The sequence below is a fragment of the Acinetobacter pittii genome (assembly GCF_022449185.1).
Taxonomy (GTDB): Bacteria; Pseudomonadota; Gammaproteobacteria; order Pseudomonadales; family Moraxellaceae; genus Acinetobacter; species Acinetobacter pittii_I.
The window spans coordinates 1-230,686 of the sequence record NZ_JAKUKO010000006.1; the positions used below are offsets into that span (position 1 = coordinate 1).

The following is a 230,686-nucleotide window of genomic DNA, read 5'->3' on the forward strand; positions in this document are numbered from 1 at the left end:
CGAACTCAGAAGTGAAACCTCTTAGCGCTGATGGTAGTGTGGGGTTACCCATGTGAGAGTAAGTCATCGCCAGCTCATTATTCCAAACACCCCCATTCTAATGAGTGGGGGTGTTTCTTTATGTGTGATAAAAAAATCTAAATCCCCCATTAACTTTAGAATGAATTATGATATAAATCACATTATTTAAAATGATAACAAAAGTATTAATCATGAAATTTTCAGAATTTAAAATATTTTCCTTCATATTGTCTACAGTACTCAGTTGTAGTTCTATATATGCTAATGAAACTGTGAAAAGTTTGTATAGTACAAAAGCCTTTTTAAATATTTGTGTAAGTTCTAGAGGAAATCCTGAATTAATAAATAAACAAGCAAAAAATATGGGGTTTATCCAAATGCCTAATGAATATGCTGCACATTTTTTAAAAGATTATAATGGTCATGCATGATAAGTTCTTCTGAAGGAAAATTTGTTATTACTCAACTCGATAATGGCGTATGTTCATTATTTATAAATAAAGGAAATTCAACTGAAATTCAGCAGAATTTAGAAAACTGGCTACCTCCAGAATCTACGGGCCTAACTTATAAAAAAGAAATATTTAAAGATAGGAATTTGACCACAACAAATTATATTATTTCTAAAAATGGGAAGCCTTTAGAGACATGGATATATACTAGTTCATCTGAAAAGAATGCTTCATTAGTAGCGGTTATTTCTCATCAAATGAATTAATGAAAGCAAGTGGAAGTAGAGAAGAGCCAATTTAATTAATAAAGGGCTCTTCTAAAATTGATTATTTCAGTTGTCTACGCGCATGCTTTAGAGCAGTTCTAAGACCTTCTTCTAAGGTCGGATGATAAAAGGGTTTCTCTAGAATATCATTTAGCGTTAATTCTTCACCGATTATCCAACTTAATAAATGGGCCATATGTTCAGTTGCTTCTGTAAATAGCTCAGCACCGAGAAGTTTTTGGCTTTCCCGTTCAATATAAACTTCAATAGCACCTTTATTTTTTCCAAGAACTATAGCTCTTCCTTGTCGTTCATAAGAGGCTTCGCCTGTAATAAAATCTACACCTTTATCTTTTAATTGCTTATAACTTTGACCTACGATCGCCATTTCAGGATGACTAAAGACAATTCCTAATGGAGTAAGTGTCTTAACTGCGTTTACCTGTGGATAATTTAAACAGTTATAAACAACTTTTTTACCTTCATTAGCTGCTTCATGCTGTAGTGGTGTTGAGGTATAAGCATCCCCAACAATAAAAATTGGATATGTATCTAACTGCTTAGTTTTAGCATTTATGGGTAATAATTTAGTATCTTTGAATGAATTATCAATATTTTCTAGTTTTAAAGTATCAATTAAACTTGTACGGCCTGTTGCTGCTAAAACATATTCAACTTTGAGAGTTTGCTCTGTTTCATCAAGTTGGTAAGTTAATACAGCGTTTTCTTCAATGCATTTAACTTCACTCGGTAAAGTCTCGAATAGAATTGTTAATTCTTTTCCTAGCTCTTTTTGAGCAAGCTGTTGAAGTCTAGAACTAGTTAGGATTCCAATTCGTTTACTGCGAGCAAAGATTGTTGTTTCTACACCTAGGCGATGCATAGCTTGTGCAATCTCAAGAGCGATCACACCACTACCAATTACAGCAATAGATTTAGGAAGTGTTTTTAACTCAAATATTTGGTCTGTTGTTATAAGCCGGTTTCCTAATTCTTGCTTCCAAATTTGATCATAATTAGGAGTTGAACCGACCGCCAGAATAAAACTTTTTGATTTGTACTGTTTTCCGTTAACTTTTACAGTTTGTGCATCAATAAAATGTGCCTTGCCAGAAATTTTATGCTCAGTCGGCCATTGATCTACATCTTTTAAAGTTGCTTGTGTAAATCTGTCACGTAAAGTTTGTACATGCTGCATCACTTGATCAGTATTAATATTTGCAGATACGTCTAAAGCAACCTCTTGAGCATTTTGAATGTCAAACATACGGTTTGCTGTAGAGATGAGAACTTTACTTGGCATACAGCCTACACGGGCACAAGTGGTATCCCATGGTCCATCATTTATAATTAAAATATTGTTGGTATGTTTAATGGCTTCTTTGTATGCGCTAATACCAGCAGTACCTGCGCCAATGATAATAATATCGAACATTGTCATTAAGCTATTTTAATAGATATTTAGAATATATAGAAAAACCCTCTTGAACAGAGGGTTTCATCCTAATTATTTAGCTTTAAAATGTAAATTTTTGCATAAAAGGTGTTTTTAGGGTTGTTGAAACAGTCCCATTTTGATTAATAGACTGACCTTCAATGCTTACCCCATTAATAACATGCTTAAAGTCTAATGTAGTTCCATTCGAGCTTTGTTTGAAAGTAAAAATATTTTGTCCTTCTAAATAAATACTGCCATTAAATTTCTGTGCATTCGTTGTTGGTGATTCATTTTCAACTCGGCTTCCTTCAAGGCTAGTAATACTTGGTAGGCTCAATATTTGGTGATTATTAGCCATTACTTTATATGTTGCATTGTTTGTATTGCCAGGAGTAGAGTTCACAACAAATGAAATGGGCTCTGCAAAAGGGACATTAGGATTGTCATTAATGAGTACGTTGAAACCAGAACCACCTTGAACTACATACAGATCACCATCAATTGATGTATTATCTTTATAGACACTCATTGCACCTGTGGTTACTTCTTTTTCAGTTGGTTGACCTGTTTCTGGATCTGGAACAATAGTAGTTGTAGTTATTTTATAATCACTTGTAGCAGAGTTAATTAATACGAATCTTTTCTGCTTGGTTTGTTCTAGACCCCATGACTGTTGAAATGGGTAGGCGAAGGCTCCAGTAATTGTTACATCTTGGAAGTTTTTATCATTATTTTCATTTTGAAAAATATAAATTCTAGTATTTGATTGATAGTCTTCTAAATTTGGAGATGTATTGTCGTTTGCTAGTTTAATATTTTTTAAATCATCTGTTGTAATATCAAAGTCCCAATCATTATAACCAGTGAGTAAAGTTTTAATTTCTTCCCCTTTAAAGACATAGCAGGCGCGGTAGTCTGTAGTACTCTTGATAAAACATTTATCTCGATAGTGGTCGGAGTACTTAGTAAGATCTACTTTTCGAATGTCTAAGGTTAACTTAAGTGGTCCTTGAGCGAAGGTATCTAGTGCGTGATCAATATAACCTTTTGATTGCTTTTCATCATTAAGATCATAAACGCCAAACAAATATTTACCTTCTTGTTTTACACTATTTAAAACTGAGATCGCTAAATCCTGATCTGTTGATGGAGTGGTTGGTGTTGTTGTAGAACCAGAATTTGAATTTTGGTTGTAGTAACCATCACTACCTCCACCACCACAAGCTGTCAAAAAAGCAGCCAAAGTAATCCCACATACCCCATGAGTAAGTTTCATCATTATTCCCCATTAAATGATAAGTTATTTAAAATAATTTTTTAGATTTATAAAATAACATATATTTCATGAGGTTGCTCATTATATTTATAGTTAAACTAACTGATTAAATGCCTGTACCTATCGTTACTCCGACAGTAGGTTTTACTTGCATTGAGGAGCATGCGCTAATGATTAAACAGCTTAAAAGAGCGAAAATAAATTTATTCATAGAAAATTAATAAATGAATCAAAAGATATAAATACTCTAAATTAATATTATTTTTAGTTCTGTTGAGTTCGTGCAGAGATATGCAAAATAATTTATCAAAAAACCCTACTTTAAAGAAGAAATAGGGTTTTATGGAATATTAATTTCTTAAAATTAGTCGTCTAACAAATCCATTTGTTTGGCTAATTGATATAGATTATTTGAACGGTTTCCTGTACGGCAGAACATGAGTACAGGTTTTGGCAAATCATTATAATGATTTGCAAAAGTACGTACATCTAGCTCAGTAATTTGTCCAGCTACAACAGGTTGATAAACATAGTCTAAGCCTACTTGACGTGCTGCTTCTTCAATCTGAGCGCTTGTAGGTTGTTCTGGGCCGCCTTCCATATCTGGTCGGTTATTAATAATAGATTTAAATCCTTTTTCTACAACTTGGCCAACGTGTTCTGGACCAATTTGACCTGCGAAACCAACATTATCTGACATTTCGTCACTCCAAAATTTAACAAAACCTCTTATGCTGTATCATAGCATTAAGCTTAACCTGAGATACAAGACACTAAAACGTTGTTCCTACATAGATAAAACTTATGTCATAGAACAGCTCTAGATTTTTAAAAGGCGATCAGGATGTTTTTTGTAAATTCATTACTTCGACCATAATGCCACGGAGCACATATGCACGCTTATACGGTTGAGCCTTTATATGTTCCATGTGATCAGGAAATGATCGCAGCTGACTTTTATATTCCAAAAACAAATAATAAATCTGCGGTAATTATCATGGCGCATGGTTTTGCCGGATTGCGTCAATTTAAACTTATTCAGTATGCCCAGCGATTTGCTCAAGCAGGTTACGCTGTTATTTTGTTTGATTACAGATATTGGGGCGGAAGTACTGGCAAGCCTAGAGAAATGGTCTCCATCAATTCACAATTAGAAGATTGGAAGACGGTGATTCAGTATGCTTCGACTTCTAAACTCGTAGATAACCGAAGGATTGTGCTTTGGGGAACTTCTTTAAGTGGGGGATATGCACTAAGCCTAGCTTCTGAGTTAAAGAATATTCAAGCAGTTTTAGTACAAATTCCTTATGTAGATGGCGCTGAAACTGCCAAACTCTATCCTTTGCAGCGCTATCCGCAAGCATTGAAGCTATCAAGTCAGGATTATATGGGATCAAAGATGGGGCTTAATCCAAAGCGATTACCTGTTGTTGATCAACATAACCTATGCTTTATGCCTACAGCAGATAGTTATTATGGCTATTTATCGATTGTAAATCCTGATTATTATTGGAGTGGGGAAGTTCCTGCTCGTGTCTTTTTTAATTTGATGCGATACCGTCCAATCCAAGTTGTGCGCCAGATTAATATTCCGGTTTTATTTATTGCTGCTCAAAAAGATTCGCTTATTCCTATTGAGTCAAGCCGTGAAGCTGCGACAAATATTGCGCCTTTTGTGAGTTATCATGAATGGGATATGAAACATTTTGATATCTATCATGGTTCATGGTTTGAAAAAGCAGTGACAACCCAATTAGAATTTTTACATCAGCATATAGGAGTGATGTAAATGATTATTGTATGTGCATCTTGTGGTGCTAAAAACCGAGTTCCTGAAGAAAAACTTCCGGAGCAACCAAGCTGTGGGCAATGTCATCAGCCATTACTACCGCTTGTACCTATTGAGCTAAATGAGCAAAATTTTAGTAACTACATCACGAATAGTGATCTACCTATTCTTATAGACTTATGGGCAGAATGGTGTGGACCTTGTAAAATGATGGCTCCACATTTTGCGCAGGTCGCAAAACAGAATCCAGGCGTTATCTTTGCCAAGATTGATACCGAAGAATCTCCTCGCTTGAGCCAAGCTTTTCATGTGAGAAGTATTCCGACACTTGTCTTAATGAATAAAACGACAGAGGTCGCGCGTATTAGCGGTGCGTTACGTGCGCCTGAATTGCAGCAGTGGCTCGATCAACAACTTCAAACGAATTTCGGGAGCTAAGGTGTCAGAAGCTTATACCAAACCAGAAGGAATTTTATCCTTACAAACGATTGCCATGCCAGCAGATACAAACTGGAGTGGTGATGTATTTGGTGGATGGATTGTGTCACAAATGGACTTGGCTGGAGCAATTCACGCAGAACGTTTCAGTCGTGGTCGCTGTGCTACGATTTCTATTAATCAAATGACCTTTTTGGTTCCGGTAAAAGTTGGCTTTGTCATTAGCTGCTATACCAAGATCTTAAAAGTTGGAAATACTTCTATTCAGATGCAAATTGAAGTTTGGGATAGTCATGATGACTCTCGTGAACCAATACGCATTACTGAAGGAGTCTTTACCTTTGTAGCAGTAGATGTAAAAGGTAATAAGCGTCAAATACCTGAAGAAGCGAAACAGAAGTTTTTGGAAACTCAATAAGAATCAGAAAGCCTGAATATTAGTATTCAGGCTTTAATTTTTATTCAAAAGAAAAACTAGTTTTTAGAAATTAAAACATCGTATTTGTATTTTTGCTTTGCTCAGGAATATTTTGTATCACATCCCAATGCTCTACGATTTTCCCATTTTCAACACGGAATATATCAACAATCGCTCTTCCTCGATCTTTTTCATTTTCAGTCGAATGAACATGTAAAACGACAAGATTACCTTCAGCAATTGCACGTTTAATCTCATTTTTAGCTTGCGGATTCTTTTGGAATTTTTCAGTGAAGAAATTAACAAAAGGCGCTTTCCCATCTGGAACATTAGGATTGTGCTGAATGTATTGTTGACCAATATAGCGGTCTGCATATTCTTTGACTTTATGTTTTAAAAAGACACCTTCATAAAAGTCGGTCACTATTCTTTTGTTTTGAGCACTTACTTTATCAATAGCTTCTGATTTAGCCGAAGTTACTTTACTGGTTTTAATGCTGGGTTCAGTCGCGTGAGAACTTATAGTTGTAAATATTAAACTGGTAAATAAAGAGGAAAGAATCAGTATTTTTTTCATTTTGACCTCAAGATACAAAAATAATTTTTATATCTTGAGGTAAATAACCGTCTAAAAATACTTTAGATTAGTTATTATTTCTTACGTTTAGGTAACCATGCCCAGAGCATTTGGCATTGAATTGGTTCATTGCCTGCATCATCAATCACAGTAACAGGAATCACAAGTTCACCTTTCTCATTATCTGCAATAAACTTTTGTTGTTCAGCAGACAATGTTGCTGTAGCAGTCAAACCGCCTTCAACCACTTTTAAATAATCTACATGCAATGATTTGATTAATAAAATGCGGTTATCAGGAATATGTAAACCCGTTAGAAAACCTGTTGCAGTTTCTGCTAAAAGAGCCATCGCCGCAGCATGGACTCCTTTAATATGATTTTGCATGTTTTTCTGGTTTTCTAAACGGACAGTAACGTGGTTTGAGTCTACTTCCTGATAGCGGATATTTGCTGTACCCACCATTGGCACGATACGACCAAACGCCTTGCTCCAAAGCGTGCTCCGAATACCTTTAGGGAATTTTGAAGTCGCTTTTACCAGTTTTGATAGACGATTGGATTGAGACATGGAATTACCTTAGCTTTAAATGGCCGACAAGATATTAATCTTTAAAGTTATTAAACTGTAATGGCACACCGAATTGTTGTTCACGTAAAAAAGTCATGACTTGTTGTAAGGTGTCACGCTTTTTATCAGTCACACGAATTTTGTCGCCTTGAATAGAAGATTGCACTTTAACGCCACTTTCTTTAATGGCTTTATTAATTTTTTTTGCAGTATCAGAGTCAAGACCATCTTTAAGTTTAATGACTTGTACAAAGTTTTTGCCTGAAGCCGAAGCTTTTTGTGGATCAAGTGCTTGAACATCAATTTTACGTTTATAAAAATGATTTTCTAACATGTTATAAACTTGTTCACACTGGAAATCACTTTCGGTACTGATTTTGATTTCTTTATTTTTTTCATTTAATTCGATAGAAACATCATGACCACGGAAGTCAAAGCGTGTTGCAATCTCTTTTTGTGTGTTTTGTACAGCATGATTAACTTCAAATAACTCTAATTCAGAGACAATATCGAAAGAAGGCATAGTTTAGACCTTTACAAAGTGAAAGAATATTTGAGATGCTAAGAGGGTTTTCTTCATTTGCCAAGTGTTGTTTACATCAAAGGAGTGCACAATGATCCGTAAACAAGAAATTACAACATTTGAATTCCCAGAAAATGCTGTTATCTGGGATGTCCGTGATACTAATGCTTATGCAGAAGGGCATGTTAAAGGTGCGGTGAATCGCCCAATTAATGATTTGAATGCTGATATTTTGAAACAGGTCTCTGCGGGTCAGCCGATTTATATTTTATGTGGTGGTGGTAGCAAAGCTCCTCGTGCAGCTGAGAAACTAGAAGGATTGGATGCCTCGCGTGAATATGTCGTGCTGATGGGCGGGACACGTGCAGCTCGTGATGCTGGCTTGCCTCTAGAGCAGGGCGCATAAAAAAAGCACCTTCGGGTGCTTTTTTATTGAAATGAATTATTGCGGTTTAAAATAAAGCTTTTTAGGTTTCACTTTCTTTTGGAACCGTTGAGGACTCAATTTTTGTAATAGGCGGTCTGGCACTGGACAAGCTTCTCCTAATATTTGAGCAACTAAGATTTCACTGCATAGCGGTGCAAAAAGAAAGCCTTTAGAGCCAAGCCCGGCAAAAGTAGCAATTCGGCTATTCTCCTGCATTTTTCCAACCAGAGGAAAATAATCTAAGCTCTGTGCCCGTATGGATGCACGCCCTTGCCATGTCGAAGGTGACGGTAACTTTTCAGCATATTCAGGGAATACACTGTGGATTAATTCAAAGTTATGCACATGGTCTTCGGGAAGTACATCTTGATCTTCACGATTTGGGTAGAAAGACGCGCCTAAAATCATCTGTGCAGCGTCAAGTTGCATGCAATAGCCACCATAGCTATAAGCTTCATTTAAAGGCAGGGGGGCAAACGTATTATCAACCCAGCTCACTTGTCCACGTATTGGTTTTAACTGCGGATAGTTGTCAAATAAAGCAGCACTTTCTCGAGCGCAGCACACAACGACATGGTCTGCTTCTGCAATAATTTCATTGTCGGTTTGCAATTGAACTTTATTTTCAGAAGAAACAAGTGCTGTGACATGAGCAATTTTGAGATTGATACATGGATGCTGCAAAATTTCATCACGTAATTGATGTGGTGAAACGGAACCAGCCTCAGTTAGTAATATGCTTGAGTAATCAGTTTCAAGTGAGTTCGCTGAGTTGGTAACAACTTGAGCTGGATACTGATTTACCAAATCGAGAAGTTCATCTGCATTTTTCAATGCAATTTGTTGAATTTGAAGTGGACGGAATGCATTAAAATTTTTATAAAAATTTAAAGCATGTTGCCAACTTAAAGTCATGAGATGTTCATGACTTTGTTCAATTGGGCATAGTTTCGGATTAAGTAATGCCAAAGGGTTTCCAGAGGCACCCGATAATGCATTGTTTTGCTCGTATAAGGTCACTTGGTGGCCACGTGCTGCAAATGCCCACGCTGTGCTTAAACCTGCTACACCAGCCCCTATAATCGCAATATGCTGTTGCTCTGTAGCCAATGCATGAGTTTGATCTAATTCTGTGAAACCTTCATTAGATTCAGGCAGATTCCAGACTGCTTTGAGCATTTCTCGTTTATGGCCAAAACCACGTGGACGAGAAATATCGATACCATGTGCTTTTAGTCCACGTTTTAGAATGCCAGCAACACTAAAAGAGGCGAATGTAGTTCCATAACCTGAAAGACGGACAATATTGTTTAAAACATTTTGTTCCCACATGTCTGGGTTGCAAGACGGTGCAAAACCATCTAAAAACCAGGCATTCACAGCTTTAGTTTTAGCCATGCTTGGGAAAATTTCTTGCGCATCTCCAAGCCATAGATCGATGCTAAAACGTTCTTTAGGAAAAGTTAAACGATGACATCCAGCAATAGGCAGGGGATATTGTTCAATTAACTGCTCTGCAAGCGGTTTAAGTTCATCCCAGACATTTAAAGTGCGAATAAGGTCAGCTTTACTTAACGGAAATTTTTCCACGCTAATTGCGTGTAAATGGCTTTGATTATTAGGACGAATTTGCTGCCAAAGTTGCCAGAGTGCAAGAATATTTAAACCTGTACCAAAACCAGTTTCTCCTACACTGAAATATTCAAAATCTTTTAGATTGGCTAATCGTTCTGATAAGTCGTTACCATTTAGAAAAACATGTCGTGTTTCAAGTAGGCCATTATCTTTAGAGAAGTAGACATCACCAAATTGTTTAGAAATGGGAATCTCGATACCATCGACAAATTCCCAGTCCAGCTCTGCTGTTTGGATACGGTTTGATACGTTCATTGAATTTAATAGATCGCTTGGGATTACCACTGGCGTCGACGTTTTGTATGAATATAACTAGCAATAAAGAAACCTAGCAATACACCACCCGCTAAGGTAACAGCGCCATATAAAAACATTTGCGCACTTCGTTCGCTTTGTAAGACTTGAACCTGAACAGAGAGATTATCATTTTTTAGCTGTAACTCTTGGTTCTGGGCTAGCGCTTCAAGGTTGGCATGTTCTAGCTGTTTTAAGCGAGATGCTTGATCTTGAACTAAGGCTTTGATTTTTGCGTCTTGCTGTTGCTTGTTCTTTGCGAGCTGTTCTGCTGTAAGTGGTTGTGCTGCAGTTGGTGCTGTTTTGACTCCAGTTGCCGATGTTGGAGCTGGTTTAGCGGCTTGAGTTGAAGGCGCACTTGGAGAAGGAGTTGCTGGTGTCGCAGCAGGTTCAACTGCTCCAGCAGTTGAACATATCAAACACAAGCCAATAAAGCTTTTGATTGCAAGCTGCATGCGATTACCCTTTTGGAAATGCTTTATTAAACGGTTTTACATCAATGTGAGCATAAATGCCTTCTTTAAGGAATGGCTCTTCTTTTAACCATTCATCTAATGCTCCGCGACTGTCGAATTCAACAATCATGGTGCTACCAAAGAAGCCTGCTTGCGGATCATTAGGATCTTTTGGCATAGCACCCGCTGTAACAAGGCGGCCTTCATCATCGAGTTTTTGTAAGCGTTCGATATGCTGAGGGCGTACTGCCAAGCGTTTTTCTAAAGTTCCTTCGTTATCGGTACAGCTTAGAACAAAAAAAGGCATGTAATCGTATCTCTATAATCAATCTGGAAGCACTTTAAGCGTCTGGTGACTTAAAATGTTTACGTAAAATAATGAACTGAATAATGATAAATGAAAACATGACGATCATGTCACCAAATGCGGTAAATTCACCCCAATATTTTCCACCGTGAAACAAAAATGCGAAGAATACATGCAGACAAGACATCACAACAAACATCGCAGCCCAAGCAAAATTGAGGTTTTTCCAACCTTTTTCACTCAAATCTAAAATCGGGTCAAATAAGCGTTGAATGAGCGGTTTACGGTCTTTACCAAACCAAGGTGAAACCAAGAATGCGCCTGCGAAAACTAAATTTAAAATCGCAGCTTTGAGACGAATATAGAAATCGTCACTTAACATGAGGGTGATACCACCAAAAATGACAGTCATAAACAATACAAACCACTGTTGTTTATCAAGACGGAATTTTTGGAAAACGAATAGGGCACCATATACCACAAGCATTGAAATAATTAAGCCAGTCGTCGCTACAAGAATATTATTATTATCGGCACCACCAGCAGACCCGATCAGTTTCAGTAAAGGATGCTGTGTGTCAGTTGGATCAACTGTTTTATATAAATAGAAGAAAATAATTAATGGAACAAAGTCCAGAAGTGCTTTCATGTTAGAGTATCTGATCAGGTTTGGCGAATGGCATAGTATAAAAGATGCAAGGCATAGATTTACATACACATAGCAATATTTCTGATGGAACTTTGTCTCCAGAATTGCTGGTGCAAGCTGCTATAGATGTGAACTTGCATACGTTGGCTTTGACTGACCACGATACAATGGATGGGTTGCAGCGTGCAAAAAATGCTGCACAAGGCCATGATTTAAATATTATTTCTGGCACAGAGATTTCTAGTCAGTGGTCGCGCCCAACCACTAAGAAGAGTTATGGTGTACATATTGTTGCTTTAAATATGCAAGATGAAGCACCAATTTTAGAAGCATTAGAACAACAAAAAAGAATTAGAGCGCAAAGAGCTAAAGTGATTTGTGAGCTATTAGAAAAATGTATTGGTTTTCAGATTTATGATGATGTTCTTGCCAAAGTAGAAAATCAGGCGGATAGGGTAACAAGAACTCACATTGCTAAAACATTGGTCGAGAAAAATGTCGTGACTCGTCCTCAACAAGCATTTGATCGTTTCTTAAAAGAAGGAAAACGGGCTTTTGTAAAGTTTGAAGGACTAGGCTTAAAAGAAGCCATTGATGTGATTCATCAAAGTAAAGGCTTCGCAGTATTAGCACACCCGACCCGCTATGATTTATCTGCAACTAACGTTCGTTATTTAATCGAGTTGTTCGCAACTTCAGGTGGGGACGCAATTGAGTTACCTCCACCAATGGAACCTCTATCTACCCGCCAAATGATTGATCGAATGATTGAACAATATCAGTTGGCAGTTTCAATTGGCAGTGATTTTCATGGTGAAAATATGCCATGGATTAAACTCGGAAATACACCTAAACTCACTGATAAGCAACAAGGGATTTGGGAGCGTTTTCTTTAATCGAGGTTTAGAGTAAGTTGTTATCTTGAGCCTGAATTGGCGGTGGGGTAGGCTTACCGAGCGTCCCTAACAGTTCAATCTCGATATTACGCACCATAGCATCTAGCGGTAAATCATTACTTTGAGTACCGAAAGGCTCTTCAATTTCAGAGCTTAGCGCATCTAGACCTAAAAATGTGTATGCCAAAATTCCGACGAGTAAAGGTGTTGCTAATCCAAGCATTGACCCTAGACTAAACGGCAACATAAAACAGAAAAAATAAACTGTGCGGTTGAGCAAAACTGAATAGGCAAATGGAATTGGTGTATTGGCAATTCGGTCACAGCCCGTTTGTACGACGCTTAAGTCGGCAACATTCCTATTCATTTGTGCATAAATGATGTCAGAAATTTCACCTTCTTTAAGTGCCTGTAACAACTCCCATTGAATGAGACTGAGCGTGTACTGAGGTGCATTATTTTGTTGGTAGAGCTGAGTAAGTGCTTGCTGGCTCATACCACTGGTTTGTATTAACTCAGTTGGGTTCGCTGTCTGACGGCGCAATCGGTCACGTAATACATTAGCAAACACAATGACATGCTGAATAACACGTTCACGGCGAGCTTGGGTTAAAATACGGCAGTCACGGTCAAAATGGCGTGAAGTTGCAATCAAAACGCCCCATAATTTTCGCGCTTCCCACCAACGGTCATAACATGCGCTATTTTTAAAACCTAAAAAAATAGAAATTACAACGCCAATAAGAGTAAAGCCAACCAAAGGAATTTCTGGAAAACGATAAAGGTTGATATATTCCACGCCACCAATGATTGACGAGATCAACATGAGTACCCCTAAAGAGGGTAAGATTTTAGGTAATATCGTCCCTCGCCAAGAGAATAAAACTTTAAAAATACCAGGCTGTTCACGAACAATCATTTTATTTTAAACATCACTATTTTTATTTTGATATTCTAGGCTTAGTTGTACTTTGTCAATATCATTGAACTGATATTGTTGCTGGGTTGAGCAGTTGTTGTTCAGCAAAGGAAAAGCTCCCTTCTGGTGAAATAATAAAGTGGTCAAGCAGACGAATTTCAACAAGCTGACAAGCCTGTTCAAGTTGCTGAGTTAATGCAATATCTTCGGAAGACGGTTTTGGAGAACCAAAGGGATGATTGTGTGCAATAACGAGTTGACAAGCATGTTGCTGTAAGGCGTAGCGTAAGGTTTGATTGACCGAAACTGCGCAATGCTGAACTGAACCAAAGAATAGTTTTTTAAAATGAAGTTTTCTTAATTCGGGATCTAGACACAAAACAGCAAAGACTTCTTGTTTTTCGCCTTTTAATTCATAGCGTAGATAATCCAAAACTAAATCTGAGGAATGAAGGCTGAGATTATGTGCCTGGAAGTGATGATCGAGATAACGCCGTCCAAGTTCTTTGACTGCCAATAATTGTGAATATTTCGTTGCCCCAATGCCATTAAATTGAGTTAACTCACTTAATGGCGCATCAAACACAGCATTTAAGCTACCAAAGTGTTGAATGAGTAAACGCGACAGCTCGACAGCTGAATGTTGCCTTGAACCTGAGCGAAGAAAAATCGCGAGTAGCTCAGCATCTGAGAGACTTTGTGGACCTTGTTGTAATAACCGTTCTCTTGGCCGTTCTTGTTCAGGCCAATTTTTAATAGAAGTATTCATATTCCCCAGCATAATTCGCTTAAAATTTTATTTTGTTTGCCCAATCAATCTTGGGTCTGCGCGTATTTAATGCTATTGTGAGCGCCACTGCAACAGAAAGGTATCCTGTTCGTGAGCTTTGATCTAAGCGTTATTCCTCATAAAAACATTGTTTTAGCTGTTACTGGCGGAATTGCTGCCTATAAAAGTGCCATCTTAGTCCGCCGCCTCAAAGATTATGGCTTTGACGTGCGAGTGGTGATGACACATGGTGCTCAGGCATTTATTACACCACTAACTTTTCAGGCTCTTTCTGGTAATCCTGTTCATACTGAACTTCTAGACCCTGCGGCTGAAGCGGGTATGGGACATATTGAATTAGCGCGTTGGGCTGATTTATTACTGGTCGCACCTGCAAGCTGTGACACATTGGCTAAATTTGCGAATGGTTTGGCAGATGATTTACTCAGTACAGTTTTTTTGGCAACAAAATCTCCTGTGTGGGTAGCTCCGGCGATGAACCAGCAAATGTGGGCGGCTAAAGCAACTCAACGTAATTTGCAAACCTTAGTCGAAGATGGTGTACATGTAATCATGCCGGATGCGGGTGAGCAGGCTTGTGGTGATGTCGGCTTAGGCCGTATGCCTGAGCCAGAAGAAATTGCTCGTCAAGTCGCTGGCTATTTTCATCAAGCTCAACGTGCCATCGCTGAGAAATTTGGACTGTTGGCAGGTAAGCGAGTGGTTATTACTGCTGGGCCAACACGTGAAGCGATTGACCCTGTTCGTTATATCTCAAACCATAGTACTGGAAAAATGGGCTTTGCTTTAGCCGCTGCTTGTTATGCTGCTGGCGCGCAAGTGACTCTGATTGCTGGACCTGTAAGTTTAGATACGCCAAATGGTGTTCAACGTGTAAATGTTGCCTCAGCACGACAAATGCTTGACGTCAGTATGAGCTCTCTGGAAACAGGCTGCGATATTTTTATTGCGACTGCGGCAGTTGCAGACTATCGCGTAGCAGAAGTTGCTGAGCATAAGATTAAGAAAGCAGGGGATGAGTTGAATGTTTCCCTTGTAAAAAATCCAGATATTGTGGCAACAATCGCAGGTCAGGAAAAACGTCCATTTATGGTGGGCTTTGCAGCCGAAACGCAAAATGTTGAAGAATATGCGGCAGGGAAACTTGTTGCTAAAAAACTAGACATGATTGCCTGCAATGATGTATCACGTGCAGATATTGGGTTTGCTTCTGATGAGAATGCGATGACAGTTTTCTTTGCTGAAAGCTATCACATGAAAAAGCGTGAGTTAGAAAAAGCATCTAAACAGGAAATTTCTCAACAGCTGGTTGAAGCTATTTCGGATGCATTACGCCGTAAATAATTTTTGAATCAAATAAAAAACCGCGAATGAATCGCGGTTTTTTTTACAGTCGTATTTAGACAATCAAGGAATTTCATCTTCAAATTCAGGTTTAACCTGAACGATGAAGTCTTGGCGGTTAAGACCACGCCACAATGCAAATGCAGTACCGATATAAATCGAAGAATAAGTACCAACAAATACACCAACAAACATTGCCACAGAGAACCAGTGTAGACCATCACCACCTAAGAACATCATTGCTAGAACAACCAGCAATAACGTCATTGATGTATGAATGGTACGACGTAAAGTCTCTGTTAACGCAATATCGACGATTTCACGAGGAGTCGCACCGCGAATTTTACGGAAATTTTCACGGATACGGTCTGACACTACGATGTTATCGTTAAGCGAGAAACCAATAACAGCAAGTACCGCAGCTAACACTGTAAGGTCAAATGGCCATTGGAATAATGCAAAAGCACCAATAATAATGATGATGTCGTGGAATAAAGACATTACGGCACCCATCGCGAGTTTAAACTCAAAGCGGATGGTCACGTAGATCAACATTAAGATAAGTGCTAGTGCAACGGCACCAGCAGAACGAACATAGAGCTCGTTACCAACCTGACCACCGACAGAGTCCACTTTATGAACTTCGGCAGCATTATTTGGTAACTGCACTGCTTTAGTAATCGCATTACTAAGGTCTTCAACCTTAACTTCTTGTACTGGCATACGCACAAGTAAGTCTTTATTACTACCTAAGGTTTGTACTACAGCATCTTTAAAACCAGCTTTATCGAGTGCCTGAATAACTTCAGACTGATTGGCTGGTTGAGCATAGTTAAGCTCAGCTGAAACACCACCTGTAAAGTCCAAACCGAGGTTAAGACCTTTAGTCGCAATAAAGAAAATACTTGCCAAAGTAATAAGGATCGAGAAGATTGCCGCAGGTTTAGCAATCTTCATGAACGGGATGATTTTTGCATCATCCGGACGACCATATTGTTTTGAATCTTGTTGAGTCACTTTAGTCATCATCGATCTCCTTAAATGCTCAACTTTTTCAAATTACGACGTTTGCCATAAATGATTTGTACGATTGCACGAGTTACTGTAATTGCAGTAAACATCGAACAAATAATACCGATCATTAATGTCACGGCGAAACCTTTGATTGGGCCTGTACCAATTGCAAACAGAATAAATGCAACGAGGAACGTGGTTAAGTTCGAGTCAAAAATGGTGTTATAGGCTCGATCATAACCGGCCACAATGGCCTGTTTGGGGGAGGCTCCCCAGACCATTTCTTCTCGGATACGTTCACATATCAATACGTTCGCATCGACCGCCATACCAATGGTAATAACGATACCGGCAATACCCGGTAAGGTGAGGGAAGCTCCAATCCATGACATCACGGTTAAAATCATTGCCAAGTTAAACACAAGCGCAAAGTTCGCGATTAAACCGAATACACGGAAGAAAACGACCATCCAGATTGCAACGAGCAAGAAGCCTATTTGAGTAGACAATACACCTTTATCAATGTTTTCTTGACCAAGGCTTGGACCCACAACACGTTCTTCAACAAAGTACATTGGCGCAGCTAAAGCACCAGCACGAAGCATTAATGCAAGTTCAGATGCTTCTTGAGGAGAACTTAAACCAGTAATACGGAAAGTCGAACCTAAAACAGCTTGAACTGTTGCAGCATTAATGACTACAGACTCAGTGTATGGCGTACGAACTTCTGTTTGTGCACCAGTTTTTGGATCGGTGACATAGTTAATTTTTTGCTTGTTCTCGATGAACAATACCGCCATGCGTTTACCAACCGCATTACGGGTTGCATCGGACATCAGCTTACCGCCAGCACTGTCGAGCGTAATATTTACTTCGGCACCGCCAGAGTCCTGACTAAAGCCAGAGCTTGCATTTTGAACACGCTCACCAGTCAAGATTCGGTTACGTTGCAACAAGAGTTGACGACCGCTGTCTAAAGACTCATAAGCAAAAACTTCTGTGCCTGGAGGTAAAGGTTGACCATTATATTTACCCGTATATGGATCGATATATTGATCATTTAAGTCAGAAACTAAACGGAATTCGAGATTCGCAGTACGGCCTAAAACACGTTTAGCTTCAGCTGTATCTTGTACACCCGGTAATTCAACAACAATACGGTTGCTACCCTGACTTTGTACCAATGCTTCTGCAACACCAAGTTCGTTAATACGATTACGTAATGTTGTTAAGTTCTGATTTACCGCATATGACTGAATTTCTTGGCGACGCACATCAGTATAAGTAAGCTTTAAAGTAGAACCTGTAGAGCTTGCTAATGCCTGTTGGGTATATTCATTCCCATTACGACGTAAAAAATCCATTGCTGCATCACGGTCAGCATTGTCAGCAAATTGAACAGTGATCACATTATTTGTTAATGCAAGACTGTTAAATTTGATCTTGTTTTCACGGAACTGACGACGCAAATCGGTGGCAGAGGTTTCCATACGTTGGGCAACGGCTTTGTCCATATCTACTTCAAGTAAGAAGTGGACACCACCACGTAAATCCAAACCAAGTTTCATTGGTTTTGCCCCAATCTTTTGCAGCCATTCCGGTGTGGTTGGTGCAAGGTTTAGGGCAACAACATATTGATCACCTAAGTCACGACGTAATACTTCTTTTGCCTTTAACTGCGCTTCAGATGAACTGACACGCAATAGGGCAGCATTATTTGTAAAAGTATTGTCATGGCTCGCAATATTTGCTGTTTTTAAAATTTGCTCTGCTTTTTTCACCACACTTTGATCAATTTGGGTACCTGCTTTGGCACCGGAAATTTGAACAGCGGGCTCATCCGGATATAGACTTGGCAGTGCGTATAATGTACTGATTACCAGAACAACCAGAATCAGTAAATATTTCCATGCAGGGTAACGCATTCGCTTTCTTCTTAAATGAAAAAGCCGTGCTAAAGCACGACTGTTTTATGATTAAAGGTTATTTAGAGTGCCTTCAGGTAATACTGAAATTACGCTGGCACGCTGAATTTTTACTTCTACACCACGGCTAAGTTCAACAACTGCATAGTCACCTTCAATTTTGGTTACTTTGCCCATTAAACCGCCAGCAAAAACAACTTCACTACCAACACCTAAGCTCTCGATCAAAGAACGGTGTTCTTTAGCACGCTTTGCTTGAGGGCGCCAAATTAAGAAATAAAAGATTGCAACGAATACGACAATCATCAAGATGTTTGGCAAAATACCATTAGTTGGGCCAGCTGCCGGTGCTGCATGAGCAGCAGAAATTAAAAAGCTCATTTTGATTTCCTAAAGTTAAAAATATGAGTCAGATAACTGACATAATCCTAGTTCGTTTTGCAATTTACCTTGTCTTGAGGTTGAGCGCAAATCTGGCTTATTCATCAACAGGACATAGTGGAACTTCTAAACCACGACGGGCATAAAAGTCCTGAACAAATTCATCAAATGTGCCATTGTCTAATGCATCACGCATACCTTCAGTCAAACGTTGGTAATAACGTAAGTTATGAATAGTACCGAGCATAGATGCCAACATTTCTCCACATTTTTCAAGATGGAATAGATAGGCACGGGTAAAGTTCTTACAAGTGTAGCAATCGCAATGTGGATCGAGCGGGCTCTGGTCATGGCGATATTTGCTATTACGAATACGTACCAGACCATCAGTGACAAAATAATGACCGTTTCGCGCATTACGAGTCGGCATTACACAGTCAAACATATCGACACCGCGGCGTACCGCTTCAACGATATCTTCTGGTTTACCAACGCCCATCAAATAACGCGGTTTGTCATGTGGCATTTTATTTGGCAGATAATCTAAAACTTTGATCATCTCTTCTTTAGGTTCACCTACAGATAAACCGCCAATTGCATAACCGTCAAAGCCGATTTCTAAAAGGCCATTTAAAGACTCATCGCGTAAGTCTTCATACATGCCACCTTGAATAATGCCAAATAACGCATTGTGATTTTTGAGCTCATCATGATGATGAGTTTTACAACGTTTTGCCCAGCGTAAAGAAAGCTGCAATGATTTTTGAGCTTCTTCATGTGTTGCAGGGTAAGGCGTACACTCATCAAAAATCATAACGATGTCAGAGTTCAAGACCTGTTGAATTTCCATAGAAATTTCAGGTGATAAAAATACTTTTGAACCATCAATCGGTGAGCGGAAAGTAACACCTTCCTCTTTGATTTTGCGCATTGCGCCAAGACTAAAAACTTGGAAACCGCCAGAGTCAGTCAAAATTGGCTTATTCCATTTAATAAAGTCATGCAAACCACCGTGTTCTTTAATCACTTCAAGACCCGGGCGCAAATATAGATGGAACGTATTTCCTAAAATAATTTGTGCCTGAATGTCTTCGATGTCACGAGGTAACATGCCTTTGACTGTGCCGTAAGTCCCCACTGGCATAAAAACAGGTGTTTCAACAACACCATGTTCTAAAGTTAAACGACCACGACGGGCGCGCCCCGACTGACCTAATTTTTCAAACTTCATCTAAAAATCCTGAACACGAGCAGAGGCGAAGAAACAGTTCGCTGCTAAAAAGAGGGCTATTTTCCTTGATTCTGCGACGTAGTTCTACTACTAAATGTAGCTGGTTATAAAATAGATAAATTTCCGATAGTTTAGAGAGTATTTTCTTCCTATTAAAAATTAGGTTTATAGTCAAAATTTTCATTAACAAGATTATCTCTAAAAGGGCGAATCGCTTTCTTGGATAAAGTTAACGTGTTAATGAGATTATTAGGGAATACTTCAATCTGGTTGTTGAACAGCTCGACATTGCGGTTAAAAATGCTAATTGCTGCACCAACATTTTCATTCTGTTCCTGAATGTCATCCATCATTTTGCTATAGAGTGAATCAGCTTTAAGCTCTGGATAATTTTCAACAACAACGTTTAAGCTTCGAATAAGTTCTTGGCTCATTTTCTCGATCTGTTGTAGCTGAGAAATATCAGTGTTATTCACATTTAAATTAAGAATTTGCTGACGTAATTCAGTGACTTTTTCCAATGTCGATTTTTCAAACTGAGTATATTGATTGAGCGTTGATTCGAGAGATTCCAAGGTCTTTACTTTTTGACGCTCGAAATTGGCAACTTCAGCCCAAGCTCTTTTAGTCGCATTAAAGTAACGTACGATGGTGTTACGGATGTGAACGCCCCAGACAATCAGTACGACGAATATCCCCAAGAAAATAAATAAACCTGTCATTTTCACTCCTCTTATTTTTATTCTCTCATTGAGCCTTTTAACTTCTTATTTTTTGATAAGTTGCCAGTTCAGCGCTACGAGAGATTTATTTAATTAAATTAATCATTAATTGCTGAAATTTTTCATATTGCGGCATAGTCATGGTACGCAAGTGTCCACGTAATGTTGAAACATCATGAATTTCACTTTGCTTGCTGGTGGTCTGAAAAAGATCTTGTTCACCGAGATAACACAAAATTTGCTCTTCATGATGATAAATTAAATCACCTTTAAAGTGTTGAAAAAAATCATGAAGTTTTAAAGTTATGCTTGGGCTAACTTCTTTAGCTAATTGGTGTTGGGCAGTACCAAAAATATTGAGCTTTTGGTTAATCAGGACGTCAGTGCTTTCCCATTCAGTTAAGTAAGGTGCAAAAAAGCGAGAACGTTGGTTACTTACAGCAATACCCAATGCAGGCATTTCAAATATAAAAGCGCCCCATAGATCTCTATGGATCTCTTTAACTATTTTTTTGTCACTATCCTGATTTTGAAGAATGGGGAAATTATTTACATAGTGATATTTGAACAGCAGAACTTGATGTTCCGTAATACCATCATCCCACGTAGTCGAAGCAAACTGAGTAATTTCGTTAGATTCATTACCCCGATTAAACAGTGGAAAGTGTTGCTTTAATTTGCTTAAGACTAAAATTGGTTGAGATTGAATAGGAAGATAGGCCGGTAACTGTTGAAACCTTAATCCATAACGTAAAGCGGTCATACGTTGTTCTAAATAGTGAATGACTTCGCTTATAGGTTTTTGCGGTTCATAGAGCAAATAGGCCAGAAAACCAGTTAAAAATGCCCATAAGAGACTCAAAATATATTGAATATGAGGATGAAAAAAGTATCCAAATAATAAAGTCGTAATACTGCAAATACTTAACAAATACGGCAATACATTAACAAAGCGAAGGTTCTGATCTTCACGCCATGGATGTAACGCATTTAAGAGCTCTTGATCTGTTTGTGACTTTTGTCCAGCATCCCAAAGTCGAGCAATATTGCGAAAAACCTGTGTGTTTTTCTTACGTCTTATATGCAGAGCTTCTTGTAAGGTATCAATTGGCATCGAAGTAATGAGTTCATTATCATAAAGTGCTATTTTTAGATTATCTTTTAAATTGAAAGAGATAAATAGAAATAAGTTATAAATAATTACTTTTATGATTTCGGCATTTGAGTTTCATTAATGAAATGCTGCAATGTGTTTGCAAATTGCTCAAACTCTGGCATTGAAAGTGTTGTAAGAAATTCGGCAAGCTCGCGTACACTAGCGCCATATAAACTTTGCTGGCGTAAAAGATTTACATTACAGAGCCAACATAATGCAGATGTTTCAGGGTGTACATAGAAATCCCCAGGAAAATCTTCCAACATTTTTTCTAATAATAACAAACGGTCAGGGCTTAGAAACTTTACTAAATCCAACTCATTAATTCCGCTCTGTTGATATTTTTGATTAAAACGGATATCACTTGATTCCCAAGCTACACCTAAGCGACAAGCCTTTTTCTGTTGACTTGAAATACTGACTCCGCGAACTGGAAAATTCTCTAAAATGACGCCGTATAAATTATAGCTAACATCTTTTAGTTCCCATTTACCTTTTGAATTATAGGCCATCTCTCGATTGATATAATGGTATCTAAAGATTTTATAGGGATGAATTGTTTCTCTTACTTGCCACTTGCCGTGTATTGCAGTTAAAACTGAATTTTGTTGATTGCCTAACTTAAACAAAGGAAAGTCTGAAGCGGATGTTCCTTCTTTTGTTAGGTTATCTTCAGTTGCAAATTTGAAATTATATTTATGTTCATAATAATAAATTTGGATATCTTGAAGTAGGCAAATCAGTTTGGCCGTCGATGCTCTATGGTAAAAACCATAAAAAATCGCAAGAATGGCAAAAGGGAAGAAGTAAATCGAAATCAAAAAGCCTAAGGCCATACAAACTAAGGCGAAAATTGTAGCATTCCAAAAAATATAATTTCGAATATCAAGTTGTTGGGTGCCTGTCCAATTTTTTAATGAATGAATAAGTATTTCGGGAGGTAATTGCTGATTAAGTAAATTTCTTAATGCCTCAATATTTTTTAAAGTAGTTTTGTTATGTGTATTTTGATTGTCAAAAGCACTTTGAATTTTTTGAAAAAGCAGTTTCATAAATTTTATTATTAGTCGAAATTGTAGTTGGGTCAGCTGGATTAAAATTTAAATGAGCTTATAAAATTTAACCCAGCTTTAATTTTTAAACTTCTAACTTATCAATTAGCATTGCATCGCCATAGCTAAAGAAACGATAGCGGCTTTTAACTGCATGTTCATAGGCAGCCAAAATGTTGTCTCGATTTGAAAGTGCTGATACCAGCATGAGCAGGGTAGACTCTGGTAAATGGAAGTTAGTAATTAAACGGTCCACGATGCAGAACTCATAACCTGGATAGATAAAGATTTGCGTGTCGCCAGTCCAAGCTGCAATTTTACCGCCATGAGCTTGAGCTGCACTTTCTAAAGCACGTGTCGCGGTTGTACCAATGGCAATCACTTTATTGCCGCGTGCTTTAGTCGCCAAAATTAAATCAATAGTTTCTTGAGGAACATCACACCATTCACTGTGCATGACATGATTGGTAATGTCATCAGTACGAACAGGCATAAATGTGCCAGCACCGACGTGTAAAGTCACAAAAGATTTTTGAATATTTTTTTGCTCTAACTTTGCTAGTAACTCTTCGTCAAAGTGCAAGCTCGCAGTAGGAGCGGCAACACTGGCAATTTTTTCAGGATTATGAAAAACCGTTTGATAGCGTTCAGTGTCAATTTCTTCTGCTTCACGGTTAAAGTAAGGCGGAATAGGCAACTGACCATATTGCTCAAGAACAGGCAAGATCAGCTGTGAAAACTCAACCACAAATAAATTTTCGTGACGGCCACGTACAATTACAGGAATATTATCTGCACCAACAAAAAGTTCAGCACCTGCTTTAGGTGAGTTACTAGATTTGATATGGCAATATGCTGTTGTATGGTTCAGCATACGCTCAACCAAAATCTCAATAGCACCGCCTGTAGAGCGTTTTCCTTTAAGTCGAGCTTTCATGACCTTGGTGTCATTAAGCACCAACAAATCACCTTCTTCGAACAGATCGATAATGTCTGTGAACATGTGATCATGATATTGACCCTTTGAGTCTAGGTGCAACAACCGCGAAGCACTACGTGATTCGAGAGGGTAACGGGCAATGAGTTCATCAGGTAATTCAAAGGAAAAGTCAGACAGTTGCATATTTGAGAAAAAACACCACAAAAATTGGGCCTAGTATAAACTTTTTCGCTTTTTTATGGCTGTGCTTCTGACCTAAATCATGAAAAATGTTTAAATGATCTAAAAGTGAACGATAATATTCACTTAGGGTTTGACAAGTTTTACAAACGCGCTAATATACGCAACACAAACATACTTCCTCTCCCGAGGTGGTGAAATTGGTAGACGCGGCGGACTCAAAATCCGCTGTCAGAGATGACGTGTCGGTTCGAGTCCGACCCTCGGGACCAGATTCAGAATCGCAAGATTCTACGAAAACCCCTAAGCTAACGGCTTAGGGGTTTTTTGTTGGGTAATTTTTATTGTAGAAAGTTTGGAAAAGCTTAGATACTATTGCGCGTCAAGACTTTATAATAATTTTAGGGGTGGGAAATGAGGGATATAGAAACCATAGATTTAGAGGAAGATAAAAACAAAATCACAGCTATTACTTCATCTGAAGATGGAGCTAATAGAACTTTAAGTGGTATTAAGCGACTAAAATCAAGAATAATAAACAATTTCAAGAATAATAAATAAAAAAGATGAGTTTTCAATTCCTACAGATAGTATTGATGATTTTAATAAATTATTTAAAGATATGCGGTTAGGTTTTTCTACACTTGAAGCTTCAATAAAAAGCTTAAAAAGTGAAAGTAAATTGGTAAGAAGCGAATGTGTCAGACTAGTATTTCAGAATATAAAATTAGTTAATAATATTGATAGTTGGCGGGATTATCTAAATTTTCTTAGAGATATTGTTTATCAATTAAATGTAGTTCAGGTTGTTGTAAGTGGTGATATACAGCGAGAAGAATTTTTAGCTTATAAGGAAGATATGAGCCGTACGGTTGCCGCTCTAAAAAATAGGGAGGTTGAACTGATAAATAGAATTGAAGAAGTTAAAGTCATTGTTGAGCAAACTAAGAATATTAAAATTCATGATTATTATGCATTAGCTGCTGAAGAAAATGAAAATAAATCAGAACTCAATAAAGCACTTTTTATTGTTATCATTTTCTTATCACTAGCATCAATTTGGTTTTGTCTTGTTACAAAAGCTTATTTTGGATTAAGTGGTTATGACTATTATTTTTTTAAGGGTAGTTTAGTCTTAACTTCAATTACCTTAATCACTTACTTTTTAAAACAGTCTGTTAAATATCAAAAAATAGCTGACCAATGTAAGCAGACTAAACTAGAGTTAGAAGCATTTCCAAGTTATGTAGCGAATTTATCGAATGAAGATCCTTTAGTAGCAGATCTCAGAAAGGAACTAGCTACGAAATATTTTGGGCGTGAGATTGATAATAAAAGTAATGATGAAACAAGTAATATTTTGCAAGATCAAATGAAAAACACTACTGAAATGGTGAAAGCCGCTATGGAAGTACTTAAAAAGACGGGAAGTAATTAGACTAAAGTTGTCGCTATAAGGTCTTAAGAATTAAGAAAAAAATAGATTATTAATAGTATCTTGGATACTATGTAAGCAATTTGAATTTGATAAGAAATTTTTAAATAAGGGTAGGTGAAAATGCTTTATATTCCATATGTTTTAATGGGTATTTTGTGCGTTTTATGCTGGACAATACTCTGGTATATCATCAGACCTACTAGCTATTTTCTAGTGAAAGAAAAAACACCTTTTCCAAGATTTCAAATATTTCTGCATCATATTTTAGCAATTTTTATTTTATTTGTATTACTAGCTATTTTTATTCCTGGCGATGGAACTACTCAACCATCTAATATAGATATTATTCTATTTCTACTTAGTATCGTTGGTACTATTATCTTTTTGATTTATTTTGGAAAAAATAAAATAGATTTGGTTAGAAAAAAAGAAGAGGTGATAAACAATCAACCTGTTCAACCTGTTCAACCTGTTCAACCTGTTCAACCTGTTCAACCTGTTCAACCTGTTCAACCTGTTCAACTACAAAAGCCTATTATCAATAATGTAGAGCCATTTCGGATACAGCATTCAAATATAAAACTTAATAATATTATTCTAGGCTTTTTTGAAGGTATTTTTATTGATGACCAAATTAATGAAATTGAGATTAATGCCTTAATCGAGTGGATAGAGTGTTATCCAGAAGTCTGCAATTTAACTAATTTTGATGTTTTGTATCAATTATTGATCAAGGCAAATGCTGATCCAAAATTCTTAATAGAAAATCGAGATGAATTGAATCAAGTATTAACAGGATTCAAGAGATCTACTTATTTTACTGCTGGGACTGCTGATACTCAAAGATTACATGGTGTTCTTGCTGGATTGTTATGTGATGGGACAATCAATGACCGCGAGGTTGTTGCATTACGAATTTGGCTAGATGGCCATAAACATCTGGAACAAGACCATTTATTTAAGGAAGTTTATCAATTACTTGTTTCTGTAAGACAATTAAATCAAGTTAACCCTGCCGTAATACAGACATTAATTCAAACAATTAGTAAATACGTAGACCGTGAGAATTATTGTTTGCCTAAGCAAGCGGTAACCTCAACTTCAGAAAATATCAATCCTGATTTTTACCACGGTGATTTTGTTATTAGTGGTTTTACTTTTTGCTTAACCGGCGCATCTGAACGATATACCAAGGCTGAATGGAAGGAAGTTATTGAGGCTAAGGGCGGTACTTTTACAGATAGTCTCACTAAGAAGGTTGATTATTTAGTGATTTGTAATAAAGGTAATCCTCATTGGGCACACATGAGCTATGGGCGTAAGTTTGAACAGGCTCTGAAGTGGCAGAATGAAGGTGGAAAAGTGAAAATATTGACTGAAGATGATTTTGTGAAGGTATTGGAGAGCAACCATGACTGAGTTAATCATTAAGATATTAAGTTTAGGAGGGGTTGCTGCGGTATTTGCATTTGGATGCAAATATGTATTTTTTTTCAATTTTCGCTATGGTTATAAAAAGAAAAAATTTGGTTTAATTAAAACTGGACTAGAAAATTTAAAAAAATTGTTCGATGAGCAATATGAAAATCCTAATTTACCACCTTATTTATTGCAAGCAGCTGTTAATGAACATCTGATAAGTACCAGATATAAATATAAAATTATTTTCTTTTTCATGAAGTATGAAGCTTTAAATATTGAGGAGAGTGCCAAGGCGGTTGATAGTGCATGGCCATTTTTAAAAGTTGTAGAAGTAGAAAATAATAAAGTTGAACTTAGAACAAAGTATACACTTGAACAGATAAAAAAAAGGAATAAATGGTGTTTAATGGTTTATGTAATTCTTGGTTTACTCCTTATTCTTGCTCAATGGCTTGAAAGTTATGTAATAAGTTGGATAACGATTGATAGGTTATTAATTATTGTACCGATTATGCTACTTATTATGTTTGTTGCTGCTTGGTTTGGAATAAAGTTTACTTCAATTACTGCACTTAAAAAGATGGTTAAATTTGGTGACCAAGATTTAAATCCATAGCTTATTAATAAAGCCCCATTGAAGGGGCTTGGCGTTATGCGACAAGATATAAGAACATAGAGCTACTTAAAATAATGCCCATGATCATGCCGATTAAGATCGGGTATAGCTGCATTTATTACTCCCGTATGGATTTGCTGATTTAACTTGAGTTGACTTTTGTTTTGGAGATATTCTTCCTTATAAAAAGCCTTCATTTCACGGATGTATCGAGTGAATTGATAATTCAGGATCATCCAAAAAATAATGAGGGCTAAAACAAGAATAACGATGAAAAAGATTAGGAAATTTGTCATTTAAAAGTACCTTTTTGAAAGTTTTCTTGTGTATTTTTACATTCCACACAAAGGGTTACAGAGCCATAGCGCTGACGCTCAACGGGAATATCATTTCCACATTCTTCACATTCGGTAAGGGAAAGGCAGCTAAAGTGTTTAATGTGTAATTATTAGAAAATTTAAAGATGGGTTTTCTCTTTTTTGTTATGATTTTGAACTCGCATTTCTAACATCTTACAACTCTTTACCTTCAAACATTTGTTGTATTTTCCTCAAGCATACCCACTTTATGTATCTGAAAACCTTTAATTGAAACTTCACATTTCTATTTTGAAAAGAACGTTGCTCTTTTAATGTACTGTGTTAAAGTTTGTAGTAGATCATAATGATTATAAGTACATTTCTTGAGAGCGGTTCCGACCAAAAACGACATAATCTGTGAGGCGGGCAATGACATTCCAACGTTTAGAACTAAATCAGGTTGAGCAGTTAAGTGCTTGTAGGATATCTCTGTTGCTTGGATTAAATGCCGAGCAGAACTACATCGAGCAATTTTTCCGGTTTAGTCTTCGTCTTTTGAATTGTAAAAAAGCCTTATTGACTTTTAATCAGGAACCTTACTTTTGGCATCGTTGCCCTGAGGGTATGACGGCAATCTCGTTTAAGCCTTCGAAACATTTAAAACAGTGCTTTGCTAAACAACAGATCATTAATCACTCACATCCCTCTTATCAAAACTTAACCAACTATTTAAAAGAACTAAACATCGAGTGCAGCAGGGCATTAGCCGTGCATCTTTTACACCCTGATAAAACCTCGATGGGCTTTGCTGTCTTTTTTGATGACGATGCGGCAACATTTGAAGATGACGATATTCAATTACTGCTCGATTATTGTTCTACTTTTATGCAGCAAGTCGAGTTGAAGTTTAACTATGAAGAGTTAAACGAACTCTATGAACAACAAGTTGCGATTAATTCGAGTAAGACGAAATTCTTCTCGATTATTTCGCATGATTTACGAGCGCCGTTTCATGGCTTGCTCGGGTTTTCTGAAGTACTCGCCAAAGAGCGTGAAACTTTAGATGAGTCTAGTATTCAAAACATTGCAGATTATTTATACGACACCTCGCAATCGACCTATAACTTACTTGAAAGCTTACTGACATGGGCGATGGCAGAGGGTGGGCGTTTTGTTTATCACCCGATTAACTTTAAACTTAGACAAGTCAGCAATATCGTTTGCGATGTACTACACACTTTAGCTTTAAAGAAAAATATTGAACTAGTTAATGGTGTTCCAGATGATTTAAACATCTACGCCGATATCAATATGATGACTTCCGTGATTCAAAACTTGGTGTCAAATGCGCTGAAATTTACCGACGTTGATGGATCAGGCAAAGTCTTTATTGAAGCTCAACAAGCGGATGCAAATGTAGAAATTACTGTTCGAGATACAGGTTTGGGTATGACCGAGCAACAAATGGCAAATTTATTCCATCCACGTATTACTGCTAGCTTTAAAGGCACTGCAGGGGAAAAAGGTGCTGGTTTAGGTTTGAGTCTTTGCAAGCGTTTTGTCGAGATTAATCAGGGGCAAATTACTGTTGATTCTAAAGAAGGGGTAGGAACGACATTTAAAGTTCTATTACCTTCAGCTCAAGAAAGTCATGAAGTACATACCGAACATCATTCTTCATCAGAAGCAAAATTAGTCTAATCCCTTTTCCTTCCACTACTCGAACTGCTATAACTAAAACAGAGTACGAGGAAAAGAGCTTTTTATATGAATGCGGAGCAGTTACAAAAAACATTGCGTGCCAGTCAATACGCAGAACAAGTTTTAGGTTTGCATCAAGCTGTTTTAGAACAAGATTATCAAATAGATCAATTTACTGCACCGCTCTCGACCGAACAGATTTACCAGTTTGTACAGACCACCCTAGATGGGATTGGTGATGAAACGCTTTGGATGCGCGGAATGCGCATTTTACGTAGCCGTTTAATGTTCCGCTGGATTTGGCAGGATGCCAATCAACTGACCGATGTTGTCACACTCACTCGTGAACTTTCTGATTTTGCCGATGCCAGCATTTGTGCAGCAAAAGATTTTGCGCGTGTAGCACTTGTAGCGAAACATGGTGAACCTGTGAGTTACTCTGGCAAAGTTCAAGATTTGATTGTTGTTGCCATGGGTAAGCTTGGTGCTCAAGAGCTTAACTTATCAAGTGATATCGACTTAATTTTTGCCTTTGATGAGCAAGGTGAAACCAACGGTCGCAAATGTATTGATGTACAGCAGTTCTGTATTTTGTGGGGACAAAAACTCATTTATTTGCTTGAACACATTACTGCCGATGGTTTTGTATTTCGAGTTGATATGCGCTTACGTCCTTGGGGGGATGGCTCGGCATTAGCGATTAGTCATGCAGCTTTAGAAAAATATTTAAGTCAACATGGCCGTGAGTGGGAACGTTATGCATGGATTAAAGCGCGCGTTGTCACTGGGGGAAAAGAAGGACAAGACTTATTGGAAATGACACGTCCTTTTGTATTCCGACGCTATGTCGATTATACCGCTTTTGCTGCCATGCGTGACATGAAAGCGATGATTGAGCGTGAAGTGTTACGTCGTCATATTGAGGATGATATTAAACTCGGGGCGGGTGGTATTCGCGAAATTGAATTTATTGTTCAGGTCTTCCAGCTGATTTACGGCGGTTCTAAACGTGAGTTACAAGACCGTCAATGTTTAGTTAGTCTTGAGCACATTGGTGAAGCTGGCTTATTAGAAAAACAAGCTGTATTAGAACTTGAAGATGCTTACCTATTTTTACGCCGTGTTGAACACGCGATTCAAGCCCTCAATGACCAACAAACCCAATTATTACCAGAAGAATTGGATTTAAGACAACGCATTATAGATACCTTAGGTTTTACGAGCTGGAATGAGTTTCTTGATGTTCTTAATGAGAAACGTCAAAAGGTAAAAGTTCAATTTAAGCAGCTTATTGAAGATACCAGTTCTAATGCAGCAACTGAAAATTTTGGGCAGCTAGAGCAGCAGTTAGATGAAGTACTGGACGACAATGCGAAAAATCTGATTCATGAGTTTTGGCATGGTCATGCACTTAAAAAACTTCCTTCAAATGCTGTGCAGCGTTTAAAAACGTTTTGGCCTCATTTAATTGAAGCGATCTTGCAGTCTGAACAACCACAAACTGCACTGTTGCGCTTAATGCCACTGATTGAATCAGTCATGCGTCGAACCGTGTATTTAGTGATGTTGATTGAAAGTAAGGGGGCATTGCAACGCTTAGTGAAAATGGCGACGGTGAGCCCGTGGATTTGTGAAGAACTGACTCAGTATCCAGTATTACTAGATGAGTTCTTATCGATGGATTTTGAGTTACCAAAACGTAAGGACTTAGAAGACTCATTACGTCAGCAGTTGCTTCGTATTGAGATTGATCAGGTCGAAGACCAAATGCGAGCACTTCGCCTGTTTAAAAAGAGCAATGTACTCACTGTTGCGGCCAGTGATGTGTTAGCTGAAAGTCCTCTTATGAAGGTGTCGGATGCATTAACCGATATTGCTGAAGTGAGTGTTAATGCAACACTTCATTTAGCTTATCAGACTGTAGCAAAGCGTCATGGTTACCCAAAAGATGTTGATGGGAAACGCTGCTCACTCGACTACAAAGCTTTTGCTGTCATTGGTTATGGCAAAGTGGGTGGTATTGAGCTGGGCTATGGTTCTGACTTAGACCTTGTCTTTATTCACTACCTAGATGAACAAGCTGATACGGATGGAACTAAATCAATTAGTGGTTTTGAATTTGCTATGCGTGTTGCTCAAAAGTTTATGTCACTCATGACTACGCAAACGCTAGATGGTCGTGTCTATGAAATTGATACACGCTTAAGACCTTCAGGCGAAGCAGGTTTATTGGTAACAAGTCTGAAAGCCTATGAACACTATCAGTTGAAAAGTGCATGGCTTTGGGAACATCAGGCATTAGTACGTGCCCGCTCTATTGCTGGTGATGAGGTGCTTTGCCAGAAATTTGAAATATTTCGACGCGAGATATTGACTCAATCTAGAGATGAGGCTTATGTTCGTGAAGAAGTGTTGAAAATGCGTCAGAAAATGAAAGACCACCTAGGTTCGTCTTCTGAACAAAAAAAACATGGTATTTTTCATTTAAAACAGGACGCAGGTGGTATCGTCGATATCGAATTTATGGCACAGTATGCTGTACTTGCATGGAGCGGGACGAAACCCGATCTCGCCCATTATTCTGATAATGTAAGAATATTAGAAGATGCTGCTAAAGCAGACTGCTTATCCAGTGAAGATGCCACAGCATTAATTCGAGCCTATCTTAGTGAACGTGCCGAAAGCCACCGCTTAGCCCTTGCAAATCAATCCATGCAAGTCAGCGCAGCGGACTGGCGTAGTACCCGTGCGGTCGTTTGCAATTTATGGCAAAGATTAATAGACCCAACCGCCTCGGTTGAGTTGGATAGTGAATGATTTTATAACAATTTGGAGTGTTCCATGAATTTGGCTGATCGTGATGGTTTTATTTGGCAAGATGGAAAATTAATTGATTGGCGTGATGCAAAGATTCACGTTTTAACCCATACTTTACACTACAGTATGGGCGTATTTGAGGGTGTTCGTGCTTATGAAACTCCTAAAGGTACAGCGATTTTCCGTCTTCAAGACCACACAAAACGTTTGTTAAATTCAGCAAAAATTTATCAAATGAAAGTGCCGTATGATCAAGCAACGCTTGAACAAGCACAAATCGATGTTGTTCGTGAAAATAAATTAGCTTCTTGCTATTTACGTCCATTAATCTGGATCGGTTCAGAGAAACTAGGTATTGCAGCAACAAATAACACAATTCATGCCGCTGTTGCTGCGTGGGCGTGGGGTGCATATCTTGGTGATGAAGCGATGGCGAATGGTATTCGCGTTAAAACTTCATCATTTACTCACCATCATCCAAACGTGACGATGTGTAAAGCAAAAGCATCTGGTAACTACACGTTGTCAATTCTTGCTCATCAAGAAGTTGCACATTCTGGTTACGATGAAGCAATGCTCATGGATCCACAAGGTTATGTATGCCAAGGTTCAGGTGAAAACGTATTCTTGATTAAAGATGGCGTTTTACACACTCCAGATATCGCTGGTGGTGCACTTGATGGTATTACACGCCAAACTGTGATGACAATCGCAAGAGATCTTGGTTACCAAGTTGTTGAGCGCCGTATTACACGTGACGAGTTCTATATTGCAGACGAAGCATTCTTCACAGGTACTGCTGCTGAAGTAACACCAATTCGTGAATACGATGACCGTCCAATCGGTTCGGGTACTCGTGGCCCAATTACCACTGAAATCCAAAAAACTTACTTTGATGCGGTTCAAGGTAGAAATCCGAAATATGAACACTGGTTAACTTACGTAAAATAAGTTAATCCGTTAACATAAAAAGGCGAACTTCGGTTTCGCCTTTTTTATTTTTTGGCTTAGGGAGCTTCTATGCATATTGTCTATGTGTCTGATGGTAAGGCAGGACACCGCTCACAAGCATTAGGCTTGTTTCAGGCAATGCAAAGACAACAGCCAGAAACAACTTTTGAAGAGGTCCTAATTTCTGATTTACCTATTATTTCTTTAATTCAGGCACTTTTCTCTTCAAAAAAATCCTTATTTAAACAAGTGCCTGACTTTGTATTTGGAGTGGGAAGCCACACACATTTTCGTGTTTGGTTGCTCGGTAGAGTTTTCAAAAAGGCCAAAACTATTATTTTAATGAAGCCGAGTTTACCTATTGGTTGCTTTGATTATACTGTTATTCCAGAACATGATGGTATTCATGCCGATAACCATGTGATTGTCACGCGTGGTGCATTAAATCCTATCCGTAATGAAAATCGCCATCAAATCGCGAGAGTTTTAGTCGCTTTAGGTGGTTCATCTAAACGACATCAATGGAACCAAAATAAAGTATTAAGCAGTGTTCAAAAAATTGTTGAGAATAATCCAGACGCTGAAATTATTCTGACGACTTCACGTCGAACGCCTGCAGAGTTTGTCGATATCTTAAGGCAACAAAGTTTTGCCCAGCATTTACACATATTTCCAGTTGAGCAAACACCTCAAGGCTGGATTTTTGAAGAGATGCAAAAAGCAGAAGCTGTATGGGTAACAGAAGATAGCGTTTCTATGGTTTTTGAAGCGCTTACCGCGGGTTGTCGAGTCGGGGTGATGGCAATGGACCGTTTGAAAGACGACCGGATTACGCACTCAGTTGATCAAATGTTAGAATCACAATTGATTTCACAGCAGACTTGTATTGTACAGTTACCACAACCTTATGCTTTTAAAGAAGCAGACCGTGTGGCAACATATCTTTTATCAAAAAACTAAATTTTTTATTTTGAGTAAATGAATGAAAATATTGCATATTGCAAATTTTGGCTTTAATAAACAAGGCGCCCATTTTTACTGCACAGACCGTAAAATTTCTGCCGGATTAATTGAAAATGGCCATTTCGTTTATGATTTTAGTTTTCGTGATATGGCTCGAATGGGCACCATTTTTAAAACAAAAAAGCTGGGTGCCAATTGGGCTAATAAAGAAGTCCTAAAAGTCGTTAATAATATTGAGCCGGACTTAGTACTGATTGGACATAGTGACTTAATGAGTCCAGATGTTCTAAGACAAATTAAAGAATCTTATCCAAATACTAAAATTGCATTTTGGTATGTTGACCCGCTTTATCTTGAAAATAAACTCGACTTTGTCAAAGCATTCTCGCCATATTTAGATGCTATTTTCTGTACAACAGGCGGGGAATATCTACAAAAGTTAAAACAACCCCATTTAAGTGTGGCTTATTTGCCAAATGTCGGCCACCGCAATGTAGAAACACTACAGCAATTTTCAAACGCTAACACAGACAAGACTTTTATTTTCTGTGGCGTGGTTTATAAAGAACCTGAGCGTGAGAATTTCTTAAAGGACTTGGCAGATGCTTTACAACAAGGCCATGTGAACTATCAATATTATGGTTGTTTTGAACAACCTGGTGTTTATGGTAAGGCTTATTATAAAGTTCTGTCTGAAACAAAAATGGGACTTAATTACTCACGTCGTAATGATGTAACCTTGTATAGTTCTGACCGTATTGTACAGCTGACTGGTAATGGTTTACTCACTTTTAGCCCAAGAATTCCGGGTTTTGAGAAGCTCTATACTGAGCAAGAAGTTGTTTACTTTGATGATCAGTTTGACTTGGCCAAGAAGATCCAATTCTTTGATCAAAACCCAGATCAGGCTGAAAAAATAGCGAAAGAGGGTTGGGAGAAAACACGTAGGTCTTTCAATGCTAAACGCATCACCCAGTTTATGGTTGAGGTGACATTTAAGCAGCCCCTTTCAGAAGATTATGAATGGTCACATGAGGTTTATGCATGATGTGGTTTTTGTACGTTGCGGTGGGCCTATTAGTACTTGCTGCACTGTTATATGTGCTGGGTAATTATACATTCTGGCTTCCGTTTCGTTCGAGCAAACTACCTCGCATTGTGATGCTACATCAGGTCACTCCTAAAGATACGGCCTCTGGCATGAATATGCCTCCTGAAAAGTTTGAACAACTCTTAACGTTGTTGACGCGTAAGGGGACTACTTTTTGCTTTGTTTCAGAGCTTGAGCAATATCGTAATCAAAAGAATGTGGTTGCTTTAAGTTTTGATGATGGATTTATGGATAATTATCTTTATGCCTATGCATTACTTAAAAAATATAATGCAAAGGCAACCATTTATTTGGCAACGCAAATTGAAGGAATTGAAAAGCTAACTCATGAGCAAATCCATGAAATGGCGAATTCTGGTTTGATTGAATTTGGTGCGCACACGCAACATCATGTGAACTTACTTAAGCTTGATGATCAAACTGCTTACAATGAGATGCTTCAGTCTAAACGCGACGTTGAAGCATTAGTTGGCAAATGTCCGAGTTTTGCTTATCCATTTGGTCGATTTAATGAAAAGCACCAGAAAATGGCTCAAGAGATTGGCTTTAAAAACGCAGTATCGACTCGTAAAAAAATCGAAGCGTATGAAGCAGATAACCGATTTAATATTCCACGTGTTAGCACGCATGGCGCCATGAATGCTTTACAGATGCGTATCGCCCTTGCTAAAGGACGTTATAAGTTATGAATAAAATTCCATGTAGTGTCTATATTGTCACTTTAAATTGTGGTGCTTGGTTAGAGCGAACTTTGCAAAGTGTTAGTGAATTTGATGAAATTATTATCTTAGACTCTGGCAGTACTGATAATACTTATGAAATTGCTCAGCGTTTTGAAAATACGCAAATTTCTCATCAAGACTGGCAAGGTTACGCTGGGCAAAAAAGTTTAGCTTTAGCAAAATGCCGAAATGATTGGGTGCTCAACCTAGATGGTGATGAAGTCTTATCTAACGAGTTAAAACAAGAAATTGTTGAGACCATTCAGCAAAACAAGCTTGATGCTTTAATTACACCGATTAATGATGTGTTTTTAGGTGTTCCCAACAGCAAACATACTAAAAAGCATGCGAAGGTACGTTTTTTTCGCAAGTCTAAAGGGCATTATGATCTTGCTAATAAAGTTCATGAAAATGTGATTGTAGACGGTGAATCTCAGCGTGCCCAACACGACATTTATCATTATGGTGAGTCGAGTATTTTCGTTAAAGTCGAAAAAAATAACCAATATTCCAATTTAAAAGCATTAGAGAAATACCAAAAAGGAAAGTCTCCAAGTATTGCTAAATTGGTTTTGGTGATGCCGATGACTTTTATAAAGTCTTATTTTATTCGCCGTAGTTTCTTAAATGGTTGGCGTGGTTTCGTAAATAGTATGATTAACGCGTTTTATGCTTTTTTAAAAGAAGCCAAACTATTTGAACAGACAATGAATAAAGATAAAAAATAAGTAGGCAAGCTATGAAAATTGTTCAGGTATTGGCAACGAGTGGTGGAATTGGTGGTTTAGAGCAGCACACTTTTAACCTTGTTAATGAGCTTGCTTTAAATCATGAAGTACATGTGATTGCACATCCTTGCTATCTAGACAAATTTAGCCAACAAGTAAATTTTCATGCGGTTGATTTTGCACGTAGCCGTTGGAATATTTTTTTACTCTGGCAACTTAAAAATCTCATTCAGCAAATCCAACCCGCTATTGTTCATGCACAAGCAGGAAAAGCGGCTGAATTGATTGCCCGTATTAAGCCATTTTTATCTGGCCCGAAATTTGTAACGACGGTACATGGTACTAAAAAGAATAAATCCGCTTATTTGGCAGGTGATGCGGTTATTGCTGTGAGCCAAGCACTCACGCAAGGTATTCCTGAGTCTAAAGCACACGTGGTTTATAACGGTGTATATCCTCAACCCGCACTTACTGCGGAAAATAAAGAAAAGTTACTTCAATCGATTCAAAAAGATTTTGCTGAGCTAGACCCTAACAAAAAAGTTGTTATGTGTATTGGGCGTTTAGAACCAGTAAAAAATATCAGTTTATTGATTGAGTCGATGCAACAGATTGATGCCAATTTATGGATTATTGGTGATGGTTCACTTCGAGCAAGTTTGGAAAAACAAGTCAGTGAATTAAACATGCAAGATCGGGTCGCTTTTCTTGGGTTTAGAAGAGATGCTCGAGATCTGATACAACTGGCTGATATCGTGGTTTTATCATCAGATCGTGAAGGTTTCCCACTTGTTATGGTCGAAGCTTTACAGGCTGATAAAGCAATGGCTTCAACCAAAGTGAACGGTGTGATTGAGTGGTTGCCGGAACAATATCTGGCACAAATTGGAGATGCACAAGGTCTAGCAAAAGCAATTCAACATGCACTGCAACCCGAGGCTCAAAACGACTTTGGCCCTTTATATGCAAAAGCCAAGGCTGAACTGACTGTACCAGCCATGGCTGAGCAGACGCTTAATATTTATAAAGGTTTGCTGAAGACTTAATTATTTTTTGGCGTAAGGCGGATGGCATCAAGTACTACGAAGTTATCTTCAACATTAATGGTATGGCAACCGTCATCTGCTTGATTCCAGTCTGGTAAAACTACTTCTAGTAATTTTTCTTCATAAGCTGTCGGGCTAAGCTGAGTAATTGCCTTTAATTCGATATTGCCGCCATAACGTTTTAAAGAATCTTGGCTTGGCCGAACCAGTTGCCCTTTATAAATAAAAGGTTTACCCGCCATACGGAACTGCTGATTGCCTCGGCACACTGGATTCATTGGGTGCTCTTGCCAGTTAGAATTTAAAATATCTTCGGTAAAGAACAGGTCTAAACGATCACCAAACTTCTTACAATCACGACGCGTTGAAGTGAAAAGATACCATAAGCCCTCATGATAAAAAGGGGTGCTGTCGACTGCTTCAATATTTTCAATAAGGTTAGAATGCTTTTCCCATTTCAGCGGAAACTCAGTACATTTCCAAAGTTCGATGGTCTTGTGGGCAGAAGTTTCTGGGACCATATACCAAGTATTATCTATTTTAAATACGCAAGGATATGAGAGGTGGTAATCGAGTTTTAAAATGGTTTCAGGTGGTGTGTAAGTGCCGTCTTTAAAGACCTCTAAAACCGAAAGAAAGCCTACTGGATGCTGGTCATCGACTTCTTCAAAAAAAATGAAATGACGCCCATTTTCATGAGCATAAAAGCTATCTGCAAATGTAAACTTTCTAGGAGAATGGATCTCAAAGAGTGAATCTAATTGCTCAAGTGTAGTAAAAGGTTGCTCTAACCAGCCAAAACGCATATACCAATGGGAATCAAAAGTTTTTGCTTTTTTTGCTTGTTGGTACTTGTACCATTTTTTTTGGATTGAACGAATCATGATAATACAGGAAAATGAAAAAGATATATTAACTCTATTTTATATTAGATATGATACTAGCTGTTTAAAAGGGGAAGAGCTTAATGAAGATTTATGTTGTAACTATCGAAGATGAAAAATCAACTCGTTTAAGTAATTTCCTCGGCCAAAAATTTTTTAAGACTAGTAAAGTTGACTATACAAAAGTAGGCATTAAAGGCGTAGATTTATCCGTAAAACAATATTTTGAAATGGCCGTTAAAGGCCGCTCCCAACCTTTAACGCCGAGTGAGTTAGGATGTAGTTTATCTCATTTAAAGGTTTTAGAGCTTTTTCTTGAATCAGAAGATAAATATGCATTGATTTTTGAAGATGATGCAATATTGCCTGATGATTTAACTGTCGATAAGTTAAATCAAGAATTAGAAAAAGTAACTTTGCCATCGAATTTACTATTTAGTTTGGGTGGCATTCAAATGAAGGAATGCTTAAAAACAAGAGGTAAATTTAAACACTATAATTTTTTGAATAAAAAAGTATTAGAAGTGGTTCCAGATTTCTTTCATCGTGCTTGTTATGCTTATGCGTACATTGTTGACAGAAAAATGGCAGAAACTTTACTTAAATATCATCATAAAATAAGAAAAGCAGATGATTGGAGCTATTTATTTGATTTTGATTCAACAGTTCATATTTTAATGTCATTCATTGTTGATCATCCCGTGATTGAAGTTGGAGAAAAAGATCCAATATTAAGCCGATTAGAAAGTGAAAGAGCTAGAACTGTAGACCTAGCAAAAAGTAAATATGGTCATGGTTTGAGAAAGAATATGGCTAAAGTATTAAATAATACATACTTCAAGGAATAATATGTTTTTTAGAAAGCCATTGGTTCAAGACTATCAATATTATGATTTTGACTCAGAAAAAAATTTAATCAGGAAAGATCCTATATTTACGTATTGGTGGGATGATATTCCAAATTTCGGTGATTGGATTGGCCCATTTTTATTAGGGCAAATATCAAATAGGCCCATAATCAATGTCAAAGGCAACTTGCATCCTAATACGTTATTTTCTGTAGGTTCAGTGATAGAACATATTGGGAGCGATTTTCCGGAAGCAAAAATCTGGGGAAGTGGTTTAATACAGCCATTACATAGAAAAAGAGCAAGAAAATTAAATAAGTATTTGAAGGAAATCTATGCTGTTCGAGGAGAAAAAACGGAATATGAACTCTCGACGAAAACTGATTTAAAAGTTCCTAAAATATATGGCGATCCCGCATTATTGATGCCTAGATTCTATTCTCCTCAAATGGCTAGTCTAGTGACGAGGAAGGTAGCTGTCTGTCCTCACTTTTCCCATTTTGATGATTTTAAGCATTTAGAGGATTCTGAATGTTTAAACATTATTGATGTAAGAAAACCATTGCTGAGAGTGATTGATGATATTGTTAATGCAAGTATTTGTATCTCTACTTCCTTGCATGGCTTAATTATTGCCGAGGCTTATGGGGTGCCTTGGGTATGGCTTAAAATTTCTAACAAATGTTTGGATGGAGATAATTTCAAATTTGAAGATTTCTTTACCACTTTAGAAGGTGGTGACAAAATTGAGAGCACAATCATTAAAGAAGAAGATATTTCTGAGCAAATTCTCTTGGATATTGCTCGAAGTGGACGATTATATCTTAGGAAATATAGCGACGAAATGTTACTGAATGCTCTAGTGCTATAGTTATAAGTATAATTATTTATGGGAAAAGCGGATTATTTATCCGCATTGCCTTTAAGTACCATATAAATCAATGCAACAAAAATGAGCAATGCACCAACCAAGCTACTTACACAGAAAAATAAAATACGTTGATTTGTAGTCATGTTAAATAATTCATTTGCAAGAATATAGCGCATGAAAAACCATTGTGCGAGGGAGAATACAATCACGACTAAAGCATGTCGACGTACATCAGGGCGCATAGCCATATAGCTGACCTCTTAATTGAAAGCAGCTTATTATGCCACTGACCTGCTTTTTCGCAAAGCATAGCTTATGAAAACTGAATGTTTGTTTGATATTGTTTAATAAAAAACCCTGCATAAGCAGGGTTTTTAATTTGAAAAATCTAAAAAATTATTTAGATTCTTCAGCTTTTGGCTTTTCACGTAAGCGGATGCCCAAGTCACGAAGCTGGTTTGCTTCAACAGGAGCAGGTGCTTGAGTAAGTGGACATTCAGCAGTCTTAGTTTTCGGGAACGCAATAACGTCACGAATTGAAGTCGCGCCAGTCATAAGCATAACTAAACGGTCAAGACCAAATGCCAAACCACCGTGAGGAGGAGCACCATAACGAAGCGCGTTAAGTAAGAAGCTGAATTTCTCTTCTGCTTCTTCATCAGAAATACCAAGCGCTTCAAAAATCGCTTTTTGCATTTCTAATGTGTAAATACGAAGTGAACCACCGCCAACTTCAGTACCATTCAATACCATGTCGTAAGCAACAGAAAGTGCTTCACCTGGATTGCTCTTCACGTCTTCTACGCTAGATTTAGGTAGCGTGAATGGGTGGTGAACAGAAGTCCATTTACCATCGTCAGTTTCTTCAAACATTGGGAAGTCAACAACCCAAAGTGGAGCCCACTCACAAGTTGAAAGGTTCAAGTCGTGACCAATCTTGACACGAAGCGCACCCATTGCGTCATTTACAACTTTAGCTTTATCAGCACCGAAGAATACGATATCGCCATCTTGCGCGCCAACACGTTCCAGCAGCTCAAGTACAATCGGTTCAATGAATTTCACGATTGGAGATTGAAGACCTTCAATTCCTTTAGCGAGTTCATTAACTTTAATGTACGCTAAACCTTTAGCACCATAGATGCCAACGAATTTGGTGTATTCATCGATTGCACTACGTGGCAATGATGCTGCACCTGGAACACGTAAAGCAACAATACGACCTTTAGGATCTTTTGCAGGGCCAGCGAATACTTTGAACTCTACTTCTTGCATTAAGTCTGCAACATCAACGAGTTTCAACGGAATACGCAAATCTGGTTTGTCAGATGCATAGTCACGCATTGCTTCGCTATATGGCATACGGCGGAATTTTTCAAATTTTACGCCAAGCAAGTCGTTAAATAATTTAACAGTCATGCCTTCCATCAAATCCATGATTTCATCGTCGTTTAAGAACGATGTTTCAATGTCGATTTGAGTGAATTCTGGCTGACGGTCAGCACGTAAGTCTTCATCACGGAAACATTTCGCGATTTGGTAGTAACGATCAATACCACCCACCATCAATAATTGTTTAAACAATTGCGGTGATTGGGGAAGTGCGTAGAAGCTACCATTTTGTACACGACTTGGTACTAAATAGTCACGCGCGCCTTCAGGAGTTGCACGAGTTAAAATCGGAGTTTCAACGTCTAGAAAACCGTGATCGTCTAAATAATTACGGATCAAGTTAGTTACTTTAGAACGGAAACGTAAGCGATCTAACATTTCTGGACGACGGATGTCCAAGAAACGATATTTTAAACGGTGTTCTTCTGACACGTTAATTGTGTCATCATTTAACGGGAATGGCGGAGTTTCAGAAGCAGCAAGAACTTCGATTTCTTTGCCTAAAACTTCGATTTGACCACTCACCATATTTTGGTTTTCAGTACCTTCATAACGGCGACGAACACGACCTGTAATTTTTAATACATATTCAGAACGTGCTTTATCTGCTGTTGCAAATGCTTCTGGAGTATCTGGGTCAATAACCACTTGAACGAGACCATCACGGTCACGCATATCAAGGAAAATAACACCGCCATGGTCACGGCGACGATGTACCCAACCGCATAGTGTAACGGTCTGGTCGATTTGGGCTTCAGTTAAAGAGCCACAGTAATGAGTTCGCATCATGATGAAGATTATCCAAACTATATTGGCTGAAAGGACGGATGCGTAAACCGCGCACCGTCAAAAAAGTAAGTTTTCGATTATGCCTTGTTGGATGGTTTGCCACAAGAACTAGATCAAAAAACCGCAGAAATTAAGCTGAAAATGAGCAATTTGGCAGCAACTTTAAGTATTCACCCCATTCTTTTTTGCCGATCTAAAACCAAGAATAGTAAGCATCCTAAGCTAAAGCTACTTAGCCAGCCTTGCATAAATTCATTAATAGAACGACCAGTGAAATAATAGGTATCGACATGCCAAACTTCATGAGGAATGTAGCGGGCATAATCCCAAAAAGAGAATAAACCTAACATTGTAGATAGAATTAACAGACACCATGCGAAAATTTTAATTTTATAGTTTACTTTCCAGTGTTGTTTATAGCGCTGATAATAATGAACACACATCCAAGCAATAAAAGGTAGCGCAAGAGCAGAGGAGCCTAGCTGTAAAAGACGATGTAAGGGATAAGGGTGTCCCAAAAGATGAACTGTGGTCGCTAATACATCTTTAAATATAAAAGTCCGAAAGTCTGAGTGTGTTAGACCATCCCAGATTAAATGTGTTGCAATTCCTAAAATAAGTGCGAGTAATGTTCCAACCAAAAATAAAAAAATACGTTTTAAAGAGTTGAGGCCAAGATCATGCTGAATACCGAAAAAACGGTAAATTACAGGTCGATATAGAAAGTACCAAATAGCACAAAAAATGAGGCCTAAAGTAAGGTTGGGATAAATCAGGCCTTTCCATTGATGTGTCAATATGCTGGCGTGAACTGTAAATAAGCGGTAAAGATCGGGTGTCATACTTCCAATTGCTAGAGCTGCAACTGGTAAAGTGTTTCGGCTAAGCTTTGAAAGAGGAGGCGCTATAACGGCATGAGAGATTGTAAAAGGCATTAGAAATCAAAAATTACTCACATCATCCAAGCAAACAGTCTAGCTAATCATCCGATTAAAAATGTTTTTTATTGCAATACAATTGAAATGTTATAATATAACAAAATAAAACATATCGTGATCCGGGACACATCCAATGCAGTTTTATAAAAATATTTTGACCTTATCCATTTTGGCTGCAATATCGGTACCTGTATTTGCAGCAGAAAGTGAAAATGTTGAAAAGTTAGAAATCATTCGAATTAAGGCTCATCCACTTGAGCAAACTTCACAAGATTTTGCTGTGGCAGATACTGTTGTTGATCAAAAGCATCTGTCGCAAGGCGCTGCTACCATTGGGGATGCACTCAGTAGTGAAGTCGGAATTTACGCGAATCAGTTTGGGGCTGGTTCGAGTCGTCCGGTCATCCGTGGACAAGATGGGCCACGCGTTAAAGTACTTCAAAATTCATCAGAAAATATTGATGTCTCGACGTTGTCTCCTGACCACGCTGTCACTGTAGATCCTGTGCTTGCGAAACAAGTCGAAGTAATTCGCGGCCCTTCAACTTTACTGTTTGGTGCGGGGACCGTCGGTGGTTTAGTCAACGTCATTGATAACAAGATCCCTACGCAAATGCCTGAAAATGGTTATGAAGGACAAGTTGGCTTACGTTACAACACTGGAAGTGATGAAAAACTGGCGAGCGCTGGCGTAACTGTTGGCTTGGGCAGCCAAGTTGCTTTACGTGTTGAGGGGTTAACTCGTGATGCGAATAATTATATTGCGCCCAATTATATTCATGAAGGTGAAAAAGAGCGCCGTGTAGACAACACTTTTGCTCAGGGTGACTCGGTTAATGTTGGTTTGTCTTGGATTTATGACCGTGGTTATACGGGGATTTCTTATAGCAACCGCAGAGACCAGTATGGCTTACCGGGGCATAGCCATGAATATGAAACTTGCCATATTCATGGTTTAAGTTTGCATTGTGGAGACCATGAAGAGGGTGAAGAAGGTCACGATCATGAGCATGAAGAACATGAACATGGTGGCCCATGGATTGATTTAAAATCTGAGCGTTACGATTTTAAAACCGAGTTAAATGATCCATTTGCAGGCTTCCAAAAGTTACGTGCGCAAGCGAGCTATACTGACTATCAGCATGATGAAATTGAAGAGGGCGCAATTGCAACCCGATTCCAAAACAAAGGTTATGATGGACGTATTGAGTTAGTACATAACCCGATTGCAAGTTGGGAAGGCGTAATTGGCGCACAGTTAGGTCAACAGAAATTAGATTTAACTGGCGAAGAAGCATTTATGGCCCCGACCACTACCAAAAAGTGGAGTTTATTTGCTTTAGAACATAAACAATGGAAAGACGTACATTTTGAGCTTTCTGCCCGTGCAGATCAGCAAGAAATTGATGTAGACGACAACTCTAAACAGGATTTTGATGGTTCGGCATTCTCTTACGCAGGTGCTGCGAATTGGGAGTTTGCACCGAACTATAAACTTTCTTTTGTCGCTTCACATCAAGAGCGTTTGCCTTTAGCTCAAGAGTTATATGCAAATGGTGGACATTTTGCGACGAATACTTATGAGTTAGGCAATGATCAACTCAGTAAGGAAAAATCGAATAATGTTGAATTAGGTTTTCATTTTGATAATGACAAACTCGATTATCATCTTCATGTTTACCATAACTGGTTTGATGATTACATCTATGCACAAACCCTTGACCGTTATAAAGACTTCCGTTTAGTCCAATATACTCAAGATAAAGCTCGTTTCTATGGTGCCGAGGGTGAAATTGGTTATCAAATTACTCCAATGTACAAGATCAGTGCTTTTGGTGACTATGTACGCGGTAAAATTGATGCCGAGGGTAACGCTCCACGTATTCCAGCGGGACGTTTAGGTACTAAAGTTGATGCAGACTTTGGCGATGGCTTTAGTGGTTCTGCCGAGTACTATCATGTCTTTAACCAAGATAAGATTGCAGCATACGAGACCGAAACTGAAGGCTACAACATGCTTAATCTTGGCGTAGCATACTCTGGACAATATGGTGCAAAAACTGATTACCGTGTTTATATGAAAGCAAATAACTTGTTAGATGACACGGTTTATCAACATGCTTCATTCTTATCAAATATTCCACAAGTTGGACGTAATTTTACTGTAGGTGTTGATTTTAGTTTCTAAGGCTTTAACACGAAACTAAACTTGAAAAATCAATCCAAAAGACCTAATTTGAAACCATCAAGTTAGGTCTTTTTTATGCGTATTTTTCAACGAATTCATCAAAAAATAAATTGGTCAGGGCGTCGTTATATGGCGGTATTACTTTGCGTTGTTGCTATTGCATATGTTGCATCGGCGATTTACCACACAGTAAAACCATTACCACAAGGGATTAACTTTAGTGGCAAGCTCAGACATGCCGATGTTAAATTTTTAGCAGACAAAACTTATCTTGATGCAAAAGGGCAACAGCAGGTTGATCAGCACATCTTTGATGAAATCTTGAAAATGATTGATGAGGCAAAAACCACGATTGTGGTGGATATGTTCTTGTTTAATTCTGAAGTAGGTGACTCAAAACTCAAGCAAAGACCATTAATGCAAGAGCTAACCGATGCATTAGTAAGTAAGAAAAGACAGAACCGCCAAATTCAGATCGTTATGATTACCGACCCGATTAACTCGGTATACGGTGGTATCAGCCCTGAACACTACCGTCAGTTACGTCAGGCAGGTGTTGATGTGATTGAAACGAATTTAGCCCCTTTACGAGCTTCTAACCCGTTTTGGTCTGGGTTCTGGTACATCTGCTGTCAAAATATTGGCAATAACCCTGAAAAGGGCTGGTTACCGAATCCATTCGGTGATGAAAAAATTACACTGCGCAGCTATCTAAACTTATTTAATTTTAAGGCCAATCACCGTAAAACCGTTGTCGTTGATACCGATGCGGGTTGGAAATCATTGGTAACCTCAGCAAATCCACACGATGGCAGTTCTAGACACTCTAATGTCGCGTTGGTTGTAACAGGGGCAACAGCTGCTGATGTGCTCCAAACTGAAGCTGCTGTTGCGCAAATGTCAGGTAGTAGCTCTCCATCGCTCATTTTAGGTGACTTTGAAAAAGATGTAAGGAAACCGCAAGTACAGGTTTTAACTGAAGGGGCGATCTATGAAGCTGTATTAAAATTAATTAATACGGCTAAACCTAAAGAACATCTTGATTTAAGTATGTTCTATTTGTCTGAACGTAAGATTATTAAAGCGCTAAAAAGTGCCCAAGAACGTGGTGTTATTGTTCGTGTTTTACTCGATCCAAATAAAGATGCGTTTGGTCGACAAAAGAATGGTATTCCAAACCGTCAGGTGGCTTCAGAGCTACACGCTGCGGGCATTCCAATCCGTTGGTGTGATACCCATGGCGAGCAGAACCATAGCAAAATGATCTTGAAATATAACGCCCAACACGCTGAGTTGATCGTAGGATCTGCCAACTTTACGGCCCGTAATTTAAAAAATTACAACCTTGAAACGGATATGTTGGTCATTGGCAAAGTTCAAGATCAAGTTTTTAAAGATGCGCAAGATTACTTCAATACCTCGTGGTCAAACCTACAAGGTAGACAGATGAGCGTAGACTATGCGAAGTATGCAGATGAGTCTAAAGTGAAGTATTGGATTTATCGTTTTATGGAATGGTCAGGATTATCGACTTTCTAATTCTATTTTTTTATATAAACGTTGAGGCTATATGTTCACGACGGAGTCTTACTTAGTCTCACCCTAAAACTAGAGCTCATTCGTTACTTTGGTTTTGCCCAAAGTAACCAAAGGCATTTGTCATCCACAAAACCTGTTCAATATCTTCATTTAACCGATTTTATTGCAAAAGCAATATATTCATAAATTTCGGGCAGGTTGTGGATGACATTTAGCACAAGCGAATATTGGAAAATATTAATTGCTATATCACTTAGCCTACCCATCATTGAAATAATTTAAGGCGCTGGCGGAATCAATTGATCCAACGCTTTATCATCTAACTTTTCGATTTCACTCAAATCCGTTTTAATTTTCCACTGTGACTCGTCGTCAACAGGATTTGGCAAACGCGCTTCAAGCCAATCACAAACCCCATCAGGAGAAAATTCAGGATGGTTACATTGAATAATCCATGATAAAAAATCTTTGGCTTCGCCATTCATGTAAGGTGGTGGTGAAACAGGGAAGAATAATGTGGGTAGGCGTTCATTCGTCGATAGATAATTTAAAACATGACCTAGTTCTTGAACTGTTTGCCATGCTAGCGGATGTTCTACATCAATACTGAACTTAAACCACCAAGCATGTTCGCCATCTGCTCCATGAGCCATAATACGGGCTTCTTGTACACTTGGAACTTTGCAAAAAAATTGATGAAGACGCTCAAAACTGATTTCAGACACAGCAATTGACCTAGTTTGAAAAATGCTAATGGTAGCACAGATACAGATTCTTCATATTTTCTTTATAGTCATTACAAAGTTTAGCAGTCAAAGCGGTTTTATTCATGGTTTCTCCTTGAGTCTCTTCTAATCTAGCTTCATATCAAGATTAAAAGGAAATAGGCCATGAAAAAGCCAATCGTTCTTGTACTTTCGACATTAATGTTAGGTATATCAGCTACCGCGATGGCTGATTCAGGTCATCGTTGGGACAATAAACATGGTAAAAACTATGATCGATATGAGCATCGTGATGACCGTCGTCATGATTATCGTAATGATCACCGAGCGCCAGTTTGGTCAAATGCTGATCGTGGTAAGCATTATGGTAACTATGTTGCTTTTAAACGTGGTGAACGTATTCCTACTCAATATCGCCATAGCCGCTATTATGTTTCAGACTGGAGAGCGCATCGTTTATATGCGCCACCACGTGGATACCATTGGGTTAAAACCCCTAACCAATACTTATTAGTAGACTCAAGACACAACATTTACCGAGTTCGGTAAATGTAAAAATAAAAAGGCCTCAATATTGAGGCCTTTTTTTATGCTAACTCGTCATCTTGCGGTTGAGGGGTTTTCAAATTATTTGAGGTTTTTGCGTGTTTCTCTTTCATCACTGATGGGTAGTGCCATGAAGCAAATCGAACGACTAAAATAGATAAAGCTAAAATCAAAATTGAGCCCGTAATAATGACTTGATCGATATCCGCTTTATGATCATGTTGAATATCTGAAATGAGTAGACGGGTTAAGGCCGTAATCGCGACATAAATAAGAAAACGTACAGGCATATGGTTGGTTTTAAAGTAAATTCCAACCATTGCTCCAAGCTCTAAGTAAATAAATAATAATAAAATATCATCAATTGAAGCGTACTTTTTGACAGTCAGAATTTCAAAAACGGTATTGGCTGCCGACCATGCCACCATACACCCGATAATAAACAAGGCTAAATAATGGAAGGCTTCTACGGCGTAATGTCCGAAACGGTCAAGTATCCGTTCATATTTTTTAGGATCAGGCATAGTAAGATCTTTTGTTCACTTCGTAATGTTTAGAAATTAAACAAATTTTGTGCCAATGGAAATAGTAAATACAAAATAAAAAACGCCTGATTATTCAGGCGTTTTTAGAAAAATTTAATTAAGCTTGATTAGTAAAGTAATCTTCACTAAAGCCCATAATTAAGTCAGAACCAGCTTTGATTTTAGCAATACGCGCATCAATATCCGGCAAGATACGTTCAACAAAGTACTGAGCTAAAGCAAGTTTGTTCTGATAGAAATCACCAGACTTATCTTTAGCAGCGGCAGCAATTTTCGCAAACATGTATGAGAAGCTGAGTAAACCAACCGCATGTAAATAATCAACCGCAGCTGAGTTCGGGAACTCTACATTTTCAGCAGCTTGCTCAATAATAAACTGAGTGATTGCTTCGATTTCAGTTGCAGCATCTAAAGTTGCATCTTTAATGAAGTTCAAGTCAGTGTCTAGGTCATTTGCAAAGTCACGGATTTCGGTGATGTATTCAGCAATGAATGCACCGCCACATTTAATGGTTTTACGACCAATTAAATCTTGAGACTGAACGCCGTTGGTTCCTTCGTAGATTTGAGCAATACGAAGGTCACGAATGCATTGTTCCATACCCCATTCACGGATATAGCCGTGACCACCAAATACCATTTGAGCATCTAAAGTTGCTTGGAATGCTGTATCTGTGAGGTAAGCTTTTGCAATTGGAGTTAAAAGCGCAACGCGGTCATTGGCTTTTTTCACTGCTGCTGCATCAGTTGAGAATTTAGTGATATCGAGTTGTTGACCTACATATACAGCAAATGCACGAGAAGCTTCATTATTGGCACGTACATTTAACAACATGCGACGTACATCACCATGCACTAAAATGCTGTCAGCAGGTTTATTTGGTGATTGAACACCAGCTGCACTACGACCTTGTAAACGGTCAGTCGCGTATTGAGCAGCATTTTGATATGCAAATTCAGATGCGCCTAAACCTTGAATACCCATGGATAAACGTTCGTAGTTCATCATAACGAACATTGCTGCAAGACCTTCGTTTTCTTTACCAACGAGGTAACCTTTAGCTCCATCAAAGTTCATTACACAAGTTGCAGATGCTTTGATACCCATTTTATGTTCAATTGAACCTGGGCCAACATGGTTACGGTCGCCTAAAGAACCATCTTCATTTACAAGGTATTTCGGTACGATAAATAACGAGATACCACGTGAACCAGCAGGGGCATCTGGAGTTTTAGCAAGTACTAAGTGAATAATGTTTTCTGCTAAATCGTTGTCACCACCAGTGATGAAGATTTTAGTACCTGTAATGTTATAAGTATCGTCTTCATTACGTTCAGCTTTGGTTTTGATAATACCTAAGTCAGTACCTGCATGTGGCTCAGTTAAGCACATGGTACCTGACCATTCACCTGAATAAATCTTAGGTAAATAAGTTTCTTTTTGTTCTTGAGATGCGTAGCTGCTTAAAGCCATACCAGCACCTACTGAAAGAAGCGGATAAAGCATGAAAGATGGGTTAGTCGCAAATAACATTTCATCAGAAAGAACGGTGAGCATTTTTGGCATGCCTTGACCGCCCCATTCTTCATCGGCACCTAAGCCAATCCAACCACCTTCTGCATATTGACGAAATGCATCTTTAAAACCAGCTGGTGTGAATACTTCGCCGTTTTCATAGCGAGCGCCTTCTTCGTCACCGGTACGGTTTAATGGATGAGTCACGTTCTGAGCAAATTTAGCCATTTCTTCTAAAATTGCTTCAGCTGTTGCAGCATCTACATGAGCGAGTTTCTCATTAGACTGCCAAAATTGTTCTGCTTTAAATACATCATTTAAGATGAATTTCATATCAGCTAAAGGAGCATTGTAAATTGGCATAATCGTTCACCTTTTTTGTGCACATTGGCCTGTGCTAGATATCCTGTAAAACGAAATGGATATTGAATTTAAAGTCTAAATTTATCACTGATTTTATAAAAAAAGGACCGTCAAAACTGAGCAGTCCTTTTTTGTTTTTTAACATTGCATATCGCAACTAACTATGGTTAGAAAGCGAAATGTTCAGCGTCTAATGACATTAATGGATCTAGACCACCAGCGATCACATCTACGTGAGAACGTACACGTGGCAAGATTTTCTTGAAGTAGAAACGAGCAGTGGTTACTTTCGCATTGTAGAAGTCAACATCGGTTGTACCTTCTGCCAACTTCTCTTGTGCTACAAGCGCCATACGAGCCCATAGGTAAGCTAAAGTGATATAACCTGCGAAGTATAGGTAATCTACAGCAGCAGCACCGACTTCATCTGGGTTTTGCATCGCACGCATACCGATTTGCATAGTAAGATCGCCCCATTCTTTGTTAAGCGCCGCAAGCGGTTCAACAAATTCTTTCATAGCAGCGTTGTCTTTGTTTGCTTCTACGAATTTATGGATGATCTTAGTGAAGTCACGTAGCATTGCACCTTGAGTTTGCAATACTTTACGACCTAACAAATCAAGTGCTTGAATTTCAGTTGTACCTTCGTATAAGCAAGCAATACGTGTATCACGTACGATTTGCTCCATGCCATGCTCAGAAATAAAGCCATGACCACCGAATACTTGTACACCGTGCTTAGCAGATTCAGAACCTGTTTCAGTTAAGAATGCTTTTGCAATTGGAGTCAATAAAGACAAGATGTTGTCAGCAAACTTACGTTCTTCTTCAGTTTCGCCTTTTTCAACGATATCTGCGTATTGAGCAAGTAAGTAAACAAGAGCACGACCACCTTCAGCAAACGCTTTTTGAGTTAAAAGCATGTTACGAACAGCAGGGTGAACGATAATAGGATCTGCTTCTTTTTCTGGAGCTTTAGGACCAGAAAGTGAACGCATTGCTAAACGTTCTTTCGCGTAAGTTAACGCACCTTGGAAAGATGATTCAGACGCTGCTAAACCTTGAACAGCAGTACCAATACGTGCTGTGTTCATGAAGGTGAACATACAGTTCAAACCACGGTTTTCAGGTCCAATCAAGTAACCTTTAGCTTGGTCAAAGTTAATGACACAAGTCGCGTTACCATGAATACCCATTTTGTGTTCAATAGAACCACAACGTACCGCATTACGTTCACCAATAGTTCCATCTGCATTTACATTGAATTTAGGAACGATGAATAATGAGATACCTTTAGTACCTTTTGGTGCGCCAGGTAGGCGAGCAAGAACGATATGGATGATGTTCTCAGCCATGTCATGTTCACCAGCAGAGATAAAGATTTTCTCGCCAGAGATTGCATAGCTACCATCAGCATTTGGTTCTGCTTTAGTACGGATAATACCTAAATCTGAACCTGCGTGAGACTCAGTTAAGCACATCGTACCCGTCCAAACACCTGAAACAAGGTTTGGTAAGTAAGTATTTTTTTGTTCATCAGAACCGTGATGCTCTAATGTACGTACAGCTCCGTGAGACAAGCCTGGGTACATGCCCCATGCCCAGTTAGAGCTACCTACCATTTCAGAAATTGCGATACCTAAAGAGTTAGGTAAGGCCTGACCACCGTATTGTTCTTCTGCTGATAAAGACGGAAAGCCAAGTTCAATATATTTTTGATAAGCTTCTTTAAAACCTGTTGGAGTAGTGACTACGCCATCATTCCAAGTACAGCCTTCACGGTCGCCAACTTGGTTTAAAGGAGAAAGTTCATTTTCACAGAAGTCAGCAGCAGCTTCTAAATATTGATCAACCAATTCACGGCTTACGTTACCTTGGAAATCAGGTAATTTTGCATAGTGTTCTTCAGCATTTAATAATTCATGCAAAACAAATTGCATATCACGTAAGGGCGCTTTGTATTGTGGCATATCGGGTTCCTCAATACTGGTGAAACCAGAGTTATAATCTTAATCTATGAGAATGTGCCATAAGGCACCTTGGACTATTACATCGTGCAACAACTTGCATAACTGCACAAGCACCTCAGGACCTTTACTTTGTGACTGCAAAGTCAAGAAAAAAATGCTTAAACTAGCTAAGTGCTTTGAGTGTAAATACTTTTAGTGAAGTTTAGATGATACAAATAGTCAAAATCGTAAACAGTTATGTATAAACAAAAAGGCGCCTATAGGCGCCTTTTTGTTTCATAATTTTAGAATTATTTTGCTTGAACTGGTGCAGGAGCAGGAGCGTTAACTGCTGGTTGAGGGCGCTTTGGTTCAAAACGAAGGTTACAAGTACCTTCAAGTGTCTTATCTCCAACTTGAACATTTACTGTTTGTCCATTGGCTTTACCATCACATGCTTTTTGGATTTGTTCAAAACGTGCTTTGCGTTCTGCGCGGTGCTGTTCCCATGCAGCTTTTTGTTCCGGAGTGAACTCACGGTGCTTCATATGGTGGTGACCCTCACGAGGGCCATCTTGCATCATTCCACGCTCTGGTTTAGGTGGTTGAGTTGTCGATTGACACGCAGCCAAACTTCCCATTGTTACAATTGCCGCACTGAATAATGCAATTTTTGCCGTCATTTTCATATCTAAAGCCCTTTAATGTTGTGTTTACTGATGGGTTAAAGATTAGATAATAAAGATGTAGAAACAATGGAGAGTTTTTCTTTTCGTTGTTGGTTACAATGCAAAATATAGGGTAAAAATGAGAGAGTGCTTTTGAACGTTCTACGTGTTCCCATTGCATTACGGTTATTTTTGACAGTCTTGCTCACTACATTACTTATTGCGACTGCAAGCTTGAGCGTTTTGCACTGGACAATGCAAAAGAACTTTGCCAAATATGTAGCCGACGTTGAAATGCAGAAGCTCGACCGCCTTATAACCAATCTAGGTGATGTTTATACGGTATACCATGATTGGGGAAATGCGATTCAGGCACAGATTTTACAAATCGAAGGAACCGCGGCTCCCGATGACTACGATCGTCTCTCGCAGTGGTGGCTTCGTCGCCAATATGACATTGCCATACAGCAGCATTCTTTTGATGAACACGCGCTCATCAATATTTCACCGCAAGTTGCACCGACAAATAAAAATACTATTTTTAGTGATGAGGAATTAAGAGCACTCGAGCAAAATTTACCTTCACAGTATCAACCGTTTGAAGGGCTAAGATTTCCTTTGAGTGCAAACCAATTTCGCCCAAGTGATGATAAAAATAAATCAAAAAAGGGAAGCTTAAAAGATATTGAAACCCAAAATGGGAAGAAACGTTTTATCGCTTTACCAGACCGTTTAGGATTGAGTTCCCGTTTATCTCTATATGATGCACAGCACCAGTTTGTGGTAGGTGAACCGCCTTCTTCAGATCAAATGTCATTTCGCCCGATTATTTTAAATAATAAAGTTGTGGGATATTTAGGCTTAAAACCTGTTTTAGATAAAGAAGATGCTTTGAGTATTAATTTCTTTAGTAATCAAAAGCGTTATTTACTCTTAATCTATGCTTTGACCTTACTATCAAGTTTAGTTGCAGCGCTGTTAATGGCAACTTATTTTAAAAAACCAATTCAGCGTTTATTAAATGCAACCAATGAATTAACCAAAGGAAATTATCAACACCAAGTGGTCATTAAGCGAAATGATGAGCTAGGTGATTTATCAACCCAGTTGAACCATTTGGCAGAGATTTTACATCAGCATGAAGAGTCACGACGTCAATGGGTGGCTGATACTTCTCATGAATTAAAAACGCCGCTGGCTGTATTACAAGCACAAATTGAAGCGATGCAAGACGGGATTCGAAAAGCCACACCTGAACATTTAGATGCAATGATGCGTCAGGTTTCAAGCTTGAAAAAATTGACCCAAGACCTTGCAGACTTAGCGCAGGCAGATGCTCAGCAGCTTAAGTGTTATTTGAGTTCTGTAAATCCATGGGAAGTGGTATTACAAGAAGTTGAAAACTTTAAACCCAAACTTGAGCAGGCTGGTCTCGAAATTCAAGTTGAAGGAACAAGTTCTCCGCTATTATTAGACCGTGATCGGTTTAAACAGATTATTGTTAATTTAATTAGTAATAGTATTCGTTACACAGAAACAGGTGGCAAAATTCATATTCATACAAGTCAGACTCCTCAAGAGTGGACGTTATATGTCGATGATAGTCCTTATGGTTTAAGTGATGAGCAGTTATCCCGTTTGGGTGAACGTTTCTATCGCGTAGATGATTCGCGTACGCGTAGTACAGGTGGAACAGGGCTGGGCTTAGCTTTGTCTTGTAAGATTGCGCAGGCGCTTGGTGGTACACTCAGTTTTGAACATTCACCATTAGGTGGTTTACGTTGTGTACTTACTTTTAAAAAGCAGAGTTAAATATAAAAGGAAAAATATCTCATGAAACATGTGATGTTGGTTGAAGATGAAGTCGAATTGGCGCATTTGGTGCGTGATTATCTTGAAGCTGCCGGTTTTGAAGTAAGTATGTTTCATGATGGTCAAGATGCCTATGCGAGTTTCCAGCAACGTAAACCTAATTTAATGATTCTGGACTTAATGGTTCCACGAATGGATGGTTTAACGATTTGCCGTAAAGTTCGTGAACAGTCAGATTTACCGATTATTATGGTCACTGCCCGTACCGAAGAAATTGACCGAGTATTAGGTCTTAACATGGGCGCTGATGATTACGTATGTAAACCATTTAGCCCAAAAGAGTTGGTGGCTCGTGTACAAGCTGTTTTACGTCGTTTAGAGCGTAAGGCAGAGCCTGAGCAAAATGATTCTTTCCGAATTGATAAAGCACAACAAAGAATTTGGTATCAACAAAAATCGTTGAGCTTAACGCCAACCGAATTTCGCTTACTTGAGCTATTTTTAGAGCATGTGGGGCAAGTTTACTCACGTGCACAATTATTGGATCATATTAATCCAGACAGCTTTGATGTTGCCGATCGTGTGATTGACAGCCATATTAAAAACTTGCGCCGAAAAATTAGTGAAGCGGCTGAAACTGGTAACCGCCATGAGTGGATTCAAGCCGTTTATGGTGTAGGTTATCGCTTCGAATATCCTGAAGAGTAAGTCTTTATAAAAGTTATTCTGTGGATAACCACAATGTTATCCACAGAAAATGTGGATAGTTTTAAAGATTTTATGGATAAATTATAATCTTGGTATGATTGGGGACTAATTGCCAAATTTCATCTATATCTACATTTCTAACCGCGATACACCCTAACGTCCAATCCTTATGGGGCATATAAGTCGAGCTAAAAGGCATCGAGAGTAATGATTTCGGAACAGATCCATGAATCATGATATCTCCTCCCGTTGGTTGATTATGTTGCTTGGCATAAGCAATATCTTTCGCATCGGGATACGAAATATGCAAAGATTTATAGTAAGCACTTTGTGAGTTTCGCCAATCTATAGAATAAATCCCTTCAGGTGTTTTACCGTCATTTTCAAAATGTTTATGTCCTTTAGGATTAAAGCCGAGGCGAATCGGATATTGCCGAATCACGTCCTGATTACTCTTGAGCAGAAGTAGGCGTTGGTTTTTAAACACTTCAATTGAGGTAACAGGCTTGGTCTTGATTATTTCTTGGATCTCTTCATTTGAGAGGGCTTGATGGCTTGACGTAAAAGTCGGTAAATATTTTTCATAATTATAAAAAGCGATTCCCAGTGGAATGATAAGAAGTGTGCAAATAATTAAGGGGCTAATTTTCATATATTATTTTTTATACTCAATGAACTCTCTTAAGTGTCTCAAATTAACTTAAGAGAGTTTTAGTTTTTTAATATTAAGATGAACAGCTCACTGCTACATCTGGAACATCATTTGGTAATGGCCCTAAGTCTTGTGGTTGCTCAAGCTCTGGTTGTCTTGTATATGGCTGATCAAGCAGCTTAAATAAACGATCTACTTCGCTAAAATCATCTCTTTCCGCTGCTTCAATAGCACGCTGAGCCATGTGATTCCGTAAAATATAAATCGGATTTGCTTTTTGCATATTCGCATCCAGCTCATCAATATCTTGACGTTCACGAATGCTTTCATATTGGCTAAGAAACTCATCAAACTGTCGAATATCAAGACAATCATCTCGTAAAGCTTTGTATTCTTTATTTTGAAGACGAATAAAACTTTGAGTGTAATCGAGTTGTTCAGTTTGTAAGATTCTTAAAAATGCAAAACTACAATCAAGGCTGTCTTTGTGGAAATGGGGAAGTCCCATTTTTTGACATAAACCTTGTCCATAGTGTTCTAAAAAGATTGGTTCAAATTGTTCTAAGCAACGTGCTAACTCTTCTTTAAACTCATCTTTTTGTTCAGGTTCAGCGAGAGGAATTAAGTTGTTTAGCCACGTCCATAAGTTCCAATGGCCTATACTTGGTTGATTTTGGTAAGTATAACGACCTTGATAATCGGAATGGTTGTTGATCCAGTTCGGGCGAAAACGCTCCATAAAGCCATATGGACCAAAATCGAGTGTTGAACCTGTAATATTTAAGTTATCGGTATTCATCACGCCGTGAGCAAACCCAACCAATTGCCATTTCGCAATCATAATTGCAGTACGTTCAACTACCTTTTTTGCAAAGGATAAAATTGGATTTTCAGTTTCTAAGCATTCTGGATAATGCCATTCAATACATTTTTGAGTGAATTCTGATAGCAATTCAGGCGCATATTGATTAATCCATTCGAAGTGTCCTAAACGAATATGACATTCAGATGTTCTAAGTAGCATTGCGCCTAACTCTAGTTTTTCACGCTGTACACCTTGGGTCGAGGTTGTAAAACCGACTGCATGACTAGATGCGACGCCTAAAGCATTTAGAGCATGTCCTGCTAAATATTCACGGACCACAGAACGTAATACTGCTCGCCCATCTCCCATTCTTGAATAAGGCGTAGGACCTGCACCTTTGAGATGAAGGTCGATGGTTTGGCCCTTTGTACTGAGTATTTGCGCAATCAGTAAGCCACGTCCATCGCCGAGTTGTCCTGCCCATTGTCCGAATTGGTGGCCCGCATAGACCATCGCAAGAGACGGAAATTCAGGGAATGTACGCTGTCCACTACAGATATCAACCCATGCATTTTTATCGTCTTCTGACCATTGCAGTTCATCAGCCAAAGCACTGTTAAAATGTCCTGCTTTTGCACCACGTAAAGGTGATGGCTGCTGAACATGAAATAATTTAGACGGAAGTGAAGGGTAGAGCGGATTAAACTGCATAGGCTTAGCAAAATAGAGAGAGCGGATTTCACTATAACACAGTTAAAAAGCAGGCATAAAAATAGCTCCCGAAAGAGCTATTTTAGATCAGAATTTATTTTAGTCTGACACCACATTGGTATTCTTTTTAACACTACGCATAAGTGTTTCTAAGCATTCGCGGTGATGACTTAAACGGTGTTCAAGCAATTGAAAATCAACTTTAAGCTTATGATCCATTCTATGAATCTTTTCAGCCATTGCTGCTTTTTTAGCTTGTAACTCTTGTTCTTTAAGTTTTGCCCAATCATTTAAGGTGTGTGTAAATGCTTCGTACTCTTGTGCAATACGTTGCTTCATTTGAGTAATGTCTGCATTTACATCATGACCATAAATAGCGAGGTCTTGTTCAGCGTATTTAAATTTCATCGCCAGTTCTGCTTTTTTAATATTAAAGCTTGGAATACGACGTAAATTTTTAGCTAAACCAATTTTAGAACATGACCAGATCAACCATTTTGTTGGATCATATTGCCACCATTTCACACCATTACGATAGTCGTATTGGAAGATATGGTGATAGTTGTGGTAACCCTCGCCCCAAGTGGCAATGGCTAACCAGAAATTATCACGTGCTGAGTTTTCGTCTGTATAAGGACGTTTACCAAACATATGGCAAAGCGAGTTAATAAAGAATGTAACTTGATGGCTAATGATTAAACGTAAGAGACCACCTAGGAGGACTACACCCCATAGATCACCTGTTGCCCAACCAATTAAACCTAAAATACCAACATGAACTGCGACTACAAGTAGTGCGTAATATTTATGCTGGAACATGACCAATTTATCATTGAGTAGGTCTGGTGCATTTTTAAAGTCTGGCTCAGATGGTGAATGATCGCGGATCATCCAACCCATATGGGCATACCAAAAACCACGCTCAATCGAATACGGATCTTCATCAACATCATCAACATGTCGATGGTGAGTACGGTGACCAGATGCCCAGAACAAAATACTATTTTGCACGGCAAATGTTCCACCGATCATTAAAAGAATTTTAAGCGGTAACGACGCTTCATAAGCTCGGTGAGCCCAAAGGCGATGGTAACCAGCAGTAATCCCCATACTACTTAGAGCTAAAAGAAAAAATAAGCTTACCCATGCGCTTACACTAAAATCATAATAATACGCATAAATCGGGATTATGATTGCGGCAAGAATTGGTAAACCAATTAAGGTAATGCTAGCGGTCCAGTTAATTGGGGCTTTGAGTGGGGCGGAAGTCATATCCGGCAGCGCTCCTAGAATCCTTGTGAAACAAGGTACAAAGACAAAACGACATAGCAAAACCAATCATCAAGATATATTGCTATTCTATCCTTCATATTAGCACGTGCTTAGTGAGAATCACTAGCATTATTGTACAGATGTATTGAAAGAACCGTAACAGAATTAAACTATGTCAAAGAGTTTTTCAAGCAGGAGAAGTTGTTTAATGAACGTACAACGATTGAAAAAAAAGAACAGCATTGATATTTCAAGAAAATTATCATTGAAGTGTGTCTTGGTCACAATCAGTCTTGTATTAGCCGCATGTCAAAGTGCACCCGAACAAACTACGAAAAAAGTTCAAACAAAAAGAACAGTTCATCAGACTCAAGCACCTGTTGTAAAAAAGAGAGTGAGTCCGGATGGCATTCAAGATATTGATTGGCAGATCACTCAGATCAGTGGTCATAAGGCAAAATTCTTTAACCAATGGCCAACTCTTTCACTGAACTCAGCAGTCAAAACAGTATCGGGCCATACTGGCTGTAATGCTGTTTTTGGCCGTTATACATTTAATTTCAGCCAGCAAAAACTTGATATGCAAGTAAATGCAGGTCATTCAAGCTGTGATGGTGCTTTGGCTCAAGAAGCAGAGCTGGTAGATGCTTTGCAACGTATCCAACGCTTCCAACTCGTAGGTAATACGCTATATCTACTTGACCAAAGTGGTCAGCGCCTCATTCAGGCACAAAAGAAATAAAAGGTGGTTTTTACCACCTTTTTTATATTTACAGGGCTTGTAACATCGTAGTTGGAATATCTGTAATTAAGCCCTGAATTTCTAAATCACGTAGTCTTTTTGCTCTTTCTACATCATTGACTGTCCAGACACTAATGTTCAAACCAGCTTGATGTGATAGTTGGATCATTTCATCTGTTGCCAACTGATCATGCCAACCAATATGACCGCAACCATATTGATGCGCGAGTTCAATCGCTGTTGCGCCAACCGGAAGTTCAACTAACAATCCGCGTTTAAATTGAGAGTTTATATCGCGTAAAGCAGTTAGAATTTGAAGATCAAAACTTGTGATGGTTACGACTTTCTCAAAGCCCTGTAATTCCGTCTCAAGCTTTTGAATGAGTTGTTCGGCTAACGCCATATCTCTTACGGCTTTAACTTCAACTTCAATATGATCGAAATTATCAAGTAAGTTTAAAACAGTTGTAAGGGTCGGTGTTGGTTCAGAAGTTGGCCAATTGGGCCAGCTTTGACGATGATCAAATGACAACGCTTGAGCCAAAGTCGACTGCTCTACAACTTGATCGACTCCAGCTGTACGTAAAAAATTGTCATCATGAATAACAACTAACTCTTGGTCTTGAAGCTGACGAATATCAAATTCGACACCACGAATACCTAAGTCTTTTATGTGCTGAAACCCACCTAACGTGTTTTCAGGAGCTTCTCGGCGTGCACCACGGTGACCAATAATGCGCATAATTTTCTTCTATGAAATCTTTTGATTATGGTCTCTTTAAAAAGAGCAGAGACCATGTTTAATCTAATCTATTTTTAAATAATCTCATTAATATTTTTTTGCCAAAGTACTTCTTGTCCGCCTTCGGCACGCTGTAAAGCACGCGATGCGACAAATAGCCAATCAGATAGACGGTTTAAAAGTTGGAGCGCTGTAGCTTGAATATTTTGATCACGAGTTTGCACCGACATGAGTGATCGCTCTGCACGACGACAAACGGCACGAGCTTGATGAGCATAGCTACAAGATAAAGAACCAGACGGTAGAATAAACTCCTTAAGCATCGGTAAGTCTTCATTCATACGGTCAATTTCTTTTTCAAGAAATTCAATACAAACGGGCTGGAGTAGGTTGTAGTTTGGAATACAAACCTCTCCACCTAAATCAAAAAGCCAATGTTGAATCAGACTTAAGCTTTTATCCCAATCAGCCTTATCATTTACTTGGCTATCTGTGATTTGAGCACGAAGTACCCCAATAATGGCGTTGAGTTCATCAACATCACCAAGTGCTGTAATTCGTAAATCATCCTTGGCAACACGAGAACCATCGCCTAAACCTGTTGTACCTGAGTCGCCTGTGCGTGTATAGATTTTGCTTAAACGGTGTCCCATGATGGATATCCTGAACATAAAAAAGGGATAATGTCGGTCAGAACATTACCCCGAAACTGGAGTTAAGAAAATATTTTTATAATAAAGTTTTACTTAGTAGCTTAAGGTCACACCAGCTGACGCAAGGCGGCCACTGGCAATATAGTATGAACCAACTTCTTTATTCCATGCAGTCTTATAGTCTGTATCATATAAATTTTGGATATTAGTAAAGATTTTGACATTTGGGTTCATTTGCCAATAAGCATTAAAGTCAAGAGTAGTATAGCCTGGAACATCTTGTATATCTTTTGCTTTGCCTTTTGCAACAAAAGCAGTGTTGAAGCCATATACACCATTATCCCAGCCAATATTCATATTGAAGTTTTGACGTGGGCGATTTGGCGCATCTTGATCAGTTTCATCATTCTTAGGTTGAATGTAAGCATATTCAGCATTGATAAACCAGTTATCTAGTGACCATTTTAAACCTAACTCAGCCCCAGTTAAGGTTGCTTTATCAATATTATAAAATACGAAATTTGTTGCAGCAGAAGATACCATCAAGTTATCAACCTTAGTTTGATAAACCGAACCATATACACTTAAGCCGTGATTTAGTTTTTGATCAAATCCAAGTTCGTATGACACACTTTCTTCTGGTTTTAAATCTGGATTTCCTCCCCACCAAGCTGGTTCCGTAATAATTTGTCCTACAACTGGTGCACGGAAAGCTGTACCAATATTTGCATATACACTTGTGGTTGGTGTTACAAGGAGACGCCCCGCAAGTTGTCCAACTGTATGTGTACCAAATTGGTCATTATCTTCTACACGAATACCTGCTTGGGTATTAATGCCATCATGTTGATATTGATGTTGTAAATAGTAGCCAGTCGTCTTATTAGAATTATCAAATCCTGTATCGCCACTATAAGCAACTACTTTCTCTGCAGTTGTTTTATTATGTTCTACACCAAATAATATATTTTGGCTTGGTGTAAATTGCCATTTAATATTTGAATCTACCTCTTGTTGCTTTGTATTTACAATTGACGGATACGCTGCTTTTATTAAATTATATTGGTCTTCAAATTGAGAAAGACGAGTATTCCAAATAATATTGTTAGTTAAATTAAGGCGGGCGTTAATATTATATAAGCGGTTAGTAAAATCATAGGCTTGCGCTGCACCATAAGAAAAAAAGTCTCCAGTACCTTTATTTTCTTTGATTTCAGCTGATAAAGCATATTGCTCTTTTTCAACGCCGACTTTAGCTGAATACCCTTTTTGATCAAAACCAGCTTTGCGATTGTCATTGCTAATGATTTGATCACCATCTGTTTCAAAACGTTGACCACGAATTTGAGCATAATAACCATCTTGGGCTAAATCTATACCTAAAATAGATTTATAGGTATTCTTCTCACCAGCTTCGATCGTCGTAAAGATTTTATTTTGTGTAGGAGTTTTTGAAATTAATTGAATTACACCGCCAATAGCATCAGTACCATATTGAACTGAAGCAGGCCCTCGTAATATTTCAATTTGCTTAATATCGGTTGTATCAAATAAGTGAATATTTTGACCAGCTACAGTCGCAGTATTTGAGCGCATACCGTCTTGTAAAAATAGAGTGTGTCCAGCACTAGCTCCTCGAATAAACACAGAGGCTGTTTGGCCATAACCACCTGTTTGATGAATAGTTAAGCCAGCTTCTTTTCTTAATAGCGAGGGCAAATCTGCAATTGGATTCTGTTCTATTGTTCTTTCATCAATCACTGAAATACGTGCCGGAACTTCACTTGCTTTTTCAGCACTTTTTGAGGCAGTCACTACAATTGGATCAAGCTGAGTTGCATTCGTTGTATCTTCAGCAAAAATAACAGGTGAAAACCCCATCGCAATAGCGATAGCCCCTACCAGACGAGTAGGTTGAAAAGACTTAGACATAACATGCTCCATACATTCACCCCACGTGAATGATCGGGTAGATAGATGAAACAAGTAGGTCTCCGGACTTCAGCGCCATATTTAATTTATGGACATATTCACCTTCCCACATTACTGCAGTGGCGTAAGTCGAGAACGACTTAAAAAATATGCTTTACATTGTTACCGTTGCGGGGGCAGTGCCGGACTTTCACCAGCTTCCCTAAAGCATGAATTGCTTACACTTGCTTCCAATTTTACGCAGTATAAAGTGGCGATTTACTTCATACAATGTCATTTGGAGCAATTCCCAGAGAACTTTTACGCAAGGGACAAAAATTGCATTACAATGGCGCTTATTTTAAGAAATGGTTGTAGTTTAGGCAGATCATGAGCCAATCAAACCAAAAACGTACACGAGCAAAAATCTGTGGAATTACTCGCACTCAAGATGTTCAGGCAGTTGTTGCTGCTGGAGCAGATGCGATTGGTTTTGTTTTTTTTCCGCCAAGCCCAAGACATGTAACAGTTGAACAGGCCCAAGAATTAGCAAAAGTAATTCCACCTTATGTACAAATGGTAGGTTTGTTTGTAAATGCGAGTGCTACTGAAATTCAGGATGTACTTGATTGTGTTCCCCTAGATGTATTACAACTACATGGCGATGAAACTCCAGAACAATGTCAGGAAATTGCTCGTCATTGTAAACGTCGCTGGTATAAAGCGATTCAGGTGAAACCTGATCTGGATGTAGTTACTGAAATTCAAAAATATCAGGCAGCTGGTGCCAGTGCTGTATTGCTCGATGCGTGGCATCCTGAGCTCAAAGGGGGCACAGGACATCAGTTTAACTGGTCTAAATTCCCAAAACTTGATATTCCTTTAATCTTGGCAGGTGGTTTAACCCCTGACAATGTCATAGACGCTATTCATACTACCGGTGCTTTTGCAGTAGATGTGAGCGGAGGCGTAGAGTCCGCAAAAGGTATAAAAGACCAACAACTCATTGAACGATTTATGCAAGGAGTCCAACGTGGATCAGCAAAACAATGTGATTGACTATACACAGTACCCAGATGCTGCAGGGCATTTCGGTATCCATGGCGGACGTTTTGTGTCAGAAACTCTAATGGCGGCATTAGAAGATTTAGAAAATCTCTATTCCCGCATGAAAAATGATGAACAGTTTTTGGCAGAATTCGACCGTGACCTCGCCTACTATGTAGGTCGTCCTAGTCCACTTTATTATGCTGAGCGATGGTCAAAAGAGTTAGGTGGTGCGCAAATTTACCTTAAACGTGAAGACTTGAACCATACAGGCTCACACAAGGTAAACAATACGATTGGTCAGGCGTTATTGGCAAAGCTTTCTGGTAAAAAACGTATTATTGCCGAAACTGGTGCTGGGCAGCATGGTGTAGCAACAGCAACAATTGCAGCACGTTTAGGTCTTGAATGTGTTGTTTATATGGGTGCTGAAGACGTTAAGCGTCAAGCGATGAACGTTTACCGTATGCGTTTGTTGGGCGCTACAGTTGTTCCTGTACAAAGTGGTTCTAAAACGCTGAAAGATGCCATGAATGAAGCGATGCGTGACTGGGTAACTAATGTTGATACGACCTACTATGTGATTGGTACAGTTGCAGGCCCGCATCCATATCCTCAATTGGTTCGTGACTTCCAGTCAATTATTGGTCGTGAAGCGCGTAAACAGATTTTGGAACAAGCAGGTCGCTTACCAGATGCATTAGTTGCCTGTGTAGGTGGTGGTTCAAATGCAATGGGCTTGTTCTATCCGTTTTTAAACGATGCCAACGTAAAAATGTATGGTGTTGAAGCAGCTGGTTTTGGGATTGAAACTGGTAAACACTCTGCGCCGTTAAATGCAGGTCATGTGGGTGTATTACATGGTAATCGTACTTACTTGATGAGTGATGAACAAGGCCAGATTATTGAGACACATAGTATCTCGGCGGGCCTTGATTATCCGGGTGTTGGCCCTGAACATAGCTTCTTGAAAGATATGAAGCGTGTAGAGTACGTGCCGATTAATGATACAGAAGCTCTACAAGGTTTCCGCGACTTAACTAAAATCGAAGGGATTATTCCTGCACTTGAAAGCTCGCATGCGATGGCCTATGTCTCTAAGCTTGCACCAACGATGTCTAAAGATCAGATTATTATTGCGACTGTTTCAGGTCGTGGTGATAAAGATTTAATGACAGTTGCACGTATTGATGGCGTAGAAATGGTCGAGATGTAAGAGGATACAATGCCAAGTTTGTTTATGGTGATGTTAGGCGGGCGTCATGCACGCGCTAATACAGAAGTTCATGATGTAGTCATGGCTGTAGGAGATACTTTGGAAGAAGTTTATCCTCAACTTAAACAGGCTTGGTTTGGTGAGGCTCAAGGATTGCATATTGATGCTTGGGCCAAGCTCTCAGGAGTTAGCTCTCAAGGGCAAAATTATCAAATTCATTTTACAGATGCTGCTCCACAACCAGATGATTTAAAATTATATTTAATTAATCTGGGCGGATATAATGCAAGTGAATTCGGTGAACTTCACCGTTATGAGTTTGTGGTTGCACCGAATGCGGTAGCTGCCAAACAATTAGGTAAACAATTTATAGATCGGCAGTGGCAAAAAGCACATACAGATCGAGTCATTGATATTGATGACTGCTTAGCAATAGATTGTGTAGCAGGGCGCTATATTCATTTAATAAAAGGCGATTTTGCTGAAACAATTTGGGAAAATACGTATTTGACCGTGGTATAGGTCATTTGAAATCTAATATTCATATGGAAGTGGGTAAATGGATTTAATTCAAGAAAATGGACAGCCTCGCTACGGGCGTTTTGAATCTGTACCGTCAACCATTCACGTACAACATTATATTTATAAAACCCCTTACGGTAAGGTCCTTAAAGGCTGGCGTAAACAATTAAAATATAAAAAATTTAAATTCTGCGGCATTCAACATAAACACTATAGTATTGGTCTGGCAATTGCAGATATCGGCTGGGTCGGGCATGGCTTTTTCTATATTTATGACCATGAAACAGAGCAAGTCATCGAGTGGAATGCGATTCAGCCTTTAGGGCATAAAACCTATCTCGATGAACAGCCATTGTTTAATCAAAGCTATTTTTCTAAATCGCCTTATCAGTTTGATATCCAGCATGCTAATGGTGTGCGATACATTCGAGTGACCAAATATGGTGAGATTCAACTTAGCGCTCGTATTTTTTGTGCTGGGACCGATATATTAAGTTTGTGTACACCAACTGGCATCAATGGTTGGACTTATACCCAAAAGCAGACCACGCTGGGTGTAGAAGGGATGTTTATTAATAAGCAAAACCAAGTCGTACAATTTGATGAAAAGACATTTGCCTCTTTAGATGATACCTGCGGTTTTTTGCGACCTGAAACAGCTTGGTTCTGGCTTTCATGTAATTTCTGGGATGAGCAAGGGCGTCGTATAGGACTAAATCTGGCTTCTGGTGTTAATGAAAGTTTTGGTAATGAAAACTGCTTATGGATTAACGGCGTTTTATTTCCACTAACTGATGTTTTATTTGAAAAAGTAAATGATGAGCTTTGGCAAATTAGCTCTTTAGATCACAAGCTTAATCTACAAGTACATATTGGTTGGTGCCGATATGAAAATATAAACTTAAGAATGATTGGTAGCCAGTTCAACCAGTGGCAAGCTAAAATTAGCGGCACGATTGAGCATGAGGCAACCGATATCATCAATTGCAATGAGCAATACGGTTTACTAGAACAGCATTATGCAAAATGGTAACAAGCAGGTTATAAGCCTGCTTGCCAGAATGCCTCACCAGCTGCAATAGGATCATTTGTCTTTTCGAGTGTTTCAATCCAAACAGGATATTGACGAATGACTGGATGCTGACTTGGATGAAAATCTTTTTTAAACCAATCTAAATATTGGTTTTTCATAGCGGTTAATGTGCCATTTTTGCCAAAGAACCAAGGTAAACCTTTAAGGTTCATCAAGAGCCTTTCTCTTGGACTAAAGCCATCGCATTTCAACATAATGTTGGTTCTATAGAGTGTAAAACCAAACATGAGTACTGTCGTCAGAACCAATACAAAACGACGAGTCGACTCTGGAACTTCGCCCACCTGTCTCATAACATCAAATGCCACATCTCGATGTTCCATTTCTTCAATGGCATGCCATGCAAATAATGCACGAACATAAGGATGTGCATTTTCCAAAGTTTTTTTATTGCTATAAAACGTTTCTGCCATTAGTGCTGTTAAATGTTCAGCTGCCGCCGTCATCGCAATATTGTATTGAGGTGAGCGTTTAGTGAGTTCAAAACGAAAAATTCTTTTAAGTGTGGCTGTGAACTGGTCAACAGGCATGCCTTGCTCTTTCATGAGCTGATTCATTTTGTCATGAGCAATACCGTGTTGAGCTTCTTGTTTAATAAAGTCCGCAACCCGTTTTTGTAGCTCGGGATCATCAATTTTGTCTCGGAACATACGGACACATTCAATAAAATAACGCTCTCCATCCGGAAAGGTTAAGCTGAGTGCATCAAACATGCGAGTCAGAAAAGGATCGTTATTAAACCAAAAGCGAGGCGCTTCGTTTAAATGAAAATCTAGATCTTTACGAACTACTGGCTCGACCTGATAAGAAACATGTGCGTTCATATTTTTATTTCTCGCATCTAACATGTTTATCAGTATGTCGCTAATAGTCGGCTTTGTTTTGACAGTTATTGCCAATTTTTATACAGTTTACGACAAGATGGCATTAAAAAAAGGATGAGCCATGCAGGATTTTACGATTTCAAATGGCTACTTTTATCTGTGGAATACTTATTTAAAAGAAAAAGGAATCGATTGGCAGGCATTAAACCTTACAGATGTTCAGGCCCGTCAAGTTCAAAATATTTTAGCTTCATCTATTGATGCTCAATCTTCTTTAAACTTTTTTCTTGAACTTTTAGAACTGACAGAGTCTCGTCTACAAGTTTCTAATTTAGCCCTAGAAATGGCAACTTGTATTACACCTGCCAATTTTGGTGTACTGGGATATATGGCTTCTCGAAGTGGAAGCTTCGCAGAGGTTCTTGAATATGTCATGAAATTTCATCGTCTCGTGATTGACGGTGAGCAAGTCGTACCTATGCAAGTTGAACAAGATGCTTCTAATATTCGTTTGTATTGGCCGCTAGTTGATGCCAGTAATATCATACTTTGTGAACTGACTTTAGCTGCTATGGTGCAGCTTGCTAAACAAATTGCCCCTTTCCATGATTTTCTCTTGCAGCATGTGGAGTTTGTGCACCGCTCACGTGGTCCCTTAGTTCACTATCAGCGTTTCTTTCAATGCAAATTGTCATTTGAACAACCTTACTATGCATTAACTTTTGCAAGTGAGGGATTGAATGTTCGCCCTCGGCACGCAGACCCCAGCTTAATGCAACTTTTAGTGAAACAAGCAGAAGAGGCATTGGCTCAACGGAAAATACATACAGATTTAGCCCAGCAAATACATTGGATTGTTCATGAATATTTCAAACACAAGCAACAAGCCCCTAAAATAGAGGATATTGCTATTGAGTTGAATATTTCAGTACGAAGCTTGCAGCGTCAATTACAGTCATTAAATACTTCATTTAAATTAATTTTAGATACTGAACGCATGAAACGCTGTGAAATATTACTTCACCAAAATGAAAGCCTCACCACAATTGCTGAACAGTTGGGATATTCGGATCAGTCGGCACTTGCACGGGCTCATAAAAATTTGACAGGACAAACTTTACTCACGCGGAAAAAGGAATTACAACTCGCCAATAAAAATATTGAGAAATAAGTTTTGCGTGATTGTTTTTTGATCGGGAAGCAATCTAATAATGGCTCGAAAATAGGAAGCTTTGATCATTGAGAAAAGTTTCAAAATATTGATAAATGTACACCATGGGTTGTATGAATCATACAATCGAATATCGCCATAACGTTAGACCTGTTCAATGGACAAAAAATAGCGTTAAAATGCGATGTTCTTGTATTTCTACAAACAACTCCTCAATTTTAAATAATTCAAGGAAAGCACAACCCTATGTCACGTCTTGCCACCCGTTTTGAAAAGCTTAAGTCCCAACAACGTAAAGCGCTTGTATCTTATGTTATGGCGGGTGATCCACAGCCACAAGTAACGGTTCCGTTACTGCATAAAATGGTTGAGGCAGGAGTAGATGTCATTGAGCTTGGTTTACCATTTTCAGATCCAATGGCTGATGGTCCGGTAATTGCGCTTGCAGCTGAACGTGCGCTTGCAGCAGGGACTAACACGTTGGATGCACTCAACATGGTAAAAGAGTTCCGTGAGCAGGATCAGGAAACACCTGTTGTTTTAATGGGTTATCTGAATCCGGTTGAAGTGATTGGTTACGAGAAGTTTGTTTCTCATGCGAAACAATGTGGTGTAGATGGCTTATTACTTGTGGATTTACCACCAGAAGAGTCAAAAGAATTTGGTGCTGTGTTGAAACAACATGATATGGACCAAATTTTCTTACTTGCACCAACTTCTACAGATCAACGCATTCAACATGTGACAAATCAGGCAAGTGGTTTTATTTACTACGTTTCACTTAAGGGTGTAACTGGAGCAGCAACACTTGATACGGCAGAAGCTGCTGCGCGTATTCAAAAAATCAAAAATGCCACTAATATTCCAGTGGGTGTTGGTTTTGGTATTAGTGATGCCGCTTCAGCAAAAGCAATGGGTAATGTTGCTGATGCCGTGATTGTAGGTAGTGCTTTCGTTAAAAATTTTGCAACGTTGGCAGCGGATGACGCTGTTGAACAGACGGTGAGTAAAGTCAAGGAGCTTCGAGCAGCGCTCGATGAGTTAGTATGAATCAAGAAGTGAAACCAGGGAAAGTTCTTAGCCCTTCGACACCATGGACAAAACGTCCGGTTCCAGGTATTGAAGTCGCAGATGAGCAACAAATTCTCAAAGCAACATTTACTGAGCCAACGATTGAATGTCCTGAATGTCATGCACTAGTGACACGTACAGCAATTTCTTTCAATGCATATGTTTGTCCGCAATGTGACGAACACTTACGAATGAAAGCTCGTGACCGCTTGAACTGGTTCTTCGATAATGTTGTAACTGAATTGGGTCAAGAATTTACTGCAAAAGATCCATTAAAGTTTGTTGACTCTAAACCGTATCCAGATCGTATGCGTGAAGCGCAAAGCAAAACTGGTGAAACGGAAGCGTTAATTGCCATGCAAGGTAACTTAAATGGCGTAGATATGATTGCATGTGCTTTTGAGTTCGACTTTATGGGCGGCTCAATGGGTACAGTTGTAGGTGATCGTTTTGTAAAGGCTGCCGAGCTTGCAATTGAAAAACGTCAGCCATTAATCTGTTTCGCAGCTTCTGGCGGCGCGCGTATGCAAGAAGGTATGTTGTCGCTTATGCAAATGGCGCGTACTTCTGCTGCGATTCAAAAATTAAAAGATGCTGGCTTACCATATATCGTCGTGTTAACACATCCTGTGTATGGTGGTGTAACAGCTTCTTTAGCAATGTTGGGTGATATTCATATTGCTGAACCTAAAGCAATGATTGGCTTTGCTGGTAAGCGTGTAATTGAGCAGACTGTACGTGAAACTCTTGAAGAACCGTTCCAACGTGCTGAATATTTGCTTGATCATGGTGTAATCGATCAGATTGTTCATCGTCATGCTTTACGTGATACTGTATCTCGACTTGTATCGAAATTGATGAACTTACCTTGAACCAACAAGCTCCACTTTCAATAGACTCTTTAGATACATGGCTCAATTATTGGAGCCATGTTCACGTTACAGGGATAGATCTTGGTCTGGAACGTGTAATTCCTGTTGCAGAAAAGCTGGGTGTAACTCAGCCTAATGCTAAAGTTTTTACAGTAGCCGGAACGAATGGTAAAGGCTCAACCACAACCACACTGGCTGCGATATTAAACGCACAGGGTTATAAAGTTGGGTTATATCAGTCACCGCATATCTATCGCTTTAATGAGCGAGTTAAACTAGGTGGAGTTGAAGTCGATGATCAAAGTCTGATTGATGCTTTTGTTCAAGTCGATCAGGCTCGTCGCGATTGTGATTTAAGCTTATCTTTTTTTGAAGCAACCACTTTGGCTGCTTTTGTTATTTTTAAACAACAACAATGTGATGTATGGGTGCTCGAAGTCGGTTTGGGCGGGCGTTTAGATGTCGTCAATGTGATTGATCCCGATGTTGCAGTGATTACTAATATTGGCCTAGATCACACAGACTGGTTAGGCGATACTATCGAAAAAATTGCTTTTGAAAAAGCAGGCATTATTCGTCCACATATTCCGGTTATCTTTGCGGGTGAGCAACAATTACCGCAAGCAATTCAAGATAAAGCACAAAGTTCACAAACAGAGTTATATACTGTTAATCGTGATTATTTCTATAAGCTCGCAGAAGATGGACAAAACTGGTACTTTGCTTCGGAAGGAACCACTTTAAAACTTCCTTTAGGTACATTAGCGATTGAGAATATTGCAGGGGCGGTTGCTGCCATTTTAAATAGCGGACTTGAAATTTCTCAGTCAGCATTAGAAAAAGGTATTCGATCTGCTCGCTTAGCTGGACGTTTTGAACAACGTCAAGTGGATGGGAAGACAGTTATTTTTGATGCTGGGCACAATCCACATGGTGTTGAATTTTTGTTAAAGCAATTGCGAAATTTCTTAGAATACAATAAACAGTACACAGAAGTTGTCGCAGTATTTTCAATGCTGGCAGATAAAGATATAAAATCAGTAGTCGATTTATTGAAACCTACTGTTTTACATTGGAAAATTGCTGAATTGAATGTGCCGCGTGCTGCACCGATTCAGCAACTCAATGATGCCTTGCAAGGCCAGACAGTACAACAATATGGCAATATCAAAGAGGCTTTTAAATCAGCGCTTGAGCAAACAAATAACAATCAGCTGATTTTGGCCTGTGGTTCGTTTCATACTTTAGAAGCGATTTGGGAGTATTTGGAAGAATGTCAATGAATAACAAACAACGCTGGATGGGTGGCGTTGTTTTACTAGGAGGTGGTGTTTTATTGGCAGCATTACTTCTAAAAGGAAATGAGGAAATAAAACAGGTTGAAGCTCAACCATCCGCATCCACATCGCCAAAAACTCAAACTAAACCAAAACAGACAACTGAAGGGCAAATGGTACAACTACAACCTCTTGCGGTTGATGTTGAAACTGAAAAACGTTTGCTAGAAGAACAGCGTCGTGCGCGTGAAAAGGCAGTTGCTGAACAAGAAGCACGTGCAGCTGAGTTCTTAGCAATGCAGCAGCAAGCTGAAGCTGACGCTGCTCGTAAAGCTGCAGCAGAGTACGCTGCGATTAATGCGCGCCGTACAGCAGCTCAAGAAAGTTCAGATAATATTCCACCGGAGTTAGTGGGTGAGGCGAAAGCTAAAAACCAGCAAACCAATACGGTGAATAAAACAACTGATACTTCAAAAATAGATGCAGACAAAAAAGCTTCTGAAGCAAAACGCCAAGCGGAAGCAGACAAGAAAGCGGCTGATGCTAAGCGTCAAGCAGAAGCAGACAAAAAAGCAACTGAAGCAAAACGCCAAGCAGAAGCAGACAGAAAAGCAGCAGAAGCTAAACGACAGGCAGAAGCAGATAAAAAGGCTGCAGAAGTGAAACGCCAAGCAGAAGCAGACAAGAAAGCTGCTGAAGCCAAACGACAAGCAGAAGCTGATAAAAAAGCCTCTGATGCTAAACGAAAAGCAGAAGCTGAGAAAAAAGCTGAAGCAGAAAAAGCACGTGAACTGCTTGAAAATGGCGATAAAAAGTGGATGGTTCAAGTCGCTTTGGCTGCTAACCAAGCCAATGCAGATGCAGTTGTTTCCAAATTACGAGCTAAAGGCTATAAGGTCACTACAAGTCCAACCAGTAAGGGTATTCGTATTATGGTTGGACCTGCAAAAGACCGAGATACAGCAGATGCTGCTCGTAAGAAAATTTCTTCTGATTCAAGTTTAAATATGAAATCGGCGTGGGTGATTGACTGGGTACCGTTAGACCAACGTTAACCAGATTAAAAATTCCACTCAAAATGTACTAAGATGGATTCGACAGTTGCTGTTGAATCCATTTTACATTTTCAGGTGTAAATAAACGGTCAATGTTCTTCCAAATAATATGATAACCGTAACCACCTTGTTTCATTTCCTTAACCGCATCATCAATTGCCCAATTTTCAAAAATAATACGATACATGGCAACGCTGGCACCAGTACGGTCTGAACCATGGTAGCAGTGCAATAAAACGCGTTGATCATTCTGCTTGGCAATTTTGATTTGTTGCATGACTTCTAGGAGGTCTTGTCGGTCAATTGCCCAAGTGTTGATAGGAATATGCACAAGATTAAAATTTTCATTTTTAAAAACTAAAGTATCTGCGTCTTTGGCTCTTAAATTAATGATCGTTCCAATTTGATGATTCTTTAATTCAGAAATCATTGCAGCATCAGGCTGTTCACTGCGATAAACATCATTACTAATTTGATAAAAGTTATGAGTCTGAGAAACTAAGCTTCCCCAATCTTGTGGTCGATGCTCATGGGCGATACTTTCGTGCTGCATACACCCTTGTAAACTTATACAGATGACAAGTGTAAGGAGCGATAATTTTTTCATGTTTGATACCGTTTCAGCTCATGAGGGTCGTGAGCACAAATTATTTCAATCGTTGGTTCATGTTGAGCTAAATGCTGTAAACGCTTGAGATTAAAAAGACGCTTTTCATTATCTTCTGCAAATGTTTTTTCCAACAGCCCGAGTGATCTTAATTTATTTTTAGGGTTTAACTCTAGGTGTGAGTAGTAGGCATCTCCACAAAATAATAACCATTGATTTTGCTGCTTTATTGCAATACCGCAATGTCCAGCTGAATGCCCCAACAGTGGTACCATTAAAATTTCATCTTGAAACAGTGGAAATCCTTTTACTTTTTCGAGGTTAAACCATGCTTCACCTTTTTGATATTCAACAAAGTTCCAGTAGCGATGATCTTTATATTGATTGGTTCTATAACGAAGTTTGCCCTTAAAATTTGGAAGTTGGGCTGCGTTATATTCTGCAGCTAAAACATGCACAGTGGCATGTGGAAAATCTGAAATTCCACCAGCATGATCAAAATCAAGATGAGTGATAAAGATGTGCTGTACATCTTTCGCATTAAATCCTAGCTTTTGAATTTGTTGGATCGCACTAAACTCAAGGTTAGGCTCAATTTTGCCTAAACGTTTAACTAATGAGCCTAGGCGTTGCTTCATATGTAAGTAATCTTGCAAGCCAAAGCCTGTATCGATAAGCACTAAGCCTCGATCAGTTTCAACCAGAAGGCAATGACAGATGACTTCAGCTCGGAAGCCTTTTTGTCCAAATAATGGGGCGCAAACTGGGCACATGCTGCCACACTTTAAATGATGAATTTTATAGATCATGATTTTTATTTTTTACCGAATCGTTTCGAGTTATAACTGATCTAAACAATAAAAACCATGAGTATTCAATACATAAATAAAAAAGCCATCACTCTAGATGACTTTTTCGGGTGTGATATTTAATCTAAGTGTGCCTACGCGCTTTGCTTGTCTTGTAGCCAACTTTTCGAATGCTTGCCTACGCACTTCGCTTGTCTTGTATCTAACTTTTCAAATGTTTGCCTACGCACTGCGTTTGTCTTGCAAGCAATAAAACCTTTAGTCGGTTTTATTGCTTTCAGGCTGTGGTGTGAGTCGTAAATAAGGTTTAACAGCCGTATAACCTTTAGGGAAACGCTGTTTAATTTCTTCTTCATCTTTAAGTGATGGCACAATAACGACATCTTCACCTTGCTGCCAGTTCGCAGGTGTAGCGACTTTATGCTTATCTGTTAATTGTAATGAATCCACAACACGTAAGACTTCATTGAAATTTCGGCCCGTCGAAGCAGGGTAAGTAATGATTAACCGAACTTTTTTGTTAGGATCAATAATCACTAATGAGCGCACTGTCAGAGTTTCGCTGGCATTAGGGTGAATGAAACCATAGAGCTCAGATACTTTACGGTCTTTATCTGCAATGATTGGAAAATTTACCGTTGTATTTTGTGTTTCATTAATGTCATTAATCCAGCCTTTATGAGACTCTACATCGTCTACTGACAAAGCAATCGCTTTAACATTACGCTTCGTAAATTCATCTTTTAATTTTGCTGTATAACCTAACTCAGTTGTACATACGGGAGTATAGTCGGCTGGATGTGAAAATAAGATTCCCCAACTATCACCTAAAAAATCATAAAAATTAATCGTGCCTTCACTCGATTCTTGTTGAAAATTGGGAGCAGTATCTCCTAATCGTAGTGTCATGATCTTTCCTCAATTGCTCATAATTTGTTATTCGATTGAATGAATATGCAGCATTTACTTTATGATTAAAATTATTGTTTTTGTATTTTATTATGAACTTTTTATATAAGTGTAAATATATATGACTAAAACTCATTATTTTAAGTGCTTAATCAATGTAACTTTAAGGTAAATTTGCTAAATTAGATTTCTCGGAAGTTATGCTTAATCGATGAGCGTTAATGGTGTGTTTTTGGTGCTCGGCACATTAAGGGGAGATTAGATGAATGAAAAACCATTCGTCTAACTATCAGATTTTTTTTAGGGGTTTTGTGCAAACCCCTTGTACTTCAAATTTCTGACACCATAATAAACGACTGAGAAAAAGTTTATTCATTTGACCAAGCAAGATTTAGAGAGTTTATCCATGTTGGCAAGTCTGATCGGAGGTATCTTCGGTACAAAAAATGAGCGTGAACTCAAACGCATGCGCAAAATTGTTGAGCAAATCAATGCGCTCGAGCCGACGATATCAGCTTTAAGCGATGCAGACTTATCTGCAAAAACTCCAGAATTCAAACAACGTTATAATAATGGCGAAAGTTTAGATAAATTACTTCCAGAAGCGTTTGCAGTTTGTCGTGAAGCTGCTAAACGTGTAATGGGTATGCGTCATTATGACGTTCAGTTAATTGGTGGTATTACCTTACATGAAGGTAAGATTGCCGAGATGCGTACTGGTGAAGGTAAAACCCTTATGGGTACTCTGGCGTGTTATTTAAACGCTTTGAGTGGTCAGGGTGTACATGTCATTACTGTGAACGATTATTTGGCACAACGTGATGCCGAGTTGAATCGCCCATTATTTGAATTTTTGGGCCTATCAATTGGTACGATTTATTCAATGCAAGGTCCATCAGAAAAAGCGGAAGCTTATCTTGCAGATATTACTTACGGTACCAATAACGAATTCGGTTTTGACTACTTACGTGACAACATGGTGTTTTCTTTAGCAGAAAAGAAACAACGTGGTTTGCACTATGCCATTATCGATGAAGTTGACTCCATCTTAATTGATGAGGCACGTACACCATTAATTATTTCTGGTCAAAGTGAAGACTCTTCACACCTCTACAGTGCAATCAATACAATTCCACCTAAATTACATCCGCAAAAAGAAGAAAAAGTAGCAGATGGTGGTCATTTCTGGATTGATGAAAAGCAGCGTTCAGTTGAAATGACCGAAGTTGGTTATGAAACTGTTGAACAAGAACTTATTCAAATGGGCTTGTTGGCTGAAGGCGAAAGCTTGTATTCAGCAACAAACCTAAACCTTGTTCACCATGTATCTGCTGCTATTCGTGCGCATTTCCTATTCCAACGTGATGTTCACTATATTATTCATGATGGTGAAGTGGTTATTGTTGATGAACATACAGGTCGTACGATGCCGGGTCGTCGTTGGTCAGAAGGTTTGCATCAAGCTGTTGAAGCAAAAGAAGGCTTGGAAATTCAGCCTGAAAACCAAACTTTAGCGACAACAACATTCCAGAACTATTTCCGTCTCTATAAAAAGCTTTCAGGTATGACAGGTACTGCTGATACTGAAGCTGCGGAAATGAAAGAAATTTACGGTCTTGATGTCGTGATTATTCCAACTCACCGTCCAATGATTCGTAACGACCAAAACGATTTAATTTATTTAAACCGTAATGGCAAATATAACGCGATTATTCAAGAAATTATGAATATTCGTCAGCAGGGTGTTGCTCCAATTTTGATTGGTACAGCAACCATTGAAGCCAGCGAAATTTTATCTTCTAAGTTAATGCAAGCTGGTATTCATCATGAAGTTTTGAACGCAAAACAACATGAGCGTGAAGCTGACATTATTGCTCAAGCGGGTAGCCCGAATGCAGTAACGATTGCAACTAACATGGCTGGTCGTGGTACGGATATTATCTTGGGTGGTAACTGGAAAGCTAAGCTTGCCAAACTTGAAAACCCAACTGCAGAAGATGAAGCGCGTCTAAAAGCACAATGGGAACAAGACCACGAAGATGTATTGCAAGCCGGTGGTTTGCACATTATTGGTTCTGAACGTCATGAATCACGTCGTATTGACAACCAGTTGCGTGGTCGTGCCGGTCGTCAGGGTGACCCTGGTGTTTCTCGTTTCTATTTATCTCTTGAAGATGACCTGATGCGTATTTTCGCAGGCGACCGTGTCGTTGGTATGATGCGCGCGATGGGTTTAAAAGAAGACGAAGCGATTGAACATAAAATGGTGAGCCGTTCGATTGAGAATGCTCAGCGTAAAGTTGAAGCGCGTAACTTCGATATTCGTAAGAACTTATTAAAATACGATGACGTGAATAATGAACAGCGTAAGATCATTTACTCACAACGTGATGAAGTATTAGCTGAAAACACCTTAAAAGAATACGTTGAAGAAATGCATCGTGAAGTGATGCAAGGCATGATTGCCAACTTTATTCCACCAGAGTCAATTCATGACCAGTGGGATGTGGAAGGTTTAGAAAATGCTTTACGTATTGATTTAGGTATTGAGCTGCCAATTCAACAATGGTTAGACCAAGATCGTCGTTTAGATGAAGAAGGTTTGGTTGAGCGTATTAGTGATGAAGTGATTGAGCGTTATCGTCAGCGCCGTGCTCAAATGGGTGATGAATCAGCAGCAATGCTTGAACGTCATTTCATTTTAAACTCTCTTGATCGCCATTGGAAAGATCACTTGGCTGCAATGGATTATTTGCGCCAAGGTATTCACTTACGTGGCTATGCGCAAAAGAACCCTGAGCAGGAATATAAGAAAGAAGCTTTCAACCTGTTCGTAAACATGTTGGGTATTATTAAAACTGATGTTGTGACTGATTTGTCTCGTGTACATATCCCAACACCAGAAGAACTTGCAGAAATGGAAGCTCAACAGCAGCAGCAAGCTGAATCAATGAAGCTTTCTTTTGAACATGATGATGTAGATGGTTTAACTGGTGAAGTTACACTTTCTCAAGAAACCATGAACGAGTCTGTCGATCAGCAAGCTTTCCCTGTTCCAGAAAGCCGTAATGCACCATGCCCATGTGGTTCGGGACTAAAATATAAGCAATGTCACGGTAAGATCTAATCTGCCTCCACAAAAAAAGCAGAACAATTGTTCTGCTTTTTTTATGTTTGTAGTAAGCCTGTGAATAATGTTTGCAGTTTTAAGCATTAAATGCTATTTACTTCTCATCCAGAGTGTATGTTGGAAAGACAATGAAAAAAGTATTACAACCTTTATTTTTAACTGTTCTTGCTGTACCAAGTTTTGTTTTTGCAGCAGAAGCAGCTTCAGCCCCTCAAACGACAACGGTTGACAAAGTGCTTGCAGCGAAAGGCCCAACTTCGGCTCAAGCTGTAGTGAAGCAAGAAAATACTACAGTGATTAGTCCACGTACAGGTATTCGCTATACGTTGGGTAACACAGGTAATCGCCCAATTATTTTACAAACTACAGCGATTGCTCCAGCAAACTCAGCAAACATTAATCGAATTGTGGCAAGTAACCCAGCTCTCTCTGCAAAAAGCCAAGAAAAAGCAAAAGTTGCTTTAATCGGTGAAGCAGCAGTAGCAGGACCAGCAGCAGTTGCAGCAAGCAATGTAACAGCGCCAGTTGCAACAAATAGTGTTGCTCCAGCAAATCCTGCATCAATGAATTAATTCATTTACGTATAAAAAAGCCAGTTCAATTTGAACTGGCTTTTTTATAGGGGGGTGTTTAAAACTTTAAATCTGATTATTTACATCATCATTTTTTGTTTCACGAATGAGTAAGAATGCGATAAGTGATAAAAGTGATGCAGCAGTCAGATAATAACCAACCGCATATAAACCATAAGTTTCAGCAAGTTTAGTCGCAATCAGTGGGGCAAACGATGCACCAAAAATACCAGCCAAGTTAAAAGTTAATGCTGAACCTGTATATCGAACTGAAGTTGGGAAAAGTTCAGAAAGAACTGTACCAATTGGACCATATGTTAAGCCCATAATTGCCAAGCCAGTACATAAGAAAAGGAAAACGATTAAAGTATTTCCAGACTCTAACATACTAGAGAAGAACAAGCCGAAAATCGCAGCAGCGATACAGACACCAATAGAAGTTGTTTTTCGACCAAATTTTTCTGCAAAAATAGCCGATAAAGGAATGAATGCGGCGAAGCAAAGTGTGGCAAAGAGTTGAAGTTCTAAAAACTCTCCACGCGCATAACCCAGTTTAGTGGTTCCCCAGTTTAAGGCAAATACGGTAGTAAGATAGAACACAACAAAGGTACAGATTGCTGCAACTGTACCAAGAATAAGCTTACCTGTATGTTTGGTTAAAACTTCTTTAAATGGAATATTAACTTCTTTTTGCTTATCTAACACTTTCTGGAAAGCTGGAGTTTCATGAAGTTTTAAACGGATATATAAGCCAACAATAACCAATACAGCACTGGCAATGAATGGAATACGCCAACCCCATTGCATGAATGCTTGCTCAGGAATAACTGCACTTAATAATAAGAAAGAACCTGTTGCTAAAATAAAGCCAATTGGAGCACCTAGCTGCGGAAACATGCCGTACCATGCTCTTTTACCTTCTGGGGCATTTTCAGTCGCTAATAATACTGCGCCGCTCCATTCACCGCCTAAACCTAAGCCTTGTCCTAAACGACAAACAGCTAATAGTAATGGTGCGACAATCCCGATTTGAGCATAAGTTGGAAGTAAACCAATACATACGGTTGAAATACCCATGGTCAGTAAAGCTGCAACTAAAGTTGCTTTACGGCCAATACGGTCTCCTAGATGGCCAAATAATGCGGCACCGATAGGACGGGCAATAAAGGCAATTGCAAAGGTTGCCAGAGATTGTAAGACTGCGGCACTGCCACTACTAGCAGGGAAAAATAGGTGAGGAAAGATAATCACGGCAGCTGTTGCATAGATATAAAAGTCGAAGAACTCAATGGTTGTACCGACTAAGCTTGCAAACAAAACTCGTGTTTTTGAATTAGTGGCTACTACAGGAGCAGCAGTCGCAGAGGTTGAATCCATATAAGTCCTTATATCCGTTAAAATTTATTTTTAATTACTATTCTTTTTAAAGACGTATTTTTCTCAAAGAATAGTGTGAAAGAACATCATCCATGACTCTTTCAGGATCACTGAATATGAGTGAAAAATGGACTAAACTACGTACCAATAGATTGCAAGAAAATGTGCCCCTGCACCTAAAAGCACAAAAATATGCCAGATCGCATGGGTATATCTTACCTTTTTTAACGCGTAAAACAATGCTCCAACCGTATAAGCTAATCCGCCAATAATTAACAAAATCAACGCGTCTTTACTCAGATAGGTGCGCATATCATCCATAACAAAAACAGCAAGCCAACCCATAAGAACATAAGCAAGTAGCGAAATTTTCTGAAAACGATGAATAAAAACTAACTTGAAAAGTGTACCAATTGCAGCAATGCTCCAGAGAGCAATAAGTAAAATATGAGCTTTTTGTGTAGGTATAGCAATGCTTAAGAATGGGGTATATGTTCCCGCAATTAAATAATAAATGGCAGTGTGATCGAGTTTTTTATACCAGTAGCGTAGGTTTTGTGTTTGAGCAAAATGATAGAGCGTAGAACTGGTAAAAACTAAAATCAGGCTAAATGAATATACCCATAAGCCCACCCACTGAGCGGTTGAAAGATAAGATCCCTTTATAATTAAAAAGATAGAAGCTACAACAGCCATAACAACGCCAGCACCATGACTATAGGCATTAAATAGTTCTTCTTTTGGATCGTAAGTTTCCAACACAGATTTACTCATAACTTTAATTTTTTTGATTAAAAATACAAATGTATAGAAATACAAAACAGTCGTAAAGTTATTTTATTTTTAATCCTAGACCCTTTAAACTTCTATTTTATATGAGTCTTCATTTTTCAGGTATATCCGTGTCGGTTTTCTCCTTTGAGCAAGAACAGCAATTCTTTCATGAAATCAAGCAAATGCTTGACCAACAAGCTTTTGAGCGTTTGATCTTGAGCCAATATAAGGGAGAGTTGGCGCAGCTGGAAAAAATCACTTTCCGCGTTGTAGAGCTACATGGTCAAAAACAGCTTTCAGCTCTATATCATCACACGACCCAAGATGTGACTAAAAACTATTCATTTCAAGAAGGTTTGCAACAGATTGAGCAATTAATCACTCAGTGTAAGCAAGCAAACTTATTTTCGACTACTCAAGAAATTCAACTTAAAAAAAATAAGAAAAAAGCCATATTAAATATGGGCAAAAAGCAGGCGGTAAATACGACACAAACGGTTCAGGCGCATGACCGTGAAAAGCAGCGCTATGTACAGCAAGGCAATGCTTTTTTAAAAGAGCTGGGTATTACTGATGAGAAAGCCCAAGTTATTCCAAGCATGGCTCGTAAATGGAAACAGATTAATAAATTTATCGAAATTTTTGCGAGTGCCTATGAACAGATTGATGCATCTCAACAAGAGTTACGCATTGTCGATTTTGGCTCGGGGAAAGGTTATTTAACTTTTGCATTGTATGATTATCTGCAACAACAACAGAAAACACCATTAATTACTGGTGTAGAGCTGCGCCGTAATTTGGTGGAGTTTTGCCAGAACGTTGCAGACAAAGTTCATTTCAATCATTTAGACTTTTTTGAAGGTGATGTTCGTAGTTATCAACCGGAAAAGCTGGATGTAATGATTGCCTTACACGCGTGTGATATTGCGACTGACTTTGCTATTCATACAGGAATTCGTTTAAACGCTTCGATGATTATGTGCGCACCATGTTGCCACAAAGAGTTACGTCCACAATTACATAGTCCGGAAGTTTTACAACCAATGCTACAGTTTGGTATTCATGCTGGACAACAAGCCGAGATGCTGACCGATACTTTACGTGCGTTACTTTTAAAAGCTTATGGTTATGAAACCAAAGTATTTGAGTTTGTATCGCTTGAACATACCAGCAAAAATAAAATGATTTTGGCGACAAAACGCAAAAACGTTTCACAACCTGACGCCAAGATTATGGCTCAAATCCAAGCATTGAAAGAAATGTACGGAATTAAAAAACAAACGTTGGAATTGTTATTGCAAGATCAGTTGCCGATCGAAAATATCGGCTGTAAGTGCTAGGAAGGTGAATGGATGTATAAAATTGTAGAGGGTGGTTGGGAACAGCTTGAGAAAGATACCAAATACATCCGTGAACAAGTCTTTATCCAAGAACAGGGAATTGCACCTGAAGATGAATGGGACGACTTGGATGCCACAGTTCTACATTTTATTGTCTATGACAAAGAGCAGCCTATCGCTACAGCACGTTTGTTGCCGCAGCATAGTGTAGGGCGTGTTGCTGTTTTAATGTCTTATCGAAAGCAAGGTATAGGTAAAATTTTAATGCAGCATATTATTGAATATGCGCGTCATTATAAATTGCCTTACTTAAAGCTTTCAGCACAAACCTATGTAACAGCCTTTTATGAAGCTTTAGGTTTTCACGTGCAAGGTGAAGTTTACGAAGACTGTGGCATTCCACATATTGATATGGTTTTGAAGTTAAATTGAGACTTCTTTTTAGAAATCTCAATTTTAATTTATTTCATTGCATTCCAACTTTCGATGGCCTGTAAGCCAGTTTCTAAACCGACTTCATAACTGTAGCGAAGCTTTTTTGGATTGGTAGTTAAACGGCCAGCCATATTTTTAAGAGGCGGTGGACACACTTCTAAAATTTGCTGGTCTGGATTTTCACCACGAACAAAATCGACCGAAGCGTTATAACGAGCACAGCGGCTACGCAAGCTACAAGCGAAACCATAATGATGTTTAAACGCATATTTTGCGAGGAATTGATCACCTCGACTACTTGCTTTGAAATAGTTTTTCGGACGAGTACGTAAAACTAACAGTTTTTTTACGCCACTTTGCTGAGCCGTCCAGCGAACGGGTAGGGCATCTGCAACACCACCATCAAAATAAGGTTCACCCATAATATCGACGGGATGACGCGTTAAAACTGGAATTGAGCTAGAAGCACGAAGCGCATTGAGTAAATTGTCTTTACCCGCACGAAGATATTCTGCATGACCTGTTTTGGCATGCGTCAACACCATATAAAAATCAGGATTTTTGGCAAAAAGACTCTGTTGATCAAGAGGATGCTCTTGCTCACCAATTTCCCACATCCATTTTAAATCAAGTAAATCGCCGCCCTTAAAAAAGCGCTTGTAATCGATAAATTCAGGACGCAGTGAATGATCAATATAAAATGTTAAAGTGCGACCTTGTTGGCCTGCCAGGTAGTTAGCTACATTGGTCGAACCAGAAGATACACCAACGTATAAGTCAAAAGGATTGAACTGCTGTTGTAGAAAAGCATCAAGTACACCACTGGTAAAGGCACCACGCATGCCTCCACCTTCTACAACCAGTGCATTGCGAGAAAAATCTGTCATTTGAAAAATATCTGATTACTGATGTGAATGCTGATGTTCTTGCATGTCCATTTCAGACATATTGTCATGCTGAGTTTGCTGATCTGTTGATTTCTCAGCTTTTTGCTGCATTTCATGCTGTTGAGCTTTGCGCTGTGCTCCTGGCATATAGTCAGGCTCATTACTCATTGCTAAATAGAAAAAGCCAAGGAAGATCGCACTTAAAACACCGACGATTAGAACAAATTTCCAGCCTAAAATTGCTGATTCGGAAGAATTTTTATCGGACATAAGGATATCTCGAATGTGCTGTAGAAGCACAGAAATGAAGTCTATTTATAGCATATTTAGGTATAAGGCTGAAATCTTAAAGGTCATAAAGAAAAACCCATATAAATAAAATATATTTATATGGGTAAGGTTTATGCAATTTTTAAATATTCAAGAGCTCTAACTTATTGAATATTTTGCTTCTGCTCAGCTTTAGTTTTTAGTAACTTTGGGGGCGTGAAGCGCTCACCATATTTGGCAGCCAACTCTTCGGCACGTTTTTGTGCTTTATCAATACCATATTGATTTAAGAATTGAATCGCTCCTCCCGTCCACGGGGCATAACCAATTCCAAAAATAGAACCGACATTGGCATCAATCACTGACTCTAATACCCCTTCTTCGTAACAACGTAGGGTATCTAAGGCTTGTACAAACAAAATACGGTCAATCATATCTTGCTCGGAGATATCATGATCTTTTTGCCAACGGTTTAAGCCTTCCCATAGGTGCTTTTTACCATTTTCAGGATAATCATAAAAACCTGCGCCAGCAGCTTTACCTTTACGGTTTAATTCATGAATCATGGTATGAATCACTTCATCTACCGGTGTTTTCGGTAACTCTTTGCCTTCAGCTTGTAGTGCCTTACGCGTTTCACTTGCAACATGCTCCGTTAAAGTTAAAGACACTTCATCTTGAATCGCAAGTGGTCCTACCGGCATGCCAGCTTTCAGTGCTGCCATTTCAATACGCGCTGGATGAACGCCTTCTGCAAGTAAGCGCATACCTTCTTGAATAAAAGTACCAAACACACGACTGGTAAAGAAGCCACGGCTATCATTGACAACAATTGGCGTTTTTCCAATTTGCTGTACAAAGTCGTAGGCTTTAGCAAGTGTCTCTGCGGAGGTATTTTTACCTTTAATAATCTCAACCAACTGCATTTTGTCGACAGGGCTAAAGAAATGCAGGCCAATAAATGCTTTATCATCCTTACTTGCTTGCGCTAAACCTGTAATCGGTAGGGTGGATGTATTTGATGCCATTACACCATTAGGCGCTAAGTATTGTTCAGCTTCTTGAGTGACTTTCGCTTTGAGCTCTTGGTTTTCAAATACGGCTTCAATAATCAGGTCACAACCTTGTAAATCTTCAGCAGAAGCTGTGGCCGTAATGAGCGATAAAATCTGATCACGTTTTTCTGCCGTCATGCGGCCTTGTGAAACACGTTTATCTAGCAATTTCTGAGAATAAGCTTTGCCTTTTTCAGCATTTTCAACAGATACATCTTTAAGGATAACAGGAATGCCTTTAATTGCAGTGGCGTAGGCAATACCAGCACCCATCATGCCCGCACCCAACACACCCACTTTAGTGGCTTGCCATTTTGCAATATCGGCAGGACGGCTAGCACCCGACTTAATTGCATTTAGGCCGTGCCAGAAAGTGCCAATCATATTTTTAGAAATTTGGCCTGTTGCTAGTTGAGTAAAGTAGCGAGACTCGATGCGCAAGGCGGTATCGACATCAACTTGAGCACCTTCAACTGCGGCAGCCATAATCGCTTCAGGAGCAGGATAGCAGCCCTTGGTTTTGTCTTTTAACATGGCTGGTGCAATGGCAAGAACTTGTGCAACTGCCGGAGTTTTTGGATCGCCACCCGGAATTTTATAACCCTTCACATCAAAAGGCTGTTGAGATTTTGGATTGGCTTTGATCCAAACAATCGCTTTATCTAAAAGTTCTTGTTCATTTTCAGCTGTGTCATGAATTAGGCCTAAAGATTTGGCTTTATCGACACCGAACTGCTTACCTTCCATTAAAAATGGGAATGCATTTTGAAGACCAAGCAGACGGACCATACGTACAATACCACCGCCGCCCGGTAGTAAACCTAAGGTAACTTCTGGTAGGCCAAATTTGCTTTTCGGGTCATTGATTGCAATACGGTGATGGCAACTTAATGCGATTTCCCATCCTCCGCCCAGTGCCGTGCCATTCAATGCTGCAACCACGGGAATCCCTAGTGTTTCAATCGTTCTTAGATGACCTTTTAACTTCTCAACCATATTGAAAAAGTCAGTTGCATGCTCAGGTTGAACTTGAATCAGTTCATCTAAATCACCACCAGCAAAGAAAGTTTTTTTTGCTGAGCGAAAAATAACACCTGAAAGCTCTGTTTCTGCTTTAAGTTTCTGGGTGACCTCATCAAGCGAGTCACGAAATTCTGCATTCATGGTATTTGCAGATTGACCAGTTGAATCAAGCGTTAAAATGACAATATTGTCGGCATTTTTTTCGTATTGAATTGCACTCATCTTTATATATTCCTAAATTTTTATACACGTTCAATAATGGTGGCAATACCCATACCACCGCCGACACAGAGCGTTGCTAAACCGCGTTTTTTATTTTGACGTTCAAGCTCATCAAGTAATGTACCCAAAATCATGGCACCGGTTGCTCCTAAGGGATGGCCTAAAGCAATCGCGCCGCCATTTACGTTGACTTTTTCAGCAGGCACATTGAGCTCATTAATAAAACGCATCACGACAGCTGCAAATGCTTCGTTGACTTCAAATAGGTCAATATCATCAATAGTTAAACCAGCTTTTTCCAAAGCTTTGCGTGCGGCAGGGGCAGGGCCAGTCAGCATAATAGTTGGATCAGTACCGACTAATGCAGTCGCCAAAACTTTAGCGCGTGGTTTTAAGTTTTGTTCTTTCACTACTTTTTCTGAAGCCAGTAAAACAAGAGCTGCTCCATCGACAATACCTGATGAGTTACCAGCATGATGAACATGATTTACTTTTTGTGCTTCTGGATATTTTTGCAGGGCAACAGCATCAAAGCCCATTTGCCCCATCATTTCAAAACTTGGGTTGAGCTTTGCTAACCCTTCAAGTGTGGTATTGCCTTTAATAAATTCATCTTTTTCTAAAATCACAACACCTGCGTGATCTTTGACTGGCACAACTGATTGATCGAAATAACCATTTGCTTGAGCTGCCGCTGCTTTTTGTTGTGACTTTACGGCAAAATTATCAACATCTTCTCGGCTATAGCCATCTAAGGTTGCAATGAGGTCAGCGCCGACACCTTGTGGAACAAAAGATGATTTAAGGTTGGTTTCCGGATCTAAGGCCCACGGTCCGCCATCAGAACCCATTGGGATACGTGACATTGATTCAACGCCACCAGCAACCACTAAATCTTCCCAACCAGAACGAACTTTCATGGCTGCCATGTTGACCGCTTCTAAACCTGAAGCACAAAAGCGGTTAATTTGCACACCTGCAACATCATCATTCCAGCCCGCTGCAATCGCTGCTGTTTTGGCAATATCACCGCCCTGATCACCAATTGGTGTCACGCAGCCCAGAACAATATCATCTACTTTAGATGTATCGAGTTGATGGCGTTGCTGTAATTCGTTTAATAGAGTGGTGAGTAATGTGATTGGTTTTACTTCGTAAAGAGAGCCGTCTTTTTTTCCTTTTCCGCGTGGTGTGCGAATGGCGTCAATAATATAAGCCTCGCTCATAACAGTTCCTTTTTTTATTACTTAAACTTTGTCGTGTTTTTGAGTGTACTGTTTTTAAGAGGGAGTGCAATGACGATAAGCGCACCAGTCAGGTGATGATTTTTGCCAATGGCGATACAAAAAAGCCCAAGTTGAACTTGGGCTAAATGTGAAACTAAAGAGATTTAAGAATTAATGGTAACCATGGAGCTGGCGATATAGACCGGGAGTAACACCAGTCCACTTTTTAAATGCACGGTGGAACGTACTGGTTTCACTAAAGCCAACTTGCTGAGCAACATCTTCAAGTGTTAATTCAGGATTGAGTAATAAATGAATCGCAGCATCTCGGCGTAAAGCGTCTTTCACGCCCTGATAGCTTTTACCTTCGGCAGCTAGGCGGCGGCGTAAAGTTTGTGGAGATAAATACAACATTGATGCAACGTCATTGAGCGTTGGCATTTCTTCACCAATTTGGCTTTTGAGTACTTCACGAATACGTGAAGTCAACGAATTGGTATTTTTGAATTTTACTAAAAGCTGAGCAGGGGCTGCTTTTAAGAATTCTTCTAATGTTTTTTCATCTTGACGAATTGGCAAATCAAGATAATCAGCCGCAAAGGTTATTTCGGTACGCGGTGCGTCAAATTGCATAACCGGCGCAAAGAATAAAGCGTCATATTCATCTGCATGTGCTGGACGTGGATAGCTAAAATGAACACGTTCTAATGGTAAGCGACGTTCAATCAGCCATGATGCCAATCCATGCCAGATCATGAGCATACTTTCAGTAATGAAATGATCCGGATCTAATGTTTTTGGAATGAGAGGTACTAAACGTGCTTCGTGTTTGTCACGCTCCAGCGTTACTGACCATTCATCACCAAATAATTTGTAAAATTGAGATGAAAGTTCAAGGGCTTGGCCCAAGGTTTTTGCATGAATAATCAACTGACACATAATGGCAAAAGTGCCCAAACGACGCGGTTGTACATCGAAACCAACGTGTTCGTCTTGTGTGACCATCCATAACATTTTTATAAAACGGGTATATTGTTCTGGTGAGATTCGAGCTTTAGGTTGACGTAATAGTTCCGCTTCGATACCCACATGTGAAAGTAACGTCTCGACATCCATGCCAAGGCGCTTTACGCCTGTCAAAGCCGCATTCACGAAGTGGATGCTAATCGTATCGCGACTCATATTGAATCCTTCAGTCTCTTTGATGTTCACTTTAAATTGACCTAAATGACCGTCTAAAAAAATAAATTGGCGATTTACAACAGTGTAAAAGCACTTTTTACATGTTAAATTGCCGAAATGATCAAGGTAAATGGCTGAACATGACATTGTTTTAGAATATTTGCTTAACTAATATAAAAGAAAATTCGAATAATAGTGGTTAAAAAAACGATGACGACAGCATTAAATGGACTTAAAGTTCTCGATTTCTCGACGCTCTTACCTGGACCTTTCGCCACAATGTATTTAGCCGATATGGGGGCAGAAGTCATCCATATTGAATCTCCATCACGTCCAGATCTCATTCGGATTATGCCGCCCTATGCAAATGGGCAGGCGACTGCACATAGTTATCTAAATCGAAATAAGCAGTCGATTGTTCTCGACTTAAAAGATGCTGCAAGTATTGATCTGATTAAAGCCAAGATTTCTGAGTTTGATATTGTGATTGAGCAGTTTCGGCCAGATGTCATGCGCCGTTTAGGGCTGGACTATGCCACCCTTGCAGAAATTAACCCGCGTTTAATTTATTGTTCAATTACAGGTTATGGCCAAACTGGAAGTTATAAAGATCGGGCTGGGCACGACATTAATTATTTAGCTTTAGCAGGTATTGCTGGATATAGCGGCCGACAAGACAGTGGTCCGCCACCACTCGGTATTCAAGTTGCAGACATTGCAGGTGGTTCACTTCATGCGGTCATTGCAATTTTAGCGGCGGTTGTCGAACGTGGACGTAGTGGAATGGGACAATATATTGATATTTCTATGACTGATTGTGTTGCTAGCCTAAATAGTATGGCGGCATCCGCCACACTTGCTGCACAGGTTGAACAGGCACCTGAGCATGGCATGCTCAATGGTGGCATTTTCTATGACTATTATATGACTCAAGATGGTCGTTATCTTTCAATAGGTAGTCTTGAGCCACAATTTATGTCTGGTTTATCAGTGGCGCTTGATTTGCCTTTATTATTACAAAAAGGCGCTTCCTTAGATGTCGAAGACCGACAGGAAGTTAAACACGCGATTCAAGAGAAAATTAAAACGAAATCATTTAAAGAATGGCATGAAATTTTTGCAAATCTTGATGTGTGTGTAGAACCTGTTTTAAGCCTAACTGAGTCCTTAAACTCGCCTTTAGCACAAGAACGTGGATGGATTGTGGATGTACCTTTGCAAAATAATACAGCGGATACAGAACCACAATTGGCTTGTCCAATTAAGTTTTCAAGATCGAAAATGAGATATTCCTTTATAGGTCAAAAACTTGGTGAAGGGCAGTGGTAAAGAGCTGGGGCCATTTTTCATACAATGTGTATTAAGATTATTATTAGATTAATCAATCGATTAACATTTTGAATAATTTCTTTACATAAAATTAGCGTACCCTTTATAAACAAAGACATAAAAGGTATGTAAACATGAAAACACATAAATCCTTGATGGCTTCCTGTTTATCCGTTTTATCAATTACTCTTTTCATACAGCACGCACAAGCTGCTGCTGCATTCGACCCAAATAGTCCGTGGATGTTGGGTGATTGGAACGGTCAACGCACCGCGTTACAAGCACAAGGTTATGATTTTTCTTTCGGATATACCGGCGAATACGCCGGTATTTTAGATTCAAAAAATACATCAACGCATGGTAGTGCTTATACGGGGCAACTTGCTTTAGGAACTCATTTTGATTTAAACAAAATTTTAGGGTGGCAAGATACAGAAGCTCAAATCACATTAACTTATCGTGATGGGCAATCGCTTTCTGAACATTCACCAGCTTTAGCGGGGCACTTAAGCTCTGTACAAGAAGTTTGGGGGCGTGAGCAAACTTGGCGTTTAACCGATTTGTGGATCAAGAAAAAATTTCTTGACCAGAAGTTAGACGTGAAAGTCGGTCGTTTTGGTGAAGGTGAAGACTTTAATAGTTTTGACTGTGATTTCCAGAACTTGGCGCTTTGTGGTTCGCAAGTGGGTAACTGGGTTGGCGATCAGTGGTATAACTGGCCTGTCAGCCAATGGGCAATGCGTGTTAAATATAACTTGCAACCCGATCTATATACCCAAGTTGGTGTATATGAATATAACCCGGAAAATTTGGACCGAGGCAAAGGTTTTAACCTAAGCACTGATGGTTCACATGGGGCAATTATTCCTGCTGAAGTAGTTTGGTCACCTAAATTAGGCGCTCAAAGTATGGCTGGTGAATACCGTTTAGGGTATTACTACAGTACTGCTGATGCCGAAGAAATTACAAATAAGGCTCAAACATCTCATAAACAGGGGGTGTGGGTAACTGCAAAACAAAAATTATTCCAGCCTGCTGATCAAACAGACCGTGGTTTGACTGGATTTGTGAACCTGACGTTCCACGACTCTGATACCAACAAAATTGATAACATGCAAAATGTGGGCTTAGTCTATAAAGGTTTGCTCAATCAACGTCCTCAAGATGAATTGGCATTAGGTGTTGCGCGTATCCATATCAATGATGATTGGAACGATGTTCAAACTAAAGAATATGACACTGAATACAATACCGAGCTTTACTACGGTATTCATGCCACTAACTGGTTAACTATTCGTCCAAATGTGCAATATGTTCGTCATGTTGGTGCATTAAAAAATGGTGATAACACTTGGGTTGGCGGTATTAAATTCTCAACTGCATTCTAAGCGTAATTACTCCGAAAAACGGATTGTCGAGGGCTAAATCATTGATTGAATTATCCTGACCTTCCGTTTTTTCTTGATGCCTGAATTTGTTTTAGATGTATTGGTGATGCCATTTTTCTATAAGGTTCTTGGCACATCTTTCCTATAAAAATGATGATTGATAAGAGGTGGTTTATGAATCAACCTACTTCAAGATCAGGTTTAACGACTTTTACCGTAATTATTATTGGGTTACTGGCGTTATTCCTGTTAATTGGAGGTATTTGGCTCGCTACACTAGGCGGTTCAATTTACTACATTATAGCTGGAGTATTACTCCTCATTGTTGCATGGCAACTCTACAAGCGTGCTTCTACTGCTTTGTGGGTTTATGCTGCATTAATGCTAGGAACTATTATCTGGAGTGTCTGGGAAGTTGGAACAGACTTTTGGGCGCTTGCACCCCGTTTAGATATTTTAGGTATTCTTGGTTTATGGTTATTGGTTCCGGCTGTAACTCGTGGAATCAACAACCTTGGATCAAGTAAAGTTGCCTTATCTTCAACTTTAGCAATTGCAATCGTGTTGATGGTTTATTCTATCTTCAATGATCCGCAAGAAATTAATGGTGAAATCAAAACACCTCAACCAGAAACAGCTCAAGCCGTGCCTGGTGTTGCTGAAAGTGATTGGCCAGCTTATGGTCGTACTCAAGCAGGTGTGCGTTATTCTCCATTGAAACAGATCAATGATCAAAACGTAAAAGACTTGAAAGTTGCTTGGACTTTACGTACTGGCGATCTTAAGACAGATAACGACTCTGGCGAAACGACTAATCAGGTTACACCGATTAAAATCGGTAATAACATGTTTATCTGTACAGCTCACCAGCAGTTAATTGCGATTGATCCTGCTACAGGTAAAGAAAAATGGCGTTTTGATCCGAAACTTAAAACGGATAAATCGTTCCAGCATTTAACTTGTCGTGGTGTGATGTACTACGATGCAAACAATACAACTGAGTTTGCAACGAGTCTTCAAAGCAAGAAATCTAGCTCTACACAATGTCCACGTAAGGTATTTGTACCAGTCAACGATGGCCGTTTAGTGGCTGTAAATGCTGACACTGGTAAAGCATGTACTGACTTTGGTCAAAATGGTCAAGTGAACTTACAAGAGTTCATGCCATATGCTTATCCAGGCGGTTACAACCCAACATCTCCTGGTATCGTGACTGGTTCAACTGTTGTGATTGCTGGTTCTGTAACAGATAACTACTCCAATAAAGAGCCATCTGGTGTCATTCGTGGATACGACGTTAACACTGGTAAACTTCTTTGGGTATTTGATACTGGCGCAGCAGATCCAAATGCAATGCCGGGCGAAGGTACTACTTTTGTTCACAACTCACCAAATGCGTGGGCACCTTTAGCATATGATGCCAAACTTGATATCGTTTATGTTCCAACAGGTGTAGGTACACCAGATATCTGGGGTGGTGACCGTACCGAGCTGAAAGAGCGTTATGCAAACTCAATGTTAGCGATTAATGCTTCTACTGGTAAATTAGTATGGAACTTCCAGACAACCCATCACGATTTATGGGATATGGATGTACCATCACAACCATCTTTAGCTGATATCAAAAACAAAGCTGGCCAAACTGTTCCTGCAATCTATGTATTGACGAAAACAGGTAATGCCTTTGTGCTTGATCGCCGTAATGGTCAACCGATTGTCCCTGTAACTGAGAAACCAGTTCCACAAACAGTTAAACGTGGACCACAAACTAAAGGTGAGTTCTATTCAAAAACTCAGCCATTCTCTGACTTGAACTTGGCACCACAAGATAAATTGACTGATAAAGACATGTGGGGTGCCACGATGCTTGATCAGCTCATGTGTCGTGTATCTTTCAAACGTCTAAATTACGATGGTATTTATACGCCACCATCTGAAAACGGTACTTTAGTTTTCCCTGGTAACTTAGGTGTATTTGAATGGGGCGGTATGTCAGTTAACCCTGATCGTCAGGTTGCTGTAATGAACCCGATTGGTCTGCCATTCGTAAGTCGTTTAATTCCTGCTGATCCAAACCGTGCACAAACTGCAAAAGGTGCAGGAACTGAGCAGGGCGTACAACCGATGTACGGCGTACCGTATGGTGTTGAAATTAGCGCATTCTTATCTCCGCTTGGTTTACCTTGTAAACAACCGGCTTGGGGCTATGTAGCTGGCGTTGATTTGAAAACTCATGAAGTGGTATGGAAAAAACGTATTGGTACAATTCGTGACAGCTTGCCGAACTTGTTCCAGTTACCAGCTGTGAAAATTGGTGTGCCTGGTTTAGGTGGTTCAATTTCTACTGCCGGTAATGTCATGTTTGTTGGTGCAACTCAAGATAACTACTTACGTGCGTTTAACGTTACTAACGGTAAGAAACTTTGGGAAGCGCGTTTACCAGCAGGTGGACAAGCAACACCAATGACTTATGAAATCAATGGTAAGCAATATGTTGTAATCATGGCTGGTGGTCATGGTTCATTTGGTACGAAAATGGGCGACTATTTAGTGGCTTATGCCTTACCAGATAACAAATAAAAAGCTTTTATAGAAAGGGCCTGGATTTATCCGGGCTTTTTTTATGTCGATTTATATTAAAGCTTATCAATAAAACCGTTATTAAATATGCAAAAAAAGCATTTTATTGATGAATAAAAGCTCGCTATGCTATCCGCCTTAATAATGAATCTACTAGCCATACGCCATGTATTTATATACCGATTTCGACCAGCAGCTGGTTAATGAACGAGTTGCTCAGTTCCGTGATCAAACAGAACGCTATTTAGCTGGCAAACTTTCTGAAGACGAATATCGTCCATTACGTTTGCAAAATGGTTTATATGTGCAACGTTATGCGCCTATGCTGCGTATAGCTGTGCCGTATGGCTTAATGAATTCTAAACAATTACGTAAAGTTGCTGAAGTTTCAACTGCTTATGACCGTGGTTATGCACATGTATCTACACGTCAGAACATCCAGTTGAACTGGCCTGCGCTTGAAGATGTGCCAGATATTTTGGCTGAACTTGCAACTGTACAAATGCATGCCATTCAAACCAGTGGTAACTGTATTCGTAACACCACAACTGACCAATATGCAGGTGTGGTTGCTGGTGAAATTGCAGATCCACGTCCAACATGTGAGTTGATTCGTCAGTGGAGTACATTCCACCCTGAATTTGCATTCTTACCACGTAAGTTCAAAATTGCTGTTTCTGCACTTGAAGAAAAAGATCGTGCGGCAACTGCATTCCACGATATTGGTGTTTATATCGTGCGTAATGAAGCAGGTGAAATCGGCTATAAAATTATGGCTGGTGGTGGTTTAGGCCGTACCCCAATCATTGGTAGCGTTATCCGTGAGTTTTTACCACGTGAAGATTTAATTGCTTATTTAGAAGCGGTTTTACGTGTTTATAACTTGCATGGTCGTCGTGATAACAAATATAAAGCGCGTATCAAAATTTTAGTTAAGGCATTAACTCCTGAAGTGTTTGCACAAAAAGTTGAAGCTGAATTTGAACATACACGTGAAGCATTAAAGATTCAGCCAGAAATCTTGAAAAAACTGGATGAAGAATTCACTCCATTTGCTTACCAAGATTTAGCAGATGAAGACTTCACAGCTTTATTTGCTGAGCATCCAAAATTCAAACAGTGGTTCAACATCAATACGCATGCGCATAAAGTGAAGGGCTATCGTATTGTTACGATTTCTCTAAAACGTGCAGGTATTGCACCGGGTGATATGACCACCGAAGAAATGAATTTTATTGCAGATCTTGCTGATAAATACACTTTCGGTGAACTTCGCACGACTCACGAACAAAACATTGCTTTGGCGGATGTACCTCAAAAAGATTTGTTCGATGTATGGCAAGCGCTTGAACAACAAAATATGGCGCGTGCACATATCGGCTTTATTACCGATATCATTAGTTGCCCAGGCGGTGATTTCTGTTCACTTGCAAATGCGAAATCAATTCCAATTGCTGAAGCAATTACACGTCGTTTTGATGACTTAGACAAAGTTTATGATCTTGGTCATTTAGATCTAAATATTTCTGGTTGTATGAATGCTTGTGGTCACCACCACGTAGGTAACATCGGTATTTTAGGTGTAGATAAGAAAGGTGCTGAATTCTATCAAATTACATTAGGTGGTAATTCAGATCATGATGCATCGATCGGTGACATCTTAGGTCCTTCATTTGCAGCAGATGCTGTGCCAGATGTCATTGAAGAAGTATTGAATACTTATCTTGATTTACGTACGGAAGGTGAGCGTTTTGTTGATACATATCGCCGTGTAGGAATTCAACCATTTAAGGAGCGTGCATATGCTTAATACAGCTCTACTAGTGCTTTATAAAGATGGCACGATTGCAGATAATACTTATCAAATCATTGCTGAAGATGGTGTTGTTCCACAAGGTGATGTTGTTGTAACAACAGCTCAACTCGATCAATTAGCTAACGTTCAAGGCAAAAAAGCTTTGTATGTGACTGTAAATGATTCACCTGAAGAGCACACATTTCCATTACATGAACTTGATGCAATCTTCATTGAGTTTGCAGGTTTTGGTGATGGTCGTGGTTATTCATTCGCTGCACTACTACGTCGTCAAGGTTTCCAAGGTGAATTACGTGCAACTGGCGATGTATTTAAGGATGTTCTAAATTACTTAAAACGTTCAGGTTTTGATAGTTTTGTGATTAAACAAGGTAAAGATGTGCAAGAAGCGGCAGCTGGTTTGCAAGACTTTACTAACCCTTACCAAGCTTCAACAGCCGTACCGCAAGCAAGTTATCAAACTGGCGCTTAAATAGTTTTTCAATATAAAGGCTGAACTCAGGTTCAGCTTTTTTTATGAATAATTTTTAAATGACTCAACTGAAGAACAACAATGTTAGGTTTAATTTCAAAAATAAATCCTGGTGCTTGGTGGCTACTTTTTGCTATTGCGACAGATGTACTCTCAACATTTTATTCTGCTAAGGGGAATGGCTTAGTCAATAAAACAGCTCAGGGCATTGCTCTGGTTTTGTATATTATTTCTTTTGCATGCGCTGCTATTGCTTTGAAATATATGCAAGCTGGAATCTTATATGTGCTTTGGTCTGGGATAGGTGTATTAGCAACAGCTTTTTTGGCAAAGATTTTTCTTGGTCAGAATATTGATGTGGCAGGATGGGTGGGAATTGGTTTTATTACTGTAGGTTTAATGATTATTGCGCAATATTCCAATATCGATGTTTAAAGCCCTTATAGAAATATTAAGTATCTCTATAAGGGCTAAACTAAATATTGAAAATATTAGGTGTCAAGCTGGCAGTTAACCATCCACTTTATACCGAACTGATCGGTAAAAGCGCCGTACAATGCGCCCCAGAACGTTTTTTCTAAAGGCATTTCAATTTGACCATTAACAGATAAAGCATCAAAAAGTTGTTTTGCTTTTTCTTGCTCATCTTTTTCAAGGTTGATCGAGATATAGTGATTATTTCCTTGGGTAAAAACGCTGTTAGGCGCACAGAACTGATCATTTGTATCTGAGGCCATTAGTACAGTGTACTCATTAATCGGTAAAGAAACATGGAGAACCAGATTTTTATCTGCTTCCGATAATGTCACACCTTCAGGCGCTGGCATATCACCATAACGGCTTAACATACCAAATTCACCACCAAATACTGATTTATAAAAGTTAAAGGCTTGTTCTGCTTGGCCTTGGAAATTGAGATAGTGATTGAGTTGCATTGTTATTGTCCATTGTTGTTTTCGTTTAAAGGAATAAGTTAAAACTTAAAAGTGATTTTGTGGGTCATTTTTTGTAGTTTTTTCATAAAAAATCCCACCGAAGTGGGATTTTAAAATAATGAATTTGGATTAAATGAGTTCAATTGCAACTGCTGTTGCCTCACCACCACCAATACAGAGTGCAGCAATACCTTTCTTACCGCCAGTACGTTTCAGTGCATGAATAAGTGTAAGAATAATACGAGAGCCCGTAGAACCTACAGGGTGACCTAGTGCACAAGCACCACCATTGATATTTACTTTCTCTGCATCAAGTTTGAAATCATCAATTGGGCACATAGTAACCATAGCAAAAGCTTCGTTAATTTCCCAAAGATCGACGTCTTGAGCATTCCATCCCGCTTTTTTAAGAACTTTTTCAATAGCACCAACTGGAGCGATCGTAAATTCTGAAGGATGCTGAGAGTTTGACGCTGTCGCGATAATTTTTGCAAGCGGTTGCAAACCACGCTGTGCTGCAACTTCACTTGAAGTTAATACTAATGCAGATGCACCATCCGAAATAGAACTTGCATTCGCTGCGGTAATTGTACCGTCTTTTGCAAAAGCTGGTTTGAGTGAAGGAATCTTGTCAATCTTGGCATTTAAAGGTTGTTCATCCTGATCAACAACGACATCACCTTTACGACTAGGTACGGTAACTGGAACGATTTCGTCTTTGAAATAACCCTCAGTAATTGCTGTTTGAGCACGTTTTAAAGAGCGAATCGCAAAGTCATCCATTTGCTCACGTGTGTAGCCACGAGTATTTGCCATATCTTGAGCAAACGAACCCATTAAACGCCCAGTTTCAGCATCTTCAAGCCCGTCAAAGAACATATGATCTTTAATTTCACCATGGCCCATGCGGTAGCCAGCTCGTGCTTTTGGTAAAACATAAGGTGCATTTGTCATAGACTCCATACCGCCAGCAACTACCACTTCAGCACTACCTGCTTTAATCATATCAGCGGCTTGCATAACAGCTTTCATGCCAGAACCACAAAGCTTGTTAATCGTTACTGCACCTGTAGAGTCTGGTAAGCCAGCTTTACGCATCGCTTGACGTGCTGGACCTTGTTTTAGGCCTGCAGGTAGTACACAACCCATAATGACTTCTTCGACATCAGTAGGTTGTAAACCTGCTCGTGCGATTGCTTCTTTAATCGTTACAGCACCTAATTCAGGCGCTGTAAGTCCTGATAGTGATCCTTGAAAACCACCCATGGCAGTACGAGCACCATTTACAATTACGATGTCAGTCATTGTTGTAATCTCCGATTGTTCTTAATCTCAAAATAAGAAATGTTTAAAACCTAGGCAGTATATTGCAAAAATCAAAGAGAGATATCTTCTGCATTAGACTGTAGAGTTCTAACAATTTTTAAGGTCTTCTAAACGGGTGTGTCCCATTTTGCTGAGAATTAATTTAAAGTTTTTAAGCTGGTTATAAGAACAGTAGGTAAAAGTGCCGTTAGATTCGCGTGGAAGTCCTGTGTCGCCCTGAAATACAATACTATTTAGTTTTTTTCCAAACTTTTGAAATTTTAAAGAACCGTAGCGATGAGCAAGTTCAACATTGGTTAATACTTCTTCATTGTTTTCTCTTTGTAGATTCTGATTTGTGTCTACAAAGCTTATAAGACTTGTATCCCAGTTACTATTACATGTAGACAAATCAACACTTGGGCAAAGTACGACACTCTTATGTCGTAGAATTGCGTCGTATTTGGCTTTTTGTATATGAATTGTGAGTAGTCGAGACGAATTTTTTAATTCTACAGAAGCCATAAATTGATGATATAAAGGAAGCGCTATAGTGACCATAATCATAAGAATTGCGAGCGTTATAGTGAGTTCCAACAACGTGAAACCGGGAGATTTAAACATTAAAATTCCTTAATATATAAAGAAATATTTTGATTTTATGCTTTCTATCAATGATTTATAATGATTTTTATAGTGAGGAAACACAAAATTAAATAAAGGTTATCAGGATGCTAGAATACTGGTAAAATCACCGTAAGCGAAAGAAAGAAGTTGTTCATATTTGCTAGTTGAGTGAAAAATTACCGAATTACAACGGAAATTGTAAGTAATTTTGTCAATAATTTACTTGATTAAAATTATCAAGCACTTGGAAAGTCTATCAAGTGTTTGTATGATTCAAATGTGAATAGCTTAAAAATAATACTGGGGTGAAAATATCTCAGGGGCCAATAAATTTAGGCTGAGCTTGAACAACAATTGTTATCTCTGGAGGATATCCATGAAATTGAGTCGTATTGCACTTGCTACTATGCTTGTTGCTGCTCCATTAGCTGCTGCTAATGCTGGCGTAACAGTTACTCCATTATTGCTTGGTTACACTTTCCAAGACAGCCAACACAACAATGGCGGTAAAGATGGTAACTTAACTAATGCACCTGAGTTACAAGACGATTTATTCGTTGGCGCAGCTCTTGGTATTGAGTTAACACCATGGTTAGGTTTCGAAGCTGAATATAACCAAGTTAAAGGCGACGTAGACGGCGCTGCTGCTGGTGCTGAATATAAACAAAAACAAATCAACGGTAACTTCTATGTTACTTCTGATTTAATCACTAAAAACTACGACAGCAAAATCAAGCCGTACGTATTATTAGGTGCTGGTCACTATAAATACGACTTTGATGGTGTAAACCGTGGTACACGTGGTAACTCAGAAGAAGGTACTTTGGGTAATGCAGGTGTTGGTGCTTTCTGGCGCTTAAACGACGCTTTATCTCTTCGTACCGAAGCTCGTGCTACCTATAATGCTGATGAAGAGTTCTGGAACTATACAGCTCTTGCTGGTTTAAACGTAGTTCTTGGTGGTCACTTGAAGCCTGCTGCTCCTGTAGTAGAAGTTGCTCCAGTTGAACCAACTCCAGTTGCTCCACAACCACAAGAGTTAACTGAAGACCTTAACATGGAACTTCGTGTGTTCTTTGATACTAATAAATCAAACATCAAAGACCAATACAAACCAGAAATCGCTAAAGTTGCTGAGAAGTTAACTGAATACCCTAACGCTACTGCACGTATCGAAGGTCACACAGATAACACTGGTCCACGTAAGTTGAACGAACGTTTATCTTTAGCTCGTGCTAACTCTGTTAAATCAGCTCTTGTAAACGAATACAACGTTGATGCATCTCGTTTGTCTACTCAAGGTTTCGCTTGGGATCAACCGATTGCTGACAACAAAACTAAAGAAGGTCGTGCTATGAACCGTCGTGTATTCGCGACAATCACTGGTAGCCGTACTGTAGTAGTTCAACCTGGTCAACAAGCTCAATAATTTGAGTTCTTGAACAGTAAAAAAGCGACTCGTTAGAGTCGCTTTTTTTATGGCGATTTTTAAAATATTTAGTCATTTCTATGTCTCCTTAATAATTACTTTCGATCTTGGTTTAAATTATTTACCAATCACCTTTTCTCAATTGCTGTTTAGTATCTTGTCTATCTCTACGATGTTGGGCACGAGGTTTTTCCGTTTCGTGCATCCCACCTTTGTGTAGTAAAGGGGATAGAGCTACTTGATTACGGACTTTTATTTTTGGCATTTCTTTAATTTTCATGCTTTAACCTTTAATACATAAAACTTGTTTTAGGGTATGGACGACTTCAATGAGATCTGACTGATTCGCAATGACTTCATCAATGTCTTTATAAGCGCTTGGAATTTCATCGACAACGCCACTGTCTTTACGGCATTCAATACCTTGGGTTTGTTCAATAAGATCTTGCTGATTAAAAAGAACTTTTGCTTTGCTTCTGCTCATCTTGCGACCAGCGCCATGAGAACAAGAACAAAATGATTCAGGATTTGCTTTGCCTTTAACGATATAAGATCGTGCTCCCATTGAACCTGGAATAATACCTAGCTCATCTAAGCCTGCTCTAATTGCACCTTTTCTGGTAATCAATAGATTTTCGCCAAAATGTGTTTCACGGCTTACATAATTATGATGACAATTAATCGCTTCTTTTGTCATTTGAAAAGAAGGTAGAAGAGGGCGGATCGCTTCTAAAATTAATCGCATCATCTCTTTGCGATTTTCAAAAGCATATTCTTGTGCCCACTCTACAGCCTCTACATAATCATCAAAACTTTTTGAGCCTTCAGCAAAATAACTTAAGTCTTTATCAGGTACATGGCCAAAGCGATGCTGCGCTTCTTTTTTGGCTAACTCAATAAAGTAAGTACCAATAACATTACCAAGCCCTCTGCTACCTGAATGTAGCATTACCCATATATCTTGATTCTCATCAATACATAACTCTATAAAGTGATTGCCACCACCCAAGGTCCCAAGTTGTTTTTGCCATGTTGCATCAAATTGCCGAAGCATTCGGACAAGACCAGGATGCTTTTTGATAATTGGTTCTAAGCGTTTTTCAAGTGGAATAATGCTAGAAGCTTTCGCTTTGACTTGTTTATGCAAAGCAAAGCCAACCGGTACTTTACGTTCAATCGCATCACGCAAACGACTTAAGTTATCAGGTAGTTGTGAAGCCTTTAAACTCAAGCGAATTGCATTCATTCCACATCCAATGTCAACTCCTACAGCAGCAGGAATAATGGCGTGTTTAGTAGGAATAACACTACCTACAGTAGCACCTTTACCCACATGCACATCAGGCATAACTGCAATGTGAGAATAGATGAATTGCAGCTGAGCCATTTTTTGGAGTTGTTCTATACTTTCACTATCTATGTCTTGAGTGAAAATTTTAACAGGGACACCATAGAGTGCCTCCTTGTTTAATATTTTTTGTATGCCCATAATTTTTCTCTTATTTTTGTCCGAGCAGGCATAAAAAAACCTAGCGAATGCTAGGTTCTAAATTTAAGCATTCGGACAAGTGGTGTGAATTTGTACACTTGTCCGTGAGCTGACATCGTGCCAAATAATTTAATCTGTTTTACCTTGTACTAATGGCATGATGTCCTCCTTATTTAAAAGTGCCGTTGAAAATCTGAACGGCATTTTACGCTTTTTAAATCAAAGATCAAGCTTTTGATCTTTGATTTATTTTAATGACCAGTTTTTAATCTTGCTCAGGTTTGACGTTCATTTGGTCGTAAGAGATCAATTTGGTTTTATTTTTCCACTTATAACCTAACCAAATGATCAAGAACAGTGGCAAGCTAATATAAGTTGAAAGTAAGCCTAACCAATCAATTTTTCCACCTAAAATGGCTTGATAGTTCTGCCCTAAAATAATGATTGAACAGAGAATAAAGGCAAACCAAGGTGCAAATGGGAAAAATTTGGCACGATATGCTAAATCTTCTAATTTATAGCCTTGAGCAATATATCCTTTACGGAAACGATAGTGTGAAATCGCGATTCCTAACCAAACAATAAAACCGCACATACCCGACATATTGAGTAGCCAGTTAAATACTTGTTTTTCACCAATAAATGTCGTTAAGAAACAAAATGCAGCAATAAATGTGGTGGCATATAGAGCGTTCATTGGAACACCACGACCATCAAGTTTTGCAAACCACTTTGGTGCGCGGCCTTCTTGAGCCATTTTAAATAACATGCGAGTTGAGGAATACATGCCTGAATTACCTGCTGACAAAATAGCAGTAAGAATGACGGCATTCATTAAACCCGCAGCAAAAGCGAAGCCTACTCTTTCATAAAGCAATGTAAATGGAGATAGTGCGACATCTTCAGTGGCAGCTGCTTGCAGTAAATTCGGGTCATCATAGGCAATCAAAGTGCCGATAATGAAAATACATAGGATATAAAATAATAAGATTCGCCAGAAAATCTGTTTGATTGCAAGTGGAATTGTCTTCTTTGGATCTTTTGATTCGCCAGCAGCAACCCCAACCATTTCCGTGCCTTGGAAAGAGAATCCGGCAATCATTGCTACACCAATCATGGCTTGTAAACCGCCTACAAAAGGTGCCTCTTTGTAGGTCCAGTTTCCGAAAGTTGCAACACCTGGAGTTAGCATAATCTTGATAATCATGGCTAAGCCAATAATAATAAAGGCAACAATCGCAATTACTTTGACCATTGAGAACCAGAATTCGCTTTCGCCAAATCCCTTTACTGTCATTGAGTTAATTATAAAAATAACGGCAAGGAACAGGGCACTCCAATAGAACCCTGGAATATCAGGGAACCAGAACTTCATAATAAACTGAACCGCAACAAGTTCGAATGCAACCGTAATTGCCCAGTTGTACCAATAGTTCCAGCCTAGAGCGAAACCAAAGCCTTCTTCGACATAACGACTGCCGTAAGTAAAAAAGGCGCCGGATGTTGGTGTATGAGTTGCAAGCTCACCTAAGCTGGTCATTAAGAAGTAAATCATAATGCCAATGAGTGAGTAGGCGAGTAGCGCTCCACCAGGACCAGCGTTTGCAATGGTTGATCCAGAAGCAAGGAAGAGGCCTGTACCAATGGAACCACCAATGGCGATCATATTCAGATGACGAGCCCCAAGCTTACGCTGGAGTTTTTCAGGAGCATGTGTTTCGCTCATGGAGATTCCTTACATAGTTTGTTATGCACAGGCATATAACACCTTAAAGCCTTGATGATCAGTTTTAATCTGGCACTGACCAAAGTGCTTCTCAATTAAGATCGAATAGTTTAAAAAACGGTTTGCTACAATCCATAGCTCACCTGATGCCTTTAAATGTTTTTTAGCGTTTTGGCAGAGTCCTTCACTTGCATCATAGTTGGTATGAATACCTTGATGGAAAGGGGGATTACTGACAATGGCATCGAGTTCTGTTGGAGCGTCTGCAATACCTGTAACAGGCTGCAATCTCAACTGGTCTGAACCTATTCCATTTCGACTAAAAGTCATTTCCGTTGACCGTAAAGCGAAAGCATCAATATCTAGGGCATGAATAATATTACTTGAATTTATTTTTGCCAAATAGCAACTGATAATTCCAGCACCACACCCGAAGTCGGCAATTCTACCTGATTTCACCTGATTAAGATAAGGGAGTAAAACAGCAGTTCCGACATCTAGATGATTTTGGCTAAACACACCGGGAAGGGCACAAATCGTAAGTTCTTGTTCATTAACATGAACAGTGTAAGTTTTAAGCCAACTTTCGAGAGGTTTAATTTGTTCTGTTTTTTCAATCTTTAAGTGCCATAGCTGACAGTGACGTGCACTATCAAGTTTAAGTACTTTGCCGAAGCTTTGTAATTGTTTGGCAGCGCGTTCAACACCACCTTTTTTTTCACCTACTAAAAAAACAGACTGAGCAGTTTTAAGATTGCTCATTACGACATGCAATATGTAATTTAACAGTTCTTTAGATTTGGGAACAAAAATGACAGCTTGATCGAATTCTTGTAATGGAAACTCAACTGAGAAATGCGCATTTGTTCCACTATTTATAAAGCTCTGGTAGTCAGCATGGTTCCATGTCCAGACTGAAGCATCAATATCAGCTGGTAGTTGACTAACTAAGGCATCATTCGGTGCATTAATGAACAAGATTCTACCTTTTAAATAGTCTTGCTGTCTTAATATCACTTCACTTCTAGGATCCATGTACATCTCTCATGAAGAAGAATGCCCAGTGGAAACTGGGCAGTAATCAAAATTAAAAAAATAGTTATTTATGTGTTTCAGGAAGTACAACATTTAAAATTAATGCTGCTATACCACCTGTCGCTACGCCAGAGCTAAAAATATTTTTAAATAATTCTGGTAGGTGCTCCAAAATTTGAGGAACTTGAGCAACTCCCAAGCCTAATGCAAGTGAAATTGCGATAATTAAAAGTGCTCGGCGATCTAAATGAATAGATGAGAGGATATTAATGCCTGATGCAGCAACCGCACCAAACATCACCATAACTGCTCCGCCTAATACCGCCTGTGGTACAGCTTGTATTACACCCGCTACAGCAGGGAATAGACCTAATAGAATGAGTAAAGCAGCAATCCAGATCCCTACGTAACGACTCGCCACACCAGTGAGTTGAATAACACCATTATTTTGGGCAAAAACAGAACTAGGGAAAGTATTAAATAATCCTGCCAGTAAGGAGTTTGCGCCATTCACTAACACGCCACCTTTAATGCGTTTCATCCATTCCGGACCATTAACGGGTTGGTTTGAAAGTTTACTGGTTGCAGTCACGTCACCAATCGCTTCTAAAGATGTGACTAAATAAATAAAAGCCATTGGAATGAATAAGCCCCAAGAAAAGCTTAAACCAAAATGCATCGGCGTTGGAATCTGTACAAGAGGCGCATCTTTAATACCTGAGAAATCTAGGTAACCCATAAATCCTGCAAGAATGTAACCAATCACTAAAGCAATTAAAATGGCTGAGCTTTTAATCCACACCACCCGAATGCGGTTTAGCACAATAATGATAGCAAGTACGGTACATGACATTATAAGGTTATCAGCACTGGCAAAAGTATGGTCTTGCATGGCTTGGTAGCCACCACCCATACTAATCAAGCCTTCCTTAATAAGCGTTAAGCCAATTAATAGAACAACAATACCAGTCACCAAGGGGGTAATTAATCTTTTTACCCATGGAAGAATTTGCGAAACACCCATTTCAATAAAGGAGCCAGCAATTACTACACCAAAAATTGCAGCCATAACTTGGTTTACAGGCGTTCCTGCGGCAACCATTGCACTACCAATACCAATAATTGGACCAATAAAGTTAAAGCTTGTGCCTTGTACAATCAGAAGACCTGCACCAAACGGACCAACTTTTTTACATTGTAGAAATGTAGCAATACCCGAAATTACCAAAGACATCGATAAAATCATGTTGGTTTCGGTGCGTGATACGCCTAAAGCTAAACAAATTAAAAGCCCTGGTGTAACAATTGGTACAATAATCGCAAGCAAATGCTGGAAAGCTGCTAAAAAAGCGATCAAAGGTTTTGGTCGATCATCTAAGCCATAAACAAGGTCAAGATGGTCTTGAGAGTGTTGATTGGACATGGGTGTAGGTCCGCCGCAATTTTGCAAATTGGCGCTATTCTAATCGAGATACCTATCTTTACAAAACGAAATACAGGCTATTGGAAATTTTTTTTGTCAATGTCAATAAACTGTCACTACTCAAGAGTAGTGTTTTTCTGTATAATTTGCCCTCAAATTTCAGGCGTTTCGAATTTTCATGTCAGATATCAAAAATCTCCGTAATATCGCAATTATTGCGCACGTCGACCACGGGAAAACCACACTTGTCGATAAACTACTTCAGCAATCTGGTGCTCTCGGTGAACGAGCAGGCGAGATTGAGCGTGTCATGGACTCAAATGCGCTTGAAAGTGAACGTGGTATTACCATTCTTGCAAAGAACACTTCTATTACTTGGTTAGATAAACGTACTGATACAACTTACCGTATCAACATCGTGGATACCCCGGGACACGCCGACTTCGGTGGTGAAGTAGAACGTGTAATGTCGATGGTTGACTGCGTATTACTTTTAGTTGACTCTCAAGAAGGCCCAATGCCACAAACTCGCTTTGTGACACAAAAAGCCTTTGCTCGTGGTTTAAAACCAATTGTTATTATCAACAAAGTTGACAAACCAAGTGCGCGTCCAGACTGGGTAATCGATCAAGTATTTGATTTATTTGATAACCTTGGCGCAACTGATGAGCAATTAGATTTCCCAATCGTTTATGCATCAGGTTTACGTGGTGTAGCGGGTCCTGCTCCAGAAGAACTGGCAGAAGACATGACTCCGTTGTTCGAAACGATTGTAGACATCGTTGAACCACCAGCAGTTGACGTTGATGGTCCATTCCAAATGCAGATTTCATCACTTGACTATAACAGCTTCGTAGGTGTTATCGGTGTTGGTCGTATTCAACGTGGTTCAGTAAAATTAAATACTCCTGTTACTGTAATTGACAAAGAAGGCAATACACGTAACGGTCGTATCTTAAAAATCATGGGTTACCATGGTTTAGAGCGTATTGATGTTGAATCAGCATCTGCTGGTGATATTGTATGTATTACTGGTATCGACGCACTTAATATTTCTGACACAATTTGTGATCCGAAAAATGTTGAAGCATTACCAGCTTTATCTGTAGATGAACCTACAGTATCTATGACTTTCCAAGTAAACAACTCTCCGTTTGCTGGTAAAGAAGGTAAGTTCGTAACTTCACGTAATATCCGTGAACGTCTTGATCGCGAATTAATTCATAACGTAGCTTTACGTGTTGAAGACACTGACAGCCCAGACCGTTTCAAAGTATCTGGTCGTGGTGAACTTCATCTTTCAGTTTTAATTGAAAACATGCGTCGTGAAGGTTTCGAAATGGGCGTATCTCGTCCACAAGTAATCATCAAAGAAATTGATGGTGAAAGACAAGAGCCTTACGAAAATGTAACTTTTGACGTTGAAGAACAGCATCAAGGTGCTGTAATGGAACAAATGGGTCACCGTAAAGGCGAGATGACCAATATGGAAGTTGACGGTAAAGGCCGTATCCGTATTGAAGCAACTGTACCTTCACGTGGTTTGATTGGTTTCCGTTCTGAATTCTTGACCATGACTTCTGGTACAGGGATCATGACTTCAAGCTTCTCGCATTATGGTCCTGTTAAACAAGGTACTGTTGCGAAACGTCAAAACGGTGTATTGATTTCTATGGTTCAAGGTACTTGCTTGGGCTATGCATTGTTCAGTTTACAAGACCGTGGTCGTTTGTTTGCTAAACCACAGTTAGAAGTTTACGAAGGTATGATCGTGGGTATTAACTCTCGTTCAGACGATATGGTTGTAAACCCGACTAAAGCGAAACAATTAACTAACGTTCGTGCATCTGGTACAGATGATGCTTTAACTTTAGTACCTGCAATTGAATATACGCTTGAACAAGCGCTTGAATTCATTGAAGATGACGAGTTAGTAGAAGTAACACCTAAATCAATCCGTATCCGTAAGCGTTACTTGACTGAAAACGAACGTAAACGTAATCGTGATAAATAATTTTCTTAAATGAAAAAGAAAAAACCGCTAAATTAATTTAGCGGTTTTTTTTAATCGTAATATTTAAAGTTAAGCTAAGCTTAATTTCATATTTTTCTTGTAAGAGAATATGTTGTTAAAGTGTGAAATAACTTTCTTTTTTTGATAAAAATATTAAATTATCAATATCATGGCGAGTACTATCTAATCCGATAAGATGCCAATGAAAAAGAAAAATATGATGTGTTTCAGCCCCCGACATCTGGAGATGTTTAGATGAGTATTATTCAAGAATTTAAAGAATTTGCCGTTAAAGGCAATATGATGGATTTAGCCATTGGTGTGATTATTGGTGGTGCTTTTGGCAAAATCGTGGACTCTTTAGTAAAAGATATTATTATGCCACTGATCACTGTGATTACTGGTGGTGGTGTTGATTTTTCACAAAAATTCATTGTATTAGGTGCAAATCCTAACAATTTACAATCTTTGGATGCTTTGCAAAAAGCAGGTGTGAATGTTTTAACTTATGGTAATTTCCTTACCATTTTAATTAACTTCCTAATTTTGGCTTGGGTTGTGTTCTTAATGGTGAAATTATTAAATAGACTTCGCCGTGATAAAAATGAACCAGAAGCTCCAGCTGCAACTCCTGAAGATATTCAATTATTGCGCGAAATTCGTGATGAGTTGAAAAAACAAGTCTAATAAGATTTGAAATAAAAACGGTACCTTGAGTGCCGTTTTTTATTACTTCATATTTTATATTGGACTCAAGATATTGATAAAATTGCAAGATCGCAGATCAGACCAAAGATGAATATTGAAAAAGGGATAGATGAATGAATCAGCTTTTTGTGTATGGGACATTATGTCCAAATAAAGCAAATGCTCATATTCTCGAACAGATTGGGGGGACGTGGACCAAGGCTTCAGTAAGAGGAATCATACATATTTTAGATTGGGGACCAGATCAAGGCTTAAAGGCAATTGTGTTAGATCCTCAGGCGGAGTGGGTAGAAGGCTATCTATTTAGCACAGAAAAACTTGCTGAAAACTGGCAGATGCTTGATGATTTTGAAGGTTTTCAATATGAGCGAGTTATAGTAGATGTAATGCTTGAATCAGGGGAGTCTGTTAAAGCTTGGACATATCAAATGAATGCCCATGCTAAAAATATTTAAATATAAAAGCTGACTTCACGAACTCAATTTTTCTCTTTTAGATCTAATTTTAAAAATAATATATAGAGGCTCTTGTTTGAGCCTTTTCAAATCAATCAAATAGTCTTCGTTTTCTTTCTAATAACCATTAGTCCTTTTATCCAACCTTGCTTGGAATATAAGTGAGTGTGGAAAACTCACACTTAAAAAGGAATTTTAAATGAAGAAGTCTCCTTGGATTATTGGAACTACGTTTTATGCCATATCTCAAATTACTTTCGCTACTGAAATTGGAGGATATGTACGTACAGGCATAGGAGTTACAGATAGCGGGGAATTACAAGAATGTTTTCAGCTCACTGGCGCACCTTCAAAATACCGTCTTGGAAATGAATGTGAACAATATGCAGAGCTATTTGCTAAACAAAGTCTTCTAAAGCTGAATGATAATTCTGAGATTAGTATTAATGGAATGCTTCAATTTTATAACCAGTATGGTCAAAGTTTAAGTTTTAGTGGTGACGATGGCTATACGCGGCTAAATCAAATCTATCTAGATTGGAAAAATATTTCTTATTTAAATGGAGCAAATTTTTGGTTAGGCAGAAGATTTTATAATCGAAATGATATTCATATGTCTGATTTATTCTATTGGAACCAAAGCGGTACAGGGTTCGGGATCGATAATTATAAAATTAATGATCTGTCATTAAGTTATGTTTTCTCTAGAAAAGATAATGTATTTCAGAAAAAATATATTAATAGACATGATTTTACCGTAAAAGACATTCAGCTAAATGGTACAAATAAACTGAATACAGGCTTATCTATTATTGATGCAGATCATACAGGTTGGGCCTTAACATTGCAGAATATAACTTCCGATGTCTTAAATGGTAAGAATACAGTTGCTTTGCAATATGGCGAAGGAGCAGGTATAGGGCTAAGTTATACTGGCAACCCTGAGTTGGACCGAGATAATTCTTCTTTAAGATTCATTGAAGTTTTAGATTGGGAATCTGAAAATAAAGTTTTCAATGGACAGGCTCAATTTATATATCAAAAAGATAAATTTAAGAATCAGAATGATAGCGAATGGTTTTCGATAGGCTCCCGAATGGCTTATGTTGTACAAGACCATTTTAAAATATCGACCGAAATTGGCTATGACCAGATAGATAGCAATGATCAAAATCGAAGCCTAACAAAATTGACTATTGCACCAACTTGGTCACTAAAAGGAACGGGATATTACGACAGACCTGAACTTCGCTTGTATTACACCTATGCTTTTTGGAACAAGGATGAACAAAATTTGAGAGACAATTTATATCCTGATAGTGATTTTTATAACACAGGACATGGGTCAAATTTTGGCATGCAACTAGAATATTGGTGGTAAATTTAAAAAATAAAAGAGGTTGGTAATGGCCTCTTTTATTGAGTAACTGGGCTATTGTTTATGAATTTAAATTAACTTGAGAGGGGCCTTATCTTAAGCTGCCCATTCTGAATTTAACTTCTAAAAGATGATAGCCAAACTGACTTTTGATCGGACCTTGTAACACACGTTCAGCAGCTGTAAAAACAACTTTGTCGATGACGGGTACCAATTGCCCTTTTTTGACTTCACCAAGTTCACCGCCACGTTTTGCTGAATTACAGGTAGAGTATTGCTTGGCAAGTTTGGCAAAGTCAGCGCCACTTTGTAGCTTCTTTTTTAGCTGCTCAGCTAAGTCTTTATCTTTGACTAAAATATGTCGGACAATTGCTGTTTGCATGTTGTCTTCCTCCAAAAAATTAAGGCTTTCTCAGCTTTTTAAGCGGTTGGCACTGTGGGCAAAATACGCTGGCACGCTGACCAAGTTTTAAGTTTTCTAATGTGGTTTCACAGTTAACACACATTTCTCCAGCACGGCCATAAGCGAGTAATGTTTGTTGGAAATAACCATTTTCACCCATGGCATTGCTGTAGTCTCGTAATGTCGAGCCACCTAAATCAATGGCCGACTTCAAAATGCGCTTAATCTCGACAACCAATTTCTCAATTTGTTCCATGCTTAAGTCACCAGCGGGCTGTGCTGGGTGAATACCAACATTAAATAAGCTTTCAGTTGCATAGATATTGCCTACACCAACAACTACATGATTATCCATGAGTGCAATTTTTATGCCGACAGACTTATTCTTGAGTTTTGAAGCTAAATATTCCGCATGAAAGTCGGGACTTAAAGGCTCAGGCCCTAAAGTATCTATGAGTTTGCCTTGAGTCTCGTGGTTAAGCCAAAGAATACAACCAAAACGGCGAGGGTCATGGTAACGTAATTGCTGATCTTCAAATTGAATAATCAGATGATCATGCTTTCTCAGTTCATCATTTGGCTCGGTCAGACGAAAGCTTCCTGACATACCTAAATGCCAAAGCATTTGATCTTGTTCAAACTCTGCCAAAATATATTTTGAACGTCGATTTAACCCGATGAGACGTTGTCCGACAAGTTTCTGAACATCAGCTGGTATAGGCCAGCGTAAGCTAGGATTACGTACTTCAACACTAAGAACTTTTTGATTCAATAAGGGAAATAAACTGGTTTTGGTGGTTTCGACTTCGGGTAACTCAGGCATGCCAACTCGCAGAATTAACAGATATACTGGATTAATCAAGTATAACGTGTGGTATGTAATATTTCAGAGATTACTATGTCAGATATTTTACCATTAAGCTGGTTTCAACGTGAAACCTCAGAAGTGGCTTATGATTTAATCGGTTGCGTATTGTGTAAACGACAACCTGACGGCCAAGTGATCCGCTGTACAATTAGTGAAACTGAAGCTTATTTGGGTGTTCGTGATAAAGCCTGCCATAGTTACAATGATAAACGTACAGCTCGAACAGCGGTAATGTATGGCCATGGTGGTACGATTTACGTCTACTTAATTTATGGCATGTATGAAATGCTTAATATTATTACTCAAACAGAGGGTGTACCTGAAGGAGTGATGATTCGTTCTGCGTTTTTAAATAATGCTTCAACCAAAAAAGACTATAAGCTTTTAGCTGGGCCCGGCAAATTGACACGCTATTTAGGTATTGATCGATCTTTAAAAGGACAAACCTTGGGAGAAGGATCTGGACTATGGGTTGAAGCGGCATCAACGCAACCAGAAGTAGTGCTAACGCCACGTATTGGAATTGATTATGCCGAAGAAGCAAAACATTGGCCTGAACGATATTGCTGGAAAGATCATCCATCTTTGAGTCGATAATTTTAATCTGGAAATCAGTTTTTAGATATCGATGAAGAATGTTCCAGATTTACAACAATGCAGATCGAATTCAATATCCAGACAAGACACTGCTTTTTGTTATCATAACTACAATATAAATAAAGGAAATAAGCATGTCCTTATTACGCTTAGACCGACTTCATTACTGTATTTTGATGAGTATGGGCTGTATTTCTAGCCCACTTGTTTGGGCAGAAGATTTAACACAAGACGTAACTGTATTGCCAACATTACATGTGGAAGCAACCCGTACCGATACAACCTATTTGCAGACACCGGCTTCGGTTTTTCGAATAGATGCACCTCAAGTTGATACTTCTTCACAAGTAAATTTAACTGAAGTTGTGAAGGGTGTACCGAGTTTACAGATTCGTAATCGTGAAAATTATGCACAAGATTTACAGCTCTCTATGCGTGGTTTTGGTGCACGTTCTACTTTTGGTGTCCGTGGTATTCGCCTTTATGTAGACGGTATTCCTGCAACAATGCCGGATGGACAAGGTCAAACGTCTAATATCGATTTAAGTAGTCTGGACCATGTTGAAGTTCTCACAGGACCTTTTTCTTCACTGTACGGAAACTCATCGGGCGGGACAATTTTAACTTCTACCAAAGAGGGGCAAGGGAAAGATTCAATTGAGTTGAGCTATTCGGGAGGCAGTCACGATAAAAGCCGAGCAGGACTCGTGTTACAAGGTGGAGCAAAGGGGGAGAATGAACCAAGCTATGTTATTAGTTCATCGTATTTCGATACTGATGGTTATCGAGAACATAGCGGTGCAGAAAAAGTACTAAATAATGCAAAGCTCAGTTGGAATCTTGATGATGGTAGCAAAATCAACTGGGTAACCAACTATGTAAAAATTCATGCAGACGATCCGCAGGGTTTAACCCGTGACCAGTGGAATGCAAATCCAAAGCAACAAGTTCCGTTTTTAAAGCAATTTAATGTTCGTAAAGATATTGAACAAACGCAAACGGGTGTGACGTGGTCTAAACCGATTAATGATAAAAATGAACTCTATGCCATGGCATATTTAGGTAATCGCCAAGTTACTCAATATCAATCTATTCCTAAGTCGACACAAGATGCCAGCATCAATCATGCAGGTGGGGTGATCGATTTTGAGCGTGATTATTATGGCGCTGACTTCCGTTGGACGGGCAAAGAATTACTTCCAAATACTACTCTAAGTGTTGGTGTTGCACTCGATGCAATGGATGAAGATCGTAAAGGTTTTGAAAACTTTAATTTAGTAAACGGACAACCTTCTTATGGCGTCAAAGGTAATTTACGCCGTGATGAAGATAATACTTTGTGGAATATCGATCCATATTTACAAGCTTCATGGCAGTTCCTACCCACATGGCGTTTAGACACGGGAGTACGCTATAGCAACGTCCATTACAAATCTAAAGATAACTATTTAAGTAATGGCAACGATAGTGGTAAGACTGATTATGATAAAGTTTTGCCTTCTGCTGCTTTAAGCTGGCAAATTTTACCTGAACTCATGGCTTATGTGAGTTATGCCAAAGGATTTGAAACCCCAACTTTTACTGAAATGGCATATCGCCCAGATGGAGAAAGTGGTTTTAATTTTGATTTGACCGCATCCACAAGTGATACCTATGAAACAGGCTTAAAATCACAAAATCATTTAGGTGATTTCACTTTGGCGGTTTTCCAAACTAAAACCAAAGATGACATCGTTTCTGCCGGCAACTCAAATGGCCGATCAACGTTTCGTAATGCAGATAAAACCTTACGTGAAGGGGTAGAGTTTGCATGGAATAAAAAGTTGTGGCGAGATTTAACTGCGACTGCTAGCTATACATATTTAGATGCAACTTTTGATGCTGATATTCCAGCTTTAGGAAGTATTGCTCAAATTCCAGCGGGCAATGCTATCCCTGGAATTGCTAAAAACCAAGCTTATGCCTCTTTAGCTTGGCAGCCATCACACGGGCTATATGGCGGTGTAGATGTACAGTATATGGATAAAGTATACGTGAATGATACCAACAGTGACGCAGCGCCAAGCTACAGTGTAACCTCAGCTAATGTGGGTTATGCATGGGTAATGGGCGACTGGAAAGTAAATAGCTTTGCCCGTGTAGATAACCTATTTGATAAAAACTATGCAGGTTCAGTGATCGTAAATGATGGTAATGGACGTTACTTTGAACCAGCAGATGGACGTAACTGGAGTGCAGGTTTACGTGTAATTAAGCAATTCTAGGAATTAAAAATGGCAAAATTATTTGAAACGGTTAACTTTGGTTCACTACAACTGGTCAATAGAATTGTAATTGCTCCGATGTGCCAATATTCGGCAACAGATGATGGTGAAATTACCTATTGGCATGAACAGCAATGGGCGAATTATGCATTATCTGGCGCTGGGCTTTGTATTGTAGAAGCGACTGCTGTACAACCTGAAGGTCGGATTAGCTATGCTGACCTTGGGCTTTGGAATGATCAACAACGTGACAAAATTAAAACGTTGTTAGCTAAGGTTCATACACTTTCACCGATGCCATTTGGAATTCAGTTAGCACATGCAGGGCGTAAAGCATCTACTGAAAAGCCGTGGTTAGGTAAAGGTCAGATTGCAAAAGATCAGCCTCATGGTTGGCAAACAGTTGCACCAAGTGAAAGTACCTTTTCGGTCCATGATGCAGCGCCTCATGCTTTGACTATTGCTGAGATTAAACAAGTTCAACAAGACTTTGCAGCAGCGGCAAAACGTGCTGTAGAAGCTGGATTTGAGTTGATTGAAGTTCATGCCGCGCATGGTTATTTACTACATCAATTCTTATCGCCAATTGCCAATCAGCGTACTGATGAATATGGTGGTTCTTTAGAAAACCGTATGCGTATGACCCTTGAAGTTCTTCAGGCAATTAAACTCGCTGTACCAGAAGGTTATCCTGTTGGTGTTAGGCTGTCTGCGACCGATTGGTTGGAGAGTATTGAGCATTGGGATGTTGAATCTACAGTGGGCTTATCAAAAGCTTTAGAGCAATTGGGCGCAGCCTATGTGCATGTGTCTAGTGGTGGTTTGCATGAGCATCAATCTATTACGATTGGGGCTGGTTACCAAGTTCCATTTGCTGAACAAGTCAAAAAGCATGTGTCTATTCCCGTTATTGCTGTAGGGTTAATTACTGAGCCAGAACATGCTGAACAAATTTTGGAAAACCAGCAAGCTGATGCTATTGGTCTTGCTCGTGCAATGCTATATGACCCAAGATGGCCTTGGCATGCAGCAGCAGCTTTAGGTGCAGAAGTTAAAATTGCACCTCAGTATTTACGTTGCCAACCTCATGGATTAAAACAGCTTTTTAACTCTTTTTAATTGTATTGGGCAAAGTCATCTTTGCCCATTTTTCTTTCGCTAAGTGAGGACGGTCAGTGGTTTTTCAGGTTATTTTACCTATCTTGATATTGCTATTGATGGGTTATGTTTGTGTCCTCATCAAATTGGTAACGCCTGAACAAATCAGGGCACTTAGCGCATTTGTAATTAAAATTTCCTTACCAGTTTTTTTAATTCACTCATTGGCAAATAAAAACTTACAAGACATTTGGCACCCAGCTTATTTTCTTGCTTATGGCGGTGGGTCCTTAATTTTATTTTTCTTAGCTTTTATTCTCTATCGAAAATATTTTAAAAATAGCTTAACTCATAGCGCCGTCATCTCGATGGGCGCATCTATGTCCAATACTGGATTTATGGGAACAGCTATTCTAACCATGTTGATAGGTAATCATGCTGCGATCTATATTTCTTTAACACTTATTATTGAAAATTTATTGATTGTGGCGCTGATGCTCATTTTGGCCGAAGCTGGTTTACATCAACAACAAAGTCTTTTGCCACTTTTAAAACAGACCTTTTTAAACTTACTCAAGAATCCTGTCATTATCGCGATTTTGGTTGGAATGGGATGCATTCTTTTAGATGTTAATCTTCCTGCGACGCTCGATCAGTCTCTAGAGTTACTTGGACGTACAGCTTCGCCTTTGGCTTTGTTTGCAATTGGCGGAAGTTTAGTAGGTATTGGAATCACAACGGTAAATATAGAAAGTATTTTGTTAGCGACCTTTAAAGTTGTGCTAATGCCATCTGTTATTTTTGCACTTTTTTTAATAACTCCAAATGTAAGCCGTGAAATGCTTTACGCAGGAACATTAATCGCTGCTTTACCAATGCCGATTGCTTTCGGAATTTTTGGACAGGCTTATGGCTTAAATGAAAAAGCCTTAACCCCGCTTATGATTAGTACAATTGTTGGTTTTATTGGGGTGAGCTGGCTGATTGCTTTGTGGTGGTAAAAGAAAAGCCCCATAAGGGGCTAATCATTGATTATTTTTTCGGTGCTGGCTGTGCGGGAGCATTTGCAGCCTGTTTGCTCTTTTCTGCAATAATCTTATCAACCGAGGCTAAAGACTCTTTAGCGTTAGGCACATTTTGATTGGCGAGTTCAGTAAAGATCTTTTTAGCTTGCGGTAGATTTTGCGGAATGATATTGCCATTCGCCATCATGGTGGCTAAAGCCATAGACGCAGGCGCATAGCCTTTTTGAGCAATTGACTGTAAAGCTTCGATACCTTGGCGTTTCATTAAAGGATTTTTATTTTCAACACCTTGGCTAATGTCATAGAGTGCTTTGACCTGAATAGCAGGGTAGTTTCCTTTTCGAATTAAAGGCGCTAATTTTTGAAGGGCAATTTGATGTGACTGTGGTTTTTTTTGAGCAAATAAAATGGTCGCAATTTTCACAGTTGCATCATCAGAACCTTGCGCCGATGCCTTTTGAATATATTGACTGAATTTGTTGCTATCTTTGGCAACGCCCAATTCACCAGTCTCATAAATTTGTGCAAGGGTGTAACTCGCTTGGGCGTAACCTTTATTTGAAGCATCCTCATAATATTTTAGGGCTTTAGAAGAGTCTTTTGCTGTACCTTGGCCCATTTGAGTCATATAGCCTAAGTTATAAATAGCTTGGGCGTTACCTGATTGGGCAAGGCGTTGCATTTCTTGAAATGCGGCAGAGTAATTTTTTGCTGCGTAGAGTTGTTCAGCTTGTTTAAAAACATCGGTTTTAGCAGCAGTCGCTGTGTTATCAGCTGCAAAAATTGATGCACTTGCAAGAGTGATTAGGCTTGCGATTAGTAATTTCTTCATTTCTTTTTAACCTTTTACTTCGTAGCTACATCAATCCATTGATGCATGAAAGAGTTTCAATTTCTCATCATAAATATTGATTGCTGAAAGTAAACAGCCGATTTGTATATAAAGCACTGCACTTTGGGCAAATTGTGGAGAAAAAATACCCACTCACATTCATATAATGGAGTGGGTAATATTATTATTTTGCTGACTGGAGTAATGCTTCAATTTGCTTGGCATCAGTTGGTACGCCAGAGAGTCTTTGGCCATCTTGCAAGAACAGGGTAGGTGTTCCATCGATATTTAATTTTTGACCTAAAGCAATATTTTTCTGAATTGGGCTTGAGCAACTTTTGCTATTAGTCGGCAATTTGCGATTAAGCATATAGTTTGTCCAAGCTTCTGCCGGATTTTTTGAACACCAGATTTGATTTGAAACTTTTTCAGCATTTGGATGCAAACTAGTAAGAGGATAAAGGAACACATATACGGTTACGTTATCAACCCCAACCATATTTTGTTCTAGACGCTGGCAATATGGGCAATCTGGGTCACTAAAGACATAGAGCGTACGTTCGCCTTTACCTTTTACATATTTAATCGCTTGATTTAATGGCAAACTTTTAACGTCAATTTTGCCCAGTTCGGCAATACGTTCTTCAGTCATATTTTTTTGTTGTTTAATGTCGACTAAATTACCAACAAAAAAGTACTTCGCATCTTGATTAGTATAAACAATGCGGCCGCTTGTATACACTTCATAAATACCTTGCACAGGCGATTGATAAACACCTTTTACAGGCAAATCGGGATAATTCGTCTTAAGATTTTGTTCAAGTGTTTTAACATCAGCATGAGCAGAACCGAAAATAGCCAGACTCAAGATGAGTGTAGCAAGTTTAGTTTTCATCTTTTTTCTCTTTAATTTCAACAGGGCTAATGATGGCATATAAAGCTTAAAAAATTGACGTTCTAATCTAATGAAATCATTAGTGTTTTGTATCTATAAAAAAGCCCACTAACTTAGCAGTGGGCAGTTCGAGCTAATAAAAATTATTATTGTGGTCTTGCAACGTCGCCACTTAAAGCTTCTGGCAACTCAAGAACTTGAAGCCCCAACTCTTGTAGAGCAGCAGGTTTCGCAACAACTAAAGCAAGATAGCCTTCATCATTTGCAATACTATTAACGACTTCAACATCATTATTTAATTGAGTTGCTGAAGCAGGCGCTTCACCTGTACCCTGAACCAGATGTAACCAGTGTTTTGGTTTTGCTTTAAACCAAAGACGCGCCACAATTTCCTGACCTAAGTAACAACCTTTATCGTAATTGACACCTTCACGTTGATGTAAACGTAATTCTTGTGGCTGGAATTCATGTTCAGTTGCCTGTGTAATCCAAGCTTGACCAGTCATAATAGCTTGTTTTTGCCATTCTGAAATATCAGTTTCAACAGTAGTGAATTCAGTTTGATGATTCACAACTTTTGGGAACACAATGCCTTGTTCACTTAAGGTCATTTTTGAAAAGGCACCATACTTTTTAATATGTTTGGCAAACTCTTCAGCTTGATCTTGAGTAACTACAATTTCAAAACTTTCAGGATTAATCTTCTTTAGCCATAAGCCAAAGTGAATACGACCTTTAAGATCACAAATCGCTGTATAGCGAGTTGTATTTTCAGCTAAACGTTCAGTATCTACAGTAACTTGGCCTTGTAAAAACTTTTGTGCATCTACACCGTTTAAAGCATATGAGGAGAAAGCGAGCAGACTCATGATTAATCTCAAATTCAATATGTTTCTTTATGATTGCTGACTATTTTGCTCCATTTTTACTAAAAAATCAGCCATAGTTTTCGTAATTTGAGTTTGTCCTGAAGTTGGCTTTTTTGTTTAAAAAACACCAAAAATATACGTTCGGATAAATCGGAAGGTTTAAGCTAATAGCCATAATTTCAATAATTTTAAGGAAATTAAAATAAGGAGAATATGATGGCAACAGGTACAGTGAAATTTCATCGCGTGTTTAAGGCTCCAGCCGAGCGAGTTTACCGTGCATTTTTAGATCCAGATGCTTTAGTCAAGTGGTTACCGCCCCACGGTTTTACTGCTAAGGTTCATAGTTTTGATGCAAATGTTGGTGGTTCATACAAAATGAGTTTTACCAATTTTTCAACAGGTTCAACACATGCTTTTGGTGGAACATATGTTGAATTAGTTCCAAATGAACTAATTCGCTACAACGATCAATTCGATGACCCAAATTTACCCGGAACTATGCAAGTTACTATTACATTCAAAAGCGTATTGGTAGGTACAGAAGTGCATATTACGCAAGAAGGAATACCGGAAGTTATTCCTGTAGAAGCCTGCTACTTAGGTTGGCAAGAGTCCCTATCTTTGCTTACTTTATTGATTGAAGCTGAAATTCCAGATCAATAAAAAGTTATTTTTTAGAGTCACATAGAAAAGTGAGCAGATTTATTTCTGCTCACTTTTTCTTTTTGAGTTTTATTCAAAATAAAATATAGAATAATTCTAAAATATAAATTATATGCAGAGAAAAACGATGAATATCCAAATTAAAAGAATTTATGAAAATGCTGAGCCTAGTGATGGAAAGCGAATATTGGTTGACCGTTTATGGAGTAGGGGAATTAGTAAGGAGAATGCCCACTTAGATTTGTGGCTAAAAGAAATAGCACCATCGACCGAGCTTAGAAAATGGTTTCATGCTGCAACACCAGATCATTGGCACGAGTTTAAACAGCGCTATTTAAAAGAGCTTGAGACAAATTCCGCAGTTCAAGAGCTACAACAAATCGCATTGAAGAATACGATCACACTTTTATATTCAGCCAAAGATGTTGAAAACAATCACGCAATTATTTTGAAGGAATATTTATTAAATAAAAACTCAAAATGAATATATAAATTTTTTTTTGGTAAAAGTCTATTATTTAAAACTTTAAAAAATGAGTCATTTCTCGCATAATATACTTTTTGAGATTTTTTTCATGTCTTTGCCAAACTGCCCAAAATGCCAATCAGAATATACTTACCAAGATGGCGACTTATTGATTTGTCCTGAATGTTCACATGAGTGGAAAGAAGGAGAAGCATCAGCAACTGAAGAACAAGAAATTATTAAAGATGCAAACGGAAACGTCTTGGCAGATGGTGATAGCGTCACTGTAATCAAAGACTTAAAAATTAAAGGTTCTTCTTCAGTCGTTAAAGTAGGGACAAAGGTAAAAACGATTCGCCTAGTGCCAGACGCAAGTGATGGTCACAATATTGATTGTAAAATTGATGGTATTGGTCAGATGAAACTAAAATCTGAATTTGTAAAAAAAGCTTAAACTGTTAATTATTATTACATTTCAGCAGAGATATATGTCTATATCTCTGCTTTTTAAATTCCTAACATCATTATAATTTTATTACGAAAAAGTATAAAAAATGGGCTGTTCAACGGATATTTACGCCTTTATATTGTCATTAATAACAAATAACTTTCGTCCAGAATAATAACGAAAGTCATACCCACACCAACAAAAAAATGAGGTTTTTATGGCAGGATGGTACGAAATTTCACAAGCAAGTGATGGACAATACCGCTTTATCTTAAAGGCAGGAAATGGTGAACCTATTTTAAATAGTGAGCTATATAAGGCAAAAGCTTCTGTTGTAAATGGTATTGAGTCAATTCAGAAAAACAGTGGTGATGATGCCCGATATGAGCGTTTAACTGCAAAGAATGGGAAACCTTATTTCAATTTAAAAGCTGCAAATCATCAGATTATTGGCACGAGCCAGTTCTATGCGAGCGAAGCTTCACGTGATAAAGGAATTGAGTCGGTTAAAAATAATGGTTCATCCACGACTATCAAGGATTTAACTGTTCAAGCATAAAAATTGAAATAAAAAAGCAGCTTCTAAAAGCTGCTTTTTTATTTATGTATTTATTAACGCACTAATTTAGCTAAAAGCTCTTCTTTAGTTAAATTACTCGCTTCAGCATCGCGGCGGCCTTTGTATTCAAAAGTACCAGCATCCAAACCTTTTTCACCAATTACAATACGGTGTGGAATACCCATCAATTCAAGGTCAGAGAATTTAACACCTGGACGTTCGTTACGATCATCAAGTAACACATCAAAACCTTGAGCTTGAAGTTCTGCATAAAGAGACTCTGCTGCTTCAAGAGTACGTGGTGATTTGTGCGCATTCATTGGAACAATTGCAATTTCAAAAGGTGCAATAGCTTGAGGCCAGATAATACCTTTGTCATCGTAGTTTTGTTCAATTGCAGCTGCAACAACACGTGTTACACCAATACCGTAGCATCCCATGGTTACTGTAAATGGTTTGCCATCTTCACCTAGAACTTTACAGCCCAAAGCTTCAGAGTATTTAGTACCAAGCTGGAAAATATGACCTACTTCAATACCGCGTTTAATTTGTAGTGTGCCTTTGCCATCTGGAGATGGATCGCCTTCAACCACATTACGTAGGTCAAAAACTTCGCTAATTTGTGCATCACGTTCCCAGTTTACGCCAACCGCATGTTTATCCGCTTCATTTGCACCAGCAACGAAGTCAGAAAGAACAGATGCAGCACGGTCAACAATTACAGTTAAGCCTTTTTCGACTAAACCTTGTGGACCTGTAAAGCCAGCAGTTAAACCAAATGCTTGAAGTTGTTCTTCAGTTGCAAAAGTAAGAGGCGCAGCAACTAAAGGATGCTTCTCAGCTTTAATCTCATTAAGTTCGTGGTCGCCACGTACAAATAGAGCAACGACAGGAACATTACCTTTTTCATCAGCAACGCCTTGAACCAATAATGCTTTAACAGATTGCTTTGGATCAGCATTTAAGAATTGGCAAACATCATCAATCGTTTTTTGGTTTGGTGTTTCAACCAATTTAAATTCTTGTGTCGGTGTTGCACGTTCACCCACTAAAACAGCCTCAGCCATTTCAACGTTTGCCGCATAATCAGATTCAGTTGAAAATGCGATGTCATCTTCACCACTTGCAGCCAATACGTGGAATTCGTGTGAAGCTGAACCACCAATAGAACCTGTATCTGCTTGTACTGGGCGGAAATCTAAACCTAAACGAGTGAAAATACGACTATAAGTGTCGTACATCACATCATAAGTTTCTTGTAATGACTCTTGAGTTGCATGGAAAGAATAAGCATCTTTCATGATGAACTCACGTGAACGCATTACACCAAAACGTGGTCGAATTTCATCACGGAATTTGGTTTGAATTTGATAGAAGTTTACAGGGAGCTGCTTATAACTTTTTAATTCGTTACGCGCCATATCTGTAATAACTTCTTCATGCGTTGGCCCAAGTACGAATGGGTTCGTATGACGATCTTTAAAGCGTAATAACTCAGGACCATATTGTTCATATCGACCTGATTCTTCCCAAAGACTTGCGGGTTGAGTCACGGGCATGAATACTTCCATCGCGCCTGAACGGTTCATTTCTTCACGAACAATCGCATCTACTTTTTTAAGCACACGTGTTCCCATCGGCAGCCATGTATATAAACCAGATGCCAATTTACGAATCATCCCCGCACGTAACATGAGCTGGTGTGAAATCACTTCAGCATCATTTGGGGTTTCTCTCAACGTTGCAAATAAAAAGCGGCTTGCGCGCATGGAAAAAGTCCTAAAAGTTAAGCGTTATAAAAACGCAGATTATACGATAATCGCTGCATTATGACATGAATCGTCTAGTTTGACGCAGCATAAAGTTTTTCAAGTCATCCAGATAAGTGAAAATGACGGGTACAACGACAAGAGTTAATAGTGTAGAGGTTATCACACCACCAATAACAGCATGAGCCATTGGTGCGCTTTGTTCACCGCCTTCGCCGAGACCTAAAGCTAATGGAACCATCCCCATCACCATAGCGCTTGTTGTCATCAAAATTGGACGTAAACGGGTTTTACCAGCTTGTAAAATAGCATCATAACGGCTCACCCCCTGATCCATCGCTTTCTTAATAAAATCGATCAGCAAAATCGCATTTTTAGTGACAAGCCCCATCAGCATGATAATACCAATAATCGAAAACAGATTTAGCGTGCTTTGGAACAAGAATAGGGCAAGAAAAACACCAATCAATGACAAAGGTAAAGAGGCCATAATTGCTGCGGGATGAATAAAGCTATTAAACTGAGAACCTAGCACGATATAAATAAATACAATTGATAGGGTAATGGCTGTTAATGCGTATCCAGCAGATTCAGCCATGTCTGCATTTGCCCCTTGCGTATCAAATGTATAGCCCGCAGGCAGCTTAAACGCCTTTTGCATTTTGTCGATGTCTTGACCAATATCTCCACTCGGGCGACCTGAGGTATTTGCCTCAATAAGAACCTCACGTTCAAGATCACGTCTGTTAATTTGCGAAGCCCCCAGTTTTTCTTCGGTCGTTGCGACGGCACTCAATGGAACTAATATATTTTGTCCAGCTGCATTGGTTTTATTAGAGTTGATATATAAATTTTGTACATCTTGCGGAAGCATACGTTTATTTTCATTTAAACGTAAATTCACATCATAAGTTTCACCATCACGGTCTTCCCAAGTAGTGACATTATCGCCCGCAATTAATGGTCGAATGGCATTCGCAATTTGGGAAACAGATAAGCCCAAATCACTTGCTAGCACGCGATTAATATGAACACCTAAAGTCGGTTTAGGTTCTTTCAATGAACTTTCTAAATCAACTACGCCTTTAATTTTTTCCATCTCAGCGATAAAACGATCTGAAATTTTTTGTAGTTCATTTAGGTCAGATCCTTTAATAGAAATCATGATTGGCTTTTGTCCGCCAGAGACAGAGTCTTGTGCTGCGGCAACAGAAGTTACCCGGATACCCGCTACAGTTTGCAAACGATCACGAAACTCATTATTGAGTGTATTCAGATCTGAGCTACGTTCTTGTTTTGGCTTTAAGGTCACCCCTAAACCAGCATGGTTTTTACCAGAGTCTACTTCACTGTTAACCACGCCATAAGTAGAAACCACATCAGGGAATTGTCTAATAATTTGATCGACCTGATGTAATTTGGCTTGGGTATATTCTAAAGAAGAATCTACAGGGGTTTCGAACTGGATACGGACTTCACCTTTATCTGGTGTAGGTACAAATTCGGTTCCAATCAGTTTCGATAGCCCTAATGCAGCAAATAATGAAGCGATTGCAACAATGACTGTAATGAAACGGAAGCGTAGAGCAAGCTTTAATAGCTTTTCATAAACATGAGTAAGCCGATCTAGCAAATTAGAAATATGGTTAAAAAAACGTTGTAGCCAATTATCTTTTTTCTTTACAGGATCTTTCCAGTGAGCTGAAAGCATTGGATCGAGTGTAAAGCTAATAAACATTGAAATTAAAACAGCCGTACTGACCGTTACACCAAATTGATAAAAGAAACGTCCAATCAGACCACCCATGAAGGCTACGGGTAAAAAGACTGCCACAATAGTAAGCGTGGTTGCGAGTACAGCTAAACCAATTTCTTTTGTCCCTTCAAGAGCAGCGGTCACATGGTCTTTGCCCAGTTCAGTATGTCGGACGATATTTTCCCGAACTACAATTGCATCATCAATGAGTAAACCAATACTGAGTGATAAAGCTAACAGCGTCATCATGTTAATGCTAAACCCAAATGCCCAGATAAAAGTTAAGGTTCCGAGCAAGGTAATCGGTAAGGTTAAACCGGTAATAACTGTAGAGCGGAAAGAGCCTAAAAAGAGTAAAACAATGAGAACTGCTAAAGCAGCACCTTCAATAATGGTTCGAACAACATCTTTGATTGAAGCGCGAATACCTTTAGAACTATCAGCTACGATTTTGTAATCTAAACCTGCAGGTATTTGATCTTTTAATTTCTCTAACGTTTGATAAGTCTGATCGACGACTTTAATTACATTGGCATCGGAGCTTTTTAAGATATCGACTGAGACCGCTGTTCTTCCATTATAAAAAGCACTTGATTGCAGTTCTGCTTGAGTATCTTCAACGGTTGCTACTTGTTTTAAAAAAATAGGGGAACCATTTTTATTGGCAATCACCAAATCACCAAATCCAAGAGGATGAATAACTTTTGATTGAATCTGTACAACCAGTTCAGAATTTTTTTGCTGTAAGGTCCCTGCAGGCACTTCAATATTTTCATTTTTTAAGGTGTTAATGACCTGATCAATACCAATGCCGTAGCTTTGCAATTGTGCAGGAATAACCTTTATTCGTATTTGCCGTTTAGCGTCGCCCAATAAATTCACATTACCGACACCCGAAACCGTTTTAAGCTGAGGTACAATTTTTTTATCTACATACGAACTTAATTGCGCCAGACTCATACTGTTTGATTCAAATACGACTGACATGATCGGGCTAGAGGAGGGGTCATAGCGTTGCACAATCGGTGTATCAATTTCATCACGGAACTGCGCTGTGACGGGTGCAATTTTGTCACGAACATCTTGTGCCGCAATCGCTGAAGAAGTATCAAGATTAAACTCGGCAATCACCATTGAAAGGCCTTCACTTGAGCGTGAAGTAATTTGTTTAATTCCTGAAATTGTATTGATTTGATCTTCAAGTTTTTTTGTTATATCTGACTCAACAGCCTCAGGCGACGCACCCGTATATTGCGTCGTGACCACTACGAATGGGAAATCTATATTCGGAAACTCTTCAACCGTCATGCGTTTCCAAGAGGCTAACCCGAGTACCATTAAGCTGAGCATCATCATAATGGTAAAAACGGGGTATTTCACACTGATTCGAGTAAACCACATACGCTATTTGCTACCTTATTTATTTTTGTCGGTTGTAACCGTCACTTTTTTATTAATGTCGGAATCTTCAAATTGAATACGGCTGACCAGATCTGCGCTTTGTATACCTTCGACTAAAGCAATATTGTCGTTATAACGCTGTTCAATCACACGAATTTTCACTTTTTGAATCGTGTGATTGCGTATCACCCACACAAAAGGGTCATGTTGCATATTTTGAATACTATCTAAAGGAATGGTTTGGCCTTGATGAGTGTCTTTGCGCAGAATATTTCCATTAATGAAAGCCCCAATACTTAACGAATCAATTTTTTCTTTAGGAGCAGCAAAAAACTCAATTTGTCGACTGTCTTGATCGGCAACAGGTGAAATGCGGGTAAGCGTTGCATTTAATTGTTTTGAATTGCCCTGAATTTGATATTGAATGTTACTACCGACCTTAAGTGCAGCTTGCTGTTCAATTGGCAACTTGGCCTGTATTTCAAGTTGATCTGGATTTACGATTTCAAATAGTGTTTGTCCAACTGAAACAGTTTGGCCGGGTTCAACTTGGCGTTTAGTAATCACACCTGAAATTGGACTAGTAATAATTCCGTCTTGATCCGCTTTTTTAGCAATATCAACATTGGCCTGTTGTGCTTTTACACTTTCAAGCTGGCCTTTATAGTCAACCTGACTTTGTTCAAACTCGACACGAGCAATAAAACCTTGATTAAATAATCTTTGTTTTCGGTTCATCAAATTACGGGCAAGTTCAGCTTGTGACTGAGCTGATGCAAGGTTGGCGCGTGCTTGTGCTAATCGTGCAACATTGTCCTGATTATTCAATCTGACCAGAACTTGGCCTTTTTGTACCTGTTGACCCACATTTGCAGTGACATTCGTCGCTGTTGCGCTTACTTGCGCCTGAATGGAACTTTGTTGAACCGCACGGATAGTTCCTGTAAATGCAGTTTGAGAGTCAAGTGCTCCTTGTTTAATTGCAATAAGGTCTTGAGGAATAAGCTCAATTTTTACAGGCGCTGAGGCTGAGGTTTGAGGTGTTTCTTGCTGATTACATGCAGCTAAAATTAAACATAAACTAATAATACTCAGTTTAAAAAAAGTAGAAGGGGTGAGATGCATTATGTGCATACAGCATCATCCTATAATTCAAATTTTATTTTGCCCCTATTCTTGATAAACCTTTACCGTTATTCAAGCTTTTTTAAACGTTCGATAATATTTTCATACTCATTATTGGTTCGATTATAGGTCTTGGAAAGTCTTTCAATTGTCTGTTTAACTTGATTAATATTATTTAGATTGTTTTCAATCAATGTCTTATGATGCGCAGGAATCTTTTCTCCCTTTCTGAAATATTCCATTTCCTGACGCTTAAATAAAATTTTGTCTTGTTGTAATTGGTTAAGTTGTTCTTGTTGATAATTAATTTGCTTTTTTATAGACACTAAGGCTTGATCTCTTTTAAGTAAAGCTGTCTTACTATTGCTATAAGCTTTTTTTAATTTGATATCTTGTTCTTTATGTCGTGCTAATAATGCGCGTTGAGTTGATTGATTTAAATCAGCTTCAGCATTATACGAATGGTTTCTTTTTATCACTTGCATATTACGATCTAGAGCTTCATAACCATAACGAATATGGGCTGGTGTAACCGATGTACTAATATTGGCAATACCATGTTGATCATAATAACGATACCAAACCGCTTTAGGCGTATCGGCAATAGCAACACTAGAGGATAAGAAAAAAAGTGATCCGAAGGAAATAATGCTTATAGATACAGACAAGCAGTTCCTGTAAAAGGCATATTTCATCCTAGCATTCATTGAAATCCCCAAAAAAGATAGCTAAGTCGCTTATTTTTAAATATTTAATCTTCATTATATTAATTATTATTTAGCTAAATAAAAATATAGTCATTATAAAAAAAATGATAATTTTAATTAAAGTGTGATGAGGTTAAAAGTTATTGTTTATAAATGAGAAAGTAGACAAAAATGCCTCATTGAAAATAGAAGGTGAGATATGTTAAAAATGCGTATAAATGTGTAAAAACAAATTTAAGTTAAATTGCATTTATATTTTATATTTATGGGGATGGAAGATTAAATGGAAGATGCATTCCAAAATCTGAAAGTAATGGTGATTGATGACTCAAAAACCATTCGCCGTACAGCAGAAACACTATTGCAGCGAGAAGGTTGTGAAGTCATTACTGCTGTGGATGGATTTGAAGCTTTGTCCAAAATTGCAGAAGCAAATCCGGACATTGTTTTTGTCGATATCATGATGCCTCGTTTAGACGGTTATCAAACCTGTGCTCTGATTAAGAACTCTCAAAATTATCAGAACATTCCCGTTATTATGCTCTCTAGTAAAGATGGTCTGTTTGATCAGGCAAAAGGGCGTGTGGTCGGTTCAGATGAATACTTGACGAAACCTTTTAGCAAAGATGAATTGCTAAATGCGATTCGTAATCATGTAAGTTCATAATTAAGTAATTTAAGGGCAAAGAAATGGCACGTATTCTTATTGTAGATGATTCACCAACAGAAACTTTTCGTTTTAAAGAAATTTTAACTAAGCATGGTTATGACGTACTTGAAGCATCTAATGGTGCAGATGGTGTAACTTTGGCAAAAGCAGAACAGCCTGATTTAGTATTAATGGATGTAGTCATGCCGGGTGTAAATGGTTTTCAGGCAACACGCCAGATTACTCGTGATGAAGACACTAAACATATTCCGGTTGTTATTGTAAGTACTAAAGATCAAGCAACCGACCGAGTATGGGGCAAGCGTCAAGGCGCACTTGACTACTTGATTAAGCCAATCGAAGAAAAGCAATTGATCGATGTAATTAAACAATATCTAAATTAACTCATCCAACCATAAAAGCATAAATGGCGGGGTATGCCCGTCTTATAGGATCGAGTATGGCCGCGAACGGATTTATCGAGTTACTTCGTTTGTCTAAACGAGGTAACAAGAATTACGCTTCAGTCCAAAATGAAGCTGAACGGTGGTCAGGAATTGCTTTTGAAATGAGAGGGCAATACTTCGTCGCACCACTTGGGGAAATCTCTGAAGTTATCTATCCACCAAAATATACATCTGTTCCAAATACCCAAAGTTGGGTAAAGGGATTGGCAAATATTCGGGGAAGATTACTTTCAGTGTCTGATTTAGCACATTTTATTTCAGGGCAACGAAGTTCATTTTCGTCTGCCCAAAAAGTATTATGTATTAGCCATCACGACCAGTATGTGGGATTGGTTGTTGATCAGGTCTTGGGGATTCAACACTTTAATAAAAAAAGCTTTTTTTCTCAAAGTTTAAACTTGGAGGAAAACCTAAAAGAATATTGCCAAGGGTATTTTCACCAGCACAATCAGCATTGGCATGTCTTTTTATTTAGTCGATTATTGCAAAACCCTCATTATATGAATGCATCGACAAAGTTTATAAACTAATTTTTATGCTGTTAATAAACAGTGTATTTTTTTCTGGGGAGAAGCTGTATGGGCTTTAAACTTAAAAAGAAAAGTGGCAGTCGTAGTGTGAACGAAAAAACGAATGCCAATTTTATTGCGAAAATCCAGTTAGAAATTGAGCAATATGCCAGTTTATTTGGGGAAAGTAAAAAGTCCAAGCCTATCCTTTATGTAGCGTTGTTATGTTTAGTATTTGCTTCAGCTTCGCTCACTTATGTGTTTTATAGTGTACCTCGGCATAACCAATTAACACGTAGTATGGGTGAGTTACGTTTGTTATCACAAACGATTTCTAGACAGGCTACGGAAGCAACAGCTTCTGGATCACCCCAAGCCATGAAAGACTTGGTTGAATCGCGTCAACTTTTTGCCAAAAATATAAAAAATGTCGAAAATATTTATGGTACATCTTCAAAAGAATACAAAAAAGTTGCGGTTCTTTGGAAAGCTCTGTCTTATGACATTGATTTGATCTCGTCACAGCAGGGCGTAATTAATCAGTTATATAATATGAATATCTCAATTAGTGACTCGATTCCTGAGATTCAAGCTGAATATAACTTGATGGTTGATAAGATGGTCCGTGAAAAAGTATCAAGTAATCAGGTAGTGATTGCTAAAAACCAGGTATTTATTGCGGAACGTATTTTACGATCTATTAACTCCGTTTTCATTGGTACAGAGAACTCTGAGAACTCAGTGCATGACTTTAGTGTCGATATTGAGACTTTTGGTGTGTACTTAGATGCGCAGCTAAATGGAAATGCTGAATTGGGGGTTGCTAGAGTTGAGTCCCCAGAAGTGCGCGAATCTTTGGAAGGTATTAAAACTGAGTATGAGAAAGTTTTAAAATCTGCTGCGACATCAGTCCTTAAGCATACAAACCAGATTGTAAATGTACGTCAATCATCTAGTGAGATCTTCTCACAGTCTGATGCAATGTTAACTGCATTAGGTGATCTGTCTGAGCAAACACAATATGGTTGGAAGGCTTATGCATTAGTTGCTTTACTCACATTATCACTTCTTGGTTTGATTAGTTCTGTCTTAAAGCTTTTATCTCTTCGTAGTAAAGCAGATAAACAACGTGTAGCTACATTACAAGAAGAGTATGATCGTAACCAGAATGCGATTTTACGTTTACTTGACGAAATTGCCGATCTTGCAGATGGTGACTTGCGCTCATATGCAACGGTATCTGAAGACTTTACTGGTGCGATTGCCGACTCGATTAACTTTGCAATTGACCAATTACGAGACCTTGTATCTCGAATTCATGAAACTTCACAAGAAGTTGCTCGTTATACATATAATACTCAGAACATTACTAACCAGTTGGCAGAGGCATCTGAACACCAAGCACAAGAAATTGCAGGTGCATCAACAGCAATGAACGAAATGGCATTGTCTATTGACCAAGTATCGTCTAATGCATCTGAATCCGCTAACGTAGCACAACGTTCAGTATATATTGCATCTAATGGAGCACAAGTCGTAAACCGTTCTATTGAGGGTATGGATACGATTCGTGAACAGATTCAGGAAACATCTAAGCGTATTAAACGTTTGGGTGAATCTTCACAAGAAATTGGTAATATCGTATCGCTTATTAACGATATTGCAGACCAAACAAACATTCTTGCATTAAATGCAGCAATCCAAGCATCTATGGCCGGTGAAGCGGGTCGTGGTTTCGCCGTGGTTGCCGATGAAGTCCAACGTCTTGCAGAACGTTCTGCTTCAGCGACTAAGCAGATTGAAACGCTTGTTAAAACGATTCAAACGGATACCAACGAAGCCGTGATCTCGATGGAACAAACGACAACTGAGGTTGTACGTGGTGCTAACTTGGCGAAAGATGCGGGTATTGCACTTGATGAAATTCAAAAAGTATCGGGTGACTTGGCAAACTTAATTGCGAGCATTTCCGATGCTGCAAAACTTCAATCAGCATCTGCGAGTCATATTGCTGCAACCATGACAGTCGTACAAGAAATTACTTCACAAACAACAACGGCAACCTTCGATACTGCTCGTTCCGTGTCGGAATTGGCGAATATGTCGGAATCATTGCGTGAGTCAGTAACGGACTTTAAATTACCTGACTAAATTGGGGGATGAGAATAGCTATTCTTATAATAGCTATTCTTTTAAAAGTATGAGCAGCGCCAGACAAATATTGGGGAAAACAGCTATTTTCTGGTGTTGACTCTGTAGTTTTCCCCACTCAGGGGGTAAGCAAAAGAAGCCTTTGCTATGAAAGAAATATTAAAAACTTTAACTGAAGCAATGATGCTACCTGAAGATAGCTATTCTGAACAAGATGCTGAGTTTCTTGAGATTTTCGTCGAAGAAATTGAAGAAATTTTTGTTGATTTGCAACCATTACTAAATGAATGGATGCAGTCCGAGAATATTGCTACGCTCACTGAAATTCGCCGCCATTTCCATACCTTAAAAGGTTCGGGAAGAATGATTGGCGCTAAATCTTCAGCTGAGCTTGCTTGGACAGTTGAAGATACGCTCAATCGAGTAATCAATCAAAGCCTTAAGTTGACTCCAGCTATCCAGAGTTATGTTCAGTTGGTGTTTAAGTTCTATTTCCTTAAATTAGTAGATAACTTTAAGCAAAAAAGAGCACATGCTGTAGATTTTAGACCGCTTATTTTATTGGGACAACAATTACAACAACAGCAAAGTTTAGAACCTGCTTTAGAAGAGCTTTTACAGCTTTCAAATATGCTTACTGCCGAAACAATGACTGGGCTTGAGCTAGACTATATTGAGCAAGATTCATTGGCTGGGCCAACTGTTGAAGATGTACATACTGAAATTGAAATAAATCTAAATGAAACTTTAGCCTTGTTTATGGAAGAGGCAGAAGAGCATTTATCGACAATTAATCAGTTCTTAAATCAAGAACTACATCAGTATGATAGCTACAATGCTTTAATACGTGCGCTACATACTTTGCGTGGCAGTTCTGCAATGGCACAGGTCGAAACAATTTTTGAAGCCAGTACTAAAGTTGAGCACTTATTTAAAATCTTATTGCAAGAAGAACTCTCTTCTAACTCAGATGAAATTTTATTACTACAAGAATATCGTGATTTTATTAGAGAGAGCTTAGAACTGCTATCTAGCAATAGTTCAGGTGAACAGCTTGAAGCGAGATTAGCGCAGTTTAATCAGTCATGGGATGCTTACGTTGAGCAACATGGTGATCGAACAGATCCATTAACGCCTTCACATGGTTTAGTATCGCAATTATTATTGTTAGATGTTTCTGAGCTACTCGATGCAGAATTAGATTTTGAGAAAGGGATTCGTAACGAGTTTCCTGGTTATCTTGAACGTCTAAGTGAACAGGCTAATTTGTTGCTACAGCATACCCACTCTCAAGCAATGCTTGGTTTGCATGAATATACGAGCCAATTGAAAGACAGCTATAATGTATTGCTTGATAAACCTGTGCTATTGCAATCGGACTATATTTTTGAAATTTATCAAAAAGCGCATCAACAACTTATTCAATTGTTCGATGCTTTAGCTGCTGGTCAGCGAGTCGGTATTGTTAAGCAACATCAAAGTATTCTAGAAGAATTAAAACTTTATACGCTACATACACCTAGTATTCAAAGTGATTTATCTCAGCAGAATTTTACTTTTGATGAGTCACTATTCAATATTGAACTAGAGTCTGAAGTTCCAGAAGTTATTACGGCAGAGAATTTATCAGACTGTGCTGACTGGACCCTATTAAGTCAAAGTGTACAGCAAGATCGTCAATATATTTCCTCTACACAGGTAAATCAAAACTTTGATCCAGATCTATTAGACATTTTCCTCGAAGAAGCTGATGAGTTGCTTGAAGGAATGGATACAGATCTTAACATTTGGATTAATGATCAAGAGAACTTTGCGGCTCTCAATAATTTGATGCGTTATTTGCACACCTTAAAAGGTGGAGCAAATATGATCCAAGCAACTTATATTGGCTTAATTGCACATGAATTGGAAAGTATTTATGAGCGCTTAATTCAAAGACAGCTAATTGCTTCATCTGCTCTCATTGATTTTATACGTCTGGTTCAAGATGACTTGGCTGACCGTCTACAAATCATGCGTGAAAAACAGCTAGATTATGAAGCTTATTACACAATTAATGCATTGAAAAGAGCAGGTCAAAATTCTAACTTCCAATCTGCACCTGAGATTGAAGCATCTGATATTGAACGTGTGATATTCTCTGAACAAGAGGTGATATCTGAAGTATTAATAGATGAAGTACCGGCAGAAATTGAAGCTGTTATTGAAGAATTAGAAGCTCATCACGATCAAGTATTTGATACAGTTGTTACTGAATTGGCTACGCCAGTTGAAGCAATAACTTCAGTTGTATCGTCGCAAGAGAATGATGCTCTGGTTGATGCAGAGGACATTACCGTTGTTGTTGAGCAGACGTTCCTTGAAGAAGCGGCAGAATTGTTAGAAATGGCTGATATGCTATTGAAACAATGGTTTGACCAGCGTACGAATCGTAGTATCTTGCTTCAATTACAAAGGGCCGTGCACAGCTTGAAGGGTGGTGCACGAATGGTTGGTTTAGAAGCCGTGTATGCAATTGCCTATCAACTGGAAAATACTTTTGAACAATTTGCACTACATCACTTCAACTCGAATATTTATGACCATTTGCTCGAAAGTGCAATTGCATGGCTAAAAGACGCAATTTTCAAGCACAACTACCAGCATTTCGATGGACTACAACAAAGTTTAGAAAATATTCAATTCTTTGAAACGAATATCCAAATTCCGGCTAAGTTAAGTAAAGCTGATTTGTTTAGCTCAGAACCCGTGATGACCTTTATACAAGGTGATGGTACAGAACCACCGCCAATGATGGGGGCATGGGAACAAACTCAACGGCTCGATCAAAATAATGAGATGATCCGAGTTTCGGCAGATTTAATTGAAAAAATGATTGACCTGTCGGGTGAAAATTCGATTAACCGTTCGCGAATTGAAATGGATTTAAGCCAATTTGGACATACGCTAGCGGAAATGGAGTTGGCCATTCAGCGACTTGCAGATCAGTTGCGTCGAATGGAAGGTGAATTGGAAACCCAAATTATTGCAAAACACGGTATTGAGCACTCTCGCTATACAGAGTTTGATCCGTTAGAGATGGATCGATATTCGTCTTTAAATCAATTATCAAAATCTCTTGCTGAATCTGCATCGGATTTGGTCGACTTTAAAAATACATTATCTGACAAAATCAGAGATACAGAAAGCTTACTTTTACAACAGTCACGGATTCAAGCAGAAATTCAAGAAGGTTTGATGCGAACGCGATTAGTACCTTTCTCTCGATTACTGCCGCGTTTACAGCGAATTGTCCGTCAGACATCTACAGCTTTGAACAGACCTGCCGAGCTTTTTGTAAATAATACCGAAGGTGAGTTAGACCGCAATATTTTAGAACGGTTAGTGACCCCGCTTGAGCATATGCTCAGAAATGCAATTGACCATGGTCTAGAAGATCGCGTGCAACGTCAACAAGCACAAAAACCAGAAACTGGACGTATTGAACTTAATATCCATCGTCAAGGTACAGATGTTGTTGTTACATTTAAGGATGATGGAAGAGGTATTGATATCGAAAAGGTTCGTCAAAAGGCATTGATGTTTGGTTTAATTAATCCTGAACAAGTATTGGAACATCAAGATATTTTACAGTTGATTTTCCATCCGGGTTTAAGTACAGCTGATCAAGTTACTCAAATTTCAGGTCGTGGTGTAGGACTGGATGTAGTACAAAGTGATATTAAGGCTCTAGGTGGCCATGTGAGCGTAGAGTCTGTGTACGGGCAGGGAACGGTCTTCACAATACGTGTTCCAACTACAGTAGCGGTTAGTGATGCCTTAATGGTTAAAGTTGCTGATCAGCAATTTGCAATCCCTCTGGCCCAAATTGATCGAATTGTACGAGTTTCACCTGCATCATTAGAACAATATTTTGGAAGCGCACAAGAATTCTTTGAATTTGAAAATAAACGCTATCCATTGCGCTATTTATCTGAATTTGTTGGTAGTCAACCAATTCCGCGTTTAAGTGGAATGATGTATTCATTACCAGTATTAATGATTAAGGCAAATAATGGCCAAACTGTCGCATTATTAGTTGACCAACTGATTGGATCGCGTGCACAGATTGTAGTCAAACCAATTGGGCAGCAGTTCTCTAGTATCGGTGCGATTGCAGGAGCAACTATTTTAGGTGATGGTCAAGTTTGCTTAATTTTAGATGGTCAAAATATTGCTCGCCAAATTCAGTCTACTCGTCGACTTAAGCTGGTTAATGAAGCGATTTATAGACAACGAGAGTCTGATGAGCGACGTCTCATCATGATTGTGGATGACTCAGTAACTGTACGTAAAGTAACCTCTCGTTTACTTGAGCGCCAAGGCTATGATGTTGTGACCGCTAAAGATGGTGTGGATGCTATAGAGCAGCTAGAAAACATTAAGCCAGATCTGATGCTGCTTGATATTGAAATGCCACGCATGGATGGTTTTGAAGTTCTTAATCTTGTACGACATCATGATATGCATCAATACATGCCAATTATTATGATTACATCCAGAACAGGTGAAAAACATCGTGAACGAGCATTCTCATTGGGTGTAAGTCAATATATGGGCAAACCTTTCCAAGAGGAAGAGTTATTAGAGAATATCGATGCTTTACTTGTGGCGTTTGAAAGTGAGGTCAAATCATGAAAGATAGTGTAAATACATCTTTGATCGGTAATATGGACCAACAAGAGCTACAGCATCTTATTACGGTTTCAACTGGTTTTATTGACGCCTATATCATTGAATGTAATGATGAGGTACCTATGCTGTTACCGCAAAACATTGTGTTATCCGCCATGGATGTAAAAAATGGCGTAAAATATATTGAGTGGCATGATGTAAAGTTACCTGTTTATTCGGTTCACAATGAAATGGATTCGCGAGCAGTAGCATTAGTGATTGAAAGTGAAGACATTAGCCAACGTTTTGCACTCATGTGTAAATCGATGCCAGTTTCAGTCCGTCTGCGTATTTCTGAAGTCGTAGATGAAAATGAAGATATACAAGAGTCTTTACAGCATCCAACTGTATTTAGATATGTGCGAATGCAAGATCAACGCTACCATGTTCCTAATTTGCAATATATTCAAGATTCTCTTCATCTATAAAATATCTAAAAAAGGAACTCATTTTGAGTTCCTTTTTTTATCAAAAATAGGTGAAATTCTTTTAGAGAATATCAATTTATTTTAAAAATCATTGAAGGGCTTGCTTTATTTATATCGTGAATTTATATTTTATATGTATTTTAAAATACTAAGATATAAGAAATTAATAGTATTCACTTTTAATAAAGCCTTGTACTTAATTATTAAAAGGAGATAAATTAAAAATATAGTTAAAGGAGGAACTTACTTTATCAAATCATAGCAAAATAACCTGAAATAAAATCCTCTATAGCAGAAAATAAATGTCAATTCATAAAGAGCTACATATTTTAAAAACAGATGATCATGGTGAATTTGCTTTATGGGAAATTTCTAAAAGAAATAATTCTCTAATAAAAAAAGAAGCAATTTTCTTATCTCATGGTGCATTTTCGGATAAAACTGTTTGTATAGGCATTGCAGATTATTTGGCAAATCATGGTTATATTTGTTTTATTTTAGAGTGGCGAGGGCATGGTACTAGCCCAAAAACAGATATACCATTTAATTTTGAAACTGTTGCATTATATGAATATAAAACTGCATTTCAGTATATTCACCATCATTTTAATATAATCTCCTTGCACTGTGTAACACACAGTGGTGGAGGGCTATGCTTAACCATGTTCTTAATTAATTATCCTGAATATTTAAAAAATATTCAAAGTATTACTTTTATTGCTTGCCAAGCATTTGGAGCAGTAAATAATTCCTTTGATTTTATTAAATTGTTTTCTGCAAAATTAGTTGTAAAAGGTCTAGGTCAGATTCCTGCTAATAAATTTAAGTTGGGGCGAATAAATGAAACCTATTACACGATGCGTCCATGGTTTAATTGGAACTTAAAGGGAAATTTTATAAGTGAATTTAAAGATATAGATTATAAAAAATTTATGAGCTCTATTAGAGTTCCAATATATTCTATTTGCGGGACTGGCGATAAATTTATTTCCCCTGCTAAAGGATGCTATAAATATCTGCAAGCTTTTGAAAATGAAAATAATATATTTCGAGAATTTGGTTATTCCAATAGTAACTTAGAAAATTATTCCCATAGTCGAATTGTACTTAGCCAAAATGCTGCTAAAGAAGTCTGGCCAACTATATTACAATGGATAGATAAGAGTTCAAAAGCAGCTTTTTAAGCCATTTATATTAAAACTAATTTTCTAATTTATTGAATTGAAAAAACGCCCTAAAAAGGGCGCTTTTTCAATTCATTAGATTTTAACTTTTACTTAGCTAACAAATTTTCCAAAATTTGCTCATAAATATCAGTTAGTGGATCAAGGTCGTGTACATCAACATGTTCGTTAATTTGATGAATTGTTGCGTTCAGAACACCTAACTCTAATACCTGTGCGCCTGTTGGAGCAATAAAACGGCCATCAGAAGTACCACCACTCGTTGAAAGCTCAGTTTCAGTACCGGTTACGTTCAAAATAGCAGTTTGCGCTGCATTAACGAGTTCACCCACAGGGGTTAGGAATGGTAAACCAGAAAGATTCCAAACGATTTCGTACTGTAAACCGTGTTTATCTAAAATCTCATGCACACGTTGTTTAAGTTGTTCTGCTGTTACTTCTGTTGAATAACGGAAGTTAAAAGTAACTTCTAGTGCGCCAGGAATGACATTTGTTGCGCCAGTGCCAGCATGAATATTTGAAATCTGAAATGATGTTGCTGGGAAATATTCATTTCCATTATCCCAAACAGTTTGGCACAGTTCTGCTAAAGCTGGTGATGCTTCATGAATCGGATTACGCGCCAAGTGTGGATAAGCCACATGACCTTGCTTACCTTGAACTTTTAATACGGCATTAAGTGAACCACGACGACCATTTTTAACAATATCACCCAATTTATGAGTACTAGAAGGTTCGCCTACCAAACACCATGTCATCTTTTCGTTACGTTTTTCAAGAGTCTCAATCACTTTAACCGTACCGTTAATAGCAGGTCCTTCTTCATCAGAAGTAATTAGAAAAGCAATCGAACCCTTGTGATCAGGATGTTTTGCGACAAAACGTTCAGATGCAACGACCATAGCTGCAAGTGCTGTTTTCATATCGGCCGAACCACGACCATATAATTTTCCATCGCGAATTTCAGGTGCAAACGGATCTGAATTCCATGCTTCTAACTTGCCTGTCGGAACTACGTCAGTATGACCGGCAAAACAAAATACAGGTTCTTCAGTTCCGCGACGCGCCCAAAGATTGTCAACTTCACCAAAACGCATCGGTTCAATATGAAAACCAATTTTGGCTAAACGGTCTGCCATGATGGTTTGGCATGTATGATCAATAGGAGTAACAGAAGGTTGTTGTAACAGTTCTAAGCTAAGCGAGAGAGTGTCTGAATGGTTCATACCGAAAATTGCGTGCTGATCAGGTGAAATATAGTCCGATATAATAGGCGAATCTCTAGGGGATGGGTACGTAAAAATAAAAAAACCTTATCGGAATGATAAGGTTTTTGAAGTAACAACTCTAACTTACATTTTATCTTGTGTTTTTTCAGCAGTATTTGTTACAGCATCACCTGCTTTAGAAACATCTTGCCCAAAACCTTTAAACGTATTACACCCTGTTAAAATAACAGCAACCATTACAGACGCAGCTAAAACTTTTTTCATCATTTTCTCCGTTTAAATTTAATAATGAAGTAAATTTAGATTAAAAAACAAACGGAAAAAGAAACATGACTGTTTAATAGTAAAAACGTTATAAAATGTTTCTAGAAGCTTAAACTTATTGTTAATTAGCTTAATTTTTGCAGTGGAGGCTTGATGTTTAAGTACGAAGGATGTCTAAACATATAAAAAAAAACTTCTTCACTATTTTTACAATATAGACCGTCTGTCCACCAATGTGCTGGATTTGAAGTCTGCTCTTTATTTGGACACAACCATTCGTGTCTTTCTAATCGATAAAAAGAAGAATGTGGAATGGTAGTCCCCCAATATCCCAAACGACGCTTTAAATTTATCCAGTCTGGTAACGACTTTTGAAAATTTAGTTGAAGTGGTAGGTAGAGTTGTCCTTTTAAAACCGCAAAACGTTGTTGAATCTTAAAATTTAATGCTTCAGAAAATTGAAATTGCTTATTCGTAAAATGATAAAGTTTCTTGCTTAAAGTATCTTGACGGTTTAATCCAATCCATTGTTCTAAATGTAAGTCTGCCTCGCCCAAATAATATTTTAACGCGACCTCCCAATGTTCAATTTGTTGAGTTTTTTTATTTAAAATTAAAAAATCCAGTTCACCTAAAGTTTTTGCTCCATCAATTTTTTGAATACTATGGCCTAACAGCTGGTAAGGATGATAATTATCCTCTTGTAGCCAGAACCAAAGTAAATTCTCAAAGCGTAAACCTAAGCGTGTACTTTTAAGTTGAGATAAAAACTGGATTAAAGGCTCTGGTGACTGATCGAGCTCTTTTAATCGTGGTAAATAATTTTGGAAATGCTCTTCCCATACTTCGGTTGGGTGCAGCTTAAAGTCATGTTGTATAGAAAAACTTTTTGGTAATTGGCAAAGTAAATTTGGACTAGCGATACAAAAAGCCAGCTGTCGCACGATAGGATGTTGGAATTGAAGCCATGGTTCGAAATAGGAAGTTTTCACTGAGGCAATATTCATATATTTAATACTCGAAGTAATTCATCCTAATTTCATAAGGGATCAACAAACAATATTAGAAAAACACTTTATACTAACGCTAACAGCAGGTTAAGGTTTATATATGCGAACATTGTTCTGGCGCTCTTTGGTCGTGATTTTTATCACGCTAGGCATTATTGGAGCAATTTTACCAGGTATGCCCACAACAGTGTTTTTGATTCTGGCTGCATGGGCAGCTTCAAAAGGATGGCCACAAATGGATGATTGGTTGTTAAACCATCCCAAATACGGCCCAACATTACGTGATTGGCGAGCCAATGGTACAGTACCACATAAAGCCAAATGGATTGCAAGCATAATGATGGCAATCAGTGGCCTTATAATGCTATTTACTTCAGCACCGCTTTGGGTCAAAGTTTTTACTGATACTACCATGTTCATCGTTGCAGTTTGGTTATGGCTACGCCCTGAGCCAAAATTAAAAGATTGATAATCTTTTAATTTTGGCTCAAGACAAGCAGTGAAACTGCGCGTAGATAAGAGAAGATTGATAATCTTTTAATTTTGGCGCAAGACAAGCAGTGAAACTGCGCGTAGATAAGAGAAGATTGATAATCTTTTAATTTTGGCGCAAGACAAGTTCTTCATATAAATTTTTACTTAAACTCAAAGTATTTGAGTTGATATAAGAGAATAAGTTCAATGTCTCAATTTAAGCTCGAAGATGCAGATGTCCTCATCGATTTAGCAAATCAAACATTAACTTTGCCTAAACATAATAAGTTTTATGTCATTTCTACCGGAAAGAACGGAATCGGTGAACAAGAGAATACTGGTAGGACTCCACGTGGATGGCATAGGGTTGCAAAAAAAATTGGTGCCCAATCTCCTCAAAATGCGGTTTTTATTGCACGTAAGCCAACAGGGGAGGTCTATAGTAGTGAACTAGCAGCACAATTCCCTGAAAGAGATTGGATATTGTCACGCATTCTTTGGTTAGATGGCTTAGAAGAAGGCTTTAATAAAGGCGATGGCCACGACACCATGCAGCGTTATATCTATATTCATGGCACTCCTGATAAAGAACCGATGGGCGTTCCCATGTCACATGGATGCATTCGAATGCGTAATGAAGAAATCATTGAACTGTTTGATTTAGTCGCTGAAGATGCATTGGTTTATTTGTCTGAGCAATCTTTAACCTAAAATAAGATTTTAAAAATTCTTATTTAATTAGCTTAATGATCAAAATATTAAAATAAGTGCTTAAATAAAATACAAAAAATTGTTTTTTACTTAATAATGACTTATTTTTAATCATTCATTCGCATTTTTTTGAAAAGTTGTCGAAAAGCGTTTGACACCTGTTAAAGATTCTCTATAATGCACCTCACAAACGATGAAGACGTTAAGGGCGCTTAGCTCAGTTGGTAGAGCGTCTGCCTTACAAGCAGAATGTCGGCGGTTCGATCCCGTCAGCGCCCACCAAGCCTTTACGTTAAGCTCTCAAGTGCAGCGGTAGTTCAGTTGGTTAGAATACCGGCCTGTCACGCCGGGGGTCGCGGGTTCGAGCCCCGTCCGCTGCGCCACTTAAGACTTAACATCGTTTACCCCACAATTGCGATATTGTGAAAGTGCAGCGGTAGTTCAGTTGGTTAGAATACCGGCCTGTCACGCCGGGGGTCGCGGGTTCGAGCCCCGTCCGCTGCGCCACTTTTCAGTTCGGGTTGTGTTTGGAAGATGATTTAAGATGTAAAAATTTTAAATCGAAAAATTAATAATTTATTAGTTTTTTCTTCTTGGGGCGCTTAGCTCAGTTGGTAGAGCGTCTGCCTTACAAGCAGAATGTCGGCGGTTCGATCCCGTCAGCGCCCACCATATATGTGACCATACTTTATTTTAAAGTATTGTAGTGCAGCGGTAGTTCAGTTGGTTAGAATACCGGCCTGTCACGCCGGGGGTCGCGGGTTCGAGCCCCGTCCGCTGCGCCATTCTCTTGATTCCCTTGTCTAGAGAATGTAGAGTATGAAGATACATTCGTTATCTTTTCTCATTAAGGGCGCTTAGCTCAGTTGGTAGAGCGTCTGCCTTACAAGCAGAATGTCGGCGGTTCGATCCCGTCAGCGCCCACCATAATTTCTATCAGAAATTTAAAATTCCCTAAATTCATATTAATCTATAAATATCTTATACTTACATGTAAATTTATTTACTATGTGACTCAGTGTAGATACAACTTTTCTATTCTAAAATTAAAGTCCTTATATCTTTAAGTTATTCTTTTTATTGATCGCTAGTTTTTTAATTTTTTAGCATTGGTGTTTCTTCATGCTTTTGATGAGATTCCTCATTCTCGTTAAATTTAGTTATTAGTGGCTAAAGATATGAATCTAACCTGCAATTTATGATCTTCAGCTTAGATCAACTTTGTATTTGTACCGATCACTAATATTTTCACAAATAAAAAACTGCTATTTTTTAAATAGCAGTTTTTTTATTAAATTATTTTTAATATTCGTTTAAAAGCCATCCACTTGCATATGCGAAATATTCACGTAACCATGCATTGTAGCGAGTAGCTAATGGTGTCTCGGCCGCTACCCCATAAACTTGGGTATAGCCCTGATTCTTTGCAATTGCTATTGCTCTAGGAATATGAAAATCACTTGTCACAATAGCGATTGGCTGCTCTAAGGTAATATGGTGTTGTTCTAATAAGGGTTTACTATTTTTTAAGTTAAGCTCTGTGCTAGTGCTTTTATCTTCAAGGATCATTTGATCTCTTGCGATATGATACTTTTGTTCAAGATAACGAGACATAACCAATGCTTCGCTTTCTTTTTCTGAAAAATCAAGACCACCTGTTAGAACAATCTGTGCTTGCTGCTGTTTTAGGGCTAACGGGACGGCTGTATCTAAACGTTTTGCAAGAATTGTGGATGGCTGACCATTCTCAACACCGCTTCCTAAGACAATAATTGCTTTTACTGGAGGGATGCTATTTGGAGTATCTTTATTTTCTTTAATAAAGCTAAAAAAATAGCCTAAGCCAATTAACCATATCCAGAAGCATAACCATCCAAAACGCCAAAGTGTGTGTAAGCGATAGTGATAGAAGAAAAAGCGTTCTAAATGATAATAAAATAAGGAATATAGACAGAGGAAAGCACCTAAAATTAAAGGAATAACGGTGCCTACATTAATTTTATTGAGACAAATTAGAACTAATCCATCTAGAAATAAAATCGAACCAATGATTGCTAGGAAAATACGGATCCACTTACTGACTTGCATTGTGCTTAGAGTTGCAATTTAAATTGCAGACAGTGTATGCAAAATCATTCTGAATGCAATAAAAAACCGAGTAAAGCATTTAAGCTATTACTCGGTTTTTGTTTTTATTGACCTTTAATAAACATCACGGCGGTAACGACCTTGTTGTCTTAAATCATCTACCTGTTCTTCACCTAGAATTTCGATAAGTGCTTGATCAACTCCGCTTGCCATACCATCAATACTACCGCATACATACAGAACAGCACCGCGTTCTACCCAGCTTACTAATTCTGCTGCATTCTGACGGATTACATCTTGAACATACATGCGTTGTTCTTGATCTCTCGAAAATGCTAAATCAAGGCGTTTTAACATTCCTGTTGTTTGCCATGCCTCAATAGTTGATGCATAGAAGAAATCACATGCTCTTTGACGTTCACCAAAGATTAACCAGTTTTCAGTGTAATCATGACGTGTGCGGGTGTGTAATAGGCTCATTAAGCCAGCAATACCTGTTCCGTTACCAATACAAATAATAGGGCGGTTATCATCAATAAGATGGAATGATTCATTGGTACGAATACGCAAAGCAATTTCATTATTAACTTGCGTATGCTGAGTAAGCCAACCCGAACCTAAACCTAAATTACCAGACGCATCATATTGTTGGCGTACAACCAAACGAAGGACTTGTTGAGAAGGAATACTCGCAATCGAATACTCTCGTGTTGGTAAGTTAGGAAGCTGTTCTAATAAATGGTCCAGATTGGCAAATGGTTCAATTTCACCAGTTAAATCTTTATTCCAAAGCGCTTTTTCGATTGAAATCTGCAATGAATCAACTTTTGAATTTTTAAGAATATGATGCTTTTGCAAAAAAGCATGAATACGTTCAGGACTATTACCAGGCTGGATTTCAGCAATATCACCCGCTTGCCATATCGCTTCATGATTTGCTTTAAGTTCAATATTATAAGCAGGCTGACCTAAGCTATTTGGGTTGAGTAAATCACGTTGATGTAATGTCCAACTATCAAATACTTTTTCCAGATTTACCGCATGCAAATCTAATTTAGTTGCCTTCGCGAGAGATTGATTCCAATTTTGAATATCTGATGGGTTTGCATTATCAACTTCAATTGTATTGAAGAGAGCATGAGCACCATTTGCTTTAAGCCAAGCATCTACTGCATGGCCAAAACTACAGTAAGTGTCTGGATATTCTTTAGAGCCTAGTGCTAGAACAGCATAGTTGATGTGCTTAAGATCCACATTCAATTTTAAAAGTTTCTTAGCAAAGCTTGTCGCGAGATCTGGAGCATCACCAGTACCATAAGTACTGATCACGAATAAAACCTGTTGATGTTGCTCTAAATCGGTTTGTGTTAACTGCTGTACAGGTTTTACCTGAACGGGTTGATGAGCCTCTTGTAAACTTGTTGCCGTACTCCAAGCGAGTTGTTCAGCTACGCCGGTTTGAGTTGCATAAGTAATAAGCCAAGGCTTTGCATTTGGATCAATGTATTGTCCTGCTAAAGACTGACGAGCCGCCTGTGTTAATTTTTTCTGTTTACGGCGTTTAAGATACAGCATCCACCCAGTAACCAAGAACAAAGGCATTGCTAGAGAAGCAAGCATTGCAACGAATTGATAAATTGGTCCAAAGAAGCTACCGCGGTGTACGGGTAACATGCTGCTCATAATCTTTTGATTAAGCTTTTTGTCTTCGTAAAGCTCCATCTTTTCGATGTTGCCAGTTTGATAATTATAGATAGCTTGGTTACGTGCCCGTTCGTGTTGTGGGGTAGCATCGACAAAGCTTAACTCAATTTTTCCATCATCTTTTTTCGGTAAGCTTAATGTTAGAGTCGAATAATCACGTCCAACCTGACTATTGAAGCCACTCCATGTTTGATTAAGTGCTGTAATGAGCTGAGTATTATCTAATTGAGGCTCTGATTTTTTATCATTATTACGGTCAGATTGTTTACCTTGCTGCATTCCACGATTTTGATTTTGAGGAGCAACGCCATGATCTTGTCGTTTAGGCTGTTCAACTCCCATCACTTTGAACATGCCACTACGCCACCAATCATAAGACCAATATAGTCCCGTACATGCGAAAAGAAGATAAAAAACAATGACCCATGTGCCGACAACAGCATGTAGATCCCAAATAAAATTCCGGCCTTTGAGTTTCGGTTTAATAGCCAACCATTGACGAGCAGAGTGCTTTTTAGGCCAACGTAAATATAAACCACTGAGTACGAAGTAAATTAGCATGAGTGCACAGGCGCCAGTAATTTGTTTACCAACTTCACCTGCTGTTAAATTACGATGAATTTGTTGTATGAGTAACAACAACTTTCGGCCTTTAACATCTGGAAGAACCTCAGCATTATAGGGGTTCACCATCATATTGTAGCCACGGCGTTCACCTTCTTTTTCAATGTTTACAATAGAAGAAGAGGTGGGGTCCTTGGCGATCGTAATGCTATTAATTTTGATTTCAGGTTGGGTTGTATTGAAATGCTGGTAAAGCTGAGCAGGAGTTAATTTTGGAGTGTTTTCAGCTTGTACAACATAACTATCAGAATTCACCCATTTTAAAATTTGTTGGTCATAAGAATAAATTGCACCTGTAACACCCATAATGGATAAGATTAGGCCAGCAGTAATACCGAGAAACCAATGAATTTGAAATAAAATTTTTTTAAACATGGTCGAAAATGTAAATATGATGGAGATCTTGTAACGAAGTATAGCCGAAGATTGGGGAGATAATATGGATTTTGGAGATAATATTAATTTTCATTATCATTTATTTTTAGCTTAATAAAAAACCTCCATGAGGAGGCTTTTTATAAAATCTAGAATTACAAGGTTTTTGGTTCGCCTACAGATTCTTTTAAGTGCGTGCGAATTGTATTGAACGAGAAGTTTTTCGAATCCATGCGCTTAGGTAGAATATAAGCACCTTGTTGTTCTTGGCCTTTAGGATCTTTTACTTTGAAATTGACCAAAATAAAATCAGGTGTATTGTACCATTCGTAGATATTTTTCCATCCAATAGTACCTACGCCTTCTTGTAAGCCCATTTGTTGACGCATCACAATACCATGAGGCTGCACGCCTAAACGAATACCTTTGATTTCCTGTACCGGAAATTCATTCATTTTGCGTTTAACGTACCACTCTAATCCGTATTTACGACCTAGGTAGTAAAGTACTACAGCAACAATAGCAACCCAGCAAAAAACAGTAGAGTAGTTCTTAATAAAAATAAGACCTAATATAGCTAGGGCTAAAACCACACCCATAATTGCCCAAATTTTTGTGCTGATTTTATTGGTGCTGCGCCAGATAAGAAGCTGTGCATTACGTTGTTCAGCTTCTGACACGTCATAGGGAACAGGCTGAAGCGTATAAGCGTATAAAGTTTTCGCGGTCATAGTGCAAATAACAAATTGTAAACTGTTTTAAGTTTAGCATTAATTGGCATAAGTCAGGAAAGGATATTATGCCAATTTCATACTAAATTCCGAGTCAATTTTATAATGAAGCAAGTTCGCTGGCATCATTATCTTGATCATGACTTAGTCGTTGTTTCAACATACTAAATCGATTTAAAACACTAAGCATCAGTGATAACTGCTGTAAAATAATAAGTGACTTTTGGTCTTCCTCATCATTTTGGCTTAAACGTTGACGTATTGTTTTAAGCATATTCTGTGCTGTCAAATCAGGCATTTCATCTCTTAATAACGCACCTTGTATATCGTCTAACGCTTGATCTAAGAGTTTAAGAACAGCTTGATCTTGAATGCTTTCCCGATGTGCTCCAAGTGCTGCGATATAACTTAAAAATGTATGGTTTAAACATAAAAATTCAAAGATATCCGACTTACGAGTAGGGTCAAAGTCTGGCTCTGTCGCTAAAGTTGAAATAAGTGAAGCAACCTCGGCATCAGTATTATGAGCAGCCCGTCTTACAATACGGTAATTCAGCGCATGATTGCGACCTTCATGATATTGTTTAACAACTTCAGCTAAATAATTGCATTGAGCTTGTAATGAACGTCTGATGTTGCGAGGTAAGCGTCGGAATTTCCAGTCAGGCCAAATAAATGTCACCCCAAACCAAGCTAGAGCACATCCAATTAAAGTATCTACAAATCGCGGAATAGCAGCGGCCATTGCCGAACCATCTAGATTAAAGTTAATTAATGCCAAAATTGTAATAAAAGCGGTTGCTTGAGCATATTGCTTACTGCGTAACTCAAAAAACAAGACTCCGCTCAGGATTAACATTAATAGTTGTCCTTCGACGGAAGGCACGAGAAATACAATAGTAAGACCAACAATAATTCCGACTAATGTTCCGACAATTCGTAAACGTAAGCGACGTTTGGTTGCGTTGAAGTTAGGCTGGCTTACAAATAGCGCTGTAAGCATAATCCAATAGCCGTACTCAATATTGGTCATTTGAATCAGCACATACCCAATAAAAAGAACAATTGAGACGCGAATTGCATGGCGGAAAAGTACAGATTCAGGAGTTAGATTTTGCTTTATTCGGATGACAATATCGTTCCATCCTTGTAAATCGTCATCTTTAAGCTGGTTCTCTGCTTGTTTAACTTTATCAGACTGAATGTGTTGTTCCGTTTCTAAGTTAAGTAACTGAGAGTCGATAGATTTTAAGTTTTGATATAAAGCGAAGAGAGCATTTACCCATAAAAGATCATAATGCTGATCACGTCTTAGTTTCTCTAAAGATAGTCTTAAGTTCTCAAAACTCTGCTTGAAACGTTTGTTATGGTTATAAGGTTTACGTTGTAAAATACATTCGTTTAACTCTTGGCAAGCTTTGCCCTGAACCGCCAAAATTCGTTGAAATCTAAATAAAATATCGCTGTGTTGAAAAATTTTGGCTAACTTTTGATAGTCAATATGGGCTGAGTCAGCACGCTCATGAATGTCTTGAGCGACAAAATAATAATGTAAGCTTCGGCGTGTATCTTTTTGTCCACGGTCACCTTTTAAACGAGTCAATAAAGCTGTTTTTAAGTCATTAAAAATTGTAATTAATTTGCCATTTTCTAAGGACAGCTCAATCATACTTTGCTGATAGCTGGCAGGAGTCATATCTACATCAAATAAATTTGATTTTGCAAATAGAAAATCACCTAGAGAGGCATAAGACGCTGCGAGTTTGTCTTGAAGTTGGCGAACCGGAAATAATAAAAAACTAATCGTTGCAATGAGGCCATACCACGCAGCACCTGCAACTAAAAGAGCCGGTTGAATATACCAGTGATCGAAAAGGTGAACACCCAACATGGTATAGACCGAAACAACCAAACAGCCATAAGAAATGGTGGCGTAACGACGTCCTAATGAACCTAATAAAATCCAGCCAATACATGAAGCAATCAACCCTAAGGCAAAAGCCATTGGGTAGGGGAAAAGTAGTTGTACAGAAGCTGCGGTAACGAAGAACCCAATATAAGTATAAATTAGGTTCATGATTCGCACGGAAAAGCGATCATCAATATCACTCAAACCTGCTGCGACTACACCTAAAGTGAGTGGAATAGTTGCTAATTGATAGCCTAAAAAATAAGGCACGAAAGCAGTTCCTGAAAAGGCTATCAGCATTCGCACGTTATACATAAATGTTGTGTTATAAGTCGCTCTTTTTAGGCGTTTAAACCAAGATTTCAAATGAAGTCCTTGCTGATCAACCTGAGTGATAAAGGATTTGTGTATTTCTACACCAATGTTGCACAAATCATACGATAGACAGTGTAAGCTTGTCTGTATGCAAATGAGTGAAAAATGAAATATCGTTATGTCTGAACAAACAGCCCAGCGTCAATACTCTATTGGCTGGATTATGTTGCTCGCTTTACTTACGGCATTAGGGCCGTTATCCATTGATATGTACTTACCTGCGCTACCACAAATGGCCCATGATTTTGGGGTAAGTACGCAAATGGTGGCAAATACACTACCAGCTTATTTTTTTGGTTTAGCCATTGGGCAGTTGGTTTATGGTCCTTTAAGCGATCGTATTGGTAGAAAGAAGCCACTTTACTTTGGCCTCGCGCTTTATGCAGTCGCAAGCTTATTTTGTGTAATGGCTACTAATGAATGGAGCTTGATTGCGGCCCGTATTTTACAAGCTTTAGGTGGTTGTGTTGGCGTAGTCATGGCTCGTGCAGCAATACGCGATAAATTGGACGTTCAAGGCTCGGCACAAGCTTTCTCTAGCATGATGATTGTCATGGGGCTTGCACCAATTTTGGCTCCAATGATCGGAGCATGGATTTTAATTTGGTTTCCGTGGCAGGCTATTTTTATTGCGCTTTCAATTGTGGGTGCGCTGTGTTGGCTGTGCGTACATTTCTTTTTTAAGGAAACTTTGGCAAATGATAAAAGGCTTAAGCTATCGCTCTATCAAGTGGTGACTTTATATGGAGCTATTTTCAAAGATGCGAGTTTCCGCTTACCTATGTTTGCAGGCTGTTTAACAGGTGCGGCACTATTTTGCTATATCAGCTCAGCACCTGCCGTGTTTATGGATCAGTACGGACTTAATCAGCAAGAGTTTGCTTACGTATTTGGACTAAATGCTTTTGGCATTATGTTGATGTCTTCTTTAAACAAGCATTTAACAACACGTGTTGAAATTACCAAACGCTTAAAATTGGGTTCACTTGTGCAAGTGACTGGAGCCATGATTGTATTTATTGCGGGTTTAATCCCTGCAGCACCTTTATGGCTGGTTATGGTAGGGTTATTTTTAGCTATTTCGGGTATCGGTTTAACAGGCCCAAATGCTATGGCGTTAGCAATGTCCAAACAAGGTGCTCGCGCTGGAACAGCAAGTGCAATTATGGGAAGTATGCAATTCGCTTGTGGCCTTTTAGGGGGCGTGCTTCTTAACTTCCTGATCTGGTCTGCATCGCTCAATATGGGCGTGATGATGGTGTTATTTACACTGAGTGGTTTTATTGTTGTATTGAAAGCGACACAACAGGTCAAAACCAAGCCATTCTCATAACTTGACGAGAATGGCCACTTATAGCTTATTCGTCTAGAAAAATTGTGAAATTTTCTACAGGTTCTCTAGGCGTAATAAAGGTATTTACAATGTGGTTAGGATCGGCATGACCTAATGCAATTGCACATACCAGTTCTTCGTCATCTGATGCACCTACTATATCTAAAACAATAGGGTGAAAATGATTCCAAGCTGCTTGTGGGCATGTATCTAAACCACGTGCCTTGGCAGCGACCATCACGTTTTGGATCATCATTGCGATATCCATTTTAGAGCCGATTCCCATCGTTTTATTTACGGTAAAGAAAAGGCCGACTGGTGCATCGAACAATTTAAAATTACGTAGCTGCTGTTCAGCCATTTTTTCTTTTTCGCCCTTTTTGATTTCGAGTAAACCGTAGAGTCCCCAACCATTCTCGCGGCGGCGGTCAATAAAAGGGGATATCCATTTTTCAGGGTAATAAGCAAAAGTTTCTTTATATTGTTCTGCTAGTTCAGGATTTTTTGAAACCTCAATTTGTGCAGCACAGACACGCTCAACTATTTCATCACGCTTTTTACCTGTGACCACATAGACTTTCCATGGTTGAGTGTTCGTTCCAGAAGGTGCTCGACTTGCGACTCGTAATATATCTTTAATGACTTCTGGCTCAATTGGAGTATTTAAAAAAGCGCGGACAGAATGTCGAGAAGTGATAGCTTCATCAACGAGACGAACTTGTTCCAGATTCATGCGTACTCCTATATATTTTCTTAAATACTTAATACTTTTTTGAAGCTTAATTTCATGTTTTGAAAGTACTTCATTTATAAGCAAAAAATATTAGAAAAGGGATATCCTTAAAGATATGATGATGTGTTTAGTTTGGATATAATGTCTAATTAAATCTAATGTGAATATGCCACTTTAGATCTAAATAGACAAAAAAGTATGATGTTTTTGACTATAAAAATAAATCTATAGCATCAGTTGGATTAAAAATTACTCAATTGAAAAAAAGGTATAATATGTTTAAAAACAGTACAAAACAGATGATTTTGGATAAAAAACAATCGGAAATAACATAAAATTTTAATGAAAAACATACACAAAATTTTAAATTTCTGCATAATACCGACTTTTTTACGCAGGTATGATTTCTCCATACTCATGTTAGGAAAGAAATGGCTGCATACAAAATCCCTTTACAAAAAGGATTTGGATGTAGAAATGGAGAAATACACGAGAAATAAGGAGCTTTACATGAGTCTACCGCTCATCAACAAGCAGTTCATGAAACAAGGATTGGCGATTACCATTGCAACCATGAAAATGAACGTAACTCACGCAACTACTGAGCCACAAGAAATACAACAGCTTGGTACAGATCTAAACGCACTCTTTTCCAATCAGAGGGAAAAGGGCGCAGATAGCCGCGTTATGGCGATGGCTCGTTACAGTCTTTGAAATTCATATCCATTTTAGACATTCGCTCTCAAGTATATGTAAATATGCTTATTGGCTTAAATCCAGATTTTTATAACTCGATTAATTGATGGGAATCATTAAGCGAGCTGATTTAGCGGTGGTCATTTGTTAGTTTCCAAGTTTGTAGCCGAGTCGATGCATTCTGTTCACCCAAATGGGAATATGTTCAGTGGTGCGATGAATTCATTTTATCTGAAGGGTACTTTCTCTCATGTTACCTTCAAAGGCTTAGTGCTGGGCATTATGTTGCTTAAACTTGTGACGGTAATTGCTATTCAAGTGACATTAAAAGTTTTTCCTTAAATGTACTGAAGAAGTCCCTATTTTGAGGGGCTTTTTTGTTTATTGCAGTATTTTGGCTTGTGCTATTAGCACATTAGCAAGAACGTAAGCGGACCGAGTATGAATGAACAACTCAATGCCACACTGATGTCGTGGGTACAATTTTTTAATGACCCTTTATGGGACTTTTTGGTTATCTTCTTGCTGGCTGTCGGTATTTTTTATACGGTCTTAACAGGAGCCGTGCAAATTCGCATGTTCTTGCAAAGTATCCGAGTCATGAAAAGTAGTCGTACAGCAGGTGAGGATGAGCATGGCCTTACACCTTTTCAGGCATTTGTAACAGGTCTTGCGAGCCGTGTTGGGGTAGGTAATATTGCTGGCGTGGCAATTGCGATCGCAATTGGTGGCCCTGGCGCTGTGTTCTGGATGTGGGTGACCGCACTTCTTGGTATGAGCTCTGCTTTTATTGAGTCTACGCTTGCTCAGCTATTTAAAGTTAGAGATAGTAAGACTAAACAGTTCCGTGGTGGTCCAGCTTACTATATTACTCAAGGTCTACGCAGTAAAACGTTTGGTGCGGTTTTCGCACTAGCACTCATCTTTACCTATGGTTTCGTATTTAACTCAGTTCAAATCAATGCGATTGCTAAGGCATCTTCACATGCTTGGGGGTGGGATAAAGCTAATCTCATTGCACATTTAGGTGGTGTTGATCTAGAAATTTCATGGGTTGGCCTTGCGCTTGTAGTGTTGGTGGCATTGGCAATTTTTGGCGGTATTAAACGTATTGCTAAATTTGCAGAGATGTTTGTACCTTTAAAAGCAGGTCTTTACTTATCTGTTGCTCTCTATATCGCATTAAGCAACTATGCAATTTTGCCTGATATTTTAAAGCTGATTGTGACTGAAGCTTTCCACTTCAATGCTGCGGCAGGTGGTTTCTTCGGTACGGCAGTGTCAATGGCAATGATGCAAGGTATTAAGCGTGGTTTGTTCTCGAACGAAGCTGGTATGGGTTCTGCGCCAAACGCTGCTGCTGCATCTGATGTAAAACACCCTGTAAACCAAGGTTTAGTACAAATGCTTGGTGTATTCGTAGATACGTTCATTGTATGTACGAGTACTGCAATCATTATCTTAGTTTCTGGCGTTTACCAAGATGCAGGTTTTGTTGGTGTTGAATTAACACAACGTGCCTTAGAAACTCAAGTTGGGCATTGGGGATCTGATTTCCTAGCTGTTCTATTATTCTTATTCTGTTATTCAGCTGTATTAGGTAACTATGCTTATGCAGAAGGTAATGTACAGTTTATTAATAACAATCCGAAAGTCATGTTCATCTTCCGTATTTTTGTATTGGTGATGGTGTACTTCGGTGCAATCGGTAGTGTTCCACTCGTTTGGTCAATGGCTGACTTGTTTATGGGTATCATGGCAACCATTAACTTGATTGCAATTTTACTATTAACGCCAATGGCACGCACTTTGTTAAAAGATTACCGCGAGCAATTGAAACGAGGCATTAAAGAGCCTGAGTTTAAAATTGACAAGTATCCGGAATTGAAGAAAAAAGTTGATTCAGATATCTGGTAAGTTTCAAAAGGCCTCTTATACATAAGGGGCCTTTTTTATATAGGGGACAAATAAAATACTTGAGTCTAAATTTTAAACATGACAAATTAAATAAATTCACTACAGCTTTTCACGAAAGTAGCAACTAAAATTGCAATCCGAACTTAAACCTCATAGTGCGAAGATGGGCCATGAAACAGCTTAAATTGTGGGTTCTCGGACTCTCTATGGTGTTGGTGGGATGCCAGACCACCACACACTTGTCTGCTGCTCTAAAACCGCAAACGACAGAAGCTTATGCTCGTGCTGTCGATCAACCTTTTGCAAGAATTAAAAAAATGCAAAAACGTCCTGTTGTTGCGCTTGTATTGGGTAGCGGTGGAGCACGAGGTTATGCTCATATAGGGGTAATTGAAGTTTTAGAACAACATGGTATTCGCCCAGATTTTATTGTAGGTACGAGTGCGGGTAGTATTGTTGGGGCAATTTATGCGAGTGGTAAAACACCTGCTGAACTGCGTGATACTGCTTTAAAAATGAAAGCTGGCGATGTCCGTGATATTAGTATCGGTTTAAAAGGCTTTTTTGATGGCAAAAAAGTAGAGAACTACGTTAACCAGCAAGTAAATAACATGCCACTCGAAAAAATGAAGATTCCAATGTATGTGGTGGCAACTGAACTAAAGCATGGTACAAAGACCGTATTTAACTACGGCAATACTGGTCAAGCCGTAAGAGCCTCTGCTTCGATTCCGAGTATGTTTGTGCCGACTAAAATTGGTAAATCTGAATATGTTGATGGTGGGTTGGTGAGTCCTGTGCCAGTTGAAGTAGCTCGTGATTTAGGGGCTGATGTCATTATTGCAGTTGATATTTTAGCTCAGCCTATTTACACAGAAACATCGAATGTCTGGGGACTGTTTAATCAGAATATTAATATCATGCAAGGGCGTTTGGCAGCAGAAGAGTTACAATATGCGGACGTAGTTATTCAGCCAGATTTAAGAGAAAAAGCACATATTTTTGATGTTAAAGGCCGTGAAGCTACTATGAAATCTGGTATAGATGCAGCTAATGCCAAGCTTTCTGATATTCAGTTTGCTATTGATGAAAAAATAGCTGAACAAAATATGTCTACGGAAGGCTTGAGTGCTCAAAGCCAATAAATAAACGTTAATATTCTGAAAATTATATAAAAAGCCCACATAGGGCTTTTTTTATGGAAGTCTAAATCTTCAATTTTTGGAATAAAATTTTTTGTATATTAGAGACATGTTGGATATGCTGAAAACTCTAATGGTCAATATGAAATATTGTTGCCGTTTTTTTTAAATAATTGATTTGTAGTGTATTGAGGCTGACTGGATAAATGATACAGCAACAGGTTAAAAATGGCTTTCCAACATTAGACGATGTTCATGCTGCCGCAGAGCGTTTGGAAGGTTTAGTTGTAAAAACTCCCTTTGTTTTCTCAGAAACCATTTCTAAAACCTTAGGGGCTGAGATGTGGTTGAAATTTGAAAACTTACAATTTACAGCTTCATTTAAAGAGCGGGGCGCTCTGAATAAACTGTTGTGTTTATCTGAGCAAGAAAAGCAACATGGTGTTATTGCAGCTTCGGCAGGTAATCACGCACAAGGTGTAGCCTACCATGCTCAGCGTACAGGTGTGACCGCGACCATTGTGATGCCGAAATCGACACCAAACGTTAAGGTACAACGAGTACGTGAGTATGGTGCACGCGTTATTTTGCATGGACAGGACTTTTCAGAAGCTGCTGCTGAAATGCACCGTGTTGCACAAGAAGAATCTTTAACGATTATCCACCCATTTGATGATGCTGAAATTATTGCAGGTCAGGGAACCATTGCACTTGAAATGCTTGCAGCTGTGCCTGATCTGGATATTTTGGTTGTGCCAATTGGTGGTGGTGGTTTAATTTCTGGTATTGCAATTGCTGCTAAAGCGATCAATCCAAAAATCAAAATTATTGGGGTGCAATCAGTTGTATACCCAAGTATGGCAAAACTACTTTGTAATTATCAACATGCGGTTTCAATGGGCTCTACTGTTGCTGAGGGTATTGCGGTAAAAACTCCAGGTGAGCTTACGACCCAAGTTGCTAAAGAATATGTTGATGACATTGTTGTTGTCACTGAAGACATGATTGAAGAGGCTATTGCACTATTACTCAATATTGAAAAAACAGTATGTGAGGGGGCTGGCGCGACTGGAATTGCTGCAATTATGTCTCGACCAGATCTATTTTTAGGTCATAAAGTTGGCGTGGTGTTATCTGGTGGAAATATTGATACACGTGTAATGGTTTCAGTATTGCAGCGTCACTTGACCCGTACTGGCCGTATGGTTCGTATTCGAGTTGAATTACCAGATAATCCGGGTGCCTTAGCGCGTCTAACAGCAATTATTGCTGAGCAGGGCGGTAATATTTATGAACTGCGGCATGAACGATTTGCAGCAACAAGCCGTGCGAAAGAAAGCGCAGTAAGCGTTGATGTTGAGCTAAAAAGTGCTCCAGATCTGGAACCATTAATTCAAGCTATGCAACTTGAAGGCTATATTGTCCGTAAAGAAGAGATTTAAACGTACATATTGCTATGATATAAAAACTGTATATGGCTCTTAAGGGAGTCATATACAAAGCAATTTAAACGGATTAAATTGCATAAAAGGGATGAATTTACAAAAAAACGATCAAATCCTTCAATGAAATGGGAAAAATTGACAATTCTCTAAACTTTAGCCTTCACAATTTTAAGGTTTAGGTTTTAGTATTCCCTTCATTGCAAATTTGAAGAAATATAGGGATATCCACGCTCAATGTTCAAATCATTTTTTCCATCACCAAGGTATTTCTTTATATCTGCGGTCATTTGGATCGCGCTCAATATGGTGCTCTGGTATACAGGTGGAGATCACTGGGGAGAGTATTTAGGCTTTCCGCAGGGTTATGCAGAGGCTGAATTGCCTATTGGTGTAAGCCGTTTTTGGTCGCCTGCTTTTTTATGGTTCTATCTTTGGTTTTTAATCTCTACTGCGCTTTTTGCTGGCTTTTGGAAAATTATTTCTAATAATCCATGGCAGCGTTGGTCAGTCTGGGGCTCTGCATTTATTTTGTTCAATATTTGGTTTGCTGTTCAGGCTAGCGTTGCGATTAATGCATGGTATGTACCATTTTGGGATTTAATCCAAAAAATGCTTTCGAGTGGAGGAGGAGATCTTTCAGCACTATATAGTGAGACAATGGTCTTTCTTTATATTGCTATGGTTGCGGTGACTCTTGCTGTGATTAATGCCTTTTTTACAAGCCATTATGTATTCCGCTGGCGTACAGCAATGAATGAATACTACACAGAGCATTGGGAAAAACTACGTCATGTTGAAGGTGCTTCGCAACGTGTGCAAGAAGACACTATGCGCTTTGCAACAATTTTGGAAGATTTAGGGGTAGAGTTAGTAAAAGCGGTTATTACATTGATTGCCTTTTTACCTATTCTATTTCAACTGTCTAAACATGTTCCCGTTTTACCAATTGTTGGTGAGTTAAATCACTCTTTAGTATGGGCCGCAATAGTGTGGTCAATTTTCGGTACAGTTCTATTAATGGTAGTAGGGATTAAGTTGCCAGGTTTGCAATTTAACAATCAGAAAGTAGAAGCGGCTTATCGTAAAGAATTAGTTTATGGTGAAGACCATGCTGATCGTGCAAAACCTGCTACCTTGCGTGAGTTATTTAGTAATGTACGTAAAAATTATTTCAGACTTTACTTCCATTATGCCTATTTTAATATGACAGCTATTTGGTATGGCCAACTTGATGTTTTATATAACTTGGTTGTTCTTTTCCCATCAATTGCTGCTGGTAAACTCACATTAGGTTTGATTCAACAAATTGCAAATGTATTTGGGCGTGTACGGGAATCCTTCCAATACTTAATTAGTTCATGGAAAACGATTATTGAACTGCTTTCAATTTATAAGCGTTTAAAAGCTTTTGAGTCGATACTACACAAATAAAATAAAAACCCGCGAAAGCGGGTTTTCTTATTAAGTATTGGATTAGTGCGTTGCATTATAAAAATTAAGGATAGTGCCAACTAAAGACTGCTGCGATTTATCTAAGATGACTTGAATCTCTTTATAGTTAAAAGTGTCTTCATCATAATATTTGGCAATACCATGGGTTTTATTGTTCACTTGTGGAATTTGATAACTAAAAAAAGCAACTCTTTTAGAGGGATGAACAATATTGATGAGTTTTTTAGAGTCTTTAAATCCGCCAAATTCATTTTCAAGACTTTCTTTTAACAGCTCAGGAAAATAAAGAGTTGCATTGGGTAAGCCACACCCAACGCAAAATGAAGAATCATAGAGTTCTATTGCTTGTTTGTGGTCTGGACTCATGACTAGAGCAAAACCAGTTCCATTTGCACCTGCATTTGCTTCTACATCTTGCCAGTTACGTGGAACCAGTACTAATCCTGTTTCAGGTAATGCAAGAAGCTTGAGTTGCTTGGCATGTTGAGTATCGAGTTTAAAATTAAAATTGCAGCTTTTAGGTGTGCATTTTTCAAAATCTTTAAGTAAACCATCCTCCATTGGGTTTTGTGCAGTAATGCCATAAAACGGGACTGTAACGCCATTTAAAAACTTTGCCTCTCCTAGAGAATAGAACTGATTATCTGCTTTGTGGGTCGCAGCAGAGCTATAAAATTTGGGGAAATGGGGTGTAAAGCTTTTTACTTCTGCATAAGCAGGTGAAGTTAGACTGGTAAATGCAGTAAATAATAAAAAATTCAGTTTTTTCATTTTTAGAAAGTAATCAATTTAAATTTTATATAAATCTAGCATATTCTTTTAAACTAGAAGGTAACTCAAAAATTTAAACTGTTTTAACTTAATAAGAAAAACAGACCTATCGAGACATGAAATAATGAAAAATATGCTTTCAATCTGCTGTTTAGCGGTAATGAGTTCTTATAGTTTTGCTCAAGAAACCAAAGGTATTTCATTTTCACACCAAGAGTGGGAGGTTTCTTGCAGCAATACCGGTACATGTAAAGCCGCAGGCTATCAAAACGAGGAAAATGGTGACAATCCTGCTTCAATTTTATTAACACGTAAAGCTGGCCCAAAACAACCTGTGCAGATTGAATTTGCTTTGTCAGACTATGAACAAAGCATGCCAGCAAACCAGCTTAAAAATATTCATTTTTATATAAATGGCAAAGATTTAGGCGCTGTGAGTGTAGATGGTACTGAGTTACCACTTATGGGTAAACTGAACAGCTCGCAAGTCAATGCTGTACTACAGCAATCCAAACAGAAGACCGAAATTGTATTTAAAAATTCACAGCATAAATGGAAAATTTCTGATGCTGGAATGACTGCTGTTTTATTAAAAATGGATGATTTTCAGAAGCGTATCGGAACTGTTGGTGTTTTGGTTAAAAAAGGCAGCGCCAATGAAACCAAAGTGCTTATGCCTGAGCCAAAACTACTTGTGAAGCATATTAAGACTTCAAACAAACCTTATTTAACTTTACTGCCTAAAAATAAACAGTACCAAGCAATACACCGTAGTTTGATGGCTGCTAAACCGAATCCGAGAGAAGATGGCTTTTGTGAAGGTGTTTATGGCGGTAATAGCGATGGAGCTGAACCACAGAAAATTGAGCTATATAAACTAATCAATAAGAAAGTTCTGGTGACTACGTTGTGCTGGAGAGGCGCCTATAACGAAGGGTATGGGGCATGGGTATTCGATGAGTCTTTAAATGGTAAGGTAATATTTGTGACAGAGTCTGCTTCAGATTTTGATAGCGGTATGATCAGCAGTGCTCAAAAGGGACGAGGCATTGGGGATTGCTGGGCAAGTGAAGAATGGGTATGGGACGGCAAGAGTTTTGTGCACACTAAGGATATGTGGACAGGTATGTGTAAAGGTTTGGCAGCAGGTGGGGTGTGGGAACTTGATCGAATAGAGTCTGTGGTGAAATAAGTATTTTGCGGTTACAGAGTCATAACAGGTAACTTTGGTGACTCTGTGATAAAAAGAACAGATTGTTTATTGGAGCCAGACCTATGTCACGTCATCTTTACACTATTGCTCGCCGTAAGTTTTCACACCTGAGCCGTTCAATATGTGTGGCTGCTGCTGTGTTGGGAACTACCCAAATTGCGATGGCTGGGCCAACGGTTGATCAGCTCAGTGACTGTCTGGTTAAAGCAACAACTGCCTCTGACAAAACTACAGTGCTTCAGTGGACATTTACGGCTTTAGCAGCTCATCCAGATTTAAAAGCATTTAGTAATGTAACGCCTGAGCAAAAAGATCAGTTAGACCAAAAACTGGCTCAGGTTTTACAACGTGTGATTGTGGAGCAATGTTCTACTCAGACCAAAGCTGTAATTCAGGCTGAAGGTGTGAAGGCAGTTGGGGAGGCTTTCCAGCAGTTAGGCCAAAGTGCGGGTGAAGATATCGTTAAAGACCCGGCCGTTAAACAGCAGTTGCAGGGCACATTACGCTATATTGACTTAAATAAATTGGTGACGACGTTTTTAACACCAGAAATTTGGAATAAGTTGGGAATGCTGAGAGGACAGTGATAAGAGATTTAAAGAGGCTTTTATCAAAATATGCCGATTGATAAAAAATAGCGATTTAGATGCCTTGTATAAGTCATCCTGTTTGCTAGAATTTACTTTATTTTTTTAATCTATTTTATAACCTATGAAAAAAATATTAATTATTCTTGTAATTATATCTCTTGCTGGTTGTACGGCTAATATTGTTAATCAATCAAAAAAATTAATAGGTCATAGACTATATCAAGATTCTACAGAGAATTTAGTAAGTAATATTCGTGTAGAACAAGGTCAAAACTTTAGTGTTAGATTATATCCGAACGGATGTATCACATCGATGCAACCTAAATTCTTAATGTCACCTGAAGTCGAAAGTATCAATATATTAGGTGGTGAAGCTCATTATAAACCTAAGTTGTTGAATATGCCTTCTCCCCCTAAAAATATACAATTTGCAGAATTTAAAATACCAGCAGAACGTTTTATTGCTTTAAGTGCTTATAAAAGTTATCACACAGGTACAGAGTTACGTGGTTGTAGCGTAGATGCAGTTTATAAGTTTGCTCCACATAAGAATTATGAGCTTCTTGATGGTAAAGGAGGGGCTCAATGTTCTTTGGATGTTCAAGAAATTTTGTCTAATGGTGAAAGAGTTGAGCTTAAACCATTAAAGTATTTACGGAATATAAATGAATGGGCTGGATGTGATACACAACTTGAAGGGCTTAAATAAGAATATACTCACTGAATAATAGAATAAAATGAATATCTACAAGATCAAGCTAACTTATAGATATTCATTTGATGCTTTACTTCTCTCTAAATACTAATCTTAGCCCCTAAAACTTTCACAAATTGAGCTAACCAAGCTGGATGTGCAGGCCAAGCAGGTGCAGTCACCAAATGCCCATCAGTAACGGCTTCAGTCACAGCAATATCTGCATATTGCCCACCTGCGAGTTTTACTTCGGCTGCACATGCTGGATAAGCTGAGCAGAGGCGGTCTTTTAACACATCTGCCGCAGCGAGTAACTGAGCACCATGGCATACAGCTGCAATTGGTTTTTTCACTCTATCGAACTCACGTACAATTTCGATAACACGCTCATTCATGCGTAAATACTCCGGTGCACGACCACCCGGAATAACTAGACCTACATAGTCTTCGGTATTAACGGCATCGAAATCATAGTTAATCGCGAAGTTGTGGCCACGTTTTTCACTATAAGTTTGTTCACCTTCAAAATCATGAATAGCCGTTGCAATATGGTCGCCGTTCTTTTTATTTGGGCAAACAGCATGCACGGTATAACCTAAAGCAGTTAAGAACTGAAAGGGAACCATAGTTTCATAGTCTTCGGCATAGTCACCGACCAACATTAAAATCTTTTTAGACATGATTTATTCCTCTTTTTTAAAATATAAGTGATTTCAATTCTTAATTTAAATTAGCACAGTCACTGTGTAGTTTTTTAGAAAAAAAGCGCATTCTTTAGTCGAAGGATGTTTCATAAGGATGTAAAAAAGCCACGATAAATCGAGGCTTTTAAATTTATGGGGTCTGCTTTTTATAACTCACAAGCTTTGCCTTCATATTCATGACGGTTAAGGGTGTATTCCTTACCATTCCATCGATAAATAGGAAAACAGAAGCCTGTCCCGCCATTTTCAATATCAGGCCAGCCATCTTTGCCTTTAGTTTTCAAAAAGGTGGGGATGCCAGAGTCGCTAAATAGTTTTTTCCATTGACCATCTTTTTGCTGTGAAACTATATAGTAGCCAACACCCGTATTGCCATAACACATAGTGCTACTATCTTTAATAACTGCATCTTTATGGCCATCGCCATTTAAATCTTTATAAATGATAATTTCACCAGTATCACAGTTACCTTTCCAGCCATGTTTTGTTTTTTTGAAATTTGCAGCTTTAAAAATAGATGCTACCTCACTCTTTGGGACTTGAACCGTTTGAGCAAAAAGTGTCGAGTTTATTAATAATAAAGAGGTCGTAATAAGTAATTTATTTATCATGAGTAACCTGTTCAGCATAGTTTTAGCTTAAAAATTATTGTGGATTCATTGCATTTTAAAATAGATAAAAAACCCGCTCTAAAGCGGGTTTTTCTAAAAAATAGATTAGTTTAACCAATCAATTTTTTCATTAATTCATTTACTTGAGCAGGGTTGGCTTTACCCTTCGAAGCTTTCATAACTTGACCAACAAGACCGTTAAAGGCTTTTTCTTTACCAGACTTGTATTCTTCAACCATTTTTTCATTGGCTGCAAGTACTTCTTTAATGATTGCTTCAATTGCACCTGTGTCGGTTTCTTGCTTTAAGCCTTTTTCTGCAATAATGTCATCGGCAGATTTACCTTCCGATTCCCACATAAAGCCAAAGACTTGTTTAGCAATCTTACCGCTAATGGTGTTGTCAACAATACGAGCAATCATGCCGCCAAGTTGTTCAGCAGAAACAGGAGAGTCTGCTAAGTCTAGGCCCGCCTTGTTTAAGGCACCTGAGAATTCACCCATTACCCAGTTTGCAGATACTTTACCTTGCTTCGCACCGCCAGCAGCAGCCACAACAGCTTCATAGAAGTCCGCCATTTCGCGTGAGAGCGTAAGTACATGTGCATCGTACTCAGTTACACCAAAGTCTGCGATAAAGCGCGCACGGCGTGCAGCTGGCAACTCAGGCATAGTTGCTTTGATGGCCTCAATTTGCTCATCTGGAATAATCACTGGTAACAAGTCTGGATCAGGGAAATAGCGGTAGTCATTCGCTTCTTCTTTAGAACGCATTGAGCGCGTTTCCATTTTGTTTGGATCGAACAAACGAGTTTCTTGGTCGATACTTCCGCCGTATTCCAAAATTTCCATTTGGCGTTCAATTTCAACATTGATCGCTTGCTCAATGAAACGGAATGAGTTGAGGTTTTTAAGCTCACAGCGCGTACCAAAAGGTTGGCCCGGACGGCGTAAAGACACGTTACAGTCCGCACGGAATGAGCCTTCTGCCATGTTACCGTCAGAAATACCTAACCAGCGTACTAATGTGTGAATTGCTTTGATATAAGCAACCGCTTCTTCAACAGAACGCATGTCTGGTTCAGAAACGATTTCAAGCAAAGGAGTACCAGCACGGTTTAAGTCAATGCCAGACATGCCTTCAAATTGGTCATGTACAGATTTACCTGCATCTTCTTCAAGGTGAGCACGAGTTACGCCAATACGTTTAGTCGTACCATCTTCAAGTTGAATGTCGATATGACCCAAGCCCACAATTGGATTGTCCATCTGGCTAATTTGATAGCCTTTTGGAGAGTCAGGATAGAAGTAGTTTTTACGCGCAAACACAGATGCTTGGTCGATGTATGCATCGATACCCAAACCAAAGCGGATAGCAAGATCAACTACTTTTTCATTCAAAACAGGGAGTACACCCGGCATTGCCAAGTCTACAAGGCTCGCTTGTGTATTTGCGTCTTGACCAAATTCAGTCGATGAACCTGAGAAAATTTTAGAATTGGTTGCAAGCTGAGTGTGAATCTCGATACCAATAACGACTTCCCAACCGTCAATCAATTTCAACTTTTGAGCTTCAGCCATTATGCATTCTCCTCAGCAATTGCCGCACGTTGAGTATGGAAATCGGTGTTTTGTTGGTATTGATGGACAATCGACAATAATTGTGATTCTGACCAGTAGTTACCAATTAACTGTAAACCTACAGGTAAGCTGTCTTTATCAAAACCAACAGGAGCATTAATCGCTGGTAAGCCTGCCAAGTTCACTGCAAGTGTATAGATATCGCCTAAATACATTTCAGTTGGACTTAAGTTCGCACCAATTTTATATGCAGTTGTTGGAGCAGCAGGGGCTGCAATCACGTCGACATTTTCAAATGCTTTTAAGAAGTCTTGTTGAATTAAACGACGTACTTTTTGTGCTTTCACATAGTAAGCATCGTAATAACCCGCAGAAAGCGCGTAAGTACCAATGAGAATACGACGTTGAACTTCTGGACCAAAACCTTCTGAACGAGAGCGCTTATAAAGATCCATCAAATCAGCTGGGTTTTCACAGCGGTAGCCGTAACGAACACCATCATAACGTGACAAGTTAGAAGATGCTTCTGCTGGCGCAATGAGGTAATACGTTGGTACATAGGCTTCAGTCATGTTGAGGTCGATCTCAACAAGCGTTGCGCCCATCTCTTCAAGCTTTTTCAATGACTCTTCAACACGTGCTTTTACGTCAGCATCTAAACCTGCAACGTTAAAGTACTGTTTAGGAATACCAATGCGTAAACCTTTTACAGGTGTGCCATTTAAATTTGCAACGTAGTCATCAACTTCTTTTTTAACCGAAGTCGAATCTTTTGCATCGTGACCTGCAATTACATTCATGAGGTAAGCACAGTCTTCGGCAGAACGAGCCATCGGACCTGCTTGGTCTAAAGATGATGCATAAGCAATGATCCCGAAACGAGATACACGACCATAGGTTGGTTTTAAGCCCGTTAAGCCACAGAATGACGCAGGTTGACGGATTGAGCCACCAGTATCAGTACCTGTAGCGAAAGGTGCTAAATCAGCCGCTACAGCCGCAGCAGAACCACCTGATGAGCCACCAGGAACGTGGTCGAGTGCCCATGGGTTACTTGTTGCACCAACATACGAGCTTTCTGAAGTTGAACCCATTGCAAACTCGTCCATGTTCACTTTACCTAAAGTGACCAGACCAGCTGCTTTAGTTTTTTCAACAACAGTTGCATCGTATGGAGAGATGAAGTTGTCTAGTATTTTTGAACCGGCAGTTGTTTTAATGCCTTTGGTACAAAAGATATCTTTATGCGCAAGAGGAATACCCGTTAAAGCTGTTGCATTACCTGCTTTTAATGCAGCATCGGCAGCGTCGGCTTCAGCAAGAGCTTGTTCAGGCGTAACTGTCACATAGCTTTTTACCAGTGGGTCAATTTTAGCAATACGTTTTAAATAGTGTTCAGTCAGTTCGCGAGATGAAAACTTCGCTTGGCTTAAGCCCTCAGCAAGTTCACGAATTGATAAGCGATGTAAATCAGTCATGAGTAAAATTTCTTTACATTCAAAATAGGGAAGATGGGTTAATTGAGTAAAAGTTATTCAATCACGCGAGGAACAAGATACAAACCATCTTGAGTTGCAGGTGCAACTGCTTGGTATTCATCTCGATGATTGCTTTCAGTTACCACATCAGCACGTAAAGGTTGAGGATTGTCAAAAGGACTTTTCAAAGGTTCTACGCCTTCCGTATCAATGCCTTTTAAGGTTTCCATCATGCCTAAAATTTTATTTAGACTTTGAGCATATTCAGCAGATTGCGTATCATTGAGCGACAATCGAGCAAGATTGGCGATTGCTGAAACTGTTTGTGCATTTAAATCTGCTGAATGCTGTGCATCCGATGTAGACATAACATCACCTAATCAGTATTAAAAATTTTCAAAATATCGTGCGTTATAATAAGCGATTGACTTGTTCAAATCATCACATTTAGTTTAAAGTTGCCACCTTGCATCCACATGAAAGTTTAACTGAGAACGAACCGTGATTCTAAAACGACTAATTGGCTTGTTTTCGCCGGATCTAGCCATTGATTTAGGTACAGCAAATACACTTATTTATGCACCAGGCCGCGGCATTATATTAAATGAACCAACAGTTGTGGCAATTCGTCACAGTGGTTCACAAAAAATTGTTGCTGCTGTAGGTCTAGATGCTAAGCAAATGCTGGGCCGTACGCCTGCGAATATTTCTGCAATTCGTCCAATGAAAGACGGTGTAATTGCGGATTTTGAAGTGACTGAAACCATGTTGAATCAGTTTATTGGTAAAGTTCACGAAAAACGTTTGTTCCCACCTGCACCTCGTGTAGTTGTATGTGTACCATGTAAATCAACTTTGGTCGAGCGTCGTGCGATTCGCGAAGCAGTATTTAATGCTGGTGCCCGTGATGTTCGTTTGATTGAAGAGCCTATGGCGGCAGCAATTGGCGCAGGTATGCCAGTTGAACAAGCATGTGGTTCTATGGTTGTGGATGTTGGTGGCGGTACGACAGAAATTGCAATTATTTCATTGCAAGGTTGTGTCTATGCTGACTCTTTACGCATCGGCGGCGATGTTTTTGATGAGCAAATCATCAATTATGTTCGTAAAGCTCACGGTTGTGTGATTGGTGAAACCACTGCTGAAATTATTAAAAAAGAAGTAGGTATGGCTGTTTCTGATGGTACAACATTAGAAATCGAAGTACGTGGCCGTAACCTTGCAGAAGGTGTGCCTCGTGCAATTACCGTAACTTCTGACGAAATTACTCAAGCCATTTCTGATCCGTTACAAAGCATTGTAAGCGCTGTAAAATCTGCTCTTGAGCAAACTCCTCCTGAACTTTCTTCTGATATTGCTGAGCGCGGTATTGTGTTGACAGGTGGTGGTGCGCTACTTCGTAACCTTGACAAGTTATTGGCTCAAGAAACTGGTTTACCAGTTGTTGTGGCTGAAGATCCTCTTACTTGCGTAACCCGTGGTGGTGGTAAAGTATTAGAATTCTTCGACAACCCGAACCATGACATGCTTTTCGTCGGTTAAGTTTAAGGATTAGGCGGTGCAACCGAATATTTTTTCAAGACAGCCGCCATCTTTCCGCTCGTTCATTATTGCGGTCATTACATGTTTGGTTGTGCTGTTCTTTGATTGGCGCATGCCTTATGTAATTCAGCCAGCAAGGGATGTCTTGTACGCTGCATATAACCCAATTTATGCATTGGCTAGTTATCCGGTACTGTCGAGAGAATGGCTGAATCAACAAACAAAATCTGAAACACAACTGCGTCGTGAAAATACCGCGATGCAGGCTGAGCTTTTACAAGCTCAAGTCCGCTTACAGAAGCTTTCTGAACTGTCAGCTGAAAATACCCGTTTACGAGGTCTTCTTGATACCCCATTAATTATTGATGGTCGTATGGAAATTGCCGAAGTGATTGGGACAGATGCAGACCCATTACGCCATATCATCATTATTAACCGAGGCTCTACGGACCATCTAAAGGTCGGTCAAACGGTTCTGGATGATAAGGGGATTATGGGGCAGATTATTAATGTATACCCTCATAGCTCACGTGTGATGTTGTTATCAGATAAAGAACATTCACTGTCGGTACGTCTTGAGCGTACTGGAATGCGGGCGATTGTTTCTGGTACAGGTGATTTGGGCCGTTTAAAAATGGAATATGTCCCGACCAGTGCGAATATTCAGGTGGGTGATAAAGTGTTTAGCTCAGGCTTGGGTGAACATTTCCCAGCAGGTTACGCAGTGGGTACAGTGGCCAAAATAAAACGCCATAATTCAGGTGAGTTTGCTGAAATTGATGTAACACCATCAGCACAATTAGCAACAGGCCATCATGTAGTTGTACTTTTCTCTGAATCATTAGCGAAGGAGCAGCCGTATGCCGATCGCTAAACTTAAACGAGAAAAGCGTAAAGACCCATTATGGGGAATTATTCTCTCCGTTATTGTGGGTTCTGTACTCATGGTTTATCCGCTATCTTATGATATTTCAGGATGGCGGCCACTGTTCATGTTAATGATCATGCTATTTTGGGTAGTATGTCAGCCAACATGGTGTGGGGTCTGGTTTGCATTTGGGATGGGGATTTTTACAGACTTACTGCTTGATGCGCCTTTAGGGCTCAATGCCTTAAGTTTTGTAATTGTGACTTTTCTTACCCGTTTTTTAATTCGGGAACGCCGTATTTTAACTTTTGTTAATTTATGGACGATAGCAACGCTGGTCATTATTGCCCATTTAGCATTTATGTGGGTAACACAGACGATGGGTGGAATTCATTTTTCGATTGCTAGACATTGGCAACCTTTGATGACAAGTATCATCACGTGGCCAGTCGTCTATTATTGTTTGGCAAAATGGCGCATATAGTTTTAGCATCTAGCTCTCCTCGTCGGAAAGAGCTGTTACAACAGCTAGGCTTAGATTTTGAAATCTATAGTCCTGACATTGATGAATCTGTTCATGAAAATGAGCTGGTTCATCATTATGTTGAACGGTTGGCTAGAGAAAAAGCTCAAACTGTATTGAAGCTTTTTCCAGAAGCAATTGTTATTGCTGCCGATACAAGTCTGGGACTTGATGGCCAAATTATTGGTAAGCCTGAATCGAAAAATCATGCCTTTGAAATCTGGAAACAATTATCTGGACGTTGGCATGATGTGTTTTCTGGACTGTGCGTTGCGACTCAACAACAGATGTTAAGTCAGGTAGTGCAAACACAAGTTGAGTTTCAGCGCCTGACTACACAAGATATGGAAGATTATTGGACCACGGGTGAGCCTGTTGGAAAAGCGGGTGGATATGCAATTCAAGGAATTGCCTCGCAATATATTCCCCAAATTCAAGGAAGTTATAGTAATGTGGTAGGACTTCCTTTATACGAATTTGCACAGTTATTCAAAAGAGTAAAGACATAAGGGGTTGTTATCATTCTTCATTGAATAGCATTGTCGATGAACATTAGACAACGTTAAAGTTAACAGCTTCTCTGACTCTTTAATAAAAATTTTATAATGCTTTGAGTTTATGTATGTCAGAAGAACTACTTATTAATGTCACGCCTATGGAGTGTCGGGTGGCATTAATCGAAAATGGAACTGTTAATGAACTGTATGTCGAGCGTACAGTTAAACGCGGTCTAGTCGGCAATATCTACAAGGGTAAAGTTGTACGAGTGCTTCCGGGCATGCAAGCTGCCTTTGTTGATATTGGTTTGTCTCGAACAGCCTTTTTACATATCAATGATATGGTTTGGCCTCGTTCGCAGCCTACCCCAAATGTCTTTGAGCTATTACATCCTGGGCAAACCCTTACTGTCCAAGTAATGAAAGATATGTTGGGCACAAAAGGTGCACGTCTAAGTACAGATCTTTCAATCCCTTCTCGCTATTTGGTTTTAATGCCATATGGCAACCATATTGGTGTTTCGCAGCGTATAGAGTCTGAAGAAGAGCGAGATCGTCTGCGTAATATTATTGAAGGTATTCAATCTGAGCATAATTTACCCGGTAGTGTGATTGTCCGTACGGCTGCAGAAGGTGTGGACGAGGCAGAAATTGCACAGGACATGTGTTATCTGAGCAAATTGTGGGAGTACATCCAGCGCAAGCAGACGGATGTTGCTGTTCCTTCTTTAATTTTTGAAGAACTTCCATTACCTCAACGTATTATTCGCGACTTAGCAAGCGAAGAAACCGCAAAGATTTATGTAGATTCGCGAGAGATTCATGCAAAACTGCTTGAGTTTGTAGATGAGTTTGTCCCGAATATGAAGAGTCGTCTCATCCATTATCCGGGGGAGAGACCACTATTTGATCTTTATAATGTTGAAGAAGATATTCAAAAAGCCTTACAAACTCGGGTAGCTTTGAAGTCGGGCGGTTATCTGATGATCGACCAGACTGAAGCCATGACAACGATTGACGTTAATACAGGTTCATATGTAGGTGGTCGTAGTCTTGAAGACACTGTTTTTAAAACCAATATGGAGGCGACTCAAGTTATCGCGCGTCAACTTAGACTGCGTAATTTGGGTGGTATTCTCATTATTGATTTTATTGACATGCAAGAAGCAACTCACCGTGAAGAGGTGATGCGTCAGTTCGAGAAAATGCTTGAGCGAGATCACGCGAAGACCAAAATTACTCAAGTGTCAGAACTTGGTCTGGTCGAAATGACGCGTAAACGAACTCGTGAATCATTAGAACACTTGTTATGTGAATCATGTCCAACATGCCAAGGGCGTGGTTTTGTCAAAACAGCGGAGACAGTGTGTTACGAAATATTTCGTGAGATATTACGTTATACCCGCGCATTTGAGTCAACGAGTGGCTTTACTGTTGTTGCCCATCCTTCTGTGATTGACCGATTATTAACAGCAGAAGCACCAGCAGTAGCCGATTTAGAGCATTTTATTAACCGTGTTATTAAATTTCAGGTCGAAAATTTATATACGCAAGAGCAATACGATATCATTTTAAGCTAAAGTTGTAACAAGATATCGCTTAATCCTTGTTACAACTGAAATTTTACTTTCATTCATGAATTTTAAATACTACTTACATACAGTAGCCCTAGACGTTCTCCCTATTAAACGTCTTAGCAAACAATAAGAGGTATAACCCATGAATGTAAGTGAAAACTTAATTAGCAACGGTCTTAAACATGTTTTAGAAAGCACGCCAGTAAATAGCTGCTATATGTTGAATGACCAAGGTAAAGAAGTACCAATCACAACTGCAATGATTCGTTCAGTATGTCATCAGTTGCTTAACCAGTGCCGCACAATCAAAAAATAAGGGGCCAATTCAAAGCCCCTTAATTTTCTAACTTGCTGAATGATGTTTCAGTTGTTTCTCTGCAATAATTTCTTCAAAACGTTGAATCTCATCTTCTAAATGAGTCAAAAGGTTTTGCATTTTCGGCAAAGCATTTCGACAAGCTGTTAATCCAACTTCAAGCTTATCTAAATAACTAGTCATGGTAATGTTTAGAGCTTGTCCATCCATGACAATCGAAGCAGGGTAGAGTGCATCTAATTTCGCGCCATTCCAATAAAGCGGCTCACGTGGTCCTGGTACATTGGAAATCACTAAATTGAACGCCTGACGCTTAGGAAGCATTCCTGACATGATGTTTAATCCTGCCGGACCATAAACAACTGCACTATAGTTTAAAATTTCATTCGCAGTCATGCGGCTAAAGCGTTGCTTTGAATTTTGCATGCTACGGCGAATGATTTCTAGACGTTCTAACGGTTGATCTTTATGCGTCCCTAAATTTGCCAGAATCATGGTAATTCGGTTACTCATGTCAGAATCATCTGTACGTAGTGAAGCTGGAACCATGGCAATGAGTGGCTTTTTAGGTAAGCTATTTTGACTAATCAAATATTCACGTAAAGCGCCTGAACATACAGCCAGCACTACATCATTAATTGTCACGCCTAATGCTTTTGAAATTTTTCTAAGGCGGCTTAATTCAAATGATTGGGCCGCAAAACGACGTGAAGCACTGACTCTTTGGTTCAAAATAGAAACTGGTGCCTGAAAGGTAGAAACATAATCAGGATTTTTACCCATTTCCTTGAATATTGTTTGAGATAGCTCGTGCATGACTTTTGGAGCTATGTCGAGTTGAGACTTAATACCGCCTAAAATACTCTTAATTTTACTAGTACTTGGAGTTGGTACTTTTAGACGCTTAGCTCTTTTGCTCTCAACACACCATAAAGGAACAACATGTTTCTCTTCTGGTGTTTTTGATAGAGATTTCTCGATCAAACGCATACCCGCAACACCATCTACCATGGCATGATGGATTTTAAAATACATGGCAAAACGATTGCCTTCGATTCCTTCAATAATGTCACAAGTCCAAAGTGGCTTTGCACGATCAATTAGTGAGCTATGCTGCTGTGAAATATATACTAGAAGTTCACGAATACGGCCCGGGTGAGGCAAAGCAATGTGGCGAAAGTGATGATCGATATCGAATTCTTCATCCTCATCCCAAAATAGACCATTTAAACGGTTATTGAAGGGCGGGATAGGAATGCTCTTTGAGCGTTTAATATCTTCTACTAAATCGTGCACAAAGGTTTCAGGTGCATTTTCAGGAATTTCAAATAAAAATAACCCACCGACATGCATGGGTTGCTGTCTTTTTTCAAGTGACAGAAAAATGAAATCAATTGGGTGTAATGGACGCATAAATCATTGTGCCTCATGCATTTTTCTAAGAAGCTCTTATATGAACTCTTATTAGAATTATAGAACCGTGAAATTAAGTATATAGCGTTTAGAGTAGAGAAAATATGACTTTGTGTACGGAACATGACATAAAAAAAACCACTGATTTGCCAGTGGTTTTTTGATATCCAATTACTTTTTCATATTACCAGCGTGTAAGCCACACTCTTTTTGAGTGGCTTCTTCCCACCACCAGCGTCCTTCACGCTCATGTTGATTTGGTAATACAGGTCGCGTACATGGTTCACAGCCAATAGAAACAAAACCACGCTCATGAAGAGGATTATATGGAATTTCCATCATACGGATGTAGCTCCATACCTCAGCACTTGTCCAGTTCGCTAGAGGATTATATTTAATGAGTTGCTTACCTGGGCCAGAAAAGCCAGCATCAGCTTGTACTACCGGAATTTCTGTACGCGTACCAGGGCTTTGATCCTTACGTTGGCCCGTAATCCAGCCATCTAAAGTCGCAAGTTTTTTACGTAAAGGCTGAACTTTTCGAATACCGCAACATTCTTGATGCCCATCTGTAAAAAAGCTGAATAAACCTTTTTCGTTTACCATGTTTTGAACAGCTTCAGATTCAGGGAAACAAATTTCGATATTGATATTGTAGTGTTTACGGACAGTTTCAATAAATTGATAAGTTTCGGCATGCAGGCGACCCGTGTCGAGACTAAATACACGGAAAGGTTTACCTAAGCGTGAAGCAATATCAATTAACACAACATCTTCTGCTCCCGAAAATGAAATTGCAATTTCACCTTGTTGGCTTAAGGCAAGTTCTAAAATTTCTCGAGGGCTTTTGGTTGCATATTCAGCAGCAAGAGCATCTACGATATCAATAGTCGGAATAACGGTCATGTGTGTTCCTGGCAAAAGGCTTGGGCGCATTGAGTTATGAAAAATATTCTAAAGGATAGTTGATAAAGTGCTTAGCACTTTAATTTCGATCCTTATGAATAAAATTGATTTGATCAATAACAACGCAAAACTGAAAATCTTAATGGTATGATACAGCAATTTTTAACCAACGTTGGAAGCATTCATGGAAATCGTATGCCTAGATCTTGAAGGGGTTTTAGTTCCTGAAATCTGGATCAATTTCGCTAAAAAAACAGGGATTAAAGAACTCGAAGCAACAACTCGTGATATTCCGGATTATGATGTTTTAATGACTCAGCGTCTTAATATCTTAAAACAACACGGTTTAGGCTTAAACGACATTCAAGAAGTCATTGCTGAGATGGGGCCATTACCAGGTGCAAAAGAGTTTGTTGAATGGGTGAGTACGCATTTCCAACTCGTAATTTTGTCAGATACCTTCTATGAATTTGCACATCCTTTAATGAAGCAATTAGGGTGGCCAACAATTTTCTGTCATAAGTTAGAGACAGATGAAGAAGGTATGATTACCGCTTATAAACTACGTCAACCAGATCAAAAACGTGAGTCGGTTAAAGCATTACATGGTTTAAATTTCCGTGTAATTGCTGCTGGTGACTCGTATAACGATACAACCATGCTTGGTGAAGCTGACCACGGTTTCTTGTTTGATGCACCAGAAAATGTGATTGCTGAGTTTCCACAATTTCCAGCTATCCACGGTTACGATGCATTAAAAGAAGCAATTCGTTCAGTTTCACAGCGTACAATCCCAGCTTAAGAATAAAAAAGGCGCTTAAAGCGCCTTTTTTATATGAATGAGTTTTGAAACTTAGAATTTATAACCAAGTTTTAAACCATAAGCGATAGCGTTGTTGTCAGAGAATTCTGCAACGTATTGATCCGTACCTGCTTGTGCGCCAGTTTGAGCTTTAGCATCACCCAACCAGAAATATTTTACGCCGCCAGCAATAAACGTTTGTGGGGTAGGGCTGTATTGAACACCTAAACCTACGTTCCAGTAACCTTCAGTTGGACCTAAAGTAGTTACAGGGTTACCTGCACCAGAGTCCCAACCTACAGAGACATTACCAGCCCACTTGTCGGTAAGTTTACGGCCCACACCAGCGTTCACAGACCATTGGTCATCAGAATATTCAACTAAGTTAAAGCCGTTCGGACGCCCAATAAGTCCACCTACAGCTTCTGATACTTTGCCAAATTTATACGGACGAATCGCGAAATCTTTCCAATTCACCCAGCGTACATTCGCGAATGCGACTGTATTTGCCATAATCCCTGTCTGGAAATCAAGATTCACAGATTGAGGGGTAGTAATTGTAGTTTTGCCTTCTAATTGATTGGCCGCAATAGCTTTACCAATTGTTTGTTGGATCGCTCCAGCTTGCGCTGGGGTTAACTGGCCAGCTGCAACTAATTGCCCAATAGTTGAACCAAGTACTCCTGCATTGGCTGTAATTGAGTCTGCAAGTGCAATTGTTTCATCTGCATCAATTTTGTGGTCAATTTCTGAACGATATGTGATAGACGCTTTAAGTGCGATTTCTGGAATTTGGAAAGCCGCCCCTGCTAACCAACCAGCAGCCCCATCTTCAGGAATACTAGCATCATAGCCATTATATAAACTATATGCAGAACCTCTTAAATGAACATTTCCTTTAATTGTTTGATATACACCACCACCGTAGAAATTAAAGTTTTCAGTAGGTTGGAAGCCAAAAATCATCGAAATATTTTGACTATCAACTTCAACAGAAGTTCCACCTTGAGTTCCACCTAAAGCACCTGTTGTAATTGGTAAACTACCAAGAATTGGATCTGAAGGGCTTGCTACGAAAGCATTATTTCCAGAATATTGTGCATCAGCTCCAAATGGTTGATCGTAAAGTAAACCAAAAGAAAATTTATCAGTAAGTTGTAGTTTTAATGCAGCACTTGGGAAGTAGTAATCATCTCCCATATCGCCAATGTTCCGACGCGTTGCAGTTGTGCCTGCTTCTTTACCAGCTACATCTGGGTCTAAAACAGAAATTCCAGCTTCAAAGTAATTACCAGGCTGCAAAAATGCAGAGATGGATTGTCCAGAGCGATCCAATGCTGCTGCAAAAACCCCAGTTGCAGGCAGCGTTGCTAAAATCATTGCAGTGCTCAGATGTTTTAATTTCATTTTAATCTTTCCTTGAACTTCAAGACATTTTTTTAAAAGTAACAGAGTTAAACCGTTTAAACTGTGTTGCCTTCAAAGCTCCTAATTACAACTAATAGAAGCTTTGATAACTCCATGTAACAAAAATAGCATAATTACAATAAGAGTAAATCTGTTATATGAACTGAGGAGTACTCACTTTTTATACAAATAATGCCAATAATGGATGAAATATGAAGGAATATTTGTATTGTTAAATTAATTTAATTAATTGATATTTATATTTTTTATCTATTAGTAATAGTCTTTGTTTTTATGACATTTTTGTCACAAATCCAAGAAAAATGGTCAAAGATTTTTTTGTAAAAATATGAATTAAGTGATTATGAAATGAGTATTGGTTTTCATTTTTAGTTGATAAGTCTAGTTTCTCTACATCTGTATATTATTGATTCAATTTTATATTATTCATTTTATGAAAAAGTTGACCTTAATTTTTTTACCATTTGATCTATTTTTTGAGCGAATTTGGATTCTATATTTGAAAGTTATGTGTAATAAAAAAACCGAAAATAATGATCTAAATTCGGTTGTTTAATTTTAAGAGCTAAAACATAGCATTAGAGTGGATATAGTTTTTCATCAAATTGCTCAAGCTTCGGAAATGTTAATGACTCAAGCTGGTCCAGATGAGTAAGGTAGATTACATAGTCTTCAAGAAGGATTTCTCGTGCTTCTTGGCTAATATAAGGTACATGGTAAGCAATGAATGGAGGCAGAACTTCAAAACCAGCATATGCCAAAGTACCACGTTGAATTGGGGATAAATAATTTTCAATTGGACCATGAATAGAGTTTTCTCCAAACATGTGTGTTCTACCACCGAGTGTTAAACACAACATCGCTTTTTTACCTACCATGCCGCCGTGGTTGTAAAACCGTTTGCCTCCATAAAAAAGCCCTGAGACAAATACGCGATCAATCCAACCTTTTAAAATTGCTGGCACAGATGTCCAATAAAGTGGGAAATTTAAAATGACGAGATCTGCTTTTTTAACTTTTTCAATTTCTGCTTGAATATCTGGAGCTAGAAGTTGATTTTTGCTGGCATTTCTTTGTTCTAGTGCATAGTTAAAATAATCAGGCTGATTAAGCTCTAAAAAATCCTCTTTGGATGCAATAGGGTTAAATTGCATCGCATATAAATCTGAAATTTCTACGCTGTGCCCCAATTTTTCTAAGGTTTGCTTAGCTGTACTTTTTAGAGCAGTGGTAAAAGACTGTGGTTCTGGATGAGCATGGACAATCAGAATGTTCATAAGGTGGGACCTGTATTCTTTTCAGAAATTGTGCTGTCTAGTGCAATTCAGCGGATTTTGCTTTGAATAACTATGCATCAATTTAAAAGCATGGCATAGTTCATGAACTGACAGTTTTTACCATTTCGCGCCATTCTATTTTGCTCATCGGCTTGCTCATGAACCCAGAATTACCCGGAACTTATATTAATTTAATCGTCGAGACTATTAAGCAGTGGGGTGTCTCTGGTGAGCAGCTTTTAGATGGAAGTGGAATAACTTTAGACCAATTAGAAAAGCCTTACTGGTATGTTGAGTTCAATATCTTAAATCAGCTTATTGAGCGGGCGATTGAGTTATGCAAAGAGCCAGCACTGGCAGGATATCTAGTTTTAAGCATGACGGCTTCATGTTATGGTTCAGTAGGAATGGCTGCCATAGTTTCTCCAAATTTAGGAGAAGCGCTGAAAATACTTGAACAATTCATTGGTTCACGTTGTAAGGTTTTTAAACCAGAATTAAAACAAGAAAATAATGATGCATATTGGTCTATTCATCAGCCTGTCAATGCATTTCAGCTGAGCCCAAATGCCAACATTTTTTTGTTAATCGGTTTTGTTCAAATTGCGAAAAAATTAACAGGGCTTTCTCATTTGGGAAAAGTTGAATTACAAATGCCAGAGCCGATAGGTTTTGACCAAATCAGTCATCAACTGGCTGTGACTTGTTTATTTAACCAAAAGCGTAATCGTTGGATATTTCCAAAAGAGTATTTAGCACAACCAGTATTAACGGCAGACCCAATGCTAGCGCCGTTGTTAAATGCGCAATGTAAGCGGGATATAGAGAAATTAAACTTAAAAAGTGGTTGGAAAGGGCGAGTCAAACAAGTTACCGAAAAATTGCTTATGAATGGGAATATTGAGGCGTTAAAAGTTGGGCAAGTGGCTCATATCATGAATATGTCAGAGCGAACTTTGCAACGCTATTTAGCTCTTGATGATACTAGTTTTACGCTCTTGGTAGACACACTGAAAAAGGAGCATGCCCAGAAACTTTTAGCTCAAAATAACATGTCGATCGAGAAAGTTGCTTTAATGCTAGGTTATGCCGAGACTTCTCACTTCACTCGTGCGTTTAAGCGCTGGATGGGAATGACGCCTAAATATTTCCAAACCCAGCATAAAATGGCGGATTCAAATTAAAGGGCCACAAATTTAAATTTATGGCCTTTCATTTATTATTTGAGTCAATTAAGTAGATTATTCTGGCTTAGATGAGAGTGAATCAATCACTTCAAAATAGCTAGGTGGTGCTGGAACATGGCCGCGCTCTCTCAATAGACGATGCATACGCGGTAGTTTGAAGTAGGGCACTGAAGCCATTAAATGGTGTTCCATGTGGAAATTGACATGAATAGGCGCCACAAAACTTCTAGCAATCCAACCAGCACGTGTTGTTCGTGTATTGGTTAAAGCTGTATTACTCGTTTGCATACCTGCATGTTCGGCCATTGAGCGAATTCTTAAAAATAATGGAAACGGTGTCAAATACGCTAAAGGCCATAACCAATAAAACCGTTGTTGACCAAAAGCTTTTAAAACACAATAAAGAGCAACATTGGTAGCAATGGCGCCGCTACTGTTTTTTATAAGACTTTTGGTATAGTCAACGAAATCTTTATTGCTTCGATCTAACCAGACTTGATCATTTGCAACGGTCCATTTCATTAGATCAAGGTCCATTAACACTCGACCAAAGCTAAACTTTAATCCCGTCATACCCGTTAAGTCGCGTAAAAATTTACGAGTAAGCGATTTTTTGCTTACAGGAAAACCAGAAACTAAAGAAAGATCTGGATCATCTGGAGTAGAGGTTTTTGCATGATGACGAACATGATGTACGCGATATTTTTGTAGATCATTCCAGATTGGACGGGCACATAGCCATTCACCTACAAAGTCATTTATTTTTTTATTTTTGAACAAGCTTTTATGCGATGCATCATGCATCAAAATTGCTAGGCATAACTGGCGACCTGCCAATATAGCTAAAGCTAGCATACAAGCAAGTAATTTTCCCCAGCTAGGTAAGTAATCCCACATCATGATTAAGCTTGCAAATGTTCCGCCAATAACAGCCCACGTACTTGCAACAGCCCAAGCACCGTATATATCTGAGGGTTGTGTGAGTTCTTGTATTTCTTCTCTGCTAAATAGATCGGTCACACTCACTTGTGCATTCATTTTTATTCTCCCAAATCAGATTTTGGTATCCATATTTTATATTACAAATATAATCATAAAATTTTAAAATTTGAAATATTTGTTTGTAAAAAAATAAATCGCCCGTTAGTGGGCTAATTCATTTTCATAAAGTTTCTGCCATAGCTTTTGTCCAATCGAATCGAGCTGTTGTACATTTTGAGCAAACTGATTGCGGGCATACTCGTTAACAAATGGAGAGGGCAGTAGAGGATCATTCATGAGTAAGGTAATCGTTTCACGTCCTAATAACAAAGCTTGGGTAGCGGCCTCATTTAAGGATAAATTTTTATAATTCAAAAGCCATTCTTGAATATCTTGACTATACATCTCATAGTTTTTTTCAAGTTGTTGGGTATCCCACAAAGAAGGAATTAACGAAACTGTTTTTGAGTCAAATCTTTGAATAATAGAAATTTTAGCTTCATTTTCAAGCCCCGCTAATACGAGCTCTTCACACGTTTTTTCAAAGCTATACGCTAAATTATCTGGACGTATATAAATGCCAGTTTCGAGTTCTCTAAAACCAAATTGACTTAAAGCGCGTTCTCTTTTTTTTAAAGCGGTCCGATCAATACGACCTAAAGTTCCAGTGAAGACTGTCAGATATTGATGTTGCCATTCTTTAGTCTGCTTAATGCCATTTTTACGATTCAAAATGACTTTTGCCCATTCTTTGGTTGATGGTGAAAGTTGATAAATGCCGCGTTCTACACTTTCTATCATGCCTTCATTTAATAGCCGAGTCGTAGCCACACGAATACCATTGTCACTCATATTAAAAAGTTTAGCGGCAATCAATATTTGTTTAATGGTGAGTTGAGGGTAGGCCGAGGAAAGAAATAAATCGATAATGAGATGGCGTGCATTAATTTTGGTATTTTTCATTCAGATAGAATTTTTGATATGAGCTGCATTTGATCAGAATAATATCATGTTTTTTTAAGGACTTTTTAAGATCATTTTGTATAGTAAGTAAAGGTAAAAAGCTTTATCTATAACAAGAAAAACTTTGGCAGTTCTTAACCAAGTTTTATCTTTTTACGATAGTTAACCCAAGTTTGTCATCATGATGTGATACATTATCGCACTTTAAATAAACTGCCTTTAACTAGGGGCAATAACCACAAACGTTAGAAATGATCTGATATTGAACATGTGTTAAGTCTAATTTGGGACTTACCAATTTCGATAAAACAAATTTTAGGTCGTTCTAATGATTAACTTTCTTTGAGCAAGTTATGGAAAATTTTGAAGTTATAAAAGCACTGTTTTTAGGCTTTGTCGAAGGCTTAACTGAATTTTTACCCATCTCGAGTACAGGCCATCTGATTTTATTTGGTCATATTATCGATTTCCACTCAGACGGCGGTCGTGTATTTGAGGTCGTAATCCAGTTAGGTGCTATTTTGGCAGTGTGCTGGTTATACCGACAAAAAATTATTAACTTGATTAAGGGATTTTTTAGCGGTGATGTGGAATCACGTCATTTTGCGATTAGTGTGCTTATTGCATTCTTTCCAGCAGTCATTATTGGTGTTTTAGCTGTCGACTTTATTAAAAGTGTTCTATTTAGCCCAATTGTAGTTGCGATTGCCTTAATTGTTGGTGCCCTTATCATTTTCTGGGTGGAATCTAGACAATTTGAACATAAGACACTCGATGCAACTAAAATTACTTTTAAGCAAGCGCTTTTAGTGGGCCTTGCTCAGTGTGTGGCGATGATTCCGGGAACTTCACGTTCAGGCGCAACAATTGTAGGCGGAATGTTTGCAGGTTTATCACGTAAAGCTGCTACAGAATTTTCTTTCTTCCTTGCTATGCCGACCATGTTGGGGGCTGCGACTTTTGACTTGATTAAAAATGCTGACGTACTCACCTCAGACAATATGATTAATATTGGGGTAGGTTTCGTTGCTGCTTTTATTGCCGCGCTGTTTGTTGTAAAAGCATTGGTACTGTTTGTAGAACGTCACACGTTACGTGTATTTGCTTGGTACCGAATTGTACTTGGCGTAATTATTTTGATTGCAGCAATGTTCTTTAATTTATCGGCTTAAATAGCCTGATAAAGTGAAAAAACCTAGAATGCTCTAGGTTTTTTTATGCCTAAAAATTGATTTGAATTGCCTATTTATACAAAGTAAACGTAAGACAGATGTTTTCATTTTAGGTTCATTGTTATATTGGTTATTAGATTACCTCTCACAATAAAACTATGTCGCAAAATCATCTTACAGAACAGTTGGTCGATGCTTTTTTGCACTTGGCTCCAGCAGAAGGCCTCTATCCTACTTTTATTTCTAATATCACTTTAATGCGTGTAGATCATTCCACAGCACCTATTGCTGTGCTGCAAGAGCCTTCAATTGTTTTAGTGATACAGGGATTAAAGCGAGGGTACATTGGTAAAGAAATCTTCCCATTTAAACAAGGGCAGTGCTTATTCATCTCTATTGCTATACCTTTTGATTGCGATACTGTTGTTGAAAATAATGAACCAATGCTGGCGATAGCCATAAAATTTGAACCACAAATGATGGCTGATCTCATTACTAAAATGGATAAACAGCAACAAGTGGTTACTGAAGATGCTCATTCAGAAGATTTAAAATTAAGCTGTGGGCTTAGAGTGATTGACATGAATGTGGCTATTTCGGAGGTTGCTCTACGATTACTCAATTTACTTCGTTCTAAACAAGATACTTTTATATTGGGTGAGCAAGTTAAAAGAGAATTGGTTTATCGTGTGGTGCAGGCTTCAGGCGGCAATTTAGTCGAGAGTTTATCGGCTATGGTAAGCCGCAATGGTGTGATTTACACCATTTGTGAAATTATTCAGCGTGATTATTATCATAATTTAACGGTTCAAGATTTGGCGAAACAAGCGGGCATGAGCATATCGCTTTTTCATCAGACTTTTAAAAAGGTGACGAATTATTCTCCCTTACAGTACATCAAAATTACTCGGTTACATAAAGCACGTGAGTTGATCATGAATAACAAAATGGGGGTAGCAGAAGCAGCCTATGAAGTCGGTTATGTCAGTGCCTCACAATTTAGTCGAGAATTTAAACGACTGTTTGGAATTCCACCTAAGTCTTCGATTATTTAACTTAGATCAGTGTTTTTAAAATATAAATCAAACATGGAGCATATAAATGACCCTTCCAACAACCATGAAAATTATTGAAATTACGGCTCCAGGTGGACCTGAGGTCTTAAAACTTCAAGATTCAGATGTTCCAGTTCCTCAAGCAGATGAAGTGTTAATTGAGGTAAAAGCTGCTGGAATTAACCGTCCAGACGTATTGCAGCGTATGGGTTTATACCCAATGCCTAAAGGTGTTACTCAAATACCGGGACTTGAAGTCGCTGGTGTCGTGGTTGCTGTAGGGGAACAAGTAGATCAATTCAAGGTTGGAGATAAAGTTTGTGCTCTAACAAATGGCGGTGGTTATGCTGAGTACTGTGCGGTAACTGCAACTCAAGTATTGCCAATACCTGAAAATTTATCTTTTACGCAAGCTGCTGCAATTCCGGAAACATTTTTTACGGTTTGGGCAAACCTATTTGATATTGGCCGTTTAAAGAAAGATGAAACTGCACTGATTCATGGCGGGGCAAGTGGTATTGGAACCACAGTTTTAGCGATTTGCCAAGCTTTAGGGATTAAAACTTTTGCTACGGTTGGTAGTGAAGATAAAGTTGAAGCACTCTCAAATTTAACTACAGCAATTAACTATAAAACCCAAGATTTTGAGCAAGAAGTTTTGAAACATACTCAAGATCAAGGTGTTGATGTTATTTTGGATATTGTAGGAGGTTCTTATTTCCAGAAAAATTTAAATCTATTAAAACGTGATGGTCGACTTGTCATTATTGGTTTTATGGGTGGTCGAATCGCAAAAGAATTTGATTTACAAAAATTGATTTTAAAGCGTGCCACGATTACGGGTTCAACGATGCGAGCGCGTACTAGTGAAGAAAAAGCACAAATTGCCCAATCTTTGCATGAGCATGTGTGGCCATTACTGGCAGAAGGTAAGTGTTTACCTCAAATCTATAAAACGTATGCTTTTTCAGATGTACAAAGTGCTCATGCATGTATGGAGCAAGGTGATCATATTGGAAAGATCGTTTTAGAAATGAATGTGTAACGCTATAATCATTAAAGTTTAGGTGAACGACAGGTTCGCCTAAACTGAATTTTATAATTCTAGATTCTGCCTATTTCTCTATAAAAATTGCCAAATTCTATTGGCAGATTGCACCAGTTCTATAACTTCACCTATAAATTGAGTAAGAAATAACAATTGGTTCTTACCTTATTATTTCTTTCCATACTGATGAAAAAGGATAGCAACAATGAATACCGCAAATATTGATGATAAAAATCCTACTCCAGATTTGGCTGAAGATAATGCCTTTTTCCCATCACCATATTCACTGAGTCAATATACTGCACCTAAAACCGATTACGATGGCACGACTTATTCAACGCCGTATGCGGGCAATAAAAAAGTTTTAATGATTGCAACTGATGAACGTTATATTCAGATGCAAAACGGTAAGTTCTTTTCAACAGGTAACCATCCTGTAGAAATGCTTTTACCGATGTTTCATTTAGATAATGCAGGCTTCGAAATTGATATTGCGACACTTTCAGGTAATCCAGCCAAGCTTGAAATGTGGGCAATGCCAAAACAAGAACAAGTGGTATTAGACACTTTTCAGAAATATGCAGATAAATTAAAAAATCCATTAAAGCTGGCTGATATTTTAGAAAACGCAGTGGGGGAAAACTCACCATATGCGGCTGTATTTATTCCAGGTGGGCATGGCGTATTAGCTAAGATTCCACATAGCCTTGAGGTGAAAAAAGTCCTTAAATGGGCGGTTGAACAAGATAAATTTATTATTACGTTATGCCATGGTCCAGCTTCATTACTGGCTGCGGCAGTAGATGAAGAGCCAGAAAACTATATTTTTAAAGGCTATCAAATTTGTGTATTCCCTGACTCATTAGATAAGGGAGCAAATATTGATATTGGTTATATGCCGGGGGCTTTACCGTGGTTAGTCGGTGAGAACCTTGAAAAACTCGGTGTGGAAATTTTAAATAAGGGCATTACAGGTCAATGTCATAGAGACCGTAAATTGCTAACTGGTGATAGTCCGCTTGCTTCTAATAATTTAGGAAAACTTGCAGCTGAAACATTGTTGGCTGAAGTGAAGGATTAATGTATTAAGTATGTGCGCCCTGCGGGACTCGAACCCACGTCGGTCGCTTAGGAGGCAACTGCTCTATCCAGTTAAGCTAAGGGCGCATAATTTTATGATTATAAACAAAAAAGCTATTGCGAAGGCAATGGCTTTTTTACGTTTTAGTTATTAAAAATTTTGCCAGAGTGGCCAATAAAGATAAAGTTGAATCATTCTACGGTTTCGAACACTTATATCTGTAGAAAAACAGTTTAGAAAGCTAAAAAATCACAAAAACTTCATGTTTGTCTTTCTATGATCAGAAGCAAAACACGAAAAGGTTTAAGACAAGCAATTGAGTAGATGAAACTGTTCCCGAAAAGGTTGTTTGTTAAGAATCAGATTTGGCTACCTATAAATCAAAAGGGCATAATATGAAAAAAATTGATGAACAGGACTTATCTAGAATTATTGAAATGGCATGGGAAGATCGAACCCCATTTGAAGCAATTGAGCGAGAATATGGCTTAAGTGAAAGCGAAGTGATTCGTTTAATGAGATATAACCTGAAAACCAATAGTTTTAAACTTTGGCGTAAACGTATGGCAGGGCGTAAAACTAAACATCAACAATTACGTTCACCAGAGGTTGAACGAGCTTACTGCTCTCGTCAGTATAAATATGCTTAAGGCGATCAAATATAATCAATTGAAATACAACTGATTCAACAATCAAGAGTTGTGTTGAATCAGTTAAAATAATCTGGTGAAATATTTACTTATTTGAACGGGCTTGTCTTTTACATCTTTCAGAGCAATATTTTACTTCTTCCCAGCAACGTTCCCATTTTTTTCGCCAGTCAAAAGGGCGTTGGCAATAGACACATATTTTCTGGGGTAGATGCTGTTTTTTCATGATCTTAAAGCTCATCAAGTTGATGAATAAGTAACTTTGCATGCTTCATGACAGAAGCTTTATCTTTCATACGATCAAGGTTTTTATAAATCATCGACATTCTGGGATTCTGACGAAATATGGCCTCATGCTGGCTCATAAAATACCAATACAAACTGTTAAATGGACAACTGTCAGACTCAGTTTTTGTTTTGACGTTATATGTACAGTGCTGACAATAATTTGACATTTTATGTACGTAATTACCTGATGCAGCATAGGGTTTACTTGCCATGATGCCGCCATCTGCATACATTGCCATGCCTAAAGTATTCGGTAATTCGACCCATTCATAAGCATCTACATAGACTGCTAAATACCATTTGCAAATTTCTGATGGAATTACACCTGCTAAAAGTGCAAAGTTGCCTGTAATCATTAAACGCTGAATATGGTGAGCATAGCCATGTGCAAAGGTATTTCTGAAACACTCGGCCATACATGCCATTTTTGTATTACCCGTCCAGTAATATTGTGGCAGCGGCGTGCTGGCATGAAGGGTATTTTGATCGCTATAGTCCGGCATAGATAACCAATATATTCCACGCACATATTCCCGCCACCCTAATATCTGCCGAATAAATCCTTCTACTGCATTTAAGGGAGCCTGTCCGCTGTAATAGGCTGTTTGAGCAGCGTCACACACTTCTTTTGGCAACAACAATCCACAATTTAAATAAGGTGAGAGCAGACTATGAAACATAAAATCTGAACCATAAACCATGGCATCTTGATAATCGCCAAAGTGAGGTAAGATGTTAGAAATAAAATGATCTAGAGCAAGTAGGGCATTTTGACGGGTAGTTGCCCATTGAAAGGAGTTGATATTGCCGATATGTTGTGAAAATTCTTTCTTGACCAGTTGAATAACATCTATATCAATTTGATCATGCTCAAAGGTTAATTTTGGTGGCAAAGGTGGATTGCCTGACCAAGCTTTTCGATTGGCTTGATCAAAGTTCCATTGCCCGCCAACGGGTTGTTGGTCATGCATTAAATAATGAGTTTGCTTGCGCATTTCTCGGTAAAAGTATTCCATTCTTAGTGTTTTATATTTGTTTGCCCATTGCTTGAATTGTTCTACGGTACAAAAGAATCGATCATCTTCTAAACAAATAACAGGTAGTTTTAGCTTGTTAGCCCATGAAGTTCCGATTTCATGCTGTAAGCGATACTCACCACATTGGGTAATGACGAGAGTATTCGCCGAGAAGTGTTGCTGCTGCAAAGCAATAAAGTCGACTAACTTTTTTATATGACTTTCGCGCTTAAATGTGTGATAACGGATTTTCCAACCCTGTGCTTTTAATTCTTTTGCAAAGTGCCGCATTGCACTAAAAATCAGTGCTATTTTTTGTGGATGATGAGCAACATAAGATGTTTCCTCAAGCACTTCAGCCATCAAAATAACGTCTTCATTACGGTTTAAATACTTGAGCGTTGCGAGTTGGTGATTTAATTGATCACCCAGAATTAAACCAAATCGCATATTTTTGCTTCATGAGATGGAACTAAAACTAGTTTAAGTTTTCAGAGATCAATTTTATGTGAAGCAGAGCTTCTAAGTTCATCACTGGTCAGTTAGCTATAAAGTCATAGATATAACTTAAAAACATAGCGCGCGTGAATAAAATGTGATTTTAATCAAAAGGATACAAATTAAATGAATTGAAGCTGTTCGCTAATATGCGTAAGATTTTAAAAAAATATGTTTAAGCTTGATCCTTTTGAAGGAGCCATAGAGTTCATCGAAAGGTTCTTCACTTGAGTATATAAATGGATACCAACAATCTTCCTATTGCTTATATTTTTCAGCAACAACAACTTTTGGTTGATGCGAATTTTAATCTACCTTGCCTTGAACAGCAGGAATATGATTTACCTATACAAGCAGAACCTCTAGTAATAGCAAGAGATTTCCAAGAAGGTGAACCTATACCAAATGGATATCAGTTCATACCTATTCGCCAACTCTTGCAGTATTGGACTAAACCGCAGTTTGAACAGGCGAGTCGTGCTTTTCAGTTACTAGAGTGGCGTCGTAATCATCAGTTTTGTAGCCGTTGCGGACATAAAACCCAACAGCATAAGACCGAATATTCTATGACTTGTCCTGCATGTAATTTTAGTCAATATCCTAGAGTTAATCCTTGTGTAATTACTATTATTACGCGTGGTGAGGACGAGATTTTGCTGGCTAAAAATGCTAGAAATAAGAGCCAGATGTACAGTTTAATCGCTGGCTTTGTCGAGGTAGGGGAAACACTAGAAGATGCTGTTCGACGTGAAACATTAGAAGAAGTTGGATTGCACATTAAGAATATTCAGTATTTGGCGAGTCAACCATGGCCATTTCCGAGTAACTTAATGTTGGCTTTTAAAGCTGAATATGAAGCGGGCGAAATTGAAATTCAGGAGAAAGAACTTAGCGATGCTCAGTTTTTCAAATTTAATCAATTACCTGAAATTCCATTTAAAGGCAGTATTGCTCATGCAATGATTATGCACGTTATTCATGGCACACCTGTCGCTGATGATACGAAACAGTGGCTTTAAACTGAGATTCAGATATGGCTTTAATCTTATAGTTTTAAATAAAAAAGCCATTGTCTAGACAATGGCTTTTTAGATTTATTTATTCTTCAGGATTCTCAATGGAATCTAGTTTTTTAGGATTTAAATAGTCAAAAAGTACAAGCATTGCCGTAATCCAAATAGGGATCATCATTACTGACTCTTTGAAGCCTTGAGTCCACATTATATAGAGAACCACAGCAATAAAGGCTAAAACTAAGTAATTACTAAAAGGTGACCATAACGCTGGAAAAGATGTCTTAATATTCGCGTGCTTAACAAAGCGTCTATACTTCAAATGTGTAATTGATATCATTGCCCAGTTTAGAACAAGTGCACCAACCACAACGTACATAAGATGTCCAAGAGCATCTTCAGGTACAAAGTAATTTAAAAGAACACAACCAAAGATTAATAAAGCAGAAAGTAGAACAGCGGGAATAGGAACCCCCTGTTTATTGGTTTTTGCAAAAACTTTTGGTGCATTCCCTTGTTGAGCGAGACTGTAGAGCATACGGCTATTTGCAAACATCCCACTGTTATAAACAGATAAAGCAGCAGTTAAAATAATAAAGTTCAGTAAGTGTGCAGCCCAACCAATTCCCATTTGACTAAAAATCATAACAAACGGACTTTTGTCGAGACCGCCAAGATCTAATTGGTTCCATGGCACTAATGAAAGTAAGATTGCCAATGAACCGATATAGAAAATCAAGATACGGAAAACGACTTGGTTAATTGCTTTTGGAATCGTTTTTTTCGGATCTTTTGCTTCTGCTGCGGCCATACCAATCAGTTCAATACCACCAAAGGCGAACATCAAGAAAGCCAACATATAGAAGAGGCCGCTAAAGCCATTTGGAAAAAATCCACCATGAGACCAAAGGTTACTAAATGAAATATTTGAGCCTACATCTGCCGTAAATAGCAAATAAAGCCCAAAAACAATCATAGAGATGACCGCAGCAACTTTAATAATAGCGAGCCAGAATTCGGACTCACCATAAAATTTGACGTTTGTTAGGTTAATTGCCGTAATCACGACAAAGAAAAATAAGACAGACGTCCACGCGGGAATATGAGGCCACCAATAATTAATATATTTGGCCACTGCGGTGAGTTCGCTCATCGCAACCAGAACGTAGAGTATCCAATAATTCCATCCGGTTAAAAATCCGGGAAATTTCCCCCAGTATTTATACGCAAAATGGCTGAACGATCCTGCAACAGGTTCTTCAACAATCATTTCTCCCAGGTGGCGCATAATTAAAAAAGCAATTAAGCCACCAATGGCATATCCTAAAATAATGGATGGTCCCGCAGATTGAATCACTTGCGCCGAGCCTAAAAATAATCCGGTACCAATTGCTCCACCCATAGCAATTAATTGGATATGTCGATTTTTTAGTCCTCGTTGAAGTGTAGAAGATTCGTTGGTCAAAGGTCTTCACTCACTATGAATAAGTAAATTATTCTAATAGATGGAGTTATTTTAGCCTAGACTACAAATTAATAAGCAGTGACTGAAAAGTAATTGTAAAATTTATTTAAAATCATAATGTTGCTTTTAATATTTCTATTTCGAGTGAAAAGTACTCTAAAAAATATAATTTCAGATAGACTTTTTTTCTTAGATTTTGCTTAGATTAAGTCATTGCAAGAGCATTGTTAAATTCACAAAATATGCTCGCGTCAATACGATTGATGTATAAAGCAGATCGCTATCTCTTGGCCTTAAAACAATTTAAGATGAAGAGAAGGGTAAACAAGAATGCTTGTTTTGATATAGAAGAACATAATAGTAAGGATAACAGTTGATATGAGCTCAGTACCGCAAATTAAAATTCCAGCAACTTATATGCGTGGTGGAACGAGTAAAGGTGTCTTTTTTAAGCTTGATGATTTGCCCGAAAAAGCTCAAGTTGCAGGTCAAGCAAGAGATCAGCTGTTACTCCGTGTCATTGGTAGTCCAGATCCTTATGGAAAACAAATTGATGGGATGGGAGGAGCCACTTCGAGTACTAGCAAAACTGTTATTCTGGCTAAAAGTTCTCAGCCAGATCATGATGTCGATTATTTATTTGGTCAGGTTTCAATTGATCAAGCTTTTGTAGATTGGAGCGGTAACTGCGGTAATTTGACTGCTGCTGTTGGTTCTTTTGCGATTTCAAATGGTTTGGTTGATGCCGATCGTATTCCAGAAAATGGCCTATGTACGGTTCGAATCTGGCAAAAAAATATTCAAAAAACCATTATTGCGCATGTGCCTATCACCAATGGTCAAGTTCAAGAAACTGGTGATTTCGAGCTGGATGGCGTGACATTTCCTGCCGCTGAAGTTCAAATTGAGTTCTTAGATCCTGCCGATGATGGTGAAGAAGGCGGTGATATGTTCCCGACAGGAAATATCGTTGATGAATTAGATGTTCCTGATATTGGCCGTTTCCAAGCCACATTTATTAATGCAGGTATTCCAACTATTTTCTTAAATGCAGAAGATTTAGGTTACCAAGGTACAGAATTACAAGATCATATTAATAGTGATGCAACAGCATTAGCACGTTTTGAAAAAATTCGTGCCTATGGTGCGGTACAAATGGGTTTGATTAAAGATATTTCAGAAGCAGCAGCGCGTCAGCACACACCAAAAATTGCTTTTGTTTCTAAACCAAAGAGCTATACGGCATCAAGCGGTAAAAACGTTTCAGAGAGTGATGTCGATTTACTGGTTCGTGCTTTGTCGATGGGTAAACTTCATCATGCCATGATGGGAACAGCAGCAGTGGCGATTGGTACGGCAGCTGCTATTCCAGGTACATTGGTAAATTTAGCGGCTGGTGGCGGTGAGCGTGAAGCAGTACGTTTCGGGCATCCATCTGGGACACTACGTGTGGGTGCTCAAGCTGAACTTACAAATGGCCAGTGGGTTGTTAAAAAGGCGATTATGAGTCGTAGTGCACGTGTGTTAATGGAAGGTTGGGTACGCGTTCCGGGTGACAGTTTCTAAAAGTCACTTAAGAATGAAAAAAGCCTCTCCATTTTGTAGAGGCTTTTTACATAGGCCTTTGAAAACTCATCACGCACTTTTCACAGTGAATCGTGTATGATGTAGCGCATGAATGCTTCATGACATTCAATAAAATTTCTCTACTGATTTTATCGAGGCGACTGTGTCATCACTCTCTCAAGTTAATGCGGATGTTTTAAAACAAGCTCAACAACGTATTCAACAAGATTTATTGACGACATTGGCCGCATTTTCAATTCCAGAACCTTTAAAAAGTGCAGTACACCATGCAGTCATGCTTGGTGGAAAGCGTGTGCGTCCAGCTTTGTGTTATGCCACGGCTTCTTTACAGCCAAATCCAAATTTTGCTGCGGCTCGCCGTGCTGCGGTTGCGGTTGAACTTATTCATTGTTATTCCTTAGCGCATGATGATTTGCCTTGTATGGACAATGATTTACTGCGTCGTGGTCAGCCGACTTGTCATGTTGCGTTTGGTGAAGATACTGCTTTGCTTGCAGGTGACATTTTACAATCAATGGCTTTTGAGGTTTTAGGTAGCCGTTTGTTTGATGAACAAGGGCAGGGTACCGATGCCGCGATTGTATTAAAACAAATGCAGATTTTAGCAACTGCCAGCTCTAAAATGGTCTCTGGACAGGTTTTAGATTTGCAAGCTGAAGGCAAGCAAATTACTCAAGACGAACTTGAAAATATCCATCGCAATAAAACTGGTGCGCTCATTCAGGCTGCCATTATGATGGGTGCAGTGACCATTTTCTCTGGAACAGATCAAGCAATTCCAAAGTTGCGTCAATATGGGCAGACGATTGGTTTGGCTTTTCAAGTATTAGACGATATTCTCGATATTACTTCGAGTACCGAAACCTTAGGTAAAACCGCAGGTAAGGATGAACAAGTACAAAAATCGACATACCCAGCCTTAATGGGGCTCGAACAAGCAAAGGCCTATGCTAAAGAATTGCATGATCAAGCCTTTGAAGCCTTAGCGTATTTTGGTGACGATGCAAAAGAATTAGTAGATATCTCGCAATTCCTTTTAGCGCGTACAAATTAATAATATTAAATCAATATTCATAGCTTCTATTCATATTCAATGAATAAGGGAGAAAAGAATGAATGGTGCTCAGCTTCATCAAGCTGCAATTGAAATCGCTTGCAATCTTCCTTTTAGCCAACAGGACCATCCATTTGGGCCAGACTATGAAGTTATTAAAATTTTAGAAAAAATATTCATGCTGACTGCAGAAGTAGCTGGCGTCAAAATGGTTAATGTTAAATGTGATCCCTATAAAAGTCAGGAATATCAGGAGCTCTATTCATTTATTATTCCGGGATATCACATGAATAAAAAACACTGGATTTCGATTACACCGCATAAGAACTTAACAAGAGATTTACTTCAAGATTTAATTCACGATTCTTATGATTTGGTTGTAAAAAAACTTCCTTTGAAAGATCAGAAAAAATTAAACAACCAATAATATAAAAAATAAAAAACGGCGACAGAGTAGCCGCCGTTTTGACTTCAATTACGTATTTAAAGTAACTAAATTAATTATGTTTTCCCATAATGCCGCGAATTGTATTTAAAACATCGGCTGGTAAAACCACAGTTTTAGCATTGCTTGATTTCGCCATATCTTGCATGGCTTTAACATACTGTTCACCTAATAAGTAAGCCACAGGAATTTCTTTATCGCCAACAGCGCTAGTCACCATTGTAATCGCCTTTTGAGAAGCTTCTGCTAATACAACCTGCGCTTCTGCATCACGTCGTGATGCTTCCAAACGGCCATCTGCCTCTAAAATTGCAGCTTGTTTTTCACCATCAGCTTTTGTAACTGTTGCACGACGTTGACGCTCAGCAGCGGCTTGCGCTTCCATGGCAGCTTGCATGGTGGAAGAGGGTTGGATGTCTTGAATTTCTACTGTTTTTAAAGTGATACCCCAATCTGAAATATCATCAGAAATAGCAGCTTTGAGCTTGGCTTTAATATGATCTCGTGAAGACAAAGCATCATCTAGATCCATTTCACCGACAATAGAACGTAATGAAGTTTGTACAAGGTTTTGAATAGCCCATGTATAGTTTTCAATACCATAAACTGCTTTTTCTGGTGTGGTTAAATTAATATATGCCACAGCATTCATAAGTAGTACAGCATTGTCACGCGTAATTACTTCTTGAGATGGGATATCTAACACAATGTCTTTAGTTGTAACTTTATAAGCCACTTCATCGACATAGGGAATCACGAAATTAAGCCCCGGATTAAGGGTAGAATGATATTTCCCTAAACGTTGAACAATCCACTTATAACCCTGAGGAACAATACGAACCCCTTTAAAAATGGTGACAGCCACAAAAGCCAAAAAGGCTAAAACGATAATAGTACCGACTGGCATGAAAATACCCTCTCTTTATCTTTAATGTTTATGAAGTACCATGGGACTGGACAATTAAGTCATTACCCGAAATATCAATAACTCTAACACGATCACCGACTTTAACAGGAGTGGTACTTCGACAGTTCCACTCATCGGCCCCTAAAATGGGCATTGGAAAGCGAACTATAATTTGATCATGGTCTAGGCCGGTTTGAATCACCATTCCAATTTGACCAATCGTTGCTTCACGGGGCAATCCCGCTTTCGTTTTATCAATTGATAAGGGTTTAATAAATTTGAACCAAAGAATGGTGCATAGCACTGACAGAACTATCCACAAAACAATTTGCGTTGTGAGGCTAATATCTGGAAATAACCAGTAGAGAAAGCACACCATAATGGCGGCAATACCAAACCAAAGCGCGGCAAAGGCGGGTAGAATCAGTTCAGAAAGAATAAGTAAGATACCCAATACAAACCAGTGCCAAGGTTGTATAACAAACTCCATAGATCTGCTCTTTTATATATCTTTATGATGGGTAAAAGTGACTTAGTATCACTTTTACCACTGTAGCAGATGATGGAGAGTGTGGATAGAAAAAAACCGCCTCATTTAGAATTTAGGGCGTGGTGCAGGCTTAAACGCAGCTGGAGATTTTTTGAAGTTTGCAATTGCAGTTTCAACTTGGCGTATTTGCGCTTGAGCTGCTTTTTCCCCTTCCAAAATTGCTTGGTTACTTGATTTGAGGTCAAGAGTACCTAGATGACCAACTTTAGGTTGAATCACTACATTGGCTTGCTTGAGCTCTTCATTAATACTTTGTTGACCCATGATATTAATGGTTTGATCAAGTAGTCCCCACATATTGGCTGGGCGATTTCCTGCTGGACGCGCGGAAATATCGACTGCAATGACAATATCTGCACCCATGTCACGAGCTGTTTTAACAGGAATTGGGCTAACCAATCCACCGTCGACATATTTCTGCTTGCCAATTGTTGCTGGTACAAACACATTTGGAATACTACAAGATGCACGCACTGCTTGGCCCGCATTACCTTTAATAAAGTCAGCTTTTTGACCATTATCAAGGCGTGTTGCTACGGCAGCAAAACGGATTGGGAATTTCTCAATCGGTTTATTGCCTACGTTACGGTTCACGTAGTCCTGTAACTTTTGTCCGAGAATAATACCCTGACGATTCAGGGTTAAATCACGGATATCTGACTCTTGTAATTTCAAAGCCAGACTTTGCAATTGATAAGGCGTTTGTCCACTCGCATAGATACTTCCAACAAAGCTACCGGCACTGGTACCCGTGACAATTTTAGGTTTAATTCCGTGAGACTCTAAAACCTTGATTACACCAATATGTGAAAATCCTTTTGCTCCACCGCCACCTAAAGCAAGTGCAATCACAGGTTCACGGGCTTTCATTGAGGTTGTCGGTGTTGGTGTTTTGCTAAATTTATCACAGCCAAATAGTGCTAGAGAGATAAATCCAATACTGGCAAATTGAGCAATTTTCATCTTTAAAAAATAATCTACATCGAGATAAATGAAGAGGGCTCATGAGACCAGATTTGCTCAATTTTTGCTAGGTTTTTTTCACTAGATTTTGTAAAGGTTCAGCAAGCCAATTACGATTTTTAGGTGATATTTTTCCTTCATAACGCTCAAAAATCTTGGTGAGATCTTCGTCGTAGTCGCCACTTGGGTTTAGGTGCCCTAAGCAGTGAATCGTTTTATGGTCATAATCAAAAGAAAACATCACAATGGGAATATTGGCTTTTGCGGCGATATGGTAAAAACCACTTTTCATTTTTTTTGCTTTTTTACGTGTGCCTTCGGGCGCCATTCCAATCCAGATCTTGTCATATTTTTGAATGGTTGCAACGACTTGCTCAGTAAGTCCATTGGCTGTGTCACGTTTAACTGGAATGACCCCAGCCCAATCTAAAGCTCGTTTAAATGGTGGTTTAAAAAGAGCATCTTTACCTAACACCGTAATTTGAATACCTAATCCGAAAATCGCAAGAAAGCCATACCATCCATCAATATTGGAAGTATGGGGGGAAATAATCGCCACTGCTTTTGGGAAATTAGGAACTTCGCCTTCAATTGTCCAACCTTGCGCTAAAAAAAGTTTTTTAAATAGCGCTCGGCTTAAAGCAGTACCGCGTTGAGGCACCAAATCAGGTAAATTAGGGAAACGTTGATCCATATTTTTTTAAATTTTAACTTGTCCTGGTTTTATCTTAATCTTTTGAAATATATGCTTCATTGGCAAAATGTAAGAACAACATGACATTTGATGTTATTCCTCATTAAACAAATAAAAAGTAGGTTTCTATGTTGCGGCAGCAAAATCTTTATCTTCTGCTATTTTCTCTATATTGGGCACAGGGACTGCCTGTTGGGTTTATGACCCATGCTTTACCCGTGATCTTAAGGGCAGAAGGAGTTTCACTCGCCCATATTGGTGGCTTTGGCTTATTAATGTTGCCGTGGTCAATCAAGATTTTTTGGGCGCCATGGGTCGACCGACACGCACTTTCCCGTTTAGGACACTACCGTAGTTGGATTCTACCTACTCAGTTTTTGACGGTAGGTGTACTGTGTATTTTGTCTTTTTTCCCCGTTCAAGCTTTAGATCAACCTATTTATTTATTCGCATTTTTTATTTCACTTCTTTTTATGAACTTAACAGGAGCGACACAAGACATTGCTACCGATGCTTTAGCAGTCAACTTGTTGAAACATGATCAGCAGCATTGGGGCAATACATTTCAGGTCATTGGTTCGCGGTTAGGTTTTATTGTTGGGGGAGGCGCCGTACTTTGGTGCTTAGACTGGTTAACATGGCAACCCACTTTTTTGCTATTAGCAACCATAGTATTTTTAAATACTCTACCAGTTTGGTTATTTAAAGAGCCTCAACATACTTCTCATACGAGTCGCGAACTCAAACTTAATCAGCAAAATCTAGTCACAAAAGTTAAGGCTTATTTGAGTTATTTTTCTCAAAATAAAGAACTCCATTCTTGGTTAGTGGTACTGATCACTTTTAAAGTAGCAGACGGCTTAGCTGGACCATTACTTAAACCTTTAATGGTGGATATGGGGTTAAGTTTTACTCAAATTGGTGTTTATATCACGATGCTTGGTGCAGTAGCAGCACTCGCTGGGGCAGCAATAGCAGGAGGAGTGCTTAAGTACTTTTCAAGATCAACAGCATTAATTGGTTTTTCAGTTTTTAAAATTATGAGTCTAGGAGCCTATGCTTATTTAGCCTATGTCTATGAAAAAAAAATTCAGTTGAATGTCTGGGTTATCTATACAGTCAATGCATTAGAAGATGCATTCTCGGCAATGCTGTTGGTGGTTATGTTGACTCTGGTCATGCATTACAGTCGAAAAGAATATGCGGGGACAGATTTTACCTTCCAGGTTTCAGTCATGGCGACTGTTAGCGGTCTTCTTTATAGTTTTAGTGGAGTGATTGGAGATGTGCTCGGTTATTTTCATTATTTGATAGCTATTGTCATTATTGGACTGATCAGTTTACTACCTATTTATCTTTGGACACATATAAAACTACGAGAAAATTAATATTAACTAAATGAAATAAAGAAATTTAATATTGTTTAAAGAGTGATCTAAACTTTATCTCATACCTTTGTCTATGCTTTTTAAATGTATATTTTTAGCTATTTAAATGCTCTATTAATTATGCCATCTTGTGAGGGTAGCAAATGGAAGCTAAAAGGAGAAAAAATGGATTTGGATAACAATAAAAATCATGTGAATCAATCAAAATGGGCAAAAAAATATTCAACTAGATGGGTTATTAGCCTAAAGTCTAAAAAAGAATAATGAAATAACGATTTAATCATTCTATAAGATAAGAGAGTTGTGTAGGATTTGCTACAACATGAAGTTAAGGTAAAAATCCATAATACAAAGTACATCTTTGGTATAGGTTTTGGTCCTGCACAACGTTGAAATTGTTTTTGGTTGCGGTAATAAAATTAATGTAACCAATGTGGAGGAGAGTTGATTTTTTAGCCCCTAATTTTATGGCGTAAATCAACTTGGCATGGATAGGCAACATAAAATATATTTTTAGGAGTTTTTGATGGATCTATTCCTTAATCGTAAATCTTTCGTTATTAAAAGTTTAGCTCTTACAGTAACAGCTTTAATGATGAGTGGGGCACATGCTGCAACTTCCGACAAAGCGGAAATTCAACAGCTTCGTAAAGAAGTTGAAGCTTTAAAAGCTTTAATTCAGCAGCAGCAACAAGTTCAGCAACAACAACAGCAAGTGCAGCAACAACAGCAAGTTCAACTTGCTGAAGTTAAGGCTCAACCTGCTGCACCAGTTTCACCTTTAGCATCATTAAAGTCTAAGGCTGGTGCAGATGTAAACCTATATGGTTTTGTTCGTGGTGATGCTAACTATATTATTGAAGGTGCTGATGAAGACTTCAATGCTGTAAGTAAGTCAACTGGTGAAGCAAAAGATAAAATCCGTGCAACAGCTAAAACGACACGTCTTGGTTTAGATTTTACTGCTCCGGTAAATGATGCCAAAGTTGGTGGTAAAATTGAGGTTGACTTTGCGGGTACAAATGATGGCTTACGTATTCGCCATGCTTACTTAACTTATAACAACTGGTTGTTCGGTCAAACAACTTCAAACTTTTTATCTAACCATGCACCAGAAATGATCGACTTCTCGACAAACATTGGTGGTGGTACAAAGCGTGTTCCACAGGTACGTTATAACTACAAACTTGCTCCAGCAACACAATTATTTGTAGCAGCTGAAGAAGGCGATAGTTCAGCAACAGGTGACTCAGTTAAATATAGCTTACCTGTATTAACAGCTAAATTAACCCAAGGCTATGCAGATGGTAAAGGTTCGGCTTCAGCTCGTGTTTTAGTCGAAAATTATAAATCACAAACTACTGGCGACGACAAAACAGGTTGGGGTGTTGCTGCTGGTACAGACTTTAAAGTATCTGATCCTTTAAAACTCTTTGCTGATGCATCATATGTAGTAGGTAATAACACTTACTTATATGGTAGTAACAGTGCTTATGCAGTAGTAAATAACGATATTGAGCAAAACGAATTTGTAGCAGTGCAAGTGGGTGGAACTTATAAAATTTTACCTAACTTACGTTCAACTCTAGCATATGGTGCTCAGTTCGCTGATGACGGCACTGACTATGCTAAAGCAAATACATCTGCGAATGAAAAAGTTCAACAAGCATGGCTCAACGTCATTTACACACCAGTTAAACCAATTGATTTAGGTGTTGAATACGTTAACGGTAAGCGCGATACCTTTGCTGGTAAGTCTTACAAAGATAACCGTGTTGGTTTAATGGCTAAATATAGTTTCTAATAACAATATTTAGTTAAACATTTAAAAAGACGAGGTTAAATCTAACCTCGTCTTTTTTATATAAATTAAAAGAATTGGTACGCTTTAAAGCTTCTGAATTAGATCATTTTTTATTTAAGTCATTTTTAAGTTTCAATTTCTACATTAGAGCATCATAAAAAGATTGAAGTCACCCAAGATGCTGAATTTTTTTTCCACTTTAAAAAATAAACAGATTTCGCTGTTTATGTTTAATTTGATTATAGCCATTTGGTTAGGGGCAATTCTAAATATTGGTTTTTATCACCAAGTCCATCTTTTAACTCCATATTTTGGAATAAAGGCTATTCTATTTTTAGCTGCTACGATAGTTATTGTGGTTGCTGCTTATTATGCGGTTTTACAGATTTTAAACTGGAAATGGACTGCTAAAATTTTTGCAATTTTGCTGGTCGTGATTGGTGGTCTTAGCTCTTATTTCGTCAATACATTAGGTGTAATTATCTCGCCCGATCAGATTCAAAATATGATACAAACCGATGTGTCTGAAGTTTCTGATTTAATTTCATTACGTTTTGGATTTTGGATAGTTTTCTTTGTTGTTCTGCCGATTATTTTAATTACTCAGGTAAAGCTTAAAAAGGAAAAAACATCTCATCTATTGTTGAAAAAAATTAGTTCAATCATTGCTTCTTTTGCAATCGTTGGTGTTTTGCTATTTGTTTATTATGTTGATTTTGCAGCAATATTTCGTGAACATCGTGATCTAAAAGGTATGATTTCACCACAAAATAGTATTTCATCTTTAATGTCTTATTACCACAAAAAGGCGCCTAAGAAGAATTTGCCACTCGTACATTATGGTGAAGATGCTCATCAAGTTCAGCAAGTACAAAGCAACTTGCCTAAATTAATGGTTCTCGTTGTTGGTGAGACAGCTCGTGCGGAAAGTTTTGCATTAAATGGTTATTCGAAAAATACGAACCCGGAACTTTCTAAACAAGATATTTTGAATTTTTCTCAAGTCAGCTCATGTGGTACAGCAACTGCTGTGTCGGTTCCATGTATGTTCTCTGGCATGCCTCGCATTGACTACGATGAACAACTTGCAAGTCACCGTGAAGGTCTATTGGACATTGCTAAACGTGCGGGTTACCAAGTGACTTGGATTGATAACAATTCTGGCTGTAAAGGCGCTTGCGATCGTGTTGAGGAGTATCAAATACCAGAAAAGTTAAAGCAAAAATGGTGTAAAGATGGCGAATGCTACGATGATATTTTAATTGATAGCTTAAATGAGTATTTAGCGACTATTCATAAAGAAGACACTCGTCCGCGTCTAATTGTTTTACACCAAGTCGGAAGTCATGGTCCAGCCTATTACAAGCGTGCACCTGCCCAATATCAACCGTTTAAACCGACTTGTGATACTAATGCGATACAGGGTTGTTCTCAAACGGAGTTATTAAATAGTTATGACGATACGATTGTATATACAGACCATGTGTTAAGTCAGATCATTAATAACCTAAAAGAATTATCGAAATATCAAACAGGTTTATGGTATTTATCTGATCATGGTGAATCAACGGGTGAACATGGTTTATATTTACATGGCTCACCGTATGCAATTGCACCTACCCAACAAACGCATGTACCAATGATGATGTGGTTTTCTGATAGCTGGAAACAACACAACCTTGCGCAAGTGAGTTGTTTAAGCCAACAAACGAAAGAGAAGTTAAGTCAGGATAATTTATTCCCAAGCTTATTAAGTTTGTTAGATGTAAAGACTCAGGTCATCAACCCTCAACTGGATATGCTGCACTCTTGTGCCCATGTGAATTAAAGCGAGCCTAAAACATGACAAAAATCTTGATGATTGAAGATGATTTTATGATTGCAGAGTCAACAATAACGTTGCTGCAATATCATCAATTTGAAGTGGAGTGGGTCAATAATGGCTTAGACGGTCTGGCTCAGTTGGCTAAAAATAAATTCGATTTAATTCTTTTGGACTTAGGGCTACCTATGATGGATGGCATGCAGGTCTTAAAGCAAATTCGACAAAGAGCAGCGACTCCTGTTTTAATTATTTCAGCGCGAGATCAGTTACAAAACCGTGTTGATGGTTTAAACCATGGTGCAGATGATTACTTGATCAAACCATACGAGTTTGATGAGTTACTCGCTCGTATTCATGCGCTATTACGCCGTAGTGGGGTAGAGGCTCAGCTTGCGAATCATGAGCAGCTTTTACAAAGTGGTGATCTGGTTTTAAATGTTGAACAGCATATTGCAACGTTTAAAGGACAGCGTATTGATTTGTCTAATCGTGAATGGGCAATTCTGATTCCTTTAATGAGTCACCCAAATAAAATCTTTTCTAAAGCAAATCTTGAAGATAAGTTATATGATTTCGATAGTGATGTGACCAGTAATACGATTGAAGTATATGTGCATCACCTGAGAGCTAAACTCGGGAAAGACTTTATCCGAACGATTCGAGGATTGGGTTACCGTTTAGGGCAATCGTAACTTAATTTTGGAACTTCTTAACAGTGCATTATTCATTAAAAAAACGACTGATTTGGGGCACCTCAATTTTCAGTGTCATCTTAGGTTGTATATTAATTTTTAGTGCGTATAAAGTTGCACTGCAAGAAGTTGATGAAATTTTAGATACGCAAATGCGTTATTTAGCTGAGCGAACAGCTGAATATCCATTAAAAACGGTAAGCAGTGAGTTTGATTTTCATAAAACTTATCATGAAGAAGATCTATTTGTAGATATTTGGGCTTATAAAGATCAAGCCCATTTATCACACCATCTCCATTTATTGGTTCCACCTGTTACACAAGCTGGCTTTTACTCACATAAAACTAGTAATGGCTTAATCCGTACCTATGTTTTACCGTTAAAGGATTACCAGATTCAGATTAGCCAGCAAGAAAAGGTTCGTGAGGCTTTTGCTTGGGAACTTGCAGGTAGCATGTTCATTCCATATTTGATTATCTTACCATTTGCGATTTTTGCTTTAGCTGCAATTATTCGTCGTGGGCTGAAGCCGATTGATGACTTTAAAAATGAACTGACCCATCGTGACTCAGAAGAGCTAACACCTATTGAGGTTGTAGATTATCCTCAAGAATTGTTACCTACAATTGATGAAATGAATCGACTTTTTGAGCGCATTTCTAAGGCACAAAATGAGCAGAAACAGTTCATTGCAGATGCAGCCCATGAACTTCGAACCCCTGTGACTGCTTTAAATTTACAAACCAAGATTTTAATTAGTCAATTTCCTGAGCAGGAATCGCTGCAAAATTTGAGTAAAGGATTAGCGCGTATTCAGCACTTGGTGACACAGCTTTTAGCGCTAGCTAAGCAGGATGTATCTTTAAGTGTGATTGAACCGACGAGGGCTTTTCAGCTTAATGATGTCGCTTTAAATTGTGTTGAGCAGCTTGTTAATCTGGCTATGCAAAAAGAAATCGATTTAGGGTTTGTTCGTAATGAACCAATTGAAATGCATAGTGTTGAACCAACTGTTCATTCAATTATTTTTAACTTAATTGATAACGCAATCAAATATACGCCCCATGAAGGGATGATTAATATTTCTGTTTTCACTGCGACAGATGGCGATGCATGTATACAAATTGAAGATAGCGGCGCGGGGATCGACCCAGAACATTATGATAAAGTTCTAAAGCGTTTTTACCGTGTACACCACCATCTTGAAGTGGGCAGTGGTTTAGGTCTATCCATTGTTGACCGAGCAACTCAACGTTTAGGTGGGACTCTGACACTAGACCGAAGTTTAGAGCTTGGTGGACTTTCGGTCTTGGTTAAACTTCCAAAGATTTTACATGTTCACGAAACAAGAACTTGATTTATGCAAGTTCTTGTTTGACTCGTTTTTCAAACTCAAAGCGGTGAATACATACGGCATAAAATAAGATATTTACCGCCCAAACCACCCAGCCTGTCCATAAATTATGACTCAGGAAATGGGCGCCACGCATCATTTGTGCCCATCCCATCATAAAGCCTAATAAAATGCCTGAAATGAGATAAAAATAGGCACGTTTAGGTTGCTCAAGGCGATAAACAAAAAAGCCTGTCATTAAAATAAAGCCAGCGCTCGCATGTCCACCTGGAAAGCAATGACCATGGGTAGCGGTAAAGTCCCACACATAACTTAAAGCAGTTGGATGAACCATATTCCAAGGGCAAGCGTGAGTCGATTGTGATTTTAGTAGGCCAACTACACCGCTACCAATCATGCTCACAAAAAACATATAGCCATATTGCCAGCGATGAAGCTTCAATTTTTCTACTTTAAATGATGCAATCCACAGAAATAAAAAGATCACATAAACAGTGGTAATGATCTGTTTTACGATTTCATGATTAAGTCTTTCTAGATACCAATTGTCTCGATTGAAAAAATGACCTGTTGAATCAATCCAAGGCTGGATGAGGTACATATCAATTTTCCCACCCACTGGAAAAACGATTAAAAGCAGAAAAAAACTGAAAAACAGAAGAATGATATTAATCTGGAAAAATTGTTTTTGTTGATTCATGCCATGCAACATCAATTAGATTGTGAGTAAAGGCATTACATAAAATTAAGCTTAAATTGCTCTTAAACTAAATTTAATTTCGTGACCAAAATGATGAGTGGGTGTATCCATTCACAACCTTTTGAGCATAAGAAGTTTAAAGTTTTTGCAAACTATTTGGATAGTAATAAACAAGGAACAGGTTTTGTGAATGGAAATGGTTTTAGTCTTGCGTAGCTTTAGACGCTACTCATGCCGAAACAAAAGTAACGTAATTGATTGATATCATTTGCTATTGCAGAAGAAAAGACTCTGCCGTGCCTAAACAGAATTAAAACATACCTTCTTCAGAATTTGCTGAAATCTTATGAATAGATAAATCTGCACCACGAAACTCGTCTTCTTGAGATAAACGAATGCCAATAGTTGCTTTGAGTAAGCCATAAACAATAAAGCCGCCAGCAAGCGCAATAGCGATCGCGAGCGCTGTTCCGATGAGTTGTGAAGCAAAAGATACGCCACCTAAGCCACCCAGCCATTGTTGACCAAATAAACCTACTGCAATACCACCAAATGCACCGCATACGCCGTGTAAAGGCCACACACCTAACACATCGTCAACTTTGAGTTTGTTTTGAGTATAGGTGAATAGATACACAAACATAGCCCCAGCTGCACCACCAATAACAAGTGCACTGATTGGATGAACAATATCAGAGCCTGCACAGATTGCGACTAAACCAGCAAGTGGCCCATTGTGTAAGAAACCAGGGTCATTTTTCCCAATCGCATTAGCTGTAATCGTACCGCCAACCATTGCCATGAGCGAGTTAATAGCAACTAAGCCAGAAATAGCATCTACACGCTGCGCACTCATCACATTAAAGCCAAACCAGCCGACAATTAAAATCCATGAGCCAAGCGCTAAAAATGGAATAGAAGAAGGTGGATGAGCACTTACACGACCATCTTTCTTATAACGACCAGAACGCGCACCCAATAAAATGACAGCAGCAAGTGCAATCCAACCGCCCATGGCATGAACTACGACTGAACCCGCAAAGTCGTGAAAAGCTGCGCCAAAGGTTGTTTCTAACCACTTTTGCAGACCGTAGTTACCATTCCAGACCATACCTTCGAAAAATGGATATACCAGCGCAACTAAAGCGAGTGTGGCAATCGCTTGTGAACGCATTTTTGCGCGTTCAGCAATACCACCCGAAATAATGGCAGGAATTGCCGCAGCAAAAGTGAGTAAAAAGAAGCAACGCATAAGGTTATAGCCATGATCACTTGATAAAACCGTACCATCATGGAAGAAGTGCTGGCCATAAGAGATGTAGTAGCCAACAAAGAAATATGCGATTGCAGAAAGGGCAAAGTCAGTCAGAATTTTACTAAGTGCGTTCACCTGATTTTTGTGGCGAACCGTACCAAGTTCCAAGAATGCAAAACCTGCGTGCATGGCAAGAACCAAAACAGCACCAAGTAATAAGAAAAATAGATCTACATTTTGCATAGCATGCTCGAAAAAAGTGCTAAATTCCATTTTGGAACAAATCTGGGTCTGTAAATTGCACCAAAATAGATTTAAGGAATCTAAAAACCTAAGTTTGTCGAAACAAACTCAATTGCATAAAAGTGAATATGCAATAAGTGCACCAATTTGAATTGGAAAAGTGTTTTTTGGCGATAAATGGTGCGCCGATTTAGTTAAAATAGGGCAGTTATGGCGCTTTTTACGTTACAAGTCATCTAATACGCTTATAAATTGACCTGAAAAAGTTCGTTATCAAATTCTTAAAAATTATCCGTAATCATTTAATGATTTGACCAAACCTCTTGAGCAACTTCAATAAATGCTTTCACAGCAGGACTCATATGCTTTTTATTTTTGACTGCAAGGCCAATTGAGCGTTTAAGGTTCGGTTTAAATGGGCGTTTAACTACGTTTGGATAAAGCGAGAGTAACTCTTTGGTGATGACCATATCAGAAACAATGGACACCCCTAATTGATTGTGAACCATGCTGACGATACTCAAAATTTGTGAGACATAAAATTTAATGTCTGGCTTCACATTAAAGTTTTTTAAAATTAATTCGACCTGATGTCGACTACCCGCCATTGTCATAATAAAAGGGCAGTTTTCTAGCTGTACTGGATCAATATAGAGTTGCTGAGCGAGTGGGTAACCGCTTGGAATTAAGGCAACAAAACGATCTTCAATTAAAGGGAATGTATCGAATCGCTCATCTGGCATAATCAAAAAACCGACTTCTATGCGCCGTTCCAATAACCACTGAGCAACTTCTTTATCTTCACCTTCATCGATATAAATTTCGATTTTTGGGTAACGCTGCCGAAAGGTTTCTAAAATTTCAGGCAGTAAATAAATAGAGGATGACGCCCCAAAAGATCCAATACGTAATGTGCCTTCATTTAAACCGTGGATTGCAGCTACTTCTTTTTCTAAGGTATCGGAAATACTTAGTAGCTCTTTTACATGAGTAAGTAGCTGCTGACCTGTCGTAGTCAGTTCAATATCACTTTGGGTTCTTGAAATTAGGTTAATGCCCCATTGTTGTTCTAATGATTTAAGTGCATGAGAAACTGCCGACTGAGAAATTCCCAGCTTTTCTGCAGTAGCAGTGAAGCTTTTTAGTTCAGCAATGAGTGCGAAAATTTCAAGCTGGGTAAAGGTCATGTTGTATTTGTTATGAGTAAAAACTCATTTTATCATGAGTTTTCATTATCTTTAATATATGAGTAAGCCAAGCTAATTGCCGAAACAGCAAGCCTCAACAAAACTCGAGTAAAGAAATGAATAGTATTGTTTTATCTCTTTTTCCTTTAGTTGCATTAATTGCATCGGGATACTTATTTAAAAAATATCGTTTTTTTAGCGATGAGTTTTGGGCTGGGGCAGAGAAGCTCAATTACTATATTTTATTTCCAGCTTTGCTTTTTAGTACGCTCTCGACCGCAAAAATTGACTTACAAAGCTTGAGTGCAGCCATTGTTGCGATGTTGATTGTGGTTTTAGCAGTCACCGCCTTTTTATACATCCTCCGAATGTTTTGGCACATACCACCTGCACGTTTTGGTGTGCACGTACAAAGTATGGTTCGCTTTAATACCTATATTGGTTTGGCTCTAGTCACTTCGCTTTTTAAAAGTGAAGGAATGGCAATACTGGCAATTTTATTGGCGCTTTGCATTCCGCTTGTGAATGTTATTTCGGTGCTTGCTCTAACCTCTAAAGAACACATGGCAATTAAACCTGTTTTGATTGCACTGCTTAAAAACCCGTTGATTGCATCATGTGTGGTCGGAGCCGCAGTCAATGCGCTTCATATCCTAATTTGGGAAGGCTTTACTCAGTTTATTAAGCTTTTTTCAGTGTCGAGTTTGCCATTGGGGTTGTTATGTGTTGGCGCAGCTTTGCAGTTTATGCAAATTAAAAAAGACATTGTGGTATTGGCAGCAGATACATTTGCGCGACTTTTAGCAGTGCCTGCCTTGGCTTATGCGGTCTGCATGTGGTTTGATTTACCAAATTTGCAAACACAAATTTTAGTCATTTTCTTTGCGCTACCGACTGCTTCCGCTTCATACATTTTAACCAAAGTTTTGGGTGGTGATAGTCAGCTTATGGCAGCCGTGATTAGCTTTCAAACCTTATGTGCTGCCGTGACTTTGCCATTAGTGATTTGGTGGATTTCTTAAAATATAAAGTTTGGGCAAGTCACATTCTATTTTCTAAAAATGAATAGGCTGATTCTGACTTAAAGAATGCTTAGCTACCTTCCTCATCTGATTATTGCTACACTTTTTTCTTTTTCAGGTGGATGAGTATGTCCTTCGATCTCAAAGTAAGCTTGCAGCAAAGGTCTGAACCGTCTGCACAGCAGAAAAAACTGAATCGCCTGATTGATAAAATAGAGCAGCAAAAAGTTAGTCTGAGCATATGGCAAAATGCACAAGCCGAGATTCAACAGCACATACGGCAAAAACTGATGCCTGTGTATGGCGATTTGCATGAGGTCTTATTTCAGCAGTTGGACCAACTTTGGAATATGTTACATAGCCATGAGTTTTCTAAAGCAGATATACAACAGTTGGATGAAAAAATTGCTCAGCTTGCACAAATATTGAAGCGCTCCAAAATGCTATCTGCTGAACAGTTGGAGCTGGTAAAGCAGATCGATACCTTTTATCAGCAACATGCAGGGGAATCGGTAAAAAAGAATAGAAAAGTTCAGTCAATAAAATCTGAATATGAAGAAAGCGTTGATCAACGTGCAGATTTAGAAGAAGACTTTGAACGGTATGCGGCTGAGCAACAACAAACGCGTGAACAAGCCAAACGGCAAAAACAGCAACAGAAACGTGAACAAGCTGAGCAAATGGCATCGCAGTCACTCAAAACAGTTTATTTAAAAATTGCCGCGATGATTCACCCAGACCGTGAGCAAGATGAAACTAAAAAATTAGAAAAAACCGAGCTGTTTCAACAGGCAAGTCAGGCCTACGAAAAGCAGGATTTGTTTTATTTACTCAAACTCCAGTTACAGCTTGAACAGAATAAAGGGCTAGGCGCTAAAGAATTATCTGCTGAGCAGTTGCGGTTTTATAAACTCGCTTTGGATGCACAAAGTCAGCAGCTTGAAAGCCAAATTGCTGAGATTTTAGATTCTTTTCAATTAGCAAAAAATGTAAAAGCAGAGCATGTACATATTAGTGATGTTTATAAAGCTGTAGAGGCTGACTGCACTGAGCTAAAGCAGCAGGTGAAGTGGGAAAAGGAGCGTTTAAAGCATATGAAAAAAGTGAGTGGGGTAAAGATGTTGTTGGGGTATGGGGTGCTTTGATCTTAAAAAAAGTACCTCTCCTTTTATGGTCGTGATGCTCATTTTCTCGAAGGAGAGGCGTAAAAATATTTAAAATACATTACCTACTATTTTAGATAGGTCATCATCACGAGTAATAGCCCATTTCCAAAATGCAGAAAACGGAAACTCCTTGTCACACATAGCTTTAAGTTGTTCGAGAATTTCAGTTTTTGCTTTAGATGTTAAAGGTAATTCTGGATAAAGTAGTTTATTTTTCAAAATACATAATTGAATTTGATATTTTTGAATTTCTTTTATTAAAGAATGCCTACTTATCCCTCTTAATGCAGTATTTGTTTCATTAAAGCATCTGTTAAGAAGCTCAATAGTTGATGAAATCTCTAAACTATCAGGCAAATTTCCTAGCTGTACAGTTATTTTATGAGCTTCATTATTGGCAAGAGGGCAATGCAACTCAATTGCTTGTGATACATCAATAGATTGACAACAATCCAAAATATTTATATGTGTATCACCTTTAATACTATTACATCTTACACAGGCGTAAAAAAGGTTATGCCAGTCATATTTTTTTGTTTCATCACCTAAATGAGGGTCACGATGTTCGATATTTACATCAGGAAATCCTTGTCTCTCACATAGATAACATTTTGCAAAGAATATATCTTGAAGTACTTCAACAACATCTGCGGCGCGATAGTCTTTAGTAGATTTTGTTAAACTTTTAGGAAAATTAGCAGGTCGAGTAACTGAAAACATGAATTAGTTTCCCTCATGTTTTAATTTAGCAAGTTTATTTTTAGCAACTATATACTGGAGTTGTAGTTCTACTGATAGCTTTTCAAAATCTTTATTAATTTTATTTAATAATTCTTGAATTGCATTTAGGTCTTGAGTTAAGTTTTCTGATTCAATGAATTGTAAAAGCTGATCTGACAGTACTTTAATATTTTTATTTTCTTCCTTTACATGAAAGAGTTCTTTTATTATAGATTCATGAGAATAAAGACTTAAATCTTCTTCAAAAAATTCACCACTAGAAATATCATAAACTACAGTATCATTATTTGTTGAAGTAATCACAAAAGGGGAATGCGTACTTACAATAAATTGAACTTCAGGAAATGATTTCGTAAGAAATGGTAGGATTTTCTTTTGAAGTGAAATATGTAAATGAGCATCAATTTCATCAATTAGAACTACACCATTTAGTTCATTAGGCAGAACATTTAAAAGTCTAGACCTCATTAATAAATCACTGTAAATATCAAATATTGCTGTGAATCCAGATGATAAGGATTGGAAAGTAAATTCGCGATGAGATTGTTTAAGACTAAATTTCCTTTCTTTGTATTCAAATTTTAACTCTGTGGATTCATCTTCAAATAAAAATTTTAGATCTTCATCAAATTTTTTAAACCAAGCATCAATTTGTTCAGCATGTTTTTGGTCATTTTCCTCTGAAAGCGCTAAAGATTTCTCAATTCTAATATTTAATAAATATTGTTCTAAATGTTGTCCTAATTTTGATGAATATTCATGTCTTGCACTATTAATATATTGATTTAGATCACTAGTATTTGTGGTAGATGTAATTTGAGATTGTCTATGTGCCGGAAAAAAATTAAAAGTAACCTTTGAGGCTTGAATATTCTGGTTTAGATTCCCTATACCAGTAACAACTAAACTAATATTTTCTTGATTATAATTAGAGTCTATTTCACTAAAAAGATGGTCAATAGTATATATTTCTGAATGTGTATACAAAAGATTGGGATTCTTCTTTTGTAAAAACTCTTTATATTCTAATATTATATTTTTTAATTCTGTTGCTTTCTTTATAAATATTGTTGTTTCATGAGGGTTATAACAATCTGTTTGACCTAATAATCCCTCTAAAGAACTTAGAGTATGTGAGTAATTTAAATTATTATTTATATGATTTATATATTCAATATTATTTTCTAAATGAGATAATTCTAATTTTAAAATATTTATAATATTAATTTTTTGCATGTAATGATGCTGAGAAATATGAGGAATTTCATTAATAAGTTTACTTAATATTGTATTATTTAATTGATTTAAGAATCTAGTTTTTCCTACTCCATTTTTTCCAGTTAATATTAAATTTCGTTCATTTAAATCAATATTAATAGAATGCTGTATAAAGTCTAGCTCTGCACTAATTTTTTGGATATATTTCATTTTAAAAAAGTATAAAAGGCTGAATAATCAGCCCTTTATACTACAGATTAAATTGTGAACTTTAAAGATTAGAGCGCAGCAATCTGTTCCATATTCGCTTTAACTTTCTCTAACTGAGCTGCAAACTCAGCAAGCTTCGCTTTTTCACCTTCAACTACTGCTGCCGGTGCTTTAGATACAAAGCCTTCGTTTGCAAGTTTGCCCGCGATTTGGTCGTGTTGCTTTTGGATTTTATCCAAGTCTTTTTGCAAACGAGCAAGTTCAGCTTTAGGGTCAATTAAGCCTTTCATTGGTACAAATACCGATGCATGGCTTACAACGCTAGAGCAAGATAAAGGTGGTTCTTGGTCTTTATTCAAGAACTCAATGCTTTCAACTTTAGCCAATGCTTTGAACAATGCTTCAATACGAATAATTTGTTCACGTTCAGCATCAGATGTGTTTTGAAGTAATACTGGCAACAAGCGCGCATTACCTAAGCCCAACTCACCACGGATGTTACGTACGGCACCAATCAAACCTTGAAGCCATTGCATATCTGCTTCAGCTTGTTCATTGATTTTTGCTTGCTCAGGAATAGGGTATTGAGCAGTCATAATCGTTGGGCCGCCTTGACCAAGCATTGGTGCAAGAGTCTGCCAGATTTCTTCTGTCAAATATGGCATAAGCGGATGAGCCAAACGCAATGAAGCTTCCATGACTGCAAGCAATACACGGCGTACTTCAGCTTTACGCTCTTCAGACACTTCTGCATCATTCAGAACTGGTTTAGTTAACTCAACGTACCAGTCACAGTATTCATTCCAAATAAAGTCGTAAATCGCTTGTGCAGCAAGGTCTAAACGGTACGTTGCGAACGCTTGATGTACAGCAGCTTCCGCTTTTTGTAGACGGCTGATGATCCATTGTTCTGGAAGTTCCCAAAGATCAGGGCGGGCCTCTTGACCAACAGTTTGACCTTCAACATTCATCAGAACGAAACGAGTTGCGTTCCAGATTTTGTTACAGAAGTTACGGTAGCCTTCAACACGTTTTAAATCGAACTTGATGTCTCGACCCGTGTTTGCAAGCGCACAGAATGTGAAACGAACTGCGTCAGTACCATAAGCATTGATGCCTTCTGGGAACTCTTTGCGTGTTGATTTTTCAATCTTCGCTGCATCTTTTGGGTTCATTAGGCCAGTTGTACGTTTTGCAACTAAGCTTTCTAAATCAATACCGTCAATCAAGTCTAATGGGTCAAGTACGTTACCTTTAGACTTAGACATTTTTTGACCTTCACCATCACGCACCAAGCCGTGAACGTAAACAGTCTTGAATGGTACTTGAGATGAACCGTCTTCATTTTTCATGAAGTGAAGGGTCATCATGATCATACGGGCAACCCAGAAGAAAATGATGTCAAAACCCGTCACCAATACATCTGTTGGATGGAAAGTTTTTAAGAAATCATTTACATCGTCTTGCTTCGCATCGCCAGTCCAACCTAAAGTTGAGAATGTCCAAAGCGCAGAAGAGAACCATGTATCAAGAACGTCTTCGTCTTGTTTAAGTTCAACATCAGCAGCGATGTTATTTTTCGCGCGGACTTCTTCTTCGTTACGGCCAACATAGATGTTGCCATTTGCATCGTACCAAGCTGGAATACGGTGACCCCACCAAAGCTGACGTGAAATACACCAGTCTTGAATGTCACGCATCCACGCCATGTACATGTTGCTATATTGTTCTGGAACAAACTTAATGCGACCATCTTGAACTGCTTCAATTGCAGGTTCAGCAAGAGGCGCAATTTTTACGTACCATTGGTCAGTCAATAATGGCTCAATGATCACGCCTGAACGGTCGCCACGTGGAGCTTTTAAGTCATACGGTTGGATTTGATCTAACCAGCCTTCAGCTTCAGCTTGAGCAACTAATTTTTTACGTGCTTCAAAACGCTCTAAACCAGCATATTCCGCAGGTGCAGTAATGGTTTTAGAAATTTGTTCGCCAGCTTTGGCAATATATTCAAACTCACCTAAAACTTCGGCATTTTTGTTGAAGATATTAATGATTGGTAAGCTATTGCGTTTACCTAGGTCATAGTCATTGAAGTCGTGAGCAGGCGTGATTTTTACACAGCCAGTACCGAAGTCTTTTTCAACGTAGTCGTCAGCAACGATTGGAATTAAACGACCCGTAATTGGTAATACAATATTTTTACCAACAAGGTGTGCATAACGCTCATCTTCAGGATGAACAGCAACCGCAGTATCACCGAGTAAAGTTTCAGGACGAGTTGTTGCAACCACTAAATAGTCTTTGCCGTCTTGAGTTTTAACTGATTTGTCTTCAAAGAAATATTTAAAATGCCAAAGTGAGCCTTTTTCTTCTTTGCTTTCTACTTCAAGGTCAGAAAGTGCTGTTTGAAGTTTAGGGTCCCAGTTTACAAGACGCTTACCACGGTAAATTAAACCGTCTTCATGTAAACGAACGAATACTTCTTTAACTGCGTTTGATAAACCTTCGTCCATCGTGAAGCGTTCACGTGACCAGTCTACCGAAGAACCTAAGCGACGAATTTGTTTAGTGATCGTGCCGCCAGATTGTTCTTTCCATTCCCAAACTTTTTCGATGAACTTTTCACGGCCTAAGTCGTGACGAGTTACGCCTTGTAAGCCCAGTTGACGCTCAACAACCATTTGAGTTGCAATACCAGCATGGTCTGTACCTGGTTGCCACAAAGTGTTTTTACCCATCATGCGGTTATAACGGGTGAGGGCATCCATAATGGCATTGTTAAAACCATGGCCCATGTGCAAACTACCAGTGACGTTTGGTGGCGGAATCATGATACAGAATGATTCACCGTGACCAGAAGGTTTGAAGTAACCTTGTTCTTCCCACGTTTTGTACCACTTCTTTTCGATCTCGGTTGGATCGTATGTGGTTGCAATATTTTGAGCAGTTTGAGCGTCAGTCATAGTAGCTTAGATCGAATATGCATAAAAAATTGCATCTATTGTAGCAAAAAAATGCCTCGAAATTAATGTGCTGAAAACAGATAAACGGTTTTGTATTTTTTTCAAAAAACGGTAGATTTATGAAAGATGGATCACAATTTAATCGTGTGGCGACACGGCACAAAAATTACAAAAGAATTGAAAAAGGATGCTACTGATGAGTTATGAAGTTTTTTTGAAAATTTCCGATTCAACTTATACCCAATTCGAGGCTATTCGGCAAAAACTGCATGATGGGGTAAGCCAAAGTCAGGCAAAAGTTTTGGGGGATGTATTGTCTGATCTTTCTTGTGAAATTATTGAGCAAGTGTTCTCTGTATTATTAAAGAATGAGCAAGGCAATTCAGCCATGACTGATAAACAGCGCCACGAGTCCGAGAAAGTTTTACAGCAAATTTTAGATACTTTCCGAAAGTATATGCCTTGGTCAGTCTCTTTTTTTGGTAATGAACGACTTTTACCTTTAGTGGATTATATGACGTCACTCATGAAAGAGCGTGAGCAAGAGGTTTATATTACATACCCGATCACACCTCAACTTGTGCAACAGGCCCAAACACTGACGGAACAAATACGTGAGGGTAATATGCAAAGCGTAGAAAAAGCTTTTCAAACCTTAATTCAAATTGTGGATTTAGGCGTAACAAGCCTAGTACGTGAACCTAAAAAACGTTTAAAATTTAATTTGGTTGTCGATAAAACCTTAAATGGGGTCATTAATATGACAACGCATTTGGGCTATAAACGTTTGGAAAAATTGGGGACGCAGGTTGATCAAACGACCGCAACTCACTATATCAATCACTTTTTGGCCTTCATGCACCAAGCAGCATAATTTAAAAAGATAATAGGAAGTCAAAATGGCCAAACTTGATACTTTGCAAAATAAAGTGGTATGGATTACGGGAGCATCTTCTGGATTAGGTAAAGCTTTAGCTGGTGAGTTGGCTCTGCAAGGTGCTCAAGTGATTTTAACTTCACGTCGCTTTGAAGAGTTAGAAGAGGTTCGTGTTGGTTTACTGCATCCAGACCAGCATTTGTCGGTAGTTGCAGATATTACGGATGAAAAGCAGGTTCAAGAGGCTTATGAGCAGATTTTAAAAGCCAAAGGCCGAATTGACTGGCTTATTAATAATGCAGGTTTAAGCCAACGCGCTTTGATTCAAGACACGACAATGGCAACCGAACGCGCCATTATGGAAGTCGATTATTTCTCACAAGTCGCACTCACCAAAACCGTATTACCAACTATGCTAAAACAAAAGTCTGGCCGAGTTGTATTTGTGTCGAGTGTAGCGGGTTTATTAGGTACGCAGTACCGTGCAACTTACTCGGCTGCTAAAGCGGCAATTCACATGTGGGCAAATAGTTTACGTGCTGAGGTCTCAGATCAAGGTGTCGAAGTTTCAGTTATTTTCCCTGGCTTCGTAAAAACCAATGTTTCTTTTAATGCGCTCAATGGCGCAGGGGAACCTCAGGGCCATCAAGACGAAGCAATTGAAAATGGTTTAGAGGCAGATGTTTTTGCTGAGCAAGCTGTAAAAGCGTTAGTACAGGGTCAAGAATATATTGTTGTGGGTGGGGCCAAAGAAAAACTAGGTGTGATGGTTTCTCGGATGTCACCAAAACTTCTTTATAAAATGATTCGGAAAACAAAAGTAAAATAAAAAAGCGATTTTGCCGTGCTAAATTGGTGAAAAAACCGCATAGAAGGTTCACCATGGATCAGGATTATCACCGTATTTTAGAAGTCGTCACGCGTTTTCAATTGGTCTTTGATCAGAAAAATTGGGATGCTTTTGATGAGTTGTTGGCAGATCAACTTGAGGTGGACTATTTCCAATTTAGAGGAGAGCCTTTATGTGTCGTGTCTTGTCATGAATATAAAGGTTCTCGGCAACAAGCTTTATCCCATTTGCGACTACAGCACAATTTGAGCAATCCTCTGGTTCGAATTGAACAAGATCAAGCATGGCTAGAATGTAATTATCAAATTTATCGTTTTTCAGAAAATGATTATTTTCATTCTTTTGGTCGTTATTATTTTACTTTGGCGAAACAACAAGACCACTGGAAAATTACCCGAATTTGCCAACATTTAACTAAAAATATTGGCAATCCACGTATTCATTTTTCTGAGGTTGGGCAGTATTAATCTTTAACTGCTGTTCCATAAGCAAAAACTTCGACCATTCCGCCTTGCATACCAAGTTCGGTTGTACTCAACCGAACTCCCATAATATGAGTAGCACCGACACTTTGAGCTTGTTGTTTTAAACGTACAATTGCCTCTCGGCGAGCACGCTCAACAATACTTTCATAACTGGTCAGTCTTCCGCCCAAAACATTTTTTATAGATGCCAATACATATTTAAAGTAATCATGAGAAATCACAACATTACTGCTAATAAAGTGGCCTAGCTGATCACTTGTTGCAAAACGATTGGTATCAATTCTGATATGGGCAAATTTTTGCTCTTTTTCTAGAAGTTCATTCAAATGTTTTCGTTCAATATGGCGGCCAAAAGCCCAACCAATACTGAAAAGAATGAGAAAAATAACAAGCTGAAAAATAAGATTGTCCATTTTCTACCTATGCATTAAATGGATCGGGTAGATGAGGTGCTTGAGGCTGCACAACCACTGCTGTGCCATACACAAATAACTCAGAAGCACCTTGTGCAATATTGGAAGTTGAAAAGCGAATACCCACAATTGCATTCGCACCAAGCTGTTGGGCTTTTACAATCATACGCTGCATGGCTTCTTGGCGAGATTCTTCTAATAATTCGGTATAACCCGTCAGTTCGCCACCCACGATATTTTTTAAACTTGCCATCAAGTCACGGCCAACATGCTTACTACGAACGGTACTTCCGTAAACAACATCCAGCTGCTTTACAATCTGGTGGCCTGGAACACTTTCTAAATTACTTAATAACATTGTTTTTTATCAATCTAAATTCTTAAGGTTTCAAGATAAAAAATATTCAGATGAGTTGCAATAAAAAAGCCCACCGAAGTGAGCTTTTATGAATAAGTTATTTAAAACTTATTGTTTTTTAAGTTCAGCACTAGATGGTTGATTAACCACTGTATCTGAAGTATTTGCTTTTAAACCACCACCTAGAGTTTTGTATAACTCGATTTGGTTGTTTAAGTTTGCTTGTTGAAGCAATAACAAACCTTGTTCTGCTGAATAAGATGAACGCTGTGCATCAAGAACAGTCAAGTAACTATCAATACCGGCACGGAAGCGGGCATTTGAAAGTGTGTAGTTGCGGTTAGTTGCTTCTACTAGACGTTGTTGAGCTGTTAAACGCTCACCAATGTTGGCACGAGTTGCAAGCGCGTCATTAACTTCGCGGAACGCAGACTGAACTGATTTTTCATAATCAGACAATGCAATTTTCTGATCAGTTTCAGAAATTTTCACATTGGCACGACGAGTGCCCCAGTCAAAGATTGGTAAGTCTAAGCTTGGACCAATTGACCATACAAAACCACCAGACTTAAATAGATCACTTAAGTCAGTTGATGCATAACCTGCAGAACCCGTTAAGCTAATGGTTGGGAATAAACGTGCTTTTGCAGCACCGATATTCGCACCAGCAGCGCTTAAGTTATATTCAGCAGCTTTTACATCTGGACGGTTGTTAAGTAAGTCGCTTGGTAAACCCGCTGTAAATACATTTTGTTGCGTAATGCGTTTTACAGGTTGGGTTGGTAACAAGTTTTGTGGAACTGGTTGACCTACTAACAAGTTCAACAAGTTTTGTGCTTGAGCAATCTGTGTTTTGTAGTTCGCTACATCATTACGCGCAGTTTCTACAGAAATCTGTGCCTGACGTAGTGGAACTTCACTATCGATACCCACATCAAAACGTTTTTTGTTGAGATTGTAAGAATCTTGCTGTGCTTTAAGTGTTTGCTCTGCAAGTCTTAAGTTGGCAGTTGCGAAAGAATAGTTCAACCATGCTTGAGCCACTTGACTGATTAGACTGATTTGAGTCGAATCACGTGCGCTTTGCGTTGAAAGATAACTATCTAATGCAGCATCTTTTAAGCTACGTACGCGGCCCCAAAAATCAAGCTCATAGGCAGTTACACCCAGACCTACTTGATAAGTAGAGTAGGGGTTATTCGGATCACGGCTTTGAGAAACCTGACGAATTGCACTACCACTTGCTCCGATTGTTGGAAGCTGATTGTTCTGTGTAATTCGATATTGCTGTTGAGCACGTTCGATATTGAGCGTTGCTGTACGTAAGTCGCGGTTGTTGGCAAGTGCCAAATCAATCACTCCGAGCAAACGAGGGTCAGCAAAGAACTGTTTGTAACCCTGTTCAGCAATAGACGTACCAGAAGCGCTATATGCATAGCTTTGTGGAATATCGGTTTTCACGACTGGTTCTGGGCCGCGCATGCTTTGACAAGCTGACAAAGCAAGCGCAAGTGCAGATACCGCAATGCTACGACCTGAAATAGACCATACGTTTTGCATCACGATTTATGCTCCTGAGTGTTTATGGTTTTTGGTTTGTACTTAAAGATACTACGAATCCACACATAGAATACAGGGATAAAGAAGATACCTAAGAACGTTGCACTGAGTACGCCACCGAGTACACCGTAACCAACAGAGTGCTGACTTCCAGCACCTGCACCTGTTGAAAGGGCAAGCGGAAGTACACCGAAACCGAAGGCAAGGGTAGTCATGATAATTGGGCGTAAACGCATTTTTGCAGCATGTAAAGTTGCATCAATGAGGTCTTCACCTTTTTCCTGCAGCTCTTTTGCGAACTCAACAATCAAGATCGCATTTTTTGCAGAAAGACCGATTACCGCGATCATCGCTACCTGGAAGTAAATGTTATTTGAGAGATTTGGATCTCCTTTAATAATCATACCCAAGTAAGTTAATACGATTGCACCAATAATACCGAGTGGTACTACAAGTAAAACCGAGAACGGAATAGACCAGCTTTCATACAATGCAGCCAAGCAAAGGAAAACGATTAACAATGAAAGCGCATATAAGAATGGAGCTTGAGCACCAGACTCACGTTCTTCAAGTGATAAACCTGTCCATTCATAGTCGAAACCTTGTAAGCCCATAGATGGTAACTTAGCAATAATTTCTTCCATTGCTTTCATCGAGTCACCAGAGCTCACGCCAGGTGCAGGTGTACCTTGAATGTTAACCGATGACACGCCGTTATAACGTTCAAGACGTGGAGAACCATATGTCCATTCGCCACTAGCAAATGCAGAGAACGGTACCATTTCGCCTTTGTTATTACGTACATACCACTTGTTTAAGTCTTCAGGCATCATACGGCTACCCGCATCACCTTGAACATAAACTTTTTTCACACGGCCACGGTCAACGAAGTCGTTAATGTATGAGCCACCCCATGCAATACGCATTGTATTGTTAATGTCGGCAATACTCACACCCATGGCACCAGCTTGAGCTTGGTCTACATTAATTTGATACTGAGGTGTATCTTCTTGACCATTAGGGCGAACACCCACAAGACGTTTATCTTGTGCAGCCAAACCTAAGATCGTATTACGTGCAGCAATAAGTTTCTCATGGCCTTGACCACTTGAATCTTTAAGTTGCAAGTTGAATCCGGCTGTTACACCGAGTTCAGGCATTGCTGGAAGCTGTAAAGGCATGATGTAAGATGCGTCTTTAACGATCATGTTCAATGCCATACCACGCTGAATCAATGCGCCAATTTGAGTTTCTGGTGAAGTACGTTCACTCCAATCTTTCAATTTAACGAAGCCGATACCAGCATTTTGACCCACACCTGTGAATGAGAAGCCCGAAACGGTGAAAATCGATTCCACAGTATCTTTTTCATTCATGAAGAAGTTTGTCATGGTGTCAATCACTTTACCTGTACGGTCAAGCGTTGCATTTGGCGGTAATTGAACAAGTGTCATGACCACACCCTGATCTTCTTCTGGTAAGAATGAAGATGGGAGTTTTTGGAACAAGAACACTAATAAAGCAATAACTACAGCGTAAAGCACGCCAGAGAAGATTTTGCCCTTAAGCATGCGGTTAACACCATTTTGGTAGCTATGCGACATGCGGTCAAAACCATTGTTAAAGCCTCTAAAGAAACGAGCAAAAATATTATTGCTTGGTGCTTTGTTAGGATCATGCTGTTTTAAAATGGTTGCACAAAGTGCCGGTGTAAATGTTAACGCTACAATTAACGATAGAACCATTGCTGTTACAAGGGTAATCGAGAATTGACGGTAAATTACACCAGTGGTACCACCAAAGAATGCCATTGGTACGAATACAGCTGTTAATACGCTCGTGATACCAATTAACGCGCCAGAAATCTGTTGCATTGATCGTGACGTCGCCGTGACCGGATCGGTATGCTCCTCACTCATAACACGTTCGACGTTTTCGACTACAACGATGGCGTCATCGACCAAAAGACCAATTGCCAATACCATGGCGAACATGGTTAAGGTGTTAATTGAAAAGCCAAAGATATTAATAACAGCGAATGTACCTAACACAACAACAGGTACAGCAAGTGTTGGAATAATCGTTGCACGCCAGTTCTGTAAGAACAAGAACATGACAATGAATACCAAAATTACCGCTTCAATTAATGTGTGTACAACACTTTCAATTGACAGACGAATAAATGGAGTTGTGTCATAAGCCAGTTTGTCTTCAAGACCCGCTGGATAGTTCTTACGTAGTTCAGATAAACGTTGCTCAACTGCTTCTGCGGTATCAAGTGCGTTGGCACCAGTTGCAATTTTAATTGCAAGACCACCAGCAGGTTTACCATTAAACTTCGAATCGAACTGGTAGTTATCAGAACCTAACTCTACACGCGCAACATCTTTTAAACGAACCTCAGCACCAGATGCTGTGTTCTTCAAGAAGATATTTTTAAACTGTTCGGGTGTTTGCAGCAAACTTTGAGCATTCACTGTTGCGTTAAGCACCTGACCTTGTACAGCTGGTGCACCACCTAATTGACCTACCGCTACTTGTGAGTTTTGCGCTTGTAAAGCTGTTGCAATATCACTCGGAGTAAGTTGATAACTGGTTAACTTAGCTGGATCAAGCCAAATACGCATTGCGTATGAACCACCAAAGACTGTTACCTCACCCACACCAGCAACACGGCTAAGTGGTTCTTTAATTGATGAGTTTACATAGTCTTTAATGTCCGAGTCAGAAAGGCTGTTATCTGGTGAGTAGAATGCAATAACTTGCAAGAAGCTTGCACCAGATTTAGTAACTGTTACACCTTGACGCTGTACATCTTCAGGTAAAAGCGCAGTTGCAGATTGTAGTTTGTTTTGAACCTGAACCTGTGCAATATCTGGATCAATACCTTGTTCAAAGTTTAATTGAATAGAGGCCTGACCGTTACCAGCACTGTTAGATGAAATGTAGCGTAAACCATCTAGACCATTCATTTGTTGTTCAATGATCTGGGTTACAGTGTTTTCAACAGTCTCAGCAGATGCACCAGGATAAGTTGCAGCAATTGTAACTGTCGGTGGTGCAATCGTCGGATACTGTGCAATAGGCATTTTTGTTAGCGTGAGAATACCCGCCAACATAATGACTAATGCAATCACCCACGCAAAAATGGGGCGATGAATAAAAAATTGTGCCATTCAATCTACCCCTTATGCATTAGATGCTTTCTGTTCTGCTTGAGGTTTACCTGATTGAGCCGGTTTTGTCGCATTTGGAGCTGCACCTTGTGGATTCGCTGGTTGAGCTTGGTAAGGTTTTGCTGAAACTTCTTGCCCTTCTTTAACTTTGGCAACACCGTCAACAATCACTTTATCACCAGCTTTAAGACCGTTAGTCACAATCCAGTTTTGTCCTTGAACACCAGAGGTTTCAACAGGACGACTCTCAACAGCACCTTTAGCATTAACAAGCATTGCTACCGCTTGACCTGTAGGTAAACGTGTAATTGCAGCTTGAGGAATCAGGTAAGCATTAGGAACTACACCTTGAACAATCTGTGCAGTGGTATACATGCCTGGAAGTAACAGATGATTCGGGTTCGAGAATACGGCACGTAAAGTAATCGTTCCTGTATCCTGATTTACAGAAGCATCAGAGAAAGCAAGTTGTCCTTCGATTGGGTAAGTTGAACCATCTTCGAGCTTCAATTTCACTTTCGTGTTGTTACTATTGTTCAAACTACCTTTGCTGAGTTGTTGACGTAAACGTAATAACTCGGCACTAGACTGGTTAATGTCAACATAGATTGGATCTAACTGTTGAATCGTCACTAAAGGATCAGTTTGGTTGGCAGTCACTAAAGCACCAGCTGTTACAGAAGAACGTCCAGACTGACCAGAAATTGGTGAGCGAATTGTAGAGTAGCCAAGATCAACATTTGCATTCGTTACTTGCGCTTTTGCAGCAGAAACTTGTGCTTCGGCAACATTTACCTGACCAAGTAAGTCGTCATATTCTTGTTTAGATACAGCATTACTTGAAACAAGTTGCTTATAACGGTTTAACTTAGTACGTAGTGAAGCTAGATTTGCCTGTTGTTGTAAAAGGGTAGCCTTTGCATTTTCAAGCGTTGCACGGTTAGTTCGAGAATCCAGTTCATATAGAGCCTGTCCTTCACGAACGTAACTTCCTTCAGCAAACAAGCGTTTTAAAATCACACCACTTGTTTGAGGGCGAACTTCAGAAATTTGATATGCTGAAGTACGGCCGGAGAGTTCAACGCTTTGTTCAACACTTTGTGGTTGAGCAACAATAACACCTACTTCTGCAGGCGGCATTTTCTGAGCAGCAGCAGCTTGCTGTTTCTCATCGGAGCCTTTGCTACAACCAACAAGTGCGATACTTGTTGCTAATGCGCAAGCAGTAAGGGCAGGAGCCCAAAGCTTAGCCGACATCATTGTTCCACCTCGTTTAGATAAAATCTAAAAATATATTTGTTTTCTACTTAACCTACTTTGTGTTTGTAATAACCAGAGCCAAAGCAGTGCAATCCAAATAAAACCTATGCCCCAACCGGCGAGTACATCTGTTGGAAAATGAACTCCAGCATATATTCTTGAAAGCCCCATGCAGATAAACCAAAGACAGGAAATCAAAATGATATAAGGAGAGTTAGTGTTGGGCTTATGGCATAACATTATCATTGCCATACAAGCTAGTGTTGATGCATAAACACTATGTGCACTTGGGAACGATGCACCATAACTTTCGACAATATGATATACCTGTGGAGGTCTTGGACGGTCAACACACCACTTGAGCAGCCAACCCGTGATGATACTGCCAAGAACACCCACGCTAATGAAAATAACAGTAATATATTTTTTATACCATGCTTGATATATACACACCAATAAGGATAAAAAACATACAAAAGGCATACCACCTACACGTGCTAGAAAGGTCGTAATAAAGTTAAGATAATCCGAACGGTTTTCACTCAATATTTGAACGGTGAGAAGATCCAAAGATTGAAGTCTTGGTACAAAAAGACCAAGCACACCTAATCCTAAAAAAATACAACCAATAAAAAGCAATATATAGGGCATTTGTATACCTTTGCTTGTTCAAGCAGTGTCCACTACTGAAAGCCGTTAAAAGTGTACTCGCCAGTACACTTTTTTTCAAGCCTGATGGATCATCGTAAATTCATTTTGAATTTTTTTTAACATTTGGAAAAACAATCACAACAAAATTGACGAAATTCATATTCTGTGTACAAAGTAAAAGTTAGTGTTCCGCCTTTTTTCCGTTATTTATTGGCGTATTTTCTTCAAGTTCTAATGGTTGTTTTGGCGGCCAGAAAAAATCACTCGGGCGAGTTAAAAAATGGGTCATAACCAACTTGGCTAAAGGTTTCCATTGTTCAAATCGAACGCGGCGAGCTCGTAATGCCACAATAATCGTTAAGGTGAAGCTCACAAATAAGTTAGTTAGACCAATACATAACACACCAAGAAAAGACACGATAATCAGACCAATATCTGGACTACCATTAATAGTCATTAAACCTTGTATAAAGTTAGCTGATGCAAAGGCAATATGGCGAATATCTAGAGGTAGGCCCAAAATAAAGCCAATAGTTCCCATACTTCCTAGCATTACACCAAACAGGAAATTACCTGCGAGAGCTCCTAAATTACGTTCAACATATTCTGCAAAACGGTTCAGACGCTCTTGTCCAAATAAATTCCGTAAACGTCGGTGTGCTTTTAGACGCGGCCCGACTTTTCGATAAACAGCCATGTTGTCGAAGTACCCTGCAATGAGACCTGACAAAAACAGACATACTCCAGCAATTGCTGCATGTGGTACAGCTAATGACGTGAAGGGGTTTAGGCTGTGTAGAAGATAAGTTGCTTTGGTATGGGTTAATAACGGTTCATCAAGATAAAACTGCCAAGCAAAAGTAATCAGCGCAGCAGTGGGAATCGCAATTGAAATATTACCCAAAATAGCAATAAATTGCGTTCGGATGATATTAATAATAAGCGCCGCTAACTCCGCAATTTGAGCCGTTTTAGAGCCTTTACGTTGCTGTACTGTTGCCGCAAGTGCGGCAGCCGTCATAGCGGGCTGCTTAGTTGCAACTGTAAAATGCAGAACATGAATCAGAATGAAACCTAAAGAGTAGTTCATACTGAAAGTAAAGGCTTGCATAAGCGGAGCCATTGTCATTCTTGCAGCAAGAATTTTTAAAGATGCCATAAAGGCAATAATGACACCTGCTCCAGCGGCAGCTTTATACATCCCCCAAAAACCTTTTGTGTCTGTACTTACATAATGTTCGCCTGTTCGGCTGGCATTCTCTGTTACTTGAAAGGCAATGAGTTCACTGGTCGTGCTGAGTAAAGAACGGACACTTTTTTCGCTGTAGTGCGCCTTAGTTAAATCAGAAATAAGATGTCCTAAAGAAACATACTTTCCATGAGTATTATCTACAACTAGATAAAGTAATAACTCAATTCGATCAAGACATTGCTCAAGTAATGACAATAAATAAGTCAAACTTAAACTAACACCAATTCTTTTGGTCGCACGACGAATCTTTAAAACGACATCCCGACATTGTTCCAACATAACAAATGCTTGTGATGCATCAGGAGGAGCAATAACTGCAATCTCATGATCAGAATGTTCTTGTTTCTTATATTTTTCTATGAACTCAATAATTTCACGGTTCTGAACTAAAAATGGCGACTCATATTCTGTTAATTCTGGCTGAGCGTTAATAAATTCGGGATAAAGACCAATTCCACTAATTCGATAAGATAAGACTGTAATGGCTTTAATCATTTCACTTTGAATGACTAGCTTTTCATCGACATTACTATGGCTTTGTCCAATAAGACTAAATAAATTTGACCAATCTTCATCATCAATATTATTGAGCCAAATTTTGTCACTTTCTAAATAGAAAATTTTACCAATTAATATTTTGAGTTGGCTTGAGTCTTCTATTAGCGGTAAAAAATGTGCTCCGAGTCTTTGTCCAAGCTGATTCCAGAAACCATCTAAAGACAAAATTCCGCTATCGGCATATAAACTAACTTGCTTATAGCGATTAATTAAACGTAATAAAAAAGTTTGTAGTAAGAAGGGCGCTGTAGGTGTGCGCAAAAGACTTTCAATTAAAGCCTGTATTTTTTTCTTAATTTCATCCGTATCTTGTGGGTTGGATGGGCGGACGGCATTGACGAGTTCAATAAGTAGATTTTCATCAATGACAGCTTGAGGATCCTCAAGCTGCTTCTCTATTTTTAAAAAATGATCTGAAAAATTTATATGCATAGGCAAAATAATATCTATTGTATTCGATGTAACGCAAGCTGAGTTAAGTTAATCAAAGCCTGACGATACGGTGTATCGGGTAGGTTTGATAAAGCTTGCAGTGCTGCTTCTGTTTCTTCTTGGGCACGTTGGTTGCAATAATCTAAAGCACCAGACTTCTGTACAATTTCGATGACCTGAGATAGTTGGTCTACTCCACCAGTCGCGATACTGCGACGAATAATCGCATGCTCTTCACCTGTTGAGTTTGCTAATGCAGAAATTAACGGTAAAGTTGGTTTACCTTCCATTAAATCATCACCAATATTTTTACCTAATGTTTCAGCATCAGAGGTGTAGTCTAAAATATCATCAATAATTTGGAATGCATTACCAAAATGACCTGCAAATAATCTTAATGGCTCACGGTACGCTTCTTGCCCTGCCAAAATAGCAGCACCTTCTGTAGCCAGCTCAAACAGGCGAGACGTTTTACCATGAATAATTTTTAAATAAGTTTCTTCAGTTGTATCTGGTTGATGCTGCGATTGAAGTTGTAATACTTCACCTTCAGCAATTTCACATGTACCTGTTGAAAAGTCTTTCAATAAAGTCATGTTGTTTAAATCGACCAGTAAATCGAAAGCACGCGCAATCAAGAAGTCGCCAACTAAAACGGCTGTTTGATTGTTCCATGTTGCATTTGCTGTAGGACGACCACGACGAAGCCCAGATTCATCTACCACATCATCATGGACCAGTGTCGCAGTATGCAACATTTCAATGATTGCAGCTAAACGTTGTGCATTTGCCATGTTATCTAAACCACAAGCACGGGCTGCAAGTAAGCACATGATTGGGCGCATACGCTTTCCGCCAGCTTCAACGACATGTTTGCTGACAGACATGACTAAACCGACTTTTGAGCTAATTCCTTCATTAATCAAGTGATCCATCGCAGCGAAGTCTGAAGCAACAGGCGCAAGAATGTCTTGCTTGAAATCGATGACCATATGAAGAAAAACCCCGTATTGGTAGATAAGTGGCGTTAGTGTATCAATTAAAGATGTGTTGCATAGCTTAACAAGTGGCTGATATTAATCATTTCTATTGTTTTTAAGCGTTTTTTGTTCTTTATTTAAGCAAAATACGATGTTTCCGACAAAACAATAAATTTAATGACATCAGCATTAATACAACTTGTTCTTGACGCAATTTGTGTTTGGAACTGTATTTTAATTTTCATTCAGAATCAATGAAAACTGCTAAATTCCAGTCCAAGCTGTTTGATTTTGTAAGAATAGGAGATCATGCTTTACTCATATATAGAAAATACTTGTCGTTTGATCAAATTTCACTTAAAATCTGTCGCCTTGTATAACCCCAGTGGCGTTCGTTTTAAGATCGATATATCCCTTTATCGACACGACGACACGGGCTGATTGGAGTACATTATGTACGCAGTAATCCAAAGCGGTGGTAAACAGCACCGTGTAGTTGAGGGCGAAACCCTTAAAGTTGAATTATTGAAAGCTGAATCTGGTGCGACTATTACATTTGATGATGTATTAATGGTTGTAAACGGTGACAACATTCAAATCGGTGCTCCAGTTGTAGCTGGCGCTAAAGTAACTGCAGAAGTGATTGGTCATGGTCGTCACGACAAAATCCGCATTATCAAAATGCGTCGTCGTAAACACTACCGTAAACAACAAGGTCACCGTCAATGGTTCACTGAGTTGAAAATTACTGGTATTTCAGGCTAATCACGAGGAGTAAGAGACATGGCAACTAAAAAAGCCGGTGGATCGACGAAGAACGGTCGTGATTCAAACCCAAAAATGTTAGGTGTTAAAGTTTACGGCGGTCAAGCTGTAACTGCTGGTAACATCATCGTTCGTCAACGTGGTACAGAGTTCCACGCTGGTGCAAATGTTGGTATGGGCCGTGACCATACTTTATTTGCTACTGCTGACGGCGTAGTAAAATTCGAAGTGAAAGGTCAATTTGGCCGTCGCTACGTAAAAGTTGAAACTGTATAAGTTTTAGCTTGAAAAAAGCCCACATTTTGTGGGCTTTTTTTATGGGATTTATTTTTATTCATCTTCATCATGATGAATGAAATTCTACAAACAACATGAATAACATAACAAAATATCTTATTTTCTCAATGATTAGCACAGAGTTTGTCGGTTAATATGAGTCTTGAATTAAGAGCTTACTCAGCTTTATAACTTTGAAAGAGAGTAAGTTGTCTTACAGCAACTAAAAAGGTGATGACATGAATATGCTTCGTAAAACTATGTGTGCTATTACACTTAGCGCGTCAGTGCTTGCTCCTGTAATGAGTACTACAGTGTTTGCTGCGCCTGTAGCAGCACCGGAGCAACAGGCAATTGGGAACCTGGTTAATCAGTTATCAGGTTTACAGCGTTTGACTGCCGACTTTGAACAAACAACTAAAGCCAATACAAAAACTGTGGTACAGAAAAAGAGTTTAAGTGCACAGCATATGAACCAGACATTTAAAGGCTCAATGAAAGTTGAGCGTCCGGGGAAATTTTATTGGGAAACAGTAAGTCCTGCGAAACAAACTATTGTAACGAGTGGAAAAACAGTTTGGATCTATGATCCAGATTTACAACAAGCGGTCCGCCAAAGCTTAGATGATCAGGTTGCAGATACGCCAGCATTGTTACTCTCTGGTAATACCAACCAAATCATGAAGTCTTATCGTGTAACACAACCCGATAAATCTAAACTTTATTTCACATTATTCCCTAAAAAAGAAGATGGGGCATTCCAAAGCTTAACGATTAGCTTTGGAGCAAATAAAGCGCCTACACTTATGATATTACAAGACTCATTAGGTCAAACCACCTATGTACGCTTTAAGAACGTTAAAGTAAATGCTTCAATTCCTGCATCAGTCTTTAACTTTACACCGCCAAAAGGTACAGATGTTATTGACCAATAATTAAAGCCTCTTCAAAAAAGCTACCGTAAAAGGTAGCTTTTTTTTATATAAGAGAGGTAGATACATTTTTTAACCCCGTCTTATTCTTACGCTTTGTATAGTGTTAGAGGTAAATTCATGGGGATTATTATGCGACTTTACGACAAGAAAATTATTTGTATTCTTCCATTAATGGCTGCAATGGCAATTGTGACTGGTTGTCAACCAAAGTCGGCAGCCAAAGAAGAGCAGGCTGCTTCGACTGCAAAAGTTAAAGAAACGAAAGAGGAGGGCGTTCCTGTAATTCAAGCAAAAGTAATCCCAGTAAAATTGTCAAAATCAAAAGTTTGCTTAGAAGATGGTTGTACTGAGTATGACTTTCAAACGGTACAAACCAACCATAAGTGGATTAATGATTACTTCACTAATCGTATAAAGAAAGCAGATCCGAACGCTTTTGCAAATTTAGCTGATCAACCAGTTGAAGTACCTGAAGGTGAACCAAGTTCAAGTCAAAGTGCAATTTATGTTCGCTATTTAGGGCAAAACTATAATCTTGCCACCTTTGCATTACAGACTTATTCGTACTCAGCTGGTGCAGCACACGGCATGTCTCATCAAGAATTTGTAAATTTTGATTTGTTAAATAAAAAGCATATTACTGTTGAAGAGCTTATTAAGCCAGATGTTGAAAAACAGTTGGTTGATGCTCTTTTTGAAGCAAATACAAATTGGCTTCAAGCACATAATATTAGCCGTGAAAAACTTCAGCTAAGCGATAATTTCTACTATGGTGCTAATGGCATTGTATTTGTCTATCCAATTTATGAGCTAGCTTCATATGCAGAGGGAATGTCTGAATTAACACTGCCATATTTTGAAGCGGGTAAGTTCATT

At 38.7% G+C, this 230,686-nt stretch carries 214 protein-coding genes, 8 tRNA genes, 1 rRNA gene, 3 pseudogenes and 1 riboswitch (1 of these 227 cut by a window edge); of the genes and pseudogenes, 119 read left to right on the forward strand and 107 right to left on the reverse strand.

The features are described 5' to 3' along the window. Positions 1–75 (forward strand): 5S ribosomal RNA (gene rrf / locus MKX14_RS18330); the annotation flags it as partial. Positions 76–212: 137 nt separating this feature from the next. Then, positions 213–739, forward strand: a pseudogene (locus tag MKX14_RS18275) (NMCC_0638 family (lipo)protein). Positions 740–800: 61 nt separating this feature from the next. Here the strand turns inward: MKX14_RS18275 and pdhD are convergent. The 3 genes from pdhD to MKX14_RS13420 form a co-directional block, all read right to left on the reverse strand. Next, positions 801–2,174: a dihydrolipoyl dehydrogenase gene (pdhD, locus tag MKX14_RS13410; RefSeq protein WP_046813356.1), complete on the reverse strand. Its 1,374-nt coding sequence runs from the start codon at positions 2,172–2,174 to the stop codon at positions 801–803. An 82-nt stretch (positions 2,175–2,256) separates the two neighbouring features. Beyond that, a complete protein-coding gene (locus MKX14_RS13415) occupies positions 2,257–3,453 on the reverse strand; it encodes a hypothetical protein (RefSeq protein WP_046813355.1) in 1,197 nt (398 codons plus the stop codon). Positions 3,454–3,817: 364 nt separating this feature from the next. Then, on the reverse strand, positions 3,818–4,153 hold the full coding sequence (locus MKX14_RS13420; protein ID WP_240282689.1) for a TIGR01244 family sulfur transferase: 336 nt from the start codon (positions 4,151–4,153) through the stop codon (positions 3,818–3,820). 192 nt (positions 4,154–4,345) lie between these two features. Here MKX14_RS13420 and MKX14_RS13425 point away from each other — a divergent pair, with 192 nt between their 5' ends. From MKX14_RS13425 to MKX14_RS13435, 3 genes are read left to right on the forward strand one after another with little or no spacing between them, the layout of a single operon-like run. Beyond that, the gene (locus MKX14_RS13425; protein ID WP_002116064.1) at positions 4,346–5,242 is read left to right on the forward strand and encodes an alpha/beta hydrolase; all 897 of its coding nucleotides are present in this window, start codon (positions 4,346–4,348) and stop codon (positions 5,240–5,242) included. Continuing rightward, on the forward strand, positions 5,243–5,680 hold the full coding sequence (trxC, locus tag MKX14_RS13430; RefSeq protein WP_108011735.1) for a thioredoxin TrxC: 438 nt from the start codon (positions 5,243–5,245) through the stop codon (positions 5,678–5,680). Between the two features lies 1 nt (position 5,681). After that, positions 5,682–6,098 (forward strand): acyl-CoA thioesterase, encoded by a 417-nt coding sequence (locus MKX14_RS13435; RefSeq protein WP_002116010.1) that lies wholly within the window; start codon positions 5,682–5,684, stop codon positions 6,096–6,098. A gap of 70 nt (positions 6,099–6,168) precedes the next feature. On the opposite strand, the gene MKX14_RS13440 is transcribed toward MKX14_RS13435, so the two are convergent. From MKX14_RS13440 to MKX14_RS13450, 3 genes are all read right to left on the reverse strand, one after another. Then, positions 6,169–6,675: a nuclear transport factor 2 family protein gene (locus MKX14_RS13440; protein WP_017402663.1), complete on the reverse strand. Its 507-nt coding sequence runs from the start codon at positions 6,673–6,675 to the stop codon at positions 6,169–6,171. A 74-nt stretch (positions 6,676–6,749) separates the two neighbouring features. Next, complete coding sequence (locus MKX14_RS13445) at positions 6,750–7,244, reverse strand: DUF4442 domain-containing protein (RefSeq protein WP_240282690.1); 495 nt, start codon at positions 7,242–7,244, stop codon at positions 6,750–6,752. Positions 7,245–7,278: 34 nt separating this feature from the next. Further along, positions 7,279–7,767, reverse strand: a complete 489-nt coding sequence (locus MKX14_RS13450; protein WP_032055429.1) for a YajQ family cyclic di-GMP-binding protein — start codon at positions 7,765–7,767, stop codon at positions 7,279–7,281. A 91-nt stretch (positions 7,768–7,858) separates the two neighbouring features. Here MKX14_RS13450 and glpE point away from each other — a divergent pair, with 91 nt between their 5' ends. Continuing rightward, on the forward strand, positions 7,859–8,173 hold the full coding sequence (glpE, locus tag MKX14_RS13455) for a rhodanese-like domain-containing protein (RefSeq protein ID WP_240282691.1): 315 nt from the start codon (positions 7,859–7,861) through the stop codon (positions 8,171–8,173). Positions 8,174–8,209: 36 nt separating this feature from the next. Here glpE and mnmC read toward each other — a convergent pair whose 3' ends face one another. The 4 genes from mnmC to ispZ are packed head-to-tail and all read right to left on the reverse strand — an operon-like array spanning position 8,210 to position 11,534. Continuing rightward, complete coding sequence (mnmC, locus tag MKX14_RS13460) at positions 8,210–10,084, reverse strand: FAD-dependent 5-carboxymethylaminomethyl-2-thiouridine(34) oxidoreductase MnmC (RefSeq protein ID WP_240282692.1); 1,875 nt, start codon at positions 10,082–10,084, stop codon at positions 8,210–8,212. Between the two features lie 23 nt (positions 10,085–10,107). Next, positions 10,108–10,578, reverse strand: a complete 471-nt coding sequence (locus MKX14_RS13465; RefSeq protein ID WP_240282693.1) for a hypothetical protein — start codon at positions 10,576–10,578, stop codon at positions 10,108–10,110. Between the two features lie 4 nt (positions 10,579–10,582). Then, positions 10,583–10,885 carry a YciI family protein gene (locus tag MKX14_RS13470; RefSeq protein WP_240282694.1) on the reverse strand — a complete coding sequence of 101 codons (303 nt, stop codon included), beginning with the start codon at positions 10,883–10,885 and terminating at the stop codon, positions 10,583–10,585. A 34-nt stretch (positions 10,886–10,919) separates the two neighbouring features. Beyond that, positions 10,920–11,534 carry a septation protein IspZ gene (ispZ, locus tag MKX14_RS13475; protein ID WP_005064166.1) on the reverse strand — a complete coding sequence of 205 codons (615 nt, stop codon included), beginning with the start codon at positions 11,532–11,534 and terminating at the stop codon, positions 10,920–10,922. A 44-nt stretch (positions 11,535–11,578) separates the two neighbouring features. On the opposite strand from ispZ, the gene trpH reads away from it, so the two are divergent. Further along, a complete protein-coding gene (gene trpH, locus MKX14_RS13480) occupies positions 11,579–12,430 on the forward strand; it encodes a PHP domain-containing protein (protein ID WP_240282695.1) in 852 nt (283 codons plus the stop codon). A 7-nt stretch (positions 12,431–12,437) separates the two neighbouring features. On the opposite strand, the gene MKX14_RS13485 is transcribed toward trpH, so the two are convergent. Both MKX14_RS13485 and radC read right to left on the reverse strand, forming a co-directional pair. Continuing rightward, the gene (locus MKX14_RS13485) at positions 12,438–13,349 is read right to left on the reverse strand and encodes a bestrophin family protein (RefSeq protein ID WP_046813349.1); all 912 of its coding nucleotides are present in this window, start codon (positions 13,347–13,349) and stop codon (positions 12,438–12,440) included. A gap of 61 nt (positions 13,350–13,410) precedes the next feature. Beyond that, positions 13,411–14,130, reverse strand: coding sequence for a RadC family protein (radC, locus tag MKX14_RS13490; protein WP_240282696.1), 720 nt, complete (start codon positions 14,128–14,130; stop codon positions 13,411–13,413). A gap of 99 nt (positions 14,131–14,229) precedes the next feature. On the opposite strand from radC, the gene coaBC reads away from it, so the two are divergent. Beyond that, positions 14,230–15,483, forward strand: a complete 1,254-nt coding sequence (gene coaBC / locus MKX14_RS13495) for a bifunctional phosphopantothenoylcysteine decarboxylase/phosphopantothenate--cysteine ligase CoaBC (protein WP_002116235.1) — start codon at positions 14,230–14,232, stop codon at positions 15,481–15,483. Between the two features lie 63 nt (positions 15,484–15,546). On the opposite strand, the gene secF is transcribed toward coaBC, so the two are convergent. From secF to queA, 8 genes are all read right to left on the reverse strand, one after another. Further along, a complete protein-coding gene (gene secF / locus MKX14_RS13500; RefSeq protein ID WP_005804728.1) occupies positions 15,547–16,512 on the reverse strand; it encodes a protein translocase subunit SecF in 966 nt (321 codons plus the stop codon). 8 nt (positions 16,513–16,520) lie between these two features. Then, positions 16,521–18,422, reverse strand: coding sequence for a protein translocase subunit SecD (secD, locus tag MKX14_RS13505; RefSeq protein ID WP_133481561.1), 1,902 nt, complete (start codon positions 18,420–18,422; stop codon positions 16,521–16,523). A 51-nt stretch (positions 18,423–18,473) separates the two neighbouring features. After that, positions 18,474–18,803, reverse strand: coding sequence for a preprotein translocase subunit YajC (gene yajC, locus MKX14_RS13510; protein ID WP_002116168.1), 330 nt, complete (start codon positions 18,801–18,803; stop codon positions 18,474–18,476). 97 nt (positions 18,804–18,900) lie between these two features. Next, positions 18,901–20,034 (reverse strand): tRNA guanosine(34) transglycosylase Tgt, encoded by a 1,134-nt coding sequence (gene tgt, locus MKX14_RS13515; RefSeq protein ID WP_240282697.1) that lies wholly within the window; start codon positions 20,032–20,034, stop codon positions 18,901–18,903. A gap of 152 nt (positions 20,035–20,186) precedes the next feature. After that, positions 20,187–20,756, reverse strand: coding sequence for a LemA family protein (locus MKX14_RS13520; protein WP_240282698.1), 570 nt, complete (start codon positions 20,754–20,756; stop codon positions 20,187–20,189). 85 nt (positions 20,757–20,841) lie between these two features. Next, positions 20,842–21,870, reverse strand: coding sequence for a hypothetical protein (locus MKX14_RS13525; protein ID WP_240282699.1), 1,029 nt, complete (start codon positions 21,868–21,870; stop codon positions 20,842–20,844). A gap of 92 nt (positions 21,871–21,962) precedes the next feature. Then, on the reverse strand, positions 21,963–22,964 hold the full coding sequence (locus tag MKX14_RS13530; protein WP_240282700.1) for a hypothetical protein: 1,002 nt from the start codon (positions 22,962–22,964) through the stop codon (positions 21,963–21,965). 85 nt (positions 22,965–23,049) lie between these two features. Continuing rightward, positions 23,050–24,087: a tRNA preQ1(34) S-adenosylmethionine ribosyltransferase-isomerase QueA gene (queA, locus tag MKX14_RS13535; RefSeq protein WP_240282701.1), complete on the reverse strand. Its 1,038-nt coding sequence runs from the start codon at positions 24,085–24,087 to the stop codon at positions 23,050–23,052. Between the two features lie 182 nt (positions 24,088–24,269). On the opposite strand from queA, the gene MKX14_RS13540 reads away from it, so the two are divergent. From MKX14_RS13540 to MKX14_RS13560, 5 genes are all read left to right on the forward strand, one after another. After that, positions 24,270–24,356: transfer RNA gene (locus MKX14_RS13540), tRNA-Leu, on the forward strand. Between the two features lie 142 nt (positions 24,357–24,498). Beyond that, complete coding sequence (locus MKX14_RS13545) at positions 24,499–24,645, forward strand: hypothetical protein (protein WP_240282702.1); 147 nt, start codon at positions 24,499–24,501, stop codon at positions 24,643–24,645. A 61-nt stretch (positions 24,646–24,706) separates the two neighbouring features. Then, positions 24,707–25,522: a hypothetical protein gene (locus MKX14_RS13550; RefSeq protein ID WP_240282703.1), complete on the forward strand. Its 816-nt coding sequence runs from the start codon at positions 24,707–24,709 to the stop codon at positions 25,520–25,522. A gap of 213 nt (positions 25,523–25,735) precedes the next feature. Continuing rightward, positions 25,736–26,941: a BRCT domain-containing protein gene (locus MKX14_RS13555; protein WP_240282704.1), complete on the forward strand. Its 1,206-nt coding sequence runs from the start codon at positions 25,736–25,738 to the stop codon at positions 26,939–26,941. Beyond that, complete coding sequence (locus MKX14_RS13560) at positions 26,934–27,560, forward strand: hypothetical protein (RefSeq protein WP_240282705.1); 627 nt, start codon at positions 26,934–26,936, stop codon at positions 27,558–27,560. Before MKX14_RS13555 ends, MKX14_RS13560 begins: the two co-directional genes overlap by 8 nt. Positions 27,561–27,852: 292 nt before the next feature. On the opposite strand, the pseudogene MKX14_RS13565 reads toward MKX14_RS13560, so the two are convergent. Beyond that, positions 27,853–27,996, reverse strand: a pseudogene (locus MKX14_RS13565) (TraR/DksA C4-type zinc finger protein); the annotation flags it as partial. 292 nt (positions 27,997–28,288) lie between these two features. Here MKX14_RS13565 and bvgS point away from each other — a divergent pair. The 8 genes from bvgS to lpsE all read left to right on the forward strand — a co-directional run bounded on the left by bvgS (position 28,289) and on the right by lpsE (position 37,898). Then, the gene (gene bvgS, locus MKX14_RS13570; RefSeq protein ID WP_240282706.1) at positions 28,289–29,560 is read left to right on the forward strand and encodes a sensor histidine kinase; all 1,272 of its coding nucleotides are present in this window, start codon (positions 28,289–28,291) and stop codon (positions 29,558–29,560) included. Positions 29,561–29,626: 66 nt separating this feature from the next. Further along, positions 29,627–32,377 carry a bifunctional [glutamate--ammonia ligase]-adenylyl-L-tyrosine phosphorylase/[glutamate--ammonia-ligase] adenylyltransferase gene (glnE, locus tag MKX14_RS13575; protein WP_130625691.1) on the forward strand — a complete coding sequence of 917 codons (2,751 nt, stop codon included), beginning with the start codon at positions 29,627–29,629 and terminating at the stop codon, positions 32,375–32,377. Between the two features lie 24 nt (positions 32,378–32,401). After that, positions 32,402–33,328: a branched-chain amino acid transaminase gene (gene ilvE, locus MKX14_RS13580; RefSeq protein ID WP_017385645.1), complete on the forward strand. Its 927-nt coding sequence runs from the start codon at positions 32,402–32,404 to the stop codon at positions 33,326–33,328. A 69-nt stretch (positions 33,329–33,397) separates the two neighbouring features. After that, positions 33,398–34,288, forward strand: a complete 891-nt coding sequence (locus MKX14_RS13585; protein WP_240282707.1) for a mitochondrial fission ELM1 family protein — start codon at positions 33,398–33,400, stop codon at positions 34,286–34,288. A gap of 22 nt (positions 34,289–34,310) precedes the next feature. Continuing rightward, entirely contained in the window at positions 34,311–35,339 is a 1,029-nt protein-coding gene (locus tag MKX14_RS13590; RefSeq protein ID WP_240282708.1) for a glycosyltransferase, read from the forward strand. Next, on the forward strand, positions 35,336–36,091 hold the full coding sequence (gene icaB / locus MKX14_RS13595; protein ID WP_240282709.1) for a polysaccharide deacetylase family protein: 756 nt from the start codon (positions 35,336–35,338) through the stop codon (positions 36,089–36,091). The genes MKX14_RS13590 and icaB overlap by 4 nt, the downstream gene beginning before the upstream one ends. Continuing rightward, a complete protein-coding gene (lpsC, locus tag MKX14_RS13600; protein ID WP_240282710.1) occupies positions 36,088–36,852 on the forward strand; it encodes a glycosyltransferase family 2 protein in 765 nt (254 codons plus the stop codon). Before icaB ends, lpsC begins: the two co-directional genes overlap by 4 nt. 11 nt (positions 36,853–36,863) lie before the next feature. Next, positions 36,864–37,898 (forward strand): glycosyltransferase, encoded by a 1,035-nt coding sequence (gene lpsE / locus MKX14_RS13605; RefSeq protein ID WP_240282711.1) that lies wholly within the window; start codon positions 36,864–36,866, stop codon positions 37,896–37,898. Here lpsE and ghy read toward each other — a convergent pair. Then, the gene (gene ghy / locus MKX14_RS13610; protein WP_108009022.1) at positions 37,895–38,785 is read right to left on the reverse strand and encodes a glycosyl hydrolase Ghy; all 891 of its coding nucleotides are present in this window, start codon (positions 38,783–38,785) and stop codon (positions 37,895–37,897) included. The genes lpsE and ghy overlap by 4 nt on opposite strands. A gap of 80 nt (positions 38,786–38,865) precedes the next feature. Between ghy and MKX14_RS13615 the strand changes: the two genes are divergently transcribed. Together MKX14_RS13615 and MKX14_RS13620 are read left to right on the forward strand one after the other, a co-directional pair. Continuing rightward, entirely contained in the window at positions 38,866–39,630 is a 765-nt protein-coding gene (locus MKX14_RS13615; protein ID WP_108009024.1) for a glycosyltransferase family 25 protein, read from the forward strand. 1 nt (position 39,631) lies between these two features. Next, complete coding sequence (locus tag MKX14_RS13620; protein ID WP_108009026.1) at positions 39,632–40,501, forward strand: polysaccharide pyruvyl transferase family protein; 870 nt, start codon at positions 39,632–39,634, stop codon at positions 40,499–40,501. Between the two features lie 32 nt (positions 40,502–40,533). Here MKX14_RS13620 and MKX14_RS13625 read toward each other — a convergent pair whose 3' ends face one another. The 3 genes from MKX14_RS13625 to MKX14_RS13635 form a co-directional block, all read right to left on the reverse strand. Next, positions 40,534–40,749 carry a hypothetical protein gene (locus MKX14_RS13625; protein WP_016653560.1) on the reverse strand — a complete coding sequence of 72 codons (216 nt, stop codon included), beginning with the start codon at positions 40,747–40,749 and terminating at the stop codon, positions 40,534–40,536. A 148-nt stretch (positions 40,750–40,897) separates the two neighbouring features. Continuing rightward, positions 40,898–42,682, reverse strand: coding sequence for an aspartate--tRNA ligase (aspS, locus tag MKX14_RS13630; RefSeq protein WP_005064200.1), 1,785 nt, complete (start codon positions 42,680–42,682; stop codon positions 40,898–40,900). A 170-nt stretch (positions 42,683–42,852) separates the two neighbouring features. After that, positions 42,853–43,617: a DUF4184 family protein gene (locus MKX14_RS13635; RefSeq protein WP_240282712.1), complete on the reverse strand. Its 765-nt coding sequence runs from the start codon at positions 43,615–43,617 to the stop codon at positions 42,853–42,855. A 136-nt stretch (positions 43,618–43,753) separates the two neighbouring features. On the opposite strand from MKX14_RS13635, the gene znuD reads away from it, so the two are divergent. Then, positions 43,754–45,808 carry a zinc piracy TonB-dependent receptor ZnuD gene (znuD, locus tag MKX14_RS13640; protein WP_240282713.1) on the forward strand — a complete coding sequence of 685 codons (2,055 nt, stop codon included), beginning with the start codon at positions 43,754–43,756 and terminating at the stop codon, positions 45,806–45,808. Positions 45,809–45,883: 75 nt separating this feature from the next. Next, positions 45,884–47,347, forward strand: a complete 1,464-nt coding sequence (locus MKX14_RS13645) for a phospholipase D family protein (RefSeq protein ID WP_240282714.1) — start codon at positions 45,884–45,886, stop codon at positions 47,345–47,347. Positions 47,348–47,625: 278 nt separating this feature from the next. On the opposite strand, the gene MKX14_RS13650 is transcribed toward MKX14_RS13645, so the two are convergent. After that, positions 47,626–48,072 carry a hypothetical protein gene (locus tag MKX14_RS13650; protein WP_240282715.1) on the reverse strand — a complete coding sequence of 149 codons (447 nt, stop codon included), beginning with the start codon at positions 48,070–48,072 and terminating at the stop codon, positions 47,626–47,628. Positions 48,073–48,237: 165 nt separating this feature from the next. Between MKX14_RS13650 and MKX14_RS13655 the strand changes: the two genes are divergently transcribed. Continuing rightward, a complete protein-coding gene (locus tag MKX14_RS13655; RefSeq protein ID WP_002116024.1) occupies positions 48,238–48,621 on the forward strand; it encodes an RcnB family protein in 384 nt (127 codons plus the stop codon). Between the two features lie 38 nt (positions 48,622–48,659). Here MKX14_RS13655 and MKX14_RS13660 read toward each other — a convergent pair whose 3' ends face one another. The 4 genes from MKX14_RS13660 to MKX14_RS13675 all read right to left on the reverse strand — a co-directional run bounded on the left by MKX14_RS13660 (position 48,660) and on the right by MKX14_RS13675 (position 53,680). Beyond that, complete coding sequence (locus tag MKX14_RS13660) at positions 48,660–49,142, reverse strand: phosphate-starvation-inducible protein PsiE (protein ID WP_002116490.1); 483 nt, start codon at positions 49,140–49,142, stop codon at positions 48,660–48,662. Positions 49,143–49,260: 118 nt separating this feature from the next. Beyond that, positions 49,261–51,042, reverse strand: coding sequence for an acyl-CoA dehydrogenase C-terminal domain-containing protein (locus tag MKX14_RS13665; protein WP_240282716.1), 1,782 nt, complete (start codon positions 51,040–51,042; stop codon positions 49,261–49,263). Positions 51,043–51,209: 167 nt separating this feature from the next. After that, positions 51,210–53,012 carry an acyl-CoA dehydrogenase C-terminal domain-containing protein gene (locus MKX14_RS13670; RefSeq protein ID WP_046811894.1) on the reverse strand — a complete coding sequence of 601 codons (1,803 nt, stop codon included), beginning with the start codon at positions 53,010–53,012 and terminating at the stop codon, positions 51,210–51,212. 290 nt (positions 53,013–53,302) lie between these two features. After that, positions 53,303–53,680: a hypothetical protein gene (locus MKX14_RS13675; RefSeq protein ID WP_240282717.1), complete on the reverse strand. Its 378-nt coding sequence runs from the start codon at positions 53,678–53,680 to the stop codon at positions 53,303–53,305. A gap of 132 nt (positions 53,681–53,812) precedes the next feature. Between MKX14_RS13675 and baeS the strand changes: the two genes are divergently transcribed. Together baeS and baeR are read left to right on the forward strand one after the other, a co-directional pair. Beyond that, entirely contained in the window at positions 53,813–55,471 is a 1,659-nt protein-coding gene (gene baeS, locus MKX14_RS13680; RefSeq protein ID WP_005064224.1) for a sensor histidine kinase efflux regulator BaeS, read from the forward strand. Between the two features lie 21 nt (positions 55,472–55,492). Then, positions 55,493–56,179, forward strand: a complete 687-nt coding sequence (gene baeR, locus MKX14_RS13685; protein ID WP_002116101.1) for a response regulator — start codon at positions 55,493–55,495, stop codon at positions 56,177–56,179. Between the two features lie 70 nt (positions 56,180–56,249). On the opposite strand, the gene MKX14_RS13690 is transcribed toward baeR, so the two are convergent. The 3 genes from MKX14_RS13690 to MKX14_RS13700 form a co-directional block, all read right to left on the reverse strand. Continuing rightward, a complete protein-coding gene (locus MKX14_RS13690) occupies positions 56,250–56,831 on the reverse strand; it encodes a L,D-transpeptidase family protein (protein WP_240282718.1) in 582 nt (193 codons plus the stop codon). Between the two features lie 73 nt (positions 56,832–56,904). Beyond that, on the reverse strand, positions 56,905–58,347 hold the full coding sequence (locus tag MKX14_RS13695; protein ID WP_240282719.1) for a protein adenylyltransferase SelO: 1,443 nt from the start codon (positions 58,345–58,347) through the stop codon (positions 56,905–56,907). A 99-nt stretch (positions 58,348–58,446) separates the two neighbouring features. After that, the gene (locus tag MKX14_RS13700; protein ID WP_002116208.1) at positions 58,447–59,619 is read right to left on the reverse strand and encodes an acyl-CoA desaturase; all 1,173 of its coding nucleotides are present in this window, start codon (positions 59,617–59,619) and stop codon (positions 58,447–58,449) included. Between the two features lie 208 nt (positions 59,620–59,827). Between MKX14_RS13700 and MKX14_RS13705 the strand changes: the two genes are divergently transcribed. After that, the gene (locus MKX14_RS13705; protein WP_017400285.1) at positions 59,828–60,361 is read left to right on the forward strand and encodes an META domain-containing protein; all 534 of its coding nucleotides are present in this window, start codon (positions 59,828–59,830) and stop codon (positions 60,359–60,361) included. A 28-nt stretch (positions 60,362–60,389) separates the two neighbouring features. Here MKX14_RS13705 and ugpQ read toward each other — a convergent pair whose 3' ends face one another. From ugpQ to MKX14_RS13720, 3 genes are all read right to left on the reverse strand, one after another. Beyond that, positions 60,390–61,103, reverse strand: coding sequence for a glycerophosphodiester phosphodiesterase (gene ugpQ / locus MKX14_RS13710; RefSeq protein WP_240282720.1), 714 nt, complete (start codon positions 61,101–61,103; stop codon positions 60,390–60,392). A 74-nt stretch (positions 61,104–61,177) separates the two neighbouring features. After that, entirely contained in the window at positions 61,178–61,756 is a 579-nt protein-coding gene (locus MKX14_RS13715; RefSeq protein WP_032056707.1) for a cob(I)yrinic acid a,c-diamide adenosyltransferase, read from the reverse strand. A gap of 93 nt (positions 61,757–61,849) precedes the next feature. Beyond that, entirely contained in the window at positions 61,850–63,700 is a 1,851-nt protein-coding gene (locus tag MKX14_RS13720) for a TonB-dependent receptor plug domain-containing protein (protein ID WP_240282721.1), read from the reverse strand. Positions 63,701–63,724: 24 nt separating this feature from the next. Continuing rightward, positions 63,725–63,931, reverse strand: a riboswitch (cobalamin riboswitch). Positions 63,932–64,057: 126 nt separating this feature from the next. Here MKX14_RS13720 and trpF point away from each other — a divergent pair. Genes trpF through MKX14_RS13740 form a run of 4 tightly spaced genes read left to right on the forward strand, consistent with a single transcriptional unit; the run spans position 64,058 to position 67,485 of the window. Then, entirely contained in the window at positions 64,058–64,726 is a 669-nt protein-coding gene (gene trpF / locus MKX14_RS13725) for a phosphoribosylanthranilate isomerase (protein ID WP_240282722.1), read from the forward strand. Beyond that, the gene (gene trpB / locus MKX14_RS13730) at positions 64,701–65,930 is read left to right on the forward strand and encodes a tryptophan synthase subunit beta (RefSeq protein ID WP_002116129.1); all 1,230 of its coding nucleotides are present in this window, start codon (positions 64,701–64,703) and stop codon (positions 65,928–65,930) included. Before trpF ends, trpB begins: the two co-directional genes overlap by 26 nt. A gap of 9 nt (positions 65,931–65,939) precedes the next feature. Next, positions 65,940–66,452 (forward strand): DUF1543 domain-containing protein, encoded by a 513-nt coding sequence (locus MKX14_RS13735; RefSeq protein ID WP_001139542.1) that lies wholly within the window; start codon positions 65,940–65,942, stop codon positions 66,450–66,452. 37 nt (positions 66,453–66,489) lie between these two features. Then, on the forward strand, positions 66,490–67,485 hold the full coding sequence (locus tag MKX14_RS13740) for a DUF2804 domain-containing protein (protein ID WP_240282723.1): 996 nt from the start codon (positions 66,490–66,492) through the stop codon (positions 67,483–67,485). Positions 67,486–67,493: 8 nt separating this feature from the next. Here the strand turns inward: MKX14_RS13740 and MKX14_RS13745 are convergent, their stop codons facing one another. Further along, entirely contained in the window at positions 67,494–68,369 is an 876-nt protein-coding gene (locus MKX14_RS13745; RefSeq protein ID WP_240282724.1) for a metal-dependent hydrolase, read from the reverse strand. Positions 68,370–68,490: 121 nt separating this feature from the next. Between MKX14_RS13745 and MKX14_RS13750 the strand changes: the two genes are divergently transcribed. The 5 genes from MKX14_RS13750 (at position 68,491) to MKX14_RS13770 (ending at position 73,815) form a co-directional block, all read left to right on the forward strand. Beyond that, on the forward strand, positions 68,491–69,540 hold the full coding sequence (locus tag MKX14_RS13750) for an AraC family transcriptional regulator (RefSeq protein WP_017482184.1): 1,050 nt from the start codon (positions 68,491–68,493) through the stop codon (positions 69,538–69,540). A gap of 246 nt (positions 69,541–69,786) precedes the next feature. Beyond that, positions 69,787–70,590: a tryptophan synthase subunit alpha gene (gene trpA / locus MKX14_RS13755; RefSeq protein WP_108009051.1), complete on the forward strand. Its 804-nt coding sequence runs from the start codon at positions 69,787–69,789 to the stop codon at positions 70,588–70,590. Continuing rightward, on the forward strand, positions 70,587–71,483 hold the full coding sequence (gene accD, locus MKX14_RS13760) for an acetyl-CoA carboxylase, carboxyltransferase subunit beta (protein WP_002116475.1): 897 nt from the start codon (positions 70,587–70,589) through the stop codon (positions 71,481–71,483). Before trpA ends, accD begins: the two co-directional genes overlap by 4 nt. Further along, the gene (gene folC / locus MKX14_RS13765) at positions 71,480–72,766 is read left to right on the forward strand and encodes a bifunctional tetrahydrofolate synthase/dihydrofolate synthase (RefSeq protein WP_240282725.1); all 1,287 of its coding nucleotides are present in this window, start codon (positions 71,480–71,482) and stop codon (positions 72,764–72,766) included. Before accD ends, folC begins: the two co-directional genes overlap by 4 nt. Beyond that, complete coding sequence (locus MKX14_RS13770; RefSeq protein ID WP_046811906.1) at positions 72,757–73,815, forward strand: SPOR domain-containing protein; 1,059 nt, start codon at positions 72,757–72,759, stop codon at positions 73,813–73,815. The genes folC and MKX14_RS13770 overlap by 10 nt, the downstream gene beginning before the upstream one ends. A gap of 28 nt (positions 73,816–73,843) precedes the next feature. Here MKX14_RS13770 and MKX14_RS13775 read toward each other — a convergent pair whose 3' ends face one another. The 3 genes from MKX14_RS13775 to MKX14_RS13785 form a co-directional block, all read right to left on the reverse strand. Continuing rightward, the gene (locus MKX14_RS13775) at positions 73,844–74,422 is read right to left on the reverse strand and encodes a dual specificity protein phosphatase family protein (protein ID WP_197738968.1); all 579 of its coding nucleotides are present in this window, start codon (positions 74,420–74,422) and stop codon (positions 73,844–73,846) included. Next, positions 74,419–75,231 carry an MBL fold metallo-hydrolase gene (locus MKX14_RS13780; RefSeq protein WP_199977967.1) on the reverse strand — a complete coding sequence of 271 codons (813 nt, stop codon included), beginning with the start codon at positions 75,229–75,231 and terminating at the stop codon, positions 74,419–74,421. The genes MKX14_RS13775 and MKX14_RS13780 overlap by 4 nt, the downstream gene beginning before the upstream one ends. 258 nt (positions 75,232–75,489) lie before the next feature. After that, positions 75,490–76,140, reverse strand: a complete 651-nt coding sequence (locus MKX14_RS13785; RefSeq protein ID WP_199977966.1) for a peroxiredoxin — start codon at positions 76,138–76,140, stop codon at positions 75,490–75,492. A gap of 406 nt (positions 76,141–76,546) precedes the next feature. Here MKX14_RS13785 and secA point away from each other — a divergent pair, with 406 nt between their 5' ends. Both secA and MKX14_RS13795 read left to right on the forward strand, forming a co-directional pair. Beyond that, the gene (gene secA / locus MKX14_RS13790) at positions 76,547–79,267 is read left to right on the forward strand and encodes a preprotein translocase subunit SecA (protein WP_240282726.1); all 2,721 of its coding nucleotides are present in this window, start codon (positions 76,547–76,549) and stop codon (positions 79,265–79,267) included. A 131-nt stretch (positions 79,268–79,398) separates the two neighbouring features. Further along, a complete protein-coding gene (locus MKX14_RS13795) occupies positions 79,399–79,842 on the forward strand; it encodes a hypothetical protein (protein WP_064786025.1) in 444 nt (147 codons plus the stop codon). Positions 79,843–79,908: 66 nt separating this feature from the next. Here the strand turns inward: MKX14_RS13795 and yhjE are convergent, their stop codons facing one another. Next, the gene (yhjE, locus tag MKX14_RS13800) at positions 79,909–81,219 is read right to left on the reverse strand and encodes an MFS transporter (RefSeq protein WP_240282727.1); all 1,311 of its coding nucleotides are present in this window, start codon (positions 81,217–81,219) and stop codon (positions 79,909–79,911) included. A gap of 132 nt (positions 81,220–81,351) precedes the next feature. Further along, entirely contained in the window at positions 81,352–81,993 is a 642-nt protein-coding gene (gene trhA / locus MKX14_RS13805) for a PAQR family membrane homeostasis protein TrhA (protein WP_031944657.1), read from the reverse strand. 128 nt (positions 81,994–82,121) lie between these two features. Here trhA and gstcD point away from each other — a divergent pair, with 128 nt between their 5' ends. After that, positions 82,122–83,333, forward strand: a complete 1,212-nt coding sequence (gstcD, locus tag MKX14_RS13810; RefSeq protein ID WP_081310015.1) for a class I SAM-dependent methyltransferase — start codon at positions 82,122–82,124, stop codon at positions 83,331–83,333. Between the two features lie 12 nt (positions 83,334–83,345). Next, positions 83,346–83,765 (forward strand): GNAT family N-acetyltransferase, encoded by a 420-nt coding sequence (locus tag MKX14_RS13815; protein ID WP_240282728.1) that lies wholly within the window; start codon positions 83,346–83,348, stop codon positions 83,763–83,765. Positions 83,766–83,794: 29 nt separating this feature from the next. Here MKX14_RS13815 and yjjU read toward each other — a convergent pair whose 3' ends face one another. The 5 genes from yjjU to MKX14_RS13840 all read right to left on the reverse strand — a co-directional run bounded on the left by yjjU (position 83,795) and on the right by MKX14_RS13840 (position 89,633). Beyond that, positions 83,795–84,655, reverse strand: coding sequence for a patatin-like phospholipase family protein (gene yjjU / locus MKX14_RS13820; RefSeq protein WP_240282729.1), 861 nt, complete (start codon positions 84,653–84,655; stop codon positions 83,795–83,797). Between the two features lie 15 nt (positions 84,656–84,670). Next, positions 84,671–84,925 carry a hypothetical protein gene (locus MKX14_RS13825; protein WP_032044159.1) on the reverse strand — a complete coding sequence of 85 codons (255 nt, stop codon included), beginning with the start codon at positions 84,923–84,925 and terminating at the stop codon, positions 84,671–84,673. Positions 84,926–85,089: 164 nt separating this feature from the next. Beyond that, positions 85,090–87,225, reverse strand: coding sequence for a 3-hydroxyacyl-CoA dehydrogenase NAD-binding domain-containing protein (locus tag MKX14_RS13830; RefSeq protein ID WP_240282730.1), 2,136 nt, complete (start codon positions 87,223–87,225; stop codon positions 85,090–85,092). A 20-nt stretch (positions 87,226–87,245) separates the two neighbouring features. Beyond that, positions 87,246–88,451: an acetyl-CoA C-acetyltransferase gene (gene fadA / locus MKX14_RS13835; RefSeq protein ID WP_240282731.1), complete on the reverse strand. Its 1,206-nt coding sequence runs from the start codon at positions 88,449–88,451 to the stop codon at positions 87,246–87,248. A 171-nt stretch (positions 88,452–88,622) separates the two neighbouring features. Continuing rightward, a complete protein-coding gene (locus tag MKX14_RS13840; RefSeq protein ID WP_000085721.1) occupies positions 88,623–89,633 on the reverse strand; it encodes an AraC family transcriptional regulator in 1,011 nt (336 codons plus the stop codon). 210 nt (positions 89,634–89,843) lie between these two features. Between MKX14_RS13840 and amacR the strand changes: the two genes are divergently transcribed. The 6 genes from amacR (at position 89,844) to MKX14_RS13870 (ending at position 97,653) form a co-directional block, all read left to right on the forward strand. Continuing rightward, entirely contained in the window at positions 89,844–90,962 is a 1,119-nt protein-coding gene (gene amacR, locus MKX14_RS13845) for a CaiB/BaiF CoA transferase family protein (RefSeq protein ID WP_240282732.1), read from the forward strand. A gap of 155 nt (positions 90,963–91,117) precedes the next feature. Then, a complete protein-coding gene (gene oprB, locus MKX14_RS13850) occupies positions 91,118–92,350 on the forward strand; it encodes a carbohydrate porin (protein ID WP_078210305.1) in 1,233 nt (410 codons plus the stop codon). Positions 92,351–92,524: 174 nt separating this feature from the next. Continuing rightward, positions 92,525–94,930, forward strand: coding sequence for a glucose/quinate/shikimate family membrane-bound PQQ-dependent dehydrogenase (gene gcd / locus MKX14_RS13855; RefSeq protein ID WP_005064285.1), 2,406 nt, complete (start codon positions 92,525–92,527; stop codon positions 94,928–94,930). 166 nt (positions 94,931–95,096) lie between these two features. Beyond that, positions 95,097–96,740 carry a nitrite/sulfite reductase gene (gene cysI / locus MKX14_RS13860; protein WP_005064287.1) on the forward strand — a complete coding sequence of 548 codons (1,644 nt, stop codon included), beginning with the start codon at positions 95,097–95,099 and terminating at the stop codon, positions 96,738–96,740. Continuing rightward, on the forward strand, positions 96,733–97,218 hold the full coding sequence (locus MKX14_RS13865; protein ID WP_240282733.1) for a DUF934 domain-containing protein: 486 nt from the start codon (positions 96,733–96,735) through the stop codon (positions 97,216–97,218). The genes cysI and MKX14_RS13865 overlap by 8 nt, the downstream gene beginning before the upstream one ends. 81 nt (positions 97,219–97,299) lie before the next feature. Then, positions 97,300–97,653, forward strand: a complete 354-nt coding sequence (locus tag MKX14_RS13870) for a DMT family transporter (RefSeq protein ID WP_002116446.1) — start codon at positions 97,300–97,302, stop codon at positions 97,651–97,653. A gap of 56 nt (positions 97,654–97,709) precedes the next feature. Here the strand turns inward: MKX14_RS13870 and MKX14_RS13875 are convergent, their stop codons facing one another. The 3 genes from MKX14_RS13875 to MKX14_RS13885 form a co-directional block, all read right to left on the reverse strand. After that, positions 97,710–98,153 carry a VOC family protein gene (locus tag MKX14_RS13875; RefSeq protein WP_005072758.1) on the reverse strand — a complete coding sequence of 148 codons (444 nt, stop codon included), beginning with the start codon at positions 98,151–98,153 and terminating at the stop codon, positions 97,710–97,712. Between the two features lie 129 nt (positions 98,154–98,282). Beyond that, positions 98,283–99,458, reverse strand: coding sequence for a thiolase family protein (locus tag MKX14_RS13880; RefSeq protein ID WP_014207591.1), 1,176 nt, complete (start codon positions 99,456–99,458; stop codon positions 98,283–98,285). A gap of 108 nt (positions 99,459–99,566) precedes the next feature. Beyond that, positions 99,567–100,082, reverse strand: a complete 516-nt coding sequence (locus MKX14_RS13885) for a GspH/FimT family pseudopilin (protein ID WP_108009065.1) — start codon at positions 100,080–100,082, stop codon at positions 99,567–99,569. Between the two features lie 379 nt (positions 100,083–100,461). Between MKX14_RS13885 and omp38 the strand changes: the two genes are divergently transcribed. Then, positions 100,462–101,514, forward strand: a complete 1,053-nt coding sequence (omp38, locus tag MKX14_RS13890) for an outer membrane protein Omp38 (protein ID WP_108009067.1) — start codon at positions 100,462–100,464, stop codon at positions 101,512–101,514. A 121-nt stretch (positions 101,515–101,635) separates the two neighbouring features. Here omp38 and MKX14_RS13895 read toward each other — a convergent pair whose 3' ends face one another. The 5 genes from MKX14_RS13895 to yicE form a co-directional block, all read right to left on the reverse strand. Further along, the gene (locus tag MKX14_RS13895) at positions 101,636–101,794 is read right to left on the reverse strand and encodes a hypothetical protein (protein WP_016143433.1); all 159 of its coding nucleotides are present in this window, start codon (positions 101,792–101,794) and stop codon (positions 101,636–101,638) included. 3 nt (positions 101,795–101,797) lie between these two features. Then, a complete protein-coding gene (locus tag MKX14_RS13900) occupies positions 101,798–103,003 on the reverse strand; it encodes an RtcB family protein (protein ID WP_240282734.1) in 1,206 nt (401 codons plus the stop codon). A 265-nt stretch (positions 103,004–103,268) separates the two neighbouring features. Next, complete coding sequence (lysP, locus tag MKX14_RS13905; RefSeq protein WP_108009071.1) at positions 103,269–104,729, reverse strand: amino acid permease; 1,461 nt, start codon at positions 104,727–104,729, stop codon at positions 103,269–103,271. Positions 104,730–104,750: 21 nt separating this feature from the next. Further along, a complete protein-coding gene (rsmC, locus tag MKX14_RS13910) occupies positions 104,751–105,764 on the reverse strand; it encodes a methyltransferase (RefSeq protein WP_240282735.1) in 1,014 nt (337 codons plus the stop codon). Between the two features lie 64 nt (positions 105,765–105,828). Continuing rightward, positions 105,829–107,187 (reverse strand): uracil-xanthine permease family protein, encoded by a 1,359-nt coding sequence (yicE, locus tag MKX14_RS13915; RefSeq protein ID WP_002116159.1) that lies wholly within the window; start codon positions 107,185–107,187, stop codon positions 105,829–105,831. Between the two features lie 178 nt (positions 107,188–107,365). Here yicE and typA point away from each other — a divergent pair, with 178 nt between their 5' ends. From typA to lamB, 4 genes are all read left to right on the forward strand, one after another. Beyond that, complete coding sequence (gene typA, locus MKX14_RS13920) at positions 107,366–109,201, forward strand: translational GTPase TypA (protein ID WP_002116501.1); 1,836 nt, start codon at positions 107,366–107,368, stop codon at positions 109,199–109,201. 255 nt (positions 109,202–109,456) lie between these two features. Beyond that, positions 109,457–109,888, forward strand: coding sequence for a large conductance mechanosensitive channel protein MscL (gene mscL, locus MKX14_RS13925; protein WP_240282736.1), 432 nt, complete (start codon positions 109,457–109,459; stop codon positions 109,886–109,888). Positions 109,889–110,022: 134 nt separating this feature from the next. Continuing rightward, positions 110,023–110,364 carry a gamma-glutamylcyclotransferase family protein gene (locus MKX14_RS13930; RefSeq protein ID WP_240282737.1) on the forward strand — a complete coding sequence of 114 codons (342 nt, stop codon included), beginning with the start codon at positions 110,023–110,025 and terminating at the stop codon, positions 110,362–110,364. A 199-nt stretch (positions 110,365–110,563) separates the two neighbouring features. Next, the gene (lamB, locus tag MKX14_RS13935) at positions 110,564–111,745 is read left to right on the forward strand and encodes a maltoporin (protein ID WP_240282738.1); all 1,182 of its coding nucleotides are present in this window, start codon (positions 110,564–110,566) and stop codon (positions 111,743–111,745) included. 88 nt (positions 111,746–111,833) lie between these two features. Here lamB and ppiC read toward each other — a convergent pair whose 3' ends face one another. Both ppiC and mutM read right to left on the reverse strand, forming a co-directional pair. Continuing rightward, positions 111,834–112,124: a peptidylprolyl isomerase gene (ppiC, locus tag MKX14_RS13940; RefSeq protein ID WP_002051379.1), complete on the reverse strand. Its 291-nt coding sequence runs from the start codon at positions 112,122–112,124 to the stop codon at positions 111,834–111,836. A 19-nt stretch (positions 112,125–112,143) separates the two neighbouring features. Beyond that, positions 112,144–112,968 carry a bifunctional DNA-formamidopyrimidine glycosylase/DNA-(apurinic or apyrimidinic site) lyase gene (mutM, locus tag MKX14_RS13945; RefSeq protein WP_199977953.1) on the reverse strand — a complete coding sequence of 275 codons (825 nt, stop codon included), beginning with the start codon at positions 112,966–112,968 and terminating at the stop codon, positions 112,144–112,146. A gap of 75 nt (positions 112,969–113,043) precedes the next feature. On the opposite strand from mutM, the gene MKX14_RS13950 reads away from it, so the two are divergent. From MKX14_RS13950 to mdcF, 4 genes are all read left to right on the forward strand, one after another. After that, the gene (locus tag MKX14_RS13950; protein ID WP_199977952.1) at positions 113,044–113,610 is read left to right on the forward strand and encodes a DNA-3-methyladenine glycosylase; all 567 of its coding nucleotides are present in this window, start codon (positions 113,044–113,046) and stop codon (positions 113,608–113,610) included. Between the two features lie 134 nt (positions 113,611–113,744). After that, positions 113,745–115,874 carry a TonB-dependent receptor family protein gene (gene yncD, locus MKX14_RS13955; protein ID WP_213072822.1) on the forward strand — a complete coding sequence of 710 codons (2,130 nt, stop codon included), beginning with the start codon at positions 113,745–113,747 and terminating at the stop codon, positions 115,872–115,874. Between the two features lie 9 nt (positions 115,875–115,883). Beyond that, the gene (locus tag MKX14_RS13960; protein WP_002116511.1) at positions 115,884–116,993 is read left to right on the forward strand and encodes an NADH:flavin oxidoreductase/NADH oxidase; all 1,110 of its coding nucleotides are present in this window, start codon (positions 115,884–115,886) and stop codon (positions 116,991–116,993) included. A gap of 56 nt (positions 116,994–117,049) precedes the next feature. Next, complete coding sequence (gene mdcF, locus MKX14_RS13965) at positions 117,050–117,973, forward strand: AEC family transporter (RefSeq protein WP_240282739.1); 924 nt, start codon at positions 117,050–117,052, stop codon at positions 117,971–117,973. Between the two features lie 31 nt (positions 117,974–118,004). Here the strand turns inward: mdcF and ybeQ are convergent, their stop codons facing one another. From ybeQ to MKX14_RS13985, 4 genes and pseudogenes are all read right to left on the reverse strand, one after another. Next, complete coding sequence (ybeQ, locus tag MKX14_RS13970) at positions 118,005–118,829, reverse strand: tetratricopeptide repeat protein (protein ID WP_199992968.1); 825 nt, start codon at positions 118,827–118,829, stop codon at positions 118,005–118,007. A gap of 184 nt (positions 118,830–119,013) precedes the next feature. Further along, positions 119,014–119,724 (reverse strand): DsbC family protein, encoded by a 711-nt coding sequence (locus MKX14_RS13975; RefSeq protein ID WP_240282740.1) that lies wholly within the window; start codon positions 119,722–119,724, stop codon positions 119,014–119,016. A 146-nt stretch (positions 119,725–119,870) separates the two neighbouring features. Further along, positions 119,871–120,593: a YgfZ/GcvT domain-containing protein gene (locus MKX14_RS13980; RefSeq protein WP_240282741.1), complete on the reverse strand. Its 723-nt coding sequence runs from the start codon at positions 120,591–120,593 to the stop codon at positions 119,871–119,873. Between the two features lie 59 nt (positions 120,594–120,652). After that, positions 120,653–120,768: pseudogene (locus tag MKX14_RS13985) on the reverse strand (hypothetical protein). A gap of 38 nt (positions 120,769–120,806) precedes the next feature. Here MKX14_RS13985 and MKX14_RS13990 point away from each other — a divergent pair. From MKX14_RS13990 to MKX14_RS14005, 4 genes are all read left to right on the forward strand, one after another. Beyond that, positions 120,807–121,259 carry an SRPBCC family protein gene (locus MKX14_RS13990; protein ID WP_080759709.1) on the forward strand — a complete coding sequence of 151 codons (453 nt, stop codon included), beginning with the start codon at positions 120,807–120,809 and terminating at the stop codon, positions 121,257–121,259. 127 nt (positions 121,260–121,386) lie between these two features. Continuing rightward, positions 121,387–121,743, forward strand: a complete 357-nt coding sequence (yeaO, locus tag MKX14_RS13995; protein WP_046811945.1) for a DUF488 domain-containing protein — start codon at positions 121,387–121,389, stop codon at positions 121,741–121,743. 91 nt (positions 121,744–121,834) lie between these two features. After that, complete coding sequence (gene phnA, locus MKX14_RS14000) at positions 121,835–122,179, forward strand: zinc ribbon domain-containing protein YjdM (protein ID WP_002116259.1); 345 nt, start codon at positions 121,835–121,837, stop codon at positions 122,177–122,179. Between the two features lie 211 nt (positions 122,180–122,390). Further along, positions 122,391–122,732 carry a YegP family protein gene (locus tag MKX14_RS14005; RefSeq protein ID WP_240282742.1) on the forward strand — a complete coding sequence of 114 codons (342 nt, stop codon included), beginning with the start codon at positions 122,391–122,393 and terminating at the stop codon, positions 122,730–122,732. Positions 122,733–122,785: 53 nt separating this feature from the next. Here the strand turns inward: MKX14_RS14005 and proS are convergent, their stop codons facing one another. The 4 genes from proS to MKX14_RS14025 all read right to left on the reverse strand — a co-directional run bounded on the left by proS (position 122,786) and on the right by MKX14_RS14025 (position 129,490). Continuing rightward, complete coding sequence (gene proS / locus MKX14_RS14010) at positions 122,786–124,501, reverse strand: proline--tRNA ligase (RefSeq protein WP_240282743.1); 1,716 nt, start codon at positions 124,499–124,501, stop codon at positions 122,786–122,788. Positions 124,502–124,559: 58 nt separating this feature from the next. Further along, positions 124,560–127,658, reverse strand: coding sequence for an efflux RND transporter permease subunit (locus MKX14_RS14015; RefSeq protein ID WP_240282744.1), 3,099 nt, complete (start codon positions 127,656–127,658; stop codon positions 124,560–124,562). A gap of 15 nt (positions 127,659–127,673) precedes the next feature. Next, positions 127,674–128,783 carry an efflux RND transporter periplasmic adaptor subunit gene (nolF, locus tag MKX14_RS14020; RefSeq protein WP_240282796.1) on the reverse strand — a complete coding sequence of 370 codons (1,110 nt, stop codon included), beginning with the start codon at positions 128,781–128,783 and terminating at the stop codon, positions 127,674–127,676. Positions 128,784–128,851: 68 nt separating this feature from the next. Beyond that, positions 128,852–129,490 (reverse strand): hypothetical protein, encoded by a 639-nt coding sequence (locus MKX14_RS14025; protein WP_240282745.1) that lies wholly within the window; start codon positions 129,488–129,490, stop codon positions 128,852–128,854. Between the two features lie 283 nt (positions 129,491–129,773). Here MKX14_RS14025 and pilG point away from each other — a divergent pair, with 283 nt between their 5' ends. From pilG to MKX14_RS14060, 7 genes are all read left to right on the forward strand, one after another. After that, positions 129,774–130,157 (forward strand): twitching motility response regulator PilG, encoded by a 384-nt coding sequence (pilG, locus tag MKX14_RS14030; protein WP_000389061.1) that lies wholly within the window; start codon positions 129,774–129,776, stop codon positions 130,155–130,157. 23 nt (positions 130,158–130,180) lie between these two features. Then, entirely contained in the window at positions 130,181–130,543 is a 363-nt protein-coding gene (gene pilH / locus MKX14_RS14035; protein ID WP_046811934.1) for a response regulator, read from the forward strand. A 56-nt stretch (positions 130,544–130,599) separates the two neighbouring features. Continuing rightward, a complete protein-coding gene (pilI, locus tag MKX14_RS14040; protein ID WP_046811935.1) occupies positions 130,600–131,136 on the forward strand; it encodes a chemotaxis protein CheW in 537 nt (178 codons plus the stop codon). Positions 131,137–131,184: 48 nt separating this feature from the next. Then, positions 131,185–133,266, forward strand: coding sequence for a methyl-accepting chemotaxis protein (locus MKX14_RS14045; protein WP_240282746.1), 2,082 nt, complete (start codon positions 131,185–131,187; stop codon positions 133,264–133,266). A gap of 147 nt (positions 133,267–133,413) precedes the next feature. Beyond that, positions 133,414–137,943 carry a hybrid sensor histidine kinase/response regulator gene (locus tag MKX14_RS14050; RefSeq protein ID WP_240282747.1) on the forward strand — a complete coding sequence of 1,510 codons (4,530 nt, stop codon included), beginning with the start codon at positions 133,414–133,416 and terminating at the stop codon, positions 137,941–137,943. Beyond that, positions 137,940–138,407 (forward strand): hypothetical protein, encoded by a 468-nt coding sequence (locus MKX14_RS14055; RefSeq protein ID WP_240282748.1) that lies wholly within the window; start codon positions 137,940–137,942, stop codon positions 138,405–138,407. The genes MKX14_RS14050 and MKX14_RS14055 overlap by 4 nt, the downstream gene beginning before the upstream one ends. A 302-nt stretch (positions 138,408–138,709) precedes the next feature. Next, positions 138,710–139,591 carry an alpha/beta fold hydrolase gene (locus tag MKX14_RS14060; RefSeq protein ID WP_240282749.1) on the forward strand — a complete coding sequence of 294 codons (882 nt, stop codon included), beginning with the start codon at positions 138,710–138,712 and terminating at the stop codon, positions 139,589–139,591. Between the two features lie 89 nt (positions 139,592–139,680). On the opposite strand, the gene dapE is transcribed toward MKX14_RS14060, so the two are convergent. The 3 genes from dapE to MKX14_RS14075 all read right to left on the reverse strand — a co-directional run bounded on the left by dapE (position 139,681) and on the right by MKX14_RS14075 (position 142,091). Further along, positions 139,681–140,817, reverse strand: a complete 1,137-nt coding sequence (gene dapE / locus MKX14_RS14065) for a succinyl-diaminopimelate desuccinylase (protein ID WP_151302300.1) — start codon at positions 140,815–140,817, stop codon at positions 139,681–139,683. Positions 140,818–140,943: 126 nt separating this feature from the next. Continuing rightward, positions 140,944–141,087: an entericidin A/B family lipoprotein gene (locus tag MKX14_RS14070; protein ID WP_014207555.1), complete on the reverse strand. Its 144-nt coding sequence runs from the start codon at positions 141,085–141,087 to the stop codon at positions 140,944–140,946. A 122-nt stretch (positions 141,088–141,209) separates the two neighbouring features. Beyond that, positions 141,210–142,091, reverse strand: coding sequence for a DUF1853 family protein (locus MKX14_RS14075; RefSeq protein WP_240282750.1), 882 nt, complete (start codon positions 142,089–142,091; stop codon positions 141,210–141,212). 103 nt (positions 142,092–142,194) lie between these two features. Between MKX14_RS14075 and MKX14_RS14080 the strand changes: the two genes are divergently transcribed. From MKX14_RS14080 to MKX14_RS14115, 8 genes are all read left to right on the forward strand, one after another. After that, positions 142,195–142,563, forward strand: a complete 369-nt coding sequence (locus MKX14_RS14080) for a YbaN family protein (RefSeq protein ID WP_240282751.1) — start codon at positions 142,195–142,197, stop codon at positions 142,561–142,563. Positions 142,564–142,775: 212 nt separating this feature from the next. Then, on the forward strand, positions 142,776–143,279 hold the full coding sequence (gene elsL, locus MKX14_RS14085) for a cell wall-recycling L,D-carboxypeptidase ElsL (RefSeq protein ID WP_002116462.1): 504 nt from the start codon (positions 142,776–142,778) through the stop codon (positions 143,277–143,279). Positions 143,280–143,485: 206 nt separating this feature from the next. Beyond that, positions 143,486–143,561 (forward strand) — tRNA-Val (locus tag MKX14_RS14090). A 24-nt stretch (positions 143,562–143,585) separates the two neighbouring features. Next, positions 143,586–143,662 (forward strand) — tRNA-Asp (locus MKX14_RS14095). Between the two features lie 47 nt (positions 143,663–143,709). Next, positions 143,710–143,786: transfer RNA gene (locus MKX14_RS14100), tRNA-Asp, on the forward strand. Between the two features lie 89 nt (positions 143,787–143,875). Continuing rightward, a tRNA-Val gene (locus MKX14_RS14105) sits at positions 143,876–143,951 on the forward strand. Between the two features lie 36 nt (positions 143,952–143,987). Further along, a tRNA-Asp gene (locus MKX14_RS14110) sits at positions 143,988–144,064 on the forward strand. 66 nt (positions 144,065–144,130) lie between these two features. Further along, positions 144,131–144,206, forward strand: a tRNA-Val gene (locus MKX14_RS14115). A 375-nt stretch (positions 144,207–144,581) separates the two neighbouring features. Here the strand turns inward: MKX14_RS14115 and sanA are convergent. The 4 genes from sanA to yccS form a co-directional block, all read right to left on the reverse strand. Then, positions 144,582–145,367 (reverse strand): YdcF family protein, encoded by a 786-nt coding sequence (sanA, locus tag MKX14_RS14120; RefSeq protein ID WP_240282752.1) that lies wholly within the window; start codon positions 145,365–145,367, stop codon positions 144,582–144,584. A gap of 114 nt (positions 145,368–145,481) precedes the next feature. Beyond that, on the reverse strand, positions 145,482–148,070 hold the full coding sequence (gene cysJ, locus MKX14_RS14125) for a PepSY domain-containing protein (protein ID WP_240282753.1): 2,589 nt from the start codon (positions 148,068–148,070) through the stop codon (positions 145,482–145,484). A gap of 155 nt (positions 148,071–148,225) precedes the next feature. Further along, a complete protein-coding gene (locus MKX14_RS14130; protein WP_002116136.1) occupies positions 148,226–148,801 on the reverse strand; it encodes an SdpI family protein in 576 nt (191 codons plus the stop codon). 100 nt (positions 148,802–148,901) lie between these two features. Further along, positions 148,902–151,076 carry a YccS family putative transporter gene (gene yccS / locus MKX14_RS14135; protein ID WP_240282754.1) on the reverse strand — a complete coding sequence of 725 codons (2,175 nt, stop codon included), beginning with the start codon at positions 151,074–151,076 and terminating at the stop codon, positions 148,902–148,904. Positions 151,077–151,203: 127 nt separating this feature from the next. On the opposite strand from yccS, the gene MKX14_RS14140 reads away from it, so the two are divergent. Beyond that, positions 151,204–152,418, forward strand: coding sequence for a multidrug effflux MFS transporter (locus MKX14_RS14140; protein WP_240282755.1), 1,215 nt, complete (start codon positions 151,204–151,206; stop codon positions 152,416–152,418). A 25-nt stretch (positions 152,419–152,443) separates the two neighbouring features. Here the strand turns inward: MKX14_RS14140 and MKX14_RS14145 are convergent, their stop codons facing one another. Then, complete coding sequence (locus MKX14_RS14145; RefSeq protein WP_240282756.1) at positions 152,444–153,151, reverse strand: nitroreductase; 708 nt, start codon at positions 153,149–153,151, stop codon at positions 152,444–152,446. Between the two features lie 510 nt (positions 153,152–153,661). Between MKX14_RS14145 and MKX14_RS14150 the strand changes: the two genes are divergently transcribed. The 6 genes from MKX14_RS14150 to sbmA all read left to right on the forward strand — a co-directional run bounded on the left by MKX14_RS14150 (position 153,662) and on the right by sbmA (position 159,782). Beyond that, complete coding sequence (locus tag MKX14_RS14150) at positions 153,662–153,865, forward strand: hypothetical protein (protein WP_005064392.1); 204 nt, start codon at positions 153,662–153,664, stop codon at positions 153,863–153,865. A 183-nt stretch (positions 153,866–154,048) separates the two neighbouring features. Further along, positions 154,049–154,189, forward strand: coding sequence for a hypothetical protein (locus MKX14_RS14155; protein ID WP_016802562.1), 141 nt, complete (start codon positions 154,049–154,051; stop codon positions 154,187–154,189). Positions 154,190–154,288: 99 nt separating this feature from the next. Next, the gene (locus MKX14_RS14160) at positions 154,289–155,764 is read left to right on the forward strand and encodes an alanine/glycine:cation symporter family protein (RefSeq protein ID WP_240282757.1); all 1,476 of its coding nucleotides are present in this window, start codon (positions 154,289–154,291) and stop codon (positions 155,762–155,764) included. Between the two features lie 170 nt (positions 155,765–155,934). Continuing rightward, a complete protein-coding gene (locus tag MKX14_RS14165; protein ID WP_213074161.1) occupies positions 155,935–156,909 on the forward strand; it encodes a patatin-like phospholipase family protein in 975 nt (324 codons plus the stop codon). Between the two features lie 203 nt (positions 156,910–157,112). After that, the gene (gene tdcB, locus MKX14_RS14170; protein WP_240282758.1) at positions 157,113–158,348 is read left to right on the forward strand and encodes a threonine ammonia-lyase; all 1,236 of its coding nucleotides are present in this window, start codon (positions 157,113–157,115) and stop codon (positions 158,346–158,348) included. Positions 158,349–158,585: 237 nt separating this feature from the next. Then, positions 158,586–159,782 (forward strand): peptide antibiotic transporter SbmA, encoded by a 1,197-nt coding sequence (sbmA, locus tag MKX14_RS14175; protein ID WP_063099543.1) that lies wholly within the window; start codon positions 158,586–158,588, stop codon positions 159,780–159,782. Between the two features lie 42 nt (positions 159,783–159,824). On the opposite strand, the gene MKX14_RS14180 is transcribed toward sbmA, so the two are convergent. Beyond that, positions 159,825–160,574, reverse strand: coding sequence for a DUF4850 domain-containing protein (locus tag MKX14_RS14180; RefSeq protein WP_240282759.1), 750 nt, complete (start codon positions 160,572–160,574; stop codon positions 159,825–159,827). 124 nt (positions 160,575–160,698) lie between these two features. On the opposite strand from MKX14_RS14180, the gene MKX14_RS14185 reads away from it, so the two are divergent. The 3 genes from MKX14_RS14185 to MKX14_RS14195 all read left to right on the forward strand — a co-directional run bounded on the left by MKX14_RS14185 (position 160,699) and on the right by MKX14_RS14195 (position 163,086). Further along, on the forward strand, positions 160,699–161,766 hold the full coding sequence (locus MKX14_RS14185) for a DUF1176 domain-containing protein (RefSeq protein ID WP_240282760.1): 1,068 nt from the start codon (positions 160,699–160,701) through the stop codon (positions 161,764–161,766). Positions 161,767–161,849: 83 nt separating this feature from the next. Continuing rightward, positions 161,850–162,374: a hypothetical protein gene (locus MKX14_RS14190; RefSeq protein ID WP_240282761.1), complete on the forward strand. Its 525-nt coding sequence runs from the start codon at positions 161,850–161,852 to the stop codon at positions 162,372–162,374. 124 nt (positions 162,375–162,498) lie between these two features. Further along, positions 162,499–163,086, forward strand: coding sequence for a hypothetical protein (locus tag MKX14_RS14195; protein WP_171458913.1), 588 nt, complete (start codon positions 162,499–162,501; stop codon positions 163,084–163,086). An 86-nt stretch (positions 163,087–163,172) separates the two neighbouring features. Here MKX14_RS14195 and pfpI read toward each other — a convergent pair whose 3' ends face one another. The 5 genes from pfpI to gatC all read right to left on the reverse strand — a co-directional run bounded on the left by pfpI (position 163,173) and on the right by gatC (position 167,812). Next, the gene (gene pfpI / locus MKX14_RS14200; RefSeq protein WP_213074160.1) at positions 163,173–163,751 is read right to left on the reverse strand and encodes a DJ-1/PfpI family protein; all 579 of its coding nucleotides are present in this window, start codon (positions 163,749–163,751) and stop codon (positions 163,173–163,175) included. Between the two features lie 170 nt (positions 163,752–163,921). Then, a complete protein-coding gene (locus MKX14_RS14205; protein ID WP_240282762.1) occupies positions 163,922–164,386 on the reverse strand; it encodes a hypothetical protein in 465 nt (154 codons plus the stop codon). A gap of 110 nt (positions 164,387–164,496) precedes the next feature. Next, complete coding sequence (gene gatB, locus MKX14_RS14210; RefSeq protein WP_240282763.1) at positions 164,497–165,966, reverse strand: Asp-tRNA(Asn)/Glu-tRNA(Gln) amidotransferase subunit GatB; 1,470 nt, start codon at positions 165,964–165,966, stop codon at positions 164,497–164,499. Further along, entirely contained in the window at positions 165,966–167,444 is a 1,479-nt protein-coding gene (gene gatA, locus MKX14_RS14215; protein ID WP_014207536.1) for an Asp-tRNA(Asn)/Glu-tRNA(Gln) amidotransferase subunit GatA, read from the reverse strand. The genes gatB and gatA overlap by 1 nt, the downstream gene beginning before the upstream one ends. 53 nt (positions 167,445–167,497) lie before the next feature. Continuing rightward, complete coding sequence (gene gatC / locus MKX14_RS14220; protein WP_000107699.1) at positions 167,498–167,812, reverse strand: Asp-tRNA(Asn)/Glu-tRNA(Gln) amidotransferase subunit GatC; 315 nt, start codon at positions 167,810–167,812, stop codon at positions 167,498–167,500. A gap of 133 nt (positions 167,813–167,945) precedes the next feature. Between gatC and MKX14_RS14225 the strand changes: the two genes are divergently transcribed. From MKX14_RS14225 to MKX14_RS14250, 6 genes are all read left to right on the forward strand, one after another. Continuing rightward, a complete protein-coding gene (locus MKX14_RS14225; RefSeq protein ID WP_000601379.1) occupies positions 167,946–168,986 on the forward strand; it encodes a rod shape-determining protein in 1,041 nt (346 codons plus the stop codon). Positions 168,987–169,002: 16 nt separating this feature from the next. Further along, positions 169,003–169,860 (forward strand): rod shape-determining protein MreC, encoded by an 858-nt coding sequence (mreC, locus tag MKX14_RS14230; RefSeq protein WP_108009117.1) that lies wholly within the window; start codon positions 169,003–169,005, stop codon positions 169,858–169,860. After that, complete coding sequence (mreD, locus tag MKX14_RS14235) at positions 169,847–170,338, forward strand: rod shape-determining protein MreD (RefSeq protein WP_002116279.1); 492 nt, start codon at positions 169,847–169,849, stop codon at positions 170,336–170,338. Before mreC ends, mreD begins: the two co-directional genes overlap by 14 nt. After that, the gene (locus MKX14_RS14240) at positions 170,326–170,886 is read left to right on the forward strand and encodes a Maf-like protein (protein WP_025465969.1); all 561 of its coding nucleotides are present in this window, start codon (positions 170,326–170,328) and stop codon (positions 170,884–170,886) included. The genes mreD and MKX14_RS14240 overlap by 13 nt, the downstream gene beginning before the upstream one ends. Positions 170,887–170,999: 113 nt before the next feature. Next, on the forward strand, positions 171,000–172,454 hold the full coding sequence (gene rng, locus MKX14_RS14245) for a ribonuclease G (RefSeq protein WP_005064412.1): 1,455 nt from the start codon (positions 171,000–171,002) through the stop codon (positions 172,452–172,454). A gap of 139 nt (positions 172,455–172,593) precedes the next feature. Beyond that, positions 172,594–172,767 (forward strand): PA1571 family protein, encoded by a 174-nt coding sequence (locus MKX14_RS14250; protein WP_002116397.1) that lies wholly within the window; start codon positions 172,594–172,596, stop codon positions 172,765–172,767. Positions 172,768–172,794: 27 nt separating this feature from the next. Here the strand turns inward: MKX14_RS14250 and MKX14_RS14255 are convergent, their stop codons facing one another. After that, complete coding sequence (locus MKX14_RS14255; protein WP_240282764.1) at positions 172,795–174,180, reverse strand: WS/DGAT/MGAT family O-acyltransferase; 1,386 nt, start codon at positions 174,178–174,180, stop codon at positions 172,795–172,797. Between the two features lie 171 nt (positions 174,181–174,351). Then, the gene (gene cysH, locus MKX14_RS14260) at positions 174,352–175,086 is read right to left on the reverse strand and encodes a phosphoadenylyl-sulfate reductase (protein WP_005064416.1); all 735 of its coding nucleotides are present in this window, start codon (positions 175,084–175,086) and stop codon (positions 174,352–174,354) included. 184 nt (positions 175,087–175,270) lie between these two features. On the opposite strand from cysH, the gene thrH reads away from it, so the two are divergent. Further along, complete coding sequence (thrH, locus tag MKX14_RS14265; RefSeq protein ID WP_009389629.1) at positions 175,271–175,888, forward strand: bifunctional phosphoserine phosphatase/homoserine phosphotransferase ThrH; 618 nt, start codon at positions 175,271–175,273, stop codon at positions 175,886–175,888. 51 nt (positions 175,889–175,939) lie between these two features. Here the strand turns inward: thrH and MKX14_RS14270 are convergent, their stop codons facing one another. Both MKX14_RS14270 and MKX14_RS14275 read right to left on the reverse strand, forming a co-directional pair. Further along, a complete protein-coding gene (locus MKX14_RS14270) occupies positions 175,940–177,295 on the reverse strand; it encodes an outer membrane protein transport protein (RefSeq protein WP_240282765.1) in 1,356 nt (451 codons plus the stop codon). Between the two features lie 599 nt (positions 177,296–177,894). Continuing rightward, positions 177,895–178,593: an NAD(P)H-dependent oxidoreductase gene (locus MKX14_RS14275; protein ID WP_240282766.1), complete on the reverse strand. Its 699-nt coding sequence runs from the start codon at positions 178,591–178,593 to the stop codon at positions 177,895–177,897. A 158-nt stretch (positions 178,594–178,751) separates the two neighbouring features. Here MKX14_RS14275 and MKX14_RS14280 point away from each other — a divergent pair, with 158 nt between their 5' ends. Continuing rightward, a complete protein-coding gene (locus tag MKX14_RS14280; RefSeq protein ID WP_240282767.1) occupies positions 178,752–179,777 on the forward strand; it encodes an AraC family transcriptional regulator in 1,026 nt (341 codons plus the stop codon). A gap of 57 nt (positions 179,778–179,834) precedes the next feature. On the opposite strand, the gene MKX14_RS14285 is transcribed toward MKX14_RS14280, so the two are convergent. Together MKX14_RS14285 and MKX14_RS14290 are read right to left on the reverse strand one after the other, a co-directional pair. Next, entirely contained in the window at positions 179,835–180,818 is a 984-nt protein-coding gene (locus tag MKX14_RS14285) for a fatty acid desaturase family protein (RefSeq protein WP_240282768.1), read from the reverse strand. A gap of 105 nt (positions 180,819–180,923) precedes the next feature. Next, positions 180,924–181,724: a PaaX family transcriptional regulator C-terminal domain-containing protein gene (locus MKX14_RS14290; RefSeq protein WP_240282769.1), complete on the reverse strand. Its 801-nt coding sequence runs from the start codon at positions 181,722–181,724 to the stop codon at positions 180,924–180,926. 353 nt (positions 181,725–182,077) lie between these two features. Between MKX14_RS14290 and MKX14_RS14295 the strand changes: the two genes are divergently transcribed. From MKX14_RS14295 to hchA, 4 genes are all read left to right on the forward strand, one after another. Continuing rightward, positions 182,078–182,896: an undecaprenyl-diphosphate phosphatase gene (locus tag MKX14_RS14295; protein ID WP_016143164.1), complete on the forward strand. Its 819-nt coding sequence runs from the start codon at positions 182,078–182,080 to the stop codon at positions 182,894–182,896. 158 nt (positions 182,897–183,054) lie between these two features. Further along, positions 183,055–183,951, forward strand: coding sequence for an AraC family transcriptional regulator (yqhC, locus tag MKX14_RS14300; protein WP_240282770.1), 897 nt, complete (start codon positions 183,055–183,057; stop codon positions 183,949–183,951). 46 nt (positions 183,952–183,997) lie between these two features. Then, positions 183,998–184,996 (forward strand): NAD(P)H-quinone oxidoreductase, encoded by a 999-nt coding sequence (locus MKX14_RS14305; RefSeq protein WP_240282771.1) that lies wholly within the window; start codon positions 183,998–184,000, stop codon positions 184,994–184,996. Between the two features lie 208 nt (positions 184,997–185,204). Next, complete coding sequence (gene hchA / locus MKX14_RS14310; protein WP_240282772.1) at positions 185,205–186,080, forward strand: glyoxalase III HchA; 876 nt, start codon at positions 185,205–185,207, stop codon at positions 186,078–186,080. A 13-nt stretch (positions 186,081–186,093) separates the two neighbouring features. Here the strand turns inward: hchA and MKX14_RS14315 are convergent. After that, positions 186,094–186,166 (reverse strand) — tRNA-Arg (locus tag MKX14_RS14315). Between the two features lie 309 nt (positions 186,167–186,475). Here MKX14_RS14315 and MKX14_RS14320 point away from each other — a divergent pair. Further along, positions 186,476–186,730: a TIGR03643 family protein gene (locus MKX14_RS14320; protein WP_002116175.1), complete on the forward strand. Its 255-nt coding sequence runs from the start codon at positions 186,476–186,478 to the stop codon at positions 186,728–186,730. Positions 186,731–186,815: 85 nt separating this feature from the next. Here the strand turns inward: MKX14_RS14320 and MKX14_RS14325 are convergent, their stop codons facing one another. Further along, a complete protein-coding gene (locus MKX14_RS14325) occupies positions 186,816–186,998 on the reverse strand; it encodes a DUF2256 domain-containing protein (RefSeq protein ID WP_425331691.1) in 183 nt (60 codons plus the stop codon). Next, positions 186,961–188,484, reverse strand: coding sequence for a cryptochrome/photolyase family protein (locus MKX14_RS14330; RefSeq protein ID WP_240282773.1), 1,524 nt, complete (start codon positions 188,482–188,484; stop codon positions 186,961–186,963). The genes MKX14_RS14325 and MKX14_RS14330 overlap by 38 nt, the downstream gene beginning before the upstream one ends. Before the next feature lie 287 nt (positions 188,485–188,771). On the opposite strand from MKX14_RS14330, the gene nudC reads away from it, so the two are divergent. Beyond that, positions 188,772–189,551 carry an NAD(+) diphosphatase gene (gene nudC, locus MKX14_RS14335; protein WP_240282774.1) on the forward strand — a complete coding sequence of 260 codons (780 nt, stop codon included), beginning with the start codon at positions 188,772–188,774 and terminating at the stop codon, positions 189,549–189,551. 79 nt (positions 189,552–189,630) lie between these two features. Here the strand turns inward: nudC and MKX14_RS14340 are convergent, their stop codons facing one another. Next, entirely contained in the window at positions 189,631–191,010 is a 1,380-nt protein-coding gene (locus MKX14_RS14340) for an amino acid permease (RefSeq protein WP_031946772.1), read from the reverse strand. Between the two features lie 378 nt (positions 191,011–191,388). On the opposite strand from MKX14_RS14340, the gene prpF reads away from it, so the two are divergent. The 3 genes from prpF to MKX14_RS14355 all read left to right on the forward strand — a co-directional run bounded on the left by prpF (position 191,389) and on the right by MKX14_RS14355 (position 194,078). Then, positions 191,389–192,576 (forward strand): 2-methylaconitate cis-trans isomerase PrpF, encoded by a 1,188-nt coding sequence (prpF, locus tag MKX14_RS14345; RefSeq protein ID WP_046812515.1) that lies wholly within the window; start codon positions 191,389–191,391, stop codon positions 192,574–192,576. Between the two features lie 163 nt (positions 192,577–192,739). Further along, a complete protein-coding gene (ispA, locus tag MKX14_RS14350; protein ID WP_133481441.1) occupies positions 192,740–193,651 on the forward strand; it encodes a polyprenyl synthetase family protein in 912 nt (303 codons plus the stop codon). Between the two features lie 58 nt (positions 193,652–193,709). Next, complete coding sequence (locus tag MKX14_RS14355; RefSeq protein ID WP_240282775.1) at positions 193,710–194,078, forward strand: MmcQ/YjbR family DNA-binding protein; 369 nt, start codon at positions 193,710–193,712, stop codon at positions 194,076–194,078. A gap of 70 nt (positions 194,079–194,148) precedes the next feature. Here MKX14_RS14355 and qmcA read toward each other — a convergent pair whose 3' ends face one another. From qmcA to MKX14_RS14375, 4 genes are all read right to left on the reverse strand, one after another. Then, the gene (qmcA, locus tag MKX14_RS14360; RefSeq protein ID WP_046812518.1) at positions 194,149–195,003 is read right to left on the reverse strand and encodes an SPFH domain-containing protein; all 855 of its coding nucleotides are present in this window, start codon (positions 195,001–195,003) and stop codon (positions 194,149–194,151) included. 28 nt (positions 195,004–195,031) lie between these two features. Beyond that, positions 195,032–195,493: an NfeD family protein gene (locus tag MKX14_RS14365; RefSeq protein WP_016143172.1), complete on the reverse strand. Its 462-nt coding sequence runs from the start codon at positions 195,491–195,493 to the stop codon at positions 195,032–195,034. Between the two features lie 105 nt (positions 195,494–195,598). Next, positions 195,599–196,516 (reverse strand): patatin-like phospholipase family protein, encoded by a 918-nt coding sequence (locus tag MKX14_RS14370; protein ID WP_014207516.1) that lies wholly within the window; start codon positions 196,514–196,516, stop codon positions 195,599–195,601. A gap of 67 nt (positions 196,517–196,583) precedes the next feature. Continuing rightward, positions 196,584–197,210, reverse strand: a complete 627-nt coding sequence (locus tag MKX14_RS14375; protein WP_240282776.1) for a lysophospholipid acyltransferase family protein — start codon at positions 197,208–197,210, stop codon at positions 196,584–196,586. Positions 197,211–197,338: 128 nt separating this feature from the next. Here MKX14_RS14375 and MKX14_RS14380 point away from each other — a divergent pair, with 128 nt between their 5' ends. From MKX14_RS14380 to MKX14_RS14405, 6 genes are all read left to right on the forward strand, one after another. Beyond that, entirely contained in the window at positions 197,339–198,598 is a 1,260-nt protein-coding gene (locus tag MKX14_RS14380; protein WP_240282777.1) for an MFS transporter, read from the forward strand. A gap of 84 nt (positions 198,599–198,682) precedes the next feature. Beyond that, positions 198,683–198,862, forward strand: a complete 180-nt coding sequence (locus MKX14_RS14385) for a hypothetical protein (protein ID WP_108009144.1) — start codon at positions 198,683–198,685, stop codon at positions 198,860–198,862. A 262-nt stretch (positions 198,863–199,124) separates the two neighbouring features. Then, a complete protein-coding gene (locus MKX14_RS14390; protein WP_046812522.1) occupies positions 199,125–200,402 on the forward strand; it encodes a DcaP family trimeric outer membrane transporter in 1,278 nt (425 codons plus the stop codon). Positions 200,403–200,580: 178 nt separating this feature from the next. Continuing rightward, the gene (gene yjdB / locus MKX14_RS14395; protein ID WP_240282778.1) at positions 200,581–202,230 is read left to right on the forward strand and encodes a phosphoethanolamine transferase; all 1,650 of its coding nucleotides are present in this window, start codon (positions 200,581–200,583) and stop codon (positions 202,228–202,230) included. A 14-nt stretch (positions 202,231–202,244) separates the two neighbouring features. Next, complete coding sequence (locus MKX14_RS14400; RefSeq protein WP_002116411.1) at positions 202,245–202,919, forward strand: DNA-binding response regulator PmrA; 675 nt, start codon at positions 202,245–202,247, stop codon at positions 202,917–202,919. 23 nt (positions 202,920–202,942) lie between these two features. Further along, positions 202,943–204,277 (forward strand): two-component system sensor histidine kinase PmrB, encoded by a 1,335-nt coding sequence (locus MKX14_RS14405; RefSeq protein ID WP_017482107.1) that lies wholly within the window; start codon positions 202,943–202,945, stop codon positions 204,275–204,277. A 1-nt stretch (position 204,278) separates the two neighbouring features. Here MKX14_RS14405 and MKX14_RS14410 read toward each other — a convergent pair whose 3' ends face one another. Next, the gene (locus MKX14_RS14410) at positions 204,279–204,986 is read right to left on the reverse strand and encodes a phosphatase PAP2 family protein (RefSeq protein WP_240282779.1); all 708 of its coding nucleotides are present in this window, start codon (positions 204,984–204,986) and stop codon (positions 204,279–204,281) included. Between the two features lie 69 nt (positions 204,987–205,055). Here MKX14_RS14410 and MKX14_RS14415 point away from each other — a divergent pair, with 69 nt between their 5' ends. Beyond that, positions 205,056–205,190 carry a hypothetical protein gene (locus tag MKX14_RS14415; RefSeq protein WP_133481432.1) on the forward strand — a complete coding sequence of 45 codons (135 nt, stop codon included), beginning with the start codon at positions 205,056–205,058 and terminating at the stop codon, positions 205,188–205,190. A 94-nt stretch (positions 205,191–205,284) separates the two neighbouring features. Here MKX14_RS14415 and MKX14_RS14420 read toward each other — a convergent pair whose 3' ends face one another. Beyond that, a complete protein-coding gene (locus MKX14_RS14420; RefSeq protein WP_025466615.1) occupies positions 205,285–206,472 on the reverse strand; it encodes an ammonium transporter in 1,188 nt (395 codons plus the stop codon). A gap of 302 nt (positions 206,473–206,774) precedes the next feature. Continuing rightward, on the reverse strand, positions 206,775–207,659 hold the full coding sequence (locus tag MKX14_RS14425; RefSeq protein WP_240282780.1) for a LysR family transcriptional regulator: 885 nt from the start codon (positions 207,657–207,659) through the stop codon (positions 206,775–206,777). 116 nt (positions 207,660–207,775) lie between these two features. Here MKX14_RS14425 and MKX14_RS14430 point away from each other — a divergent pair, with 116 nt between their 5' ends. Both MKX14_RS14430 and MKX14_RS14435 read left to right on the forward strand, forming a co-directional pair. Next, complete coding sequence (locus tag MKX14_RS14430) at positions 207,776–208,681, forward strand: AEC family transporter (protein ID WP_240282781.1); 906 nt, start codon at positions 207,776–207,778, stop codon at positions 208,679–208,681. A 128-nt stretch (positions 208,682–208,809) separates the two neighbouring features. Beyond that, complete coding sequence (locus tag MKX14_RS14435; protein ID WP_240282782.1) at positions 208,810–209,826, forward strand: molecular chaperone DnaJ; 1,017 nt, start codon at positions 208,810–208,812, stop codon at positions 209,824–209,826. 69 nt (positions 209,827–209,895) lie between these two features. Here the strand turns inward: MKX14_RS14435 and MKX14_RS14440 are convergent, their stop codons facing one another. From MKX14_RS14440 to valS, 3 genes are all read right to left on the reverse strand, one after another. After that, positions 209,896–210,567 (reverse strand): HNH endonuclease, encoded by a 672-nt coding sequence (locus tag MKX14_RS14440; RefSeq protein ID WP_240282783.1) that lies wholly within the window; start codon positions 210,565–210,567, stop codon positions 209,896–209,898. 3 nt (positions 210,568–210,570) lie between these two features. Beyond that, positions 210,571–212,016 carry an AAA family ATPase gene (locus MKX14_RS14445; RefSeq protein WP_240282784.1) on the reverse strand — a complete coding sequence of 482 codons (1,446 nt, stop codon included), beginning with the start codon at positions 212,014–212,016 and terminating at the stop codon, positions 210,571–210,573. 68 nt (positions 212,017–212,084) lie between these two features. Further along, positions 212,085–214,982 carry a valine--tRNA ligase gene (valS, locus tag MKX14_RS14450; RefSeq protein ID WP_240282785.1) on the reverse strand — a complete coding sequence of 966 codons (2,898 nt, stop codon included), beginning with the start codon at positions 214,980–214,982 and terminating at the stop codon, positions 212,085–212,087. A gap of 196 nt (positions 214,983–215,178) precedes the next feature. Between valS and MKX14_RS14455 the strand changes: the two genes are divergently transcribed. The 3 genes from MKX14_RS14455 to MKX14_RS14465 are packed head-to-tail and all read left to right on the forward strand — an operon-like array spanning position 215,179 to position 217,176. Next, positions 215,179–215,856, forward strand: coding sequence for a hypothetical protein (locus tag MKX14_RS14455; RefSeq protein WP_240282786.1), 678 nt, complete (start codon positions 215,179–215,181; stop codon positions 215,854–215,856). A gap of 25 nt (positions 215,857–215,881) precedes the next feature. Continuing rightward, complete coding sequence (locus MKX14_RS14460) at positions 215,882–216,688, forward strand: SDR family NAD(P)-dependent oxidoreductase (RefSeq protein ID WP_240282787.1); 807 nt, start codon at positions 215,882–215,884, stop codon at positions 216,686–216,688. A gap of 53 nt (positions 216,689–216,741) precedes the next feature. After that, positions 216,742–217,176 (forward strand): nuclear transport factor 2 family protein, encoded by a 435-nt coding sequence (locus MKX14_RS14465; protein ID WP_016143340.1) that lies wholly within the window; start codon positions 216,742–216,744, stop codon positions 217,174–217,176. Here the strand turns inward: MKX14_RS14465 and MKX14_RS14470 are convergent. The 8 genes from MKX14_RS14470 to sdsA form a co-directional block, all read right to left on the reverse strand. Then, positions 217,173–217,607, reverse strand: a complete 435-nt coding sequence (locus MKX14_RS14470) for a YbjQ family protein (protein WP_005064507.1) — start codon at positions 217,605–217,607, stop codon at positions 217,173–217,175. The genes MKX14_RS14465 and MKX14_RS14470 overlap by 4 nt on opposite strands. A 7-nt stretch (positions 217,608–217,614) precedes the next feature. Then, on the reverse strand, positions 217,615–217,965 hold the full coding sequence (locus MKX14_RS14475; RefSeq protein WP_002116377.1) for a YbjQ family protein: 351 nt from the start codon (positions 217,963–217,965) through the stop codon (positions 217,615–217,617). Between the two features lie 108 nt (positions 217,966–218,073). Further along, complete coding sequence (gene adeK, locus MKX14_RS14480; RefSeq protein ID WP_170249640.1) at positions 218,074–219,525, reverse strand: multidrug efflux RND transporter outer membrane channel subunit AdeK; 1,452 nt, start codon at positions 219,523–219,525, stop codon at positions 218,074–218,076. Next, complete coding sequence (gene adeJ / locus MKX14_RS14485; protein ID WP_240282788.1) at positions 219,525–222,701, reverse strand: multidrug efflux RND transporter permease subunit AdeJ; 3,177 nt, start codon at positions 222,699–222,701, stop codon at positions 219,525–219,527. The genes adeK and adeJ overlap by 1 nt, the downstream gene beginning before the upstream one ends. A 12-nt stretch (positions 222,702–222,713) precedes the next feature. Continuing rightward, positions 222,714–223,961, reverse strand: coding sequence for a multidrug efflux RND transporter periplasmic adaptor subunit AdeI (gene adeI / locus MKX14_RS14490; protein WP_002116482.1), 1,248 nt, complete (start codon positions 223,959–223,961; stop codon positions 222,714–222,716). 24 nt (positions 223,962–223,985) lie between these two features. Continuing rightward, positions 223,986–224,612, reverse strand: coding sequence for a phosphatase PAP2 family protein (locus tag MKX14_RS14495; RefSeq protein WP_046812535.1), 627 nt, complete (start codon positions 224,610–224,612; stop codon positions 223,986–223,988). A gap of 181 nt (positions 224,613–224,793) precedes the next feature. After that, positions 224,794–226,854 (reverse strand): site-specific recombinase, encoded by a 2,061-nt coding sequence (locus MKX14_RS14500; protein WP_240282789.1) that lies wholly within the window; start codon positions 226,852–226,854, stop codon positions 224,794–224,796. A 14-nt stretch (positions 226,855–226,868) separates the two neighbouring features. Next, positions 226,869–227,846, reverse strand: coding sequence for an All-trans-nonaprenyl-diphosphate synthase (gene sdsA, locus MKX14_RS14505; protein WP_044101611.1), 978 nt, complete (start codon positions 227,844–227,846; stop codon positions 226,869–226,871). 441 nt (positions 227,847–228,287) lie between these two features. Between sdsA and rplU the strand changes: the two genes are divergently transcribed. From rplU to MKX14_RS14525, 4 genes are all read left to right on the forward strand, one after another. Continuing rightward, on the forward strand, positions 228,288–228,599 hold the full coding sequence (rplU, locus tag MKX14_RS14510) for a 50S ribosomal protein L21 (protein ID WP_000271409.1): 312 nt from the start codon (positions 228,288–228,290) through the stop codon (positions 228,597–228,599). A gap of 18 nt (positions 228,600–228,617) precedes the next feature. Then, positions 228,618–228,875, forward strand: coding sequence for a 50S ribosomal protein L27 (rpmA, locus tag MKX14_RS14515; protein ID WP_002116037.1), 258 nt, complete (start codon positions 228,618–228,620; stop codon positions 228,873–228,875). Between the two features lie 239 nt (positions 228,876–229,114). Then, complete coding sequence (gene lolA, locus MKX14_RS14520; protein ID WP_046813146.1) at positions 229,115–229,810, forward strand: outer membrane lipoprotein chaperone LolA; 696 nt, start codon at positions 229,115–229,117, stop codon at positions 229,808–229,810. A gap of 117 nt (positions 229,811–229,927) precedes the next feature. Further along, positions 229,928–230,686, forward strand: partial view of an RsiV family protein gene (locus MKX14_RS14525; protein WP_240282790.1) — the 5' portion only. Its footprint extends 42 nt past the window's final position; 759 of the gene's 801 nt are visible here — the first part of the coding sequence; the start codon lies at positions 229,928–229,930; its stop codon lies off the right edge, out of view.

What these genes read in the sequence shown, in the direction of transcription:
- aspS (WP_005064200.1), bottom strand. Translation starts at nt 42,682, where the DNA reads ATGATGCGAACTCATTACTGTGGCTCTTTAACTGAAGCCCAAATCGAC.
- MKX14_RS14185 (WP_240282760.1), top strand. Translation starts at nt 160,699, where the DNA reads ATGAAAAATATGCTTTCAATCTGCTGTTTAGCGGTAATGAGTTCTTAT.
- MKX14_RS14495 (WP_046812535.1), bottom strand. Translation starts at nt 224,612, where the DNA reads ATGCCCTATATATTGCTTTTTATTGGTTGTATTTTTTTAGGATTAGGT.
- yjjU (WP_240282729.1), bottom strand. Translation starts at nt 84,655, where the DNA reads ATGACAGATTTTTCTCGCAATGCACTGGTTGTAGAAGGTGGAGGCATG.
- MKX14_RS14180 (WP_240282759.1), bottom strand. Translation starts at nt 160,574, where the DNA reads ATGAAAAAACTGAATTTTTTATTATTTACTGCATTTACCAGTCTAACT.
- trpF (WP_240282722.1), top strand. Translation starts at nt 64,058, where the DNA reads ATGAGCCAATCAAACCAAAAACGTACACGAGCAAAAATCTGTGGAATT.
- amacR (WP_240282732.1), top strand. Translation starts at nt 89,844, where the DNA reads ATGACGACAGCATTAAATGGACTTAAAGTTCTCGATTTCTCGACGCTC.
- MKX14_RS13620 (WP_108009026.1), top strand. Translation starts at nt 39,632, where the DNA reads ATGTTTTTTAGAAAGCCATTGGTTCAAGACTATCAATATTATGATTTT.
- trpH (WP_240282695.1), top strand. Translation starts at nt 11,579, where the DNA reads ATGCAAGGCATAGATTTACATACACATAGCAATATTTCTGATGGAACT.
- thrH (WP_009389629.1), top strand. Translation starts at nt 175,271, where the DNA reads ATGGAAATCGTATGCCTAGATCTTGAAGGGGTTTTAGTTCCTGAAATC.
- MKX14_RS14330 (WP_240282773.1), bottom strand. Translation starts at nt 188,484, where the DNA reads ATGCGATTTGGTTTAATTCTGGGTGATCAATTAAATCACCAACTCGCA.
- MKX14_RS13735 (WP_001139542.1), top strand. Translation starts at nt 65,940, where the DNA reads ATGCCAAGTTTGTTTATGGTGATGTTAGGCGGGCGTCATGCACGCGCT.
- lpsE (WP_240282711.1), top strand. Translation starts at nt 36,864, where the DNA reads ATGAAAATTGTTCAGGTATTGGCAACGAGTGGTGGAATTGGTGGTTTA.
- MKX14_RS13675 (WP_240282717.1), bottom strand. Translation starts at nt 53,680, where the DNA reads ATGAAAATGACGGCAAAAATTGCATTATTCAGTGCGGCAATTGTAACA.
- MKX14_RS13705 (WP_017400285.1), top strand. Translation starts at nt 59,828, where the DNA reads ATGAACGTACAACGATTGAAAAAAAAGAACAGCATTGATATTTCAAGA.
- elsL (WP_002116462.1), top strand. Translation starts at nt 142,776, where the DNA reads ATGTCTCAATTTAAGCTCGAAGATGCAGATGTCCTCATCGATTTAGCA.
- fadA (WP_240282731.1), bottom strand. Translation starts at nt 88,451, where the DNA reads ATGAGCGAGGCTTATATTATTGACGCCATTCGCACACCACGCGGAAAA.
- lysP (WP_108009071.1), bottom strand. Translation starts at nt 104,729, where the DNA reads ATGAGCGAAACACATGCTCCTGAAAAACTCCAGCGTAAGCTTGGGGCT.
- prpF (WP_046812515.1), top strand. Translation starts at nt 191,389, where the DNA reads ATGAGCTCAGTACCGCAAATTAAAATTCCAGCAACTTATATGCGTGGT.
- MKX14_RS14045 (WP_240282746.1), top strand. Translation starts at nt 131,185, where the DNA reads ATGGGCTTTAAACTTAAAAAGAAAAGTGGCAGTCGTAGTGTGAACGAA.
- MKX14_RS13590 (WP_240282708.1), top strand. Translation starts at nt 34,311, where the DNA reads ATGAAAATATTGCATATTGCAAATTTTGGCTTTAATAAACAAGGCGCC.
- MKX14_RS14440 (WP_240282783.1), bottom strand. Translation starts at nt 210,567, where the DNA reads ATGTTTTCAGTTACTCGACCTGCTAATTTTCCTAAAAGTTTAACAAAA.
- omp38 (WP_108009067.1), top strand. Translation starts at nt 100,462, where the DNA reads ATGAAATTGAGTCGTATTGCACTTGCTACTATGCTTGTTGCTGCTCCA.
- MKX14_RS14475 (WP_002116377.1), bottom strand. Translation starts at nt 217,965, where the DNA reads ATGTTATTAAGTAATTTAGAAAGTGTTCCAGGCCACCAGATTGTAAAG.
- MKX14_RS13865 (WP_240282733.1), top strand. Translation starts at nt 96,733, where the DNA reads ATGCTTAATACAGCTCTACTAGTGCTTTATAAAGATGGCACGATTGCA.
- pilH (WP_046811934.1), top strand. Translation starts at nt 130,181, where the DNA reads ATGGCACGTATTCTTATTGTAGATGATTCACCAACAGAAACTTTTCGT.
- MKX14_RS14050 (WP_240282747.1), top strand. Translation starts at nt 133,414, where the DNA reads ATGAAAGAAATATTAAAAACTTTAACTGAAGCAATGATGCTACCTGAA.
- MKX14_RS13795 (WP_064786025.1), top strand. Translation starts at nt 79,399, where the DNA reads ATGAAAAAAGTATTACAACCTTTATTTTTAACTGTTCTTGCTGTACCA.
- radC (WP_240282696.1), bottom strand. Translation starts at nt 14,130, where the DNA reads ATGCTGGGGAATATGAATACTTCTATTAAAAATTGGCCTGAACAAGAA.
- oprB (WP_078210305.1), top strand. Translation starts at nt 91,118, where the DNA reads ATGGCTTCCTGTTTATCCGTTTTATCAATTACTCTTTTCATACAGCAC.
- MKX14_RS14025 (WP_240282745.1), bottom strand. Translation starts at nt 129,490, where the DNA reads ATGAATGCTAGGATGAAATATGCCTTTTACAGGAACTGCTTGTCTGTA.
- MKX14_RS14295 (WP_016143164.1), top strand. Translation starts at nt 182,078, where the DNA reads ATGGAAAATTTTGAAGTTATAAAAGCACTGTTTTTAGGCTTTGTCGAA.
- tgt (WP_240282697.1), bottom strand. Translation starts at nt 20,034, where the DNA reads ATGAAGTTTGAAAAATTAGGTCAGTCGGGGCGCGCCCGTCGTGGTCGT.
- mscL (WP_240282736.1), top strand. Translation starts at nt 109,457, where the DNA reads ATGAGTATTATTCAAGAATTTAAAGAATTTGCCGTTAAAGGCAATATG.
- MKX14_RS13485 (WP_046813349.1), bottom strand. Translation starts at nt 13,349, where the DNA reads ATGATTGTTCGTGAACAGCCTGGTATTTTTAAAGTTTTATTCTCTTGG.
- MKX14_RS14385 (WP_108009144.1), top strand. Translation starts at nt 198,683, where the DNA reads ATGTATATTTTTAGCTATTTAAATGCTCTATTAATTATGCCATCTTGT.
- MKX14_RS13930 (WP_240282737.1), top strand. Translation starts at nt 110,023, where the DNA reads ATGAATCAGCTTTTTGTGTATGGGACATTATGTCCAAATAAAGCAAAT.
- yicE (WP_002116159.1), bottom strand. Translation starts at nt 107,187, where the DNA reads ATGTCCAATCAACACTCTCAAGACCATCTTGACCTTGTTTATGGCTTA.
- secD (WP_133481561.1), bottom strand. Translation starts at nt 18,422, where the DNA reads ATGCGTTACCCTGCATGGAAATATTTACTGATTCTGGTTGTTCTGGTA.
- MKX14_RS13645 (WP_240282714.1), top strand. Translation starts at nt 45,884, where the DNA reads ATGCGTATTTTTCAACGAATTCATCAAAAAATAAATTGGTCAGGGCGT.
- MKX14_RS13775 (WP_197738968.1), bottom strand. Translation starts at nt 74,422, where the DNA reads ATGAAAAAATTATCGCTCCTTACACTTGTCATCTGTATAAGTTTACAA.
- adeI (WP_002116482.1), bottom strand. Translation starts at nt 223,961, where the DNA reads ATGATGTCGGCTAAGCTTTGGGCTCCTGCCCTTACTGCTTGCGCATTA.
- tdcB (WP_240282758.1), top strand. Translation starts at nt 157,113, where the DNA reads ATGATACAGCAACAGGTTAAAAATGGCTTTCCAACATTAGACGATGTT.
- MKX14_RS14375 (WP_240282776.1), bottom strand. Translation starts at nt 197,210, where the DNA reads ATGGATCAACGTTTCCCTAATTTACCTGATTTGGTGCCTCAACGCGGT.
- MKX14_RS14355 (WP_240282775.1), top strand. Translation starts at nt 193,710, where the DNA reads ATGAATGGTGCTCAGCTTCATCAAGCTGCAATTGAAATCGCTTGCAAT.
- MKX14_RS13660 (WP_002116490.1), bottom strand. Translation starts at nt 49,142, where the DNA reads ATGCCTGATCCTAAAAAATATGAACGGATACTTGACCGTTTCGGACAT.
- trpA (WP_108009051.1), top strand. Translation starts at nt 69,787, where the DNA reads ATGTCACGTCTTGCCACCCGTTTTGAAAAGCTTAAGTCCCAACAACGT.
- hchA (WP_240282772.1), top strand. Translation starts at nt 185,205, where the DNA reads ATGAATACCGCAAATATTGATGATAAAAATCCTACTCCAGATTTGGCT.
- dapE (WP_151302300.1), bottom strand. Translation starts at nt 140,817, where the DNA reads ATGAACCATTCAGACACTCTCTCGCTTAGCTTAGAACTGTTACAACAA.
- gatB (WP_240282763.1), bottom strand. Translation starts at nt 165,966, where the DNA reads ATGGCTGAAGCTCAAAAGTTGAAATTGATTGACGGTTGGGAAGTCGTT.
- yncD (WP_213072822.1), top strand. Translation starts at nt 113,745, where the DNA reads ATGTCCTTATTACGCTTAGACCGACTTCATTACTGTATTTTGATGAGT.
- mreD (WP_002116279.1), top strand. Translation starts at nt 169,847, where the DNA reads ATGCCGATCGCTAAACTTAAACGAGAAAAGCGTAAAGACCCATTATGG.
- MKX14_RS14420 (WP_025466615.1), bottom strand. Translation starts at nt 206,472, where the DNA reads ATGCAAAATGTAGATCTATTTTTCTTATTACTTGGTGCTGTTTTGGTT.
- MKX14_RS13880 (WP_014207591.1), bottom strand. Translation starts at nt 99,458, where the DNA reads ATGACTGACATCGTAATTGTAAATGGTGCTCGTACTGCCATGGGTGGT.
- MKX14_RS14320 (WP_002116175.1), top strand. Translation starts at nt 186,476, where the DNA reads ATGAAAAAAATTGATGAACAGGACTTATCTAGAATTATTGAAATGGCA.
- MKX14_RS14075 (WP_240282750.1), bottom strand. Translation starts at nt 142,091, where the DNA reads ATGAATATTGCCTCAGTGAAAACTTCCTATTTCGAACCATGGCTTCAA.
- MKX14_RS14470 (WP_005064507.1), bottom strand. Translation starts at nt 217,607, where the DNA reads ATGGACAATCTTATTTTTCAGCTTGTTATTTTTCTCATTCTTTTCAGT.
- sbmA (WP_063099543.1), top strand. Translation starts at nt 158,586, where the DNA reads ATGTTCAAATCATTTTTTCCATCACCAAGGTATTTCTTTATATCTGCG.
- MKX14_RS14465 (WP_016143340.1), top strand. Translation starts at nt 216,742, where the DNA reads ATGGATCAGGATTATCACCGTATTTTAGAAGTCGTCACGCGTTTTCAA.
- MKX14_RS14080 (WP_240282751.1), top strand. Translation starts at nt 142,195, where the DNA reads ATGCGAACATTGTTCTGGCGCTCTTTGGTCGTGATTTTTATCACGCTA.
- MKX14_RS14270 (WP_240282765.1), bottom strand. Translation starts at nt 177,295, where the DNA reads ATGAAATTAAAACATCTGAGCACTGCAATGATTTTAGCAACGCTGCCT.
- pilG (WP_000389061.1), top strand. Translation starts at nt 129,774, where the DNA reads ATGGAAGATGCATTCCAAAATCTGAAAGTAATGGTGATTGATGACTCA.
- gatA (WP_014207536.1), bottom strand. Translation starts at nt 167,444, where the DNA reads ATGACTGATTTACATCGCTTATCAATTCGTGAACTTGCTGAGGGCTTA.
- MKX14_RS13615 (WP_108009024.1), top strand. Translation starts at nt 38,866, where the DNA reads ATGAAGATTTATGTTGTAACTATCGAAGATGAAAAATCAACTCGTTTA.
- yhjE (WP_240282727.1), bottom strand. Translation starts at nt 81,219, where the DNA reads ATGGATTCAACCTCTGCGACTGCTGCTCCTGTAGTAGCCACTAATTCA.
- lamB (WP_240282738.1), top strand. Translation starts at nt 110,564, where the DNA reads ATGAAGAAGTCTCCTTGGATTATTGGAACTACGTTTTATGCCATATCT.
- MKX14_RS14460 (WP_240282787.1), top strand. Translation starts at nt 215,882, where the DNA reads ATGGCCAAACTTGATACTTTGCAAAATAAAGTGGTATGGATTACGGGA.
- MKX14_RS14255 (WP_240282764.1), bottom strand. Translation starts at nt 174,180, where the DNA reads ATGCGTCCATTACACCCAATTGATTTCATTTTTCTGTCACTTGAAAAA.
- MKX14_RS13415 (WP_046813355.1), bottom strand. Translation starts at nt 3,453, where the DNA reads ATGAAACTTACTCATGGGGTATGTGGGATTACTTTGGCTGCTTTTTTG.
- MKX14_RS13625 (WP_016653560.1), bottom strand. Translation starts at nt 40,749, where the DNA reads ATGGCTATGCGCCCTGATGTACGTCGACATGCTTTAGTCGTGATTGTA.
- MKX14_RS13815 (WP_240282728.1), top strand. Translation starts at nt 83,346, where the DNA reads ATGTATAAAATTGTAGAGGGTGGTTGGGAACAGCTTGAGAAAGATACC.
- cysI (WP_005064287.1), top strand. Translation starts at nt 95,097, where the DNA reads ATGTATTTATATACCGATTTCGACCAGCAGCTGGTTAATGAACGAGTT.
- accD (WP_002116475.1), top strand. Translation starts at nt 70,587, where the DNA reads ATGAATCAAGAAGTGAAACCAGGGAAAGTTCTTAGCCCTTCGACACCA.
- MKX14_RS13720 (WP_240282721.1), bottom strand. Translation starts at nt 63,700, where the DNA reads ATGGAGCATGTTATGTCTAAGTCTTTTCAACCTACTCGTCTGGTAGGG.
- MKX14_RS13900 (WP_240282734.1), bottom strand. Translation starts at nt 103,003, where the DNA reads ATGGGCATACAAAAAATATTAAACAAGGAGGCACTCTATGGTGTCCCT.
- MKX14_RS14140 (WP_240282755.1), top strand. Translation starts at nt 151,204, where the DNA reads ATGTCTGAACAAACAGCCCAGCGTCAATACTCTATTGGCTGGATTATG.
- MKX14_RS13585 (WP_240282707.1), top strand. Translation starts at nt 33,398, where the DNA reads ATGCATATTGTCTATGTGTCTGATGGTAAGGCAGGACACCGCTCACAA.
- yajC (WP_002116168.1), bottom strand. Translation starts at nt 18,803, where the DNA reads ATGAGCTTTTTAATTTCTGCTGCTCATGCAGCACCGGCAGCTGGCCCA.
- MKX14_RS13470 (WP_240282694.1), bottom strand. Translation starts at nt 10,885, where the DNA reads ATGCCTTTTTTTGTTCTAAGCTGTACCGATAACGAAGGAACTTTAGAA.
- MKX14_RS13420 (WP_240282689.1), bottom strand. Translation starts at nt 4,153, where the DNA reads ATGTCAGATAATGTTGGTTTCGCAGGTCAAATTGGTCCAGAACACGTT.
- MKX14_RS14400 (WP_002116411.1), top strand. Translation starts at nt 202,245, where the DNA reads ATGACAAAAATCTTGATGATTGAAGATGATTTTATGATTGCAGAGTCA.
- gatC (WP_000107699.1), bottom strand. Translation starts at nt 167,812, where the DNA reads ATGTCTACATCGGATGCACAGCATTCAGCAGATTTAAATGCACAAACA.
- MKX14_RS14070 (WP_014207555.1), bottom strand. Translation starts at nt 141,087, where the DNA reads ATGATGAAAAAAGTTTTAGCTGCGTCTGTAATGGTTGCTGTTATTTTA.
- ugpQ (WP_240282720.1), bottom strand. Translation starts at nt 61,103, where the DNA reads ATGCGCATTATTGGTCACCGTGGTGCACGCCGAGAAGCTCCTGAAAAC.
- MKX14_RS13870 (WP_002116446.1), top strand. Translation starts at nt 97,300, where the DNA reads ATGTTAGGTTTAATTTCAAAAATAAATCCTGGTGCTTGGTGGCTACTT.
- MKX14_RS14290 (WP_240282769.1), bottom strand. Translation starts at nt 181,724, where the DNA reads ATGAAAAATACCAAAATTAATGCACGCCATCTCATTATCGATTTATTT.
- mnmC (WP_240282692.1), bottom strand. Translation starts at nt 10,084, where the DNA reads ATGAACGTATCAAACCGTATCCAAACAGCAGAGCTGGACTGGGAATTT.
- qmcA (WP_046812518.1), bottom strand. Translation starts at nt 195,003, where the DNA reads ATGCCAGTCGGTACTATTATCGTTTTAGCCTTTTTGGCTTTTGTGGCT.
- glnE (WP_130625691.1), top strand. Translation starts at nt 29,627, where the DNA reads ATGAATGCGGAGCAGTTACAAAAAACATTGCGTGCCAGTCAATACGCA.
- MKX14_RS13560 (WP_240282705.1), top strand. Translation starts at nt 26,934, where the DNA reads ATGACTGAGTTAATCATTAAGATATTAAGTTTAGGAGGGGTTGCTGCG.
- bvgS (WP_240282706.1), top strand. Translation starts at nt 28,289, where the DNA reads ATGACATTCCAACGTTTAGAACTAAATCAGGTTGAGCAGTTAAGTGCT.
- MKX14_RS13840 (WP_000085721.1), bottom strand. Translation starts at nt 89,633, where the DNA reads ATGAGTCGCGATACGATTAGCATCCACTTCGTGAATGCGGCTTTGACA.
- MKX14_RS14410 (WP_240282779.1), bottom strand. Translation starts at nt 204,986, where the DNA reads ATGTTGCATGGCATGAATCAACAAAAACAATTTTTCCAGATTAATATC.
- MKX14_RS13690 (WP_240282718.1), bottom strand. Translation starts at nt 56,831, where the DNA reads ATGAAAATTAGCCCCTTAATTATTTGCACACTTCTTATCATTCCACTG.
- gcd (WP_005064285.1), top strand. Translation starts at nt 92,525, where the DNA reads ATGAATCAACCTACTTCAAGATCAGGTTTAACGACTTTTACCGTAATT.
- MKX14_RS13980 (WP_240282741.1), bottom strand. Translation starts at nt 120,593, where the DNA reads ATGAGTCTGCTCGCTTTCTCCTCATATGCTTTAAACGGTGTAGATGCA.
- MKX14_RS13670 (WP_046811894.1), bottom strand. Translation starts at nt 53,012, where the DNA reads ATGCCACAATACAAAGCGCCCTTACGTGATATGCAATTTGTTTTGCAT.
- typA (WP_002116501.1), top strand. Translation starts at nt 107,366, where the DNA reads ATGTCAGATATCAAAAATCTCCGTAATATCGCAATTATTGCGCACGTC.
- MKX14_RS14455 (WP_240282786.1), top strand. Translation starts at nt 215,179, where the DNA reads ATGAGTTATGAAGTTTTTTTGAAAATTTCCGATTCAACTTATACCCAA.
- nudC (WP_240282774.1), top strand. Translation starts at nt 188,772, where the DNA reads ATGGATACCAACAATCTTCCTATTGCTTATATTTTTCAGCAACAACAA.
- MKX14_RS14195 (WP_171458913.1), top strand. Translation starts at nt 162,499, where the DNA reads ATGAAAAAAATATTAATTATTCTTGTAATTATATCTCTTGCTGGTTGT.
- MKX14_RS13665 (WP_240282716.1), bottom strand. Translation starts at nt 51,042, where the DNA reads ATGCCAATTTACAATGCTCCTTTAGCTGATATGAAATTCATCTTAAAT.
- nolF (WP_240282796.1), bottom strand. Translation starts at nt 128,783, where the DNA reads ATGCATCTCACCCCTTCTACTTTTTTTAAACTGAGTATTATTAGTTTA.
- rsmC (WP_240282735.1), bottom strand. Translation starts at nt 105,764, where the DNA reads ATGGATCCTAGAAGTGAAGTGATATTAAGACAGCAAGACTATTTAAAA.
- MKX14_RS13550 (WP_240282703.1), top strand. Translation starts at nt 24,707, where the DNA reads ATGCGGTTAGGTTTTTCTACACTTGAAGCTTCAATAAAAAGCTTAAAA.
- MKX14_RS13530 (WP_240282700.1), bottom strand. Translation starts at nt 22,964, where the DNA reads ATGAAACTGCTTTTTCAAAAAATTCAAAGTGCTTTTGACAATCAAAAT.
- MKX14_RS13695 (WP_240282719.1), bottom strand. Translation starts at nt 58,347, where the DNA reads ATGCAGTTTAATCCGCTCTACCCTTCACTTCCGTCTAAATTATTTCAT.
- icaB (WP_240282709.1), top strand. Translation starts at nt 35,336, where the DNA reads ATGATGTGGTTTTTGTACGTTGCGGTGGGCCTATTAGTACTTGCTGCA.
- trhA (WP_031944657.1), bottom strand. Translation starts at nt 81,993, where the DNA reads ATGAGTAAATCTGTGTTGGAAACTTACGATCCAAAAGAAGAACTATTT.
- MKX14_RS14240 (WP_025465969.1), top strand. Translation starts at nt 170,326, where the DNA reads ATGGCGCATATAGTTTTAGCATCTAGCTCTCCTCGTCGGAAAGAGCTG.
- MKX14_RS14435 (WP_240282782.1), top strand. Translation starts at nt 208,810, where the DNA reads ATGTCCTTCGATCTCAAAGTAAGCTTGCAGCAAAGGTCTGAACCGTCT.
- MKX14_RS14165 (WP_213074161.1), top strand. Translation starts at nt 155,935, where the DNA reads ATGAAACAGCTTAAATTGTGGGTTCTCGGACTCTCTATGGTGTTGGTG.
- MKX14_RS14005 (WP_240282742.1), top strand. Translation starts at nt 122,391, where the DNA reads ATGGCAGGATGGTACGAAATTTCACAAGCAAGTGATGGACAATACCGC.
- MKX14_RS13825 (WP_032044159.1), bottom strand. Translation starts at nt 84,925, where the DNA reads ATGTCCGATAAAAATTCTTCCGAATCAGCAATTTTAGGCTGGAAATTT.
- mutM (WP_199977953.1), bottom strand. Translation starts at nt 112,968, where the DNA reads ATGCCTGAGTTACCCGAAGTCGAAACCACCAAAACCAGTTTATTTCCC.
- pdhD (WP_046813356.1), bottom strand. Translation starts at nt 2,174, where the DNA reads ATGTTCGATATTATTATCATTGGCGCAGGTACTGCTGGTATTAGCGCA.
- secA (WP_240282726.1), top strand. Translation starts at nt 76,547, where the DNA reads ATGTTGGCAAGTCTGATCGGAGGTATCTTCGGTACAAAAAATGAGCGT.
- MKX14_RS13740 (WP_240282723.1), top strand. Translation starts at nt 66,490, where the DNA reads ATGGATTTAATTCAAGAAAATGGACAGCCTCGCTACGGGCGTTTTGAA.
- MKX14_RS13960 (WP_002116511.1), top strand. Translation starts at nt 115,884, where the DNA reads ATGGCAAAATTATTTGAAACGGTTAACTTTGGTTCACTACAACTGGTC.
- MKX14_RS13990 (WP_080759709.1), top strand. Translation starts at nt 120,807, where the DNA reads ATGATGGCAACAGGTACAGTGAAATTTCATCGCGTGTTTAAGGCTCCA.
- valS (WP_240282785.1), bottom strand. Translation starts at nt 214,982, where the DNA reads ATGACTGACGCTCAAACTGCTCAAAATATTGCAACCACATACGATCCA.
- MKX14_RS14280 (WP_240282767.1), top strand. Translation starts at nt 178,752, where the DNA reads ATGAACCCAGAATTACCCGGAACTTATATTAATTTAATCGTCGAGACT.
- MKX14_RS13440 (WP_017402663.1), bottom strand. Translation starts at nt 6,675, where the DNA reads ATGAAAAAAATACTGATTCTTTCCTCTTTATTTACCAGTTTAATATTT.
- yjdB (WP_240282778.1), top strand. Translation starts at nt 200,581, where the DNA reads ATGCTGAATTTTTTTTCCACTTTAAAAAATAAACAGATTTCGCTGTTT.
- MKX14_RS13545 (WP_240282702.1), top strand. Translation starts at nt 24,499, where the DNA reads ATGAGGGATATAGAAACCATAGATTTAGAGGAAGATAAAAACAAAATC.
- MKX14_RS14325 (WP_425331691.1), bottom strand. Translation starts at nt 186,998, where the DNA reads ATGCAAAGTTACTTATTCATCAACTTGATGAGCTTTAAGATCATGAAA.
- MKX14_RS14160 (WP_240282757.1), top strand. Translation starts at nt 154,289, where the DNA reads ATGAATGAACAACTCAATGCCACACTGATGTCGTGGGTACAATTTTTT.
- ilvE (WP_017385645.1), top strand. Translation starts at nt 32,402, where the DNA reads ATGAATTTGGCTGATCGTGATGGTTTTATTTGGCAAGATGGAAAATTA.
- MKX14_RS14205 (WP_240282762.1), bottom strand. Translation starts at nt 164,386, where the DNA reads ATGATAAATAAATTACTTATTACGACCTCTTTATTATTAATAAACTCG.
- MKX14_RS14365 (WP_016143172.1), bottom strand. Translation starts at nt 195,493, where the DNA reads ATGGAGTTTGTTATACAACCTTGGCACTGGTTTGTATTGGGTATCTTA.
- rplU (WP_000271409.1), top strand. Translation starts at nt 228,288, where the DNA reads ATGTACGCAGTAATCCAAAGCGGTGGTAAACAGCACCGTGTAGTTGAG.
- lolA (WP_046813146.1), top strand. Translation starts at nt 229,115, where the DNA reads ATGAATATGCTTCGTAAAACTATGTGTGCTATTACACTTAGCGCGTCA.
- MKX14_RS13780 (WP_199977967.1), bottom strand. Translation starts at nt 75,231, where the DNA reads ATGATCTATAAAATTCATCATTTAAAGTGTGGCAGCATGTGCCCAGTT.
- MKX14_RS13895 (WP_016143433.1), bottom strand. Translation starts at nt 101,794, where the DNA reads ATGAAAATTAAAGAAATGCCAAAAATAAAAGTCCGTAATCAAGTAGCT.
- MKX14_RS14370 (WP_014207516.1), bottom strand. Translation starts at nt 196,516, where the DNA reads ATGAAAATTGCTCAATTTGCCAGTATTGGATTTATCTCTCTAGCACTA.
- ybeQ (WP_199992968.1), bottom strand. Translation starts at nt 118,829, where the DNA reads ATGAAGAAATTACTAATCGCAAGCCTAATCACTCTTGCAAGTGCATCA.
- MKX14_RS14275 (WP_240282766.1), bottom strand. Translation starts at nt 178,593, where the DNA reads ATGAACATTCTGATTGTCCATGCTCATCCAGAACCACAGTCTTTTACC.
- glpE (WP_240282691.1), top strand. Translation starts at nt 7,859, where the DNA reads ATGATCCGTAAACAAGAAATTACAACATTTGAATTCCCAGAAAATGCT.
- MKX14_RS14060 (WP_240282749.1), top strand. Translation starts at nt 138,710, where the DNA reads ATGTCAATTCATAAAGAGCTACATATTTTAAAAACAGATGATCATGGT.
- MKX14_RS14445 (WP_240282784.1), bottom strand. Translation starts at nt 212,016, where the DNA reads ATGAAATATATCCAAAAAATTAGTGCAGAGCTAGACTTTATACAGCAT.
- trxC (WP_108011735.1), top strand. Translation starts at nt 5,243, where the DNA reads ATGATTATTGTATGTGCATCTTGTGGTGCTAAAAACCGAGTTCCTGAA.
- MKX14_RS14285 (WP_240282768.1), bottom strand. Translation starts at nt 180,818, where the DNA reads ATGAATGCACAAGTGAGTGTGACCGATCTATTTAGCAGAGAAGAAATA.
- MKX14_RS13465 (WP_240282693.1), bottom strand. Translation starts at nt 10,578, where the DNA reads ATGCAGCTTGCAATCAAAAGCTTTATTGGCTTGTGTTTGATATGTTCA.
- MKX14_RS13950 (WP_199977952.1), top strand. Translation starts at nt 113,044, where the DNA reads ATGTCAGATATTTTACCATTAAGCTGGTTTCAACGTGAAACCTCAGAA.
- yqhC (WP_240282770.1), top strand. Translation starts at nt 183,055, where the DNA reads ATGTCGCAAAATCATCTTACAGAACAGTTGGTCGATGCTTTTTTGCAC.
- MKX14_RS13875 (WP_005072758.1), bottom strand. Translation starts at nt 98,153, where the DNA reads ATGCAACTCAATCACTATCTCAATTTCCAAGGCCAAGCAGAACAAGCC.
- MKX14_RS13785 (WP_199977966.1), bottom strand. Translation starts at nt 76,140, where the DNA reads ATGACACTACGATTAGGAGATACTGCTCCCAATTTTCAACAAGAATCG.
- yeaO (WP_046811945.1), top strand. Translation starts at nt 121,387, where the DNA reads ATGAATATCCAAATTAAAAGAATTTATGAAAATGCTGAGCCTAGTGAT.
- adeK (WP_170249640.1), bottom strand. Translation starts at nt 219,525, where the DNA reads ATGCAAAACGTATGGTCTATTTCAGGTCGTAGCATTGCGGTATCTGCA.
- MKX14_RS14305 (WP_240282771.1), top strand. Translation starts at nt 183,998, where the DNA reads ATGACCCTTCCAACAACCATGAAAATTATTGAAATTACGGCTCCAGGT.
- MKX14_RS13770 (WP_046811906.1), top strand. Translation starts at nt 72,757, where the DNA reads ATGTCAATGAATAACAAACAACGCTGGATGGGTGGCGTTGTTTTACTA.
- znuD (WP_240282713.1), top strand. Translation starts at nt 43,754, where the DNA reads ATGCAGTTTTATAAAAATATTTTGACCTTATCCATTTTGGCTGCAATA.
- MKX14_RS13745 (WP_240282724.1), bottom strand. Translation starts at nt 68,369, where the DNA reads ATGAACGCACATGTTTCTTATCAGGTCGAGCCAGTAGTTCGTAAAGAT.
- MKX14_RS13425 (WP_002116064.1), top strand. Translation starts at nt 4,346, where the DNA reads ATGCACGCTTATACGGTTGAGCCTTTATATGTTCCATGTGATCAGGAA.
- MKX14_RS14380 (WP_240282777.1), top strand. Translation starts at nt 197,339, where the DNA reads ATGTTGCGGCAGCAAAATCTTTATCTTCTGCTATTTTCTCTATATTGG.
- queA (WP_240282701.1), bottom strand. Translation starts at nt 24,087, where the DNA reads ATGCAACTGTCTGACTTTTCCTTTGAATTACCTGATGAACTCATTGCC.
- MKX14_RS14430 (WP_240282781.1), top strand. Translation starts at nt 207,776, where the DNA reads ATGAATAGTATTGTTTTATCTCTTTTTCCTTTAGTTGCATTAATTGCA.
- ppiC (WP_002051379.1), bottom strand. Translation starts at nt 112,124, where the DNA reads ATGCAAACAGCAATTGTCCGACATATTTTAGTCAAAGATAAAGACTTA.
- rpmA (WP_002116037.1), top strand. Translation starts at nt 228,618, where the DNA reads ATGGCAACTAAAAAAGCCGGTGGATCGACGAAGAACGGTCGTGATTCA.
- phnA (WP_002116259.1), top strand. Translation starts at nt 121,835, where the DNA reads ATGTCTTTGCCAAACTGCCCAAAATGCCAATCAGAATATACTTACCAA.
- MKX14_RS14055 (WP_240282748.1), top strand. Translation starts at nt 137,940, where the DNA reads ATGAAAGATAGTGTAAATACATCTTTGATCGGTAATATGGACCAACAA.
- MKX14_RS14145 (WP_240282756.1), bottom strand. Translation starts at nt 153,151, where the DNA reads ATGAATCTGGAACAAGTTCGTCTCGTTGATGAAGCTATCACTTCTCGA.
- lpsC (WP_240282710.1), top strand. Translation starts at nt 36,088, where the DNA reads ATGAATAAAATTCCATGTAGTGTCTATATTGTCACTTTAAATTGTGGT.
- MKX14_RS13520 (WP_240282698.1), bottom strand. Translation starts at nt 20,756, where the DNA reads ATGACAGGTTTATTTATTTTCTTGGGGATATTCGTCGTACTGATTGTC.
- MKX14_RS13655 (WP_002116024.1), top strand. Translation starts at nt 48,238, where the DNA reads ATGAAAAAGCCAATCGTTCTTGTACTTTCGACATTAATGTTAGGTATA.
- MKX14_RS14500 (WP_240282789.1), bottom strand. Translation starts at nt 226,854, where the DNA reads ATGCATATAAATTTTTCAGATCATTTTTTAAAAATAGAGAAGCAGCTT.
- MKX14_RS14425 (WP_240282780.1), bottom strand. Translation starts at nt 207,659, where the DNA reads ATGACCTTTACCCAGCTTGAAATTTTCGCACTCATTGCTGAACTAAAA.
- cysH (WP_005064416.1), bottom strand. Translation starts at nt 175,086, where the DNA reads ATGACCGTTATTCCGACTATTGATATCGTAGATGCTCTTGCTGCTGAA.
- MKX14_RS13700 (WP_002116208.1), bottom strand. Translation starts at nt 59,619, where the DNA reads ATGACTTCCGCCCCACTCAAAGCCCCAATTAACTGGACCGCTAGCATT.
- MKX14_RS13750 (WP_017482184.1), top strand. Translation starts at nt 68,491, where the DNA reads ATGCAGGATTTTACGATTTCAAATGGCTACTTTTATCTGTGGAATACT.
- MKX14_RS13885 (WP_108009065.1), bottom strand. Translation starts at nt 100,082, where the DNA reads ATGTTTAAATCTCCCGGTTTCACGTTGTTGGAACTCACTATAACGCTC.
- baeR (WP_002116101.1), top strand. Translation starts at nt 55,493, where the DNA reads ATGAAACATGTGATGTTGGTTGAAGATGAAGTCGAATTGGCGCATTTG.
- MKX14_RS13715 (WP_032056707.1), bottom strand. Translation starts at nt 61,756, where the DNA reads ATGGGACACCGTTTAAGCAAAATCTATACACGCACAGGCGACTCAGGT.
- MKX14_RS13830 (WP_240282730.1), bottom strand. Translation starts at nt 87,225, where the DNA reads ATGAGTGCAATTCAATACGAAAAAAATGCCGACAATATTGTCATTTTA.
- MKX14_RS14150 (WP_005064392.1), top strand. Translation starts at nt 153,662, where the DNA reads ATGAGTCTACCGCTCATCAACAAGCAGTTCATGAAACAAGGATTGGCG.
- pilI (WP_046811935.1), top strand. Translation starts at nt 130,600, where the DNA reads ATGGCCGCGAACGGATTTATCGAGTTACTTCGTTTGTCTAAACGAGGT.
- MKX14_RS14130 (WP_002116136.1), bottom strand. Translation starts at nt 148,801, where the DNA reads ATGACCGCGAAAACTTTATACGCTTATACGCTTCAGCCTGTTCCCTAT.
- pfpI (WP_213074160.1), bottom strand. Translation starts at nt 163,751, where the DNA reads ATGTCTAAAAAGATTTTAATGTTGGTCGGTGACTATGCCGAAGACTAT.
- rng (WP_005064412.1), top strand. Translation starts at nt 171,000, where the DNA reads ATGTCAGAAGAACTACTTATTAATGTCACGCCTATGGAGTGTCGGGTG.
- sdsA (WP_044101611.1), bottom strand. Translation starts at nt 227,846, where the DNA reads ATGGTCATCGATTTCAAGCAAGACATTCTTGCGCCTGTTGCTTCAGAC.
- MKX14_RS14155 (WP_016802562.1), top strand. Translation starts at nt 154,049, where the DNA reads ATGTTCAGTGGTGCGATGAATTCATTTTATCTGAAGGGTACTTTCTCT.
- adeJ (WP_240282788.1), bottom strand. Translation starts at nt 222,701, where the DNA reads ATGGCACAATTTTTTATTCATCGCCCCATTTTTGCGTGGGTGATTGCA.
- MKX14_RS13445 (WP_240282690.1), bottom strand. Translation starts at nt 7,244, where the DNA reads ATGTCTCAATCCAATCGTCTATCAAAACTGGTAAAAGCGACTTCAAAA.
- proS (WP_240282743.1), bottom strand. Translation starts at nt 124,501, where the DNA reads ATGCGCGCAAGCCGCTTTTTATTTGCAACGTTGAGAGAAACCCCAAAT.
- secF (WP_005804728.1), bottom strand. Translation starts at nt 16,512, where the DNA reads ATGATGACTAAAGTGACTCAACAAGATTCAAAACAATATGGTCGTCCG.
- ispZ (WP_005064166.1), bottom strand. Translation starts at nt 11,534, where the DNA reads ATGAAAGCACTTCTGGACTTTGTTCCATTAATTATTTTCTTCTATTTA.
- MKX14_RS13635 (WP_240282712.1), bottom strand. Translation starts at nt 43,617, where the DNA reads ATGCCTTTTACAATCTCTCATGCCGTTATAGCGCCTCCTCTTTCAAAG.
- sanA (WP_240282752.1), bottom strand. Translation starts at nt 145,367, where the DNA reads ATGCAAGTCAGTAAGTGGATCCGTATTTTCCTAGCAATCATTGGTTCG.
- cysJ (WP_240282753.1), bottom strand. Translation starts at nt 148,070, where the DNA reads ATGTTTAAAAAAATTTTATTTCAAATTCATTGGTTTCTCGGTATTACT.
- MKX14_RS13975 (WP_240282740.1), bottom strand. Translation starts at nt 119,724, where the DNA reads ATGAAAACTAAACTTGCTACACTCATCTTGAGTCTGGCTATTTTCGGT.
- MKX14_RS14390 (WP_046812522.1), top strand. Translation starts at nt 199,125, where the DNA reads ATGGATCTATTCCTTAATCGTAAATCTTTCGTTATTAAAAGTTTAGCT.
- MKX14_RS14250 (WP_002116397.1), top strand. Translation starts at nt 172,594, where the DNA reads ATGAATGTAAGTGAAAACTTAATTAGCAACGGTCTTAAACATGTTTTA.
- MKX14_RS13525 (WP_240282699.1), bottom strand. Translation starts at nt 21,870, where the DNA reads ATGCCAATTGATACCTTACAAGAAGCTCTGCATATAAGACGTAAGAAA.
- MKX14_RS14190 (WP_240282761.1), top strand. Translation starts at nt 161,850, where the DNA reads ATGTCACGTCATCTTTACACTATTGCTCGCCGTAAGTTTTCACACCTG.
- MKX14_RS13450 (WP_032055429.1), bottom strand. Translation starts at nt 7,767, where the DNA reads ATGCCTTCTTTCGATATTGTCTCTGAATTAGAGTTATTTGAAGTTAAT.
- MKX14_RS14015 (WP_240282744.1), bottom strand. Translation starts at nt 127,658, where the DNA reads ATGTGGTTTACTCGAATCAGTGTGAAATACCCCGTTTTTACCATTATG.